Here is a 227,326-nt window from a genome sequence, read left to right as displayed (position 1 = left end):
TCGGCGGCCTGCGTGCTTCGACCACGCCTTCGGCCAACGCACGGCGTACCGCGGCGTATTCGGCCAGCTCCAGTGCATGGCTGGGCACGCACAGGATGGAACCGCTGGCGCCCGGGCGGTGACGTGCACGTCCAGCGCGTTGGCGCAGGCGGGCGACGCCCTTCGGGCTGCCCAGCTGCAGTACCTGCTCAACCTCTGGGAAGTCCACGCCGAGGTCGAGGCTGGAGGTGGCAACCACGCAGCGCAGCGTGCCCGCGCGCAGTCCGTCTTCCACCTGCTGGCGCAGCGCCGGATCCAGCGAGCCGTGGTGCAGCGCAAGCGTGCCCTGGTCTTCCGGCCAGACCGCGGCAAGCGCCTGATGCCATAGTTCTGCCTGCGCACGGGTGTTGGTGAACAGCAGGCTGCTGCGCGCCCGCATCAACGCATCCAGCACGCGCGGCAGCTGCGCCAGTCCCAGGTGCCCCGCCCAGGGGAAACGTTCGCCAGGGTCCGGCAGCAGGCTGCGCACGCTGATCGCGCGCGGGCGCACGCCCTGCACGATCGGCGCGTCGGGCTGTCCGGGCAGCAGCACGTCGCGCGCCTCATCCAGATTGCCCAGCGTGGCCGACAGCGCCCACAGCTGCACTGCAGGCGAGGCTTCGCGCAACACCGCCAGGTTCAACTGCAGCAGCACACCGCGCTTGTTGCCCAGCAGCTCATGCCATTCGTCCACCACCACGCAGCGCAGCTGGCGCATGCGCGGCAACGTATCCGCATAGCTCAGCAGCAGCGCCAGTGATTCCGGCGTGGTGACCAGTACGTCGATGCGGCCCTCGCGCGCCTGCCGTCGTTCGCGGTTGCTGGCGTCACCACTGCGCAGGCCGACACGCCATCCAAGCCCGAGCCCCTCGACCACGGCCTGCAGTGCGCGCGCGGTGTCGCTGGCCAATGCGCGCAAGGGCGTCACCCACAGCACCTGCAGCGGGCGTACCGCACTGGCGCGGCGGGGCGAAGGCGGAGGGTCGATCATGGCCTGCAGCAGCGGTCCCCCGAACATCGCCAGTGTCTTGCCGCTGCCCGTGGGGGTGTGCAGCAACCCGGATCCGCCGGCGAGATAGCGCCGCCACATCGCGCGCTGGAACGGTAACGAGCGCCAGCCTTTCGACGCGAACCAGTCTTCCAGCCGGCGTAGTGCCTGGCTGCGGTTCATCGCGCCAGCGCCTGCAGGGTAGCCAGCTGATCGGCCTCGCTGGCCGGCTTGTCGTGGCGCCAGCGCAGGATGCGTGGAAAGCGTACGGCGATACCGGACTTGTGCCGGCTGCTGCGGTTGACCGCCTCGAAGCCCAGTTCAAAGACATGTTCGGCGCGGACGCTGCGCACCGGGCCGAAGCGCTCGCGGGTGTTGGCGCGGATCCAGCGATCGAGCGCGAGGATTTCCTTGTCATCCAGGCCCGAATAGGCCTTGGCTACCGGTACCAGCGTGTCGCCGTCCCAGACGCCGAAGGTGTAGTCGGTATACAGCGTGCTGCGCCGCCCATGGCCGGCCTGCGCGTACAGGAGTACCGCATCGATGGTGAGCGGATCGACCTTCCATTTCCACCAGTCACCGCGGCGTCGCCCGGCCTGGTAGGGCGAGGCACGACGTTTCAGCATCAGCCCTTCCACGCCGCGGTCGCGTGCCATGTCACGCATCGCTGCCGCCTGCGGCCAGTCTTCGGCGGCAACGCCGGGTGAGAGCTGGATCCGTGCATCACCCAGGGCACCGACGATGTCGGCAAGCCGTGCACGCCGTTCCCGCAACGGCAGCTCACGCAGGTCCGCGCCATCGTGTTCCAGCAGGTCATAGGCGAGCACGCGCACCGGCGTGTTGCGCAGGGTGGCCGCACCGGGCTTGCGGCGCTGGATGCGGGTCTGGAGCGCGGTGAAGGCACGCGGCAGGTCCGTGGCTTCGTCCCAGGCCAGCAGCTCTCCGTCCAGCACGCAGCCATCGGGAAGCGCCATCGCCGCCTGTTCGATTTCGGGGAAGCGGCCATCCAGCCGCTCTTCGCCGCGCGACCACAATGCGACCTCGCCGCGCCGGCGCAGCAGCTGCAGGCGGATGCCATCCCACTTCCATTCCAGCAGCCACTCTTCGACAGGGCCGAGGCGTTCGGCAGGGTCGCCTTCAAGGGGGGAGGCGAGGAAGAACGGGTAGGGTTGCTGCCGGTCCAGTGGTAGTTCATCCGGCGACAGCAGCTGGCCCAGCAGTCCGGGCGAGGGCACCCACTCGCCCAGCATGCGCTGGGCGATGCGCGCGATGTCCAGGCCGGACCACTCCGCCAGTGCCTGCTGCACCAGCCGCTGCGAGACGCCAACGCGCAGGGCGCCGGTCAGCAGCTTGTTGAATACCAGGCGTTCGCTGCTGCACAGCTGCCGCCAGCCGGCGACGACCGCCGCGCGGCGCACTGCTTCGGGCTGGTTGGCCACCGCCAGCAGATGCTGTTCGATCCATTCGGCCAATGGGCGGTCGGGCGAAGGCTGCGGTGGATCATCCAGCAGCAGGGTCAGTGTCTCGGCGAGGTCACCGACCTGCGCATAGCTGTCTTCCACCAGCCATGGCGGCAAGCCGGATTCTTCAGCAATCCAGGCGCGCAGTTCGCCGCTGGCGGCGATCTTGCGGCGTGCGCCGCCCACCTTGCCACCGCTGAGCAGGTACAGCGCCCACGCCGCATCATGCGCGCCTGCCTGGCGGAAGTAATCGATCAGCGCTGCGCGCTTGTCCAGCGTGGCGGTGCTGCGATCCAGCCGCTGGTAGAGCGCCGCGAAGGCCTTCATTCCTCGCTCCCGAAATCGGTACGGAAGGCTTCAGCCGCTACGCCGCGCTCGCGCAGGAAGGGAATCAACGCATCGGTATTGCCATGGGTGGCGATCACCCGCTGCGCGCCGGTCTGTTCGATGGTCTGCAGCAGTGCGGGCCAATCGGCGTGATCGGAAATGACGAAACCGCGATCGACGTTGCGGCGCCGCCGGTTGCCGCGCAGCTGCATCCAACCGGATGCAAAGCCCAGCTGGTGGCGACCGAAGCGGCGCATCCACGGTGTGCCGGCGGCCGAGGGCGGGGCGAGGATCAACTGGCCGGCGGCATCCGGCTGGCGACCCTGCTCGGCCACCGCCAGCGTCTCCAGCATTGGTACGTTGGCCTGCCGGTACACCTCCACACCATTGGCGATGGCACCGTGCAGCCAGGCCGGGCGGTCCTCCAGCGGCAGCAGTTCGGCCAGCACCCGTTGCGCCTTGCCCAGTGCATAGCACAGCAGGATGGCAGCTTCGCCGCGCTGTTCGCATTCGCGGCGCCACGCCACGATCTCCGCAGCGACGGCGGGCGTGTCCGGCCATCGGTAGATCGGCAGGGCGAAGGTGGCCTCGGTGATGAAGGTATCGCAGGACACCACTTCGAATGGCGCACAGGTTGGGTCAGCTTGGCGCTTGTAGTCGCCGGACGCCACCCAGACCTGCCGCCCGTCGTCGATGCGCACCTGCGAAGACCCCAGCACATGGCCGGCGGGATGCAGCGACACCTGCACCTGGCCCAGGCGGAACGGTACGCCCTCGGCATGCGCCTGCACCGGCACATCGCCCAGGCGCCAGCGCAGGATCGGCAGGCTGCCGTCACTGCAGTGGTATTCACCCATGCCGGGGCGTGCGTGATCGCCGTGGCCATGGGTGATGACCGCGCGCGCTACCGGTCGCCAGGGATCGATGTGGAAATCACCGGCGGCGCAGTACAGCCCTTCCGGGCGCAGGACCACCAGATCGTCGTTGACTGCCATTCGGTCACTGTGGCCGGCCGCTCGTGCACAGGGTGAGAATCGGCCTGAACACGGGCTTGGCAGGCGATGCGGCACAATCGAACCGCACACCTCTTGCCGCCAGGACGGACCGGATGAGTGGACCCAGCTTCAGCAGCAGCGCGCCGTACGAAACCCACGTGGTGCTGAACCAGCCGCCGCCATTCGCGGGGCGCCAGTTGTGGACCGATGACGTGGCGCTGATGGAGGCGGTGCAGCGCGAAGGTGCTGGCAGCTTCGCGCCGCGGCTGGCGGTCTATGGCGGGCTGGCGGGTGACGAGCTGTACCGGCTCGGCTTCGATGCCAACCGCGATCGGCCGCGCCTGCGCACGCATGATGCGCAGGGCCATCGCATCGATACGGTGGAGTTCCATCCGGCCTATCACCAGTTGATGGGCACGGCGAAATCGCACGGCGTCGCCGGGTTGTCCTGGCACGAGCCGCAACCCGGCGCGCATGTCGCGCGTGCGGTGTTGAGCTACCTGCACCACCAGGCCGAGGCCGGCACCAGTTGCCCGTTGACGATGACCCATGCGGCAGTAGCGGTGCTGCACACGCAGCCACACCTGGCCGAGTGGGCACGCAAGGCCGCAGCACCGGTCTATGACCCGCGCGATGTGCCGGTGGCGGACAAGGCCGGCATCACGTTGGGCATGGGCATGACCGAAAAGCAGGGAGGCTCGGATGTGCGCGCCAACAGCACGCGCGCCGAACCGATCGATGGCGAGCGCTATCGCCTGGTCGGTCACAAGTGGTTCTTTTCCGCACCGATGTGCGATGGCTTCCTGGTACTGGCGCAGGCGCCGGGAGGACTGACCTGCCTGTTGATGCCGCGCCGGCTGGCCGACGGTGACCGCAACGCCTTCCGGTTGATGCGCTTGAAGGACAAGCTCGGCGATTGGGCCAATGCCTCCAGCGAAGTCGAGTTCTGCGGGGCGCAGGCGTGGCGCGTGGGTGAGGAAGGACGCGGCGTGGCCACCATCATCGGCATGGTGATGATGACCCGCCTGGACTGCATGCTGGGTGCGGCGGCGGAAATGCGCATGGCGCTTGCGCAGGCGCTGCATCACGCACGGCATCGCCGCACGTTCGGCAAGCTGCTGGTCGAGCATCCGTTGATGACCAATGTGCTGGCCGACCTGGCACTGGAGTCGGAAGCGGCCACGGTGCTGTCGATGCGCATCGCGCGTGCGGTGGACCGGGCCGGCGTGGATGCCAACGAAGCTGCATTGGCACGGGTGGGGACGGCGCTGGGCAAGTACTGGCTGTGCAAGCGCGCGCCGGCCTTCGTCAATGAAGCACAGGAATGCCTGGGCGGTGCGGGCTATGTGGAGGAATCGATGCTGCCACGGCTGTACCGGCAGGCACCGTTGAATTCGATCTGGGAAGGAAGCGGCAACATCCAGTGCCTGGACGTGCTGCGCGCGCTGGCGCGCGAACCGGAGACGCTGGCGGCGCTGCGCGCTGAGCTGGCGGCGGTGGCTGATCGTGATGCGCGCTACGCAGCGGCTTTGCAGCGTTGGGCAGCGGCGCCGCCACCGGATGAGTCGCAGGCGCGGCTGTTCTGCGAGCGCACTGCGCTGTTGTTGCAGGCCGCGCTGCTGTTGCGTGCGCGGAGTCCGATGGCAGAGGCGTTCGTGCGCAGCCGGCTGCAAGGGGAGCATGGGCTGGTGTTCGGGACCCTGCCGATGGGCGTGGATCTGTCGGCGATGCTGGTGCGCGCGATGCCGTAGGAGGCGGCCAACGGCGGAGCCCCTCGTGGTGGGCGGCGCGGCGTCTGCTTCGTGAGCGGGCCGCGCGGGTGGGTTGCGCAGGGGGCGCTGCAAGTACGTCCATGTAAGCTCGGTCGCCGCATCCATGCGGCTCACGCCCCTGCGCAACCCACCCGCGCGGCCTTGGACGGTTTCCGTGCCGTCCACCACGGAATCAACACAAAGAGCGGAGAGCGAAATGCAGAAAAGCCGCGGCAGTGCCGCGGCTTTTCCTGTAGCGCCGGGCTCATGCCCGGCTGCCGGTACGCCTTAGTGCTTGGCTTCTTCCTTGGCCGCGTTCGCCTTCGCGTCATTGGCGACGTCGCGGGCCTTGTCGGCCACCTTTTGCGCGGCGTTGGCGGTGGCGTCGCTGGCGTGAGCAGCGGCGTCGGTCGCGGCGACCTTGGCCTTGTCAGCGGCGTTGGCGGTGGCGTCTGCGGCCTTGTCCAGTGCCTGCTGGGTATCGGCGGCGGCCTGCTCGGAGGCTGCAGCGGTCTTGTCGGCGGCGTCGCGGGTGGCTTCCGCTGCCTTGTCGACGGCATCGCGGGCAGCCGCGCCGGCGCTGTCGGCAGCCTGCTGCGCGTCCTGCTTGGCCTGTTCGGCTTCCGGGCCCTTGCAGGCGGCCAGGGCCAGCAGCAGGGAGGCGGCCAGCAGCGTGGTGGTGATCGGGCGAATCTTCATGGCGGTCTCCAGTACTGCAATGGATGGGGACGCCAGCCTATTCATGCCGTTGTGAAGACGGGGTCGCGATGCCTGCGCTGTGCGGTGGCATCGGCGCAAAGAAAAAGCCGCTGGCGAACCAGCGGCTTTTCCAGAACAGCGTGAAGAAAGAAGTTATTACTTCTTGGCTTCTTCAGCAGCGTCCTTGGCCTTCTCGGCGGTGCCTTCGGCAGCCTTGGCAGCGTCGGCAGCAGCGCCGGCAGCAGCGTCGGTGGCAGCAGCAGCGGTGTTGGCAGCAGCGTCGGTCGCAGCGTCAGCAGCGGTGGCGGCGGTGTTGGCAGCCTGCTGGGCAGCGTCGGCGGTCTGGGCGCCGGCAGCAGCGGCCTGGTCGGCAGCAGCCTGGGCTTCGGTGGCGGCTTCGTTGGCCGAAGCAGCGGCGTCCTGGGCAGCTTCCTGCTTCGAGCAGGCGGCCAGGGCCAGAGCCAGGGACATCGCGACCAGCAGCTTGTTGATGCTCATTGTGTAAATCCTCGTCGTTAGAATTAGGCAACGCGCATGCTGCGCGCCGACAACATGATGACAAGCCAAGATTGGGTGTCAAGCGATCCCGCATTCATTTTTGCGAAATCATCGTTAAATCTTTTTAAATCAATTCGATGGCGATTGCCGTTGCTTCGCCGCCACCGATGCACAGGGTGGCAATGCCGCGCTTGCCACCGCGCGTGCGCAGCGCGTTGACCAGGGTCACCACCAGACGTGCACCGGAGGCACCGATGGGATGACCCAGCGCGCAGGCACCGCCATTCACGTTGAGCTTGTCGTGCGGGATGCCCAGCTCACGCATCGGCGCCATTGCCACCACGGCAAAGGCTTCGTTGATTTCGAACAGGTCGATCTGGTCCAGCGACCAGCCGGTCTTGGCCAGCAGCGCGTGGATCGCGCCGATCGGGGCGGTGGTGAACCACTCCGGTTCCTGCGAATGGGTGGCGTGGCCGACGATGCGGGCCAGCGGGGTGATGCCACGTGCGGCCGCGTCTTCCTCGGTCAGCAGGACTACCGCGGCGGCGCCGTCGGAGATGCTGGAGGAACTGGCGGCGGTGACGCTGCCGTCCTTCTTGAAGGCCGGGCGCAGGGTCGGGATCTTGGCAATGTCGGAGCGGCCGGGCTGCTCGTCGGTGGCGACCTCGACCTCGCCCTTGCGGGTGGCGACCTTCACCGCGACGATCTCGTCGGCGAACGCACCGTTGGCCTGTGCCGCCTGCGCGCGCTTGACCGATTCGATCGCGTAGGCGTCCTGCTCCTCGCGGCTGAACTGGTACTTGTCCACGGCGCATTCGGCGAATTCACCCATGGCCTTGCCGTCGTAGGCGTTGATCAGGCCGTCGTGGGCCATGTGGTCGATCGCCTGGAAGTTGCCGAAGCGGTTGCCCGTACGCGAGTTCGGCAGCAGGTGCGGGGCGTTGGACATCGATTCCATGCCACCGGCGACCACGATGCTGGCCGAACCGGCCTTGATCAGGTCATGGCCGAGCATGATGGTCTTCATGCCCGAGCCGCACACCTTGTTGAGGGTGGTGGCACCGGTCGACACCGGAATGCCGGCGGCGATCGCCGCCTGGCGGGCGGGCGCCTGGCCGAGGTTGGCCGGCAGCACGCAGCCCATGAGGACCTCGGAGACGTCGCTGGCCGGCACGCCCGACTGTTCCAGGGCGGCAGCGATGGCGGCCGCGCCGAGGGTGGGGGTCGGCACGCCGTTGAACTGGCCGAGGAAGGAGCCGATGGCGGTGCGCTTGGCGGCGGCGATGACGATGTTGGACATGGCAATCTCGTTGATGCGTAAGCAATGTTCGGAAAGGAGACCGAGGACGTTGGAAGCGCCCCGGTTTCCCGGCAGACTGCGTGGGGGTCGGCCCAAGTATAGAGGGTCGGGGAGGGCCGCCGCTGGGCGGCACCGCACGCCTGCCGGGATGTAGGCAGGCCAACGTTCATGGGAAGGAATCGATGGAACGCACGATGATGGTGAGGTCCGCGCTGGCAACGGCGCTGGCGATGGCAATGACGGCATGTGGCGGCGGCGGAGGCGGCGGCAATGTCCGCATCGATCCCCCTCCGACAACCCCGACACCCCCGACCACGCCCCCTCCGACGCCGCCGCCGCCGGCCAAGCCGCAGGAACCGGCCTTTGACGCGCACCTGTCAGTGACCAATGCGCGTGCCGCACAGGCCGCCGGCCTGACCGGGCAGGGCGTGCGCATCGGCATCGTCGATTCGGGCGTGCAGCGCAACGCCGCGGCGTTGAACGGGCGGGTGGTGGGCAACCTCAACTACATCGATCCGGCGCGCAACAACCTGCTGGTGGACGACGTGGTGGGCCACGGCACGGCGGTCGCCAGCCTGGCTGCCGGCGCGTCGGTGGGATCCTGGCCGGGCGGCATCGCCCCCGGTGCGCAGATCGTCTCGGCGCGGATCATCGCCGACAAGCCGCCCGTCGATGACGGCAGCGGCAAGGGCAATTCCTTCAGTGGCCCGCTGGGCGTGGCGCAGGTCCACCAGGACCTGATCAGCTACAACGTGAAGGTGATGAACAATTCGTGGGGCGGCCTGTACTGGACCGACCTGCCGACCACCGCGCAGGTGGCGGCCGAATATCGTCCGTTCGTCATCAACCATGGCGGCCTGGTGGTGTTCGCGGCCGGCAACGACGCGCGCACCGAACCGAGCAGCCTGGCCGCGCTGCCCAGCCAGCAGGGCGTTGCCGGCTCGTTGCCGGCGGCCGACCTGGAGCGCGGCTGGCTGGTGGCGACTGCGGTGGATCCCTATGCACCGGGCACGCTGGCCAGCTATGCCAATGCCTGCGGCCAGGCGGCGCGCTACTGCCTGGCGGCGCCGGGCAGCGCGGTCTATCCCGATGCCAACGGCAGCACCTACTACTGGAACTACGGGACGTCCTTCGCCGCCCCGTTGATCTCCGGCGCCGCTGCGCTGGTCTGGCAGCGCTACCCGTACTTCGACAACAACCTGGTGCGGCAGACCCTGCTGGGCACCGCCAAGGACATCGGCGCGCCCGGCGTGGATGCGGTGTTCGGCTACGGCCTGCTCGACATCTCGCGGGCGATCAAGGGCCCGGGCCGCTTCGACTGGGGCGATGTGGTGGCCAATGTCGATGCGCCATCGAGTGGTTCGCTGTGGAGCAACGACATCGTCGGCAGCGGTGGCCTGGTCAAGCAGGGCGGGGGCACCCTGGTGCTCGCGGGCAACAACAGCTACAGCGGCGCCACCCGCATCGAGCGCGGCATCCTGTCGCTGCAGAACGGCGGTGTCATCCGTTCCAACGTGACCATCCTCGGCCAGCCCGATCCGGATTCGACCGGCCTGCAGTTCAATGGTGGCACGCCGCGTGTGATCGGCAACGTGGTCAACGGCAGCAGCGTGTTCCTGACCACCGGCAACACCACCGGCACCATCGAGGGCAACTACACCCAGCAGGCCGGCGCACAGCTGATGATCGCGCTCGGGGCCAATGCGCTGCAGGTGACCGGCACCGCCTCGATCAATGGTGGCGTGCGCGTGCACGGCTTCGTCTCCGGCTATGTGCCGCAGAACGGCAGCCGCCAGGACCTGATCCACGCCGGCGGTGGCCTGAGCGGCACCTTCAGCAGCCCGGCCACCTCCAGCGGCCTGCAGGGCCTGTCGCTGCTGCAGAGCAGCTATGGCTATGACAGCAACAACGCGTGGTTGAACCTGACCCAGGTCAGCGTAACGGCAGCGGCGAGCGGGCTCACGGCCTCGGCGCAGTCCGCTGCGCAACGACTGGAAGGTGCGTTCAGCGCGCTCGATGGCAGTCCCGCCCTGCAGGGCTCGGCCTTCGGTACGGCGGCCGGTGCGCTGCAGTGGACCGGCGGTGGCAGCGAGGGCCTGGCAGCCAGCCTGCAGAGCCTGTCCGGGCAGGCGCATGCGCGGGCCGAGTCGGCCACCTTCGACAGCATCGACATGTCACGCCGTGCCATTGCCGAGCGTTTCGATCGCGTGCAGGCGGCGCCGCGCCTGCGCGGGGCCTGGCAGAGCGCGCTCGGTGAGGCCGGGCAGGGCAGTTTTGCAGGCAATGCCGCCGACAGCCGCGGTTGGATGGCCGGTCAGGACCTGCCGCTGGGCAGCAATGGGCTGATGGGCGTGGCCTTTGGCGAGACCCGCAGCAATGGTGGCAGCAGCTTCGGCGGTGATCGTGGACGTGATCGCCAGGCGCAGGCGCAGCTGTACGCCGGCTGGAACCTGGGCCGGGGCTATGCGCTGGCCCAGGTCGGCAGCGGCCAGTTCACCCGTGCGCTGGATCGGCAGTTGCTGCTGGGCGCCGGTGCCTACGGTGTTTCCGCACGTTACGGCGGACGCTTCAGCAGTGCCAGCGTCGAAGGCGGCTATCGTTTCGGCCGCGCGGGCGCGTCGTTGACACCGTACCTGGGCGCCAGCACCACGCGCGTGGATACCGATGCCTTCAACGAGCTGGGTGGTTTCGGTTTCGGCCTGCGTGGCGATGCCAACCGCGTACAGCGCAGCCAGATGCTGGCCGGTATCCGCGGCGAACGCGGTTGGGGGCGCTGGACCCTGCGTGGGCATGCCGAGTGGCAGCAGCGGCTCGATGGTGCCGATGCGGATTGGCAGGCCAGTTTCGTCGGTGTCGATGCCTGGGCGCCGCTGGCGGGCTGGAACGCGCCGCGCGGCAGTGCGCTGTTCGGCGTGGCGCTGGAGTCGTGGTGGGGCCGTAATGGCCGCCTGAGCCTGGGCTTCGACCAGCGCGTCGGTGGCGAGGGCGCGCGCCAGGCGGCGCTGCGCTACAGCACCGGGTTCTGAGGGGTTGGTCGCGCCGGGACGTCAGCCCCGGCGCGACATCGCAGGCTCAGCCGCCGCGCAGGTTGCCCAGGCGCGGGGTACTGCGGCCCAGCGGCATCTTCAGCTTGCCGATCGACAGGATGCGGCTTTCGGCGATGCGGTCGGCCGCACGCTGCGGCGCGATGTTCTCGCGCTGCGACAGTTCGAAGATGCGGGTGAGGTTGTGATAGATGCTGCGGATCAGGCGCATCGCGCGTTCGCGGTTGTAGCCATCGATCTCCAGCGACACGTTCATCACGCCACCGGCGTTGACCGCATAGTCCGGTGCATACAGGATGCCGCGCGCGTGCAGTTCATCGCCGATTTCCAGGCTCGACAGCTGGTTGTTGGCGGTACCGCAGATGATCTTCGCCTTGATCCGCGGCAGGGTGTCGGCGTTGATGGCGCCTTCCAGCGCGCACGGTGCGAACACGTCGGCGTTCACTTCGTGGATCTCGTCCGGCTTGACCGCTTCGGCGCCGAAATCGCTGACCGCGCGATCAACCAGCGCGCTGTCCAGGTCGGTGACATACAGCTTGGCACCGCGGTCGCGCAGCAGCTTCACCAGCTCCATGCCGATGTGGCCCAGGCCCTGCACCGCGATGCTGGTCTTGCCCACTTCCTCATGGCCGAACTTGAAGCGCATCGCTGCCATCAGCGCCTGCAGCGCACCGTAGGCGGTGAACGGGGCCGGATCGCCGGAGCCGCCATGGACCTGGTGCACGCCGGTCACGAACTGGCTCTCCAGGTAGATGTTCTCCATGTCGTTGACGTCGGTGCCGACGTCTTCGGCGGTGATGTAGCGGCCGCCCAGCGAGTCGACGTAACGGCCGAAGGCGCGGAACAGCACCTCGGTCTTGTCCACCTTCGGGTCGCCGATGATCACCGCCTTGCCGCCACCGACGTTGAGGCCGGCCAGCGCATTCTTGTAGGTCATCGTCCGGCTCAGCCGCAGCACGTCGGCCAGTGCCTCGTCGGTGCTGGCGTAGGGGCGCATGCGCACGCCGCCCAGGGCCGGGCCCAGGGTGGTGTTGTGGATGGCGATGATCGCCTTCAGGCCGGCGTCGTGGTTGTGGCAGAACACCACTTGTTCGTGGCCGGTGGTGGCGAGGGTTTCGAATAGCATGGCGTCTCCGATGGCGCGAACAGCGGCGAACTGCAGCGAACGGCCAGTGAACGGTAGGGTCCCAAAACAAAAAAAGCGACGTCGTCATGGCTGGGGGACGGGTCGCGCGGCGCCATTCTAGTCCATTCCCCCGGCCGGTGCCGTCGACGTTGGCGGCCGTCCGGTTAAAGAAGATGAAAGTGCGGCCGATGCTGCGACGACGGCGGGTGGCCGGATGGGCGTGAAGAGGCAGGGCGGTCAGTGACGGCAAGGGCATCACAACGACAGGACGGGCGGCGATGACAGCGGCCTGGTGGCGCTCGCTGCGCGGCTGGCTGACACGTTCGACCGGGACGGCACCGGCGCGGCTGGTTGCCGCGTCCCGCCAGGCGGTGGCCGCCGCAGCCGCAAGCCTGCAGGGCGAGGCGCTGCCCTCGGCGGAGATCGCCGCTCACCTGCAACGCGGGCTGCATGCGCTTGCCTTGTACCCACGGCTGGCCGGCGAGCCAACGCCGGTGCAGGACCCCGGCCTGGGCGAGGCGGTGGCACGCGCGCTGCAGGACCGCGACTGGGCGGCCAGGCAGCTGCCCCGCCGGCCGCAGCTGCTGCCGCAGCTGATCCAGACCGTCAACGACGATGCCGCCTCGGCCCGGGTGATGGCCGCGATCATCGGCCAGGACCCGGTGCTGACCGGCAACCTGCTGCGCATCGCCAACAGCCCGGCCTACAAGGTCCACGAGCGCCCGGTAGAGAGCCTGCAACGGGCGGTGACGCTGGTCGGCACCGAGGGCGTGCGCCAGATCATCAGTGCGGTACTGGTGCAGCCGGTGATGCAGGTGCAATGCGAGGTATTCCCGCAGTTCAGCGCGATCATCTGGGAGCACGCGCTGCTGGCATCGCGTGCAGCAGCCGACCACGCACGCACGGTCACCTTCGGCGATGCCTTCGCCGCGCAGTGGCTGGGCCTGGTGCAGGGGCTGGGTGCGGCACTGGTGATGCGTCAGCTGCTGCAGGAGGCGCAGGCCCGTGGCGAGGCCGTGGAGCCGGCCCTGGCCCTGCAGCTGCTGCAGCAGTGGTCGTTGCCGCTGGCGCAGCGGGTCGCCGCCGCATGGGAGTTGCCTGAGCCGGTTCACCAGGCATTGGCGGTGGATGCGGAAGGACCGTTGGCCGACAGCCTGCGCCTGGCCAGCGCGGCCGCAGCGGCCAGCCTGTTGTGCCGCCATGGGCATGCCAGCCAGAGCCGCATGCTGGCCCTGCTGGAGCAGCTGCCTTCGGCACCGCCGCATGCATTGCGCTGGATCTGGCGGCGCCTGCATGGGCGCAACGTGGAAACGCTGGATGAGGCCGGACAGGACGAGGCCAGTCCGGCGTCCTGAGCGCTACAGCTGCGATTCCACCGGCAGCCAGCTGATCACCCGCGCGGTCCAGCGCTTGCCCAGGCTCGCCCCGGGTTCGGCCTCCACCCAATGCGGTGGCGGCTGCCGCTGCAGCCAGCGCAGCCCATCATCGCGTCCCAGGGCCAGCCACCAGCTGTGATCCGGGCTGGCCAGGCGCAGGTACTCGTCGCGCAGCTGCGCGCCCAGCACCGGATCGTCGAACAGCACGCCCATCTCGGTGTTGAGGTAGGCCGAGCGCGGGTCGAGGTTGAACGAGCCGACGAAGCCGCGGCGATCATCGACCACGAACGCCTTGGTGTGCAGGCTGGCGCCACTGCTGCCGAACAGGCTGGTATCCAGCTGGCCGTGCGCCTTCAGTTCGTACAGCTGTACACCGGCCTTCAGCAGTGGAACGCGGTAACCCATGTAGCCGCCGTGCACTGCCGCCACGTCGTTGGCGGCCAGTGAGTTGGTCACCACCCCGACCTGCGCACCGCGCGCGGCCAGCGCCGACAGGCCTTCAACGCCTTCGCTGCCAGGGACGAAGTAGGGCGAGATCAGCAGTGCGCTGCGACGGGCGGTTGCCAGCTCGTCGCTGAGCGTGTTGACCAGCCAGTTGCGGCGATCATCGTCGCGGTGCTTCATCGGCGGATCGGAGGCGATGCGCACGTTCGCGCTCCAGTGCAGCGGCTCCGGGCTGGGGCGTTGCAGGCGGCGCGACTCTGCAACGCGCTGCAGGTAGGGCTGCGCCTTGGCATGCATCGCATCCAGGTCCGACTGCCGCACGAGTTGCCGCAGCTGTTCATCGCTGTACGAGGCCAGCGCGGAAATCGGGATCGCCGCGCTGCTGTTCCAGTAGTCGTCGAAGATCCGGTTGGCCTGCTGCACGGCGGGGCCGGCCACCACCAGGTCCAGGTCCTGGAAGTTCACATCGTCGCGCGCGCTGAAGTACTCCTCGCCGATGTTGCGGCCACCGACGATCGCGACGCGGCCATCGGCGATCCAGCTCTTGTTGTGCATGCGGTGGTTCACGCTGAAGGCGCGCTGCACCAGTTCCAGCGTGCGTGCGATGCCGCTGCGGTTGCGGAACGGGTTGTACAGGCGGATCTCGATGTTCGGGTGCGCATCGAGTGCCATCATCAACGCGTCCTTGTCCTTGGCGTTCATGTCGTCGAGCAGGATGCGCACGCGCACACCGCGCTCGGCGGCGTCATACAGCGCCTTGGCCATCAGGTGGCCGATCAGGTCGTCGTGCCAGATGTAGTACTGCAGGTCCAGGCTGCGGCCGGCGTGGGTGGTGATCAGCGCGCGCGCGGCGAACGCATCCATGCCATCGCTGAGGAACGCCACGCCCGACTGGCCGGGATGGGCCTCCTGCAATGGCACGATCTGCTGGTCGATACGGGTCTGCGCGGGTTGTAGTGGCAGCACCTGCGAGGGCGCGCCGTGCGCCTGCGGCGTGAGGTGGTCGGCCAGCAGCAGGCCGGACAGGACCAGCAGCAACAATGCGGCGATGACGATCGCAGCGACGCGCAGCAGGCGTCGCCACAAGGGTGTGGGCAGGCTCATGCCCCGATGGTAGAGCCACGCCATGCGTGGATGAAAGCCGGCAGAGCTATCGCCGTAGACGCACGCCATGCGTGGATGGGGTCGGAGCCCTTTCCCGCAGAAAGGGATCCGACCCCGAGGGATGAAGCGTCAGAACCGCTCGTCGCTGCCCAGATAGCGCCACTGCGCCGGCGGCAGCGGCCCCAGCGCCACGCGTCCGATGCGCAGGCGGCGCACGGCCGTGACCTGCAGGCCGGCGGCGGTGACCGCCACGCGCAGGCCCTTGGCAGTCAGCCCCTTGCCGGCGAAACGCAGGCGCTGCTCGCTCTGCCAGCTGACCTTGGCGCCGCCCGATTCCTGCTGCAGCCGCGCCATCAGCCAGGGGCCGCGCTCGGGACCGCCTTCGGCCACTTCGATCAGGTATTCCTGCTCGGTGCGGCCCAGGTTGCGCTGCAGGTGGGCCAGCGTGGCCGGATCCTGGCTGACCACCACCAGCCCGCTGTCGCTGGCCGGCAGCGAGGCGGCCAGCTGCAGGCCGTGGAAGTGACGCTGCAGCGGGCGGATGTCGCTGGCATCAAGTTCGCTGCGGCTGTCACTGCTGACCAGGGCACACAGGGTTTCGGCGGCGACACCGGCCGGCTTGTGCAGCAGCATGCTGACCCGCTCGGCCTTTTCATCGCTGGCCTGTTCGGCCACCACGATCACCGCGCTGTCATCGACCGGGCGCTGCGGCTGTTCCACCACTTCGCCGTTGACCGTGACCCAGCCGCCTTCGATGTAGCGCCGCGCTTCGCCGCGCGGGATGCCGAGCAGGGCGGACAGGCGTTTGTCGAGACGGATCGGTTCCATGGCAGGCAGGTCGGGCAGGGGGCGCGCAGTGTAGCTGCTGCGGCCGGTCAGCGCTGGCCGCGGTTGGCCAGCTCGGTCAGGTACAGGCGGGTATCGAACTCCAGCTGCAGGTAATCGGGTTCCATGTGTTGGCACAGCTGGTAGAAGGCCTTGTTGTGGTCGGCTTCCTTCAGGTGGGCGAGCTCATGCACCACGATCATGCGCAGGAACGCCGCTGGCGCCTGGCGGAACACAGTAGCGATGCGGATCTCGCGGCTGGCCTTCAGGCGGCCGCCGTGCACGCGGGAAATGGCGGTATGGGTGCCCAGCGCGTGCTTGATCACTTCCAGTGTGTTGTCGTAGCAGACCTTGTTGAGCGGCACCGACTTGCGCAGGTAACGGTCCTTCAGCTCCTGGGTGTAGTCGTACAGCTGGCGGTCGCTGCGCACCTCGTGCGGGTCCGGGTAGCGCTGTTGCAGCCAGGGGCCCAGCTTGCCCTGCGCCAGCAGTTCGCTGACCTGGGCGACCAGGGGTTCGGGATAGCCGGTGAGGTACTTCAGGACTGCCATGCAGGGGCGGCGGGGCGTCGGTAGAATGGGGACATCCAAGATTACACGCGGTACGCACCGACCATGGCAAAGCCCAACGCGCTGCAGGAACAATTGCTCAAGGCCGGCCTGGCCAAGAAGTCGCAGGCCAGCGCCGCCGCGAGCGCCCAGGCCAAGGCCCGCCAGGGCAAGGCCGAATCGACCTCGGCCGAGGTCCAGCGGGAGGCTGAACGTGCCCGCGCCGAGAAGGTCGAGCGCGACCGCGCACTGGCCGCCGAACGCAATGCCCAGGCCAGGCAGGCTGAACAGAAGGCCCAGGCCAGGCAGATCATCACGGCCCACGCCGTACCCCACAAAGGCGACGACGAGTACCGCTTCAGCGACGGCGCGGCGATCCGTACCCTGCTGATCGACCCCAAGCTGCGCAAGGCGCTGTCGGTGGGCGTGCTGGTCATCGTTGCCCATGGCGAGGGCTACGCCCTGCTGCCGCGTGCTGCCGCCGAGAAGGTGCGTGAGCGCGCGCCGGAGGCGATCATCGTCGATCACGGCCAGCCGGGCTCGACCGCCGAGATCTCCACCGGCAACGCCGAGGACGACGCCTATTACGCGCAGTTCCAGGTGCCGGACGACCTGGTCTGGTAAGCAAAAAGGGGACGGAGGGGATTAAGCCGTAATCGGCCTGATCGGACCCGTTCATTTTACTGCTCGGCCTGCTGAAGGCCCGCCGGGCATGGCTCGGCTCGCCACAGGTCTGTTCCTTTGTGCGTGGGTGTATCGTCCCCATATCAGGCGACACACCTGCGGAGGATGGCCATGGCCACCGGTTGGGCGGGAGACGGCGCGGTCCAGGACCAGATCGACGCCACCGTCGACGATGCGATCGCCCGCGCGCGGCGCCAACTGCGCGAGGGCCCGGGTCTGGAACACTGTGAGGAATGCGACGCGCCGATCCCGTTGGCGCGGCGCCAGGCCGTGCCTGGTGTTCGGCTGTGCGTGGCGTGCCAGCAGGCACATGATGATGAAGCGCAGGCGCATGCCGGTTACAACCGGCGCGGCAGCAAGGACAGCCAGTTGAGGTGAAGGTTGCTCGGCAGGGCTGCGCCCTGCACCCGCAGATGCTTCAAGCCAAGGCAACATCAACAGCAAAAGCAAAAGCTGGCATTCCGCGGGATGGCGGGGCGGTGTCGGAGCGCGGGGACGCCGTAAACCCGTCCATGGGGGCTTGGCCGCGGCATCCATGCCGCGGACACCCCGCACTCCGACACCGCCCCACCTTCGACGGGTTCACGCGGCTGTTGGAACGCGCGGCTGTTGGTAGGTGTCGACCTTGGTCGACACGATTTTGCTGCCAGATATCGAATGAATCATCCACGCATGGCGTGGCTCTACTGTGTCGACCAAGGTCGACACCCACCAGAGCGGAACGCCGTTCCGGCAGATCGCGGGAAACTGTCGAGGGCGGGGTGGGTCCGGTTGAGGGGGCGTGAGCCGCATGGATGCGGCGACCGAGCCTACATGGACGTATTTACGGCGCCCCCCTCAACCGGACCCACCCCGCCATCCCACGGAATGCCCGTTCTTGATGTTGAAGTTGACGTTGTTTCGGCAGGTGCAGGGCGCAGCCCTGCCGAAAACCACCCTCAGCCGTCGCCCTGGATGCCGCCGGGGGCCTGCGCCGGGTCGCGCCAGCGGCGCACCGTGCGCTGGAAGAACAGGTTGTTCGGCAGCTGCAGCACCGTGCCCTCGTGGCCGTCGCCGGTCTCCTGCAGCGTGGTGTAGATCAGGTTCACGTCGATCACCCGGCCCTTCAGGCCCGGCTTCTCGCCGTTCTCCAGCACCTCGATGTAGTCGTGCAGGCGGAACGGACGGGTGGTGAAAATCAGCAGCGTGCAGAAGATGTTGGACAGCACGCTCCAGGCGGCGAAGAAGGCCACCGCGCCCACGGCCGCGAAGCCGGTGAAGGCGGTCCACAGGACCGATGGCGATGCGCCGAGCAGGCTGAGGATGTACAGCAGGGCACTGAAATAGACCACGAAACTGGTGATCCGGCGCGCGCCCATCGCCATCTCCGGTGGCAGCGTGTAGTGCTCGGCGAAGCGGCGGATCAGGCGCCGTGCCAGCACCCGCAGCAGCCAGGCCGCCAGCAGGGTCAGCAGGATCTTCACGGCGATGCCCACGTCATTCAGCCAGGGGTGGGTCCAAGGCGGCAGGTGATCCTTCAGCGACAACATCATGGGGTGACTACGGAGGGGGAAACGGCCCCCGATGTTACCCGGCGTGTGATCCGGTTTCGACCGCCGGTACCCAGGCCAGGCAGACCAGCTCCTGGCGATGCTGCTGCAGGCAGGCGCGGCCGTTGTCGGGGTGCAGGTGCAGCGACAGGCCCAGCGCCTGCAGCACGACACAGGCGGCGATCACCAGCAGGGCGGCGCAGGATGGGCTGGACATGCAGGGACTCCTGGACGGCAATTTCGCGAAGGACCTTCCATGGATGCAGCAGCCATCAAAAAGGTTGCACGGCAGTGATCGTCGTCCGGCTCTAAACCTTTTCCCGGGCCGCCGCATCCAAGCGATATGCTCGACACCACCATGCCCGCGCCGCCTGCCGCCCACGACGCCGTCGATGAACCCGCCCTGGTGCGGGCGGCGGCCGCCGGCGATACCTCGGCCTATGAACTACTGTACCGGCGGCATGCGCCGCGCGTGTTCGCCGTGCTGTGGCGCCTGTGCGGAGGCCAGCAGGCGCGTGCCGAAGATGCCTTGCAGGAAGCCTTCCTGCAGGCGTGGAAGGCGCTGCCCGGGTTCCGTTTCGAGAGCAGCCTGTCGACCTGGCTGCATCGTCTGGGCGTCAACGCTGCGCTGATGGAACTGCGTGGGCGCGCCGCCGGGCAGGACCACGACAGTCTTGATGATGTGGACGGAGGACTGCAGGAGCTGGCGGTGCATGACAGTTGTGCTGGCACCGAACGCGACCTCGAACGGGCGCTGTCGACGCTGCCACCACGGGCGCGCGCGGTACTGGTGCTGCATGACATCGAAGGCTGGAAACACCACGAGATCGCCGAGCAGCTGCAGATGGCCGTCGGCAGTTCCAAGGCACAGTTGCATCGTGCGCGCGGCCTGTTGCGCGCACGGCTGGGAGACATGACATGAGTACACGCGAACACGATTCCGACCACGATCTGGCGGCCCGACTGCGCGCGCTGCCGCCCGAACGCAGCCTGCCCGCCGATGGCTGGGCGCGGTTGGCGGCGCAGCTGCCGCCGCGTGAACCACAGGCGGCGCCTGCGCCGGCCGACAACGTTGTGGCGATGCCTGCACGTTCGCGCCGGCGCTGGTGGTTGCCGGTGGGGGCCGCACTGGCCGCAAGCCTGGCGCTCTACGCGGTGGCGCCGTGGCGCCATGCGCAGCCGGACGCGCCGGTGCCCTCTGCCCTGCAGCTGCAGGCCGCGGCGATGACCGCGCAGTACCAGCAGGCAGTGGCCTCGTTGCCCGCAGGCCGGGCGCCGGAATGGCAGCCGGCGCTGCACGAACTCGATGAAAGCGCGGCACAGATCCAGGCCGCGCTGGCGCAGGATCCGCGTGCGCCGCATCTGCTTGGCCAGCTCAAGCGCACCTACGCGCTGCGGCTGGAATTGACCCGGCAGGCGGCTTATGCCGCCGAGTCCGGCCTGACGACCTGAGGAGACCCCTGATGACACGATTCCTGATGACCTGCTGCGCCGCGCTGTTGCTGCTGCCGGCGGTGGCCCTGGCTGACACCCAGATCGACGAGCGCCACAACCTGGCCGCCGGTGGCCGCATCGAACTGAGCAACGTGGCCGGCAAAGTGACCGTGCGTGGCTGGGACCGCAATGACGTGCAGCTCACCGGTACGCTCAGCGATGGCCTGCAGCTGCGCCAGGAGAAGAGTGCCAACCGCGTGCGCTGGGAGATCGAGTACCCGCGTCGCAACAACAACGGTGGCGCCACCCTGGTGCTGAACGTGCCGCGCTCGGTGGAACTGCTGCTGAGCACGGTCAGTGCCAGCCAGGACATCAGCGGCATCGATGTGCGCCGCCTGCAGGCCGACACGGTCAGCGGCAGCCTGAGCGCCTCCGGTCGCAGCGGCGACAGCAAGCTCAATACGGTCAGCGGCGGTGTCATCGCGCGCCTGCAGACGCCGAAGCTGGACGTGAACACGGTCAGTGGCCGCATCGAAGCTGGCGGCGGCGTGTCCGGTGACATCGGTGCACAGACGGTATCCGGCCGGGTCGAGGTCGATGCCGGGCGGGTGCAGCGGCTGGCGGTGGAAACCGTGTCGGGCAGCATCGACCTGTCGGCGGCCGGGCTGGCACCAGGTGGCCGTATCAATGTCGAATCGGTGAGTGCGTCGGTCAACCTGCGGTTGCCGCGCACGGTCTCGGCGCAGCTGTCGGTGAACAGCTTCAGCGGGTCGATCAACAGCGATGCCGGCCAGGTGGAGCGGCCGCGCTACGGCCCCGGCAGCCATCTCGATACACGGCTCGGCAATGGCGACGGTGACATCCGCATCCAGTCGCATTCGGGCAGTGTCCGGGTACGCCTGGATCGCTGAGCGCGATCCGGCAGGCCGCGGCGGCAGCGCCGCCGCGGTCGGAGCTGGGTCAGCTGGCTTTCTTCAGCGCCCAGGTAGTGCCGAGGACTTCGATCTTGCCACCGGCCTTGCGGAACGCTGCCAGGTCCGAAGCGATCGAATCGCTGCTGACCACGGTGCTGGCGGCCGCGCCCTTGCGTTCGCTGCGGATGCTGTTGCTGGCCTTCGCGGGGGTCTTTGCCTTGCGGGGCATGGTTGCTCCTGTCAGGTGGAAGGGGAGGAAAGCGCCCAGGCGTCGGCCTGGCGCAGGTAGTCCTGCCGCTCGCGGCGGCAGTCATCGCCGCCCATCGAAAACTGGCGGCAGATCGCCGGGCGCTGCGAATAGATCGTGCAGCGCAGGTGATAGGGATCGATCGCCGCGCACCAGCCTTCCTCGTTGCGCGCCATCACGGCACGGCCGTGGGTGTCGCGTGACAGGAACTGGCCGGGCACGTGGTCGCCGGGCTGCAGCAGCACGGGCAACCGGCAACAGACCGCGTCACAACGGCGGCAGTCGATGGGTGCAGGTGCTGTGTCAGGTTGTAAGGCCTCAGGGGCCTGGCGGGTGCCCAAAGCGGGTCTCGATGGCGGCTCAGGTGCTGCGCGGACCATGAACGAGCCAGGAAGGCATGGCCGCTAGGCCCGCTGGGCGGGCCAGGCTGCACCGTGGACACACACCGGCGTGGCCGGTGGAAGGTGCAGCAGGGTTCTAGCCGACCAAGAGTAACTTAGACCGCGTAACGTTTTGTTAATCCTGGCTGGCTGCCGCCAGCGCAAGGCCCTGGACCACCCCCAGCGAGGGCTCGCCGTGGACCACGCGGGCGCCCGGGAAGGCGGCCGCCACTGCCTGGCGCAGGTAGCCGGCGCGGGACATGCCACCGGTCAGGAACACCGCATCCGGGTCGCCGCCGATGTCACTGCGGACCTGGGCCAGCAGCTCCCGGATCTGCTCCAGGTAGCCATGGGCGGCGGCGGCCAGGCCGTCGGCGCTGCTGTCGGCATGCAGGTCGCGGGCGATGTAGTCCAGCGTGCTGCGGTGCTCGCTGGCAGCGCTGAGGGCGATCTTGGCGCGTTCGACATCGCGGTACAGGCGGGCGGTGTTGCCGGTGTCCTGCAGGGCCTGCAGGCGGTCGCCCCAGGGCGCGTCCACATGGTCGTACTTGTGCAGGCGGAAGTCGCGCTGGCGGGTCATGTCCTGCACCGTGGCGGCTTCCACGTAGTGGTGGGCGGGCACGCGGGTGATGCCGCGGCCGAACAGCGGCATGTAGCTGGACAGGCTCAGCGCCAGGTCGATATCGGTACCGCCGCGGGCGATACCCCAGGCGCGGTGGATGCGCGGAGCGTCGTTGCCGCCGACCTCGGCATGGGCGATGTCGGTGGTGCCGCCGCCGATATCGACGATCACCGCCTGGTGCCGCTCGCGGCTTTCGGCGTGGTAGTGCATGGCCGCCGCGGCCGGTTCCTCGAGGAAATCGATCTGGTCGAAGCCGGCCTGGGTGGCCGCTTCGCGCAGGATGTCCAGCGCCTGGTCGTTGCCGGCTGCGCCGATCGAACTGCGGAACTGCACCGGACGCCCGAGCAGGGCGGCGCGCAGCGGCTGGCCGAGCTGGGCGCTGGCGGTCAGGCGGATGTGTTCGAGGATGTGCGCGGCGATGCCGGTGATGGTCTGCTTCGCGCGCGGGTGCAGGTTGTAGCCGAGCATCGACTTCGGGCTCTGCACCAGGTTGCCTTCGTGTTCCTCGAAATAGGCTTCCAGCGCTTCGTCGCCGTAGACCGCGTTCTGCAGCAGGTCGTTGGCGCTGCGTTCCTTGCCGGCGCGGGCTTCCATCCATTCCCGGCGCAGCGCGCGCAGGGCTTCGCGGCGCAGCGCCTGCGGCGTGCGTTCCTGGCCGGCGGCACGCGCCGCGCGCGCGGCGCTGTCGATCATCTGCTGCAGCTGGTGTTCCTGGCCGTCGTCGAGCTGGAAGTCGTCCGGGTCGGGTACCACGCCGGGGAAATACACGCTGGTGCGGAACTGCTCGGCGTCGCCGAAGCGGATCGGCAGCAGTTTCCCCTCATGCACGATGGCGGCGGCGGAATTGCTGGTACCGAAGTCGATGCCGAGGCGCATGGGGAGTTCCGGGGGCGATCAGGGGCCGCGCACTCTGCTGCAGTTCGCCGCCGACTGCAAGTTCCTGCGGCCTCCCGATCCGGATCGGGGTTCTGGATCGGGTCATGCGGTCCGCCGGGTGCCGCCCGGAAAAGGGCAGGGGAGCCGGGCGGTTACAATGGCGGCTGTTGATTCACTTTGAGGTACTTGCTGATGTCTTCTGCCCCCGCCTGCCCGCAGTGCACCCTGGAAAACACCTATGCCGATGGCGCGCTGTGGATCTGCGCCGACTGCGGCTTCGAATGGACCGCCGAGGAGGGTGCCGGTTCGACCCTGGTCGTGCGTGACAGCAACGGCAACACCCTGCAGGCCGGTGACACCGTCACCGTGATCAAGGACCTGAAGGTGAAAGGTTCCTCGATCCCGCTCAAGCAGGGCACCGTGATCCGCAACATCCGCCTGGTCGAGGACGATGCCGAGCACATCGAAGGCAACTCGGACAAGATCAAGGGCCTGGTCCTGAAGACCTGCTTCCTCAAGAAGGCCTGAGCGGCTTTCAACGCCTGGCCTGCTGCTGTGCGCGCCAGCGGGCCAGGCTGTCCAGCTTGGCCTGGTAGCGCGCCTGCTGCGGGGCACCGCCCAGCTCCTGCGCGCGCAGCAGTTCACGATCGGCGCGCTTGAGCTGGCCGGCCAGAAAGTAGGCCCGCGCCAGCCCGAAGTGGAACTGGTGTGCGGTGTCGTACAGGCGCACGGCCTGCCGGTAATAGCGGATCGCCTGATCCAGTTGGCCGGCGCGTTCGGCCTCGGCGCCGAGCATGTACTGCGCGAACGGATCCTCGCGCTGCACTGACTGCAGCCGCTGCTCCAGCGCCTGCGCCTGCACGACCATGCCCAGCTTTCGGTACAACGCACTGGCGTTGGTCAGTGCAGCGTCCTGGCGGCCGTCCAGTCGCAGCGCCGTTTCCAGTGTCCGGCGCGCGGCGGCGGTATCGCCCGTACGGTTTTCCAGCACGCCCAGGTTGTTCCAGGTGGCGGCGAAGCTGTTGTCCTGTGCCAGCGCGGCATTGAAGAAGGTGCGTGCACCCACCAGATCGCCGCTGGCCATGCGTTCGGCGCCGCGGTTGTTGTAGAAGTGTGCCAATGCCCGTGCCTGGCTGATCGGCAGCGGCCCGCGGCGGTCGTACAGCACGTTGCGATCCAGATCGACGGTGGCGAAGCGGCCGGCGAAGCCGACCCCGGCATTGACGTGGCCGACGCTGTAGACCAGGCCCTGGGCCTGGTCCTGGTACCACGACACCACCTGGCCGACTTCCTGCACGCGTGCCTGGATGCCGGCTTCGCGTGCCAGCGCGACGAACATCAGGGTAAAGGCCAGGCAGTTGGCGCGCCGCTGCTGCCAGATCTCGCTGACGGTGAGGGTCGCATCGGCGTCGTACTGCAGGTCCAGGCCGTGGCGGTCGAAGATCATTTCCACCAGCGCCTGCAGGCGCTGCTCGCGCGAGTAACTGCGATTGATCACCTGCGTGCGCAGCATGTCGCGCATCGCCGGCGGAATTGCGAACACCTGCTGCGGCGTCGGAATCGTCGCCGCGGCGGTGCTGGCAACAACCGCGGGGGCTTCGGTCGCGGCAGGGTTGAGTGCGATCGCGGACGGTGCCGCCAATGCGGCCAGTGCGAGCAGAACGGATCGGGCGGCAGGACGGTACATGACGGCTCCCGGCAGCGGCGGGCGCTCCCGCCTGAGGCGAGTGTAGACCTGTGCGCGCACCGCTGCAGCGACCGCTGGTCGGTCCGCGGGTTCATCCACAACCGGTGTGGACCAGCGCTCGACAAAGCTGTGGACAACCGTGCTGCGGCCTAGTGCGAAGGGCCTTGTGAGGGCGTGGTGAAAAAAGTGACAGCTTGCCCGCCACCGGCGCAGGCGGGATGATCCGCGCATGGACTTTTCCCCGCTGACGCTCGCTCCAGTGCAGTGGCAGGCGCTGCAGGACAGCTATGCAACGCCGCCACGGGCCTACCACCACTTCGGCCACGTGCGCGCGGTGCTGCAGCACTGCCAGGAGGTTGCCGACGGCCCCGGCTGGCAGCAACCGGCCGAGGTCTACCTGGCCGTGCTCTACCACGATGCGATCTACGTGGCGGGGCGAAAGGACAACGAGGCGCGTTCGGCGCAGCTGGCCCTGCAGGCGATCGCGCAGGCGCCGGAACTCGCCGCCGTCGATGCCGCCCGGGTCGAGCAGCTGATCCTGCTGACCGCCCGCCATGGCGCGCTCGGCCCGGACGATGTCGATGCCGAGGCCGCGTTGTTCCTGGACTGCGACATGGCGATCCTGGCCGCGCCGGAACCGGTGTTCACTGCCTATGACCGTGGCGTGGCCGAGGAGTACAAGGGCGTGGTGCCGGGCTTCCTGTATCGCGCCGGCCGTCGCCGTTTCCTGCAGGGCCTGCTGCGCGCACCGCGCATCTTCCTCAGCGAATTCTTCCACCAGCGCCTCGACGCGGCCGCGCGCGACAACCTGCGCCGCCAGCTGGACCACTGAGCCAGCCCGGTACACTGGGGCCTGTTTCCACCGATCGCCGCTTCCAACCGTGTCCGTCCCTGATCCCGATCCCCGTCCGCTGCCGCCGGAAGAGCCCGGTCCCAACGAATGCTGCGGCAGCGGTTGCCCGCTGTGCGTGCTGGATCTGTATGCCGATGAGCTGCAGCGCTACCGCAAGGCGTTGGCCGAATGGCAGGCGCGGCACCCGGAGGCCTCCGCATGAGCCGCGCGCGTCCGGCGGCGCTGTTGGCGCTGGCAGCCCTGGTTCTGTTCCTGGCCACCGCGCTGTGGACGCAGTTCGCACGCACCGACCTGGACTGGGTGCGGGCCACGCTCAGCCTCTACCTGCATGGGCCGTGGGGGCTGGCGTTGCGCGCGGCCTACTGCCTGCTGGCATTGGCGATCGCCCTGCTCGGCATCGCCCTTTATCGCGGCAGCATCGGCCCACGGCGCAGCGCGGCAGCGCCGCTGCTGTTCACGGTCTCGGCGCTGGGCCTGGCCACGGTCGCCATCGGTGACAGTTGGCTGCCCGAAGCCACGCCGCTGCTGGCACCATTCATCCATGGGCTGGCGGCCAACACCGCGTTCCTGTGCGCCAGCGTCGGCATGCTGTTGCAGGCCTGGTACCTGCGCCGCGAACCGGGCTGGCAATCTGCCGCCGGCCTGCTCTGGGGCTGGGCCTGGCTGGCCTTCGTGCTGCTGTGGCTGCACGTGCTGTGGCGTGGCGGGCCGCCGCGCGGGCTGGGGCAGAAAGTGGTGATCGTGGCGATCGTGGGCTGGCTGCTGTATCTGGCGCTGGCGCTGTATCGGCGCAGTCGTCGCGCCGCAGCCTGCTGAAAGCCCAACAGCCTGCACCGGTACGTGCCGTGCACGTGGAGGCAGCGTATCGTGTGCGCATTCCATCGGGGCTGCGATATGAAGCGTGCAGGGCTGGTCAGGGTAATGGGTGTGGTGCTGGCGCTGGCCGCACTGCCGGCAACAGCGGCAGCGACCGTGCAGCAGTTCAGCCACGGGCGGTTCGAACAGATTCCGGTGCACATGCCATCGGGAACGCCGCAGCGGGTGGTGATCTGGTTCCATGAACCTTCCGCCGGTGGCGATACCAGCCGTCTGCCGATCGAGGCCCTGCGTGCCGATGGTGCGATGGTCGCAGCCGTGGACATCGCGCACCTGCGCGGGGTGCTCAAGCGTGAGGGCGACCCCACCTGTTCGTTCGGCTCCGGCGACGTCGAGAACTTCTCGCGCTGGCTGCAGGCCTCCCTGCATCTGCCCGGCTACCACCTGCCGCTGGTCGGCGGCGATGGTGAAGGTGCAGAAATGGCCTACTCACTGGCCGCGCAGGCCGACACCCAGGTGTTCGCCGGCCTGCTCACCACCGGCTTCTGCCCGGACCACAACCACGAGCGCATGGTCTGCGGCGATGGTGTGAAGCGCAACACGCTGCAACCCGCCGAACTGAACTTCCCATGGTTGAGTGCAGCGGGTGATCACGGTTGCAAGGTGGGTGAGGCCAGCGGGTTCGTGCAGCAGGTCGCGATGGCGCGCGAGTTCAAGCGCACCGCGCGTGGTGATGCCTCACCGGGCCTGGTGGCTGCCGCGCGGGTGATGGGTGCGCAGGCGGGCGTCAGCCTGGCACCGCCGCCGGCCGCGCTGAAGGGCCTGCCGGTGGTGGAAGTACCGGCGACCGGCAACGGCGACACGCTGGCCGTGTTCGTTTCCGGCGATGGTGGCTGGGCCGGCCTGGACAAGGACGTGGCATCGTCGCTCAACGAGCATGGCGTGGCCGTGGTCGGCATCGACTCGCTGCGCTACTTCTGGAGCGAGCGCACGCCGAAGGGCTTCGCTGCTGACCTGCAGAAGATCATCGACCACTACCGCCAGCAGTGGCACCGCGACAAGGTGATGCTGATCGGTTTCTCGCAGGGCGCCGACGTGCTGCCGGCGACCATCAACCAGCTCGATGCCGATACCCGTGCGGCGCTGGACCGTATCGTGCTGCTGTCGGTAGGCAAGAAGGCCGACTTCGAATTCCACGTCAGCAACTGGCTGGGCGGTGGCGGCGACGGCCTGCCGATCGCGCCGGAAGTGGCCAGACTCCCGACTGGCAAGACGCTGTGCGTGTACGGCCAGGACGACGATGACGCGCTGTGCCCCGGCCTGCCGGCCAACGACGGCGTGCAGAAGGTGAAGCTGCCTGGCGACCACCACTTCAATGGTGATTACGACCGCCTGGCCGAAGTGATCCTCAAGGGCGGGGCGTGAACCGGAGAGCGTGCGAACCAACGGTTCGCACCCACCAGAACGAGCCGCGGTAGCGTCGAGCCATGCCCGACGCTACCGCGGCCTCAGTTGCGCCGCGGGTCCAGCGAGATCAGGCGCGTGGCATCGAGCAGCGCCGCCGGCAGGTGCATGCCACCCGGCGCAGCGAGATAGCGTGGCCGCCACTGCGGGTCGAACTTCGACTTGAAGCGGCGCAGGCCACTGAACCCGTAGAAGCGTTCGCCGTGCCGCGCCAGCAGGCCGGCCAGGCGGTTCCAGCGGCCGGCCAGGCGATGCTGTGCCAGCCCGGACAGTGGTGCCATGCCCAGCGAGAAGCGTGCATAGCCCTGCGCGCGGCCCCACAGGAACAGCTCGATGAAGAGGAAGTCCATCGTGCCCTTTGGCGCCTCGTTGACGTGTCGCATCAGGTCCACCGACAGCTCGGCACCGGCCGGTGCCTGCCACAGGTTGGCGAACGCCACGATCTGGCCTTCGGCCTCGACCAGCGCCACCGGGAAGCGCACCAGGTAGTCCGGATCGTAGCTGCCCAGCGAGAAGCCCTTTTCGTCGCCGGCCTTGTCTTCCAGCCACGCGTTGGAGATCGCGTGCAGGCGTGGCAGCAGGCTGGGAATTTCTTCCACCTGTGCCACGCGGAACGACAGGCCGCTGCGCTTGCCGCGGTTCCAGGCCTGGCGCAGGTCGGCGCGTTCGCGGCCTTCCAGGCCGAAGTCGTGCAGCGGCACCATCGCTTCTTCGCCCAGCTTGACCAGCCCCAGGCCGAGGTCAAGATAGGTCTGCCAGTAGGTCTCGCCGACCTGGTAGAACACCGGGCGCAGGCCGAGCCGGTCGGCTTCCTCGCGGAAGCGCCAGATCAATGCGCGGGCGACGTCCGGCGGGCCGACCGGATCGCCCATCGCGATCAGCGAACCGCCGTAGCGCTGCATCATCACGAAGCCCTGCTTTGCATCATCGCGTAGCACCGCCTTGTCGGCGGTCAGCACCAGGCAGGCCTGGGTATCGGTGGCACCGGCCAGTACCGGCGCCAGCGATTGCAGCGTGGCTTCGTCGGCGGGTTGCAGCGGGCTGCGCGTGCTGTGCAGCAACCGCGCCAGGCCGAACATCACCAGCGCGATGGCCACCACCAGCAGTGCACGCAACGCGCGCGGTGCGTTGCCCGACACCGCGAACTGCCACCACAACTCGTTCTGGTATTCGACATGGCTGTAGGTGAAGAACAGCAGCCAGGTCACCGCCACCAGCACCAGGCCGAGGTTGCGCAGCCACGGCCACGACCAGGCTTCATCCAGCAGTGCGCCCTGGCGGTAGAACTCGCGGCGCGCGGCCCACAGCGCCATCGCCGCCAGCACTGCGGAAACTGCGATCAGCCATTGGCCGCCACGCAGCCACAGCGGCAGCGGGGTGATCACGCACACCGCCATCGCCAGCATCCACGCGGCGTGGCTGCGCCGGGCCAGGCCCTGGCCGATCAGCAGCAGCGCGACGCCACTGAGGCTGCCGATCAGGTGCGAGGTTTCCAGGATCGGCAGCGAGGCGTTCACCAGGTGACGGCGTGGCGTCGGCAGCGTGCCGTCGATGACCAGCGCCGCGCCGATGCTGAACACCGCCAGCGCGATGATCTGCGGCAGCCATGGGCGCAGCGCGTTCCAGCCGGCGCGGGTGGCGCCGGCGCTGGCCTGCAGCGGCTGCCGCAGGGCGGGCGCAAGGGCGAGCAGGGTGGCCAGCACCAGCGGCAGCACGTAGTAGGTAACGCGGTAGATCAGCGCCGCCGCCAGCACCGCCGCCGGTGCCACCTGTGGCAGCAGCTTCAGCAGGCTCCACTCGAACACGCCCAGGCCGGCCGGCACGGTCGAGACCAGGCCGGCCAGCACCGCCACCAGGTACAGGCCGACGAAGCCGGGCAGGCCGGTCGGCGTGGAGTCCGGCAGCAGCACGTAGAAGGCGGCACTGGCCAGCACCAGCTCGATCACGCTGAGCACGGTGACGCCGATCATGGTGCGGCGGTCGGGCAGCCACAACGCATGGCCGAACACGCTGAACTGCCGGCCATCGCGGCCGACCAGCAGCACGGTACCCAGATAGGCGAGCAGGGCGACGATGCCGACGATGCGCACGGCATCGGGATTCAATGGCAATGCCAACGCCGCCGCCGCCGGTTCCATGCACAACGCCACGCTGATCAGCAGCCACGCACCGAACACGAAGCCGAGCGTGCTCATCAGCACCACCTGGCCGATCTGCGCCAGGTCGAGGCCGGCGCTGCGATAGCCGCGCAGGCGCACTGCGCCACCGGTCAACGCGGCAAAGCCCACGGTCTGGCCCAGCGTGTGCGCGAGGAAGGCGGTGATGCCGATGCGCGCCGGATGCACGCGGATGCCGCTGCGGCGCAGGCCGATGGCATCGAAGCCGATCAGGCAGGCGTAGCTGGCCAGGCCGAGTGCCACGGTGAGCGCAATCTGGGCGCCGCTGAGATGGCGGAACGCCTGGCGGATGGCACGGTAGCCGTGCTCATCGAATTCACTGGCCAGGCCATGCAGGGCCAGCGAGAGGATCAGCAGGGGAACGACGATGGTGAGGACCCGCTTCCATGCCGGGGGGGAGGAAGCGGTGGCGGGGTCGGTGGCTGGGGTCATCGGCGCAAGGGTGCGTCAGGAGGGGCGAGGGCAGTGTCAACGCGGGGCGTGGCGCATCGTGCGCCTGTCGCGGTCATTTGACCAGCAGGTGTGTCGGAGCCCGGTAGTGATGTTGCGCGAAGGTTCCCCCTGCACCCACCGTTTACCGGTTTGGAGGACAATGCAGGCCTGATCACCCGCAGGAGCCACGCCCATGATGGAGCGTTACGACGTCGGACCGCGCATGTCCGAAATGACCGTGTACAACAAGGTCGCCTATCTCTCCGGCCAGATTCCGGAAGACACCAGCCAGGACATCACCGGGCAGACCCGGCAGGTGCTGGCCGAGATCGACAAGCTGCTGGCGCTGGTCGCCAGTGATCGCCAGCACGTGCTGCGCGCCGAAGTGTTCCTGGCCGACATCGCCGACTTCGACGGCATGAACAAGGCGTGGGACGAGTGGGTGGTAGAGGGTGCGACCCCGGCCCGCGCAACGTTCGAAGCCAAGCTGGCCCACGCCGAGTGGAAGGTCGAGATCGTGGTGACGGCCGCGGTGCCGTAATCATTGAACGGGGTCAGATCCCTTTCCCGTTGGAAAAGGGATCTGACCCCGGCTATGCCGGCACCATCTCGATGCAATCCACCGGGCACGGTGGAATGCACAGCTCGCAACCGGTGCACAGATCGGCAATGACCGTGTGCATGTACTTGGCGCCGCCGACGATGGCGTCCACCGGGCAGGCCTGGATGCACTTGGTGCAGCCGATGCAGTCGGCTTCCACGATCAGCGCCACCTGCGGCGCCTTGTGTTCGCCACGCGAACGATCAAACGGAACGGCGGGTACGCCCAGTACCTGCGCCAATGCGCGCGCGCCGGCATCGCCGCCCGGCGGGCAGCGGTCCACGCCCGCCTCGCCGCGCGCCATCGCCTGCGCGTACGGGCGGCAGCCGTCGTAGCCGCATTGCCCGCATTGGGTCTGCGGCAGCAGGCGGTCGAGGCGTTCGGTCAGGGGCGGGATCAGGCTCATGCGTGGCGAAGGCTGCGCGTTGGGATTACTTCAGGGGTTTGCCACGGAACCAGCGCTCGTGCGCCAGCGCCAGCATCGGCTTGTCTTCTGAACTGTCACCGTAGGCATGGATGCGCACGTAGCGCGACAGATCGAACTGGCGGCGGATGTGCTCGACCTTGCGCGGGCCGCAGTCGCCGCCGGCATAACGACCGGTCAGGCGGCCGTCCTGGCTTTCCAGCCGGTTGCAGATCAGCTGCAGGCCCAGCTGCTCGCACCACGGCCGCAGGTACAGGTCCAGCGAGCCGGACACGATCACCACGGTGTGCTGCTGTTCCTTGTGCCAGCGGATCTGTTCCAGCATCTCCGGGCGCACAACCTCGGGCAGGAACTCACGCGAGAAGCCGGCCGCCAGCGTGGCGATGTCATCGCTGTGGCGGTCGCTGAAGGTCAGGCGGGTGACGCGTGCACGGATGCGTTCGGCCGAGATCAGTTTCAGCTTGTACGCGGCCAGCCACGGGCCGACCTTCCACCACGCCTGCGCCAGCTGTTCGGCCGTGGCCACGCGGCGCAGGAAACGGCCATAGGTATCGCAGGTGGTCACGGTGTGGTCGAAGTCGAACAGCGCCAGTTCCATTCCGTTGCTTCCCATCGCGTTGCGTCCGGTGGCCGGTGCTGCCGGCGGGCGCGGCGATAACCGCGTCCGCTGCGGGCATCAGCGGACCGGCATGCCCGGCTGTGCGCCGCTGTCGGCGTCCAGCAGCGCCAGCGCGCCGCCGTCGAAACCGGCCGACAGGATCATGCCTTCGCTCAGGCCGAAGCGCATCTTGCGCGGGGCCAGGTTGGCGATGAACACCACGCTGCGGCCGACCAGGGCTTCCGGCTCGCCGTAGCTGCCACGGATGCCGGAGAAGATCTGGCGCTTGCCCAGTTCGCCGGCGTCCAGTTCGAAGCGCAGCAGCTTGTCCGAGCCTTCCACGAACTCGCACACCAGCACCTTGCCGATGCGCAGGTCGAGCTTGGCGAAATCGTCGATGCCGATGTAGGCCGGGGCGTCGGTGCTCTTGGCTTCTTCCTTGGCCGGTGCCGGTGCGGCCGGCTTGACCGCATCGGTCTTGGCGGCGGGGGCGGCAGCGGCGGCCGGCTGCAGGGTGTCCTTGGAGGCGTCGATCATGGCGTCAATCTTCTTCGGGTCGATACGGGTGAACAGCGGGGTGTAGTCAGTGATGCGGTGGCCCAGCAGCGGCTGCACCAGGTCGGTCCAGTCGTTTGCCGGCGCGGCCAGGAAGGCCTCGGCCTGCGCGGCGGTGGCCGGCAGCACCGGCTTCAGTGCGGTGACCAGCACGCGGAACAGGTTCAGGCCCTGGCTGCATACGGCCTGCAGCTGTGCGTCGGCACCTTCCTGCTTGGCGATGACCCACGGCTTGACGTCGTCGATGTAGCGGTTGGCTTCGTCAGCCAGGGTCATGGTCAGGCGGATCGCCGCGGCCGGGTCATTGCGCTCGTAGGCTTCACGGATCGGCGCCAGGCCATCGACGAAGCGCTGGTATTGCGCCGCATCGGGCAGCTGCGCGGCCAACAGGCCGTCGAAGCGCTTGCTGATGAAGCCGGCGCAGCGGCTGGCCAGGTTGACGAACTTGCCGACCAGATCGGCGTTGACGCGGGCGATGAAGTCACCCAGGTTCAGGTCGAGATCGTCGACGCCGCCGCCGGACTTGGCGGCGTAGTAATAGCGCAGCGCTTCCGGCTCCAGGCCGGCATCGAGGAAGGTACGGGCCATCACGAAGGTGCCACGCGACTTGCTCATCTTGGCGCCGTCCACGGTCAGGTAGCCGTTGACGTGCAGGCGGGTCGGCGCGCGGTGGCCGGTACCGTGCAGCACCGCCGGCCAGAACAGGCCGTGGAAGTTGACGATGTCCTTGCCGATGAAGTGGTGCAGCTCGGTGCTGGTGCCGGCACGCAGGTGCGCTTCGAAGTCCTCGCCGAGCTTGCCGCACAGGGTCTGGAAGCTGGACAGGTAGCCGATGGGCGCATCCAGCCAGACGTAGAAGTACTTGCCCGGCTGGCCGGGAATCTGGAAACCGAAGTACGGTGCATCGCGCGAGATGTCCCACGCGCGCAGGCCACCTTCGGCATTGAGCCACTCACCGAGCTTGGCCTTCACGCCCGGCAGGGCGACATCGCCGGCCAGCCATTCGCGCAGGAACGCATCGAAGTGGCCCACCTCGAAGAAGAAGTGCTCCGAATCGCGCATTTCCGGCGTGGCACCGGAGATGACCGAACGCGGCTCCTTCAGGTCGGTCGGCGCATAGGTGGCGCCGCAGACTTCGCAGTTGTCGCCGTACTGGTCGGGGCTGCCGCAGTTCGGGCAGATGCCCTTGACGTAGCGGTCGGGCAGGAACATGCCCTTGGCCGGGTCGTAGAACTGCGCCACCGAACGGCGGCTGATGTGGCCGGCCGCTTCCAGCTTCAGGTAGAACTGCTCGGTCAGCGCCTGGTTGGCCGCCGAGTTGGTCGAGTCGTAATGGTCGAAGGCCACGCCGAAGGCGGCGAAGTCACGTTCGTGGCTGGCCTGGATGTTGGCGATGAAGGTTTCCGGGGTGACCCCGGCCTTTTCCGCAGCCAGCATGATCGGCGTGCCGTGGGTGTCGTCGGCGCAGACGAACCAGGCCTTGCCGCCGCTCATTCGCCGCGCACGCACCCAGATGTCGGCCTGGATGTAGCCGACCAGGTGGCCCAGATGCAGCGGGCCGTTGGCGTAGGGCAGGGCGGTGGTGACGAGCGCGGTACGGGTCATGGTCGCGGGGTGAAGCCGAGGGGAACCGCAGAGTATCGCATGCCCGCAACGAGGTGACCCGGCCGGGGCCGGGTCACGGGGATGAAGCGGGAACGGGGGCGCTTATTCGCGCTGCCAGGTCTGCGCGCGGCAGATGAAGGCGATGCAGCCGGACACGTCCAGCTTGGTGCCACCCGGCTGCAGCTCCATCTTCGACTTGTAGGTCTTGCCGTTGGCCGGGTCGAGGATGGTGCCGCCGGACCACTTGTTGGCGCCGTCGGCCTTCAGGTTCCAGAGGATGGTCATGCCCTTCACCGGCTTGTTCTTGTTGGCGCCTTCACATCCATCGCAGACCGGGTTGGGGCCCTTGTCCGAGTGCAGGATGTCGACCACCTTGCCGGTCAGCGTGCCGTTGGCGGCCTCGGTGATCTCGACGATCGACTTCACCTTGCCGGTCTTGTCGTCGATGGTCTTCCAGCGGCCGGCGGCGCCGTCGGCGGCCTGGGCCGACAGGGCGGCCAGGCACAGCGGCAGTGCCAGCAGCAGGGTCTTGAAGGTGTTGCGCATGGTCCCCTCCCAGGGTTCATTCCGGCACGCTGCCGGCATGGGTCGACTGTATACCCATTCGGCGGGGTATGGGAAAGGGGGGCTTTGCAGGGCTGCGCCCTGCACCCGCGGTAGTGCCGGCCGCTGGCCGGCAACCTCAACAGCAACAGCCAGCATTCCGCGGTATGGCGGGGTGGGTCCGGTTGCGGGGGACGCCGTGAACCCGTCCCTGGGGGCTTGGCCGCGGCATCCATGCCGCGGACACCCCCGCAACCGGACCCACCCCGCCTTCGACAGGTTCCGTGTGCTGTGGGTAGGTGTCGACCTTGGTCGACACGGTAGATCCACGCCATGCGTGGATGGCGTTTCCGGTGACGGCGATGGGGTCAGATCCCTTTTCCGACGGAAAAGGGATCTGACCCCCGGGGGCGTCAACCGACTTCGTACAGCTCCAGCGGCAGGTCGTCGGGGTCGGCGAAGAAGGTGAAGCGGCGGCCGGTGTACTCGTCCACGCGGATCGGCTCGCACGCCACGCCATGCGCGGCCAGGCGCTGGATGAATGGCTCCAGCGCGGCCACGCGGAACGCGAGGTGGCGCAGGCCCTGGGCTTCCGGGCGGCTGGGCCGGGGCGGCGGGGAGGGGAAGGAGAACAGTTCCAGCTGCCCGCCGTCGGGCAGGGCCAGGTCCAGCTTCCAGGAATCGCGCGCGCTGCGGTGGTTCTCGGCCAGCACGCGCAGGCCGAGGATGCGCACGTAGAAGTCCTTCGAGCGTGCGTAGTCGCTGCAGATCAGTGCGGCGTGGTGGATGCCCAGCAGGGCGTCGGCATCGCGGGTCATTGCAGGGTGTCCAGCCAGCGCTGGGCGATCTTCAGCGCCAGCGGATAGGGTTCGGGGTCGTTGCGGTTGGTCAGCACGATCACGGTCAGGTGCTTCTCCGGGTGGCGCACGATCACGTTGCGGAAGCCGATGCTCTCGCCGCTGTGCCATTGCACCGGGCCATTCAGGCGCCAGCCGAAGCCGTAGTGCGGTACGTCCGGTTCGGGTGTTGCCGTGGCCGGGCTGAACATCGCGCGGCGCGAGGCCTTCGACAGCAGGCGGTCGTCGTACAGCACCGCATCCCAGCGGGCCAGGTCGTCCAGCGAGGAATAGATGCCGCCATCGCCGAGCACGGCACTGGTGGTGCTCTGGTCCGTGCGTTGCCAACGGCCATCGATCCAGCTGTAGCCATAGGCGCGTGCGGCGATGGTATCGACGCCGTCCTGGTGGGCCACGGTGTGCGCCATGCCCAGTGGGCGGAAGATGCGCTGCTGCAGGAAGGCTGCGAAATCCTGGCCGGAGGCACGTCCGACGATCAGTGCCAGCAGCGCATAGCCGCTGTTGCTGTAGTGGTACTGCGTGCCGGGCGCGAAGTTCAGCCGGTCCTGGTGCGACAGCAGGGTCAGTACATCGGCGTCGTGCACCTGGCGGCTGTCGGCCGGGTCCATCAGGTCTTCGTAGTCGAGCAGGCCACCGGTGTGCGAGAGCAGCTGGCGGATGGTGATGGCGGCGGCAGCCGGTGGCAGTTCGGGCAGCCATTGCCGGGCAGGTTGATCCAGCCCGAGCCGGCCATCTTCCACCAGCAGCAGTACCGCCGCAGCGGTGAACTGCTTGCTGACCGAGGCCAGCCGGAAGTTGCTGGCCGCGGTGACCGCGGTGCCGTCCTCGACCACCGCCAGGCCATAGCCGCGGCGGAATACCGGCTTTCCGTCATGCAGCACCAGTACGGCGGCGCCGGGCACCTGGCCGTCGTAGGCCTGCATCAGGCCGTCGATGCCCGCATCCGGTGGGGTCGGCACCGGAGCGGCGGAGGTGCCCAGCGGCAGCAGGCCCAGCACGACGGCGAACAGGGCGACGGCAGGACGCATGGCGGCTCCGGAAGGGTCAGGGTGACGGGGCGGGCGTGGCGCTGGCGGGCTGAACCATCCAGCGCTCCATCTTGCGGTCCAGCACATCCAGCGGCATCGAGCCGTCCTTCAGCAGTTCGGCATGGAAGCGGCGCAGGTCGAAGGCGGCGCCCTGGCGTGCCTTGGCCTTGTCGCGCAGGGCAACAATGGTGGTCAGGCCAGCCACGTTGGACAGCGCCTGGCCGGGCTGGGCCATGATCCGCTCGACTTCGGCGTTGGCATCGTCGCTGCTCATGTCCACGGTCTTCTGCAGGTAGGTGACGGCCTGCTGCTTGCTCCAGCCCTGTGCGTTCACGCCGGTATCGGCCACCACGCGGGCGGCGCGCAGCAGGCGCGAGTACAGGTAGCCGATGCGGTCGTAGGGATCGGTGTAGATGCCCAGGTCTTCGCCCAGCGTTTCGGCGTACAGGCCCCAGCCTTCGACGAAGGCAAGATCGCCACCGAGGCGGCGGAAGCGCGGCAGCTTGGCCAGCTCCTGCTGCAGGCCCAGCTGCACGTGGTGGCCTGGGATCGCTTCATGCAGGTACTGCACCGGCACGTTCCAGCGCTTGCGGCTGGGCAGGTCGCGGGTGTTCACGTACAGCACCGCGGATTGCCCGGGCAGTGCCGGCTGGTAGGCCGCGGCAGCGGCGGTCAGTGCGCGCTCCGGTTCCACCGCGCGTACGTCCAGCGGCGCCTTCGGCATCGTATCCAGCACCTGCGGCAGGCGTGCGTTGACCTGCTGCTGCACCTGGCGGTAGCGGTTGATCAGCGCGTTGGCATCGCCGTACTGGAACTGGCGGTCGTTGCGCATGCTGCGCAGCAGCTTGGTGGGGGTACCGCGCAGCTTGGCATCCTTCATCACCGTGGCGATCTGGGCCTGCAGTTCCTGCACGCGTTGTTCGCCCAGCGCGTGCAGCTGCGCGGCGGTCTGGTCGCTGGCGGTGGTCTGCACGATCAGGTTGGCGTACCAGGCCTGGCCATCGGGCAGTGCGCCCAGGCCGCTGCTGGCGCGGGTGGCGGGCAGGTATTCGGTGGCGATGAAGCCGCGCAGGGCGCGGTAGGCCGGCATGATGCGCAGTTCGATCATGCGCTTGTACTCGGCGCTGATGCGCGCCTTGTCCTCAGCCGGGATGGTGTTCGGCATGGTGCGGATCGGCGACCAGAAGATGCTTTCCTCGGCGGTCGGCTTGATCACTGCATCCAGCTGCGGCAGCACTTTTTCCATCAGGTCGCGCGGCTGTACCACGCCGGCCTTCATGCCCTGGCGCATGTTGTCGATGGCCTGGTCGAACAGCTCGGGAATGCCCAGCGAACGGCGCGACCAGGTGTCGTAGTCCTGCACGGTGTTGAACGGCTGCGCGCCGGCGCCGGCACCGAGGATCGCCATGATGCTGCCGATGTTGTAGTACTGGCTGATCGGCATCATCCAGCTCGGGTAGCGCTCGGCGGCCAGCGAGGCGCGTGCGTCGCGCACGAAGATCTCGTAGCTGAGCAGGTCCTGGCCCTGCAGACCGTCACTGCCGAGCTTCTCGACCTTGCCCAGCCATTGCGTGGTGAAGTCGTGCGACTGCTGGCGCCAGGCGGCGGAGAGGATGTTGGGCAGCTGGTCGTTGTAGCGGGGTTCGCCCTGGAAGGTGGCCTGCAGCGGGTTCAACCGCATCGAGGCATCCCAGTATTCGTCGTACAGGCGTTCCAGCTGTACCTGCTTGGGTACGGCACGGGCCGGTGCGACCGGGCGCGGCGCGGCGCGGCGTGCCGAGCTGCCACGCGCCGGCGCGGTGGCGCGGGCGGGCTTGGCCTTGGGCTTGGCAGCCTGGCGGGTCTGCGCGGCGGCAGGGCGGCTGGCCTTCTTCTTCGCTGCTTCGGCCGACGGCACGGCACTGAACAGGAACAACGCGGCGATGGCGGCGGCCAGGGCGCGGGTGGGATGCGGCATCAGGAGCTTCCGTGGAACACAGACCGTGGAGCTTGCACGATCCGGCCGCGTACGGCCAGCGTGAAGGCGCAGTCAGCTTGCCGCCGCTGGGGCTTCAGTCAGCCGCCGCAGCAGCGCGCAACGCAGCGGCCCTGTCTGCGCCCAGATAGCGGGTGATCGCGCGCCGCATCAGGTACAGCAGCGGAATCAAGGCAATCGCAAAGCCCATCTTGTAGATGTAGTTGACGCTGCTGACGGCCAGGAACAGCGAGGTCGGCCAGTGCTGCGGGCCGAGCACGAAGGCGATCCAGATCACCACGAAGCTGTCCACCACCTGCGAGATCGCGGTGGACCCGGTCGCACGCAACCACACGTGGCGCTCGCCGGTGGCCTGGCGGATGCGATGGAATACCGCCACGTCGATCAACTGGCCGAGCAGGAAGGCCACCAGTGAACCGGCGATGGTCCACATGCCCTGGCCGAACACCGCTGCGAATGCGGCCTGGTAGTCCGGCACGCCGTGGCCGTCCATCGAGGTGACCCACCAGCTGGCCGGCGCCAGCGATATCGCCGCGAAGGCGAACAGGAAGCCATAGGCGATCAGCACCACGGCCAGCCACGAGATGAAGCGCACGCCGCGCTTGCCGAAAAACTCGTTGATGGTGTCGGTCATGATGAACACCACCGGCCACAGCAGGGTGCCGGCGGTGAAGCTGAGCGAGCCGGTCTGGCCGAACAGGTTCCAGTTCAACGGATCGATGCCCAGGGTGTCTTCCAGCGCGAAGATCTTCACCCCGATCAGTTCGGCCAGCACCGCGTTGCCGCAGAAGAACGCGGCCAACACGATGAACAGCAGGACCGCGCGGTCCTGCAGCGGGCGCTCGATCGGCGCCGCGGTCATTCGCTGCGATCGCCGGCGCGCGTGAACGGAACGCTGGACGGCGCGACGGCGCCGCCGGAAATGATGAAGCTCATGGCCTGGTCGACGGTCCAGTCGGTCGGGGTCAGCAGCTCCACCGGCACGATTTCCAGGTAACCCGAAGTCGGGTTCGGCGTGGTTGGCACGTACACCGCGGCCAGTTCACGGTCGGTGCCGTGTTCCTTGATCACGCGGGTGACCAGCCCGACCGACTTCATGTCGCGGTGCGGGAAGTCGATCAGCACCACGCGCTGGGTGCTGCCCGGTTCGGTCTGCAACATGTCCAGCAGTTTCTTGGCGCTGTCATAGATGATGCTGGCCAGCGGAATGCGCTTGATGACCGCGCCCACCCAGCGCAGCAGGCGCTGGCCCAGCACGCGGCGGCTGGCCACGCCCACCGCCAGGATCACCAGCAGGGTGGCCAGCAGGGCGATGGTGTCCTGGATCCACTCGGCACGGACCCAGCCGAGGTAATGCGGGAAGCTTGTCGCGATCTGCTCGGAAAGCGGCACCACCAACGGGCTGGAGATGCCCGACAGCAGCACGAACACGAACTTGACCACGACCCAGGTCAGCCAGATCGGCAGCAGGGTGAGCAGGCCGGTCAGGAACAGGCGCTGCAGGGAGGGGCGGGGGACCAGGGCGGGGGCTTCGAGCGACATGTGCGCATTGTAGCGGTCACGGCCGGTCGATTACGCTGGGGAATCGACTGCGGCAACGGCACATGGAAGGGAAGCTGTGTTGAAGATTCTGCGCGGACTGGGTTGGACCCTGGCAGGCCTGCTGGTGCTGGCCATCGTGGTGTGGTGCGCCTCGCGCATGTGGCCGGTGCCGGAATCGCGGCTGCAGGCCCAGCAGCGCTTGCAGGCCCGCCTGCCCGTCCACGGCCACAACGGCTTCGCGCTGCTGTGGACGCTCGCGTTCGATGATCTCGACACAGGCCAGCGCGAACAGGCGTTGGCCGCGGATGTGCAGCGTTGGGAGGCGGATCCGCGCGGCAATGGCGGCGCCGGACCGCAGCTGGCGGAGGGCCATGACGAGCTGCGATCACGACCGGCGGCCAGCTGTGGACCGACCGCCAGCGACTGCCTGGGCCAGGTGCGCGCCGACCCGCAGCGCTTCATGGATGCCCACGCTGGCCACCAGCAGCTGCATGTGCGCCTGGACCAGCTGGCCGATGCGGACCACTTCGCATCGCCGTTCCAGCCCAAGGGCGAGGGCATCCTGGTGCCGCTGCCGACCTATGGCCTGATGATCGATGCCACCAGCGCGCGCGCGCTGGCCTATGTGCAGGGCGATATCGATGGCGCGCTGCGTGGCAGTTGCCGTGGGCTGCAACTGGGCCGCCGGCTGGTGACGGGCGGCAGCTACCTGGTGGAGAGCATCATCGGTACCAGCCTGGTGCAGGCCAATGCCCAGCTGCTGGCCGACATGCTGGTCGAGCTGCCGGCCGACCATCCGCTGCCAGCGGAATGCGAGCAGGCGATGCAGCCGATGCTGGCCGCCGAACAGAGCCTGTGCCGTGCGATGCAGGGTGAGTACGCGATGAGCCGGGCCGCGATCGAAACCTCGGCGCAGGAATTCGGCGGGGTGCTGGTACTCGATCGCAGCAGCACCCTGGCGCGTGCGGCGGGCAATCTGGGCTGGGCCTGCGGCGCGGCGGCGATGGCCGCGCTGGAAGCGGATCGCCCGCTGCCGGTTCCGGCACCGCCGCAGCATGACTTCGGCTGCCTATCGAACATCATGGGCTGCGTGCTGACCGATATCGCCCGCCCGGTCTATCCCGCCTATTCGTCACGGACCCAGGATGCCGCCGCGATGGTGCGGCTGATCGGCGCGCAGCGCTGGCTGCGGCAGCAGGCGGAGGACCCGGTGGATGCGCTGCAGCGCCTGCCCGCCCAGTTCCGCTCGCCGGTGCGGGCACCGCAGCTGTCGGCCGATGGCCGCCGTCTGCAGGTGCCGCGGCGTTCACCGTCGCGCAGCAGCGACGAGAGCCCATGGCTGTCGGTGCCGCTGGTGATGGAGGGCGCCCCGGCCGCCGCTGCGCGCGACTGAGTAGCCTCTCAGTTGCTGCCCGCCAGCGGATCGAATGCCCAGCCATCACCGACGGTCTGCAGCGTCCAGCGGCGGCTGCTGCGCAGGGGCTCCCAGCGCACGCTGTCCTTGTCGTCCTCGATGCTGCCCTCGCTCCGCTTTACCTTGCGGGTGGAGAAATTCACGCTCACTGATTCGGTCTGCCCGGAATTGCGCATCACCGAATTCTGGTCGTAGCCGATCAGCACAAAGGCATCGTCCTGCCAGCGGAAGGTGAAGGCGGTCGTTCCCATTGACCAGCTTCCCGCGCTGGCGAATGAAAACAGCGCGACCTTCAGGGTGCCGCGCTGGATGCTGACGTTGCCGTCTTCGAGCGGATCGCTCATCACCGGATTGTCCGGGCGCGGTATCAGCTGGTGGTCCTGCACCGCCAGCACATAGCCGGATGGGCGCGACCACGCCACGGCGAGAATGCGCGGGTTGCTGTCGTACGGCGAGGGGCCGAAGCCATCGTGCTCGATGACGTTGCGTGGCTCCTGCTGGCGCAGCACCAGCACCAGGTCCGCGCGGCCATCCTGGTCGAGATCGCCTTCGATACTCGATTCAAGTGTCCAGCCCTGGGGTACGAAACCGGCGGCAGTGGCCGCCTGGGCCGGCAGCGTCGGATACCGCACCGGCGGCAGGTCCAAGGCGTGGGCGGCGAAGGGCAGGGTGGTCAGCAGTGTGGCGAGAGCATACGGGCGCATCGGAGCCTCCATGGCAGGGAGGCAGAGGATAGCGCCCGCGTACTGGATCAGCGTGCGTGCGGCTTCAACCGCAGGTAGACCTGCTTGCGTACCTGGGCGACCACCTCGCCGCTTTCGTCGACGACATCGTTGCTGAACCAGCGCAGCACCTTCTCACCGCCGGCCGCTTCGGCACGCAGTTCAGCCAGCAATGCATCGTCGATGCGGAAAGAGGTGCGCACCGTGCCCCGGCCAGGCTTGAGGAAATCGATCGCACCGGCCCGGTCCCACACATAGTAGTCACGGCCCAGGATGTGCAGCAGGCCAAGCATCCAGAACGGATCGGTCATCGCGAACAGGCTGCCGCCGAAATGCGTGCCCACGTAATTGCGGTTCCAGGGCCGCATCCGCAGCGCCACGTCGATCTGCCGGTAATCGGGCGTGATCCGGGTGACGTGGATGCCGGTGAACAGGAACGGCGGCCAGAGGTTGATGCCGAAGCGGAACAGGCGGGCGTTCATGCGGGTCCGGGGCGCGAGGCGAGGCGCCCAGTCTAACCATTCGCATGCGTATGTTGCACCCCGGGGTCACGTCCCGCCGTCGATCATGTACCCGTCGCGGCCGTTGGCCTTGGCCTGGTACAGGGCGGTGTCGGCGCCCTCCACGAAATGGTGCGGTTGCAGGTCACCGTCGGGCACGCGGGTGAATACACCGATGGTGAGCGTGACGCCGTCATCGCTGCCATCGCCCGGCGCCGGCAGTGCACGCACGCAGACAATCAGGTCCTCGATCACGCGGCGCGCGCCCTCGGCCGGCGTATCCGGCAGCACCAGTGCGAATTCGTCGCCACCGTAGCGCGCCGCCATGTCGCGCGGGCGACGGGCATGCGCGCCGATCAGGCGGGCGACATCACGCAGCACGCGGTCACCGACCTGGTGGCCATGGCGGTCGTTGTGGCGCTTGAAATGGTCGACGTCGATCAACGCCAGGCTCAATGGCTTGCCACTGCGCCGCGCGGCATCGCATTCCTGCTGCAGTGACTGCTCGAAGCGCAGGCGGTTGCCCAGGCCGGTGAGGGCATCGCGGTTGGCCAGGCGGTGCCAGGCCGAGATCCGCCACACCGCCCAGACCAGCAGTGCCAGCACCACGCCCAGCATCGCGCTGGCCGGTGCCCACCACAGGTCTCCCGTGCGCAGCAGCAGCCAGCTCAGCAGCGGTGGCATCGGCAATGAACACAGCGCGGCCAGCCAGGGCAGGCGCAGGCCGAGCAGGATCACGCACAGCGCCACCAGCACGCCGCTGATGGCGTGCTGCCACGCGTGCGGCAGCACATCGATCTGCTTGTGCTGCAGCAGCATCGAGGTGATGTTGGCCTGGTATTCGCTGCCGCTCATCCAGAATTCGCGGGTGGTCGGGGTCAGCAGGCGGGGGGCGATGCCGCTCGCCGTCATGCCGACCACGATGCGGCGGCCATGCAGCATCGCCATGTCCACGTGGCCATCGAGCACGTCCGCATAGGACACCTGCGGCAACCGCTCGGGCGGGCCGGCGTAGCGCACGCGTACGTAATCGTCGCGACGCCACTGATAGGGCGAGCCCAGCGCCGGGTCGGGGTCGGGCAGGCCGCGTACCGCACCCGCAGGCAGGTCGGCCAGTGCCAGGCCCAGTGCCGGCCAATGTGGTTGGCCGATGCCGGCGTGCAGATAGACGCCGCGGGCGACGCCGTCGCCATCCACCTCGACATCGGTGTGGCCGATCGCGGCGGCACTGGCGGCGATCTGCGGGATCGGCAGCATTTCCTCGGCCATGCGGTCGCCGGCCGCCGGTGCCGCCAGCACCGGCAGCACCACCCGGCCATTGCGTCGGATCGCCGCCGCCAGCTCGTCATCCTGGCGGCTGTCGCGACGGTCGGGTTCGGACAGCATCAGGTCCAGCGCAACGCGTTCGGCGCCGGCATCGGTCAGGCGGTCCAGCAGGCGGGCGTGCACCGAGCGCGGCCAGGGCCACTGGCCGATACGCTGCAGGCTGCCTTCGTCGATGGCCACGATCAGCACGCTGGGGTCGGGGCGGTAGTCCCAGTTGCCGACCAGCGCGTCATAGGCCGCCTCGTCCTGCCGCCACAGCCATTGGCCCTGGCTGGCCACGACGGTCAGCACGCCGGCAAGCAGGGCCAGCAGGATCCGCTTCGACCATGGCAGCGGCGAACGCCTCACAACAACAGCCAGAGCAGCAGCGCACCGCCACCGGCGCCGTAGCACAGGCGGCATGGCAGCGGGATCTGTTGGGCCGGGGAGAACTCGCCGGCGTGGCCGTCATCGTCGACGTACTGCACGCGTACGTGCAGGGTGCCGCTCCACGGGCGCTTGAAGCTCACCTGCGGCTGGGCCACGGTCTCGTCGACCAACGGGGCCTTGAAGTCGCCGCGGCGATCCACCTGCACCCGGTAGCGCTGGCCTTCGCTGCCAGCCTGCCAGCGCAGGGTGAGCTCGCCATGCGCGGCCTCGGGCGGCTGCAGCGCCGGGTCCACCGGTTCATTGCTCAGCTGCAGCGGCAGCGCCTGGCCGTAGCGGCCCTGGCGGCCTTCGGCATCGCGCGAGGCCACGCGCCAGTAGTACTGGCCGGGCGGCAGCGGTTGCGCCAGGCGCAGGTCGGTCGCATGGGTGGCCTGCTCCTGCAATGGCTGCTGGAAGCCGGGTTCAGCGGCGATCTGCAGCATGCTGCTGCGCGCACCGGGGGCCTGGCTCCAGCGGAACCGCGGGCGGTCGCTGCTGATCGTCTGCCCATGCAGCGGCGATACGGTCAGCGGCGGCGGTGGCTGGTCGCTGAGTTCGAAATCGGCGCTCTCATCCAGGCCTTCGACGCCCTGTGCGTCGACCGCGCGCAACAGGATGCGCAGCTGGCCGGGCGGCAGGTCGCCGATCGCCAGCCGGGTGTCGGCGGTGGTGGCGGCGAACAGCAGGATCTCCGGCGTTGCCGCCTGCACCACTTCCACCCGGTAGTGATCGGCGCCAGCGACCGGTTCCCAAGCAAGCAGGGTCGGCAGCGGCGCCAGGCGCAGCGCGTCATTGCGCAGCGCCGGCGCCGGCAGCAGGGCCGAGACCGCGGCGGGAGCCGCATCGGCGCTGCTGCTGCGGGTGGCCTGGCCCGGCCGGACCAGGCGCTGGCCATGGGGGTTGCCGACCTGCACCTTGCCCTGCAGGACCTCGGTGGCGCCGACGTGCCCGGTATCCCCGGCGCTGACCCGGAACACCGTGCCGCGCACGCTGCTGGTCGCGGTGGGCGCATCGATGATGTAACGCGAGGCCGGACCGCGCGCTGGCGTTACCCGGTTGCTGGCACGCCCCTGCTGCAGGCGCAGGCGGGTGTCGACCATGCCGGTGTGGCCGTAGCGGCTCAGCTGGTCCAGGCGCAGGCGCGAGTATTCGCGCAGCTGCAGGCGCGAGGCATCGGCGAATTCCAGAGTGATGCTGGAATCGCCTTCGGTTTCCACGGTGTCACCGATATGCAGCTGCTCGCCGGCCTGGATGGCACGGGTCGCGGTGCCATCGGCACCGGACAGCTCGACCTTGCCGCGCACGGACAGCACCCGGGCCGGCGCCGGTTCGGTGCGCAGCCAGCTGATCGGGAAGCGCAGCAGCTGGCCCGGCGGCAACTGGTAGGGGTTGTCGATGCGGTTGTGCTGCTGCAGCTGCTGCCAGCGTACCGAGGGTTTCAGGTACAGCCCACCCAGGTCCCACAGGGTGTCGCCGGGCCGGACCCGGTAGTTCCAGTCCTGGGCGCCGGCGATGGCAGGCAGCAGGAAGAGGGCGCAGAGCAGGGCGCCCGTTAAACGCATGGCGAACGACAGAGAGCGGACGACGGTCACAGTTTGCAATCCCGGCAATGCGGGGGTGCAGCTGCAAGACCCCATGGCCCCGACCTCATCCCCCCGAACGGATCGCGGCGACCGCAAGGCCGCCAGCGCGCGCATTATTGCCCGCGTTCAGTGCAGGGATTCTGAACGGAGCGGGCTCCCGTTCAGAACAGCAGCGACGCCATCCTGCGGCGGTACTGGCCCACCAGGTCCTCGTCGGAGATCACATTGAAGGCGTCGATCAGGGCTTTGCGTGGCAGGCCTTCCTCGAATCCACGGTCGATCCGCAGCATTTCCAGGAACTGCGCCAGTGCGGCCTCGTCATGGCCGCCGAGCAGCAGCTGCACGCCGCGCAGGTGGCGGGCCTTGAGATCCTTGCCATCGGCGGCGATGCGGGCTTCCAGCACCTCGGCCGCCGGGGCATCCTTCAGCGCGGCGGCGAAGGCCAGGCGGGCGCGGGCGCGCACGGCGCGGTCGTCGGTTGCCAGATTGGCCGGCAGGCCGTCGATCAGGGTGCCGGCCTCGTCCACGCCGCCGATCTGCAGCAGGGCCAGGGCCAGGTCGAGTTTCAGCTCATCCTTGTCCGGCTCGGCGGCGATCTGCGCGCGCAGTACGTCGACCTGCGCCTGCGGGTCCAGCGGGGCGTCATCTTCGGGGGCCGCATCGCCGACATCGGCCGGCACGATGCCGTGCTGGGCCAGGAACTCACGCAGCTGGCCTTCCGGAATGGCACCGGGGAAGCCATCCACCAGCTGGCCGCCCTTGACCAGGAACACGGTCGGCACCGAGCGGATCTGGAAGGCCGCAGCGATCTGCTGTTCCTTGTCGACATCGACCTTGGCCAGCTCGAAGGCACCGTTGTACTCGGCAGCCAGCTTTTCCAGCATCGGGCCCAGGGTCTTGCACGGCCCGCACCAGGTGGCCCAGAAGTCGACCAGCACCGGCGTCTGCAGCGACTTCTGCAGGACTTCGGCCTCGAAGGTCGCAGTGGTGGCGTCGAATACGTAGGTCGTCTCGGTCATGGGGGAGGCATCGCTTGGCATCTGGAGACCGATTCTATGGTGACGATCGATGTCGGTCTCAACCCTGCCATCACGGAGTACGCCCTCGAGGTGGTGTTGGCGGGCCCGCAGGCCCGCCGTGACACCCTCATGAGCGCGGCATGCAGTACAGCTCGTGGATCACCCACCTGCCCGCGCTGACCGGCTTGCTGGTCGAGGTGCGCCGGTGGTACTCGGCCTCGGCCGCCTGCAGGCCGCCGGCGCTGACGCTGCCCATCAGGATGCTGCTGTTCTGGCCGGCGCTGGGCGGGCCGACCCTGGCGAAGCAGCTGAACTCGGCTGCCTGGGCAGCACTGGCCAGGCCCAGGCTGAGCGCGGCGGCGAGGATGCGTCGGATCATGGGGGAATTCCCTGCATGGCAGAACTGCCACTCCGCGAGCATCGTTGGAGGAGGCGCGCGCGGATATCGAAATGATCTGAAATGCGCGGCGCTTGGCGCATCGCGTCGCTGCCGCGACAATGCGGTGATCCATTCCTTTCCGGGTGATTGCGCGCAATGTCCGTGGTCCGGCTTGATCGTTGGTTGGGGCTGCTTGCGGCCGTCGTATTCGTCCTGGCTGTGGCCGGCTTCGGTGCCGGCCTGGAGGGTTATGCGCAGGCCCGCCACCCGGTGGCGTTGCTGGGCGCGCGCGGTGTGCCGCATGCGCTGCCCTTCAATCTGCTGGGTTTCGTGCTGCCCGGCGTGCTAGCCGTGGTGGTGGCTGAGCGCTTGCGCCGCGGCCTGCCCACGACCGCCGGCTGGGCGCCGCGGGTCGGCAGCCAGATGCTGCTGCTGGCCGGTCTGGCCTTTGCCGCGATGGGGCTGCTGCCACTGGACGTGGATGACCTGCACGGGCCCGCCAGCCAGCTGCATGCGAGCGCCTGGATGATCTGGGTGCTGGGTTTCGTCGCCGGCACCGTGCTGCTGGGCGTGTCCCATCTGCGCCAGGCGCATGGCCGGGCCTTGGGCACAGTGGCCCTGGGCTGCGGCGTGCTGGCCGCGCTGGCGGCGTTTGCCCTGCAGGGCACGCTGCCGGCGCCGATGGCACAACGGCTCGCCTTCGCCTGCTGGCTGGTCTGGCTGGCGGCGGCCCTGCCGCTGTCGCGACCGCGCTGAGACGCCTGCCCGAGCGCCGCGGCGCCGGCGTCCGGCAGGCAGGATTGGAGCCATTTGCCGCACTGCGGTACGCTGTACCGCTTTGCCGCCGCATCCGCGTGTTCCATGACCAGCGCTGAAACCAACGCCTACGACCCGCAGCAGGTTGAATCCGCCGCCCAGCAGTACTGGGACGCCACCCGTGCCTTCGAGGTCGACGAGACTTCGGACAAGCCGAAGTACTACTGCCTGTCGATGCTTCCGTACCCGTCCGGTGCGCTGCACATGGGCCACGTGCGCAATTACACGATCGGCGACGTGATCAGCCGCTACAAGCGCATGACCGGCCACAACGTGCTGCAGCCGATGGGCTGGGACGCGTTCGGCCTGCCGGCGGAAAACGCTGCGATCAAGAACAAGACCGCGCCGGCGGCGTGGACCTACAAGAACATCGACCACATGCGCAGCCAGCTGAAGTCGCTGGGCTACGCGATCGACTGGTCGCGCGAGTTCGCCACCTGCCGCCCGGACTATTACGTCCACGAGCAGCGCATGTTCACCCGCCTGATGCGCAAGGGCCTGGCCTATCGCCGCAACGCGGTGGTGAACTGGGACCCGGTCGACCAGACCGTGCTGGCCAACGAGCAGGTCATCGACGGCCGCGGCTGGCGCTCCGGTGCGCTGGTGGAGAAGCGCGAGATCCCGCAGTGGTTCCTGCGCATCACCGACTACGCCCAGGAACTGCTGGACGGCCTGGATGAGCTGGAGGGCTGGCCGGAATCGGTCAAGACCATGCAGCGCAACTGGATCGGCCGTTCCGAAGGCCTGGAGATCCAGTTCGACGTGCGCGATGTCGATGGCAGCGCGCTGGACCCGCTGCGCGTGTTCACCACCCGCCCGGACACGGTGATGGGCGTGACCTTCGTGTCGATCGCCGCCGAGCATCCGCTGGCGCTGCATGCGGCGAAGAACAACCCGGAGCTGGCGGCGATGCTGGCCGACCTGAGGCAGGGCGGCGTGTCCGAGGCTGAACTGGAAACCCAGGAAAAGCGCGGCATGGACACCGGCCTGCGCGCGCTGCACCCGGTCACCGGCGAGCCGGTGCCGGTGTGGGTCGCCAACTTCGTGCTGATGGGCTACGGCACCGGCGCGGTGATGGCCGTTCCGGGCCATGACCAGCGCGACAATGAAGTGGCCAACAAGTACGGCCTGCCGATCAAGCAGGTCATCGCCCTGAAGGATGCGCGCACCGAAGAGGAGCGCAGCTGGGACGGCAGCCGCTGGCAGGACTGGTACAGCGACAAGAGCCGTGCCTTCGAGCTGGTGAATTCGGCCGAGTTCGACGGGCTGGATTTCCAGGGCGCTTTCGAAGCCCTGGCCGAACGTTTCGAGCGCAAGGCCCAGGGCCAGCGCCGCGTCAACTACCGCCTTCGCGACTGGGGTGTGAGCCGCCAGCGCTACTGGGGCTGCCCGATTCCGGTGATCTACTGCGCCAAGTGCGGCGCGGTGCCGGTGCCGGAAGAACAGCTGCCGGTGGTGCTGCCGGAAGACGTGGCCTTCGCCGGTACCGGCTCGCCGATCAAGACCGACCCGGAATGGCGCAAGACCACCTGCCCGGACTGCGGCGGCGCGGCCGAGCGCGAGACCGACACCTTCGACACCTTCATGGAGTCGAGCTGGTACTACGCCCGCTACACCTCGCCGGGTGCCCGTGATGCGGTCGACAAGCGCGGCAACTACTGGCTGCCGGTCGACCAGTACATCGGTGGCATCGAGCACGCGATCCTGCACCTGATGTATTTCCGCTTCTACCACAAGCTGCTGCGCGACGCGCGGATGGTGGACAGCAACGAGCCGGCGCGCAACCTGCTGTGCCAGGGCATGGTGATCGCCGAAACCTATTACCGCCCGAACCCGGACGGCTCGAAGGACTGGATCAACCCGGCCGACGTGGAAGTGCAGCGCGACGAGCGCGGCCGCATCACCGGCGCCACCCTGATCGCCGACGGCCAGCCGGTGGTGGTCGGTGGCACCGAGAAGATGTCCAAGTCGAAGAACAACGGCGTGGACCCGCAGGCGATGGTCGGCAAGTACGGCGCCGACACCGTGCGCCTGTTCTCGATGTTCGCCGCGCCGCCGGAACAGTCGCTGGAATGGAACGAAGCCGGCGTGGACGGCATGGCCCGCTTCCTGCGCCGCCTGTGGGCCCAGGTGCAGAAGCACGCCGCCGACGGTGCCGCCCCGGCACTGGATGCCGCGGTGCTGGATGCCAACCAGAAGGCGCTGCGCCGCAAGACCCACGAAACCATCGGCAAGGTCGGTGACGACTATGGCCGCCGCCACAGCTTCAACACCGCGATCGCCGCGGTGATGGAGCTGATGAACGCGCTGGCCAAGTTCGAGGACGGCAGCGAGCAGGGCCGCGCGGTGCGCCAGGAAGCGCTGCAGGCCATCGTGCTGCTGCTCAACCCGATCACCCCGCATGCCAGCCACGCCCTGTGGCAGGTACTGGGCCATGGCGAGACGCTGCTGGAAGACCAGCCGTTCCCGCAGGCCGACAGCAGCGCGCTGGTGCGCGATGCGCTGACCCTGGCGGTACAGGTCAACGGCAAGCTGCGTGGCACTATCGAGGTGGCGGCCGATGCCGCGCGCGAGCAGGTCGAGGCGCTGGCCCTGGCCGAGCCCAACGCGGCCAAGTTCATGGAAGGCCTGACGGTGCGCAAGATCATCATCGTCCCCGGCAAGATCGTGAACATCGTCGCTGCCTGATGTCCCCGCACCGGTCACCCGCGCGGTGGCCGGTGCCTTTCCAGAAGCAGGGCCGGGTGCCTGATGGCCCTGCATTCACGCGGCTTCGGGCACGCTGTGTGTTGCCGTGATCGCCCGGCTCCGCCAGACTGTCTCCATGACCCGAATCCTGCTTGCCCTCGTTCTTGTCCTCGGCCTCGCCGGCTGCGGTTTCCATCTGCGCAACAAGCTGATGCTGCCGACCGACACCGCCCCGGTGAAGGTGGTCTCCACCGCTCCGTACAGTGAACTGGTCAAGCTGCTCAACCGCAGCCTGCTGGCCTCCGGTGCCAAGCTGGCCGATGAGGACAGCAAGGAACCCAGCGCCCAGCTGCAGGTGCTGTCCGAGCGCTGGGGTGACCTGCCGATCGCCATCGACTCGCAGGGCCGTGCACAGGAATACAGCCTGCGCTACGCCGTGATCTTCATCTTCCGCCGCGAGGATGGCAGCGAACTGGTGCCGCAGCAGGTGATCGAACTGTCGCGCGACTATGTGTCGCCGCCGACCGACGCCACCGGTACCACCACCGAACGCGAAATCCTGGCCACGGAGCTGCGCCGGGAAATGTCCGCCTCGATCATCCGCCGTATCGACAGCGTGGTCCGTGCTGAGATCGAGAAGGGTGGCAGCCTGTCCGCGCCGAAGGCCAAGCCGATCGAGGGTGCGGTGCCGGCCGCGCCGGCCGCTGCCGTCAAGCACTGAGCGGCAGCGACGATGGAACTGCGTCCGGAGCAGCTGGCCAGCCAGGGCGCTGATACCCCGTTGGCGCCGGTTTACCTGATCGCAGGCCCGGAAACGCTGCGCGTGCTGGAGGCGGCAGATGCCATCCGCGCGCGCGCGCGCGCCGCGGGCATCGGCGAACGCGAGGTGTTCGACGCCGACGGGCGAGATTTCGACTGGAACCAGCTCGACGCCAGCTTCAATGCGCCCAGCCTGTTCAGCGCCCGCCGCCTGGTCGAGGTGCGCCTGCCCAGCGGCAAGCCCGGCAAGGACGGCGCCGAGGTGATCAGCCAGTTCTGCGCCAATCCGGCGCCGGACGTGGTGCTGATGATCACCGCCAATGAATGGAGCAAGGCCCATCAGGGCAAGTGGGCCGAGGCGGTCAGCCGCATCGGCGTGCTGTCGGTGGCCTGGGCGATCAAGCCGCACGAACTGCCGGACTGGATCGAGCGCCGCCTGCGCGGCAAGGGCCTGCGTGCCGACCCGGCCGCCGTGCAGCGCCTGGCCGAGCGGGTGGAGGGCAACCTGCTGGCCGCCGCCCAGGAAATCGACAAGCTGGCGCTGTTGGCCGATGGCCAGCCGCTGGATGTGGAGCGGATGGAATCGCTGGTGGCTGATGCTGCCCGCTACGACGTGTTCCGGCTGGTGGAGGCGACGTTCTCCGGCCAGCCGCCAGCCGTGCTGCGCATGCTGGCTGGCCTGCGCGGTGAAGGCGAGGCAGTGGCCGCACTGATGCCGATCGTGATCCGTGAACTGCTGGCCGGTGCCGGCCTGGCCCGGGTGCAGGCCCGTGGCGGCAACCTGGCCGCCGAAATGAAATCGCGTGGTATCTGGGAATCGCGGCAGGCGCCCTACAAGCGCGCGCTGCAGCGGCACCCGGAAGGCAAGCGCTGGGAACGCTTCGTGGCCGAAGCCGGTCTGGTCGACCGCATCGCCAAGGGGCGGGCCGACGGCGATGCCTGGCTGGCGCTGGAGCGCCTGCTGGTGGCCGTGGCCGAACCGCGTGCCGTGCGCCTGCTGGCGCGGGCCTGAGCGATGAGCCTGCGGATCTATTACGGGGGCACCTTCGATCCGGTGCACCTGGGGCACCTGGCAATCGCGCGGGCCGCCCGGGACGAACTGCAGGTGGCCGTGCGCATGTTGCCGGCAGGCGATCCGCCGCACCGTGCGGTGCCCGGCGCCACCGCCGAGCAGCGCTGCACCATGTTGTCGCTGGCCATCGGCGACGAGCCGGGCCTGCTGCTGGACCGCCGTGAACTGGACCGTGCCACGCGCTATCCCGGTCGTCCGTCCTACACCGTCGATACCCTGCGCGAGCTGCGTGGCGAGCTGGGCCCGAGCCGGCCGCTGGCCTGGCTGGTGGGCGCCGACAGCCTGCTGGGCCTGTCCGGCTGGCACGAATGGGAGGCCCTGTTCGGGCTGGCCCACTTCGTGGTGGCCGAACGGCCGGGCAGTCCGCTGCAGGCGTCGATCGACGGCGAACTGGGGCGTGCCCTGCAGGGGCGCTGGGCCGACAATGAGCAGGCCCTGTTCGCCAGCCCAGCCGGGCGCATCCTGCGCCTGCACCACCCGCTGCGCGAGGAGTCGGCCAGCGCCGTGCGCTCGCAGATCGCCGCCGGTGGCCCCTGGCGCGCCCTGCTGCCGCCGGCCGTCGCGGACTACGTCGCTGCACACGGGCTGTACCGCCCGGCCACAGCGTGAATGGCGCGGCCGCGCCATCCCCGTATAATCGCCTCCACGTTTATCGAGTCGATCCACTTTGAGCAACCAGACCCAGCCCCAGACCATCAAGGTCGATCTGCCCAGCCCGCCGCCGTCCGTGCCGGAACTGCTGGCCAGCGTCCGCCAAGCCACCGAAGACCTGAAGGCCAAGGACCTGGTCGAGATCGACGTGCGCGGCCGGTCCAGCGTTGCCGACTACATGATCGTCGTTTCGGGCACCTCGACCCGCCACGTCAAGTCGATCGCCGATGAAGTCGTGCGCTTCGCCAAGAACATCGACGTGATGCCGCTGGGTGTTGAAGGCGAGCGCGAAGCCGAGTGGGTGCTGGTCGACCTGGGCGACGTGATCGTTCACGTGATGCTGCCGCGCGTGCGTGAGTTCTACGCCCTCGAGCGCCTGTGGACCGTTGGCGACCAGCCGCCGTCCAGCGACGACGAAGTGGCCTGAGCCGCACGTTGATGCATCCCTTCGACGGCGCCGATGGCGCCGTCGACGTTTTGGAGGACCGTGTAGATGAAAGCCCGCCTGATCGCCACCGGTGAACGCGCACCCAGCTGGGTCGCGCAGGGCTTCGCCGAGTACCAGAAGCGGCTGTCGCACTGGCTGCCGTTCGAGCTGGTGGAAATCGAGCCCGGCCTGCGCGGCAAGGGGCGTGATCCGCGCCGCGCCACTGAAGATGAAGGCAGGCGGGTCATCTCTGCGCTGCCGAAGAACGCCTATGTGGTGGCACTGGATGTGCCGGGGCGGCAGCTGAGTTCCGAACAGCTGGCACAGCGGCTGGAGCATTGGCGCGGGCAGGGCCGCGACCTGGCGTTCCTGATTGGTGGCCCGGAAGGGCATTCGCCGGAGGTGTCCGCGCTGGCCGATGAGAAGTGGTCGATCGGACCTCTGACGCTGCCGCACATGCTGGTGCGCCTGGTGGTGGCCGAGCAGTTGTATCGGGCCGCCGCAATGATTGCCAATCACCCCTACCATCGCGCGTGAAGAGTGGTTATACTAGTCGTCTGCCCGAATAGCTCAGCCGGTTAGAGCACTTGACTGTTAATCAGGGGGTCGTTGGTTCGAGTCCAACTTCGGGCGCCACCTTGAAAAACCTGCATCGCGAGATGCAGGTTTTTTTTTGCCGTGTTGTAGCATCGCGCTGCGTCAGTCGAGCATGGCTCGACTCTACAATGCAGCGTCATCGACTACGGATGTTGATTGTGCGCGCACGCCTGCTCATGGGTTCCCTGCTGCTTGCGATGGTGCCGTTCGCCACAACGAAGGCCGCGCCTTCCACCTGGCATCCACCACAGGGCACTACCGAGCTTCCATTGTGGCCGCAGGGCACGGTGAGCGCGCCGCCGAAGTTGAAGGGGCCCGAGCAGGTCAGCGAAGTGACCTCCGAAGCCAGTGGCGAACACTGGATGATGCTGCAGAACGTCGCTGTGCCGACCCTCACCGTGTTTCCGCCGAAGGGGCCGGCCACCGGCACCGCGGTGATGGTGGTGCCTGGCGGAGGCTACCGGGTGCTGGCGATGGACCTGGAAGGCAGCGAGATCTGCGACTGGCTGGTCGCACAGGGCATCACCTGTGCATTGCTGAAGTACCGGGTGCCAGCCTCAGGCCCGAACTGGGACCCCGAGTGCAACTGCCGCGACATTCCAAAGGTGCCGATGGCCCTGCAGGATGCACAGCGTGCAATGGGCCTGCTGCGCGCACAGGCCGGGCGCTGGTCAATCAATCCGAAGCGGATCGGGGTGATCGGCTTTTCCGCCGGTGGTCACGTGGTGGCGGGACTGAGCACGCACGCGCTGCGCAGCTACGCGCCGGTCGATGCGGCGGATGAGCAGCCGAGCCGCCCCGATTTCGCGATGGTGATGTATTCCGGGCACCTGTGGGCGGGGCACGGAAAGGGATTGTCGCTGGTCAGGGACATCACCGTGGATGACAAGGTACCGCCGACGTTCATCGCGCAGGCCACCGACGATCGCACCGACGACGTGCGCGAATCACTGGCCTATTACCGTGCCCTGGTCGACGCGGGCGTGCCGGTGGAAATGCATCTGTTCGCACGCGGCGGCCACGCGTTCGGGCTGCGCCTGAAGGATGCACCGGTCGCGGCGTGGCCGCGGCTGGCCGAGCGCTGGATGCAGGATATCGGCATGTTGCCCAGGTCCTTGTAGAGCCGAACGTAGGCCCCGCGCTACAGTTTCAGGTCACCCTTGCAGAACGCCACCAGCGTGGCGATCGCCACCGCCAGGATCGCGCCGAACAGGACCCACTCCCAGCGCGTGAACACCTGCTCGCCGCGCTGGCGCCGGGTCAATGCGAACAACACCACGCCGGGCACGTACAGCAGTACCGACAGCAGCAGGTTGTCCAGGCCGCCGGCATACACCAGCCACAGCGCATAGGCGCTGGCCAGCAGTGCGACCACGAAATCGCGCCAGCGCACGCCTGGTTCCCCGGCATAGGCCTGCCCACGCCAGGCCAGTTGCACGCCGAACGCGGTGGACAGGAAGTAGGGCACCAGGCTCATCGACGCGGCCAGCAACACCAACCCGGTGTAGCTGCCCGAATTGACCAGCACCAGCAGCAGGAACAGCTGGATCAGGCCGTTGCTCAGCCAGAGCGCATTGGCCGGCACGCCGCGCGCATTCTCGCGGCCGAGGAAGGCCGGCATGGTGCCGTCGCCGGCCGCGGCGTACAGCACTTCGGCGCACAGCAGCACCCACGCCAGCAGTGCACCGAGTACTGAAATGATCGAACCGATGATGATCACCGTTGCGCCCCATTCGCCGACGATGGCGCGCAGCACATAGGCCATCGACGGATTGGGCAGCCCGGCCAGTTCTGCCTGCGACAGCACGCCCATCGACAGCAGGCTGACCAGTACCAGCAGCAGCCAGACCCCCAGGAAACCGATTACCGTGGCACGGCCGACGTCGGCACGTCGCGCGGCACGCCGCGAATAGATGCTGGCGCCTTCGATGCCGATGAACACCCACACGGTCACCAGCATCATGCCGCGCAGCTGCTGGCCGAGGTCGCCGAGTGCGGGCCTGCCGAGGAAATCGGCACGGAACACGTCCATGCGGAACGCGCCTGCCGCCAGGATCAGGAACAGCGCGATCGGCAGCAGCTTGGCCACGGTCACCAGGCCGTTGACGATGGCGGCCGTGCGCAGGCCGCGCAGCACCAGCAGGTGCACGGTCCACAGCAGCAGTGATGAAGCGGCCACGGCGGCGGGTGTATTGCCTTCACCGAAGACCGGTATGAAGTGGCCGAGGCCACTGAAGATCAGCACGAAGAAGCTGGCGTTGCCGAGCACCGACGCCACCCAGTAGCCCCACGCCGCAGAGAAGCCGATGTAGTTGCCGAAGCCCTCGCGCGCATAGGCGTAGATGCCGGTATCCAGGTCGGGGCGACGATTGGCCAGGGCCTGGAACACGAAGGCCAGCATCAGCATGCCGGCGCCACTGACCGCCCAGCCGATCAAGGCGGCGGCCGGGCCGGCGCTGCGCGCGACGTTCTGCGGCAGTGAAAAGATGCCGGCGCCGACCATCGAGCCGACTACCAGTGCAGTCAACGCGGGCAGGCCGAGACGTTGGTTGGAAGCGGGCATGGATGGAACTCTGGTCAGGGACTGCATCATCGCCGTTGCCGCGTGTGCGCAAAAGCAAAGGCCCGGGGGTGAACCCGGGCCTTTGCAGGTGACGCGCCGCGATGGATCAGCGGAAGGTGTACTTGGCGCCCACGGTGAAGTAACGGCCCAGCGCACCGGAGAAGTGCATCGGGTTGTAGTTCACCGCACCGTAGGTGGTCGGGTCGAGCGGTGCGATGCGGTCGAACACGTTGGCCACCGAGGCATTGAGCTCGAAGGAATCAGTGATGTTCCAGCGGCCGGACAGATCGAAGGTGGTGAACGAAGAGATCTTCGTCACCGGCGTGCCATCCTCGTAGGACGCCTGGTAGTCGCCGCCGCGCTTGTCGGTGTTGTCCATCTTGCTGATGTAGTTGGCAACACCGCTGACGCTCCACGCACCCTGCTTCCAGGTGGTGCCGAAGTTGATCTTGTCCTTCGGCGTACCGATGCAGTTGGTCACGTCGCAGTTGCCGTGCGTGCCGGCATAGTCGACGGTCTCACCGTCCTCGGTGCGCTCGAACTTCAGGATGTGGCTCCACTGCAGGTCCAGCTCCAGCTGGCCCGGGCCGATATCGAAGGTCTGGCGGATATCGGTATCGATACCGCGGACCCGCGACGAGCTGGCATTCACGTAGCCGGTGTTGACGGCCAGGATGCTGCCGGAATTGGGCACGCCACCGATGTTGTTGGAGTCACGCAGCACGTTGCCGGCGAGGATGGCGGCCGCAGTGTTGCCCTGCACGATCTCGTTGGTGCGCTTGATCTGCCAGGCATCGACGGTCATCGAGGTGGTCGAGGTCGGCTGCAGCACCAGGCCCACCGAGTAACTCTTGGACTCCTCCGGCTTCAGGTCCTTGTTCGGGCGGGTGATGATCGCAATCGAGCGCGGCGTGCACTCGTCTGCATCGATGGCACAGCGCACCGGATCGCGGGCATTGGAGAAGGCGGCCAGGCCACCGTCACCGTTCTCGGCCGGGTTCGGCGCGCGGAAGCCTTCGGCGTAGCTGGCGCGCAGGGCGATCCAGTCGGCCGGGGTCCACTTCACGCCCAGCTTCGGTGTGGCCTTGCCTTCACCACTTTCGTACTTGTCGTAACGCACCGCGCCGGAGAGTTCCAGCTGTTCCAGCACCGGCGCGGACAACTCGACGTAGCCGGCGTACACGTTCTGGGTGCCGTCGTAGGCCGAGTAGCCCAGGCCGATGATGTCACCCTGGTCGGTGTAGGTCTGCGGGGTCAGGCTGTTGCTGGTCTTGCGCCACTCGGTACCGATGGCCAGGCCCAGCGGGCCACCCTTGAGGTCGGCCAGGCTGCGTGACACGGTGAAGTCGAACATGTCCAGGCTGGACTTGGCACGCGCGCTGATGGTTGGCGAGATGTAGTCGTACAGTGCCTGCGAGTTCAGGTTGGCGTTGTCGCCGATGCGCCATGTACCGCCGGCGCAGTTCGGATTGCCCAGCGCGCACAGCACGGAGCTGTAACGCAGGAAGCCGGTGCGCTTGTTGACCAGGTCGGTGCCCGAATGCAGGTAGGCGGTGTCGTAGCTCCAGTCGCCCCAGTTGCCCTTGACGCCGACCAGGAAGCGGTTGAACTCATTGGTGTTGTCGGTCACGCGCGGGCCGACGTCCCACGCGCTGTAGCGCAGGCGCGCCGCATACGGCAGCGGGTTGTCCGGATGCCCGGCATAGAGCATCGTCGCGCCGTCACCGCTGCTGGCGTTCTTCGGGCCGCCGGGGAAGCCCCAGCCACCGGACACGCCGGAAGGGGTATTACTGAAGATGGTTTCCTTCTTCGAGTAGCCGATCTCGGTGTAGATCTCGCCGCCTTCGCCGAAGGCGAACGTGGCGCGGCCGAACACGTTGATGTACTTCTCTTCCGGGGTCAGGTCGCGATACTGCTGCGCTGGATCCCACAGGCAGCCCTGGGCCGCCGAAGAGGCTTCGGTCTGGCCCGGAATGGTGCTCAGGTTGGCGCAGCCCGGCAGGGCGACCAGGTGCGGCGACGGCGCATCATTGTTGAACACCGAGCCGTTCGGGCCGACGCCGCCGTTGGTACGGCCGCTGAGGTAGGCGCCGCCGAGGAACTGCGCATCGGTGGCGTCATAGCCCCACGGGCGCGTATCGCCGGTACCGATCCACTTGCGGTTCTTGCGGTCGCTGATCTTGATCGCGTCGGACTTGCCGACATCCAGGCTGAAGAATGCGTTCCAGCCATCCTTGGACAGGTCGCCGGTACCGGCGGTCAGGGTGGCCTTCTTGGTATCGCCGTCGCTGTCACCGGACAAGCCGTAGGACGCGCGCAGGATCGCACCCTCGAAGTCGCTACGCAGGATGATGTTGACCACGCCGGCGATGGCGTCGGAGCCGTAGATCGCCGAGGCGCCGTCCTTCAGCACTTCCACGCGTTCGACGGCATCGAGCGGAATGGTGCTGAGGTCGGTGAACACCTTCTGGCCGTCGTCGGCCAGGCCGTAGGTCGCCATGCGTCGGCCATTCAACAGCACCAGCGTCGAGCCGGCGCCGAGGCCGCGCAGCGAGATGCCGGCGCCGCCACCGGCGAAGCCATTGCCGAAGGTCTTGGGAATGGAGCCCGCGCCATCGGCGGTGATGGTCTGCAGGTACTCGGCCAGCGTGGTCTTGCCGCTGCGGTCGATCTCCTGGCGGCTCACCACCTGCACCGGCGACGGCGTCTCGGTGTTGGTGCGGGGAATGTTGGAGCCGGTGACCGTGATGCGGTCGAGGTTGGTGGCTTTTTCCTGCGCGAAGGCGGAGGAGGAAGCGACGGCGCCGGCCAGCAGCAGGGCGCCGCCGGTGAGGATGTGGGTGATTGACGATGCCAGGGTGGTGCGGCGGCGGCTGGCGGGCCGTTGGATCGGGTGTTTCACAGCTTCTCTCCTAACTGGAAAACCGTAGCGTTGAGGGCTGTCGCCGGATTGATACCGGGACGCGCCAATCTAGGTTTCCAACAGGTGACGAAGTCGTGAATTTTTGCTTAATCGGTAACGCTTGGTCCCCGTCTGTCCGCATTCCCCACGGCTGCGGCAGGGGCCGGCCCGGCGCGAGGCCGGGCCGGTGGGGTCGCTCAGTCCGGCAGCGAGAACTGCACCGGCACCATGCCGATGGCCGGAACCGCCACGCCGTCACGCTGGGCAGGCTCGAAGCGCCAGTGCTTGAGCACCTGCTGGCGGGCGGCCTGGTCCAGGTTGCGCGAGCCGCTGCTGCGCTCGACGCTGACGGCCACGGGCTGACCCTGGATGTCCACTTCCACCCGCAACAGCACCGTGCCCTGTTCGTGATTGCGCAGGGACTGGATCGGGTAGCTCGGCGGCGGGGCGCTGCGGTACTGCAGCTGGGCGCCGGCCAATGGGGTGGAGGTGTCGATGCTGGGCGCCAGCTGCGGCGGGGCCGGTTCGGCGGCCGGCAACGCGATGCCCTGCGTCTCTTCCACGGTCGCGGTGGGGGCGGGCAGTGGCGGTACCACCGGCTGCGTCCGCGGTTTAGGCACCACCTGGACGATCTCTTTCGGCGGGACCGGAACCGGCGGTGTCGGCGGCGGCGGGATCTTCTCGATCAGCCGGATCGGGGTCTTGTCACGCGGGGCCTGCACGGCCTGGTAGGTCGCAGGGATGAGCAACAACAGGAAGGCCAGCAGATGCAGGGCGATCGCCGCACTCCAGGCGGCTACGCGGGCGGGGTCGAAGTGCGGGGATGCAACGGGATACGTACGAACCATGATCCACCTCCATGCCAGTGACGAAGTCCTCAACGCACCAGGGCCCGTGGCGGGGTTGCCGCACGCGGCTGGCAGTCCATCAGTAGCGCGGCATGGCGGCCACTGCCTAGAGGCAGGGGCATGATCGTTGGGCTGGCCTTCAGCCAGCGCCGGCACCGCGCATGAAAAAGGCGGGCCCCCTGCGGGACCCGCCTGTGCCGGCCGTGGTGGACGCGATCAGCGGCCCAGTTCGAACACCACGTCCAGGTTGACCGAGACGGTCGATTCACCCGGTGCGACCGGGGTGGCCTTGTCCATCGCCGCACCGGCGGCCATGGTGCGCATCATCGGCATCGGGCGGAAACCGCCGTTGCTGTTCTCGGAAATGCTGACGATGCGGCGCACCTGCAGGCCCAGCGACTTGGCATAGGTCTGGGCACGGGCCTGGGCCTTCTTCAGGGCAGCCAGGCGGGCTTCGTCATAGACCGGTTCCGGCTGGTCGATCTCGAAGCTGGGGCCGTTGATCTGGTTGGCGCCCTGCGCGGCCAGCGCATCGAGTACCTTGCCGAGCTTGGCGATGTCGCGGACCTTCAGGCTGACCGTGTTGCTGGCCTGGTAGCCGGTGATCTTCGGTGCCTCATTGTCGGCATAGCGGTACTGCGGGTTGAGGCTGACGCCGCTGGTCTGCACATCGCGCTCGGCGATGCCGGCGGCCTTGATCGCGGCCAGCACCTTGTCCATCTGCTGGGCGTTCTGGCGCATGGCGCTGTTGCCGTCGGCGGCCTGGGTGACCACGCCGGCCGACAGGGTGGCGACGTCCGGCACGCGGGTCGCCTCGGCGTTGGCCGAAATGTTCAGCAGGGTGCCTTCGGCCGCGGCGGCGATCGACGGCGACGACGGAGCGGCATGGGCGGTCATCGAGGTTCCAAGGGCAAGGGACAGGGCAAGCAGCAGCGGGGTGGCGGTCAGGCGCATGGGATCTCCTTGTTGTGGCAGTGAGGGTGGTGTCGTAGCGATGAACGCGCTGTGAGCCTGTTCGGGGTTGTACGCGTTCCGTAACGGGTTGCCGACGATTCAGGTGGCGGCCTCAGGTTATGCTGTGCCGATGCTCTATCTTGCTTCCCGCTCCCCCCGACGCAACCAGCTGCTGGCCCGACTCGGACGCCCCTTCCAGGCCCTTGACCTGGAGGTCGTCGAGCAGCGCGCGGCGACTGAAAGTGCCGAGCAGTACGTGTGCCGGGTCGCCGCCGACAAGGCGCGCGCCGGCCTGGCCCAGGTGCTGGCCGACGACCCGCAGGCACGCGTGCTCGGGTCGGACACCGAGGTGGTGCTGGAGGGCGAGGTCTTCGGCAAGCCGGCCGATGCCGCCGACGCGCGGGCGATGCTGGCGCGACTGGCCGGGCGCACCCACCAGGTGATGACCGCGGTGGTGGTGGTCGATGCCACCGGCCTGGACAGCGAGCTGGTCATATCCGAGGTGACCTTCGCCCCGATCGACGCCACCGACATCGCTGCCTATGTCGCCACCGGCGAGCCGCTGGACAAGGCCGGTGCCTACGCCATCCAGGGCGGGGCCGAACGCTGGATCGAACACCTTTCCGGCAGCTACTCCGGCGTCATGGGGTTGCCGCTGCTGCACACCGATCGTCTGCTGGCGCGCTGCGGCGTGCCGGCCCCCACTGCCGATGCCGCCAGGGAGGCTGCCGATGTCTGAGGAAATCCTGGTCAATGTGACCCCGCGCGAGACCCGGGTTGCGGTGATCGAAAATGGCATGCTGCAGGAACTGCACATCGAGCGCGGTTGGCGCCGTGGCGTGGTCGGCAACATCTACAAGGGCAAGGTACAGCGGGTCATGCCCGGCATGCAGGCCGCCTTCGTCGAAGTCGGCCTGGAGCGCGCCGCATTCCTGCACGCCAACGACGTGGTGCGCCCGGCACCGGTGGCCAGCGCCGACACCGAGAACACCACCCTGCCGCCGCCGGCCAGCGTGCCGATCGTCGAGCTGCTGCGTGACGGCCAGGACATCGTGGTGCAGGTGGTGAAGGACCCGATCGGCACCAAGGGCGCACGCCTGACCACGCAGATCAGCATTCCCTCGCGCTACATGGTGCTGCTGCCGCAGTCGAAGGTGGTGGGCGTGTCGGCGCGCATCGAGGACGAAACCGAGCGCGCCCGCCTGAAGGCGCTGGTGACTGAACTGTCGGCGCAGCATGGTGGCTACGGTTACATCGTGCGCACCAACGCCGAAGGCCAGCCGGCCGAGGCCATCGCCGAGGACATCGCCTACCTGTCGCGCGTATGGAACGTGGTCGAACGCCGCGGCCGCGAAGCGCCGTCGTGCAGCATCATCTATGAAGACCTGAGCCTGCCGCTGCGGTCGGTGCGCGACCTGATCCGCAAGGACGTGGACAAGGTGAAGGTGGACTCGAAGGAGACCTTCGGCCAGCTGCAGGCCTTCGTCGCCAAGTACATGCCGGTGCTGGCCGAGAAGCTGGAGCTGTATTCCGGTGACCGCCCGATCTTCGACATGTTCGGCGTGGAGGACGAGATCGGCCGCGCGCTGGACAAGCAGGTGCCGCTGAAATCCGGTGGCTACCTGGTGATCGACCAGACCGAGGCGATGACCACCATCGACGTCAACACCGGTTCGTTCCTCGGCCAGCGCAACCTGGAAGAAACGGTGTTCCGCACCAACCTGGAAGCGGCGCAGGCGGTGGCGCGGCAGCTGCGGCTGCGCAATCTGGGCGGCATCATCATCATCGACTTCATCGACATGGATGATGCGGAGCATCGCCGCCAGGTGCTGCGCACGCTGGAAAAGGCGCTGGCCCGCGACCATGCCAAGACCACGGTCTATGATTTCTCGCCGCTGGGCCTGGTGGAGATGACCCGCAAGCGCACGGTGGAAAGCCTGGAACGCCAGCTGTCGGAGACCTGCCCGCAGTGCAGCGGCCGCGGCAGCATCAAGACCACCGAGACGGTGACCTACGAGATCTTCCGCGAGATCACCCGTGCCGTGCGTCAGTTCGATGCTGCGCGCCTGCTGGTGATCGCATCGACCAAGGTGGTCGCGCGCATCACCGATGAGGAATCCTCGGCGGTGGCCGAGCTGGAAGAGTTCCTCGGCAAGAGCATCCGCTTCCAGGCGGACGAGCAGTACCTGCAGGAGCAATTCGATGTCGTTCTGCTCTGATCCTCGCCGGCTGCAGGCCGGCGGTGGCCGATGAGCGCGCCGCCGCGCCTGCGACTGCGAAGGATCCGCCGTCATTTCATTGCCGCCTGTGCGGTGGGCCTGGTCGGGCTTGCACTGCTGGTGGGCACGCTCAGCCAGCTGCTGCCGCTGGCCGAGCGACATCCCGACAGGATTGCCGCCTGGCTGAGTGAGCGTGCCGGCCAACCGGTGCGTTTCGACCAGCTGCAGACAGCCTGGACCCGTCGTGGCCCGCTGCTGCAGCTGAAGGGCCTGCGCATCGGCACCGGGCAGGGTCTGGCGATCGGCGAGGCCGAGGTGCTGGTATCGATGTACAGCGGGCTGCTGCCCGGGCGCTCGCTGACCGAGCTGCGCCTGCGTGGCCTGGCGCTGGACCTGCAGCAGGGCGAGGACGGACGCTGGACGGTGCGGGGGCTGCCGCAGTCCGACAACGGCGGTGATCCGCTGGATGCATTGCGCCGGCTGGGCGAGCTGCAGGTGATCGGGGGCCACCTGGGCGTGCACGCGCCAGCGCTGGGCATCGACACCACGCTGCCGCGCATCGACCTGCGCATGCGGGTCAATGGCGATCGCCTGCGCGTGGGTGTACGCGCCTGGGCGCAGGCCGAAGCGCTGCCGCTGACCGCGGTACTGGACGTGGACCGCATGCGCGGCAACGGCCAGGCCTGGCTGGGTGCCGACCCGGTCGATTTCCATGCCTGGTCGCCCTTGCTGGCGGCCGGCGGTGTGCGCCTGCGCGAGGGCAAGGGCGAGCTCAACCTGTGGCTGACCCTGCGTGATTTCGCGCCGGTGGCGTTGACCACCGATTCGGACCTGCGGGACGTGCGTATCGACGGCGCCCCGATGCCCGGCGTGGCGGCACCCCAGCTGCAGCTGCAACGGTTGCAGGCCCGCCTGCGCTGGCAGCGCCAGGCCGATGGCTGGGCGCTGCTGGTGCCGCGCCTGCAACTGAAGACCGAAGACGGCGAACAGCAGCTCGATGGCCTGCAGCTCCAGGTCGGCCAGCAGCTGCGGGTGAACGCCGGTGCGGTGCAGGCCGGAACCGCGCTGCGCGGACTGGCCCTGAGCAGTCTCCTTGAGCCGGGGCTGCGGCACTGGCTGTTCCTGTCCAAGCCACAGTTGGACATTCGCGAGCTGCAGCTGGCAGGCAAACGCGATGGCCCGTTGTGGGCACAGGGCGAGCTGCAGTCGCTGGGCTTTGCCAGCGTCGGCGATTCCCCGGGCCTGCGCGGCCTGGGCGGGCGTTTCGAAGGCGATGCCGATGGCTTCAACCTGCAGCTGCTGCCGCAACGCCAGCTGCAGTTCGATTGGCCGACCGGCTTCGGCGTGCGCCATGACCTGCACCTGGCCGGACAGATCGTGGGCTGGCGCGACGAGGGTGGCGGTTGGCGGATCGGAACGCCGGCCATGCGCGTGGAAGGCACCGACTACGCGGCCGACGTGCGTGGCGGGGTCTGGTTCCAGGGCGATGGCACGCGGCCGTGGCTGCAGCTGGCCGCGAAGCTGGACGACGTGCCGATGACGGCGGCCAAGCGCTTCTGGATCCACTCCAAGATGAGCAAGGGCGCCACCGACTGGCTGGACATGGCGCTGGCCGGCGGCCAGGTACGCGGCGGCGTCGGCCTGGTCACCGGTGACCTGGACGACTGGCCGTTCGACAACAACGATGGCCGCTTCGAGGCGACCGGCCACATCACCAATGGCGACATCCGGTTCCAGCACGACTGGCCGCTGATGAGCCAGGTCGATGCCGATATCGCCTTCATCGGCCCTGGCTTCGACATGCGTGGACGGGGCGACCTGGCGGGCGTGGCGGTGCAGAAGTTCGAAGCCGGCATTCCGGACTTCGGCCACCAGCCGCTGTACGTGCGCGCCGATGCGCCGAGCGAGGCCGGCAAGCTGCTGGCGATGCTGCGCCAGAGCCCGTTGCACAAGGACTACGGCGACACCCTGGACAACCTGGTCGCCAGCGGTCCGGCGCATGTGACCTTCGACCTGCTGCAGCCGCTGCACCTGGATGAAGGCGAGGGCCACCTGCAGGGCACGGTCGACCTGGCCGGCGTGAAGCTGGTCGACAAGCGCTTCCAGCTGACCTTCGACAACATGCATGGGCAGGCGCGCTACAGCAACGGCGGCTTCGGCGCCGAGGACCTGGCGGTGCGCCACCTCGGCCAGGACGGCCGCCTGAGCCTGCGTGCCGGCGGCTACGTGCACGACAGCACGCGGGCCTTCGAGTCGCAGCTGACGGCCCATCTTGATGCCGGCGTACTGATCGACCGTGCACCGGAAATGGCCTGGCTCAAGCCTTACATCTCCGGCAATTCGGCGTGGACCATCGCGGTCAACCTGCCCAAGGTGGCCCCCGGCGCGCCGGCGCCGCCGAGCGAGCTGCGATTGAGTTCGGACCTGGTCGGCACCCGGCTGGACCTGCCGGCGCCGCTGGACAAGCCGGCCTCCGAGCCGCTGGCGACCACGGTGGCCGCGCAGCTGCCGATGGGGGCCGGCCGCATCGATGTGGCCTTCGGCCAGCGCCTGGCCCTGGCCGCACGCAGCCACAACAACCAGACCGGTGTGCAGGTCACCCTGGGCAGCGATCATGTCGACCGTGAGCCGCCACCGAACGGACTGTCGGTCAATGGCCGCAGCCCGACCCTGGATGCGCTGGAGTGGATCAGCCTGGCGCGCGGCGGCGGTGACGACGATGCCATGCCGCTGCGTGCGGTGGATGTGCAGGTCGGCCAGCTGAAGCTGATCGGCGGGGTGTTCGAGCAGACCCGGCTGCAGCTGCATCCGGGCCCGCAGGCACTGGATGTGCGCCTGGACGGCCCGTCGCTGGCCGGGCGCCTGACCGTCCCCAATGCCGAGGGTGGCACGATCAGTGGCCAGCTTGACCGCGTGCACTGGCAGTCACTGCCGGCGGCACCGGGTGCGCCGGCCGCACCGGCGCGGGTGCAGGCCGGTGCCAATGACATGGATCCGGCCAAGCTGCCGCCGTTCGCGCTGGACATTGCCGACCTGAAGTTCGGCAAGGTGGTGCTGGGCCAGGCGGTACTGCGCACGCGACCGCTGGCCAATGGCCTGAACGTGGACGAGCTGCGTTTCCGTGCGCCGGACCAGGAGATCGACATCAGCGGCCGCTGGCTGGGCCGTACCGGTGGTGCCCGTACCGAGCTGACCGCGCAGGTGCGCAGCGAAGACCTGGGCGGGTTGATGCAGAACCTCGATTACGGTGGCCAGCTGCGTGGCGGTTCCGGCCAGGCGCAGCTGCAGGCCTCGTGGAGCGGTGGTCCGTCGGACTTCCAGCTGGGCAACCTGCAGGGCAGCCTCGACCTGCACGCGCGCAATGGCCAGCTGCTGGAGCTGGATCCGGGCGCCGGCCGCGTGCTGGGCCTGCTCAGCGTCGCGCAGCTGCCGCGGCGGCTGATGTTCGACTTCCGCGACTTCTTCTCCAAGGGCTTCGCGTTCAACCAGATCGACGGCAGCATGCAGTTCGGCCAGGGCATGGCGCGCACCGACAAGGTGCTGATCGAAGGCCCCGCGGCCAACATCACCATCCGTGGCCAGGCCGACCTGCGCAACCAGCAGTTCGACCAGACCATCGACGTCAACCCGCGCGCGGGCAACCTGCTGACCGTGGTCGGTGCGGTGGCCGGTGGCCCGGTGGGCGCCGCGCTGGGTGCGGCCACCAATGCGGTATTGTCCAAGCCGCTGGGCGAGATCGGCGCCCGTACCTACAAGGTGACCGGTCCATGGAAGGAGCCGAAGGTGGAAGTGATCGAGCGCAGCCGCGACAAGACCCCATCACCGCCCGTGCCGGCACCTGCACCGGCCATTCCGCCGACCGTCACCGACCTGCCGCGCTCGCGCTGAGCGCGTTTCCCTGTTAACGGGGCTTGCCTGAGCGCCCCCGCACCCCCAGATCGAGACCATGACTGATATCGCCCTGACGCTTGCCCAAGATCGCCTGCTGCGCCCCGGCGGCCTGGATACCGCTGGCCTGGAGCGCACCTTCGGCCAGCTGCTCGGCCCCGGTGTCGACTTCGGCGACCTTTATTTCCAGCACGCCCGCCGCGAGAGCTGGAGCGTGGAAGACGGCATCGTCAAGGACGGCGCCCATTCCATCGAGCAAGGCGTGGGCGTGCGGGCGATCTCCGGCGAGAAGACCGGCTTCGCCTACTCCGATGACATCCATGCCGACGCGCTGCTGGCGGCGGCGCAGTCGGCGCGCGCGATCTCGCGCGAGGGCGGCGCCCAGTCCGGGCGATCGCTGCTGCGCGGCAATGCGCGCGCGCTGTACCCGGCGCTGGACCCGATCGACGGCATCGGCAACGAGGCCAAGGTCGAGGTGCTCAAGCGCCTGGATGGCTACCTGCGTGCCGCCGATCCCCGCGTGAAGCAGGTGATGGTCAGCCTGTCCGGCGGCGTCGACACGGTGTTGATCGCCCGCAGCGACGGCGTGCTGGTGGCCGACGTGCGCCCGTTGGTGCGCCTGAACGTGCAGGTGATCGTCGAGCACAACGGCCGTCGCGAGTCCGGCTATGCCGGTGGCGGTGGCCGCTATGGCTACGAAGACCTGTTTGCCAGCGGCCGCCCCGAAGCGCTCGCCCAGGAAGCGCTGCGCCAAGCGCTGGTGAACCTGGAAGCGGTGCCGGCGCCGGCCGGCATGATGCCGGTGGTGCTTGGTCCGGGCTGGCCCGGCGTGCTGCTGCATGAAGCGGTCGGCCATGGCCTGGAAGGCGACTTCAACCGCAAGGGCACCAGCGTCTACGCGGGCCGCATCGGCGAGCGCGTTGCCGCCCCGGGCGTGACCATCGTCGATGACGGCACGCTGGACGGACGCCGTGGTTCGTTGAACATCGACGACGAAGGCCACCCGAGCCAGTGCACCACGCTGATCGAGGACGGCATCCTGGTCGGCTACATGCAGGACAGCCTCAATGCGCGGCTGATGGGCATGGCGCCGACCGGCAACGGGCGCCGCGAATCCTTCGCGCACCTGACCATGCCGCGCATGACCAATACCTACATGCGCGCCGGCCAGCATGACCCGCAGGAGATGATCCGCTCGGTGAAGAAGGGCCTGTACGCAGTCAACTTCGGTGGTGGCCAGGTCGACATCACCAGCGGCAAGTACGTGTTCTCGGCCACCGAGGCCTACCTGATCGAGGATGGCCGCATCACCACGCCGGTGAAGGGCGCGACGCTGATCGGCAACGGCCCGGAAACCATGCAGAAGGTGCGCATGGTCGGCAACGACCTGGCCCTGGACGAGGGCGTGGGCATCTGCGGCAAGGACGGGCAGAGTGTGCCCGTGGGTGTCGGCCAGCCCTCGCTGTTGATCGAGGGCATCACCGTCGGCGGTACCCAAGCCTGAGCATGGCGATGGCCGCGGCCACCGCCCTGGCCGGCGCGGACTCAGTCCTCGTCGGCCTCGTCGACCGGATCGCCGGCGTGTTCGTCGCCCGCCGTCTTCAGGCCCAGCGCCGCCGGCAGCATCAGCGTACGCAGCACCTGGAAGATCTCGCGGTAGGCGCGCGGCGGCTTGTTCTTCGCCTTCTCGGTCTGCGCGTTGCGCAGCAGGGTGCGCAGCTGCTGGCGGTCGGCCTGCGGGTAGTCGTCGAGCAGGGCGGCCAGCGCCTTGTCACCCTCGGCCAGCAGGCGGTCGCGCCAGTCTTCCACGCGGTGCATCATCGCCACTTCGCGGCGGCCGGTTTCGCTGTTGGCGTCCAGCGCATCGCGGATCGCGTCCAGCGTGGCGTCTTCCTCGCGGCGCATGTGCTTGGCCAGGAACGCCAGCTGGCGCTTGTGGGCGATATGGGCGGTGATGCGCTTGCACTCGGCGATGTGCGGCAGCAGGTCTTCCGGAATCGGCAGGCGCGCCAGCTGGGCCGGGGTCAGCGACACCAGCTTCTCGCCCAGGGCCAGCACGTCGAGTGCGTCGCGCCGGTTCTGGCTGCGGCTCTTGTCGTGGAATTCACCGGTTTCTTCGTCGCGTCCGCGCATCGTCCCTACCTGATCTCAAAAAAAGTCGCCCGGCGTGATGCCGGGCCCAACCCGTACAGGATAAAGCATTGAACGTGATCGCCCCTGAAGTGGCCGTCGGCGACGACAGCCCGGCCCGGCTGGAACGGCTGGCCGACCTCTCCCAGCAGCTGCTCGACCGCGCCCGCGCGCTGGGCGCCAGCCAGGCCGAGGTCAGCTGCAGCGAGGACCGCGGCCTGGAGGTCAATGTCCGCCTCGGCGAGGTCGAGACCGTGCAGTCCACGCGTGACCGCGGCATCGCCGTGACCGTCTATTTCGGCCAGCGCAAGGGCAGTGCCAGCACCGGTGACCTGAACGAGGCGAGCCTGACCGCTACGGTCGAGCAGGCCTGCGCGATTGCCCGGCATACCGAGGATGACCCGGCTGCCGGCCTGGCCGAGGCCGCACTGATGGCCACCGACTTCCCGGAGCTGGACGGTTGGCACCCGTGGGCGCTGCAGGCCGATGAGGCAGTGGACCTGGCCCTGGCGTGCGAGGTCGCCGGCCGCGAGGCCGATGCGCAGATCCGCAATTCCGATGGCGCTTCGGTGTCGAGCATGCAGAGCCTGTCGGTGTACGCCAATTCGCACGGCTTCTTCGGCCGTGAGCGCGGCACCCACCATTCGGTCGGCTGCGCGCTGATCGCCGGGCAGGGCGATGGCATGCAGCGCGATGGCTGGTACACCAGCGCGCTGGCCCGGGAGGACCTGGAAGACGTGGGCCTGGTCGGCCGTCGCGCCGCCGAGCGCACCGTGGCCCGCCTGCAGCCGCGTTCGCTGGCCACCGGCAGCATGCCGGTGCTGTTCGCCCCGGAAGTGGCACGCAGCCTGGTCGGCCACCTGCTGTCGGCGGTGTCCGGCGGCGCCTTGTACCGCCAGGCCAGCTTCCTGCTGGACAGCGTCGGCCAGCGCCTGTTCCCGGAATGGATGCAGATCGACGAACTGCCGCACCTGCGTCGCGGCCTGCGCTCGGCCGCGTTCGACGGCGATGGCGTGGCCACCCGTGCTTCGGCGCTGGTCCGTGACGGCGTGCTGCAGCGCTACGTGCTGGGCAGCTATTCGGCGCGCAAGCTGGGCCTGCAGACCACCGCCAATGCCGGCGGCGTGCACAACCTGCAGCTGGCGGCCAATGCCGGCCCGCTGGAGGAGATCGCCCGGCAGATGGGCGATGGCCTGCTGGTGACCGAGCTGATGGGGCAGGGCGTGAACGGGGTGACCGGCGATTACTCGCGGGGCGCGGGCGGCTTCCGTGTCGAGAACGGCGAGATCCTGTACCCGGTGGATGGCATCACCATCGCCGGCAACCTGCGCGAGATGTTCAGCAGCATCGAGGCGGTCGGCAGCGACGTCGACCCGCGCTCGCACATCCGGACCGGTTCGATCCTGCTGGGGCGGATGACCATCGCCGGTAATGATTGATGGCATTGATGGCGTAAGCTATGCGCGCCTGACGCAACCAGCTTGGTGCTGGTGGGTCAAGACCACCCAATGAAAAGGAGTTTTGTCGTGAGTGAATTCGATAACGTCCCGCCGCCGCCGGCCACCACCGAGGCTCCGGCCGACCAGCGCACCATGGCGCTGGCTGCGCACCTGCTGGGCATCTTCACCTGGTTCATCGGTCCGCTGATCATCTGGCTGATCAACAAGGATGACGCCAGCAAGGCTTTCGTGACCGACCAGGCCAAGGAAGCGCTGAACTTCCAGATCACCATCACCATCGCGATGCTGATCTGCATCGTGCTGACCATCGTGATCATCGGCGGCATCCTGGCCCCGATCGTCGGCATCCTGAACCTGGTGTTCTGCATCATTGCCGCAGTCAAGGCCAACAACGGCGAAGCCTACCGCTACCCGTTCGCGCTGCGCCTGGTCAAGTAAGACCGGCCACATGCGGATACGAAAACGCCCGGCAGTGCCGGGCGTTTTTGTTGGATGGCAGGGCCGGGCCCTGTCCGGCGGGTGGATTCAATGATCGCGTTCCACCGCCAGCGTCGCCAGTGCGCGCAGCGCATCGGCCTCTTCGCCATAGCCGGCCAACGTGGCCTGCATGCGTGCCGCCAGTTCGCGCAGCTGCGCCTTCGCACCGTCCATGCCGAGCAGCGCGGGGAAGGTGCTCTTGTCCTGCGCCTGGTCCTTGCCGGCGGTCTTGCCCAGCTGTTCGGAACTGGCTTCGACATCGAGGATGTCGTCGCGCACCTGGAAGGCCAGGCCGAGCGCGTCGGCGAAGCCGTCCAGCTGGGCCAGCTGCGGTTCGTGGGCCTGGCCACACAGCGCCCCCATGCGCACCGCTGCACGGATCAGCGCGCCGGTCTTCAGTGCATGCATGCGGGTCAGTGCCGCCAGGGTCTGCTGCTGGCCGGTGGCATCGATGTCCAGCGCCTGGCCGCCACACATGCCGGAGGCACCGGACGCGTGGGCCAGGGTCTGCAGGCAGGCTACGCGCAGCGTGGCCGGCAGCGGCGCATCGGCCAGCAGGCCGAAGGCACGGGTCTGCAGGGCGTCGCCGGCCAGGATCGCGGTGGCTTCGTCGAAGGCGATGTGGGTGGTCGGCTTGCCGCGTCGGAGGGCGTCATCGTCCATCGCCGGCAGGTCGTCATGCACCAGCGAATAGGCGTGGATGAGCTCGACAGCCATCGCCGCCGCATCCAGGTTTTCAGGCAGTGCGCCGAACAGGTGGCCACTGGCGTACACCAGCAGCGGGCGCATGCGCTTGCCGCCACCCAGCACGGAATAGCGCATGGCCTGGTGCAGGCCCTGCGGGGCTTCGGCAGGCGAGGGCAGGGCAGCGTCGAGCTGGCTTTCGATACGGTCGCGCCAGCGCGCGAACAGAACCTCAGCCGTCATGGCTGGGCGGATCGAAAGGCTCGGCCGTTTCCGGCTGGGCCGGATCGCTGAGCAGGCGGACACGCAGTTCTGCCTGCTCCAGCGCCTGCTGGCACTGGCGGTACAGACCGACGCCACGTTCGTAAGCACTGAGCGACGCTTCCAGGCTCAGCTCGCCGGTTTCCATCTGCTCCACCAGCTGCTCCAGCGATTCGAGCGACTGCTCGAACTGGGCGACCGGGGAGGCGTTTTCGGGGGACTTCTTGGCCATGCGGCAAGTGTGGACGGGCTGCGCGCGGGGGTCAATTCACCAGCCGCCCGGACGCCACTGCAGCTGCGCGTCGTGGGCCTGCAACCAGGCCTGCAGGGGAGCTGCGATGACCACGTCGGCGGCGGCGAGCAGCTGTGGTCCATCGAAGACCAGCGGTAGCTGGGCGCGTCGCCAGGGCGCGAGGTGTTCGCGTTGCAGGCAGTCCTTCAGCGCATGCGAATGCTGGCGACCGGGCAGCAGGATGCGTTCGCCGCCCACACGCGCACGCACCTGGAGCGGGCGTTCGAAGGCCACGGCGCCCTGCAGGCGCAGCTGACCGCCATCGGGCAGCGCCAATGGCGCGCGTCCATCCCATCCGGCCTGCCAATCATGGGGAAGCGCCGGCAGCTGCGCGGGCAGGAGATAGGCATGATCGCGCCATTGCTGGATCGCATGATCGTGCCAGCGTACCCGCGCCTGGCGATCGTTGCCGGCCGGCAGCAGCTCGTCCAGTGCCTGCTGCAGCACGGTGGCCGGCAGTGGCGCGGCCCCATGGCCGATCACCCAGGCACGGAGCACGCGCGCCGCGCGGCCCGGTGACACCTGGCGCAGCAGCTGCAGCGACAGCACGCGCGGTGCCACCTCCAGGTGCGCGATCAGCTCGGCGTCTTCCTCGTCCAGCAGCTCGCGGGTCTGCCGGCAATGCAGGGCGCTGCCCGCCAGTGCCGCGGCGGCATGCGGCCAGCGCTGGCGCAGCAACGGCAGCACCTGCAGACGCAGGAAGTTGCGATCGGCGTGATCGTCGGCGTTGCTGGGGTCTTCGATCCAGCGCAGCGCGTGCTGGCGTGCGTAGTCGAGCAGTGCACTGCGTGGCACCGCCAGCAGCGGCCGCCATAGAGGCTGTTCGCCAAGGCAGCTGTGCGCGGACATCGCGGCAAGGCCATCGACGCCGGATCCGCGCAGGACCCGCAGCAGGAAGGTCTCGGCCTGGTCGTCCAGGTGCTGCGCCAGCGCCAGCGTTTCGCCGTCGCGCAGTTCGGCGGCGAACGCGGCGCGTCGCGCCTGCCGTGCCGCACCTTCAAGGCCAAGGCCCGCGCTGTTGTCGACCTGCACGCGATGCACGGCCAGTTCGATGCCCCGTGCTGCGCATTGCTGCTGGCAATGCAGCACCCAGCCGTCCGCATCGGGTTGCAGGCCATGGTGTATATGCACCGCACGCAACGCAGTGCCGGAAGCCTGGGCGCAGCGCCACAGCCAGTGCAGCAGCACGGTCGAGTCGACACCGCCGCTGTAGCCCACCAGCAGCGGCGCATCCAGCGGAACGAGGGCAGGGAAGGCAGTCACGGGGCAAGTATAGGGTTGCTCGGCAGGGCTGCGCCCTGCACCTGCTACGATCCAGAGCAACAGCAACAGCAACAGCAGAAGCTGGTTTCCTGAGGGTTGGCGGGGTGGGTCCGGTTGCGGGAGACGCCGTAAACCCGTCCATGGGGGCTTGGCCGCGGCATCCATGCCGCGGACACTCCCGCAACCGGACCCACCCCGCCTTCGACAGATATTCGCGATCTGTCGGAAATGCTCTTGGGGTCAGATCCGTTTTCCGCAGGAAAACGGATCTGACCCCGGATTCAATTCGATATCTGACAGATTTCATCCACGCATGGCGTGGATGATCCAACCGTCACCGGAAATCTGTCGGGGGTGGGGCGGTGTGGGTGGGCAGGACCGTTGGCGCCATGGATGGCGTCATCGAGCCCCCATGGACGGGTTTACGGCGTGTCCTGCCCACCCACACCGCCCCGCCCAACCAACGGAAATCCAGAGCCGCTTTGGCTGTTGCTGTTGCTCTGGCTTGTAGCAGGTGCAGGGCGCAGCCCTGCCGAAAAACCTACTTCACCCGACGGCCCGAGCGGTCGATCCGGAACCGCTCTCCGCCTTCCATCGGCGTGTGGCCATCGGCATCCGGCGTGCCGCGCCGGCAGCCGTTGCAGACCTCGGCCACGCCATCCTGGAACGGCCAGCCGAAATCGAAGGTGCCGGGCACCACCTGGCGGAACTTCAGGTCGAAGTAGCCGACGCGGTGGCCGACGCGGGCGCGCAGCAGGCCTTCCTGCGGCGTTTCCGGGCCGTTGTCCCAGGTCAGCACCGGCAGGCTGCGGCCCTTGCGGTCGACGTAGTGGAAGCCCTGGTCGGCATACACCACGGCCAGGCCGTGGTCGTCGTAGTTCAGGTCCTTCAGCGTGTCGGCGCTGATCTTCGGCCGGTGATCGACCACCTCGCAGTTGGGCAGCGGCCACAACCCGTGTTCGTCGGTCAGCAGCTTGCAGGCCGGTGCCTGCGCCAGCGCGCTGGAACTGGCCAGCGCGCCGAGCAGGGCCAGCGACCGTGCGAAACGGCCGCGGGCGGGGGCAGGGTGGGCCTGCTGCACGATCACTTGGCCTCGGCCTTGCGTTCGAAGGCCGTCGGTGCCGGCAGCTGCACCGGCACGCCCTTGTCATCGCAGGTGCCGGCCTGGCACAGGCGCTCGCGCAGCGCCGGGGTGGCCTGCACGATCATGTGGTAGATCGCGTTCTGTTCCAGCGTGCCGCGGATCGCCTTGCTGCCCGGGCCGCGCGCCCAGATGCCGACGTCTTCACCGCCGTGCGATTCGGCCTTCATCGGCACCAGCGCTTCCTGCATGTAGTCCGGATGCTCGGTGTCGACCTCGCGCAGGTTCGGGCGGCCGTTGGCAGGCTCGAAGCTGCTCGGGTTGTGCGGGTAGCGCTTGGCGCCGGCCGGTTGCTGGTTGCTGGCGCCGGTATGTCCCGGGCCATTGGCGTAGGTCAGGGTGGTGTACGGCTGGCCGCTGCCGTCCAGCGCGTAGTCCAGCTTGCCGGCGCCGTCTTCGCCACCCTTGTCCTTCACCTTGCCCAGGATCGGGTTGCCGCGTGCCGGGTAGCCGACGAAGTTCAGCGTGTGCGAGTGGTCGGCGGTGACGATGATCAGGGTGTCGTCGGCCGAGGTCAGCTCGTTGGCCACGCGCACCGCGTCGGACAGCGCCACGGTCTCGGTCAGGGCACGGTAGGCGTTGCCGCTGTGGTTGGCGTGGTCGATGCGCGCGCCTTCGATCATCAGCACGTAGCCTTCCTGGTGCTTGGCCAGATTCTTGATCGCTGCGGCCGTCAGTTCGGCCAGGCTCGGCTCACCGCCCGGATCCTGCGGGCGCTCGTACTCGTAGCGCATGTGGTCCGGTTCGAACAGGCCAAGGATGGCCGGCGCGTTGGCGGCGGCGGCCAGCTGCTTGCTGTTCCACACGTAGGCACCCTGCGGGTGCGCCTGCTGCCATTCCTGCACCAGGCTGCGGCCATCCAGGCGCTGGCCGACCTTGTCGTCGTATTCCGGATCGCGCTCTTCCACGGTGGTGAATTCACCGCGACCGCCGCCGAGGGCGACCAGCGGGCCGCGCCCGTAGCGCGAGGTCGACAGCAGCTGCTGGGCGATGTCCTTGCAGCCTGCAGCCTTGGCCGCTTCAGTCAGGTCGGTATCGTTTTCCCAGTTGCGTTCGGGCGAGTGCGCATAGGTGGCGGCCGGGGTGGCATGGGTCAGGCGCGCGGTGGACACCACGCCGGTGGCCAGGCCGGCGCTGTCGGCCAGCTGCAGCCAGGTCAGCAGGCCCTTGGACAGGCTGTCGGCGCAGTCGGTGCGGCTGCCGGCGCTGACGCCGATCGCGCCCATGTGGGTCTTCACGCCGGTGGTGATGGCGGTCATGGTGCCGGCCGAATCCGGGGTCTGCGAATCGGTGTTGTAGGTCTTGCTGAACGCCGTGGCCGGGAAGCGCTCCCAGGACAGCAGGTTCTCCTCGCCCGAGCCACCCTTCTGCTGGCCTTCGTAGATGCGCGAGGCCGCCACGGTGGTCAGGCTCATGCCGTCGCCGAGGAACAGGATGACGTTCTTGGCCTTGCCGGACATCGCACCGTTGGCGGCGGCCTGGGCGGCGCCGCTGCGGTACCACCACTGCGGGGTCTCGCCGGCCGGATGGGCGACGGGATCGACGGCGACCTTCAGGCCGGCCGGGGCGGACGCGGGGGCGGTGCTGGCGCAGGCGCCCAGCAGCAGGGTGGTGGCGCAGGCGGCCAACAGGGAGACGGAACGGCGCATGGACGCTGGGATCTCACAAACTGTAACGGGACGTTCATTATGCCCGCCCCTGCAAGGCACGCCGATGACACACTGATTTGCCGGCCGGGCGGTCGTTCTGCGGGCCGCCTTGGGCTATCGTGCCAGCATCCCTTCCTTCCCCTCTGGATTGCCTATGAAGCTGGTCTCTGCCTGGCTGCGGATTCCATTCTGGCAGCGCGTGGTCGGCGGCTTCGTGCTCGGCGCGCTGGCCGGCTGGGCGCTTGGCCCGGCCGCGGAAACGTGGTTCGGCCCGCTCGGTGAACTGTACGTCACCCTGATCAAGATGATTGCGGTGCCGCTGGTGTTCTTCGCGGTCATCAACGCGATCTCGTCGCTGCACGGACAGAAGTCGGTCGCTGCGCTCAGTGGCCGCACCTTCCTGTGGTTCGTGATCACCGCTGCGTTGGCGGTGTGCGTGGGCCTGGGCGTGGGCACCGTGCTGCAGCCCGGCGCCGGTGGCCTGCAGCTGTCGATGGCCAGCAACTACGTGCCGCGTGAAGTGCCCAGCGTGGTGCAGGTGCTGCTGGACGTGGTGCCGGCCAATGTCTTCTATGCGCTGTCCGGCATCGGCACCAAGGTCAATGCGGCCGGTGAAACCGTGCTGGCTGCCGGTCGCGGCTCGATCCTGCCGGTGATCTTCTTCGCCGGCCTGGTGGGCTTTGCCATCGTCAAGCTGGGCGAGAAGGTGACCGAGGCGCGCAAGCTGGTCGGCCAGATGAGCGACATCATGATCCAGGTGACCCGCTTCGTGCTGGAAGTCACCCCGATCGGTACCTTCGGCCTGATCGCCGGCCTGGTCGGCAGCTACGGGTTCGAGAAGCTGCTGCCGCTGGGGCATTTCGTGCTGGCGCTGTACGTGGCCTGCGCCCTGCACATCGTGGTGGTCTACAGCGCACTGCTGCTGGCGCACGGACTGAACCCGCTGAAGTTCTTCCGTGGCGCGGCGCCGGGCATGCAGGTCGCCTTCGTCAGCTCGTCCAGCTTCGCCGCGATGCCGGTGGCGCTGCGTTCGATCACCCACAACCTGGGCGTGAACAAGGACTACGGTTCGTTCGCGGTGCCGCTGGGCGCCAGCATCAAGATGGACGGCTGCGGTGCGATCTATCCGGCGCTGTGCGCAGTGTTCATCGCGCAGTACAGCGGTGTGCCGCTGACCCCGGAGCAGTACGTGGTGGTGCTGATCGCGTCGGTGCTGGGCAGCTTCGGTACGGCCGGCGTGCCGGGTACCGCGGTGATCATGGCCACGGTGGTGCTGAGCGCAGCCAACCTGCCGCTGGAGACCATCGGCTACCTGTATGCCATCGACCGCATCCTGGACATGATGCGCACGATGACCAATGTGACCGGCCAGATGCTGGTGCCGGTGATCGTGGCCAAGGAAACCGGGCTGCTCGACCAGGCGGTGTATGACAACCCGTCCAGCAATGTGGGTGTGGACGATCCTGACCCGACACCGCCACGCGGCTGAGGTTGCGTGGAGACGAAAGGCCCGCCCTGACCGGCGGGCCTTTTGTTTGGGAGATGGCCGACGCGGTACCGGCCGAGGCGGGCACCTGGTGGATCCACGCCATGCGTGGATGGCGGCAGTGCCGACCAACGGTCGGCACCCACCAGAGGTCAGTAGATCCACGCCATGCGTGGATGGCACCCACCGGGGCCGACCGGCGCCCATCCGTCATTGTGGGCCCAACAAAAAAGCCGCTGCAAGGCAGCGGCTTTTCTCGTGTCAGGCGGCGCGGTAGCGCCAACCGCTCAGATCAGAGATCGACCCGGCGGGCCTGCATGAACTTGTTGCCCCAGTAGCCGCTGAGCAGGGTGTCCACGCGGACGTCCTTGCCTGAGCTCGGTGCGTGCAGGAAGCGGCCGTCGCCGACATAGATGCCGACGTGGTCAACACGGCCCTTGCGGCCGAAGAACACCAGGTCACCGGCAGCCAGCGCGGTGCGGTCGTTGATCAGTTCGGCGTTGTCATCGTGGGCCATCTCGCGCGAGACGCGCGGCAGCTCGATACCCAGGGCCGAACGGAACACATAGCCGACCAGGCCGCTGCAGTCGAAACCGCTGTCCGGGTTGCTGCCACCCCAACGGTACGGGGTGCCCAGCAGGGTCATCGCGCGGCGCAGCAGCGACTGCACCTTGCCGTTGTCGGCGGCGGTACCGACAACGCTGCCATTGGCGGCGCTGCTGGTGTCGTAGTTGGCGAGCAGGCGGCTGAGATCACCGGCCACCACGGCCGAGCGGTCCATCAGCGGAATGGTGTCGTTGGCGGCCAGGTGCGGCAGCAGGGCGGCCAGCGTGGCACTGGCGGCGGCATCGACGCGGCTGCGCTGCGGAGCGGCAGCCTCGGCCTTGGCGGCCGGTCGGGCGGTGCTCTCGGCCACCGGGGCCGGGGTCACATCGGAACGGTTCGGAGCAGTCTGCGACCAGGCCGGAAGGCTGGTCAGACACAGTGCCAGGCCAAGCAACAGCGGGCGGGCACTACGTGAAGATACGGAAGTCTGGCCTTCGCTTTTCAGGTCGTCAGTCGTCACGCGTCGGTCACAGGAAAAAAACGATGGGGCATCATGCCCTGTAAAAGCGGCAATAAGTTAAAAATTCCGTTAGTAAACCGTTAGTTTCAGGGTGATGTGCGTCACAGTTTTGAACATATCGCCTGTTCATTTTAGCGAAGGACACGTTTCGCGCCGGTGTAGTGGTCCTTCCAGTAGGGGCCGCTGAGCGAGTCCAGGCGCACGGTGCCGCCGGTGCTCGGCGCATGCACGAAACGCCCTTCACCTACATAGATGCCGACATGGGTGACGCTGCCGCGGCTGCCGAAGAACACCAGGTCGCCGGTGGCCAGGCGCTGCGGGTCGATCTTCGGGCCCTGTACCGCCGCCAGGTCGCGCGAGGTGCGCGGCAGCCGCAGGTCCAGCATCTCGCGATAGACATAGGCGACCAGGCCGCTGCAGTCGAAGCCCGAATCCGGGGTGTTGCCGCCGTAGCGGTAGGGCGTGCCGACCAGGCTGATGGCGCGCATCAGCACCGAGTTGGCAGCCTCGGGGTTGTCCGGCACGGTCTTTGGCCAGTTCGCCGTGGGCGGGGGCGGCGCCGGGCGGGTGGCCTTGCCACCGCCACAGGCGGTCATCAACAGGGGCAGGGCCAGCAGCAGGGCCGGGGCGAGGAACCGGCGCAGGCCGGACGAAACTGGCGTGATGTGCATGATCTCCGGATAATGCGCCACCTTGGATTGGCCGTCATGATGGCGGCGTCCCCGTCGGGCGACAACCCGCCCCAACCCGCCTGCCTCCGGCAGATCCAGACAGAGTTGCGCATGAAGATCGAAAAAGACCGCGTTGTCCGCTTCCACTACACCGTTTCCGAAGTCGGCCAGGAGCCGATCGAATCGTCCAAGGACCGCGGCGAGCCGCTGGCGATCCTGATCGGTCACGGCAACATCATCCCGGGCCTGGAAAACGCCATGATGGACAAGGAAGCCGGCGCGACCTTCAACGTCGACGTCAAGGCGGCCGATGCCTACGGCGAGCGTCGTGAAGGCCTGTCCCAGCGCGTGCCGAAGAAGCACTTCGGCAACACCAAGCTGGCTCCGGGCCAGCAGGTCGTGCTGCAGACCAACTTCGGCCCGCGTGCGGTGACCGTGCAGAAGGTCGGCATGAGCGTCGTCGACGTTGACCTGAACCATCCGATGGCCGGCAAGGACCTGCACTTCGACGTCGAAATCGTCGACGTGCGCGAAGCCGGCAAGGAAGAGCTGGACCACGGCCACGTCCACGGTGACGGCGGCCACCAGCACTGATCGCAGTGCGATCGTGATGGCAGCAACGGCCCGCTTCGGCGGGCCGTTGCGTATGTGGAACACGGCGCGGCCATCCATGGTGCACGGGCCGGCGGCATAATGGCGGACCTGTCCGACGGACCCCCCGTGAACGCCGCTTTTCCTTCCCTGCAGCCGGTGGCTTCCGGCGAACGCATCGCCGTGCTGGACGTGCTGCGCGGTGCCGCGTTGCTGGGCATCCTGCTGATGAACATCGAGGCCTTCAGTGGCCCGCTGGATCTGGCCTTCACCGGCATCGACGTGCACTGGCGGGGCATCGACTACTGGGCCGACGCCTTCGTCTACGTGTTCGTGCAGGGGAAGTTCTTCACCCTGTTCTCGCTGCTGTTCGGCGCCGGCTTTGCGGTGATGGCGCAACGCGCCGAGGTGGCCGGGCGCGACTTCACCCCGTTCTACCTGCGCCGCAGCGCCGGCCTGCTGCTGATCGGCCTGTGCCATGCACTGCTGGTCTGGTCCGGTGACATCCTGGTGATGTATGCACTGATCTCGCTGCCGCTGCTGGCCTGCCGCGAGGCGCCGCGCAGCTGGCTGCCGTGGATGGGCGTGATCGTCTACCTCGGCGGTGTAGCGATGATGCTGCTGGTGGGCGCGATGGTGTCGATGGCTTCGGCCGAAGAGGTGCGGGGCATGCTTGCCGAGGCGCAGCAGAGCATCGACCTGCAGCGGCAGGTGTACGGGCAGGGCAGCTGGGCGCAGGCCACCGTGCAGCGCCTGAGCGAGTTCGGCACCTCGATGGGCGCGCTGCTGATCACCGGCCCGGAAGTGCTGGGCATGTTCCTGATCGGTAGCTGGTTCGCCAGGAGTGGTGCGCTGGCGACGCCGGAGCGCTTCCCGCGGCTGTACGCGTCGCTGCGCTGGATCGCACTGCCGCTGGGCCTGCTGGTCACGCTGCTGGGGGTCGCCTGGAAACCCTACCTGGCCCCCGGCGCGTACAACCTGCCAGTGACGGCGGCGATGGCCCTGGTCACGGTTGGCGGGCTGCCGATGTGCCTGGGCTACCTGGCGTGGATCGTGCACTGGCGCACGCGGCTGGCGTGGCTGGCGCCGGTGGGGCGCATGGCGTTGACCCACTATCTTGGCCAGTCGCTGCTGTGTACCTGGACCTTCTACCACTATGGGCTGGGCAGGTTCGAGATGATGCCGCGCAGCGTGCAGCTGCTGTTCGCGCTGCTGCTGTTTGCCGCCCAGGTGGTGATTTCGCACCTGTGGCTGCGTCATTTCCGCTTCGGCCCGATCGAGTGGGTATGGCGTGCGATGACCTATCGGCAATGGCCACCGATGCGGCGTGGGGCCGCGCAGGGCTGATCGATGCAGGGCGCACACGAGGACGTGATCGTGGTCGGCGCCGGTGCCATTGGACTGGCCGCCGCGCTCGCGCTGCGTGCGCAGGGGCGGCAGGTGCGGGTGATCGACCGTGGGCGCGTCGGCGGTGCGACGTCGCATGGCAACTGCGGCACCGTCACGCCCAGCCATGCGCCACCGCTGGCGGCCCCCGGCGTGCCGTTGCGTGCGCTGCGCTGGATGCTCGATCCGCGTGCGCCGTTGTACGTGCGTACGCGGCTGGATCCGACGCTGTGGCGTTGGTTGCTGCAGTTCGGGGCGCGCTGCAATGCGCGCGACTGGCTGCACTCCACACGGGCACGCGGCGCGTTGTTGAATGATTCACGGCTGCGCCTGGCCCATTGGGTGCAGACGCATGCGCTGGACTGCGAATTCGCTGCGCGCGGGCTGGACTATGTGTTCGGTGACGCCCGCAACTTCGACCATCATGCGGCCGAGTGCGAGGCGCTGAACGCGCAGGGCATTGTCACGGCCTGCATCGATGGCGGCGACTATGCGCGCGACAATCCCGCGTTCCATGATCGCCTCGCCGGTGCGATCCACTTTCCTGGCGATGCGCAGCTGCGTCCGGACCGCTACACCGCTGAGCTGGCGCGCGTGCTGCGCGCGCAGGGCGTAGTGATCGACGAACAGGTGGACGTGCAGGGATTCAGTGACGATGCGCAGGGCGTACGCGTGCAGGCCGGCCAGCAGACCGTGCGGGCGCGTGAGCTGGTGCTGGCCACCGGCCCGTGGTCGCGCGACTGGGCACGGCAGCTGGACCTGCGCGTGCCGATCCAGCCCGGCAAGGGCTATTCGCTGACCTGGTCACGACCGGAGCAGGTGCCGCAGCGTCCGGTCGTGCTGAAGGATCATTCCGTGTTCGTGATTGCCTGGCGCGACGCGCTGCGCCTGGGCGGCACCATGGAGTTCGCCGGCGCCGACCCGCAGCTGCGCACGCGTCGCCTGCAGGCCCTGCAGCAGGCCGCCGACCACTACCTGCGCGCGCCGCGCGGTGCGCAGCTGCAGGAGCAGTGGTGCGGGTGGCGCCCCATGAGCGTGGACGACGTGCCGCTGATCGGCCGCGCGCCCGCGCATCCTCACGTCTGGCTTGCAGCGGGGCATGGCATGCTCGGCATCAGCATGAGCGCCGGCACCGGCCAGCTGATCGCCGATCTCGTCTGCGGCCGCACGCCAGCGATCGATCCTGCCCCTTACCGACCCGAGCGATTCCGATGAGCACTGCATCCTATGATTACGACCTGATCGTCCTTGGTGGCGGCTCCGCCGGCCTGGCCGGTGCGATCCGCGCCGCGCAGCACGGCAAGCGCGTGGCAATGCTGGAACCCGGTGAGCTGGGCGGGACCTGCGTCAATGTTGGCTGCGTGCCGAAGAAGGCGATGTGGCTGGCGGCTGACCTGCATGAGCGCATCGGCCTGGCCAGCGCGATGGGGTTCGATGTTCAAGCGCGCCCGGCGCTGTCGTGGAAGGAACTGGTGATCCATCGCCAGGCCTACATCAGCAACATCCATACCAGCTACCACAAGCGCCTGGACGAAACCGGCGTGGTGCGCATTCCGGCACGTGGTCATCTGCTTGATGCGCATACCGTGGCCTGCAGCGATGGCGTGCGCTACAGCGCCGAGCACATCCTGATCGCCACCGGCGCGCATCCGCTGCGCCCCGACATTCCCGGTGCCGAACTTGGCCTGGTCTCCGATGATTTCTTCGACCTGCGTGCAGCGCCGGCCGAGGTGGCGATCATCGGCGGTGGCTACATCGCGGTGGAACTGGCTGGCCTGCTGCAGGCACTCGGCAGCCGCGTGAGCCTGCTGGTGCGCGGCAAGCGGCTGCTGGAGCGCTTCGACTACGAGCTGACCGACCAGTTGGCCGAGAACCTGAAGCAGCAGGGCGTGCGCATCTATTTCGACTACCGCCTGCGCGAGCTGCAGCGCGATGGCGAACGCGTGCGCGCGTTCGGCAACGACGGCCCGCTCGACAACGTGTTCGATGCCGTGTTCTTCGCGACCGGCCGCCGCGGCAACAGTCGTGACCTTGGCCTGGAAGCGCTCGGCATCGGCATCGGCGAACACCAGCAGGTGCAGGTGGACGAATGGCAGACCACAAGCGTGCCGAGCGTGCATGCGGTGGGTGACATCGCCGGCAAGGTCGGATTGACGCCGGTGGCTGTAGCCGCATCGCGGCGGCTGATGGATCGGCTGTTCGGGGGGCGCCCGCAGTCGAAGATGGATTACGGGAATGTGGCCAGCGTGGTGTTCTCGCATCCGCCGCTCGGCGCGGTGGGCATGAGCGAAGAGGAAGCGCGCGCGCGTTTCGAGCAGGTGAGCGTGTACCACAGCCGCTTCCGTCCGATGCTGCAGGCGCTGGCCAACGGCACCCAGCGCAGCCTGTTCAAGATGGTCTGCGCCGGCCCGGACGAACGGGTAGTGGGCATCCACCTGCTGGGTGAAGCGGCCGACGAGATCCTGCAGGGCTTCGCGGTGGCGGTGAAGATGGGCGCGACCAAGGCCCAGTTCGACGACACCGTGGCGATCCACCCGACCTCGGCCGAGGAAGTGGTGCTGATGCGCTGACCTGCGGTTGTAGAGTCGAGCCATGCTCGACTGCCGTGCGAAAGCAGTCGAGCATGGCTCGACTCTACAGAAGGCGGCATTCGGGCACGCTCAGCGCTACCGGGGCGGGCACCGGACGCCCCCATGCGACAATGGCCGCCCCCACGCTTTTCCCAGCCGCTCCACGCGGCCCGCCGTCGTCCTGATGTCCAACACCGCTTCCCGTATCGCTACCGCCTCCCCTCGCATCGCGCTGGGGGGTATCGGCCTGGCCGCGATCGGCGCCATCGCTGCTTCCGGCAAGGCGATCATCGTCAAGCTCGGGCTGCGCCATGGCGTGGATGCCACCACGCTGCTCGCGCTACGCATGCTGATGGCGCTGCCCCTGTTCGCGTTGATGGCCGTGTGGGCCGCGCGCCGGGCCGAGCCGCTGTCCTGGGCTGACCGTACCCGCGTGCTGTGGCTGGGCTTCACCGGCTACTACCTGTCCAGCCTGCTCGACTTCCAGGGGCTGCAGTACATCAGCGTGACCCTGGAACGGCTGATCCTGTACTTGAACCCGACCCTGGTGCTGCTGATCAACGTGCTGCTGGCGCGCCAGCGACCGGGCCGCTGGCAGATCGGCGCGCTGGTGCTGAGCTACCTGGGCGTGCTGCTGGCCTTCGGCCATGACCTGCAGCGCGAGGGTGGGCAGATCATCGTCGGCAGCCTGCTGGTGCTGGGCAGCGCGCTCAGCTATGCGCTGTACCTGTTCGGCAGTGGGCAGGTGGTCGCGCGCATCGGGGCGGTGCGGCTGACCGCCTATGCCAGCTGCGTGGCCAGCGTGCTGGTGCTGCTGCATTTCGCGGTGACCCATCCGCTGCCACTGCTGTGGCAGGCACCGGCACCGGTGCAGTGGCTGTCGCTGGTCAATGCCACCGTGTGCACGGTGCTGCCGGTGCTGGCGATCATGCTGGCGGTGCAGCGCGTGGGTTCGTCGCTGGCCGCGCAGGTCGGTATGCTGGGCCCTGTTTCCACGATCGTGATGAGCCTATGGCTGCTCGACGAACCGATGGGGCCGGCGCAGATCGCCGGCACCGTGCTGGTGCTGATCGGCGTTCTGCTGGTGACCCGCCTGCGGCGCTGACGCCGGAGCAGGCGCGTGCGCGCATCCTGGCGGTGATCCGCGCGATCCCGGCGGGGCAGGTGATGGGCTACGGCCAGGTGGCGATGCGTGCAGGCCTGCCCGGGCGTGCACGCCTGACCGCGCGCATCCTTGGCCAGAACGACGACCCGGACCTGCCCTGGCACCGCGTGCTGCGCTCGGATGGGCGCATTGCCATGGAAGAAGGGTCGGCCGGCTGGCGCGAGCAGTCACAGCGGTTGCGCGCCGAGGGCGTGGTGGTGGAGAACGGCCGGGTGCGGATGCCGGCGACCGATCCGGCGGCGGCGCTGGACGCGGCCGTGTGGGGCCCGGGCTGAGCATCGCTGGCGACTGAACAGGCCGGACCTGCGGGTCGCCAACAAGACACGATGCTGCGGCTATGATGGAGGCCGTTCCATGCCGGTGCTCCCATGTTCCCGCGACTGCCAACCGTCACCAAGGCCCTGCTGATCGCCAACGCGATCCTGTTCCTGCTGCAGCAGCCGTTCCTGCTCGGCATGCAGACCTTCGAGCCCTTCATGCTGCAACCGTTGCAGCAGGGCTTCGACGCATTCTCGCCGGGCGGCAACTTCCAGCCCTGGCAGCTGCTGACCTACGGCTTCCTGCATGGCAGCTTCGGCCATCTGTTCTTCAACATGCTGGCGGTCTTCATGTTTGGCGCGCCGCTGGAGCAGACCTGGGGCGAGAAGCGCTTCCTGCTGTACTACCTGGTGTGCGTGGCCGGTGCCGGTGTCTGCCAGCTGCTGGTGGGGACGCTGCTGGAAAACCCGGCCACGGTGCTGGGCGCTTCCGGCGGCGTGTTCGGCCTGCTGCTGGCCTACGGCATGCTGTTCCCCAACCAGCGGGTGATGCTGCTGTTCCCGCCGATCCCGATGAAGGCACGGACCTTTGTGATCCTGTTCGGCGTGGGTGAGCTGGTGCTGGGCATGACCGGCTGGCAGCCGGGCGTGGCCCACTTCGCGCACCTGGGCGGCATGCTGTTCGGCTGGTTGCTGATCCGCTACTGGCGGGGGCAGTCGCCGTTCAACAAGCGCCGCCCGCCCGGCCCACCGAAGCGCCCGAACCATCTGCGCAGCGTCAAATGATCCGAAGGATCATTTGACGCGGTAGGTGCCAACCTTGGTTGGCGTTCGCTCTGCCGCTCTGTGCCAACCAAGGTTGGCACCTACCCATCCTGCAACACCACCTGCGCGGCATTGTGCCCCGGTGCGCCGGTGACGCCGCCGCCCGGATGGGTGCCCGAACCGCACAGGTACAGCCCGGGCAGGGCGCCGCGATAGCCGGCCTGGCCGACCATCGGCCGCGCCGAGAACAACTGGTTGGCACTCAGTGCGCCGTGGAAGATGTCGCCGCCGACCAGGCCGAAGGTGCGTTCCAGATCCAGCGGCGACAGCACCTGCCGACCGAGCACGCTGGCGGTGAAGCCGGGCGCATGCCGTTCGACGGTGGCGATCATCAGGTCGGCCACGGTCTCCCGGTGATCATCCCAATGGCGGCCTTCAGGCAACACCGGCGCCACGTGTTGGCAGAACAGGCTGGCCACATGCTGCCCGGGCGGCGCCAGCGAATCGTCCAGCGTGCTGGGGATCAGCATCTCCACGATCGGTTCGCGCGACCAGCCGTCGCGGCGCGCGTCCAGCCAGGCGCGGTCCATGTAGTCCAGGCTGGGTGCCATGATGATGCCGGCGCTGAGGTGATCGCCGGGGCCGGGCAGGGCGCTGAAATCCGGCAGCCGCGACAGCGCCACGTTCATCCGGAACGTGCCCGAACCGCAGCGCCAGTTCGCCATGCGTTCGCGCGTTGCGTTGGGTACCTGTGCCGGTTCCAGCAATTGTTCGTACAGCAGCTTCGGATTGACGTTGGCGACCACCGCGCGTGCGCGCAGGATCTCGCCGTTGGCCAGTTCCACACCCACCGCGCGGCCCTGTTCAATCCGCACGCGCTGCACCCCGGCCTCCACGCGCAGTTCCGCACCGGCCTCGCGTGCCGAGGCCGCAATCGCCTGGCTGATTGCGCCCATGCCGCCGATCGCGTGGCCCCATGCACCTTTCACGCCATTGCACTGGCCGAATACGTGGTGCAGCAGTACGTAGGCACTGCCCGGTGTATACGGGCTTGCGTAGTTGCCGACGATGCCATCGAAGCCGAACAGCGCCTTGATCGGCTCGTTCTCGAACCAGCGGTCCAGGTACTCGGCGGCCGACAGCGTGAACAGGTCCAGCAGTTCTTGCCGAAGCGAGGCATCCAGCGTCGCCAGTTCACGACCGAGACGGCCCATCTGCCACAGCGCAGGCAGCGCGCGCCAACCACCGGCAACGCCGACATCCGGTGGCGCGCGCAGAGCCCACGCGCGCAGCACGTCGGCGAAGATCTCCAGGCGCGCTTCGTATTCGGGTAGCCGCTGCGCATCCCGCTCGGAGAACTTCGCGACCTCGGCCTGGGTGCGGCCCGGGGCCGACAGCAGGTAACGACCATCCTCCAGCGGCAGGAAGTTGTTGGCCGGACGATTGACGATGCGCAGCCCATGCGCATGCAGCTGCAGGTCGTCGATCACCTTTGGCTGCAGCAATGACACCGTGTACGACGCCACCGAGTTGCGGAAGCCGGGATGGAACTCCTCGGTGACTGCGGCACCGCCGAGAACGCCACGACGTTCCAGCACCAGCACCTTCTTTCCAGCGCGCGCCAGATAGGCCGCGCAGACCAGGCCGTTGTGGCCACCACCAACGACGATCGCATCCCAGGTCATCAGCACCTCGCAAAAAGGGGACGGAGGGGATTAAGTCGCAATCTGCATCTGCGCACAGGGATGGGGAGAAACGACTTAATCCCCTCCGTCCCCTTTTTTGATTGCCGCTTCGATGGTGGCGATGTCGATCTTCTTCATCGGCATCATCGCGTTGAAGGCGCGCTTGGCCAATGCCTTGTCCTTGCTGGTCACCGCTTCGATCAGCATGCGTGGGCTGATCTGCCAGGAGATGCCCCAGCGATCCTTGCACCAGCCGCATTGGCTCTCCTGGCCACCGTTGCCGACGATCGCATTCCACAGGCGGTCGGTTTCGGCCTGGTCCTCGGTCTGGATCTGGAAGGAGAACGCTTCGCTGTGCTTGAACGCGGTGCCGCCGTTGAGGCCGACGCAGGGAATGCCGCAGACCGTGAACTCGACTGTCAGCACGTTGCCTTCCCTGCCGTCCGGAAAGTCACCGGGGGCGTGATGCACGGCGGTCACCGCACTGTCGGGCAGGATGCTGGCGTAGAAGGTGGCGGCCTCGAGCGCGCCGTTGTCGTACCAGACACAGATCGTGTTCTTGTGTGCCATGTCGGGGCTCCGCGATGGACGAAGGCGCAGCGATAGCATGCGCGGTGTTAACCCGGGATCGTGCTGCACCCGCAAAAAAAGGGCGCCCGAAGGCGCCCTCTGTATTACGGGTACGGCGGTTGGCTCAGCGCCAGACCTTGATCTGGTCGGCTTCGCTGCGCTGCATCGGCTGGCCGGCCTTGCAGCTGAAGGTGGCACCGAAGGCCGGCAGATTGGCCAGCGTGCCATTGCTGCGCCACAGGCCCGGCGCGCGGATGTCGGCGGTCAGGCGGCGCACCGCTTCGTTCGGCGACAGCTGCTGTGCCCACAGGGTCGACCAGGCGCGGAAGAAGCCCTGCTGCTGCGCCTGCTTGGCCTTCGGCTCCTGCGCGGTATAGGCCGCCCAGGCCAGCTCCAGGCCGGCGATGTCGGCCAGGTTCTCTTCCTGGGTGAGCGTGCCGTTGACCTTGGCACCCTTCACGCCCGGGAAGTCGTAGGCGCTGTACTGCGCGGCCACGCGGTTGCCGAGCAGGGTCCAGGCGGTCTTGTCGGCCGGGGTCCACCAGCTGCGCAGTTCGCCCTTGGCGTCGACCAGCGCGCCCTTGGCGTCGATCGCACGGGTCAGCTCATGGCCGACCAGACCACCGAAGCTGCCGAACTTGTCGGCGGCGTCGGCCTTGGCGTTGAACACCGGGCCCTGCAGGATCGCGGCGGTGACGATCAGGCGGTTCTGTGCCAGGTCGTAGGCCAGCGACGGCTGCTGCGGCAGCACATCCCAACGGCGGTCGGCGTTGCCCTTGCCGATGCGCTTCATTTCCTCGCGGTGGCGCCAGGTCGAAGCGATCAGCATGTTGCCGCCGAACGAGCCGCGGCCCATCGGCTGCACGCTGTAGTCGAGGTCGCGCAGCGGGGTGCCGATCTCGATCTTCAGCGCGGCCAGCTTGGCCTGCGCTTCGGTCTTGGCTTCGGCGCTCATCCAGCTGTTGTTCTTGACCGCCTCGATCTGCACTTCGCGCAGCTTGTCGACGATCCACGCCGCCTGGCGACGGTCTTCGGCCGACAGGTAACGGGCCGCATACTCGCGGCCGACCATCGGGCCGGCGGCCACGTTGATCGCGTCCAGCACGTCTTCCCAGCGCTGCGGCGGCAGGGTTTCGCCACGCAGCACGCCGCCACGGAACTCAAACTCTGCGTCGCGGTAGGCCTTGGACAGGTACGGCGCCATCGAGTCGCCCACGCGCCAGCGCAGGTAGGCCTTCCACTGGTCCGGCTTGAGCTTGGTGACCATGCCATCGAGCTGCTTGAACAGGCCCGGGTCGGCCAGCGAGACCAGGTCGTCGTCCACGCCCTGTGCCTTCAGGAACGCGTCCAGCTGCAGGTTGCGGTAACGGCTGTTGAGCTCCTTGGTGGAGATCGGCGCGTAGTTGTTGAACGGGTTGTTGATGCCGGCCAGCGACTGCGCATTGCGCGCCAGCTCGGTCTCCAGCGCGATGACCGACTGCGATTCTGCATCCAGCTTGGCCGCCGGGGTGCCGGTCAGCGCCAGGATCTGCTTGACGTAGTTGCGGTAGCGGCCCATCAGCGCCACGGTGTCGGCGTCGGTGCGGGTATAGAACGCCGGATCCGGCAGGCCCATGCCGCCCTGCATGAAGTAACCGATGTGGCGGTCCAGTGCCTTCAGGTCGACGTCCGGGCCGAAGTTGAAGGCGACCGGGATGCCGATCTGGTGCAGCGCGGCGATCGAGGCCGGCACATCCTTGGCCTTCTTGATGGCGTTGATGCGGGTCAGCAGCGGCGCGATCGGGTTGGAACCGTCCGCTTCCACGGCGGCTTCGTCCAGGCCGCTGGCCCAGAAGTCGCCCAGCAGCTTCTGCACGTTGCCCTGCGGCGACTTCATTGCGGCGTCGAGCAGTTCACGCTGCTGCTGGCGGCTGCGGTCGACCAGCTGGCCGAGCGCGGTGGTGGCACCGGTCTGCGGCACCGGGTTGGCCTTCAGCCAGCCTGCATTGGTGGCGTCGTAGAAGTCGCTGCACTGGGCGCTGACGGCCGGGGCGCGCGCGGCCTTCTTCTTGGCGGCGGCGAACGCATCGTGGGTCGGGACCAGGGTCGCCAGGCTGATGCCCAGGGCGATGGCAAGCGGACGGAAATTGGGCATGTGGAACGAATCCGTGATGGATTGAGGGCGCGCGCACTATAGCAAGCCGGGCATGGGCGCGGCATGCACGCATCACGCTGCTTTCGCCGACCAAGGTCGGCCGCTACCGGGGAGTGCCGAGATCAGTAGATCCACGCCATGCGTGGATGAAAAACACCCCGGAAAAACAAAGGCCCGGGAATTCCCGGGCCTTTGCAGGTCTGCCGCAGCGTCAGCCGTGGCTTACCAGATCACCACCTGCTGCTCGCCGGTGCGGGCCATCGGCGAACCGGCCTTGCACTGGAACGCGGCAGCGAAGGTCGGCAGGTTCGACGGCGCACCCATGGCGCGGAACTGCGCCGGGGCGTGCGGGTCGGTGGCCAGGCGGACCTTGGCGTTTTCCGGGGTGTACTTGGTGCGCCACACGGTGGCCCAGTTGAAGAAGAAGCGCTGGTCGCGGGTGAAGCCGTCGACCTTCGCATCTTCCTTGCCGGCGGTGGCCTTCTGCAGGGCGTCGTAGGCGGTGGCCAGGCCGCCCAGGTCGGCGATGTTCTCGCCCAGGGTCAGGTGGCCGTTCACTGCCTGGCCGTCGACCTTGTACTGGTCGAACTGCTTGACCAGCTTGCCGGTGAGGCCTTCGAAGTTCTTCTTGTCGGCTGGGGTCCACCAGTCTTCCATGTTGCCGGTCGGCCCGAAGCGTGCGCCCTGGTCGTCGTAACCGTGGGTCATTTCATGGCCGATCACCGCACCGATGCCGCCGTAGTTCAGCGCGTCGTCGGCCTTCGGGTCGAAGAACGGCGGCTGCAGGATGGCGGCCGGGAACACGATCTCGTTCTGCAGCGGGTTGTAGTAGGCGTTGACGGTCTGCGGGGTCATGCCCCACTCGGTCTTGTCCACCGGCTTGCCGATCTTGGACAGGTTGAACTTGTAGTTGAACTCGTTGGCCGCGCGCACGTTGCCCAGGAAGCTGTCGCGCTGGGTCTGCAGGCCCGCCCAGTCACGCCACTTGTCCGGGTAACCGATCTTCGGGGTGAAGGTTTCCCACTTGGCGATGGCCTTGGCCTTGGTTTCTTCGCTCATCCAGCTCAGGCCCTGGATGCGGTCCTTCAGCGAGGCGGCGAGGTTCTTCACCAGTTCTTCCATCTTCGCCTTGGCTTCCGGCGAGAAGGCAACCTTCACGTACAGCTGGCCGAAGGCTTCACCGGCATCATTCTCGATGGTGCCCAGCACGCGCTTCCAGCGCGGCTTCTGTTCCTTCTGGCCGTTGAGGGTCTTGCCGTAGAACTCGTAGTTCTCCTGCACGAAGGCATCGGCCAGGTACGGCGAGGCGCTGTCCACGGTGTGGAAGCGCAGGTAGGCGCGCCACACCGACGGATCGGTGTCGGCCAGCGACTTGCTCACTTCCTCATGGAAGGCCGGCATGGCCAGCGAGAACTTCTCCGGCGCGGCCACGCCCTGCGACTTGAAGAACTCGGTCCAGCTGAAGTTCGGGGTCAGCTTGTCGGCGTCGGCCAGGGTGACCGGGTTGTAGTACAGCTCGACGTTGCGCGACAGCTCCACGCGCGACTTGGAGGCCTTGGCCAGGCGGGTTTCGAACTTGACCACGTCCTCGGCCTGCTTGGCCGCATCGGCCGCGGCCACGCCGGACAGCTCCAGCACCTTGGCGACGTGCGCCTGGTAGGCCTTCAGCTTGTCGGCGTTCTTGGCATCGGTGTAGTAGGTGGTATCCGGCAGGCCCAGGCCGCCCTGGCTGGCATAGGCCATGTTCATGGCGGAGTTCTTGAAGTCCGCTTCGGCGCCGAAGCCGAACAGGATGTTGTCACCCTTGGCGGCGCTGGTGCGCAGGTAGTTGGCGATGGCCGCCTTGTCCTGCAGGCCGTCGATCGCAGCCAGGTCGGCCTTCAGCGGCTCGATGCCCTGGGCATTGATCTTTGCCTCGTCCATGCCGGTGGCCCACAGGTCACCGACGATCTTCTCGATGTGGTTCGGATTCTTGACCTGCGCGACCTGTTCGGCCAGCTGGTGCTGCACGGCCACCGAGCGCTCGTCGAGGATGGTGAACGCGCCCCAGCTGGTGCGGTCGCCCGGGATTTCGTTGGCGGCCAGCCACTTGCTGTTGACGTAGTCGCCGAAGGCGGTGCAGGCGTCCTTGGTGGTGTCCAGGTCGCTCGGCTGGAAGGCGTTGTAGGCCGGCAGCTTGCTGTCGTCCAAGGTGTAGTTGGTGGCTTCGGCGGTGGCCGGGGCGGAGGCGGCGGCGTCCTTGGCCGGGGTTTCAGTCTTGCCGCAGCCAACCAGCGCGGCCGAAACGGCCAGGGTCAGCAGCACGATCTTGGGAGTACGGGTCACTTGAATGGCCTCCAGGCCGAGTGAGTCAGGGAGTGGCCGCAGGTGCGACCGTGGGCCGAACGATACGCCGCCGGCCAGACCTGCAAGGGTGTCGAAGGTCATGCCCCTGCGCAAGGGGCGCACAGACGCCAGAAGGGCGGCGCAGAAGGGCACCCCAGGCTCCGCCGAAGCGCCGAACGAAGGCCGGCCCTCTCCAGTTGCATTGGGTGAATTGATTATGAATCCGTGTTCGCAGTTGCCGAGGATGCAGGCGCTGGATGGCTGCCGGGACAGGACGTGTCCGGAACCCTGTCCAGGGCGTGCGATGGTTGCCGCGGGTTCTGGTGGTGTCGACTCAAGGTGCTGATTGGAAAGGATTATTGGAGAAATCCTCGGGCCAGCTCACGCCCTCATGCTCTATTCCACGGTGTGTCATATGAAATTGAACTTTTGCTGAATGTTGCCGTTTCGTGTCGATCTGTGTATGAATTCCGTTATCGGCACGTGAACAGTTGCTGACTACTTTTCCTCTGTCTTGCCGATGCAGAGCTTTTTATGCCTTCACTTTCAGAGAGAGAGACATGGAGAAGACTCGCCCACTACCCCGTAATCCGTTGAGTCTCGCGCTCACCTCGGCCATCCTGCTTGCCGTCGCCCTGCCTGCCTTCGCGCAGGAGGGAGAGGCTGCCAAGGAGACTGCCGAGAGCGCGAAGAAGGCTTCCAATGAAGCCGCGGCCACCCAGCTGGACCGCATCACGGTAACGGGCTCGCACATCTACCGCGCCGGCTATGACACCCTGGAACCGGCCGCCGTGGTGTCCCGCCAGGACATCGAGGCGTACGGGCACACCAACCTGATCGATGCGCTGACCAAGATTCCCGGTGTTTCTGCCGGCGTCTCCTCGCGCGGTGATCAGGCCGGCTTCGGCGCAGGCGTGAACTTCGCCAGCCGCTTCGGTCTCGGCAGCAACCGCCTGCTGACCCTGGTCAACGGTCGCCGCTTCGTGACCTCCGCACCGCCAACCGTGTTCGGTGCGGGCGGTGGCTCGGGCATCCAGGTCGACATGAACTCGATCCCGACCGTGATGGTCGAGCGTGTGGAAAGTCTGAGCATCGGTGGCGCCCCCACGTATGGTTCCGACGCCATCTCCGGCGTGAACAACATCATCCTGCGTGACAAGTTTGAAGGCGCTGAAGTTGAGATCGGCTTTGGCAGGACCACCAAGAACGACAATGACCGTTACTCGTGGTCCGCCATTTTCGGCAGCGGTTTCGCCGATGGTCGTGGCCACTTCACCATCGCTGCCGAACTGGACAACAGCGAAGGCGTGAACGCGCTCCAGCGCGACTTCTACCGCAACGGCTACAGCCTGCAGACCAATCCGACGGCAGCGAACGTGGCGCGCTTCCAACCATGGCGTACCCCGGGCAATGACGGCCGCATCGATCCCAGCATCCCGTTCAATACCGGGCCGGCTGACGGCATCGCCGACCAGGTCTGGATCCGCAACCGGCGCATCTCCAGCATGACCTTCGGTGGCTTGATCATGCCATCGGACATCCAGGTGCGGCGCAGCTACCAGCGTAATGCCACGGGTGAGTTGAACGGCTTCGGCCCGAACAACAAGCTCTGGCACTTCAACAACAAGGGCGACCTGGTTGCCTTCGATCCGGGCATCTCCTATCCCAGCGGCAATGCGTCCGGTGGCGATGGCCTCAACCTCAATGAGACCGTCCCGCTGATCGCTGACCTCGAACGCCGTACGGTCTATTCGACCGGCAGCTTCGACTTCAACGACAACGTGCGTGGCTTCTTCGAACTGTCGCACTACAGCGCCACCGCGCGCGAGACGTTGGACCAGAACGTCTACAACGCCGCCGGCTTTGGTGCCGCAAACCCCGATGGCAGTGGTGACCAGAGCGGCGCGATGCTGTTCAGCGCGAACAATCCGTTCCTCAGTGCCGAGTCGCGCCGCATCCTGGCTGAGAACGGCATCACCTCGTTCCGCCTGTCGCGCTCCTCGCGCGACCTGAGCATGAACAACGCCAGCACCGATACGCGCCTGAGCCGCATCGTGCTCGGCCTGGACGGCTTCTTCGATATCGGCGAGCGCCGCTTCAACTGGGAAACCAGCGTGACCCACGGTCGAGGCGACTTCGACTACAAGGGAACCGGCCTGATCCAGCAGAACTTCATCAATGCGCTCAACGTGAAGCGCGATGCCAGCGGCAACATCGTCTGTGATGCATCCGCCCCGGGCACCACTGCCGATCCGAACTGCCGCCCGCTGAACCTGTTCGGCGAGAACCAGGCATCGCCTGAAGCACTGGCCTATGTGTCGACGCCGACCCTGGCCAAGGCACGGACGCGCCAGACTGTGTTCAACGCGTCGGTGACCGGTGGCCTGTTCGACCTGCCGGGCGGCGAGTTCTCCTTCGCCGCAGGCGTGGAGCATCGTCGCGAAGAAGGTTCATTTACTCCGAGCGAGTACCAGCGGCTGGGGCAGGGGCGTTCGGTGCCGATCCAGGGCGCCAAGGGCGACTATCACACCAATGAAATCTTCGCCGAGTTCCTTGCACCGCTGTTCAATCCCGACTGGGATCTGCCGGGCCTGCACCGCCTGGACGTGACCCTGAAGGGCCGCCGTGTGGTCAACTCGGTGGCCGGTGGCTTCAATGCGTACACCTATGGCATCCAGTACGAGCCGTTCGCGGGAATCCAGCTGCGCGGCAGCAAGACCCAGTCGCTGCGTGCACCTTCGATTGCCGAGCTCTACACCTCGCTGCAGCCTGCGTACTACAACATCCCGGAAGTGTGCTCGGTGTCGGCCATCAACGGCGGCACCAATCCCGCGATTCGCCGCCGCAACTGCGAAGCCTTCTTCCAGGCCTACCCGGGTGCGGACCCGGCAACGTTCCAGGCGTCGCCGACCAACACCCTCGGCTCGGTCAACGGCTATACCGGCCTGAAGAACGAGAAGGCAAAGTCCTGGACAGCGGGCATCGTGTTCGCACCGGACTGGGCGAAGGGCCTGCGGGTCGCGGCCGACTGGTATGACATCAAGATCACCGATGTGATCACCAGCCTCAGCCCGACCGACATCATCACCGGCTGCTTCGACAACCCGGACTTCAATGCCTCCGACGTGCCCAACGCCAACCGCTTCTGCAGCCTGGTGACGCGTAATCCGCTGAGTGGTGCGGCCACCGATATCCGTACCGAGTACGGCAATGGCCCGGTGCTGATGTTCCGCGGCTGGACGGCCGAAGTGGACTACAACTGGGACATGGGCCGATTCGGCCAGGTGGCACTGGGCTTCTACGGCTACATGCCGAAGAACCGTGGCCAGGCCGCCAACGCGGATGTGCCGTTCGTGGAGCGCGTGGGTACGTTCGACGAGCCCAAGCGCCAGTTCCGCTGGACGGCGCAGCATGCCATCGGCAAGTGGAGCTATGGCGTGACGTCCAACTACACCAGCGGCTCGCAGTTCAGCCTGACTGCAACCCCGGAAAGCCGGCAGTACTTCAAGCGTGACAGCTGGACGACCTGGGATGCCAATGTCAGCTACCGCCTGACCGACAACGCACGCGTGAACCTGTCGGTGCTGAACCTGTCCGACGACATCGGTCCGTTCCCGTACGTGCTGGACGCGCTGGGCCGTCGCTACATGGCCAGCCTGCGCTACAGCTTCCGCTGAGCGGAAGGGCCGGAAATCGGCAGGCCCTGGTGTACCAGGGCCTGTTCTTCCGAACGGTCATGCTGGACACGAAAAAGCCCCGCCATGGCGGGGCTTTTCCGTTGCTACGGTTGCTGGATTACTTCACGCCGAACGCGTACTTGGCCTGCACGTAGATCGCGCGCCCGTAGGCGTTGTACAGGTAGTTGTTGTACGGCTGGCCGCTGGTGCCGGCGTAGCTGTAGCGCTGGTTGTCCGGCATCTTGTTGAACACGTTGTTGACCATCAGCGACAGGGTCAGGTTCTCCATCGCGCGGTAGTTCACGCTCAGGTTGTAGGTGGTGTAGGAGCCCCACTTGCCAGCCTTGTAGCCGGAGCTGTGGACGTAGTCATAACCATTGCCCACGTAAGCCATGTAGTTCGGCGTCTTGCCGATGTAGTTGGCGTACAGGGTGGTGGTCCAGTTGTCCTTGGCCCAGCCGATCGAGCCGTCCGCGCGCACCTTGGCGTACGAGTCGTACACCCACATCGCGTATGGGTCGTGCAGCAGGTCCAGGTACTCGTCACCCGGCTGCGGCTGCAGCTTGCGCTTGAGCATGTCGGTGTAGTTGGCCGAGAACTGCAGCGAGCCGAAGCGACCGATGTCCTGCACGTACTTGAAGCTGGCGGTCAGCGCTTCCAGGTTCTGGCGGGCGACGTTCATCTTCGGCGTGTAGATCTCATCGAGCACGCCCGATGCATCACGGGTGATCCAGTCACTGACGTTCTGGCAGCTGGCCGAGGTGTTGTTGGACTGGCCGTTGCGGCAGTAGTACTCGGCCAGCAGCAGCTGGTCGGAGCTGAGCGTGTCGACCTCGTTCTTGATCTTCCAGTTGTAGTAGTCGACCGACAGCGACAGGTTGTTGATCGGTGCCCAGACCACGCCTGCGTTCCAGACATCGGCGGTGATCGGCTCCAGGTCCGGGTTGCCCGAGCGGGTGCCGAACACCGAGACGCTGTCGTACGGGCAGCCGGTGGTGTTGGCCGGGTCGTAGCCCAGCTGGCCGCAGCGGTAGTAGTCGGTGGAGCCGTTGGCGTAGTAACCACTGCGACCCTGGAAGGCATCGGAGAGGGTCGGTGCGCGGAAGGCGGTGCCGTACTTGCCGCGGAACAACAGGCTTTCGATCGGACGGAACTCGATGCCGACGCTGTAGGTGGCCTTGTCGACGGTGTTGCTGCCGATCTTGAAGGCGTCATAGCGGCCGGAACCGGTGACGGTCAGCGTTTCCAGCAGCGGCATGCGCAGTTCGGTGGTCACCGCGTAGTTGCTGCGATGGCCGGCACCGGACACGGCGGTGGTGCCCCACACGCTGCCGTCCATCAGGCCCGGGTCGGGCGTGTAATCCCAGCCTTCGCTGCCACCTTCGACAACCACGGCGAAGCCGGCATCGCCACCGGGCAGCTTGAACAGCGAGCCATTGGTGACCTGGGCACGGGCCAGGTTCTGCCAGGTGCGGCTTTCGCTGTAGCTGTAGCCGGTGAAGCTCTGGAAGTCGCCGGCGGGCAGCGGCGCATAGAACGCTTCCCAGTTCGGGCTGTAGATGTCATAGCCGGTGCTGGTGGTGCCCAGTACCGGGCCCAGCACGCGCTGCTCGAAGTAATCGTTGATCGGGTCGTTCCAGCGCACGAAATTGCGCTCGGTCAGCTTGTACTCGCCACGGGTGAAGCTGAGGCTGTAGTCCCAGTTGCCTGCGGTCCCGCGGCCGCCGAGGGTGACCTGGTAGGCCTTGTTGCGGTCGGTGTTCATGATGTCGCGGTAACCACCGCCACCGATGTCCTCTGGCGCGAACACGCGCTGCAGGTTCATGTACTGGCCGCTGGCCTGGTCATAGAAGCGGCCCCACCCCGAGGAGGTGCCCCACCAGGTGTAGCCGGAACCGGTTGCGTACTTGACCTCTTCCAGGCTGTACAGCGCATCGCCGAACAGCTGGAAATTGTCGTTCACGTCGAAGGTGGCCGAGCTGTAGATCTGCCCGCTTTCCTTGCCGTTCTTGATGGTCTTGTAACCGGTGCCGTAGACCGAGCCGCAGGCCTGGCCGGTCGGCCGGGTGCCGAGCACGGTGGTGCCGTCGAACTGGCCCGCCACGTTGGCGCACAGGTTCGGGTCCATCATCGCGTAGCGGTTGTTGGCGGCCGGCAGCAGAACCAGGAAATCATTGGAGACGTACTGCGGGCTGTAGCCGTCGGGGTTGTTGACCTTGGTCAGGTCACGCTGGTAACCCCAGATCGGGCTGGTCTTTTCATACTGCACGTTGACCAGTGCATGGAAGCGGTCGTCCTTCGAATTGAAGCCGCGTGCACCGCTGAGGCGGAAACTGTTGCCGCCGCCTTCGCTGTAGGCGCCACCACGCACATTGAGCACGCCGCCATCCATGCGCTCCTTGAGGATGATGTTGACCACGCCGGCGATCGCGTCCGAACCGTACAGCGAGGACTGGCCGCCCGGCAGGATCTCGATGCGCTCGACGATGTCGATCGGGATGCCGCTGATGTTGTTGAAGGTATCGCCGCCGTTGTACAGCGCCGGATACGAGAGCATCGGGCGGCCGTTGATCAGGTACTTGGTGTAGCCCGGGCTGAGGCCGAACATGCCGGCCGCTTCGGCGCCCTGGGTGAAGGATGCGGAGGTCTGGCCGCCCTGCAGGCCGCCGGTGGACAGCGAGGACTGCTGCAGGACATCGGCGACGCTGGTGAAACCGCGGGTCTGGATATCCTCGGCGGTGACGGTCAGGACCGGCGTGTGGTTCTCGATCTCGGTCTGCGGAATCAGCGATCCGGTGACGGTCACACGGTCAAGCTGGGTCGGCGCATTGCCGTCCTGGGCCAGGGCGGTACCAGAGGCCAGGAGGGTGCCGAGCAGGGCGAGGGTCAGAGGGTGGCGCGACAGCGTGGAACGTTGGCGAGACATGGTGGATCCCCGTAGTGAGCAATGTCTTGGCGGCGCACTCCCTGCGCATTAATGATTCGTTCAGTGTGATTCCATTCAGGTCGACCGTAACACGTCGTTAACGTTGCCAACACGGGCCTGTCACATCCACGTGCGTCCGTAGAGCGGAAAAAAGCTTCTGAATCAATGGGTAAGGTGATTTGTTTTGGCATGTTTCAAAAGATGGCGACGTGCAAGGGAGCATGTCGACGTTGCGAATGTCCCTTCAGAATCAATGCGTTGTGATCCACCGGCGTTCCCTTGAACGCAGATGTTTGTGCGGTGTCGATCACGCTTTTTGCTGCAGGCCGGTCGAGGCGTTCAGCGCTCCAAAAAAAAAGGCCCCGCCGAAGCGGGGCCTGGTCCAGACACGGAGTCCGGAATACGACGGGGATTAGAAGTCGTACTTGACCTGGGCCGAGATCTGACGGCCGTAGACGCTGTAGAAGCCGTCGTTGAACGGGGTCGATTCGTTGCCCGGGTAGTTGTAGCGCTGGCCTTCCGGCAGCTTGTTGAACACGTTGTTGACCATCAGCGACAGGGTCAGATCGTCCTGCGCCTGGTAGTTCAGGCTCATGTTGTACGTGGTGTACGAGCCCCACTTGCCGGCCTTGGCGCCGGAGGAGTGGACATAGTCATAGCTGCGGCCGGTGTAGGCCAGGTAGTTCGGGGTGCTGCCGACGTAGTTGGCGTACACGGTGGTGGTGAACTTGGAGATGGCCCAGCCCACCGACACGTCGCCACGGACCTTGGCGAAGTTGTCGTAGTACCACATGTTGTACGGATCGCTCAGCAGGTCCAGCTTCTGCGCACCCGGCAGGGCCACCACTTCACGCTTCAGCATGTTGGTGTAGTTGCCGGAGAACATCAGCGAACCGAAGCGGCCCAGATCCTGCTGGTACTTGGCACCGACGGTCACCGCTTCCAGGTTCTGGCTGGCCACGTTGAGCTTCGGGGTGTACACGCGGGTCAGGTTGCCACCGGCGTCGCGGGTCACCCAGTCGGTCACGTTCTGGCAGCTGGCCGAGGTGTTGTTCGGCAGGCCGTTGTGGCACTGGTACTCGGCCAGCAGCAGCTGGTCGGTGCTCAGCGTCTTGACCTCGTTCTTGATCTTCCAGTTGTAGTAGTCGACCGACAGCGAGAAGTTGCTCACCGGGGCCCACACCACGCCTGCGCTCCACACGTCGGCGGTGATCGGCTTCAGGTCCGGGTTGCCGGACTTTTCGCTGTACACCGAGGTGGTCTTGTAGAACGAGCAGGCTTCGTCACGCAGGGCGTAACCCATCTGGCTGCAGCGGTAGTAATCGTTCTGGCCGGAGGCGAACGAGCCGCTCATGCCCTGGAAGGCATCGGACAGGGTCGGCGCGCGGAACGCGGTGCCGTACTTGCCGCGCAGCAGCAGGCTTTCAACCGGGCGGTATTCCAGGCCGATGCTGTAGGTGGCCTTGTCGACGGTCTTGTCGGCGATCTTGAAGGCGTCATAGCGGCCCGAGGCGCTGATGGTCAGCGACTCGAACACCGGCATGCGCAGTTCGCTGGTCACCGCGTAGTTGCTGCGGTGGCCGGCACCGGCCACGGCGCTGGCGCCCCAGGCGTTGCCATCGATGAAGGCCTGGTCGGGCGAGTAGTCCCAACCTTCGCTGCCGCCTTCCAGCACGACGGCCAGGCCGGCGTCGCCGCCCGGCAGGGAGAACAGCGAACCGTTGGTCACCTGCACGCGACCCAGGTTCTGCCAGGTCTTGCTGCGGTGGGTGCCATAGCCGGTGAAACTGGCGAACTGGTCCGGGGTGATCGGCGAATAGAACGCGGCGTAGTTCGGGTTGTAGATGCCGAAACCATCGGCGGTGGTGCCCAGGCGCGGGCCCAGCACGGTGTCGCCGAAGAAGCCTTCGATCTTGTCCTTCCAGCGCGCGAAGCGGTTCTGGTCCAGGCGGTATTCGCCGCGGGTGAAGCTGGCGCTGTAGTCCCAGTCGCCGACCATGCCCTTGCCGCCCAGGGTGACCTGGTAGGAACGGCTCTCATCGGAGTTCAGGATGTTGTTGTAGTGGCCCGGGCCGATTTCTTCCGGTGCGAACGCGCGCTGCAGGTTCACGACCTTGCCCAGGCCCTGGTCGTAGAAGCCGCCCATCACCGACTTGGTGCCCCACCACAGGGCGCTGGAGCCAGAGGTGAACTCGGTCTTTTCCTTGCTGTACAGCACGTCGGCGAACAGCTGGAAATTGTCGTTCACGTCGAAGGTCATCGACGAGTAGAACTGGCCGCTGTTCTTGCCGTTCTTCAGGGTCTTGTAGCCGGCGCTGTACACCGAGCCGCACGATTCGCCCGATGCACGCTTGCCGACGGTGGTGGTGCCGTCGTACAGGCCTGCCACGTTGGCGCAGCGGGTCGGGTCCATCATGTACAGCTTGTTGTCGGCGTTGCCGATGACGGCAAAGTCGTTCGACGGCAGCTGCGCGGTGTAACCGACCGGGTTGTTCTGCTTGGTGATGTCACGCTGGTAGCCCCAGATCGGGCTGCCGTTTTCGATCTGCACGTTGACCAGCGCGTGGAAGCGGTCGTCGAACGCGTTGAAGCCCTTGGCGGCGCTGAAGCGGATGTTGCTGCCACCACCTTCGGTGTAGGTGCCGCCACGGATCGACATCGTGCCGCCGTCCATGCGTTCCTTCAGGATGATGTTGACCACGCCGGCGATCGCGTCCGAACCGTACAGCGACGACTGGCCGCCCGGCAGGACTTCGATGCGCTCGACGATGTCGATCGGGATGCCGCTGATGTTGTTGAACGACTCGCTGCCGTTGTACAGCGCCGGATACGAGAGCATCGGGCGGCCGTTGATCAGGTACTTGGTGTAGCCCGGGTTCAGGCCGAACATGCCGGCGGCTTCGGCGCCCTGGGTGAACGCACCCGAGGTCTGGCCACCCTGCAGGCCGCCGGTGGTCAGCGACGACTGCTGCAGCACTTCAGCAACGCTGCTGAAGCCGCGGGTCTGGATGTCTTCGGCGGTGATGGACATCACCGGGGTCTGGGTTTCAACCTGGGTCTGCGGGATCAGCGAACCGGTGACGGTGATCTTGTCCAGGTTGGTCGCCTTGTCCTGAGCCATTGCCGGGGCGGCGGCCATCAGAGCGGAAATCAGGGCGAGGGTGAGCGTGTTGCGACGTGCGGTATTGCTGACGTGTTTCATGTAGTTCCATTGGAGAGCAAAAACAAAAACGGCACTGCGCATGCGCCATCGCGCGGGCCGGAACAACCGGCTCCACAGCTCAAAACAGTGCTTATCGAACGTAACATGAACTTAACAATCTGTGCACGAATCTGTCGCAATCCTGAATTTCAGTCAGGTTACGTCCAGCTTGTATGATGTCGGGTTATCCCCCTGACCCCGCCGGTGCTCGTTGTGAACAGTTCTCCCCGCCGTCCCCATGTCAGCCAGGTCCAGAAGGGACTTACGCCGCATGCCCGCATCCGCAACGTGATCGCGGTCGGTTCGGGCAAGGGCGGCGTCGGCAAGTCCACCACCTCGGTGAACCTGGCCGTGGCGCTGCAGCAGCTTGGCGCGCGCGTGGGCGTGCTCGACGCCGACATCTATGGCCCCAGCGTGCCGGCCATGCTGGGCCTGTCCGGCCGCCCGGAAAGCCCGGACAACAAGAGCATCGAGCCGCTGCGTGCGTTCGGCGTGGAGACCATGTCGATCGGCTACCTGATCGAAGAGGACACGCCGATGATCTGGCGTGGCCCGATGGCCACCTCGGCGATGACGCAGCTGTTCAACGATACCCTGTGGGACGACCTGGATTTCCTGCTGATCGACCTGCCGCCGGGCACCGGTGACATCCAGCTGACCCTGACCCAGAAGATTCCGCTGGCCGGTGCAGTGATCGTCACCACGCCGCAGGACATCGCCACGCTGGATGCGAAGAAGGCGTTGAAGATGTTCGAGAAGGTCGAGGTGCCGGTGCTGGGCATCGTGGAGAACATGGCGGTGCACACCTGCAGCAGCTGCGGGCACATCGAGCACCTGTTCGGCGAGGGCGGTGGCGAGCGCATGGCCGCGCAGTACGGCGTGCCGCTGCTGGGTTCGCTGCCGCTGCAGATCGGCATCCGTGAACAGGGCGATGCAGGCACCCCGATCACCGTCGCCCAGCCGGATTCGGCGCCGGCCCAGGCCTACCGCCATGCCGCACAGCGCCTGATCGAGGAAGTCGGCAAGCGCCCACGGGCCTCGATCCCGATCCTGTCGTCGCTGCTGTAAGTGCGGGTGCAGGGGCCGCCGGCGCAGGCCGGGCCCCTGCTAGAATCCTCGCGCCCCCTCGTACCCCCAGGACAAAGCATGAGCATCAAGAGTGACCGTTGGATCCGCCGCATGTCCGAGCAGCACGGCATGATCGAGCCGTTCGAGGCCGGGCAGGTGAAGCAGGCCAACGGCCAGCGCATCGTCAGCTATGGCACGTCCAGCTATGGCTACGACGTGCGCTGCTCGCGCGAGTTCAAGGTGTTCACCAACATCAACTCGACGATTGTCGACCCCAAGCATTTCGACTCGGGCAGCTTCGTCGACATCACCGCCGACGAGTGCATCATCCCGCCGAACAGCTTCGCGCTGGCGCGTACCGTCGAGTACTTCCGCATTCCGCGCGATACGCTGGTGGTGTGCCTGGGCAAGAGCACCTACGCGCGCTGCGGCATCATCGTCAACGTGACGCCGCTGGAGCCGGAATGGGAAGGCCACGTCACCCTGGAATTCAGCAACACCACGCCGCTGCCGGCGCGCATCTATGCCAACGAAGGCGTGGCGCAGATGCTGTTCTTCCAGGCGGCCGCCGATGACGTCTGCGAGACGTCGTACCGCGATCGCGGCGGCAAGTACCAGGGCCAGACCGGCGTGACCCTGCCGCGGACCTGAGTTGTTCTGGAGCCGAGCAAGGCTCGGCTCTGCATGGGCGAAGGCGGCGCTTGCGCCGCCTTTGCTTATTTGCCGCGACCGAACAGCATCGCGATGCCGACACCCACCAGGGCCACCGGCCACCAGGTCAGCAGCAGCTTGGACAGGTTCAGGTGCGTCCAGCCGAGATTGCTGGCGAGCATGAACAGGCCGATCAGGATCAGCAGGACGGCGGCAACGAGGTTGAATCGCATCGGGTCGGCGAAGGCTCAGGACTGGGCCGGATATCCTAGCCGTTCCTTCCAGTAGGCGACATGCTGGTCCAGCGCCGCCGGCTCGTAACGGTGCGCCGGGCCGCTGCCCCAGACCGGGCCCGGCCAGGCCGGATCACCGTCATGGCGGCCGATCACATGGAAGTGCAGCTGGCGCACGATGTTGCCCAGCGCCCCGATGTTGATCTTTTCCACCCCGTCGGAGCCCTTCAGGGCCTTGCAGGCGCGGTTGAGCTCGGTGCGCAGCTTGTCCTGCTGCTCGCCGTCCAGCTCGATCCACTCGGTCACCCCGGCCAGGCGCGGTACCAGTACCAGCCAGGGGAATCGTTCGTCGTTCATCAGCCGCACTTGCGACAACGGTCCTTCCGCCACCAGCACGCTATCGGTGGCCAGGCGTGAATCGAGTTCGAATTCGCTCATCCAAGATGCTCCGAGAAGAAGTCCAGGGTGCGTTGCAGCGCCAGGGCGGCGCTGTCTGGATCATACGCATGTCCGACCTCCCGGTTGAAGGCGTGATCGGCCGGATAGACATAGGTGGCCATCTGCGGCAGCTTCTCACGGTGGGCCTGGACCGCTTCCGGCGGGATGCTGCGGTCCTGGGCACCGAAGTGGAAGATCACCGGGGCCTTGGGCGTTTCGTCGAGGAACTGCACGTTGCGCGCACCGTAGTAGCTGACCGACGGCAGCCCCAGGCGCACTGCGGACAGCATCGCCACCGTGCCACCCCAGCAGTAGCCGACGGTGCCGACCTTGCCCTGCGGTGCCAGCCGGGTTGCCGCGGCCCGCACCACCTCCAGCGCCCGTTCCATGCCCAGCGCGCCAACCCGTTCCAGGCCCTGTTTCACGCCTTCGGCGTCGTAGGGCAACGCGTCCGGATCGGCGTCGGGGCCGTCGAGCAGGTCGAAGAACGAGGGCGCCAGCACCGCATAGCCTTCAGCCGCGAAGCGCTCGGCCACGCTGCGGATGTGCGGATTGGCGCCGAAAATTTCCTGCACCACCACCAGGCCGCCGCGCGCGGTGCCTTCCGGCAGGGCCTGCCAGGCCCGTACCGGGCCGTGATGCGTATCCAGGGTGATCCACTCGGCCATCGTCATCTTCCTCGTTGCTGGGAACAGAGCTGCATTGTCGGTGCTGCGCCGGTTAGCGCGGCGTCAGCGGCTGTGCCGGATCGGGCGGCTGCGGGCGTGCGGCAGTGCGTTCCCAAGGCGGTGCAGAGGGCTGTTTCTGCATTGACCGGTGCACACCCGCAGCCTAAGCTTTCAGCCACGATGACATACAAGCCTCCGGCGCGAGCCGGGGGCTTTTTTGTTGTCCGCGTGTTGCCGATCGCAACACGCAACCGGTGGCTGTGACGGGCCAGCCACGATGACCCACTGCAGGCAGCCCCGAGCCTGATCACCCCGAACCCCAGCCGCCGCAAGGCGGCTTTTTCATTTCCAGGAGATTCAACACCATGTCCATCAATCAAGCCATTTCCGCCCAGGACTCCGCGCTGTACGTGAAGGCCGGCACCGCCCCGACCGCGCCGAACAATCCGGCCGGCTATACCGAAATCGACGGCCTGACTGCCTTCCCGTTCGGCCGCGGCCAGGCCAACACCCTCGATGCCACCAACCTGCGTTCGAAGCAGATGGAGAACATCGCGGGCCTGTCCGGCGGCCAGGCCGTGCAGGTGTCCGGCCACCGCTGGCCGGTCGGCAGCTCGGCAGGCCAGGAGATCCTGCGCGACGCCGATCCGGATGCCGACCTGCATTTCCTGATGGTGCTGCCCACCGGCGATGCGGCCACCTTCGTCGCCAAGGTCGCCGCCTTCAACGTGGCCCCGGGTACCAACCAGGTGCTGACCTTCACTGCGGACCTGCTGCCGCGTGAGTTCGCGCTGGTCACCGTGGCCGCTGGCGGCACCCCGTGATGCTGTTGGGCAAGCAGCAGATCCTGGACGCACAGGATCGCCGGCACGAGGACGTCGCCGTACCCGAATGGGGCGGCAACGTGCGCGTGGCGATGATGTCGGCCCGCGACCGTGATCGCTGGGAGCAGGAGACCTATGGCGGCGACACGCCCAAGGTGGATGACTTCCGTGCGCGATTCGTCGGCCTGTGCCTGGTCGATGAAATGGGCGAGCGCCTGTTCTCCGACCATGAGGTGGCCCAGCTGGGCACCAAATCGGCCGCGGCGCTGGATCGCGTGTTCCGTGTCGCACAGACGCTCAATGCGCTCGGCGATGCGGCCGTGGGAGAGCTGGAAAAAAACTGATCCGCCGGCCTGAGCGCCGGCTTCAGTTCCGGATCGCGTGGAGGCTGGGCCTCCCGCATCCGGACCACCTGCTGGCGGGAGTGACTTCCCGCCAGCTCTCGGAGATGTACGCGTTCGCACGCCTGGAGCCGTTGGACCAGCCCCTGCAGGGGATGCTCGCCCAGCTGACCAGCGTGCTGGCGCAGGTGCACGGCAATACGACCACTGCCGAAGACTTCCTGCTGGTGCGTCCCCGCACTTCGCCCGAGAAGGCGGCAAAGGAGCGCTCGCAGCAGCTGCTTGAACTGTTCGGCAGCGCATCGCGACGCAACGCTGCGGCGTGATTCCGGGCGGGGCAGGGCAGTGCTTCTCCGATGTGTGGCATGCAATCGAACCTGGGGCCCTGCGGGGCCCCTCATCATTCTTGGAGGAACGCGTATGGCGTCCACTAACCAGAATCTAGACGTAGTACTGCGGGTCAATACGACGGGCTTCCGTACCGCAATGGCGGAGGCCAGTCGCCTGGCGACGCAGAATCTCAAGACACTGCGCGCGGAGGCCGAGCGGACGGCCGCCGCGCTGGCGCGCGTGCATGCGGCACCGGAGGGCGCAACGGGCAAGGCCGGGACAAAGGCAAAGGCCAACGTCGGCGGCGATGTGCTCGGCAGCGGCTTGAAGGAGCTGGGCAGCGGCCTGCTGACGGCCGCCGGTGGCCCATGGGGCATCGCCATCGCGTCGGTGCAGAAGCTGGGCGAAGCGTACGTGGACATGGTCAAGGCGTCCGAACGTGCGCGCGCCGAGTACAAGGAGCAGATGCAGTCGCTGCAGCAGATGTCGTTCTCGATGGACCAGGCCGGCCTCGGCATGGGGGCGGGCACGCTGCCCCTGGAGCAGGCGGTCGCCACGCTGCATGAGCAGGCCAAGGCGCTGCGCGAGCTGGAGGCGCGCGAGAAGGCGTTGCAGGGCTCGGTCGTCCATTGGGAAGGTCGAGTGAGTAATGGCCAGCGATCGGGACGCGAAGGTGCGGGCCTGAGTGCGGCCTCGGATTACGCTGAGCTGGAGAAGGCCAGGGCGAACCTGGAAGCGTTCCAGGCGGAGGTCGCGCCGGTCCAGGAGAAGTTCCGGGGCCTGAAAGAAACGATCCGGGGCTCCCTTGACGAGAAGTTGTTCAATGCGATTGCCACGGCCATCCAGAACGTGGACAACCAGACGCTTGACCAGCTCATCGCGTCTCTGGGTGCGACGGAATGGAACGCATTGAAGGCAACCGATGCCTTCAACGGCATGCTGGGCGCCATGCGCGGAGAAGCGTGGCGGGACGAAGTCGAGTGGATCCGGCTGACCCGTGGCGAATATGCCGCCTGGATGGCCGAACGCGGCGCGGAGATCAACGCCAGAGGTGGCCCGGACAAGATGGACCCGGCCCAGCGTGCCGAGTTCAACAGGGACGCCGCGCGCAAGAAGGCCGACATCGAACGCAAGGCCCAGTTCCGCGAACAGCAGCAGGCCGCCCAGCAGTCGGTCAGGGGCCTGAACGAGCAGGCTGATGCGTACGCCGGGCTGATGGATCGCATCGAGAAGCAGATCGCCCAGGACCGGGTGCGCCAGAAGCTGAAGGAGGGGATGACAGAGGCGGAAAAGCTGCAGGTCACCCTCCTTGACGAGATGGAGCATGCCGAGAAGAAGCTCGGCGAGCAGAAACAACTGCGGGTGAAGGCCTCGCTGGACGCCGCGGTGGCCCTGGCCAAGGAGGCGGCGGCCGCTGAAGCGTCGAAGAAAGCCCAGCAGGACCTGTTCAAGCTGCAGCGGGAGCTCCAGCAGGCGGCGCAGGCACAGCAGCGCGGACACGACCAGGAGCTGTTCGCCATCGGCCATGGCGCAGCGAGCGTGGATCGCATGCAGCGCCGTTCCGCACTGGATGAGGACCGGGACAATCGAAAGCGTGCGCTGGACGACGAGTCACGTGGTGAAGACGGCAAGGTCATCGAGTCGGAGCGCTACAGGGCCCAGCTGGCCGAGCTCGATGCATTCCATGAACAGTCACTGCAACGCGAGGCCGAGTTCCAGGAAAACAAGAAGGCATACCAGTCCGATTGGAAGAACGGCGCGATGCGGGCGTTCGAGGACTATGCCGATGCCGCAGCCAATGCCGCCGAGTTGAGCCACGGCGTCTTCAGCAATGCACTGGGCGGGTTGGAAGACAGTCTGGTCAAGTTTGCCCAGACCGGAAAGCTGTCCTTCTCCGACCTCGCCGACTCGATCATCGCCGATCTGGCGCGCGTGGCAGCCAAACAGATGGTCAGTGGGCTGATCAGTTCGATCGGGCAGATGTTCGGGCCGAAGATCACCGGCTTTTCCATCGGCGGCTACACCGGCCCGGGGGGCAAGTACGAGCCGGCCGGCATCGTCCACAAAGGCGAGGGCGTGCTCAGCCAGGAAGACATGGCCGCGCTCGGCGGCCCATCGGCATTCTTTGCCCTGCGCGCTTCGCTGCGAACCGGCAATGGCCTGTCCGGTGGTGACAGCGGGGGCTATGTGCAGGTGCCGATCGCCCACGCCGGCGAGGGTGGGATGAATGTGGAAATCAACAACTACGGCGAAAGCCGGGTCAATACCCGGGAAGAGCGGCAGCGCATGCCCGATGGCAGCGAAGTGCGGCGACTGGTGATCGACATCGTGGGCGACAGCCTCAACGGTGGTGAGCTGGGCGCCATTGGACGGGCCCGATACGGATGGACGGAGGCAGTGGGATGAGCAGTTGGCCAGAGTATGCAGAAATCCGCTTTGCGGATTACGGCGAGGAGATCGTTGCCTCGGAAGAGCGGACCGAGATGGAGCGCGGCCCCAGCAAGATGCGCGCGCTCAACAGCCGGGTGATGAAGAACGTATACGCCTCGGTGCAGTTCCGCACCGCGGCTGACGCCGAGGCATTCGAAGAGTGGTACCTGCACGATGTCGGTCGCGTCGGCTGGTTCACGATGGAGCACCCGCGGACCGGGCAGCCGATCAGTGCCCGCTTCCCGCAGGGCATCGGCCGCCTGGTGCCACTGAACACCCGGTTCCGTTTCTCCAAGCGTGATCTTGTACTGGAGTACATGCGATGAGTTCGTTCCATGAGCGCCGCCAGCGCCTGGCCGACACCCAGGGACCGCTGATGCTGCTGGAAGTGTCGGCACCGTCGATGCCGGAGGTGCTGCGGATCGTCAACGACAACGTCAACTGGACCAGCAACGGCAGGGAGTTCATTGCCGCACCGTTCGGCTTCCAGCTTCCCGACGATGTCAGTGGACAGGCACCGCGCGCGCAGCTGGTGATCGACAACATCGGCCGCGCACTCACCGAGGACCTGGAAGGGCTGGCCCCCGGAGAGATGGTGACCGCACGGTTGATGCTGACCGATCGCGCCGATCCGGATGCCATCGAGGCCGAGTACGACCTGCCGATGACCCAGGTGTCGGTCAACACGCGCACGGTCAGTGCCCAGTGTGGTGTCGACTTCCTGATGCGCCAGCAGGCCGTGCTGCTGCATGCCAATCCATTCACGTTGCCGGGAATCTTCTGATGCGCCTGGTCGACGTCGAGCGATGGGTGGGCATCCCCTATGACGAAGCGGCGTACGACTGCGCCGACCTGGTGATGCAGGTGCAGCGGGCGCTGTTCGCCCGTGAAGTGGCACCAGGCCGTGCTCGACGCCATCGCGCTGGCCGGCTTCGGCCAGGTGACCTGGGCCAAGGGCCGGCTGGGCGTGGCCTGGGCGGCCGACGAGCAACCCCTTTCCGGCGTGGTCAACATGGCCACGATCAAGAAGGGCCAGTTCCAGGTTGACTACACCCTGGCCAACGCTGCCGACGGCATCGAGTACAGCTACCTGGACCGCCGAACCTGGAAGGCGGCGACGCTGCGCGTGCCGGCACCGGGCGTGGAGGTGATGCTCAATCCGGCCAAGATCACCGGTGAGGGCGTCAGTTCCGAAGCCCATGCCGCGATGCTGGCGCGTTGGCATCTGGCGCAGAGCGTCTATCAGTACAAGTCGATCAGCTACAGCACCGACATCGAGCACCTGGCCTACTCGCGGTTGTCGGTGCTGGCGTTGCAGCACGACCTGACCCAGTGGGGCTTCGGTGGCCGCCTGATCGGTGCCGCGGTCGACGCTGCAGGCGTTGCCACGCTGCAACTGGACGAGACGGTCCCGGCACCCTCGCTGGGCAGTGCGTTCATCGGCCTGCGCATTCCGGGCGAGCGTGTCTACCGCGTACTGCGCGTGGTTCCGGGCACGGAGCCGAGTGACAGGCTGGTGCTGGCCGATCCGTGGCCGGCAGATGCACCGCTGCCGGGCCACGACGACGGCAATCCTGCACACGACACGATCTGGATCTACGACTTCAAGCAGACGCCGGGTACCCGCGTGCGGGTGACCGGCATACGCCCGGAGGGCGACCTGAAGGGCGCTGCCGTGGAGGTGGTGCAGGAGGGGCCCGAGTTCTGGCACTACGTGCGGACCGGCCAATATGTGCCGCCGTCGAATGAATCCTCGCTGCAGACCCGGCCGGTGGCCAGCAATCTGAAGGTGGTCGAGCGCCAGGTCAGCCGCGGTGGCAGCATGCACACCGAACTGCAGGCCAGCTTCGATATCAGTGGCCCGGCCGGCGAAACGCGGGTCCTGTCCGATCCAGACGGCAATGCTGCGCTGGAGGAAGTGGCACGCACCAGCACGCGGTCGGCGAGCTGGGCGATTCCCGGAGCGGGCACCTATCCGGTGGTCGTTCGTCCATACAGCCCCGATGGCCGTGCCGGCGTTGCCGTGTCTACCCAGTACACCACGCTGGGCGCTGATGCGCCGCCGGTGCTGGTCGATCTGTTCGACATCGAAGAGCTCAGCGGTGGCGTGCGCCGCTATGTGTGGGGCTTCTCCAGCGACACCGTGCAGTCGGCTGATTTCGCTGGCGTGGAGATCCGCTATACCGCCGGCAGCATCGACAATCCGCTGTGGGAGCACATGACCCCGCTGGGCGATGCCGGTGGCTTCTTCACCTCCGCAATCGAAGCCGTACTGCCAGCGGCGGGCAGCTGGACGTTTGCCTGCCGCAGTCGCAACACCGCTGGCGTGCTGTCCGTCGGTGCCCGCTACCTGCGGCGCTCGCTGGGGCGCAATACCGGGCAGGCGCTGGAGGGAATCGGCGGTGTGTTTGAATCGGTCAAGCAGGACCTGGGCAAGGAAATCAACGCCCGCATCGACAGCGACCTGGCCGCCGCCACCCGTGCCGCCGAGGCGCTGCGTAGCGAATCGCTGCGCCTGCAGGATCAGATCACCGCCAGCGCCCAACGGCTTGCCGGCCAGGCCGAACGGCTGGACCAGCAGGCGCAGGCGCTCAAGGCCAACACCGATGGCCTGGCACGCGAAGTGCTGGATCGTGCCGCCGGCGACCTGAATACCCGCACCGAGCTGACTACAGCGGTGACCCGCGAAACCAGCGAACGCCGGTCGGATGTGGAGAACCTCACCCGCATGGTAAGCCAGCTGTCGGCGGGCAGTGGCGTGCAGTTCGACAGCAAGCGCATCTGGTACTTCGACAGCAGCGTCGAAGGGTGGGGGGCAAACGGTGGCAGTCCAACGCTGGTGGAGGGCTGGCTGCGCCCGGCCAACCATGCCAGCGATGCCTTCGTGACGAGCCCGCGCGGCCAGGATGTCCAAGGCGCGGCGCATCGCTTCGTCAAGCTGCGCATCCGCAAGGTGGGCAGTCCTGCCTGGGACGGGCGCCTGCTGTGGAACGGTCCCGGCCAGTCGTGGGACAACGCACGCATGGTGCAGTTCGCGGAGCCAAGCTATGACAGCAACGGCATCGCGACGCTGGATGTGGACAACATTCCGTGGAACGGGACCGTCGTCGACCAGATCCGCCTGGACCTGTCCAAGGCGCAGACCGACGCCCACTACTTCCTGCTGGACTGGGTGGCGATCGGTCGCCCGACGCCGGGTGCGTCGGTGGCCATGCTGCAGGACGAAGCCACTGCACGCGTCGCGGCAGACAGCAGCGAAGCGGGCCGGCGCGAATCGCTGGCCGTGCAGATGCGGGGCAGCTACGAGGGCGGTGACCTGGCGGGGGTCAGCCAGGGCCTGATTGCGGCGGAGAAGACCGCACGGTTGAGTGGTGACCAGGTCAACGCGCAGTCGATCCAGGCACTCCAGGCACGCATGCCGGCAGGCACCGGCGCGCTGGCCACCAGTGCCAGTGTCAGCAGCCTGCAGCAGGCGATGGTGACCGCTGACACGGCACTGGGGCGGCGCGTGGACAGCCTCGATGCCACGATGGGGGACAAGATCGGATCCAGCGCCTTCAATGCGTTGAAGACCGAAGTCGGGCAGCTCGATGGCAGGGTTACCAGCAGCAGCCAGGATCTGGTGCAACTGAAGAGTCGCATGGAAGCGGTGATGGGCGCGGGCAGCAACCTCGCGCTCAATGGCGACTTCAACCTGGGCGCTGGCACCGGCTGGACGTTCTTCAACACCACCGCAGCATCGGTGGTGCGCGAGGGGCGCGGCAACAGCCTGTGCTGGAAGGCGGAGCCCTACGCAGCGGGAAGCAATACGGTGGTCAGCGCCGCAGTCAATGAGGGGCGCGTCATCACCCTGACCGCCGGCCGTCGCTATCGCGTGTCGTGCTGGACGCGGACCAGCGAGGACTTCGACGGCACCGCCGACAACACCAAGCTGCGCGTCGCCGACCACAACGGCAACCTGATGGGCGGCGCAACGCAGTCGTTCCCGAAATCGGCCGACTGGGTCAAGACCGAGACCTTTGTGACGTTGCCGCCCACGGGAACGGTGCAGGGCATCAAGGTCACGATCAATCGCAATGGCACGGCCGGCACGTTGTGGCTGGACGATCTGTGGGTGGAGGATGTAACCGATGTCGACGCGAACGCTGCGGCGGTCAGCGGCCTGTCGACCAAGGTGGAACAGATCGATGGCAAGCTGGCCAGTGCCGCTGAGAACGTCACGCGGCTGGCCTCGGGCATTGGCAACATGGTGGCTTACAACATCATCGCCAACGCACATATCGCTTCCTCGCCTACAGGTGGCCCCCGCGCATCGGGTGTATACCGCGCCAATGGCAGTATCGTGCCGGGCATGGGCGCCAACCGGGGGCTACGGGTCGGCATCATCAATGCGGACAACAGCATCACCGATACGGCGGTGTTCGATACCCATGGCAACCTGCAGAGCGAGTCGGCCCGTTTCAACACCTGGTACGACCAGACGCTGAAGGACAACCAGTACTTCATTGCCTACACATCCGACGCAGTCGGGGCGATCAGCAGCGCCAGCAACGCTGACACCGGCGGCCTGCGCACCCGCCTGTTGGATGCGGGCCTGTCACAGGAGAACCTGGCGGCCCTGTCGGGGTCGCGGATGCTGGTGATGATCGGGCGGCGCAGGAGCGGGGCCGGCGGTGGCAGGCAGATCCTGTCGCCCTTGCCGGAGACCGGCCGTACCGGCATGTGGGTGGAAATGACCGTCACCGTGCTGAATGGCGTGCCGACCGGAACGCAGGATTCGTCGATGCTCGATCGCGCGGCGCGGAGCAATGCGGAAGCATTGACCGGGCTGCGCACCGACGTCAGCAAGCTCGGTACCGACCTGGTGTCCGCCGCCGACAGCCTGACCAGCCTGGCCGCGCGTGTGGAGACCTCGGTGACCAGCAGCGACAACGTGCTGCGCAACAGCTCCTTCGCTGGCAGTGCCGCCTGGTGGACGTTGACCCGCACCGTGTCGGCCAACACCGTGGAGTGGGTGAAGGCATCGGGCCAGAGTGGTGACGCACTGTTGATGACGCATGGTCCCCAGGCCGGGCAGAACCCCTTCATCACGGCCAATGATGCGCGGTGGTTGCCGGTGGTTGCCGGCAGGTCGCGGCGGTACCGCCTGGTGATGATCGCCCGCGCCTTCGACAATGCGACGGCCACCCTGGTCTGCCGGCTGCGCGTGCGGACCAGCGGAGGGGGCGAAAGCCATGCCGACGTGACGCTGAACCTGTCCGATGCAGCCTGGAAAACCTACACGGCCGAATGGTCTGCCGCGCAGGATCGCAACGAGATCATGCCGCAGGTGCATCTGACCAACGCGGGCGGCAAGGTGCTGTTCGACCGGGTCGAGCTCTACGACATCACCGATGCGCAGGACATCGCCGGCAACGCGACGGCCATCGCCAACCTGCGCAGCGACGTGGTGCAGCTTGGCGATCGTGTCACCAGTAGTGCGTCCAATGTGGTCAAGCTGCAGTCGGACGTGCAATCGGTCCTCAATGGCAGCGACAGCCTGTTCCCGCTGGGTGGGTTCGAAACGTTCCAGGACGGCCAGCTGCTGGGCAGTGCGGCGGGCACGATCTACACCGCCCGCGCCGATGCTCGCCGGACCGGTGAGCGTGGTCTGGATGTGAACGTTGCGGCCAACACCAGCCCCAACACCAATGCGGACATGTACTTCGGCCAGTGGACCCCCATCACCGGCAATCGCCGCATCTACGTGGAGTACTACGCACGCCTGCATCCAGACAGCATCCAGCCGACCAGTGGCTCGATCCGGGTGGGCTGGCAGACCACGAACGAAGCCAACGCGGAGAATTCGTGGCCCTTGCAGGCTTACGCACTGGCCTCCCTGCGCAAGGACGGCTGGACCAAGGTCAGCGGCTACATGAATACCGCCGCGTCTGCGGCGAAGTGGCGGATGCTGGTCAGCATCCCGGGAGGAAGCGGTGCGCGCGAAGTGGGCGTGCGCGTGCAGGTGGACGACATCCGCATGATCGATGTCACCGACGCCTACGCCGCGCAGCAGAGCGCCGCTGCAACGGCCACTGCAGTGACCGCGCTGACCACCAAGGTTGATCAGCAGGGGACGAAGGTCGATGCGCAGGCTCAGCAGATCACCGACCTGTCCAGTGGGCTGAAGGGCGTACTCAACACCGGCAGCGGCCTGCTGCCCAATCCCGACTTCGCCGAAGGGCTGGGTGGCTGGACGGCATCGGCGGCCGCCAATGGCGCGGTGTGGAGCACGGTCAACGGTGATGGACGCCCAGGTGTGCTGCTCAACCGCTACACGAACGTGAATCCGACCCTGCAGGCCAATGGTGGCAAATGGGTGCCGATCAACGGCGCGCGCCGCCTGCGGGTGATCGTCCGCGCCTGCGGTGCCGGCGGTGCCAACAATCTGCTGGTGCGGATCTATCGCAAGAATGCGGCCGGCCAGCAGTCCTACCAGGATCTGCGTGCGGTGTTCGCAGTAGAGGCGTTCGAGACCCGGTCGTTCGACTTCGATGCCTTCAACAGCGGCATCGATGCCTGGCGTTTGAACATCTATGCTCACCCCGACAACGGCCAGGTACGGGTGGACAGCGTCCAGGTCTATGACATCACCGACCAGGTGGCCAACGATGCCAATGCCTCGGCCATCAGTGGGCTGAGCACCTCGGTAGGCCAGCAGGGCAGCAAGCTGGACACCACGGCGCGTGACCTGACCCAGCTCAAGACCCAGGTGGGCGACGTCTCGGCCAGCGGCTTCTCGCAGCTGAAGAGCCAGGTGAGCCAGCAGGGTACGCAGCTGACCGCACTGTCCGGGCGGGTCGACGGCGTGCAGGCCTCACTGGGCGGCAAGGCGGACGCTGCCGTGGTGACCAGCATGCAGGCGCAGGTCAAGAACCTCGGCGCAGGCGGCAACCTGCTGATGAACACCACATTCCCCTTCTGGCAGCGCTCGGGGTGGGGGTGGGGAAGCAACCCGAACGCCCGCTGGTCCGAGCTGGGCAACCCCACCGGCAATGACAGCTGGCATCCGAAGGGGATATTCGGACTGGGCGCGGTGACACCCGGCGTCGTCGCGGCAGGCGAAATGGCGTGGTGGGGAACCGAGTACGACATCGCCATCGAGGGCGGCAAGACCTATTGCGCGTCCGCCTGGATCAACACTCATCGCGTGGAAGCCAAGCTGGAGATGACGTTCTTCGATGCGGCCGGCAACCATCTGGGGCTGGTGCACAGCCCTGGCGTGAGGAGCGATACCGGAACGCCGATCACGCTCGACCGCTTGACGCGGACGTTCCTGATCACCAAAGCGCCCGCCACAGCGTCCTTCGCTCGCTTCCGCGTGATCGTGATCGGTACCGGTGGAGACACGCCGTACTTCTGGATGTTCCGCCCAATGCTGAGCCAGGTGGATGCGTCGGCCACCGTCCCCCCCACCTGGTCGGCCGGAGGCACCGAGTCTTCCGCGCAATGGTCGGTGAACGTTCGTGCCGACGGCCGGGTAGGCGGCGTGCAGCTGGCGTCCAGTGGCCAGGTCTCGCGTTTCGATGTGGTGGCGGATGCGTTCAGTGTCAGTGCGCCCGGTGGCGGGCGCCGCACCGAGTACAGCGATGGCAACTGGCGGGTCTATGACGAAGCCGGACGCCTGCGTGTGCGCATGGGCGTGTGGTGAACCGCGCGCCTGCCCGTCGCGGTGAGTGCCTTGCATGAAAACCGTTCGGGCCGCCGGTGGATGCGGCCCATTTTTTTTGGAGATCCAACATGAAGTTCAACGCACGTCTCGTCCTGCTGACCCGCGCTGTGGAGCAGTCGGGGGTGGTCAATCTGCATTTCCGGCCGGAGGGCGACAACCTTCTTCCGCAGATGGTGATCCCGGTATCGCCGCTGGATGCGTACGCCTTGAAGTTTGGCGCGCTGTACCGGTTCGAGGCGATCGAGGTGGAAGAAGCGCTGCCCATTGAATCAGCCGCTGGCTGAGACCGGGCGGTCGCGGTGGTGCTGGACGTGACCGGGTACTGACCCTTCACGGGCCAGGGTCCGCCGGCGGGAGCAGCGATTCAGGGCCCCGCCCCGAACCCCGGTATACTGGCGCCCTTTCAGGCCCCGGCCCCCAGGACCCCCTGCCATGCCGGCAGGGGCCCAGGCCCCCAGAGTCCCGCGATTCCATGTCCCAGCTGAACCCCAAAGTCGGCTTCGTCAGCCTTGGCTGCCCGAAGGCCCTCGTCGATTCCGAGCGCATCCTCACCCAGCTCCGCTCGGAGGGATACGACATCGTCCCGTCCTACGATTCGGCCGACGTGGTGGTGGTCAACACCTGTGGCTTCATCGATTCGGCGGTGACCGAGTCGCTGGATGCCATTGGCGAGGCGATGAACCAGAACGGCAAGGTCATCGTCACCGGCTGCCTGGGCAAGCGCCCGGAGCAGATCCGCGAGGCGTACCCCAACGTGCTGGCGGTGTCCGGCCCGCAGGACTACCAGAGCGTGATGGAAGCGGTGCACGAAGCGCTGCCGCCCAAGCACGATCCGTTCGTGGACCTGGTACCCGACTACGGCATCAAGCTGACCCCACGGCACTACGCTTACCTGAAGATTTCCGAAGGCTGCAACCACAAGTGCAGCTTCTGCATCATTCCGTCGATGCGCGGGAAGCTCGTCTCGCGCCCGGTCGACGAGGTGCTGCGTGAAGCCGAGCGCCTGGTGCGTGGTGGCGTGCGTGAACTGCTGGTGGTGTCGCAGGACACCTCGGCCTACGGCGTGGACGTGAAGTACGCCGAGAAGATGTGGCGCGACAAGGCCTACCAGACCCGCCTGAAGGCGCTGTGCGAAGGCCTGTCCGAGCTGGATGCGTGGGTGCGCATGCACTACGTCTACCCGTATCCGCACGTGGACGAGGTGGTGCCGCTGATGGCGGAGAACCGGATCCTGCCGTACCTGGACATCCCGTTCCAGCACGCGAGCCCGCGCATCCTGCGCTTGATGAAGCGCCCCGGCGCGGTCGAGAAGACCCTGGAACGCGTGCAGAACTGGCGCCGCATTGCGCCGGACATCACCGTGCGTTCGACCTTCATCGTCGGCTTCCCGGGCGAGACCGAGTCCGAGTTCGAAGAACTGCTGTCGTTCCTCGACGAAGCGCAGCTGGACCGCGTGGGCGCATTCGCCTATTCGCCGGTTGAGGGGGCGACCGCCAACGATCTGCCCGATGCTGTGCCGGAGGAAGTGAAGCAGGAGCGTCTGGCCCGCTTCATGGAGAAGCAGGCACAGATCTCCGCCGCGCGCCTGGAGGCCAAGATCGGCACCGTGCAGCAGTGCCTGGTCGACGCCATCGAAGGCGACATCGCCGTGGCCCGCTCCAAGGCCGATGCCCCGGAGATCGACGGCCTGGTGCACATCCAGAATGCGGACCAGGTTCCGCTGCGCGTGGGCGAATTCGTCGACGTGGAGATCACCGAGAGCGACGAGCACGACCTGTACGGTGACGCGCTGCCCGCCGCTACCCGCCCGGCATTCGACCTCAAGATGCTGTGACCGCAGCGACGGCCGCCGCCGGTGACGGCAGCGGCGTCCGCCGCTTCGTACCGCCGCCACGTGCGGCGGTCGATCCGCAGGTGTTCGGGCACCCGCTGTTTGCCGGGCTGCAGGACGTCCGTGATCTTCTGGTTGGCCCCCACTGGCCGTCCATCGCGGCACTTGACGCACGCCTGTCCCTGCCGGGTTGGCAGCTGGTGGAACAGGATGCCGCGCTGCTGGCCGACGGCCTGCATTACGAGGCGCGCATCGCGCAGGGGCGCATCGCCACCCGTGCCGACAACTGGCATGACCTGTTCAATGCACTGGTGTGGGCCTCCCATCCGCAGCTGAAGCGTGCACTGAACGCGCAGCAATGCCGGCATATCGAGGCCATGCCACCCGGCCAGCGCAACCGCGCGCAGGCCGCCTTGACCCAGTTCGACGAAACCGGCGTGATCGTGCGTGTGCGCGATGACACATTGCTGCGTGCGTGGGATGGGCATGACTGGCCTGCGTTGTTCGAGCCAACGCGCTGGCAGGGGGGTGACATCGCCATTGCCGCGGTATTCGGGCATGCGCTGATGGAACAGGCGTTGCTGCCAGGGCGATTGCTGGTGGGCAAGTGCGTGGTGGTGCAGGGTGATGCCGATGCTGCCTGCATTGACGCGGTGACCGAGGCCATTGCCGAGGGCAGGGCGGTGACCGATCCGCTGCAGCTGCGGCCCCTGCCATTGGCCGGGATTCCCGGCTGGCACGACGTGCAGGATTCCGCCTTCTATCGCAATGCCGACTACTTCCGCCCGCTGCGTGCAGAACGCGCGTACCCGCCGCCGTTGCCGCCGCTGCCGTTGTAGAGCCGAGCCCATGCTCGGCTGCGTTTGCCCATCAGCCGAGCATGGGCGCGGCTCTACATGTACAGCGAGTTCGAGCATGACTCGACGCTACACAGGCGCGTACTCCACCCCGATCACCGCAAAGGTGAACTGCCCGCCGGGCAGCTCCACCGAGAACTCGTCGTCCAGCCGCTTTTTCAGCAGTGCACGCGCCAGGGGGGAATCGATGCTGATCCAGCCCAGGCCGGCATCGGTCTCATCCGGCCCGACAATGCGGTAGCGGCTGGTGTCGCCGCTGTCCACGTTCTCCAGCTCCACCCATGCGCCGAAGAACACCGCCTGCGGATCGGTCGGCGTGGTATCGACCACGCGCAGCGATTCCAGCCGCTTGGTCAGGTAGCGCACGCGGCGATCGATCTCGCCCAGCTGCTTCTTGCGATAGGTGTACTCGGCGTTCTCGGAGCGGTCGCCTTCCGCGGCAGCGGCGGCCAGCGCCTTCACCACCTCCGGGCGGCGCACACGCCACAGCTCATCCAGTTCGGCCTTCAGTCGGGCATGCCCAGAGGCGGTGATCAGGGCCGTGCTTTTTTCTGCGGGGGGACGCCAACGCGACATGCAATACGACTTCTTTTCGAGGGGAAGCGATGGGTGAGTGGGGTCGAATCCCTTTCCAGCGGAAAGGGATCCGACCCCAGCAGGGGCAGCTAGCGCTTGCCGCCGAAGATGCCACCGAGGATGCCGCGCACGATCTGGTTGCCCAGCTTGGTGCCGACGGTGCGCGTGGTCTGCTTGGCCATGGTTTCGATCATGCCCTGGCGGCGCTTGGTGCCGAAAATCGCGTCCTTGATCGCCTGGCCGAAACCACCTTCCTGTGCTTCGTCCTGCTCGCGGCTGCGCGCGGCCGGCGCCTGCGCCTGTTCGACGGTCTTCTGTGCGCGCTGGGCCAGCAGCTCGGCGGCCGATTCGCGGTTGATCGCGGTGTCGTAGCGGCTGCCGACCGGGCTGCCGGCACGCACCTGGGCGCGCTCGGCGTCGGTGATCGGCCCCATCCGGCAGCGCGGCGGCGCGATCATCGTCTGCTGTACCGGCATCGGTACGCCCTTGTCCTGCAGCGTGGAGACCAGGGCCTCGCCCGTGCCGAGCTGGCTCAGTACCTTGGCCACGTCCAGCTTTGGGTTCGGCACGAACGTCTCGGCCGCGGTCTTCACCGCCTTCTGGTCGCGCGGGGTGAACGCACGCAGCGCATGCTGCACGCGGTTGCCGAGCTGGCCGAGGATGTTGCCCGGCACGTCGTCGGGGAACTGCGAGCAGAAATACACGCCCACGCCCTTGGAACGGATCAGGCGCACCACCTGCTCGATGCGCTGCACCAGCGATGGCGGTGCATCGTCGAACAGCAGGTGCGCCTCGTCGAAGATGAAGACCAGCTTCGGCTTGTCCAGGTCGCCCACTTCCGGCAGCTGCTCGAACAGCTCCGACAGCAGCCACAGCAGGAAGGTGGAGTACAGCTTGGGCTTGAGCACCAGCTGGTCGGCGGCGAGGATGCCGATCATGCCGCGGCCGTCGTGGTTGACCCGCATGATGTCGGCCAGTTCCAGCGCCGGTTCGCCGAAGAAGTTCTCGCCACCGTCCTGCGCCAGGCGCAGCACCGAGCGCTGGATCGCGGCGATCGACTGCGCGCTGACCAGGCCGTACTCGGTGGAGATGTCCTTGCGCTCCTCGGCGACGAGGCCGAGCAGGGCGCGCAGGTCGTCCATGTCCAGCAGCAGCAGGCCGCGGTCGTCGGCCAGCTTGAACACGATGTCGAGCACCCCGGCCTGGGTGTCGTTCAATTCGAGGATGCGCGACAGCAGGGTCGGGCCCATTTCGCTGACGGTGGTGCGCACCGGGTGGCCCAGCTTGCCGTACAGGTCCCAGAAGAGGGTGGGGCTGGCGGCGGGCGCATAGTCGGCCACGCCGATCTCGGCGGCGCGCTGGAGCAGGTTCTCGGCGCCGCTGCCGGGCACGGCCAGGCCGGAGACATCGCCCTTCACATCGGCCAGGAACACCGGCACGCCCAGTCGCGAGAAGCCCTCGGCCAGCGTCATCAGGGTCACGGTCTTGCCGGTACCGGTGGCGCCGGCCACCAGGCCGTGGCGGTTGCCAAGTTTCGGCAGCAGGGTGACGGCAATATCGTCGGTAATGCCTTTGCCGAGCAGAATCGGATCCATGGTCCAGCCCTTGTGATGAATAGCCCAATGTTAACCGCCGGCAGTGACGGTCCGAAGGTCGGCTTGCCCGGACCTTGGCGGCGCCGCTACTCTGCCTGCCTGTTTCGCACACAGTGCCATCAATGCCCGTTCCTGTCCTGATTTCCCGTGGTTGGCCGCTGCTGGCCCTGGCCGGCCTGGTTTCCCTGGCGCCCGACGCCCATGCACAGCGGGTTTCGGCCCGGGACAAGGTGAAGGTGGATGCGCTGCAGCAGCGCATGACCGCCGCCGAAAAGCGCTACAGCGACGCTCTGCTGCTGGTCGCCAATGCGGATCCCAAGGGCAGCAACGAGGCCGATGCCGCGCTGGAGGACATGGAAGATGTCCTCAACGACTGCGTGAAGCAGAAGGGTTGCCAGATGGGCACCCTGCTGGCCAGCTACAAGCGCCTGCTCAAGCATGACGCCGATGCGGCCGCCAGCGATGACGTGGCCGACGAGGGCGGTGATCGCCTGGAAGCCGACCCCGACCACATCGGCCCGCTGACCGCGGACGTGCCCGAGGCCGCGCGCGCTGCCGCGCTGCTGAACGACAAGCGGCACGCCTTCGACAGCATGGTCGAGTACAACCCGGCAGTGCAGGCCGGCATCCGTCGCTGGCTGACCGACATGCGCCCGGCGCTGCTGACCAGCTACGAGAATTACCAGAACCTGCGCGCGGTGATGTGGCCGGAGTGGGAGAAGCGTGGCCTGCCCGAGGCACTGCTGTTCGGCATCATGGCCAAGGAATCCAACGGTCGCGTACATGCCTCCTCGCGTGCCGGTGCCGCCGGCCTGATGCAGTTCATGCCGGCCACCGGCCGCCGCTTCGGCCTCGGCCCGGACGGCACCGGCTTCGATACCCGTTTCGACGCGCGCAGCGCGGCCGAGGCCAGCGCCAGCTACCTCAACGAGCGCCTGCGGGAACTGAACAACAACGTGGAAATGTCGGTGGCCGCCTACAACGGTGGCGAAGGCCGTGCCGCACGCGTGTTCAAGCAGAGCGCCGGCCAGAGCTTCTGGACCGACAGCGTCTACAACCAGTTCCCGGGCGAGACCAAGGACTATGTGCCGATGGTGATCGCCGCGGCCTGGATCTTCCTGCACCCGCAGCAGTACGGCGTGGAGTTCCCGAAGATCAGCGCCCAGCCGGCCACGCTGCGCCTGGCCAAGTCCACCACCATCTACGAACTGACCATCTGCCTGGGCAGCCACGGTACGCGCGATGGCTACATGCGTGCGCTGCGCAACCTCAACCCGCGCTATGAAGCCGATGGCTGGATTCCGGCCGGCACGCTGATCAACGCCACCACCCGCATCGCCGGGCTGTACCAGCGCAACTGCGTCAGTGGCCCGCGTGCCGACCTGGCCCGCACCCTGATCACCGCCGATCTGAACGCAGCGATCAAGCGCCCAACCGCGGCCAGCTACACCGGCAGCGTGGCGGTGGGCGGTGTGGTACCGGTGGCCGACGCGGCTGCATCCACCAGCGTGCCGACCACGCCGGTGGCGGCGGTGGCGACGCCCCGCCCGACGCCGGCCGCGCGTCCGAAGCCGGTGCGCAGCCACAAGGTGGGCAAGGGCGAGACCCTGAGCGCCATCGCGGCGAAGTTCCAGTGCGACGTGCCGACCCTGGCCCGTGCCAATGGCCTGAAGGGCCCTGCCTACAGCCTGCGCCACGGCCAGACGCTGAAGCTGCAGGGCTGCGACAAGTAATCCCCCCGACCCCTGGAACCCGCATGGACCTCGAAGCCACCCGCAACCTGTTCGCCAACCTCCGCGAAAACACCGACTGGGACATCAACGGCCCGTTGCTGTGGGGGTACTTCTTCGTCCACTCCAGCGCCGAGCCGCTGCAGGCACTGGCGGACCACCTGCAGGCGCAGGGCTATGCCTTCGTGGAACTGTTCGAGCAGGAGCCGGAAGAGGGCGACGCGCCGTTCCACGTGCTGCACGTGGAGCGCGTGGAGATCCACGACGAAGCCTCGCTGGACCGCCGCAACCAGGAATTCGCGGCGCTGGCCGCGGAGAAGGGCGTGGAAGACTACGACGGCATGGACGTCGGCCCCGCCCCGGCCCTGCAGTAACGCCAAAAAGGGGACGGAGGGGATTAAGTCGTTTATGCATAAACGACTTAATCCCCTCCGTCCCCTTTTGGTCAGCGCAGTTTCGCCAGGGCCTGGCCCAGCTGCACCGGGCTTTCGGCGCCCAGTTGCGGGGCGAACTCGGCCACGCCGGGCGGCAGCAGCACGATCACGGTCGAGCCGTAGTTGAAGCGTGCCATTTCGGCGAAACGCTCCAGCTTGATGCCCTGGCCGCGGTAGTCCTTGCGGGTGATGCGATCACCGTAGGCCGGGATCTCCTCGCCGCTCCACACGGTTTCCACGCCGGAAACCAGCAGCGCACCGACCATCACACTGACCATCGGGCCGAAGCTGGTGTCGAAGTGGCAGACCAGGCGCTCGTTGCGCGCGAACAGGCGCGGTACGCCGTTGACGGCGGCCGGGCCGACGCTGAACAGGCGCCCCGGCACGTGTACCGTCTCGCGCAGGGTGCCGGTCCACGGCATGTGCACGCGGTGGTAATCGCGCGGGGACAGATACACGGTGGCGTACAGGCCATCGTTGTACGGCTTGGCATCCTCGTCACTGCCCAGCAGCTCGGCGGCGGTGAACGACTGGCCCTTGGCCTGGAAAATGCGGCCGGCCTCGATCCTGCCGAGCTGGCTGATGCGGCCGTCGGCGGGCATCACCAGGCTGCGCGGATCGGCATCGGCCACGCGCGCGCCCGGCTTCAGTGCACGGGTGAAGAACTGGTTGAAGGTCGCGTAGCTGCGCGGGTCCGGGTTGGCCGCTTCGTCCAGGTTGACGTTGAACTTGCGGGTGACCGTGTCGATCAGCCAGCGCGACACGCGCGGATCGTCCGAGTACGCCAGCGAACGCGCCATCGAGGACAGCAGGCGGTGGGGCAGGGCGTACGTCAGGGCGGTGGTGAGGCTCATGGGGCAGTTTTCTCGGTCAGCTTCTGCAGGTCGCGGGCAATCGCCGGCGCATTGAACGGGGGGCGCACCAGGCCGGCAAGACGGCCCTGCGGGTCGAGCACGGCCAGGCTGGCCGAATGCTCGACGGTGTAGTCCTCGGGGTTCTCGTCGAAATGCTTGCCCGGCACTTTCTGGAACACGAAGCCCAGCGAGGTGGCGAAGCGCTCCAGCGAGGGGATATCGGCGGTGGCGGCCAGGGTGTCCTTGTGGAAGCCGTGCACGTACTCGCCTAGGCGGGTGGCGCTGTCGCGGTCCGGGTCGACCGAGATGAACAGCACGCGCGGGCGCAGGCCATCGGGCAGAGCCTCCCACTGGTTCTGCGCGCCGGCCAGCTCGGCCAGCGTGGTCGGGCAGACGTCGGGGCAGAAGGTGAAGCCCAGGAACACCAGGGTCCAGTGGCCCTTCAGTTCGCCCGGGATCAGGCGGGTGCCATCGGACTGGGCCAGGTTGAAGTCGGGCAGTTCACGCGGTTGCGGGTACAGCGTGATCGCTTCGGTGGCCGGGGCGTTGGCCGGCGGCTTCGGCGCGAACACCTGCTGGGCGGCCAGCAGGCCGAGCCCCGCCGCCAGGGCGATCAGCAGGATGATGCCGGCGTTGCGATTGAACATGGGGGCTCCCGCGCGAAATGGGCTCCATCATACCGGCTGCGGCCCGATCGTTTCCGCCGCAACGGATGCCGCCGCGGGCGCCAGCCCCTATAATCGGGGGCCACTTTGCCCGCAGTACCGCCATGACCGCTGAAACGGCCGCCGAACTCCACACGATCATCGATCTGATCCGCTACGGCACCAGCCGTTTCAACGAAGCCGGGCTGACCTTCGGGCACAGCTACGACAACGCGCTGGACGAGGCCACCCAGCTGGTGCTGCACAGCCTGCACCTGCCGCACGACCTCGGCCCGGCCTACGGCCAGGCGCGCCTGCTGCAGGCCGAGAAGCTGCGCGTGCTGGAGCTGTTCCAGCGCCGCATCGACGAACGCATCCCGGCCGCCTACCTGACCGGTGAAGCCTGGTTTGCCGGCCTGAGCTTCAAGAGCGACAAGCGCGCCTTGGTGCCGCGCTCGCCGATCGCCGAACTGATCGAGTGCGGCTTCGAGCCCTGGCTGGCCGGCCGCGACGTGTACCGTGCGCTGGACCTGTGCACCGGTTCGGGCTGCATCGCCATCGCCATGGGGCACTACTACCCGAACTGGCAGGTGGACGGCGTCGACCTGAGCGACGACGCGCTGTCGCTGGCTGAAGAAAACCGGGAGCGGCTGCAGGCGTACAACGTCAACCTGATCAAGTCGGACCTGTTCAACGGCCTGTCCGGCCGCCACTACGACCTGATCGTCACCAATCCGCCGTACGTCACCAACGACGAGACCGATGCGCTGCCGAAGGAATACTCCTACGAGCCGGAAATGGGCCTGCGTGCCGGCGACGACGGCCTGGACCTGGTGCTGAAGATCCTGCGTGACGCGCCGCTGCACCTGAGCGAAGACGGCCTGCTGATCTGTGAAGTGGGCGAGTCCGAACAGCATCTGATCAAGCTGCTGCCGGAAGTCGATTTCGCCTGGATCGAGTTCAAGGTCGGCCAGATGGGCATCTTCGCGGTCGAATGCCGCGAGCTGATCGCCCACAGCGCCCGCATCACCGAACTGGCGGCGCAGCGCCCGTGAGCTCCAATTCGTTCGGCAAGCTGTTCACCGTCACCACGTTCGGCGAGTCGCACGGGCCGGCCATCGGCTGCGTGATCGATGGCTGCCCGCCGGGGCTGGCGCTGGACGCGGCCGAATTCGCCCACGACCTGCAGCGCCGCGCCACCGGCAAGAGCCGGCACACCTCGGCGCGGCGCGAGGCCGATGAGGTCGAGATCCTGTCCGGCGTGTATGAGGGCCTGACCACCGGCACCCCGATCGCGCTGCTGATCCGCAACACCGACCAGCGCAGCAAGGATTACGCCAACATCGGCCAGCAGTTCCGCCCGGGCCACGCCGATTACAGTTACTGGCACAAGTACGGCATCCGCGACCCGCGCGGTGGCGGCCGTTCCTCGGCACGCGAGACCACCATGCGCGTGGCCGCCGGCGTGGTCGCCAAGAAGTGGCTGGCCGAGCGCTTCGGCGTCACCGTGCGTGGCTACCTGTCGCAGCTGGGCGACATCACCCCGGCCGGTTTCGACTGGTCGGCGGTGGAAGACAACCCGTTCTTCTGGCCGCACGCCGCACAGGTGCCCGAGCTGGAGGCGTACATGGATGCGCTGCGCAAGTCCGGTGATTCGGTCGGTGCGCGCGTGGACGTGGTCGCCGACAACGTGCCGCCGGGCTGGGGCGAGCCGATCTACGGCAAGCTTGATGGCGAACTCGCTGCCGCGCTGATGAGCATCAACGCGGTGAAGGGCGTGGAAATCGGCGACGGTTTCGCCAGCGCCGCACAGAAGGGCACCGAACACCGCGACCTGCTGACCCCGCAGGGCTTCGCCAGCAACCATGCCGGCGGCATCCTCGGTGGCATTTCCACCGGCCAGCCGGTGGTCGCCTCGATCGCCCTGAAGCCGACCTCCAGCCTGCGCCTGCCGGGCCCGTCGCTGGATACCGCCGGCAACGTGGTCGAGGTGGTCACCACCGGTCGTCACGACCCCTGCGTCGGCATCCGTGCCACCCCGATCGCCGAGGCGATGGTGGCGATGGTGCTGATGGACCAGGCGCTGCGCCACCGCGCGCAGTGCGGCGATGTCGGCACGATCACCCCGCGCATTCCCGGGCAGATCGATGGCTGACACGCGGCCGACCGTGTGGGTGAGCCAGCCGCTGATCGACGCGGCCATCGCGCCGCTGCGCGATCGCGTGCAGCTGCGCAGCACCGACACGGTCACCGCCTGGTCGCCGGACCAGATAGCCGAACAGCTGGCCAGCGCCGATGGCGCGATCATCACCCTCAACGAGCGCATCGGTGCGGCCCAGGTGTCCGGCGCCGCGCAGCTGCAGGTGATCGCCAATGTCGGGGTGGGCTACAACAACCTGGACGTCGACGCGCTCAGCGCGGCCGGCATCCTCGCCAGCAATACCCCGGACGTCCTCACTGAAACCACCGCCGATCTCGGTTTCGCCCTGTTGATGGCGACCGCGCGCCGCATCACTGAATCCGAGCGCTGGCTGCGCGAAGGCCAGTGGCAGCAGTGGTCGTTCCAGACCATGCTCGGTGCCGACATCCACGGCAGCACGCTGGGCATCCTCGGCATGGGCCGCATCGGCCAGGGTATCGCCCGCCGCGGCGCGCACGGTTTCGGCATGAAGGTGCTGTACCACAACCGATCGCAGCTGCCGGCCGCGACCGAGGCGGAAGTGGGCGCCACCTATGTGGACCTGGATACGCTGCTCGCGCAGTCCGACCACCTGCTGCTGGTGCTGCCGTATACCCCGGCCTCGCACCATCTGATCGATGCCGCCGCGCTGGCGAAGATGAAGCCGTCGGCGACGCTGGTGAACATCGCCCGCGGCGGCCTGGTCGATGAGATCGCGCTGGCCGATGCGCTGGCCAACGGTCGCCTTGCAGCAGCGGGCCTGGATGTGTACGAAGGCGAGCCAAAAGTACGCCCCGAACTGCTGGCGCTGCGCAACGTGGTGCTCACTCCGCACATCGGCAGTGCCTCGCTGGCTACGCGCACGGCGATGGTACAGCTGGCCGTCGATAATCTGGTCGCCGGGCTCGGCCTGGACGGCGGCCCGTCGCGCATGCCGAGCGCGATCAACGCTGACGCGGCGATGGCCGCGCGCGTGACTCTGGGCAAAAAAACCGGGAAACGATAGGGAACCTCCGCGCGCCCCGCTTGAGGAGGTTCCCCGAACCCAGCTGTCGTGCGTGATTTTTCCCCATCCCCGTTTTCGTGAGAGTTTCCCCCATGAGCAATGCACAGCGCAGTTTCCACGTCGCCGTCGTTGGTGCCACCGGCGCCGTCGGCGAGACCATGTTGTCGATCCTGGCCGAGCGTGACTTCCCGGTCGGCACCCTGAGCGTCCTCGCCTCCGAGCGTTCGGCCGGCGGCGAGATCGAGTTCAACGGCCAGAAGGTCACGGTCCAGGACCTGGCCACCTTCGATCCGACCGGCGTCGAGATCGCGCTGTTCTCGGCCGGCGGCAGCGTGTCCAAGGAATACGCGCCGAAGTTCGCCGCCGCTGGTGCGGTGGTGATCGACAACTCCTCGGCCTTCCGTTACGACGATGACGTGCCGCTGGTGGTGTCCGAGGTCAACCCGGAACAGGTCGCCAACCGTCCGCGCGGCATCATCGCCAACCCCAACTGCTCGACCATGCAGATGCTGGTGGCGCTGGCGCCGCTGCACCGCAAGTACGGCATCGAGCGCATCAACGTCTCCACCTACCAGTCGGTGTCCGGCGGTGGTCGTTCGGCCACCGAGGAGCTGGGCAAGCAGACCGGCCAGCTGCTGAGCTTCCAGGAGATCGATCCGCAGCGCTTCCCGGTGCAGATCGCCTTCAACCTGATCCCGCACATCGACGACTTCCAGGACAACGGCTTCACCAAGGAAGAGATGAAGCTGATCTGGGAAACCCGCAAGATCCTCGGCGACGACAGCATCCTGGTGAACCCGACTGCGGTGCGCGTGCCGGTGTTCTACGGCCACTCCGAATCAGTGGCGATCGAGACCCGTGACAAGGTCACCGTGGCCGAAGCACGCGCGCTGCTGGAGCAGTCGCCGGGCATCGAAGTGGTCGACCGCCACGAGGCCGGTGGTTACCCGACCCCGGTCACCCACGCCTCGGGCACCGACGCGGTGTATGTCGGCCGCATCCGTGAGGACCTGTCGCACCCGCGCGGCCTGAACCTGTGGATCGTGTCGGACAATGTGCGCAAGGGTGCTGCCCTGAATGCCGTGCAGCTGGCCGAGCTGGTCGCCGCCGAGCAGCGCTGATCACTGCGGTTGCCTCACCGGTCGTGCCGGCCGCTGGCCGGCATTGCCGTGATCCATGCGCCGGAGTGCATGCTGGCCAGCGGCCGGCACTCCCTCAAGGGTCTTTCCGGTGGGTGCGGACCCCGGTCCGCACGCTTTATAGTGTCGCCCATGAATAAACGGGCCAGGGGCGCAAAGCGCCCGCTCCTCTATCTTTCCACCGCGCTGCTGGCCCTGGCCAGTAGTTCGGCGCTTGCCCTGGGTCTGGGCGACATCCGTGTCCTGTCCAAGCCGGGCCAGCCCCTGTTGGCCGAAATCCCGGTGGTCTCCGCCGATCCGTCCGAGCTGGAGAACCTGCGTGTCGCGTTGGCCTCACCGGTCACCTTCGAGCGCGTCGGCCTGCAGCGGCCGACCGGGCTGGTCGGCGAACTGCAGTTCGAACTGACCCGCAATGCGCAGGGCAGGGCGGTGGTGCGGGTAACCTCGCAGACGCCGGTCGAGACCCCGTCGCTCAGCTTCCTGATCGAGGCCGACTGGGGCCAGGGCCGCCTGGTGCGCGAGTACTCGGCGCTGGTCGATGCACCGTCCAGCGCAGTGGCCGTGGCCGAGCCGGAAATCGTTGCACCCGCAGGCACGCTCTCCAACACCATCGCCCGTGAGGCCGCCCCGGCGCCCGCCGCTGCGGAGAGCGCGAGCGCGCCTGCACCGTCCACCGCCGCCACGCCGGCACCCGCACCGGCTCGCCCGCGTGCAGTGGCCGCACCCGCTGCCGCGCCGGCAGCCGATGGCAGCGTCACCGTCCAGCGTGGGCAGACCCTGTCGCAGATCGCCAGCGCGGTGGCCCGCGGCAACCAGGTCAGCCGCGACCGCGCAATGATTGCGCTGCTGCGCGCCAACCCGGAGGCCTTCATCCGCGGCAACGTCAACCTGCTCAAGCAGGGCGCCGTGCTGCGCATGCCCGGCAGCGATGCACTGGCGGCGGTCGATGCCGCCGAGGCCGCAGCGCTGGTGCGTGAGCATGCCGCACAGTGGCGGCAGGCACGCACCGTGCCGCAACCGGCGGGTACCGTGGCCCCGGTCGCCACGGCGGCAACCACGAACGCTTCTTCCCCGGCTGCGGCCAATGGGGCACGACTTGAAATCGCTCCGGCGCTGGCCTCCGACGCCGCGCACGCGGGCACAACCACCGGCACTGGAGCCGGCAGCGAGGGTGACATGCTGGGCAACGAACAACTGCGCCAGGCACGCGAGGACATCGCGACCCGCGATGCCGAGATCGGCGAGCTGAAGCAGCGCGTGGCCGACCTGGAAAAACTCAAGGAACAGCAGCAGTCGCTGATCGCGATGAAGGACAACGACCTGGCCGCCGCGCAGCAGCGCCTGGCGCAGGCACCGGATGCCCGCGATGCGGCCACGCCGTGGTACTGGCTGGGTCTGCCGGTGATGTTGCTGGCGGCCGGCGCGGCCTGGCTGCTGCGTCGTCGCAAGCCGTCGCCACTGCCGCCGCTGCGCGAGGAAGGCGATGCCGCAGGCCTGGCCGCTGCGGTACCGGCGGGCGCGGCGCTGGATACGCTGGCCGAGCAGTCTTCGTGGTCGACGGCGGTGTCCGACAGTGGCCGCCAGGAGCCGGCGATGCCGGCCTGGGCGAGCGAAACCGAGGTGCAGGATGACGTGGCTGCCGGACCGGTCGCCGACGTCGCCGCCCAGGCTGACTGGCAGGCGCAGACGCTGCGCGATGACGAAGTGGTGCAGCTGCCCGAGGCCGTGACCGACCTGCCGCGCTGGGACGAGCCAGTGACTACGCAGGACACCCCTGTGCCGGAAGCTGTGCAGGATGAGCCGGTCGCGCAGGCAGTCCCTGACGAGATCGCAGTGCCGGACTACGCGCTGCACGCCGAACAGCAGCCGCAGTTCCGCGGCGTGTTCGACCTGCCGGCCGATCACCATGACAGCGGGGATTCAAACGCGGTGCCGCACGACGCGCTGGCCGAGGCCGCGCATGAAGAAGGCACCGCGGCACCGGCCAGCGATGCCGGCTGGGCGCCGCGCGCCGGGCAGGAGCGCCTGGAGCTGGCCATCGCCTACCTCGATCTGGGCGATGCCCAGACCGCCCGTACCTTGCTGCAGGAAGTGGCCGAGGGCGGCGACCTGCATTGCCAGGCCCAGGCTCGCGAACTGCTGGCCCGCCTGCCGTGACCGAACCCGCCGACAAGGACCGTGCCATGAGCCGCGAGCGCCGCATCGACTACGTTGAATTCGCCTCCAGTGACCCGGCCGCCAGCCGCGCCTTCTTCGAAAAGGTGTTCGGCTGGTCGTTCGTCGACTATGGCAGCGACTACACCGCCTTCGACGATGGCCGCCTGCAGGGCGGCTTCTTCCGCGGCCAGCCGCAACGGGCCAGCGACAGCGGTGCGCCGCTGCTGGTCCTGTATGCCGACCAGCTGGCGCCGATCGAAGCGGCGGTGCGCAACGCTGGCGGTGAGGTCGTGCGGCCGGTGTTCTCTTTCCCTGGCGGCAGCCGCTTCCAGTTCGTCGAGCCCGGTGGCAACGAACTGGCAGTCTGGTCCGAACGCGATCCGGCCTGAGCGCCGCCCCACCCGCAACATCGAGGTAGCACATGCGTTACGCGCTTGGCGTCGAATACGACGGCAGCGATTTCAGGGGCTGGCAGAACCTGGGCGAGGGCGGCCCCAGCGTGCAGGCCAGCCTTGAGCAGGCCCTGTCGTCGGTGGCCGATGCGCCGCTGCAGGTGGTCTGTGCCGGTCGCACCGATGCCGGTGTGCATGGCCAATGCCAGGTCGTCCACTTCGATACCGACGTGGTGCGCGATCCGCGCGCCTGGATGCTGGGCACCACCACCCGCCTGCCGCGCTCGATCGCGGTGCGCTGGTGCGTGCCGGTGGCCGATGATTTCCACGCCCGCTTCTCGGCGCGTGCGCGCCGCTACCGCTACCGCCTGCTCAACCGCGAAGTGCGGCCGGCGCTGCAGCGGCAGACCCTCAGCTGGGAGCGCCGGGCGCTGGACGAGACCCTGATGCATGCCGCCGGCCAGGCCCTGCTCGGCGAGAACGACTTCAGTGCGTTCCGCTCGGTGCAGTGCCAGGCGCTGCATGCACGGCGTGAACTGCAGTCACTGCAGGTCAGCCGCCAGGGCGAGGTGATCGAGGTCGCCGTGCAGGGCAATGCATTCCTTCATCACATGGTCCGCAATATCGTCGGATCGCTGATCCTGGTGGGCAGCGGCGAAAAACCGGTGGAATGGATCGCCGAACTGCTGGCCGGGCGCGATCGCACCGTAGCCGGTCCCACCGCACCGCCGCAGGGCCTGGTGTTCCTTGGGCCCCTGTACCCCGACAACTGGCATCTGCCCGCCGAGGTCACGCTATGAGCCGCTCCTACTACCGCACGCGCATCAAGTTCTGTGGCATGACCCGGGCCGGCGACGTCCGCCTGGCCGGTGAACTGGGTGTGGACGCGGTGGGTTTCATCTTCGCCCGTGAAAGCAGCCGCCGGGTCGCCCCGGCCGAGGCACGCGCGATGCGCCAGGCGATCGCGCCGATGGTCGACGTGGTGGCGCTGTTCCGCAACAACAGCAAGGAAGAGGTGCGCGAGGTGCTGCGCACGGTACGACCGACCCTGCTGCAGTTCCATGGCGAGGAAGACGAGAGCTTCTGCCGCAGCTTCAACATGCCGTACCTGAAGGCGATCGCCATGGGCGGGCGTGAAGAGATCAACGCCCGCACCCTGCAGCTGCGCTATCCCAGCGCCGCCGGCTTCCTGTTCGACAGTCATGCGCCGGGCGGCGGTGGCGGCACCGGCGTGGCCTTCGACTGGGGCCGGATCCCGACCGGCCTGCATCGCCCGTTCCTGCTGGCCGGTGGCCTGAACCCGGAAAACGTCTACGACGCGGTGCTGGCCACCCTGCCGTGGGGCGTGGATGTCTCCAGCGGCATCGAACTGGAGCCGGGCATCAAGGACGGCTACAAGATGCGCACCTTCGTCGAGGAAGTGCGCCGCGCCGATTGCACGGTTCTCGAGTGATTCGCGTCACTATTTACCCTGATCAGCGCCCCGATTTGAGCCTGCACGCATTCTTCACATAGGATGGTCCCAAGCGCGCCTGCCATGAGGGCTGGCGCGGGGATCGACGGGACGCGCTCGGCGCGCCCCGAACGGGCGGCCGCCGCCCATAGCCCAGGAAGGCAAGCGATGCAGGAGTTTCTCACCGTCGTACTCGGTTACCCGACGCTGCCGTACAGCATTCTGCTGTTGGTGTCGGTGATGTATTGGGCGGTTGCGGCGTTCGGCCTGGTCGATGACGGTTTTGGCGATCTCGGCGCCGATGGCGCGCTCGAGACGGGGACCGACCTCAGTGGCCTGTCGGCCATGCTGGCGCGCTGGGGCCTGGGCGGCGTCCCGATCATGGTGGTGGTCACCCTGCTGGGCCTGTTCGGCTGGCTCATCACCTATTTCATCCATCTGTTCGTACTGCTGCCGCTGCCGGACCTGCTGCGCTGGGGCCTGGGTACGCTCGTGGCGGTGCTGGCACCGCTGCCTGCGGTACCGGTCGTCGCGCTGATCCTGCGCCCGGTCCGGCGCTTCCTGCTGCGTCTGCGTCCGGTGCCGCAGGCATCGCTGCTGGGCCGGATCGGCGTGGTCGCATCGCCGAAGGTGGACGCACGCAGCGGTCATGCCACTGTCGATGATGGCGGCGCCGGGCTGGTGCTGCAGATCCGCAGCGACATCGAACTGCAGCGTGGCGAGCGCATCGTGCTGGTCGAGCACATGGCCGAACAACACTTTTACCGGGTGGTCCGCGCCGATGCGATCGCCCTCGATTTCCAGGACAACCTGCTTCCGGGCAACAAGGAGAATCATCAATGACGTTGGCATCCCTCTTACCGATCCTGGCCGTCGCCGGCGGCCTGCTCGTCCTGCTGCTGGGCGTGGCCGGGCTGTTCAAGGCCTTCTATCGCAAGGTCGACCAGGGCGTGGCCCTGATCGTCAACGACATGAGCTCCACGCCCAAGGTGCACTTCACCGGTGCGCTGATCATCCCGGTGCTGTACCGCGCCGAGCTGATGCGGATCAGCCTGATCACCCTGCAGATCGACCGCCGCGGCAAGGAAGGCCTGATCTGCCGCGACAACATGCGTGCCGACATCGCCGTGGCCTTCTACCTGCGGGTGAACGAGACCCAGGCCGATGTGCTGCGCGTGGCCAAGGCCATCGGTGCCGACCGTGCGTCGGACAAGCATGCCGTCGATGAGCTGTTCAACGCCAAGTTCTCCGAAGCGCTGAAGACGGTCGGCAAGAAGTTCGACTTCACCGAACTGTTCGAGAAGCGCCAGGAGTTCCGCGACGAGATCATCGCGGTGATCGGCAACGACCTCAACGGCTATGTGCTGGAAGACGTGGCGATCGATTACCTGGAGCAGACCCCGAAGTCGCTGCTGGACCAGTTCAACATCCTCGACGCGCAGGGCATCCGCAAGATCACCGAGCTGACCGCCGCGCAGAACGTGGTGACCAACGAGCTGGAGCAGAACGAGAAGCTCGCCATCACCAAGAAGAACGTGGAAGCGCGTGAAGCGCTGCTGGCGCTGGAACGCCAGCAGGCCGAAGCCGAAGCACGCCAGAAGCGCGAGATCGAGACCATCCGCGCGCGCGAGGAGGCCGAGACCGCCAAGGTGCAGGAAGAGCAGCGCCAGCTGTCCGAGAATGCCCGCATCGAAGCACAGCAGCTGATCGAGATCCGCGACCAGAACCGTCTGCGCGAAGTGGAAGTGGCCGAGCAGAACCGCCAGCGTGCCGTGGCCATCGAGGCCGAGCGCGTGGAGCGTGCACGCCAGCTGGAGCAGGTCACCACCGACCGCGAAGTGCAGTTGCAGGGCGTGGAGCGCGACAAGGTGGTCGAGCAGGGCAAGATGGACGTGGCCAACATTACCCGCGAACGCATCTCCATCGACAAGACCGTGGCGCAGGAAGAAGAGCGCATCAAGGAAGTGCGTGAGGTCTCCGAGGCCGACCGCCAGAAGCAGGTGCTGATCCTGGAAGCCGAAGCCAAGGCGCAGGAATCGCTGGTGCGCGAAGTGAAGGAAGCGCAGGCGCGCGAAACCGCCTCCAAGCATCGTGCGGTGGAACTGACCACGCTGGCCCAGGCCGAGCACGAAGCAGCCGGCAAACAGGCCGAAGCCAAGCGCCTGCTGGCCGACGCGCTGCGCGCCGAACAGGCCGCTCCTGGCCTGGCCGAAGCGCAGGTGCGTGAAGCTTCGGCACTGGCCATCGAGAAGGTCGGCATCGCCGAGGCCCGCGTGATCGAAGCCAAGGCCGAAGCCAGCCTGAAGCAGGGCAGCAACGAAGCCCGCGTGCTGGCCGAGACCCTGCAGGCGCAGGCGCAGGGTGAGGAGAAGATGGGCCTGGCCCGTGCCACCGCCACCGAATCGCTGGGCAACGCCGAAGCCGGCGTGGTGCAGAAGAAGCTGCTGGCCGAGGCCGAGGGCCTGGTGCGCAAGTTCGAAGCCATCGCCTCGCTGAGCGACCAGGCGCGTGGCCACGAAGAGTTCCGCATGATGCTGGACAACAGCCTGAAGCAGGCGCTGGCCTCGATCGAAGCCGGCAAGGAAGTCTCGCGCGAGAACGCCAATGTCATCGCCAGCGCGCTGCGCAACGCCGACATCGACCTGGTCGGTGGCGACGGCGGCATGTTCGAGAACCTGGTCAAGGCGGTGTCGCTGGGCAAGTCGATCGAAGGCTTCGCCGGCAAGAGCCCGATCGTGCAGGAGCTGATGCAGCGCTACCTGGGCGTGGCCGTGGCCGAACCGGCACCGCGCCAGATCGCCGAGGATGCCGAAGCGGTGCCGACCGTGTCGGCCACCGTGGTCGACAGCGCCCGTTGATGCATCGGGCGATGGCTGCTGCGGCCATCGCCCGCCCGCGCCGGCCGCAACCGCGGCCGTCCGCCCGTGAGCCGGAAGCCTGCTGATGTCTGATACCCATCCGTCCGCCGAATCCACTGCACCGGAGGCCGGCGGCACCACCGTCGACCAGGCCGTTGCCCAGGGCGGCGCCTACGAAGTCCTGCGCCGCCGCCTGGCCGAGCAGGGCCAGCGCCTGCAGGGCCTGGCCGAGACGCTCAACCGCCAGCGCCTGGCCGAGTTCGGCGACAGCCGCCTGGAGGTGGTCGGGCGCTTCCGCATCCGCAGCGAGAACAACTGCGTCGGCCGTGACATCGTGCAGGTCGGCCCGGACCGCCTGCTGTTCGGCTACAACGTGTTCATCGGGCTGAAGACCCAGACCCGCATCGAGGACGTGTTCGGCCTGTACCGGCTGGTGCAGGGCAGCGACGGCTACGACGTGGCCGCGCTGGAGCTGAAGGGCAGCTTCCTCGACCAGCCCGGCTTCGTGCACGACTTCAATGAGCTGTACGCGTACTACAAGCACGCACGCCTGCTGCAGCTGATCGTGGTGGGCGACAAGCTGCTGGCCTCGTTCCAGATCGGCGAGCGCAGCAGCGACGTGCGCGTGTTCCGCTGGGCGCTGTCGCGCGATGGCGAACTGACCTATCTGGATGCGCGCGGCGAGCGCGATATCGCACTGCCGCCGCCGTTCGACTTCGAATGGACCAGGGCGACCCGCGACCTGGCAGTCAATGGACGCCATTCGCACCTGAACATCCTCGACACCCTGTTCGTGGAGACCACCGGCGGCGACCTCACCATCAAGGTCGAGAACAATACCGAGACCGGGCAGGGCATCTACAGCGAACCGGTGGAGGACAGCACGCAGTCGCTGGACGACGCCCAGTTCGAATTCGCCCGGGTCGGCTCGCTGGTGCTGCTGAAGGTGCTGCCGTACCGCGAGACGGAGTGGCGCGGCCTGATCTACAACACGCTGACCGGCGGCATCGTGCGCAACGATGCGATCGTGCAGGCCTGCGTGCAGCTGCCCGAAGACCACGGCGTGATCTTCCCGGGTGGGTATTACCTGCAGGGCGGCGAGCACAAGGCATTCGACGCCTCGATGGCCGGCATGCAGTTCAAGCGCAGCATCCGTTCGCCGAACGGCGAGGACGTGCTGTACATCTTCTACGAGCGCGAAGGCGGACGCTCGGCGCTGTTCGTCTACAACACCATCCAGCGCGTGCTGCAGAACCCGGTGTTCGGCCATGGCTACGCCTTGATGCAGGACGGGCGCATGGTGCTGTTCCATGCCGAAGGCAGCGAACCGACCCGCATCCATCCGATGCAGGTCTGGCAGACCCCGTTCAGCAGTGACGAGTTTGCAGCCAGCCGACCGCCCGGCAACACCTTCATGGGCCGCATCGGCAACGCCGAGCTGGTGCGCGGCATTTCCAACCTGTTCAACCTGGCGCGCGAGATCGAAGGCCAGGACGTGTCGGTGCAGCGCTACCAGCGCCTGGTGGCCGACACCCGGCGCCTGTTCGATGCCCACCACTGGCTGGGCGACGCGGCCTGCGATGGCGCCGAGGCGCTGCTGCGGCAGATCAGCGCCACCGGCGAATCGGTGCTGGACGAATACGAGAAGGTGCAGTCGATCCGCCAGCAGTCGGCGCAGGCGATGGTCGAGGCCGAGGCCGCGCACAAGGCGCTGCTGGGGCGGCTGCAGCCGCAGAACTGGAACGAGGTGCAGGCCTTCGTCGAGGCGCTCAATGCGATCACCGCATTGCGTGGACGGCTGCTGACCATCCGTGAGCTGCGCTACATCGACACCGCGCGCATCGAAGTGATGGCGGCCGAGCTGGTAGAAGCGCAGGACCGCGTCGGCGCCGCCACTGGCGAGTTCCTTGCGGACGAAGCCGCGCTGGCGCCGCTGACCTCGCGCCTGCAGGCGCTGGATGAAGCAGCCCAGCAGGCACAGAGTGCCCGCCAGCTGGACGAGCAGCTGGAGGGGCTGCGTGGCATGGCAGCCGACCTGGACATGTTGTCCGAGCTGATGGCCGGCCTGAAGGTGGACGATGCCACCGCCCGCACCCGCGTGGTCGAGTCGATCTCGGTGCTGTACGGCCGCCTCAACCAGGCCCGTGCGCGTGCTGATCAGCGTCGCCGGTCGCTGGGTTCGGCCGAGGCCGTGGCGCAGTTCGCCGCGCAGTTCGCGCTGTTCTCGCAGTCGATCACCAGCGCGCTGGCGCTGGCCACCGATCCGGAACGCGCCGACGAGCAGCTGTCGCGCCTGCTGGTGCAGCTGGAGGAGCTGGAGAGCCAGTTCGGCGAACACGAGCAGTTCCTTGGCGACATCCTGAGCAAGCGCGAAGAGCTGGTGGAAGCCTTCGAAACGCACAAGCAGGCACTGCTGGATGATCGCCAGCGCAAGGCACGTTCGGTGCTGGATGCGGCCAACCGCATCCTCGATGGCCTCGCCAAGCGCACCGAGCGCTTCGCCACCGCCGATGAGCTCAATGCGTTCTTTGCCGGCGATCCGCTGATCCTCAAGCTGCGTGAGCTGGCCGAACGCCTGCGCGCGCTGCATGACAACGTCAAGGCCGACGACATCGAGGCGCGCCTGAAGGGCGTGCGTGACCAGGCGGTACGCCAGCTGCGCGACCGCAGTGATCTGTACGAAGCGGGCGGCAACGTGGTGCGGCTGGGGCCGCGCCATCGCTTCAGCGTCAACACCCAGGCGCTGGACCTGACCCTGCTGCCGCGTGGTGACACGCTGGCGATCCATCTGACCGGCACCGACTTCCTGGAGACCCTGCACGATCCGGAGCTGGATGCGCTGAAGCCGTTCTGGCCGGTCACCCTGGACTCGGAATCACCTGCGTTGTATCGCGGTGAGTATCTGGCCGGCAGCCTGCTGATGGCCGCGCAGGAGGGGAGCGACGGCCTTGACCTGGCCACGCTGCAGCACGACGTCGCCACGCCCGAAGCACTGGACCAGCGCGTGCGTGCGTTCGCCGCACCGCGCTACCGCGAAGGCTACGAGCGCGGCATCCATGACCATGATGCCGCGCTGATCCTGCGTGCATTGCTGCCCTTGCAGCAGGCGGCCGGCAGCCTGCGCCATGCACCGCGGGTGCGTGCGCTGGCACTGCTGTTCTGGGCCGCCGAGCAGCGGCGCGAAGCGGTGGCGCAATGGCCGGGCCGGCAGATGGGTGCCGAAGCGCTGGCACGCCTGCTGGGGTCCGACGAAGGGCGACTGGCGTTGCGTGCGGAAATGGCCGAGGCACTGCTGGCGTATGCGCAATCCCACGCGTTGCCGTTCGATGCCGATGCCGCAGAGGCCGCGGCCGCCTATCTGGGCGAAGAGCTGGCGACCGGCGAGCCGGTGTTCAGCAGCAGTCGCCATGCGCTAGCGCTGCTGGATGCGCTGGCGCAGCAGCTGGAACAGGCCGGGCAGCGCGAGGCGGTCGAACGCGCCCTGCAGCGCAGCCAGGATCCGCTGGCCACGCGCTGGGCGCTGGCCGGGCAGTGGCTGCGGGCGCTGGCGCGGATGCCGGCGCATGCCCTGCATGCCGGCTACGTCGACGAGGCTGCGGCACTGCTGCTGGTGCAGCGCCAGCTGCGTACCCGTGCCAGCGACGCCGCGTTGCAGGCGGAGGTCAATGGCCTGCTGGGTGAACACGCACGCATCAGCAACGGCACGCTGGTGGTATCGCTGGATGATTTCCTGGAGCGCCTGACGCAGCACCTGCGTCATTTCGTGCCGGCGTTCCACGCCTACCAGGCGCTGCGCCAGGGCATCATCGGGCGCGAGCGCGAGACCCTGCGGCTTTCCGAGTTCAAGGCACGGCCGCTGTCCTCGTTCGTGCGCAACAAGCTGATCAACGATGTCTACCTGGGCGTGATCGGTGACAACCTGGCCAAGCAGATGGGCACGGTCGGCGAGAACAAGCGCAGCGACCTGATGGGCCTGCTGATGATGATTTCGCCGCCGGGCTACGGCAAGACCACGCTGATGGAATACGTGGCGCACCGCCTGGGCCTGGTCTTCATGAAGATCAACGGCCCGGCGCTGGGTCACGAGGTGCGCTCGCTGGACCCGGCCCAGGCGCCGGACGCGACCTCGCGGCAGGAGCTGGAGAAGCTCAACCTCGCGCTGGAAATGGGCAACAACACCATGCTGTATGTGGACGACATCCAGCACACCCATCCCGAGTTCCTGCAGAAGTTCATCTCGCTGTGCGATGGCACCCGCCGTATCGAGGGCGTGTGGCGCGGCCGCACCCGCACCTACGACATGCGCGGCAAGAAGTTCTGCGTGGTGATGGCTGGCAACCCGTACACCGAGTCCGGCGAGGTGTTCAAGATTCCCGACATGCTGGCCAACCGTGCCGACATCTACAACCTCGGTGATGTGCTCGGTGGCATGGAGGCGGCCTTTACCCTCAGCTACATCGAGAACAGCCTGACCTCCAACCCGGTGCTGGCGCCGCTGGCCACGCGCGACATGGCTGACCTGTACGTACTGGTCGACCGTGCGATGGGCAAGGAGGTCTCGACCAACGGCCTCAGCCACGCCTACAGCAGCGCGGAGATCAACGAGATCACCGCCACCCTGCAGCGCATGCTGCGCGTGCGCGACGTGGTCTACCGGGTCAACCAGCAGTACATCGCCAGTGCCGCACAGGACGATCGCTACCGTACCGAGCCGCCGTTCCGGCTGCAGGGCAGCTACCGCAACATGAACAAGCTGGCCGAGAAAATCTCGCCGGTGATGAACGAGGACGAGCTGCAGCAGCTGATCTCCGACCACTACCTGGGCGAGGCACAGCTGCTGACCACTGGTGCCGAAGAAAACCTGTTGAAGCTGGCCGAGCTGCGCGGCGTGCTGGACGACACGCAGGCGCAGCGCTGGACGCAGATCAAGCGCGATTTCCTGCGCAACAAGGCCATGGGTGCTGACGACAGCGATGTCGGCGGGCGCGTGGTCGCGCAGCTGGCCGACATCGCCACCGCCCTGCAGCTGCCACCGCCGGCGCCGGAAGCAATTGCCGTTGCCGACCCGGCACCGTGGTCGGCATTGCTGGAGGCCCTGCATCGCCTTTCTGAGACACGTCCCGCCGCCGCAGCGCCGGAGCCGGTCGTGGCGGCCCCCAGTGTGCCGGCCACGGTCCTGGCCGACGACCTGCAGGCGGGCCTGGCGCCATTGGTGGAATTGTTGGCGGCATCGCAGGCGCAGCAGGCACAGGTGTCGCAGACCCTGGCCGCGTTCGCCGGCTGGGCGCGGCAGCAGGTCGAGCGTGGCGTGCCGAACAGTGCGGTGGCGCAGCGAGCGCGTGTGCGCCGTGCCACGACGCCGGAGGAGCGCGCGCTGGATGAAGCCCTGATGCGCCACTTCTATGGCGAGTCGTTGCCGCCGGACGACAGCGAGGAGATTCCGGCAACGACACCGAAGCCGCCGCCGCTGCCGTGACCACGCAGGCGCCACTGCCGCCACCGAGCTTGCCGGACACGGCCGATGTCGCCGTGCTGGCCAACTATGGTGCGCCGTTGCTGCAGGCACTGGCGCGGCGCGAAACACCGTTGCCGCCGGGTGCGGGCGACGGCCTGGTGGCCGCACTGGCACGCATCGCGCTGGCCCTGCAGGCCGCCAACCCGGCGCAGATCCGGCAGCAGGAGGGCTGGTGGGGCCGCCTGCTGGGGCGCGATGTCGATCGCGAGGCGGAGGGACGTGCGCTGCAGTCGCAGCTGGGCGTGCTGGCCCTGCAGGCGCGCGAGCAGGCCCAGCACCTGCAGCAGCACCTGCAGCGGCGGGCCAGGGCCATCATCGAGCATTCAGAGGCAGCCACGGCACTGGACGCCTGGGTCGAGCTGGCTGCGGCGCGGCTGGCGTCGCTGGATATCGCCGGCCAGGCCGCGCTGTCGCAACGGCTCGATCATCTGCGCCGGCTGGCCATGCTGCGCCGTCTCGAGGCCGGCCAGTGGCAGCTGCTGCAGGACCAGGACAACGTGCTGCTGCAACGCTTCGCGCGCATCCATGACGTCCTGCTGCCGGCCTGGCGGCAGGCCGCCGTGGCGGGCCAGGCCGCGGCCGGCGCCACACTGGCGGCGAAGGCCGCCACGCTGCACGCACAGATCGATGACGAGGTCGCGGCGGCTCAGGCTAGACTGCCTTGAGCCGGCCGCCGCTGCCGCTTACCCAACTGCAAGGAGACTGCCCGATGACCCAGGACAGCCAGACCCCCGGTGCCCTCGTGCCCGGCACGACCACCGCCACTCCGCTCGATGACGGCGCATTGCAGGCGCTCGGCCTGGTCCGCGAGGATCTGCCGCGCATCGCCGAGATCCGTCTGGAGCTGGATGACCTGCGCCCGGGCAACCTGCAGGTGTTCGGTCGCGAAGCGGCCACGCGCACCGCAGCGTTCTCCAGCCAGTTGCTCGACCAGGTGCGCAATCGTGACCTGGATGCCAGTGGCGAGAAACTGGGCGAAGTGGTGCGCATCGCGCGCAGCCTGAAGCTGGACGGCTTCGCCCAGCGGTCGAAGGTGCCGGTGATCGGTGGCCTGATCGACCGCCTGCGCGTATCCAAGGGTGAGCTGGTGCAGAAGTTCAGCGACACCAACGCGCAGATCGAGCAGCTGCTGGGCGATGTCGGTGTGCAGCAGGCGTTGATGGGCAAGCGCGTGGGCGAGTTCGACCGCATGCATGACATCGTCCGCGAAGAACGCCATGCGCTGGGCCTGTATGCTGCCGCCGGCAAGCAGCGCCTGGCCGAACTGCAGGCCGAGCAGCAGGCCGGGCAGGGCAGCGAGGATCCGCAGCAGCGCATCCGCCAGGGCGAAGTCGACAACGCGATCCGCCTGATCGAAAAGCGCGTGTCCGACCTGCAGCTGATGCAGCATGCGGCCGATCAGTCGCTGCCGATGATCCGCCTGATCCAGGCCAATGCGCTGCAGCTGATCGAGAAGTTCAACACGGTGCGCGAGATCACCATCCCGTCGTGGAAGCGCCAGTTCGCGATCCAGCTTTCGCTGGGTGAGCAGAAGGCCGCGGTCGAGCTGTCCACCGCCATCGACGATGCCACCAACGAGCTGATGCGCCGCAATGCCGATCTGCTGCGTCAGGCCTCGGTGGATACCGCGCGCAGCAACCAGCGCGGCGTGATCGACGTGGCCACGCTGCGCCACGTGCACGACCAGTTGATCGCCACGGTAGAGGAAGTGCGCAGCATCCATCGCGAAGGCATGCAGCAGCGGCAGCAGGCCGAAGTCGAGCTGTCGCGCCTGCGCGAAGACCTGCAGCAGCGCCTGGCCACACCGACCGCCAGCTGAAAAAAGGGGACGGAGGGAATTAAGTCGTTTGTGCCACTTGCGACTTAATCCCCTCCGTCCCCTTTTTGTTGTCAACGGAGTTGCTGGCCCAGCCAGTCGGCCAGCGCATCCACGCGCGCATCGGCCGGTCCGTCCGGTCGCGCCAGCACCCAGAAACCACCGGTGGCGGCAAACCCCCACGGCGCGACCAGTCGCCCGGCGGCCAGGTCCTCGGCCACCAGCGGCTCGGGTGCGATCGCCGGGCCCAGCCCGGCCACTGCTGCCTCCAGCAGGTAGTACAGATGCTCGAAGGCCGTGCCCAACTGCAGCTTCGAGGTGTCCAGAGCGTGTGCCTGCGCCCACGCCGGCCACGCCTGCGGCCGTGAACTGGTGTGCAGCAGCGTCTCCTGCAGCAGCGCCGAGGGCGGTACATGCCGCAGGCGCTGCGCGGCCGGATGCGAGGGGGCCACCACCACGCCGACCCGTTCCGGCGCCAGCTCACGCACCTGCCAGCCCCGGGGCCACGGCCCCTGCGCCAGCAGCAGCACCGCATCCAGTGCGGCCTGCGCCTCGGTGAAGCTGCCATCCAGCGCCGACCACTGCAGGCGTACGCCGGGCAGGGCGGCCTGCAGTGCGGGCAGGCGCGGGATCATCCAGCGCGCCAGCACGCTGCCGCTGCAACCCAGCACCAGCGCCGGAGCCGCCGCCGGCCGCCGCAGTTCGCGCACGCAGTCTTCGATGCCGCCGAAGGCCTCGCTGCACGCGGCCTGCAGGCGCGTGCCCGCAGCGGTCAGGCGCAGGCCGCGACCGGCCCGCTGGAACAGCGCCAGGCCGAGGTGGTCTTCCAGCAGCTTCAGCTGCCGGCTGACCGCACCGTGGGTGACGTGCAGGTCCTGCGCGGCGCGGCCAACCCCGCCCAGGCGGGCGGTGGCCTCGAACGCGCGCAGCGCATTGAGGGGTGGCAGCAGGGAACGGCTCATGTGAGATTTCCTGACAATATGCGCCAGATAATATCCATTTTCCGGTCACGACCCGTGCGCTAGAGTATCCACCTGTCTCGAACCAGCGGTCGCTTCCATGTCTGCCTCCCCCATTGCCGACTACCACGCCTTCCCGGATGCCCAGGGCCATTTCGGCCGCTACGGCGGCAGCTTCGTTGCCGAAACCCTGGTCGGCCCGCTGCAGGAACTGGCCCAGGCCTATGACCAGGCCCGCCAGGACCCGGCATTCCAGGCCGCCTACGATCGCGACCTGGCCCATTACGTCGGCCGGCCGAGCCCGATCTACCACGCCCAGCGCCTGAGCGACCATGTCGGCGGTGCGCAGATCCTGCTCAAGCGCGAAGACCTGAACCACACCGGCGCGCACAAGATCAACAACACCATCGGCCAGGCGCTGCTGGCGGCGCGGATGGGCAAGAAGCGCATCATCGCTGAGACCGGTGCCGGCCAGCACGGCGTGGCCAGCGCCACCGTTGCCGCGCGGCTGGGCCTGGAATGCGTGGTGTACATGGGCGCCACCGACATCGAGCGGCAGAAGATCAACGTCTACCGCATGAAGCTGCTCGGCGCGACGGTGGTGCCGGTCACCTCCGGCTCGGCCACCCTGAAGGACGCGCTCAACGAAGCGATGCGCGACTGGGTGACCAATGTGCAGGACACCTTCTACATCATCGGTACGGTCGCCGGCCCGGATCCCTATCCGCGCATGGTGCGCGACTTCAACGCCATCGTCGGCCGCGAAGCACGCGAGCAGATGCTGGCCGAGTACGGCCGCCTGCCCGATGCGATCACCGCCTGCGTCGGTGGCGGCAGCAATGCCATCGGCCTGTTCCATGCCTTCCTCAACGATCGCCAGGTCGAGATCGTCGGCGCCGAAGCCGCAGGTGATGGCATCAGCACCGGCCGCCACGCCGCGTCGATCGCCGCCGGTCGTCCCGGCGTGCTGCATGGCAACCGCACCTATGTGCTGTGCGACGACGACGGCCAGATCATCGAGACCCATTCGGTGTCGGCCGGCCTGGACTATCCGGGCGTCGGCCCCGAGCACGCATTCCTGGCCGACACCGGCCGTGCACGCTACCTCGGCATCACCGATGAAGAAGCGCTGCAGGCCTTCCACCTGCTGGCGCACACCGAGGGCATCCTGCCGGCGCTGGAGTCCAGCCATGCGCTGGCACAGGCGATCAAGCTGGCGCGTGAGCGTCCGCGTGACCAGATCGTGCTGTGCAATCTGTCCGGCCGTGGCGACAAGGACGTGCATACCATCGCCGCGCGCGAAGGGCTGGTGCTGTGAGCGCGCTGCTGCGCAACAGTGGCGTGCTGCTGCTGGCGCTGGGGTTGGCCGCATGCCAGCCGCCGGAGCCGCCGGTGCTGGCACCGGCCGCCAAGGGCACCACGCAGCCGGCACAGCAGCCGGCCGCCAACGATGACCTCGACCCGATGGCGCGTGCGCCGATTGTCGATCCGCCGTCCATGGAAGATACGGACAGCGATGGCGCGCCTGCAGTGGTCTCGGTGGCGCTGGACCATGCCGGCGAGGTGCTGATCGGCCAGCATATGACCGATCTGAAGGCACTCGGGCCGTGGACCGCGCAAGGGGCGGTCGAAGCCATCGGCGGCAGTTGCGAGTACTACGACGGCAAGGGGCTGCCGCCCGGCGTGTCGATGATGACCGATGAAGATCGCGTCGTCCGTTTCGATCTCGGCCTGGATCCGGAGAGCGGGGCGCCGACCCAGCAGCCCGGTCCGTTCGGCCTGCGTGTCGGCATGACCCGCGCCCAGGCCATGGCCCAGTTCCCGAAGCCGCCGGTATCCAGCCCGCATGCCTACGACGGTGACCAGGGCGAGTACCTCACCTGGCAGGACCCGGGTTCGGACCTGGGTATCCGCGTGGAACTGTTTGAAGGGAGGGTCACCCAGATGTACTGGGGAACCAGCGATGCGATTGAACTGATTGAAGGATGTGCCTGAAATGTCCGTATCCCGACTCGATGCCTGTTTCCAGCGTCTGCGCGAGCAGCAGCGCAAGGCGCTGATCCCCTTCGTCACGGCCGGTGATCCCTCGCTGGAAGCCACCGTGCCGGTCATGCACGCACTGGTCGATGCCGGCGCCGACGTGATCGAACTGGGCGTGCCGTTCTCCGACCCGATGGCCGATGGCCCGACCATCCAGCGCAGCTCCGAGCGCGCGCTGGCGCGCGGTGCTGGCAGCCGCTACGTGCTGCAGGCCGTGGCGCAGTTCCGCGAGCGCGATGCGCAGACCCCGGTGGTGCTGATGGGCTACCTGAACCCGGTGGAGATCCACGGTTACGCGGCCTTCGCCAAGGCCGCCGTGGACGCCGGCGTGGATGGCGTGCTGCTGGTCGACCTGCCGCCGGAAGAAGCGGGCGAGGCGCTGCAGGCGTTCGACGCAGCCGGCCTGGCGCTGGTCCTGCTGGCGTCGCCGACCACCAGCGAGGTGCGCGCCGACAAGCTGCTGGCGTTGGCCCGTGGCTATCTCTACTACGTCAGCTTTGCCGGTGTCACCGGTGCGTCCGAGCGCCTTGACAGCGATGCCGCCAGTGCCCGCCTGCAGGCGTTGCGCGCGCGTGCGTCGGTGCCGGTGGTGGCGGGCTTCGGCATCAAGGATGCCGACAGTGCCGCGGCCATGGCCCGCCAGGCCGATGGCGTGGTGGTGGGCAGCGCGCTGGTGGCGGCGCTGGCCGAAGCGGGCTCGGCGGAAGAGGCCGCGCAGCGCGCCCGGGCCTTCCTCGCCCCACTGCGGCAGGCGCTGGACGCGTAACGGTGGTGCCGGCCACTGGCCGGCATCCTCCGTACCCGCCTGCGCGCAGGGGCTGCCGGCCAGCGGCCGGCACTACCCATCGGTCCAAACACAAGGGTCGCCGGCCAGCGGCCGGCACTACCCCACACCTAAACGTACGTCCCAGCATGGTTTTTTCCGGCGGCCCCGTGGCTGGCAAGGGGGTGCACGGGCGGGGAAAGCGGAGCTAGACTGTCCGCCTTTGCGGCCCCTGGGCCGCCCTGAACGGAAGTGTCCTCCCGCATGAGTTGGCTCAGCAAGTTGATGCCGTCCGGCATCCGCACCGACAATACCCCCAGCAAGAAGCGCAGTGTCCCCGAGGGCCTGTGGGAAAAGTGCAGCAACTGCGGCAGCGCGTTGTACCGTCCGGAACTGGAAGAGAACCTGGAAGTCTGCCCGAAGTGCGGCCATCACATGGCGATCCGTGCGCGTGCGCGCCTGGCTGCCCTGTTCGATGCCGACAGCACCACCGAGATCGGTGCGCGCCTGGGCCCGACCGACCTGCTCAAGTTCAAGGACCAGAAGAAGTACAGCGAGCGCATCAAGATCGCGCAGAAGAATACCGGCGAGTACGACGCGCTGATCGCCATGCGCGGCCTGCTCAAGGGCCGTGCGCTGGTGGCCTCGTCGTTCGACTTCGCCTTCATGGGCGGCTCGATGGGCTCGGTGGTCGGCGAGCGTTTCGCACTGGCCGCGGAAACCGCGGTCGAGATCGGTGCGCCCTACGTGTGCTTCTCGCAGAGCGGTGGCGCGCGCATGCAGGAAGGCCTGTTCTCGCTGATGCAGATGGCCAAGACCTCGGCTGCGCTGGGCAAGCTGCGTGAAGCCGGCCTGCCGTACATCTCGGTGCTGACCCATCCGACCACCGGCGGCGTGTCGGCCTCGTTCGCGATGCTGGGCGACATCAACATCGCCGAGCCGCAGGCGCTGATCGGCTTCGCCGGCCCGCGCGTGATCGAGCAGACCGTGCGCGAAAAGCTGCCGGAAGGCTTCCAGCGCTCGGAGTTCCTGCTGGAGCACGGTGCCATCGACCAGATCTGCGACCGCCGCGAAATGCGCGACCGCCTGTCCGATCTGCTGGCAATGCTGGGCCGTCAGCCGGCGCCGGAGGTGGCTTGATGGGAGGCCGCAAGTACTTCGGTACTGATGGCATCCGTGGGCGGGTCGGCCAGGGCGTGATCTCGGCCGACTTCGTGCTGCGCCTGGGCAACGCCCTGGGCCGTGTCCTGGTCGCGCAGCGCGGCCAGGACGGGCGCCGGCCGATCGTGGTGATCGGCAAGGACACCCGCATTTCCGGCTACATGTTCGAAGCGGCACTGGAAGCCGGCCTGGTCGCCGCCGGCGCCGACGTACAGCTGCTGGGGCCGATGCCGACCCCGGCGGTGGCGTTCCTGACCCGCACGCTGGGCGTGGATGCCGGCATCGTCATCAGCGCCTCGCACAACCCGCACTACGACAACGGCATCAAGTTCTTTTCCGCCCAGGGCGAGAAGCTCGACGATGCCACCGAGCTGGCCCTGGAAGCGGCGCTGGACGTTCCGTTCACCACCGCCGAATCGGAAAAGCTGGGCAAGGCGTCGCGTGCGCGCGAGGCGGTCGGCCGCTACATCGAGTTCTGCAAGGCCAGCGTGCCGCGCGCGTTCGACCTGCGTGGCGTACGCCTGGTGCTGGATTGCGCGCACGGCGCCACCTACCAGATCGCACCGTTGCTGTTCCGCGAACTGGGCGCCGAGGTGATCGGCATTGGTGCCGAGCCCAACGGCGTCAACATCAACGCCGGCGTGGGTTCCACCCATATCGACAACCTGGCGGCCAAGGTCCGCGAAACCCGCGCCGATCTCGGCATCGCCTTCGATGGCGATGGTGACCGCGTGCTGATGGCCGACGACCAGGGCAATCCGGTCGACGGCGATGACCTGCTGTACATCCTGGCACGCGCCTGGAAGGCCGAAGGCCGCCTGCGCGGCCCGGTGGTCGGCACGCTGATGAGCAACTACGGTGTGGAGAAGGCATTCGCCGACCTGCAGATTCCGTTCGTGCGCAGCAATGTCGGCGATCGCTACGTGCACCAGGCGCTGATGGAAGGCGGCGGCGTGCTCGGCGGCGAAGCGTCCGGCCACCTGCTGTGCCTGGACCGGGCCACCACCGGTGACGGCATCGTCAGCGCGCTGCAGGTACTGGTGGCGCTGCGCAACAGCGGGCAGACCCTGCGTCAGGCGCTGAAGGGGCTGGTGCGGGTGCCGCAGAAGACGGTCAACGTGCGGCTGGGCAATGTCTCGGCCAAGGCCACGGTGCAGGCCGACAGCGTGCAGGCCGCGCTGGCCGTCGCGCAGCAATCGGTGGCCGGCCGTGGTCGTGCATTCCTGCGCCCGTCCGGTACCGAGCCGGTGGTGCGGGTCACGGTCGAGGCCGATGATGCAACGCTGATGCAGGACACGCTCGACCGCCTGTCCGCCGCGGTGCGCGACGCCGCCGCCTGAGGCTGGCGACGGTACAACCTGGCACCCCGACATGGCCGCTTCTGCGGCCATGTCGCTTTCCAGCACCACTGACTGAACCGATTGCGACCCGTGATCACGTTCAGCTGCGGCTGTGCGCTTTGTGACGCGCTTTGAACGATGCGCGGCGTATCCCCGGCATCAGGATCCCTGCATCGACGCACGCGATGCGCCGGCGGGGACCCGGTCGGAGCGGACCACGCTCCATCCTACTTCCTTCGTTGCAAGGACCATGACCATGAACACCTTACTGCGCTACAGCCGCCGCCTGCTGGCAGGTGCGCTGCTGGTGCTGCCGTTGCTGGGCGGTGTCTCCATTGCCAGTGCCGAGCGCCGGCCCGAAGGGGAGCCGCACATGTCCGCGCCACGCGAAGAGCCCCTGCGGGCGCCGTGGGGATATCCGCGGATGGAGCGCCCGCGCGAACTGGGTAATGCGCGCCCGGCATTCCGTGAAGACTACCGGCACAATTTCCGTGCCGACCATGCCTTCCGCATCGGCCCGTACCATCCGCCGGTCGGCTACGCCTACCAGCGTTGGCATTACGGTCAGATCCTGCCGCGCCCCTACTGGGTCGGAGACTACATCCTCAACGACTTCTGGCTGTTCGGCCTGGACATGCCGCCGATGGGCTACGAATGGGTTCGCTACGGTCCCGATGCGCTGCTGATCAACACGGGCAACGGCGAGATCGTGCAGGTCGTCTACGGACGATTCTTCTGACTGAACGAACCTGCCTGCGTCACGGCGCAGGCAGGTGCAGTAGTTCGTTCACGGGTGTGTCGGTGGCGCTTGGGTCGGCATTGCCCGCTGCCACTTCCAGGTGTCACGACACATGTCGGCCAGCGTGTGACGGGCCTTCCAGCCCAGCTCGCGCAGCGCCAGCGAGGCGTCGGCGAAACTGACCGCGATGTCGCCATTGCGTCGCGGGACGATGCGGAACGGAATCCGGATCCCGGTGACCTGCTCGAAGGCCTGGATCAGTTCCAGCACGCTGTGGCCCTGGCCGGTGCCGAGGTTGAGCGTGATGCTGCGCCGCTGGTCGCGCAGGAACTGCAGGGCCAGCACGTGGGCGTTGGCCACATCCTGCACATGGATGTAGTCGCGTACGCCGGTGCCGTCATGGGTCGGATAGTCATCACCGAAGACCTGGACTTCCGGCAGCAGGCCAGCAGCGACCTGCGCGATGTAGGGCATCAGGTTGCTCGGCGTGCCGTGCGGCAGCTCACCGATCAATGCCGTGTCATGTGCGCCGACCGGATTGAAGTAGCGCAGCGTCGCCACGTGCAGGTCCTGGCCCGTCGCGACCAGGTCCGCGAGCAGTTGCTCCACCACCAGCTTGGTACGGCCGTAGGGCGTCATTGCACAGGTTGAAGCGGACTCGGCCACCGGGCAGTGCTCCTGGTTGCCGTACACGGTGGCGGAGGAGCTGAAGACCAGCAGCGTCACCCCCGCATCCTGCATCGCACCGAGCAGGGCGATCGTGCCGCTGATGTTGCTGTCGAAGTACCGCAGGGGCACCTTCTGCGATTCGCCCACGGATTTGAGCGCCGCGAAGTGCAGCACGGCATCGATCGCATGCTGCTGCATCAGGGCGGCCATGCGCAGTCGATCACGGATGTCAGCCTGCACGAACACCGGTGCCGTGCCGGTGATCCGTCCGATACGCTCGACGACGCTGGCGTCGCTGTTGCACAGCGAGTCCACGATGACGACGTCGTGTCCCTGCTGCAGCAGCTCGACGCATGCATGCGAGCCGATATAGCCAGCGCCGCCGGTCACCAGTACGTTCATTGCCTTCACTGTTCCTTCGAATCCATTCAAGAATCGGGTGCTGCCGATCACAGGGATGGGCGCCTCTGCGCCGTTTAAGGGCCCGGCACCATCTTCTTCTGCCGGGCCTTGAAGCCGTTGAAGATCGGCGCGATCAGCGGGTTGTAGCTCCAGGCGATGCGTTTGCGCAGCCAGCTGGCCGGGCGGTTGCGGATCGCGAAACGGTAGATGCGCTCAGGATCTCCACCCACCACGTTGCGGCCGAACGGATGGGTGGTATGCAGGTAGCGGAAGCCCTGTTCGCGCGCCACTTCGATGTAGTCATCGTCGAAGTCGCCGTAGGGCCAGCACAGGGTGTCGGAGACTTCGCCGAGCTTTTCCAGCAGCGTCTGCCTGGCCATCGCCAGGTCACCGCTGATGCCTTCGCGGCGCTGTGCACGATCCAGGTCGTCACGCTTCAGCCAGCGGGTGTGGCTGTGGGTGTGGCAGTGGACCTCGAACGTGCCCGCTTCGATCGCCGCGCGCGCTTCGCTCCAGCGCATCATCACTTCGTCGCTTCGGCCCTGCTTGTAGATCAGGTCTTCGCAGGCACGGTGCTCCGGCGTAACCGGCAGCTCGGCGCCTTCGATGCCGGCGTGCGGGCGCACCGGGCCTTCGTGCATCCAGCCGGTGACCACGAACACCACCGCATGCATGCCGTACTTCTGCAGGATCGGGTGGGCGTAGACCCAGTTGTCCAGGTAGCCATCATCGAAGGTGATCACGATCGACTTGCGCGGTACCGGCTTGCCGGCAAGGAAGTCGGCGTACTGATCCAGCGTCAGCGATGTCCAGCCGGTACGTGCCAGCCAGGCGATCTGGCTCTCGAAGTTCTCCGGGGATACGGTGATCATGCCCGGCGAGTTGCTGACATGGTGGTGCATCAGCACCGGTACGGTTCTGGCATTAGCCATGACCCAGCTCCTTCAACCATTGGAGGTAATAATTTTCGGTGGCCTCGCCATGGCCGGCCGCGCTGAACCGCGCAGTGCTGCGGATCCAGTCCCAACCGGCACGGCCCATCTGCCGCCGACGTTCCGGATCGTCCACCAGCAGGCGCAATGCGCCGGTGAGGGCGGCGTCATCGCCCAGCCGGGTGAGGATGGCATTGCTACCTTCCACCAGCATTTCAGGCACGCCGCCGACGCGGTGCGAGACGATCGGCAGCGCTGCCTGCGCGGCTTCGAGGAACACCGTGCCCGAAGCCTCCTTGTGTGTGGCCAGGGCGAAGACGTCGAAACCGGCCATCAGCCGGTGGGCGTCGCTGCGGAAGCCGAGCAGATGCACCTGCTGCTCCAGGCCGAGTTCGCTGCGCAGGGCCTGCAGGCGGCCCATCACCGGCTCGCCGTCGCCTATCACGCACAGGTGAAGATCAGGGTTGGCCCTGCACAAGGGTGCAATGGCATGCAGCAGTTCGGCATGGCCCTTGGCTTCGCGCAGCACGGCCACGCAGCCGACCACGATGTCGCGCTCGGCGAAACCGAGTTCGGCACGCACCTGTGCACGGGTGTCCTGCAGTCTTGTCCAGGGATCGCTCTGCTCGGCGCCGTCCCAGCGTGGCGGCGTCGCCATCGGCGGCACGATGCCGATACGCTCTGCGGCGATGCCACGGTCGACCAGCAGCCGCTTGACGAAGTCGCTGACGGTGATGATCCGGTGCGGCAGGCCGGTATAGGTCAGCAGTGAGTTGACCGGGCTCATCAGGTGGCGCGAGCGCACCACCAGCGGTGTGCCGCCGAGGCGTGCACCGGCCGCGGCGATCAGCGCATCACGGCGGCTGGTGGTGTTGACCACGTCATAGCGCTCGCGGCGCACCAGTCGCGAGACCGACCAGATGCCGCGCAGCAGGCGCGGCAGGCCGCCCATGCGCAGGGTGTGCACGGTGAAGCCATCATCGCGTGCAAGCTGGGCCAGTCGCGCCTCGGGCTGGCACAGCAGCGCCACCTCGTGGCCACGCGCGCGCATCACCTGCATGTGGCGGAAGATGTAGATCTCCTGCCCGCCCATTCCCTTGGCGGCTTCGGTGTGCAGGATGCGCAGCGGACGGTTCATGCGGGATCGATCCTTGAGGGTCAGCGGTTGCGGAAGCGGGTCAGCGCTTCCCATGCAGTGCGTACGGCGGCTGCGTCCGGCGCCTGCTGCGGCAGCGGGCGGTAGTGCAGGTCCAGGGCGGTGGCGTTGCCGAATTTGTCGAACACGTAGATGGCGTCGCCATGGCGTATCGCACGCTGCGACCAGCTTTCGACCACCAGGGCGCGCTGGCCCTGCGGCTCGGCCAGCAGGTCCTGGCCGGTGCTGTAGTCGCCCAGCGCGTTCTCGCAGCCCAGTGCGTGGCGCATCAGTGTCGGCACCCAGTCTTCGTGCGAGCTGGTGCGTGCGTCGTGGCCAGCGGCCTTGCCCGGCCAATGCAGCACGAACGGGACCTGCAGCTGGTAGTCGGAGAAGTTGCCGTTGTGGCCCCAGTAATTCAGCTTCAGGTCGTTGAACTCTTCGGCATGGTCACCGGTGACCAGCACGATGGTGTCCTCGGCCAGGCCCTGTGCACGGAGGTCGTCGAGCAGCGTCCCGATCAGGCTGTCGGCATAGTGCACGGCGGTGCGGTAGCGGTTGAGTTCCGGCGTCGGATCATGCTCCGGGCCGAACTTGAGGAAGTCGATGTCCGCGGCCATTGGCGTCGCCACCGGCGGGTAGCCGTCGGGCATGTGGTAGGGCGCATGGGTGGAGTCGAGGAACACGAAGCCGAACCACGGGCGCTGCGCGGCCTGGCTGGCGCGGATGTCCTGCTGCAGTGCACTGATGATGGCGCGGTCGCGGCCGTCGGACTTCAGCGCCGACGGCCCCTGGTGCAGCTGGTCGCGCACATCGGCGAACACGGTGCGGTCGAATTCCGGGCTGTACATCGGCGCGCTGCCGTACAGGTGCAGGTCGTAGCCCTGCTGGCCCAGCACCTGGAACAGCTGCGAGCCACGCTGCTCGTCAAGCATGCTTGGCCAATAGCCGCCGGGCAGGCCGTAGAGCAGCCCGAACAGGCCGTAGCGGGTGGCATTGCCGGTGCTGAAATGGTGGTCGAACACGCGCGCATCCTGCGCCAGCGCCGACGCGTTGGGCATAAGCTGCGGTGTCAGCACATCGTGGCGCAGCGACTCCAGTACCACCATCAGTACATTGGGGCGATGTGGGCTCTGGCAGCGCAGCGGATGCAGCGGGTACAGCAGCTGCGCATGGCGCGGGTCGGGCAGGCCGGCATGCTGCTGGCTGACCACGCCCAGGCGCCGCATGAAGCTCTTGGCCGTGATCGGCTGTGCCCACGGCAGGTAGTTCCACTGCGCGATCACATCGCGGTCGCCGCGGGCGTCGTAGTAGGCCGTGGCGACCTGGCCGCCGCCCATCAGCAGCGCGACCAGCGCCCAGGCCTGCAGCACCCGTCGACGGCGCGGCGCGGCCGGCAGCAGTTTCCAGCACGCCCAGGCCAGCAGGCCCTCGGCGGTGAACACTGCGGCAACCAGCAGGCCGACCTGCAGCCAGGTCTTCCAGGACAGGGCAACCTGGTCCTGCAGGGCGCCGCCGAACACCATGTTCACGACCATGGCATTGAGGTGGAAGCGGTACAGGGTGAAGACCTTGGCGTCGACCAGCAGCAGGCACAGCCACAGGCCCTGCAGCACGACCGCGCTGATGCTCAGCGTACGCGCACTGCGCGGCCACAGGCCCAGCAGCAATGGCAGCAGGCCGGCCAGCGCACCGAATGCGAGCAGGTGGCCGGGCAGGGCGACCACCAGATAGACCAGGCCGGCGCCGCCGCCCGGATTGTCACGCAGCGGTACATTGCCCAGCGCGATCGCCGCGGCCAGTACCGCATTGCCGGCGATGAACAGCGACCACCAGGCCAGCCGGCGCCAGCGCCGGGCGGAACCTTCAATGGCGGGGGCGGCAGGGGCAGCTGCGGGCATGGCGGGGCAGGTTCAGGGGGTGCGGGAGAGGGGCGGGGCCAACGTGACGGAAGCGTTACTCCGCGCGCGGGTCGCGCATTGTATCGGTTTGTTTCCTTGTATCGAGTGGCGTCCCCCGGGCGATCTGTCACAATGTTCAGGCGGGCCATGAATGCGTTGGCCCCCTCAGACCCAACGACAAGCCAGGAACCGCTGTGAGCCAGATCCCCACCCTCGATATCACCCGTTTCGACAGCGACCGCGAGGCCTTCGTGGCCGAGCTGGGCGCGGCCTACCGCCAATGGGGATTCGCGGGCATCCGCAACCACGGCATCCCGCAGGCCGACATCGACGCGGCCTACGATGCCTTCAAGGCCTTCTTCGCCCTGCCGGAAGAGGTCAAGCGCAAGTACCACGTGGCCGGCAGCGGCGGCGCCCGCGGCTATACCCCGTTCGGCGTGGAGACCGCCAAGGGCTCCAAGCATTTCGACCTGAAGGAGTTCTGGCACATCGGTCGTGAAATCGCCGACGATTCCAAGTACCGGGACGTGATGGCGCCGAACCTGTGGCCGACCGAGGTCGAAGGTTTCCGTGAGCGCGGTTACGGCCTGTATCAGGCGCTGGACAACCTGGGGTCGCGCGTACTGTCCGCGCTGGCCCTGCACATCGGCCTGCCGGAGGACTTCTTCGCCGACAAGACCAACTTCGGCAACTCGATCCTGCGCCCGATCCACTACCCGCCGATCACCACCGACGACATTCCGAACGTGCGTGCCGGTGCCCACGGCGACATCAACTTCATCACCCTGCTGGTCGGCGCCAGTGCCGCGGGCCTGGAAGTGCAGTCGCACGAGGGCGAATGGGTGCCGTTCACCTCGGACGCGGACACCATCGTGGTCAACATCGGCGACATGCTGCAGCGCCTGACCAACCACGTGTATCCGTCGACCATCCACCGCGTGGTCAACCCCCCGGGTGACCTGGCGCGCCAGCCGCGCTACTCGGTGCCGTTCTTCCTGCACCCGAACCCGGACTTCCTGATCGACGTGCTGCCCTCGTGCATCACCGCGGAGAACCCGAGCCGGTACCCGGAGGCGATCACCGCCCACGGCTTCCTCGAGGAACGCCTGCGCGAGATCAAGCTGAAGTAATAAGAAGTGAAGGCCGCCGAAAGGCGGCCTTTTCCTTTGCAGGGCTGCGCCCTGCACCCGCAGAGGCCGAAGCCAAAGCCAAAGCCAAAGCGGCTCTGGGGTGTCCCGTAGGGAGGCGGGGAGGTGTCGGATGGCGGGGACGCCGTGAACCCGTCCCTGGGGGCTTGGCCGCGGCATCCATGCCGCGGACACCCCGCCATCCGACACCTCCCCGCCTTCGACAGTTTCCCGGTGGCGGGGGGTAAATCGGGATTTCCGGTAGGTGTCGACCTTGGTCGACACGGTAGATCCACCCCATGCGTGTGGGGTAGGGGTCAGATCCCTTTTCCGCAGGAAAAGGGATCTGACCCCGGCAGCTACCCGCAATGCCGCTTTTGCTTTTGATTTTCTTTTTTTTTCCGTGGCGGGCGGAACCGCCGGAATGTGTCAGAGGCCGGGCGGGTGGGAATGGCGGGGTGTCTGATCAGTCCGCGGCATGGATGCCGCGGCCAAGCCCCCAGGGGTGAGGGCGCTTTGCTTGCGAAGCACTGCTTCGCAAGCGTCCGAACGCACAGCCGCCAGCGGCTGGGCCGGCCTGGGGGTTTACGGCGTCCCCCGCCATCGCCACCCACCCGGCCAGTCCCCCAAATCCGACCGGGCTCTCTGCGACCAACCACCCCCGCCCCGCCACGAGGGGCTGCGCCGTTGGCTGAAAATCCATGTAACCGCTTACACGGAAACGGATTTTTGCCGTAGCGGGTATCATGACCGGCTGACTTCACACAGGAGCCACCCGCTCATGCGCCGCAAGATCGTCGCCGGAAACTGGAAGCTGCATGGCAGCCGTCAATTCGCCAATGAACTGCTGGGGCAGGTGGCCGCCGGGCTGCCGCTGGAGGGGGTGGACGTGGTGATCCTGCCGCCGCTGCCGTACCTGGGCGAGCTGGTCGAGGACTTCGGCGAGACCGGCCTGGCCTTCGGCGCGCAGGACGTGAGCAGCAACGAGAAGGGCGCCTATACCGGCGAGGTCTGCGCGGCCATGCTGGTCGAGGTCGGGGCCCGCTATGGCCTGGTCGGCCACTCCGAGCGCCGCCAGTACCACCATGAAAGCAGCGAGCTGGTCGCGCGCAAGTTCGCCGCCGCCCAGCATGCCGGCCTGGTGCCGGTGCTGTGCGTGGGCGAGACCCTGGAGCAGCGCGAGGCCGGGCAGACCGAAACGGTCATCGCCAGCCAGCTGGCGCCGGTGCTGGAGCTGGTCGGCGCGGCCGGTTTCGCCAAGGCCGTGGTTGCCTACGAGCCGGTCTGGGCCATCGGCACCGGCCGGACCGCCAGCAAGGAGCAGGCGCAGCAGGTGCACGCGTTCATCCGTGGCGAAGTCGCGCGTATCGATGCTAGAATCGCTGATTCACTGCCCATTGTTTACGGCGGTAGCGTGAAGCCCGACAATGCCGGGGAACTGTTCGCGCAGCCGGATGTCGATGGTGGGCTGGTCGGCGGCGCCTCCCTGGTGGCCGCGGACTTCCTGGCCATCGCACGGGCGGCGGCCGCGAACTAATCCTAGAAGTATTGTCCGAGGGCGGTTTCCAATGCTGATGTTGATCCTCAATGTCGTCTACGTGCTGGTCGCTGTGGCCATGATCGCGCTGATTCTGATGCAGCGTGGCTCGGGTGCGGCGGCGGGTTCGGGCTTTGGCGCCGGTGCCTCGGGTACGGTGTTCGGTGCGCGCGGCGCCTCGAACTTCCTGTCCAAGTCGACCAAGTGGCTGGCTGTCGTGTTCTTTGGCATCAGCCTCTTCATGGCCTGGTATGCCGGTCACGGCACCCGCCCGGCGGCCGACCAGGATCTGGGTCTGATGTCCGCCCCGGCGGCGACCGCTCCGGCGGCTCCGGCGGGCGAACTGCCGGCCGTTCCGAAGGCCGATGCGGTCCCGGCCGCCCCGGTTCCGGCCGCGAATGTGCCGGCTAAGGCGGAATCTTCGGTTTCTGGTGAAGAAAAGCCTTCGGAAGGCTCCCAGAAAGACTGAAGCCGGTTACAATACGCGGCGCATCGGGAACATAGTCTGATGTGATCGTTTGCCCAGGTGGCGGAATTGGTAGACGCACTACCTTGAGGTGGTAGCGACGCAAGTCGTAGGGGTTCGAGTCCCCTCTTGGGCACCATTTGTAAGTAAAGCGGGTTCGTCTGGCGCGCAAGGCGCCAGGCAGATTCCCGTCCACTCCCCCATGCCAAAGCGCCTGCAGGCGCAGCGGCAGAGGCAAGAGAGAATCGCTGTGCTGGCCGAATATTTGCCGTCTCTGCTGTTTCTGATCGTTGCCACCGGTATCGGCATTACGCTGATGCTGGTTGGTCGATTCCTCGGTCCCCGCCGCCCCGATCTGGAAAAGCTGTCGCCGTACGAGTGCGGCTTCGAGGCCTTCGAAGACGCGCGCATGAAGTTCGACGTGCGCTACTACCTGATCGCGATCCAGTTCATCGTCTTCGACCTGGAAATCATCTTCATCGTGCCGTGGACCCAGGTCTTCATGGAACTGGGCGCCCGTTCGCTCATCACCATGGGCCTGTTCGTCGGCATGCTGTTCCTCGGTTTCATTTACGTCTGGAAGAAGGGAGCGCTGGAATGGGAGTGATTCAGACTCTCGATGGCCTCATGAACAACCCGTCGCCGGAAGGCCGGGTTGATGACATCCTGCGGCCGGAAGGCGACAACCCGCTGCTGGAAAAGGGCTTCGTCACCACCAGCGTCGACGCACTGCTGAACTGGGCGCGCACCGGCTCGATGTGGCCGATGACCTTCGGCCTGGCCTGCTGCGCGGTCGAGATGATGCACGCCGGCGCCGCGCGCCTGGACCTTGACCGCTACGGCGTGGTGTTCCGCCCGTCGCCGCGTCAGTCCGACGTGATGATCGTGGCCGGTACCCTGGTCAACAAGATGGCCCCGGCGCTGCGCAAGGTCTACGACCAGATGCCGGACCCGAAGTGGGTCATCTCGATGGGTAGCTGCGCCAACGGCGGTGGCTATTACCACTACTCCTATTCTGTCGTGCGCGGCTGTGATCGCGTGGTGCCGGTGGACGTCTACGTCCCGGGCTGCCCGCCGACCGCCGAGGCGCTGGTGTACGGGATCCTGCAGCTGCAGAAGAAGATCTGGCGTACACAGACCATCGCCCGCTGACCCCTTCACCTGACAAGAGCGCGCCAAGCCCCCATGGCAGAGCAAGCATCCTTCATCGACCGACTCTCCGCACGTTTCGCAGGTGCGAAGGTCATCGTGGTCGAACCCCGCGGCGAAGTGACGCTGGAAGTGCCTGCCGCCGAGTGGCACGCCACCGCCCTGGCGCTGCGTGACGAGTTTGGTTTCGAGCAGGCCGTGGATCTCTGCGGCGTCGACTACCTCGGTTATGGCTCCGACGAATGGGACACCGCCGACGTGTCCTCGCAGGGCTTCAGCCGTGGCGTCGAAGGCAAGGCCCAGGGCCGTTTCGCGTGGGGCGAGTTCCCCACCGAGGAAAACGGTGCCGACGGTGCCCGCCCGCAGCACATGCCGACCCAGCGTTTCGCCGTGGTCGCCCAGCTGCGTTCGTACCAGCACAACCTGATGATGCACCTGCGCTGCTTCGCCCCTGACGAAGCACTGCCGGTGGTGTCCTCGCTGACCGGCATCTGGCCGGGCCTGAACTGGTTCGAGCGCGAAGCGTTCGACCTGTACGGCGTGATCTTCGAAGGCCACCCGGACCTGCGCCGGATCCTGACCGACTACGGTTTCGTCGGCCATCCGTTCCGCAAGGACTTCCCGCTGATCGGCAATGTCGAAGTCCGCTACGACGAAGAAAAGAAGCGCGTGATCTACGAACCGGTCACCTCGGTGGAGCCGCGCGTCGGCGTGCCGCGCGTGATCCGCGACGACGCCCGTCTGCAGACCGCAGAAGGTGAGCGCGCGCAGGAGGCAGTGAAGTGAGCCACGTACACCAGGCCGGCGAAGCATTCGCCAGCAACGCCGCCGAAAGCCGGCAGGAAATCCGCAACTACACCATGAACTTCGGCCCGCAGCATCCGGCCGCTCACGGTGTGCTGCGCCTGATCCTGGAAATGGACGGCGAGACCATCATGCGCGCCGACCCGCACGTGGGTCTGCTGCACCGTGGTACCGAGAAGCTGGCCGAGTCCAAGCCGTTCAACCAGTCGATCGGCTACATGGATCGCCTGGACTACGTGTCGATGATGTGCAACGAGCACGCCTACGTGCGCGCGATCGAGACCCTGATGGGCATCGAGGCGCCGGAGCGTGCGCAGTACATCCGCACCATGTACGACGAAATCACCCGCATCCTCAACCACCTGATGTGGCTGGGTTCCAACGCGCTCGACCTGGGTGCGATGGCGGTGATGCTGTACGCCTTCCGCGAGCGCGAAGAGCTGATGGACTGCTACGAAGCGGTCTCCGGCGCGCGCATGCACGCGGCGTACTACCGTCCGGGCGGTGTCTACCGCGACCTGCCGGACCACATGCCGAAGTACAAGGAATCGCGCTGGCACAAGGGCAAGGCGCTGAAGCAGCTCAATGCTTCGCGCGAAGGCTCGCTGCTGGACTTCCTGGAGAACTTCACCGTCGAGTTCCCCAAGCGCATCGACGAATACGAAACCCTGCTGACCGACAACCGTATCTGGAAGCAGCGTACCGTCGGCATCGGCGTGGTCACTCCGGAACTGGCCCACCAGTGGGGCATGACCGGCGTGATGCTGCGCGGCTCGGGCATCGCCTGGGACCTGCGCAAGAAGCGTCCGTACGCCAAGTACGATGCCGTCGATTTCGACATCCCGCTGGGCAAGGAAGGCGACTGCTACGACCGCTACCTGGTCCGCGTTGCCGAAATGCGCGAGTCCAACCGCATCATCAAGCAGTGCGTGGCGTGGCTGAAGGCCAACCCCGGCCCGGTCATGGTCAAGAACTTCAAGGTCGCTCCGCCCAAGCGCGAGGACATGAAGGACGACATGGAAGCGCTGATCCACCACTTCAAGCTGTTCAGCGAAGGCTATTGCGTGCCGGCCGGCGAAACCTACGCGGCAGTGGAAGCGCCCAAGGGCGAGTTCGGCTGCTACCTGGTCTCCGATGGCGCCAACAAGCCCTTCCGCGTGCACCTGCGCGCACCGGGCTTCGCCCACCTGTCCTCGATCGATTCGATCGTGCGCGGCCACATGCTGGCCGACGTGGTGGCGATGATCGGTACCTACGACCTGGTGTTCGGCGAGGTTGACCGGTAATGCCGTCCGCCACGCCAACGCCCGCTGCAGGCAGCCGGCGCAAGCCGGCGCCGCAGTTTCTGGAATTTCACGTTATGCATTTCGCTGAGGTCGGCCGATGAAGGCGACAGGTAATTTCGAGGCGGCGCGCGACGTCGACCCGATGGTGGTGCTGAGCGACAAGACCCGCGCTCACATCGATCACTGGCTGTCCAAGTTCCCGCCGGACCGCAAGCGCTCTGCCGTGCTGCAGGGCCTGCATGCGGCCCAGGAGCAGAACGAGGGTTGGCTGACCGACGAGCTGATCGCCGGCGTGGCCAAGTACCTTGATCTGCCGCCGGTGTGGGCCTACGAGGTCGCCAGCTTCTACTCGATGTTCGAGACCGAGAAGGTGGGCCGCAACAACGTGGCCATCTGCACCAACATCAGCTGCTGGCTCAATGGCGCCGAGGACATCGTCCGCCATTGCGAGAAGAAGCTGGGCATCAAGCACGGTGAATCGACCCCGGACGGTCGCGTCTACCTCAAGCGCGAGGAAGAGTGCCTGGCCGGCTGCGGTGGCGCGCCGATGATGGTCATCAACGGTCACTACCATGAGCGTCTGACCCTGGAAAAGGTCGACGAGCTGCTGGACGGGCTGGAGTAAGGGCATGGCACATCACCACGAATCCAAGGGTCCGGTCGGCCCCGCGCCGCTGCCGCACCAGGTGGTCTACACCACCTTGCATTACGACACCCCGTGGTCGTACGAAAGCTACCTGAAGACCGGTGGCTACGCCGCCCTGCGCAAGATCCTCGAAGAGAAGATCCCGCCGGAGCAGGTCATCGAGATGGTCAAGGCCTCGGGCCTGCGCGGCCGCGGTGGCGCGGGCTTCCCGACCGGCCTGAAGTGGTCCTTCATGCCCAAGGGCAACATGCAGAAGTACATCCTCTGCAACTCGGACGAATCCGAGCCGGGCACCTGCAAGGACCGCGACATCCTGCGCTACAACCCGCATTCGGTGGTGGAAGGCATGGCGATCGCCTGCTACGCCACCGGTTCGACAGTGGGTTACAACTACCTGCGCGGTGAGTTCCATCACGAGCCGTTCGAGCACTTCGAGCAGGCCCTGGCCGACGCCTATGCAAATGGCTGGCTGGGCAAGAACGTGATGGGCTCGGGCGTGGACATCGACATCTACGGTGCGCTGGGCGCCGGCGCGTACATCTGCGGCGAAGAAACCGCCCTGATGGAATCGCTGGAAGGCAAGAAGGGCCAGCCGCGCTACAAGCCGCCGTTCCCGGCCAACTTCGGCCTGTACGGCAAGCCGTCGACGATCAACAACACCGAAACCTACGGTTCGGTGCCGGCGATCATCCGCAACGGTCCGGAGTGGTTCAAGGGCCTGAGCCTGACCGCCAACGGCGGTCCGAAGTGCTTCTCGGTGTCCGGCTGCGTGCAGAACGGCGGCAACTTCGAAGTGCCGCTCGGCACCAAATTCCACGACCTGCTGGAAATGGCCGGTGGCCTGCGTCCGGGCCGCACGCTGAAGGGCGCGATCCCGGGCGGCGTGTCGATGCCAGTGCTGACCGCGGCCGAGCTGAAGGACCTGCCGATGGACTACGACACCATCCGTGCGCTGGGCTCCGGCCTGGGTTCGGGTGCGATCGTGGTGCTCGACGACAGCGTCTGCTGCGTCAAGTTCGCCTGCCGCATCAGCCAGTTCTTCCACAAGGAATCGTGCGGCCAGTGCACCCCGTGCCGTGAAGGCACCGGCTGGATGCACCGCGTGCTGGAGCGCATCGTCGCCGGCAAGGCCACGATGGAAGACCTGCACCAGCTGAAGGCGGTGGCCGGCCAGATCGAAGGCCACACCATCTGTGCGTTCGGTGAAGCGGCTGCATGGCCCATCCAGGGCTTCCTGCGCCAGTTCTGGGACGAATTCGAGTACTACATCGTCAACGGTCATTCGATGGTTGACGGCAAGAAGGTGGAGGCAGCCGCCGCATGAGCGCGCAACCCGTAAACCCGAACGTGCCACCGGACCACGTGACCATCGAGATCGATGGCAAGTCGCTGGTCGTGCCCAAGGGTTCGATGATCATCCAGGCGGCCGACAAGGCCGGCATTTCGATTCCGCGCTTCTGCTACCACGAGAAGCTGCCGATCGCCGCCAACTGCCGCATGTGCCTGGTGGACGTGGAAAAGTCGCCGAAGCCGGCGCCGGCCTGCGCCACCCCGGTGATGGATGGCATGAAGGTCGCCACCCGCAGCGAGAAGGCACTGAAGTTCCAGCGCTCGGTGATGGAGTTCCTGCTCATCAACCACCCGCTGGACTGCCCGATCTGCGATCAGGGCGGCGAGTGCGAGCTGCAGGACGTGTCGCTGGGCTATGGCCGTTCGGTCAGCCGCTTCAACGAGCGCAAGCGCGTGGTGCCGGACGAGGATATGGGCCCTCTGGTCGCCACCGAGATGACCCGTTGCATCCAGTGCACCCGCTGCGTCCGCTTCACCGCCGACGTTGCCGGTACCTATGAACTGGGTGGCATGTACCGTGGTGAGAACCTGCAGATCGGTACCTTCGACGGCAAGCCGCTGACCACCGAGCTGTCCGGCAACGTCGTCGACGTCTGCCCGGTCGGCGCGCTGACCAACAAGGTGTTCCAGTTCCGCGCCCGCCCGTGGGAACTGACCGCGCGCGAATCGCTGGGTTACCACGACGCGATGGGTTCGAACCTGTTCCTGCACGTGCGTCGCGGCGAAGTGCTGCGCACCGTGCCGCGCGACAACGAAGCCGTGAACGAGTGCTGGCTGTCCGACCGTGACCGCTACTCGCACCAGGGCCTGTACAGCGAAGACCGTGCGGTCAAGCCGCTGCGCAAGGTCAATGGCGAGTGGAAGGAAGTGAGCTGGGCCGAAGGCCTGGCCGCGGCCGCCGAGATCCTCAAGGCCAACCAGGGCGACAACCTGGGCGTGCTGGTGCACCCGTCGACCTCGAACGAGGAAGGCGCGCTGCTGGCCCGCCTGGCCAAGGGCCTGGGCTCGAGCAACATCGACCACCGCATCAACAACCGCGATTTCTCCGACGCTGCAACCGCCGAAGTGTTCGGCCTGCCGCTGGCTGAGATCGAAGGCGCTGACCGCATCGTCGTTCTGGGCAGCAACATCCGCCACGAACTGCCGCTGCTGCACGCCCGCCTGCGCAAGGCGCAGACCACCAACGGCGCGAAGATCCACGTCGTCAACCCGGTGGACTTCGACTTCGCCTTCAGCATCGCCGGCAAGCAGATCGTCGCGCCGTCGAAGTTCGTCGACGCGCTGGCCAACGCCGAGCTGCGTTCGGCGGTGCAGGGCGGCAACAACACCGTGCTGATCGTCGGTGGCATTGCCGAAAACCACCCGCAGGCTGCCGCGATCCGCGCTGCCGCGCGTGACTTCGCTGCCGCCACCGGTGCCAAGCTGTGCCGCATCCCGCAGGGCGCCAACGCCGTTGGCCTGACCCGCGCCGGCGTGCTGCCGGCCGGCAAGGACGTCGCCGCGATGCTGGCGCAGCCGCGCCAGGCCTACGTGGTGTACGGCCTGGAGCCGGGCCTGGACTTCGCCGACGCTCCCGCCGCGCGCAAGGCGCTGGCCGGTGCCCAGGTGGTGGCCTTCAGCCAGTTCGCCTGTGCTTCGACCCGCGACGTCGCCGACGTGATCCTGCCGATCGGCGCGCTGCCGGAAATCGACGCCACCCTGACCAACCTCGATGGTCGCGAGCAGTCGGCCCGCGCCGGCGGCAAGCTGCCGGGCGAGGCCCGTGAAGGCTGGCGCGTGCTGCGCGCCCTGGGCGGCGACCTGGCTGTGGCCGGTTTCGACTTCACCGACCTGGCCGGCCTGCGCGCCAGCCTGGCCCCGGTGTCGGTCACCGTTGCCGCCTCGGCACAGCCGGCGGTTGCCGGCGAAGGCCTGGAAGTGGCTTCGACCGCCGCGATCTACCGCACCGATGCGGTGGTCCGTCGCGCCCCGGCGTTGCAGTCGCATCCGCTCAACAACGCCCCGCGCATCGTGCTGAACGCTGAAGATGCCGCTCGCCTGCAGCTGCAGGAAGGGCAGATGGCCAAGGTCGGCACCGATGCCGGCAAGGCCACCCTGCCGGTGGTGGTCGACGCCCGCGTCGCTGCGGGTTCGGTCTGGATTGAATCGGGCCACGGCGCGACCGCGCCGCTGGGTGCCGCTCGCGTAACGGTGGTGGCTGCATGAACGAATTGCTGTTGAACGCGGTCGACCCGCTGCACCAGTGGCTGCTTGGCCTCGGTGACATCGGCGCGCTGATCTGGATCATCCTGAAGATCCTGGTGATCACCGTGCCGGTGATCATCTCGGTGGCCTTCTACGTGGTCTGGGAACGCAAGCTGATCGGCTGGATGCACGTCCGCCACGGCCCGATGTACGTGGGCATGGGCATCTTCCAGGCCTTCGCCGACGTCTTCAAGCTGCTGTTCAAGGAAGTGGTCCAGCCAAGCAGCGCCAACAAGGCGATCTACCTGCTGGCCCCGCTGATCACGCTGGCCCCGGCCTTTGCGGCCTGGTCGGTGGTGCCCTTCGATTCGCAGATCGTGCTGTCCAATGCCAACGCCGGCCTGCTGTACCTGCTGGCGATGACCTCGCTGGGCATCTACGGCATCATCCTGGCCGGTTGGGCGTCCAACTCGAAGTATGCGTTCCTGGGTGCGATGCGCGCCTCGGCGCAGATGATCAGCTACGAAATCGCCATGGGCTTCGCCCTGGTCGGCGTGATGATCGCGTCGGGCAGCTTGAACCTGAGCAACATCGTGATGGCGCAGGCCGGCAGCTCCGGCTTCTTCGACTGGTTCCTGCTGCCGCTGTTCCCGCTGTTCGTCATCTACTGGGTGTCGGGCGTGGCTGAAACCAACCGCGCGCCGTTCGACGTCGTGGAAGGCGAATCGGAAATCGTCGCCGGCCACATGGTCGAATACTCCGGCGGTGCATTCGCCCTGTTCTTCCTGGCCGAATACGCGAACATGATCCTGATCAGCTTCCTGATCTCGATCTTCTTCCTCGGCGGCTGGCTGAGCCCGGTGCAGGGCTGGGTCAACTTCGGCGACGTCTCGCCGCTGGTCGACTGGATCTGGAAGGGGGGGGCGCCGTGGCTGTTCGTCAAGGTGTTCTTCTTCGCCAGTGCCTACATCTGGTTCCGTGCCAGCTTCCCGCGCTTCCGCTATGACCAGATCATGCGCCTGGGCTGGAAGGTCTTCATTCCGCTGGCCATTCTGTGGATCGCGGTTACCGCCGTCATGGTGTTCTTCGGCGTGATTCAAAAGGGCGTCTAAAGTGATGAACAGGATTACCCATTACTTCAAGAGCCTGCTGCTGCTCGAACTGCTGGCCGGTCTCTGGCTGACGCTGAAGTACAGCTTCAAGCCGAAGTACACGATGATGTACCCGATGGAGAAGTTCCCGCAGTCGCCGCGCTTCCGTGGCCTGCACGCTCTGCGCCGTTATCCCAACGGTGAAGAGCGCTGCATCGCCTGCAAGCTGTGCGAAGCGGTGTGCCCGGCGCTGGCCATCACCATCGACTCGGCCAAGCGCGAAGACGGCACCCGCCGTACCACGCGCTACGACATCGACCTGTTCAAGTGCATCTTCTGTGGCTTCTGCGAAGAAAGCTGCCCGGTGGACTCGATCGTCGAAACCCACATCCTCGAGTACCACTTCGAGAATCGTGGCGAAAACATCGTTACCAAGCCGCAGCTGCTGGCCCTGGGCGACCGTCTCGAAAACGAGATCGCCGAGCGTCGCGCCGCCGATGCCGCTTACCGCTGAGGTCGAGAGATGGATTGGGTAAATATCGCTTTCTGGGTGTTCGCCATCGCGGCAACGGTTTCGGCCGGTGCGGTGATCAGCGTGCGCAACCCGGTTCACGCCGTGCTCTGCCTGGTGCTGACCTTCTTCTCCATCGCCTGCGTGTGGCTGCTGGTGGGCGCCGAGTTCCTCGGCGTGGCGCTGGTGCTGGTCTACGTCGGCGCAGTGATGGTGCTGTTCCTGTTCGTGGTGATGATGCTGGACATCGACCCCACCAAGCTGCGTGAGGGCTGGGTGCGCTACCTGCCGGTCGGCCTCATCGTCGCGGTGGCGATGCTGGCGCAGATGCTGATCCTGATCGGCGTCAAGGCCCGCTCGGTCACGCCGTTCCCGGCCGACAACGCTGCAGCGGTCGCCGCCGACAGCTCCAACGTCACCTGGCTGGCGCGCACGCTGTTCACCGAGTACCTGCTGCCGTTCGAGTTCGCCGCCGTCATCCTGACCGTGGCCGTGGTTGCCGCGGTGATGCTGACCCTGCGCCGCCGTACCGGCGTGAAGAGCCAGAACCCGGGTGAGCAGACCATGGTCAAGGCCGGCCAGCGCCTGCGCATGGTGAAGATGGGCGCCGAAGCACCGGTCGTGCACAGCAACAGCAAGCCGGCCGCCGGCGAGGAGACCCAGCCGTGATTACCCTTGGCCACATGCTTGCGCTCGGCGCGGTGCTGTTCGCCATCAGCCTGGCCGGCATCTTCCTCAACCGGAAGAACGTCATCGTCCTGCTGATGTCGATCGAACTGATGCTGCTGTCGGTGAACATCAATTTCGTCGGCTTCTCGCGTCAGCTGGGCGATCCGTCCGGCCAGCTGTTCGTGTTCTTCATCCTGACCGTCGCCGCCGCGGAAGCCGCCATCGGCCTGGCGATCCTGGTGACCCTGTTCCGTACCCGCCGCACGATCAATGTCGGCGAAGTCGATTCGTTGAAGGGCTGATCCACAGATGGAAATCACTCTCTCCAAGAGTCTGTTGATCGCAGTGGTGCTTGCACCGCTGTTCGGCAGCATCATCGCCGGCCTGTTCGGTCGCCAGGTCAAGCGCTTCGGCGCGCAGACCATCACCATCCTCGGCGTCGCGGTTGCCTGTGGCCTGTCGATGTACACGCTCTACCAGCTGCTGTGGGGCGGGGCGCAGCCGTTCAACCAGAACATCTACACGTTCTTCGAAGTCGGCCAGTACTCGGCCCACGTCGGTTTCATGGTCGACAAGCTGACCGCGATGATGATGGTGGTGGTGACCTTCGTGTCGCTGCTGGTCCACATCTACACGATCGGCTACATGCAGGACGATCCGGGCTACCAGCGGTTCTTCAGCTACATCTCGCTGTTCACCTTCTCGATGCTCACCCTGGTGATGAGCAACAACTTCCTGCAGCTGTTCTTCGGCTGGGAAGCGGTGGGCCTGGTGTCGTACCTGCTGATCGGGTTCTGGTTCAAGCGCCCGACCGCGATCTTCGCCAACATGAAGGCGTTCCTGGTCAACCGCGTCGGTGACTTCGGCTTCCTGCTGGGCATCGCCGGCGTGCTGTGGGTGTTCGGCACCCTGGACTACTCGCAGGTGTTCTCGCAGGCCGGCATGCTGGCTGACCCGCGCGCCCAGCTGCAGATCTGGGACGGCACGATCCTGGGCATGCAGCTGCTGAACGAGCCGGTGATCTGGTCGATCGCCACCGTCATGTGCATCTGCCTGTTCATCGGTGCCATGGGCAAGTCGGCCCAGGTCCCGCTGCACGTGTGGCTGCCGGATTCGATGGAAGGCCCGACCCCGATCTCGGCACTGATCCACGCCGCGACGATGGTGACCGCCGGTATCTTCATGGTCACCCGCATGTCGCCGCTGTTCGAGCTGTCGCAGACCGCGCTGAACTTCGTGCTGTTCATCGGTGCCACCACCGCGTTCTTCACCGGCCTGATCGGCATCGTGCAGAACGACATCAAGCGCGTGGTCGCGTACTCGACCCTGTCGCAGCTGGGCTATATGACCGTCGCCCTGGGCGTGTCGGCCTATTCGGCCGCCGTGTTCCACCTGATGACGCATGCGTTCTTCAAGGCCCTGCTGTTCCTGGGCGCCGGCTCGGTCATCATCGCGATGCACCACGAGCAGGACATGCGCAAGATGGGCGGCCTGCGCAAGTACATGCCGATCACCTTCATCACCATGTGGATCGGTACCCTGGCGCTGGTCGGTACGCCGTTCTTCTCCGGCTTCTACTCGAAGGACACCATCATCGAGGCCGCCGAGCTGCACGCGCACCTGTCCAACAACTGGGTGGCCACCTATGGCTACTGGGCGGTGCTGGGTGGCGTGATCGTCACCAGCTTCTACAGCTTCCGCCTGCTGTTCCTGACCTTCCACGGCAAGGAGCGTTTCCGCGACGCGCATCATGACGATCATGGTCACGGCCATGACGATCACCACGCCGCCGACGCCCACCACGGCGATGCGCATCACGACGACCACGGCCATGGCCACGGTCCGCACGAGCCGCACGAAACCCCGTGGGTGGTGACCCTGCCGCTGATCCTGCTGGCCATCCCGTCGATCGCCATCGGTTTCTTCAGCATCGGTCCGATGCTGTACGGCACCGACTGGGCCGGCAACCATGCGCACGATGCCATCAAGGGCCAGGCGCATACGTTCTTCACCGGCGTGGTCGACTTCTACGATCCGGCCAAGAACACCATCGGTTTCCTGGGTGAAGAGTTCCACGGCCCGGTCGCCTTCGCGCTGCACGGCATGATGGCTCCGGCGTTCATGCTGACCGTTGCGGGCTTCCTGCTGGCCGCGCTGTTCTACCTGTGGAAGCCGGACCTGTCGGGCAAGGCTCGCAAGACCTTCGCTCCGCTGGTGTCGGTGCTGGAAAACAAGTACGGCTTCGACAAGCTGTGGATCGATGGCTTTGCCGGTGGCAGCGTCAAGCTGGGCAAGGTCTCGCGCTGGATCGACAGCAACATCGTCGACGGCGTGGTCAATCTCTCGGCACGTGTTGTGGACGTCGCAGCCGGCGTGCTGCGTCGTACCCAATCCGGTTTCCTCTATCACTACGCCTTCGCGATGATCATCGGCCTGATTGCCCTGCTGGGCGTGCTGATGCATTACCTGCGTTGATGACCTGTACGGAATAAGAAGACGTGTCGAACTGGCCTCTACTCAGTGTCCTCATCTGGCTGCCGATCCTCGGTGGCGCCCTGATCCTTGCGATCCGTGATGCGCAGACCGCCCGCTGGGCGTCGCTGGGCGTAGCGGTGCTGACGTTCGTGGCGAGCCTCTCGCTGCTGAGCGGCTACAACGCGGGCATCGACGGTCTGCAGTTCGTCGAGACCCATGCCTGGATCCCGGCGTACAAGATCGGCTACAACCTGGGCGTGGACGGCATTGCCGTGGCGCTGATCCTGCTGACCACCCTGGTCAGCGTGCTTGCCCTGATCGGCGCCTGGAGCGCCATCGACAAGCGCGTGAACCAGTACGTGGCGGCCTTCCTGATCCTGGAAGGCGTCACGGTCGGTATCTTCTCGGCCACGGACGCGATGCTGTTCTACGTGTTCTTCGAGGCGATGCTGATCCCGATGTTCCTGATCATCGGTGTCTGGGGTGGCCCGCGCCGCATCTACGCCGCGCTGAAGTTCTTCCTGTACACCTTCCTCGGCTCGGTGCTGATGCTGGTGGCGCTGATCTACCTGTACCTGAAGGGCGGCAGCTTCCAGCTGGCCGACCTGTACGCGCTGCCGCTGTCGGCCAAGGAACAGACCTGGATCTTCTTCGCCTTCCTGATCGCCTTCGCGGTCAAGGTGCCGATGTTCCCGGTCCACACCTGGCTGCCGGATGCCCACGTGGAAGCACCGACCGCCGGTTCGGTGATCCTGGCCGCCATCGCCCTGAAGATCGGTGGCTACGGCTTCCTGCGCTTCAACCTGCCGATCGTCCCGGACGCATCGCAGGAATGGGCCTGGCTGGTGATCGCGCTGTCGCTGATCGCGGTGATCTACGTCGGCCTGGTCGCCCTGGTTCAGGACGACATGAAGAAGCTGATCGCCTATTCGTCGATCGCGCACATGGGCTTCGTCACCCTGGGCACCTTCATCGCCCTGTGGCTGGTGCGTGAAGCCGGTAACGCCGATGCCGCCCGCCTGGGCCTGCAGGGCGCCATGGTGCAGATGATCTCGCACGGCTTCGTGTCCGGCGCGATGTTCTCCTGCGTCGGCGTGCTGTACGACCGCATGCACAGCCGCCGCATCGCCGATTACGGCGGCGTGGTCAACGTGATGCCGTGGTTTGCCACCTTCGCCATGCTGTTCTTCATGGCCAACGCGGGCCTGCCGGGTACCAGCGGTTTCGTTGGCGAGTTCATGGTCATCCTGTCGGCCTTCCAGCGTAATCCGTGGATCGCACTGGGCGCGGCCACCACCCTGATCATCGGCGCCGCCTACACCCTGTGGCTGTACAAGCGCATCTTCTTCGGTGAAGTGGCCAACAGCCATGTTGCCGAACTGAAGGACATCAACGGCCGCGAATGGCTGGTGCTGGGCGTGTTCGCCATTGGCGTGCTGGCGCTGGGCATCTATCCCAAGCCGCTGACCGACCTGATGGAGCCCTCGATCGCGAAGCTGGCGATGCAGATCGCATCCAGCAAGCTGCTGTAATTCCAGGATTTGATGATGACCACCTCGCCGCTGCTGCCATTGACCGCCGCTGACCTGCCACCGCTCGCTCCCGAGCTGGTGCTGATCGGCAGCGCCTTCGCCCTGATGATCCTCGACCTGTTCGTCAGCAACCGGAACAAGATCGTCACCCACCTGTTCTCGCTCGCTGCGCTGGCCGTGGTGCTGTTCATGCTGGCCACCGGCGTGGGCGGGCAGGGGGAGGTCTTCCATGGCATGTTCGTGCGCGATACCGCCGCGGACGTGATGAAGACCGGGATTGTGCTGCTCAGCGGCCTGACCCTGATCTACGGCTGGCGCTACCTGCGTGACCGCAACCTGTTCCAGGGCGAGATCCCGGTGCTGATCCTGTTCGGCACCGCCGGCATGATGATCCTGGTCTCGGCCGGCAGCCTGCTGATGGTCTACCTGGGCCTGGAACTGCTGGCGCTGTGCTCCTACGCTCTGGTCGCCAGCAACCGCGAAAACGGCCTGGCCTCGGAAGCGGCGATGAAGTACATCGTGCTGGGTTCGCTGGCGTCCGGCCTGCTGCTGTACGGCATGTCGCTGATCTACGGCGCCACCGGCAGCCTGCACCTGGACGTCATCCGCGAGGCCATCCCGCACTCCGAAGAGCGCGTGCTGCTGATCACCGGTGCGGTGTTCATGATTGCCGGCGTCGCCTTCAAGCTGGGTGCCGCGCCGTTCCACATGTGGCTGCCGGACGTGTACCAGGGTGCCCCGGCACCGATCGCACTGTTCATCAGCTCGGCGCCGAAGCTGGCCGCCTTTGGCATGGCGTACCGCCTGCTGGAAATGGGCGTGGGCCCGCTGTCGACCGAACTGCAGCTGCTGATCGCCGGCCTGGCCGCGGTCTCGCTGGTCATCGGCAACCTGATGGCCATCGCGCAGAGCAACCTCAAGCGCATGCTGGCGTTCTCCACCGTCTCGCACATCGGCTTCCTGCTGATGGGCATCGCAGGTGGCGGTTCGCAGGGCTATGCCGCCGCACTGTTCTACGCACTGGCCTACGCCATCATGTCGACCGCCGCCTTCGGTGCGATCATCGCGCTGTCGCGTGCCGGCTTCGAAGCCGAGAACATCGAAGACTTCAAGGGCCTGAATGCCCGCAACCCGTGGATGGCCGGCCTGGTGCTGTGCATCATGGCGTCGCTGGCCGGCATCCCGCCGTTCCTGGGCTTCTGGACCAAGCTGGCGGTGCTGGGCGCGGCCGTCAACGGCGGCCTGCTGTGGCTGGCCATCCTCGGCGTGCTGTGCGCCGTGGTCGGCTGCTTCTACTACCTGCGTGTCATCAAGGTCATGTACTTCGATGAGCCGGTGGGCGAGGCCATGCCGCGCAGCAACGACCGCGTGCTGGGCGTGGTGCTGGGCGTGAACGCGCTGGCACTGCTGGCCCTGGGCCTGGCCTGGAACCCGATCATGGTCTGGTGCCAGCAGGCATTTGCGCATCTTGCATAAAAGTTGACACAAAGCTGCGCGATTCGTGTAATATGCGCAGCCTGAGTTGTCACTGCAGCGGTTCAGCCAGAACATCGTTGCGGTAGCCCTCCTCGAAAGAGCAGGGCAGCAGTTCAAACACTTCCGGTGCGGGGTGGAGCAGTCTGGCAGCTCGTCGGGCTCATAACCCGAAGGTCGCAGGTTCAAATCCTGCCCCCGCTACCAACTTCATATCGGCGCCAACCGGTTTGATGAATGAGGGAAGGCTTGCATGTTTTGAAGCATTCGCTCATAATTCCGCTTCTGATGCGGGGTGGAGCAGTCTGGCAGCTCGTCGGGCTCATAACCCGAAGGTCGCAGGTTCAAATCCTGCCCCCGCTACCAAGTAAAGAAATCGCCTTCGAAGTTCTGCTTCGAAGGCGTTTTTCTTTGGGGTCTGCGTCGTTTCTGCGTGATTGGGGTCAGGTCCCTTTTCCCGTGGAAAAGGGACCTGACCCCGGGTCCGCACCTTGCACCAGCGCGGTGCAGTCGCTATCATCAGCGGCCTAGCAGTACCCCTGAAGGCGGCCTCCCAGCGGGAGTCCGGACCCGGAAGGAGGGCCGCAACCGGCAGGCAATGCAGGTTGCAACCGGAATCCAGTCACCGGAGTCTTTCCGGAAAAGGGGCCCAACGGGCCCTTTGTCGTTTCCGGGGCGTCATGTTTCCACGCCGGCCAAGGCCGGCACCCAACCATAGAGATCAAGGCAGGCTGTGAGCGACAAGGCAACCGACATCGCGAATCTGCTCGCCCCGACCGTTGTGTCGCTGGGCCTGGAGCTGCTGGGCGTTGAGTATCTGCCGGCCCCCGGCGGTGCGACCCTGCGCCTTTACATCGACGTGCCGCTGGCTGAACAGCCCGAGCGCATCATCAATGTCGACGACTGCGAGCGCGTCAGCCGCGAAGTGTCGGCGCAGATGGACGTCGAAGACCCGATCAGCGGCAACTACACGCTGGAAGTGTCTTCGCCGGGCGTCGACCGTCCGCTGTTCAACCTGGAGCAGTTCGGCCGTCACCTCGGCGAAATGGCCAAGGTCACGCTGAAGCTGCCGCAGGACAACCGTCGTCGCCTGCAGGGCCGCATCGAAGCGATCGACGAGGCCGCGGACACCATCACCTTCATCGTCGACAAGGCCGAAGTGGTCGTGTCGGCCGACAACATCGACAAGGCACGGATCATGCCCGACTGGGTGGCGCTGGGGCTGGCCCCGAGCAAGCCGACCGGTCCGGCACCGAAGCGTCCGAAGCCGAACAAGAATTCTTCTTCCAACGAGCCGGCGGCAAAGAAGCCGCGCGCGGAGTGAGCCAATGAGCAAGGAACTGTTGCTGGTAGTCGACGCAGTCGCCAACGAGAAGGGCGTGCCGCGTGAAGTGATCTTCGATGCCATCGAGGCCGCCCTGGCCTCGGCAGCGAAGAAGCGCTATCCCGACGAGGAAGTGCTGACCCGCGTGGTCATCGACCACAAGGACGGCAGCTACGAAACCTTCCGCCGCTGGGAAGTGGTGGCCGATGACGTGGTCATGGAATCGCCGGACCGTCAGATCCGCCTGATGGACGCCGTCGATGAAGCCGAAGGCGTGGACGTCGGCGACTACATCGAAGAGCAGATCGAGAACCCGGACTTCGGCCGCATTGCTGCCCAGGCCGCCAAGCAGGTCATCGTCCAGCGCGTGCGCGAAGCCGAGCGCCAGCAGGTCGTGGATGCGTGGAAGGATCGCGTGGGTGAGCTGATCACCGGCGTGGTCAAGCGCGCCGAGCGCGGCAACATCTATGTCGACCTCGGTGGCAACGCCGAAGGCTTCATCCCGAAGGACAAGGGCATTCCGCGCGACGTGCTGCGCGCCGGTGACCGTGTGCGCGGCTACCTGGCCGAAGTGCGCTCGGAGCCGCGTGGCCCGCAGCTGTTCATCAGCCGCGCCGCCCCGGAATTCATGATCGAGCTGTTCAAGCTGGAAGTGCCGGAAGTCGGCCAGGGCCTGGTGGAAATCAAGGCCTGCGCCCGCGATCCGGGCGACCGCGCCAAGATCGCCGTGCTGGCCCACGACCAGCGCACCGATCCGATCGGTGCCTGCATCGGCATGCGCGGTTCGCGCGTGCAGGCCGTGTCCAACGAGCTCAATGGCGAGCGCGTGGACATCGTGCTGTGGAACGACAACCCGGCCAACTTCGTCATCAACGCGATGGCGCCGGCCGAAGTGCAGTCGATCATCGTCGATGAAGACAAGCATTCGATGGACCTGGCTGTTGCTGAAGACCGCCTGGCCCAGGCGATCGGCAAGGGCGGCCAGAACGTGCGTCTGGCCAGCCGCCTGACCGGCTGGCAGCTCAACGTGATGACCCAGGACCAGGTCACCGCCAAGTCGGAAGCCGAGCAGGCTTCGGCCCGCCAGCTGTTCATGGACAAGCTGGAAGTGGACGAGGAAATCGCCGGCATCCTGGTCAGCGAAGGCTTCGGCACCGTCGAGGAAATCGCCTATGTCCCGGTCGGCGAACTGCTGGCCGTGGAAGGTTTCGACGAGGACATCGTCGAAGAGCTGCGCGCCCGTGCCCGCGATGCGCTGCTCAATGAGGCCCTGGCAGTCGAGGAAGGCCTTGAAGACGGCCAGCCGGCGCAGGACCTGCTGTCCCTGAAGGGCATGGACGAAGCCACCGCATATGCGCTGGCCGGCCACGGCGTGCGTACCAGCGAGGACCTGTCCGACCTGGCCGCCGACGAGGTCATGGACTTCGGCATCGAAGGACTGGATCAGGCGCGCGCCGCTGCGCTGATCCTGGCCGCCCGTGCCGAGGAGATCGCCCGACTGGAACGCGGCGAATGAGCCGGCAATGAACAGGGCCCTGAGCCGCTCAGGGCGTAGAATCCGCGCCACCTCCAGATGCGGGGGGGCGCCCACAAGATCATAGGATCCGAATGTCGCAGCAAACCACCATCCGCAAGCTTGCCGAACTGGTCAACACGCCGGTCGAAAAACTGCTGGAACAGCTGGCCGGTGCCGGCATGAAGTTCAGCGGTCCCGACCAGGTCGTGACCAGCTCCGAGAAGGTAAAGCTCCTGGGCTTCCTTCGTCGTTCGCATGGCAAGCCCGAGCAGGCCCCGGAAGAGACCGATCAGTCTGCAAAGAAGATCACGCTCAACCGCCGGAAGCAGCAGGAAGTGACGGTCAATTCCGGTCGCAGCAAGACGACCGTGAATGTCGAGGTGCGCCAGAAGCGCACCTACGTCAAGGATGGTGCTCGCGCCATGACCCCGGACGAAGAGCGCGCCGACATCCTGCGCAAGCTGGAAGAGTCGCGTGCCCGCAACCTTGCCGAACAGCAGGCCCTGGCCGAGAAGGATCGTCTGCGCGACGAGGCCATCGTCCGCGCCCGTGAGGAGGAGGTTGCCGCCAAGGAGCGTGCCGAAGCCGAGAAGAAGGCGGCCGAGGAAGCTGCGGCTGCCGCCAAGGCGGCCGAGGCGCTGGCTGCCAGCAAGCCCAAGCGTGCTCCGATCGACGAAACCGCGCCGCGTCCGCCGCGCGCCCCGGCCGCAGCCCCGGCTGCACCGCGTGGTGCTCCGCCGCCGCCGCGCAGCGACGACCGCAACAACCGCAGCGCGCCGCGCAACGAGCGTGGCCCGGGCGATCGCTTCGCCGGCCAGATGCACCTGTCGGCTGCCGACCGTGCGCGTCGTGGCAACAGCAACAACAGCAATTCCCGTGGACGTCCGGGTGGTCGCAACCAGTCCGGTGGCCGTCGCGACATGTCGCGTGGTGGCAACAATGCCGGTCCGCACGCCTTCGAGCGTCCGACCGCACCGGTGGTGCGTGAAGTGGCGATCGGCGACACGATCACCGTGGCCGACCTGGCGCAGAAGCTCGCGCTGAAGGGCGGCGAGGTGGTCAAGGCGCTGTTCAAGATGGGCGTGATGGCCACCATCACCCAGTCCATCGACCATGACACCGCCGCGCTGGTGACCGAAGAACTCGGCCACAAGGCGATCCGTGCCAACGACAACGACGCCGAAGACGCACTGCTGGCCTCGACCGGTGAAAACCAGGGCGAAGCCACCCAGCGTCCGCCGGTGGTCACCATCATGGGTCACGTCGACCACGGCAAGACCTCGCTGCTGGATTACATCCGCCGTACCAAGGTCGCCACCGGCGAAGCTGGCGGCATCACCCAGCACATCGGCGCTTACCACGTCGATACGCCGAAGGGCGTGATCAGCTTCCTGGATACCCCGGGCCATGCTGCCTTCACCTCGATGCGTGCGCGCGGTGCCAAGCTGACCGATATCGTGGTGCTGGTCGTGGCCGCCGATGACGGTGTCATGCCGCAGACCAAGGAAGCGATCCAACACGCCCGTTCGGCGGGTGTGCCGCTGATCGTGGCGATCAACAAGATCGACAAGTCCGATGCCGATCCGATGCGGGTCAAGAACGAACTGCTGTCCGAGCAGGTCGTGGCCGAAGACTTCGGTGGTGACACCCAGATGGTGGAGATCTCGGCCAAGACCGGCCTGGGCATCGACGACCTGCTGGACGCCATCTCGATCCAGGCCGAACTGCTGGAACTGAAGGCCGTCGACGAAGGCCGCGCCTCGGGCGTGGTGATCGAATCGTCGCTGGACAAGGGCCGCGGCCCGGTCGCGACCGTGCTGGTGCAGCAGGGCCGCCTGAAGAAGGGCGACTACCTGGTGTGTGGCATCCAGTACGGCCGCGTGCGTGCGCTGTTCGACGAGACCGGCAAGCAGCCGGAGTTCGCTGGCCCGTCCATCCCGGTGCAGGTCCTGGGCCTGTCCGGCGTGCCGGAAGCCGGTGACGACTTCGTGGTGGTCGAGGACGAGCGCCTGGCCAAGGACGTTGCCCAGCAGCGTGAGACCAAGCGCCGTGAGTCGCGCCTGGTCGCCACCGCGGGCAGCCGCATGGAAGACATCATGGCGACCCTGGGCAAGGGCGAGGGCCAGCAGGTCCTCAACCTGGTCATCAAGGCCGACGTGCAGGGCTCGGTGCAGGCGCTGAGCCAGGCACTGGTCGCGCTGTCCAACGAAGATATCCGCATCAACGTGATCCACTCCGGCGTGGGCGGCATCACCGAGTCGGACGCCAACTCGGCGGCCGCTTCGAAGGCCACCGTCATCGGCTTCAACGTGCGTGCGGACGCTTCGGCCCGTCGCATCATCGAATCCAACGGCGTGGACCTGCGTTACTTCTCGATCATCTATGACGTGATCGACCAGGTGAAGCAGGTGGCCTCCGGTCTGTTGGGCGTGGAGATCCGCGAAGAGATCATCGGTATCGCCGAGGTCCGCGACGTCTTCCGCAGCTCCAAGCTGGGCGCCGTCGCCGGCTCGATGGTCATCGAGGGCGTGGTCAAGCGCAACAAGCCGATCCGCGTGCTGCGCGACAGCGTGGTGATCTTCGAGGGCGAGCTGGAATCGCTGCGTCGCTTCAAGGAGAACGTCGAGGAAGTCCGCAACGGTACCGAATGCGGTATCGCGGTGAAGGCCTACAACGACGTCAAGCCGGGTGACCAGATCGAGTGCTTCGAGCGTATCGAAGTGCCGCGCACCCTGTAATGCTGCGTGGCGGCCCGACCAACGGTCGGGCCCTACCGGCATGCAAAGCCCGACCCACGGTCGGGTACCATGTAGATGTAGCGCCCGACCGTTGGTCGGGCGACAACTGAACCAAGAGCTCCTCGTGCCCAAGACTTTCCATCGAACCGACCGTGTCTCCGCCCAGCTGCGCCGTGAACTCGGCACCCTGGTGCACAACGCCGTGCGCGAGCACGGGTTGCCCTCGGTGAGCGTGTCCGACGTGGAAATTACCCGCGACATGGCCCACGCCAAGGTGTTCGTCACCGCGCTGATGCCGGAACGTTCGGCTGAAGCCGTGGCCGGCCTGAAGGAGCTGGGCTACCGCCTGCGCATGGACCTGGCCCGTGCGATGAAGCTGCGCCACGTGCCGGAGCTGCACTTCCACTACGACGACTCGGTCGACCGTGGTGAGCACATCGACAACATCCTGCGCGACCTGCCCGATACGCTGGCCGCCGAGAAGCGTCGCGAGAGCGACGAAGAATAAGGTAGCGCCGGGCCCATGCCCGGCGTCTTTCCATTCCGGCAACGCGAAGCCCCTGCGGGCCGCGCTGCGGCAGCCGAGCATGGCCCGGCTCTACACACTCCTGTCATGACCCGAATTCAGTTCCGCCGCCTGGATGGCATCCTGCTGCTCGACAAGTCGACCGGCATGAGCTCCAACGCTGCCCTGCAGGTGGCGCGCCGCCTGTTCCGCGCCGAGAAGGGGGGCCATACCGGCAGCCTCGACCCGCTGGCCACCGGCCTGCTGCCGCTGTGTTTCGGTGAGGCCACCAAGATCGCCGGCCTGCTGCTGGGTTCGGCCAAGGCCTACGACGCCGAGATCGTGCTCGGCCAGACCACCGATACCGACGATGCCGAAGGCCAGGTGCTGCTGCAGCGCCCGGTGCCGGCGATCAGTGCCGAGGCCCTGCAGGCTGCGCTGGCGCCGTTGACCGGCAACATCCGCCAGCGTGCCCCGATCTATTCGGCACTGAAGCAGGGTGGGGAACCGCTGTATGTGAAGGCCCGCCGCGGTGACGTCATCGAAGCGCCTGAGCGCGAGGTGCAGGTGCACGCCATCGAGGTGCTGGAGCAGCAGCCGGAACGGCTGCGGCTGCGCGTGACCTGTGGTTCCGGCACCTATATCCGCAGCCTGGCCCGCGACCTCGGCGAAAGCCTGGGTTGTGGTGCCCACATCAGCGCGCTGCGCCGGCTCTGGGTCGAGCCGTTCCGCGAGCCTGCCATGGTCACGCTGGACCAGCTGAGGGCGATGGTCGAGGCCGGTGACGAGGCCGGTATGGACGCGTTGCTGCTGCCGCTGGCGGCCGGTCTGGCTGAATACCCGAGGGTCGACCTGGGCGCCGACCAGGCCCATCGGTTCTGCGTCGGTCAGCGCCAGCGCGACCTGTCCTGGCCGCGGGGCCTGGTGGCCGTGTTCGGTCCGGACGACGCTGTCCAGGGCCTCGGCCAGGTCGACGACAGCGGCCTGCTGGCCCCGCAGCGCCGTTTCAACCTCTGACCGGGGCCTGCCGGTTCAGCCCCGGTCCTTGTCCCGGAAGCCCCCGACCGTTACAATTTCGCGGCCGTTTTCCGGCAACCTGCCTCGCGCAGGTTTCATCCTCGTAGTCCACGGCGAGCCTGGCGGTGCGCGAAGCGCGTTCCTGCCGGCCACGCATCACAGAGAAAAAAGAAATGTCGATCGACACCCAGAAGGTCATTGAAGACAACAAGCGCAGCTCGGCTGACACCGGCTCCCCGGAAGTCCAGGTTGCACTGCTGACCGCCCGCATCGAACTGCTGACCGGCCACTTCAAGACCCACAAGAAGGACCACCACAGCCGCCGCGGCCTGCTGCAGATGGTCAACCGCCGTCGCAGCCTGCTCGACTACCTGAAGAAGAAGGACGTCGAGCGTTACAAGGCCCTGATCGAGAAGCTTGGCCTGCGTCGCTAAGCAACGAATCCCCCGCGGCGCAGCGATGCGCCGCGGTTTTGTTTTGTAGCACCGCAATCCCCGATTCAGGCCGGAACGATCCGGCCACCCGCTGGCGGCATGGGTCGCCGACGGTCCAAATTCGCAGACAGCATCCCCAAGGACACCCTCCGTGGCAAAAATCACCAAAACCTTCCAGTACGGCAAGCACACCGTCACGCTTGAGACCGGCGAAGTCGCCCGCCAGGCCAGCGGCGCCGTCATCGTCAAGATGGACGACACCGTACTGCTGGTCACCGCCGTCGCCGCCAAGAGCGCGCGCGAAGGCCAGGACTTCTTCCCGCTGACCGTCGATTATCAGGAAAAGTTCTACGCCGGCGGCCGTATCCCGGGTGGTTTCTTCAAGCGCGAAGGCCGTGCGACCGAGAAGGAAACCCTGATCTCGCGTCTGATCGACCGTCCGATCCGCCCGCTGTTCCCGGAAGACTACAAGAACGAAGTGCAGATCATCGCCACGGTGATGTCGCTGAACCCGGACGTGGACGGTGACATCCCGGCCCTGATCGGTGCTTCGGCTGCCCTGGCCCTGGCTGGCACCCCGTTCATGGGTCCGATCGGCGCGGCCAAGGTCGGTTACAAGAACGGCGAGTACATCCTGAACCCGACCGTCAGCGAACTGGCTGACTCGCAGCTGGAGCTGGTCGTCGCCGGTACCTCCAACGCCGTGCTGATGGTTGAATCCGAAGCCGCGCTGCTGTCCGAAGAAGTGATGCTGGGCGCCGTGACCTTCGGTCACCGCGAAATGCAGAAGGTCATCAACGCGATCAACGAGCTGACCGTCGAAGCCGGCACCAAGCCGTCGACCTGGGAAGCCCCGGCCAAGAACGACGCGCTGATCTCTGCCCTGAAGGAAGCCATCGGCCCGCGCCTGGGCGAAGCCTTCCAGGTGCGTGACAAGCTGCAGCGCCGCGATGCCATCTCGGCGATCAAGAAGGACGTGGTTGAAACCCTGGCTGGCCGCGTGGCCGCTGAAGGCTGGAACCCGGCCGAGCTGTCGAAGGAATTCGGCGAGCTGGAATACCGCACCATGCGTGACTCCGTGCTGGACACCAAGGTCCGTATCGACGGCCGTGCGCTGGACACTGTCCGCCCGATCGCCGTGAAGACCGGCGTGCTGCCGCGTACCCACGGTTCCTCGCTGTTCACCCGTGGCGAAACCCAGGCCATCGTGACCATCACCCTGGGCACCGCCCGTGATGGCCAGGTCATCGATGCCGTTGCCGGTGAGTACAAGGAAAACTTCCTGTTCCACTACAACTTCCCTCCGTTCTCGGTGGGTGAGTGCGGCCGCATGATGGGCCCGAAGCGCCGCGAAATCGGCCACGGCCGCCTGGCCAAGCGCGGCGTGCTGGCTGTCATGCCGTCGCTGGAATCCTTCCCGTACACCATTCGCGTCGTCTCGGAAATCACCGAGTCGAACGGTTCCTCGTCGATGGCCTCGGTCTGCGGCTCGTCGCTGGCCCTGATGGACGCCGGCGTGCCGGTGAAGGCGCCGGTGGCCGGTATCGCCATGGGCCTGGTCAAGGAAGGCGAGCGCTTCGTCGTCCTGTCCGACATCCTGGGTGACGAAGATCACCTGGGCGACATGGACTTCAAGGTGGCCGGTACCGCTGAGGGCATTTCCGCCCTGCAGATGGACATCAAGATCGAAGGCATCACCGAAGAGATCATGAAGCAGGCTCTGCAGCAGGCCAAGGCTGGCCGTCTGCACATCCTGGGCGAGATGGCCCACGGCCTGACCGCTCCGCGTGAAGAGCTGTCGGACTACGCGCCGCGCCTGCTGACCATCAAGATCCACCCGGACAAGATCCGCGAAGTGATCGGCAAGGGTGGCTCGACCATCCAGGCCATCACCAAGGAAACCGGCACCCAGATCGACATCCAGGACGACGGCACCATCGTCATCGCGTCGGTCAATGCCATCGCTGCCCAGGCCGCCAAGGCCCGCATCGAGCAGATCACCTCGGACGTCGAGCCGGGCCGCATCTACGAAGGCAAGGTCGCCAAGATCATGGACTTCGGTGCGTTCGTCACGATCCTGCCGGGCAAGGACGGTCTGGTCCACGTGTCGCAGATCTCCAGCGATCGCGTCGAGAAGGTCGGCGACGTGCTGAAGGAAGGCGATGTGGTCAAGGTCAAGGTGCTGGAAGTCGACAAGCAGGGCCGTATCCGCCTGTCGATGAAGGCCGTGGAAGAAGGCGACGCCGTCAGCGCCGAGTAATCGGTACTGCTGATTGTGCGGTGGGTGAGGACCGTTGGTCCTCACGCTTTCGCAAATGAGAAAGCGGGCTTCGGCCCGCTTTTTCTTTGCCTCGATGTCATGAAGAGCCGTTCATCCGGGTCGCTGCATGTCCTGCCGCAGTGCGTGAGCGCCGCCACGTGGCCATCGTTCTGTCACGGTTGCGCGGATCGCACCTGTCCACTGGACGACATGCCACGACAACCGTCCCACAGCCCCATCCGTTTGCTAACGTGGCTGCGCCTTCGAACCGGGAGATCCCATGTTCCGCCAGACCGTGGCCGTCCTTGCCGTGCTGATTGCCGGTGCCTTGCCCATCGCTGCGCACGCCGCTCCGGCGCAGCCGCCGATCTTCGGTGCCTACTACCCCGGCAGCTCGGCCGAGCGCTATCCGGTGTCGAGCATTCCCGCCGAGCGCCTCACCCATCTGTTCTATGCGTTCTCCACCATCGAGGACGGCCGCTGCACCATCGGCGCTGAAGCACAAAAGAATCTCGCTGCACTGGCTGAGCTGAAAAAGGCCCACCCGCACCTGCGCACGCTGATCTCGATCGGTGGCTGGGGCGCGGGCGGTTTCTCCGATGCAGCGCTGACCGAGGCCAGCCGCAAGCGCCTCGTCGACTCATGCATGGCGCTGTTCTTCGAGCGTCATGCCGGCAGCTTCGACGGCGTGGACATCGACTGGGAATTTCCGGTCAGTGGCGGACCGAAGGAGCTGGCACATCGCCCGCAGGATCGCGCCAATCTGACCAAGCTCGCGCAGGGCTTCCGACAGGCACTCGATGCGCGCGGTCGCAAGGTGGGGCAGCCAATGCTGCTGACTGCCGCACTGGCCGCCGGTCGCCTGCAGACCGATGGCCCCTACGATCCAGCCGCAAGCTATGACCTGCCGGCGCTGGCCAGGGTGTTCGATTTCATCAACCTGATGAGCTACGACATGGGCACCGGCTTCTCGGCGGTATCGACGTTCAATGCGCCCCTGCATGAAGTGCCAGCCGATCCGCTGGCGCCGGAACTGCGGCGCTGGAACAACGTCGCCGGCGCGGTGCAGTACTACCGCGAGCACGGTGTGCCGGCCGACAAGCTGGTGCTGGGTGTGCCGTTCTACGGGCGCGGCTTCAAGGTCACCGGCGATGCGCCGGATGGCCTGTACCAGCCCTACAGCGCACCGGCCGACGCCGGCGACTGGCGGGTGATCAAGGCACGCTATCTCGACCAGCCGGGCTGGACGAAGCACTGGCAGCCGCAAGCGCAGAGCCCGTGGCTGTACAACGCCGGGCAGAAGATCTTCATCAGCTATGAAGACCCGCGCTCGATCGGCCTGCGTGCGCAGTTCGCCCGCGAGCAGGGCCTGGCCGGGGTGTTCATGTGGGAGCTGACCGGCGACGACGAGCAGGCCAGCCTGCTCAACGCCATGCTGGGCCCCTGGCAGAAGGCGCGCATCGGCGATTGAGCTGTATCAGGCGATGTCCGGCGCAACGACGCAACGCCATCGGCCGAACGCCGCACAGCATGTCCATGCCCGCAGCGTTACGCTGCGGGCATGATCCATCTCGAACGCTTGGACCACCTGGTCCTCACCGTCGCCGACATCGACCGCAGCTGTGATTTCTACCAGCGCGTGCTCGGCATGCAGGTCGTGCGCTTCGGCGCCGGTCGTACCGCGCTGCAGTTCGGCCAGCAGAAGATCAACCTGCATCCGGCCAGCGCCCCGCTGCAACCGCATGCGCTGCGGCCCATGCCGGGCAGCGCCGATCTGTGCCTGGTCACGCGCACGGCGACGACCACTGTGCTGGCCCACCTGCAGGCGCAGTCCGTTGCAGTTGAGGAGGGGCCGGTCGCACGTACTGGCGCGCTGGGGCCGATCGAATCGGTGTACTTCCGCGACCCGGATGGCAACCTGATCGAAGTGAGTCGTTACCCGGGCGAAGAACACCCGCAGCGGTAGCGCCGGGCGATGCCCGGCGAAGACTCAGTTGGCCCAGACACTGTTGGGGTCGCCGCTGCGGGCGCGGCGCTGGCTGGCGACGGCCAGGCGGGCGAAGCCGAAGGCCATGGCCAGCGCGATGGCATCGACCCAGAACAGCGGCCACTGGCCACGCGCGGCGGCGCGCCACAGCCAGTCACCATTGAGTGCACCGTGCAGGACCGGCACCAGTGCAGTGCTGATTGCTGCGGCCCACAGCAGCTCGCGCGCGGCCTGCGCGGGTCGGCGCAGTGCAGCCCACAGCGCACAGGCTGCCCAGCTGCCGAAGCAGGCCCAGCGGATGCCGTGGTCGACCGCCGACGGTGCCAGCCGCTCCAGCACCAGTGCGGTGACGAACGCGACCGAGATCGCCACGCACAGGCCGATGCACACGCCGACCGTGGCCCGCGCCATGTTCACCCCGGCACGCGGCTGTTGCGGCTGGCGACGCTTGCGCCGCGACTCGATCCACAACAGGTTGCCGGAGTAGAACAGGAACGCACCGCCGAGGCCGAGCAGGAAGTACAGCCAGACCACCACGCCGTTGCCGAACTCGCCGAAGTGCAGGGCATAGGCGGCGCTGAGCGTGGCGTGGTTGGCATCGCGCTGGCCCGGCAGCTGGGAGGCCAGAACGTTGCCGGTGGCCACGTCCAGGGCCACCGAACCGAGCGGCCCGAGTGTGCCGGTGGATTCACCAGTGATCTCGATCGTGGCGTTGGCATCGCCGGCGTTGGCCAGCTTCAGGTAGGCCGGTTCGAAGTTGGCCACGCCCTGTGCGCGGGCCACGTCAAGCGCGCGCGCATGCAGCAGGCGCAGGCTGCCCGGCGGTGCCGGGATGCCGCTGGCGTCGCGCACCGGCGCGGTGTCCATTGCGGTCGGTACCGCCTGCAGGGCCTTGCCGTCGTAGATCAGCGGGTTGAGCAGGGCCATCTGCACGAACACCAGGCAGAGCAGGGCGCCAGTGACCGCGAACATGAGATGGAAGGGCAGGCTGAGCACGCCGATCACGTTGTGCGCGTCCTGCCATAGTTGCTTCAGGTTGCGGCCCGGGCGCAGCGCGAACAGGTCGCCGAACAGCTTCGGCAGGTGGATCACCAGGCCGCTCAGCAGCGCCATGCCATACAGCAGGCTGACGATGCCCATCACGTAGATACCGGCCACCGGCAGTCCGAGGCTGTAATGCAGTTCGTTGACCAGTTCGGCCAGCCCGGTCTGTGGCGGCGTCGGGCTGCCGGCGATCTGACCCGGCCAGGCATAGCGCCAGCTGCCGTCATCGGCCTGCCAGTAGGCCAGTGGTTGTGGATGCTCGGCGCCGGGGAAAGTCATGCCGACGTGGCGGCGGGCTTCCGGGTGTGTCGCCAGCACGTCTTCCAGCAGGTACTGCGCGTCGTCCAGGCCCGCCGGCAACGCGGTGGCTGCACCGGGCGTCTGCCACAGCGGCAGGTCGTGGTGGAACAGGGTCAGCGCACCCGCGTAGAAAGCCACGAACAGGCCGAAGCCGGCAACCAGGCCGACCCAGGTGTGCAGGGTGGTGAACGTACGCAGGGTCTGCGAGCTGAACTTCATGGGGTGGGTCTCATTGCACCGCGCCGGTCAGGCGCAGCAGCGTCAGCACGGCAAAGCCGGCCGCAGCGCTGCCGGCCAGAGTCACCCAGGCGCGCAGCGCGCTGCGGAAGCTGAACGCCCACAGGGCAGCCAGCATCCACAGCGGGATGAACGTGATCAGGCTGGGCACCAGCGCGTTCTGCCAGGGGCCTGGCGGCAGCCAGGTCACCAGCCCGGTCACGGCAGCGGCCAGGAAGAAGCCGGCCACGATGCCGGCGAAGGCGCGCGGCCACATCAGGGCGACTCCGTGCCCGGGCGATGCCAGGCGGCCAGGGCTGGCAGCAGCATCGCGGCCAGCATCCAGGTGCACAGCATCGCCACCAGGCCAGCAGCAAAGCCCAGTTCGGCCATCCACAGCCACAACGCGGCAGCGGCGGCGACCAGGCCGATCTGGCGGCCGAGGCGGCCGGCGCGGCGCAGGCGCGGCCAGCGGCAGTGCGGCGAGGCGGCATAGAACGCCAGCACCGAGAACATCGCCGCCAGCATGCCCAGGCTGCAGAAGCCCAGCGTGGAAAGGCCGACGGTGATCATTGCGGGCGGCCGCCTTGGCAGCGGGCCGGCGAACGCGGGACACGGGCGGGGCCGGCGGGAGCCGGTCGGAGCGGGTGGCGCATCACGAGGTCCTGGGGGAAGCGGGCAGGCTGGCACGGGGCGGGCTGCGCGGACATGGTAATCATTGCGTTTTCACGCCGCCAGCGCTGGCCATTCAGCGGACCGTACGGTAGCCCTTGGGCTTTCCGGTGCGCTGGTTTAAGATCGTCGCAGAACCCTGACTGGAACAAGGTGGCCCGCGCCCAGCGCCGGCCGAGCGTGCGACATGAGCACTACCACCGCCCACTGTTGACCTGCCCCCGAAGGCCCTGTGTTCCAGGCGCCCTCGCGGCGCTTTTTTATTGCCCGGGCAATGGCCCGGGAACGCTTTCCAGCCCGCCCCGCGGGCCCCGCACGAAGCCAATGCGATGATCAACATTACCCTTCCCGACGGCAGCCGCCGCGAGTTCGAAAATCCCGTCAGCGTCATGGACGTCGCCCAGTCGATCGGTGCCGGCCTGGCCAAGGCCACCATCGCCGGTTCGGTCGATGGCGTGCTGGTCGATGCCAGTGACGTCATCGACCACGATGCCAGCCTGCGCATCATCACCGCCAAGGACGAGGAGGGCGTGGAGATCATCCGCCACTCCTGCGCCCACCTGGTTGGCCACGCCGTCAAGCAGCTGTACCCGGACGTGAAGATGGTGATCGGCCCGGTGATCGCCGAGGGCTTCTACTACGACATCTACTCCGAGCGCCCGTTCACCCCGGACGACATGGCCGCGATCGAGAAGCGCATGGGTGAGCTGATCGCCCAGGACTACGACGTCATCAAGAAGGTGACGCCGCGCGCCGAAGTGATCGAGATCTTCAAGGCCCGTGGCGAGGACTACAAGCTGCGCCTGATCGAGGATATGTCCGACGACATCCAGGCGATGGGCATGTACTACCACCAGGAATACGTGGACATGTGCCGCGGCCCGCACGTGCCGAACACGCGCTTCCTGAAGGCCTTCAAGCTGACCCGCATCTCCGGCGCCTACTGGCGCGGCGACGCGCAGAACGAGCAGCTGCAGCGCATCTATGGCACCGCCTGGGCCGACAAGAAGCAACTCGAGGCGTACATCAAGCGCATCGAGGAAGCCGAGATGCGCGACCACCGCCGCATCGGCAAGCAGCAGGACCTGTTCCACCTGCAGGAAGAGGCCCCGGGCCTGGTGTTCTGGCACCCGAAGGGCTGGGCGCTGTGGCAGGTGGTCGAGCAGTACATGCGCAAGGTCTACCGCAGCAGCGGCTATGGCGAAGTGCGTTGCCCGCAGATCCTGGACGTGAGCCTGTGGAAGAAGTCCGGCCACTGGGACAACTACCAGGACAACATGTTCTTCACCGAGTCGGAGAAGCGTACCTACGCGGTCAAGCCGATGAACTGCCCGGGCCATGTGCAGGTGTTCAACCAGGGCCTGCACAGCTATCGCGACCTGCCGATCCGCTACGGTGAGTTCGGTTCCTGCCACCGCAACGAGCCGTCCGGCGCGCTGCACGGCATCCTGCGCGTGCGTGGTTTCACCCAGGACGACGGCCATGTGTTCTGCACCGAGAGCCAGATCGAGTCGGAAGTGACCGCGTTCCACCAGCAGGCGCTGGCGGTCTACCAGCACTTCGGCTTCGATGAGATCCAGATCAAGATCGCGCTGCGCCCGGAATCGCGTCTGGGCGACGACGCCACCTGGGACAAGGCCGAGGGCGCGCTGCGCTCGGCGCTGTCCAGCTGTGGCGTGGAATGGCAGGAGCTGCCGGGCGAGGGCGCCTTCTATGGCCCGAAGATCGAGTACCACCTGAAGGACGCCATCGGCCGCACCTGGCAGCTGGGCACCATGCAGGTCGACTTCATGATGCCGGGCCGCTTGGGTGCCGAGTACGTGGACGAAAACAGCCAGAAGAAGCACCCGGTCATGCTGCACCGGGCCATCGTCGGCTCGATGGAGCGCTTCCTGGGCATCCTGATCGAGCACCACGCCGGCCAGTTCCCGGCCTGGCTGGCGCCGACCCAGGTGGTGGTGGCCAACATCACCGACGCTCAGGCTGAATACGTCTCGGGCGTGACCAAAACCCTTGCGGAGCAAGGCTTCCGCGTCAGCTCGGATTTGCGTAACGAGAAGATCGGCTATAAAATCCGCGAGCATACGTTGCAGCGCGTGCCGTACCTGCTGGTCATTGGTGACCGCGAGAAGGAAAACGGCGCTGTAGCGGTGCGTACGCGTTCTGGCGAAGACCTGGGCAGCATGAGCCTGCAGGCCTTCATCGAGCGGCTCCACGCCGAGGGCGCGTAAGCAAAGGTCCGGTCCGGGGGCACAGGCACCCGGACCGGTTCGATACCCTTGGGAGAACGTAATATCAGCACCCCTGACAACAAACAGAACCGCAAGAATCAGGAAATCCGTGTGCCGCGCGTCCGCGTGATCGGCAGTGACGGAGAAATGATCGGCGTGTTGTCGCGCGACGAAGCGCTGTCCATGGCCGAAGATGAAGGCCTGGACCTGGTCGAAATCCAGCCGCAGGCCGATCCGCCGGTCTGCAAGATCATGGACTTCGGCAAGTTCAAGTTCGAAGCGCAGAAGAAGGCCAGCGAGGCCAAGAAGAAGACCAAGCAGGTCGAGATCAAGGAAGTGAAGTTCCGTCCGGTCACGGACGAGGGCGACTACCAGATCAAGCTGCGCAAGATGCGCGGGTTCCTTGAAGATGGTGACAAGATCAAGGTCAACATCCGTTTCCGTGGCCGTGAAATGAGCCACCAGGAACTGGGTCGCGAAATGGCCAACCGGATCGAGACCGATCTGGGTGAGGACATCGTCATTGAATCCCGTCCGCGCCTGGAAGGGCGTCAGATGGTCATGATGATCGCGCCGAAGAAGAAGACCTGAGGCCTGACGGGCCGCCTTCCGGGGCGCCTGGCTGAATGGTTCAGGGTAAAGGGACGCCATGGGCGTCCCTTTGCTTTTGCAGGAAGCCGGTGAATTGCCGGCGAAAGGGTTGCAGGGGCTGGTGGCAGGGCGGTTTTGCCTGTATCATGCCCGGCTCGACCCACCCAGGACGGGTCGTACGCCGATCATGGCAGGACGGAAAGAGCGGCCCAGGCCGCCGCCAGATCAGTCAGAAACCAGGGTCATATCCCATCAAGGACATTGCAATGCCCAAGATCAAGACCAACCGGGCAGCGGCCAAGCGTTTCCGCAAGACCGCCTCGGGCAAGTACAAGTGCGGCCACGCCAACCGTAGCCACATCCTCACGAAGAAAGCGACCAAGCGTAAGCGTAATCTGCGTCAGACGGGCCATGTCCGTGCAGAAGACGCCGGCCGTCTGGACCGCATGCTCCCTTACCTCTGAGGAACTGAAAAATGGCACGAGTTAAGCGTGGCGTACAGGCGCGTCGCCGCCACAAGAAGATTCTGGATCTCGCCAAGGGCTATTACAACGCCCGTCGCAAGGTCTTCCGCGTCGCCAAGCAGGCGGTCATCAAGGCACAGCAGTACGCCTACATCGGCCGTAAGCAGAAGAAGCGCAACTTCCGTTCGCTGTGGATCACCCGTATCAATGCGGCTGCCCGCATCAACGGCCTGAGCTACAGCCGCTTCATGAACGGTCTGCTGAAGGCCGGCATCACCCTGGATCGCAAGGTCCTGGCTGACATCGCCGTGCACGACGCAGCTGGTTTTGCTGCGCTGGCCGAAAAGGCCAAGGGCGCGCTGGCGGCATAAGTCCTTCCCGATGCCGTAACCGTTCACTCGGAACGGTGTCAGGTCAAGGCAATGCATGGGGAAGGGCGCAAGTCCTTCCCCATTCTTTTTTGGGTCCCGGCGAGGCCACAGCGGCAGCGCGGGGACGGCGGTGGCGACAGGGGTCGGCCCTTCGCGCATCGCGATGGCAGATCGACTGGAGTTCCGGCCCCCCCATGAGCGACATCCAATCCCTCACCACCCAGGCGCTGGCCGATGTGGCCGCCGCCCAGAGCCCCGACGTGCTGGAACAGCTGCGCGTGGCCCTGCTTGGCAAGAGTGGCAGCATCACCTCGCAGCTCAAGCAGCTCGGCGCCCTGCCGGCCGACGAGCGCAAGGCCGCCGGTGAAGCGATCAACCAGGCCCGCGACGCGCTGACCCGCGCGCTGGGCGAGCGCAAGGCGCTGCTGGAAGACGCGGCACTGGATGCGCGCCTGGCCGCCGAAACCATCGACATCACCCTGCCGGGCCGCAACGGCGACCGTGCCGGCCTGCATCCGATCACCCGCACCCTGGAGCGCATCACCGGCATCTTCGGCCGGCTGGGCTACGAGCTCTCTGAAGGGCCGGAGATCGAGGACGACTGGCACAACTTCGAGGCGCTGAACTTCCCGCCGCACCACCCGGCGCGCGCCATGCACGACACCTTCTACTTCGGCGACGGCCGCCTGCTGCGCACGCACACCTCGGGCGTGCAGGTGCGCTACATGGGCGACCACGCGCCGCCGCTGCGCATGATCGCCGCCGGCAAGGTGTACCGCAGCGACAGCGACCAGACCCATTCGCCGATGTTCCACCAGGTGGAAGGCCTGCTGGTGGACGAGCATTCGACCTTCGCCGACCTGAAGGGCACGCTGGCCGAGTTCGTGCGTGCGTTCTTCGAGCGCGACTTCGAGATGCGCTTCCGCCCCAGCTACTTCCCGTTCGTTGAACCGGGCGCGGAAGTGGACATCGCCTGGCAGCAGCCCGATGGCAGCACCCGCTGGCTGGAAGTGCTCGGCTGCGGCATGGTCCATCCGAACGTGCTGCGCAACGTCGGCATCGATCCGGAGCGCTACACCGGCTTCGCCTTCGGCATGGGCGTGGAGCGCTTCGCGATGCTGCGCTACGGCGTCAACGATCTGCGCGCGTTCTTCGAGAACGACGTGCGGTTCCTGAAACAGTTCGCGTAAGCCGCAACCGTGTAGGGCCGAGCCATGCTCGGCTGCTTTTCTGGATGGACGCCTCCCTGCGCATGCGCTGGGCGACCACAAAAACCGCAACGGGAGGCACGCCTCCCACCAGGGTGACACCATGAAATTCTCCGAAAACTGGCTGCGCAGCCATGTCCCGACCGGCGCCTCGCGCGATGAACTGAGCGCGGTGCTGACCGCCATTGGCCTGGAAGTGGAAGAAGTGACCGCGCTGGGCGAGGGCCTCGAGCACGTGGTCGTGGCACGCATCGTCGAAGCTGTACGCCATCCGGAAGCCGACCGCCTGCAGGTGTGCAGGGTCGATGCCGGGCAGGGGGAGCTGCTGCAGATCGTCTGCGGTGCGCCGAATGCGCGCCCGGGCCTGGTCGCGCCGCTGGCAATGGTCGGTGCGCAGATCGGCGAACTGAAGATCAAGCCGGCCAAGCTGCGCGGCGTCGAGTCCAACGGCATGCTGTGCTCGGCCAAGGAGCTGGGCCTGGACAACGATGCCTCCGGCCTGCTGGAACTGCCCGATGACGCCCCGGTCGGCCAGGCCCTGGTCGACTACCTGGGCCTGCCGGACGCCAGCATCGAGATCAAGCTGACCCCGAACCGCGCCGACTGCTTCAGCCTGCGCGGCATCGCCTACGACGTCGCCGCCGCCACCCGCAGCGAAGTGCTGGCGTTCGCCGCCGACGCCATTCCGGCGGCCGGCAGCCGTGAGCTGAGCATCCAGCTCGACGCCGGCGCCGAAGCGCCGCGTTACCTGGGCCGTGTCATCGAAGGCGTCAACGCCGCTGCCAAGACCCCGTTGTGGATGGCCGAACGCCTGCGCCGCAGCGGCGTGCGCCCGGTCTCGCTGCTGGTCGACATCACCCAGTATGTGATGTTGGAACTGGGCCAGCCGATGCACGCCTACGACCTCGGCACCCTGCAGGGCAGCATCGCCGTGCGCCGTTCGCGCGCTGGCGAGAGCCTGAAGCTGCTGGACGGCCGCGATGCCGCGCTGGACGACAGCTTCCTGGTGGTCACCGACGCCGATCGTGCGGTCGGCCTGGCCGGCCTGATGGGCGGTTTCGACACCCGTGTCACCGACGCCACCACTGCAGTGTTCCTGGAAGCTGCGCACTTCGCGCCGGCCGCGATCATGGGCCGTGGCCGCAAGCTGGGCCTGCACACCGATGCCGGCCACCGCTTCGAGCGCGGCGTTGATCCGGCGCTGCCGCGTACCGCGATCGAGTACGCCACCCGCCTGGTGCTGGACCTGGCTGGGGGTACCCCGGCGCCGGTCACCGAGGCCGTGCGTGAAGCCGATCTGCCGCAGCCGGCAACCATCGTGCTGCGCCGCGCCCGCATCACCCGCGTGCTCGGCATCACCATCGACGATGCGGAAGTCGAGCGCATCCTGCGCGCGCTGGGCATGGACGTGGTCGCCACCACCGATGGCTGGCAGGTGGCCGCGCCGAGCCGCCGCTTCGACATCGCCATCGAAGAAGACCTGATCGAGGAGCTGGCCCGCATCCACGGTTACGAGCAGATCCCGACCACGCTGCCGGGCGGTGCCTCGCGCGTGGCGATGCCGAGCGAGACCCAGCTGGACGCGCTGAGCGTGCGCCGCCAGCTGATCGCCCGTGACCAGCAGGAAACCGTCAATTTCGCCTTCGTCGACGATGCGCTGCTGACCCAGTGGCAGCTGCGCGACGGCCTGGTGCCGCTGGCCAACCCGCTGTCGGCCGAACTGGCGGTGATGCGCCCGTCGCTGCTGCCGGGCCTGGTCGCCACGTTGGGCCGCAACGCTGCCCGCCAGCTCGGCCGCGTGCGCCTGTTCGAGCTGGGCCGCGTGTTCGCCCAGCAGGCCGGAGACGGCCAACCGGCGCCGCTGGAGACCCCGCGCGTGGCCGCTGCGGTCTGTGGTGACGCGCAGGCGGTGCAGTGGGGCCTGCCGACCCGCAAGGTCGATTTCCATGACCTGAAGGGCGACCTGGAATCGCTGGCGGCCGCCAGTGGCGCGCAGCTGGAGTTCCGCCCGTCGGCGCGCGCCTACGGCCACCCGGCGCGTTCGGCCGAGGTGTTCCGCGATGGCGTGTCGATCGGCTGGATCGGCCAGATCCACCCGCGCCTGGCCAAGGCGATGGAGATCGAAGCGGACGTCTATGCCTTCGAGCTGGACCTGGAGCCGCTGACCGCCCGCCGCCTGCCGCGTGCCGGCGAACTGTCGCGCTTCCCGGCGGTGCGCCGCGACCTGGCGTTCCTGGTGCCTGAACAGGTGGCCTGGGCCGATCTGGCGGCCACCGTACGCCAGGCCGCCGGGCCGCTGCTGCGCGACCTGAACCTGTTCGACCGCTATGTCGGCCAGGGCGTCGAGCCGGGATTCAAGAGTCTCGCTATGGGCTTGATTTTGCAGGACAAGTCGCGCACTCTGACGGACCGCGACGTGGATGCGGTGGTGGCCGAGGCGGTCACTGCCATCGAGCGTGAACACCACGCCCGGATCCGCGGCTGAGCGGGCAGCACTCGGGGGTAGCAGGCAATGGCATTGACCAAGGCGGAGATGGCGGAAAAGCTGTTCGACGAAGTCGGTCTGAACAAGCGGGAAGCCAAGGAATTCGTCGACGCGTTTTTCGATGTGCTGCGTGAAGCATTGGAACAGGGACGTCAGGTGAAGCTGTCGGGCTTCGGTAATTTCGATCTGCGGCGCAAGAACCAGCGCCCGGGTCGCAACCCCAAGACCGGCGAGGAAATTCCGATTTCCGCCCGTACGGTGGTCACCTTCCGTCCGGGCCAGAAGCTCAAGGAGAGGGTGGAAGCTTATGCTGGATCCGGGCAGTAACCGCGAACTACCGCCGATCCCGGCCAAGCGCTACTTCACCATCGGTGAGGTCAGCGAGCTGTGCGACGTCAAGCCGCACGTGCTGCGCTACTGGGAAACCGAGTTTCCCAGCCTTGAGCCGGCCAAGCGCCGAGGCAACCGCCGCTACTACCAGCGCCACGACGTGCTGATGGTGCGGCAGATCCGCAGCCTGCTGTACGAACAGGGCTACACCATCGGTGGTGCACGCCTGCGTCTGGACGGTCCCGATGCCCGCGAGGAATCGGCACTGAGCAACCAGATCATCAAGCAGGTGCGCATGGAGCTGGAAGAAGTGCTGCAGTTGCTGCGCCGCTGATCCCATTTCCATCGTAATCCGCTATACTTCACGGCCCGCCGCACTGGCGGGCACATCGCAGCATCAGTCGGGGCGTAGCGCAGCCTGGTAGCGCATCTGCCTGGGGGGCAGAGGGTCGTCGGTTCGAATCCGGCCGTCCCGACCACTGTGATGAATCAAGAAGCCTGCGCAGCGATGCGTGGGCTTTTTTGTGCGTGCGGTGTATGCTGCGCGCCACTCGTACTACCGCGGCTGCTGAACCCGGTACTTACGAGAACACATCATGGAATCTGCAAGAAACCGTGCCTGGCGTCGCAGCCAGGCCCGCAACCGCGGTGGCGACCGCGCCACGACCGCCTACAGCTACAAGCCCGAAAAGAACTGGAAGCTGCTGTATACGCGCGATGCCAAGCTCGCGCGTGCACGCCAGCTAGGCTTCACCTATCCGGTGCTCAGCGCCCGCCAACTGCAGGAACAGGAATGATCAACCTGCTGTTCGTCTGCAGCCGCAACCAGCTGCGCAGCCCGACCGCCGAAGCCATGTGGCGACGGCGGCCCGGCTTCGCCGCGCTGTCGGCCGGCACCAGCCCGCATGCGCGACGCCCCATCGGCCCGGCGGACATCCGCTGGGCCGATGTCATCTTCGTGATGGAGGCCAAGCACCAGCATCGCCTGCAGGCCGCGTACGCGCGCCTGCTGGAACACAAGCGCCTGCATTGCCTGGACATCCCCGACGACTATCGCTGCATGGATCCGCTGTTGATGGACCTGCTGGACGCCAAGGTAACTACGTATCTGGATCAGCTGCCGGCAAAGCGGTAGATCAGCTCCGGATCGCCTTCGTCCAGGCCATGCACGATGCCGCTGTCGATGAAGCCCGAGGCGGCGAGCAGGCGTTGCATACCGGCATTGGAGGCATTGGTCGAAGTGAACAGCTTGCCCTGGCCCTGCAGCGCGATGGCATGGCGCAGCAGGGCGGCGCCGACGCCCTGGCTGCGATGTTCGCGCGCCACCATCAGCATCTCGACGAAGGCTTCGCCGAAGAAGTGACGATGGATGACCAGGTAACCGGCCAGCTGGCCGGCGCGTTCTGCCACGTGCATGCCACCGCTGGCCTGCCAGTCGCTGATCTGCCGTGCGCGTTGCGGATCACGGGCCGCAGCGCTGTCGAGTGCGATCAACGCGGGAACATCGGCGAGCATTGCCTTGCGGATGTGCAGCATTGTCGCGGAGGGATCGGGCGGCACCATCGAAGGCTCCTGGGGTGGGTGCGCCCAGTCTATCGATCACCTCGGCCGTGCCTGCCGATCCGCCGCAGCCAGCGTGTGGACGGCAGTCAATACACACGGAACTCTGCACGGCAGCCATCGCTGACCCACACGCCGCGTCGGTCCCAGCCCCAGTTGCGGTCCTCGATGCAGGGGGTCACCGATTTCTGCTTGACCAGGCGCACCTCGCGACGCACGCGGATGCGGCATTCCTTGTCCTTCTGCTCGTAGGACTCGCAGACCAGGCGCTCGCCGTCGTCGTCGCGGTCACCATCCCGGCCGCGCCCCGGCCAGCGGCCGCGTCCATGTTCGTCGGCCACGAACTCGGCGCGACAGCCGTCGGTGACCCAGAGCATGCGGCGGCTCTGGCCCCAGTTCCTGTCCTCGACGCAGCGGGTGACCGACAGCTGCCTGGCCAGGCGCATGCGGCCTTCGATCGGGCACTGCTGGGTCTTGTTGAACTGCGACTCGCAGCGCAGCGGCGGAATGTGATCGCTGTCGTAATCCTGGGCGGCCACCGTGGTGGCGGCCAGCAGCAGGGCCAGGGAAGAGGCGGCGATCGGCAGCAGCAGGCGATGGGTCATGGAGAGCCTCGGCAGGGGAACGGGCCGCAAGAATGGACCAGCCCGAGGCTGTCGGAACGGATCGTTCCGGCGCTGGCTCAGTGGGGATTTAGTAGTGCGCACGGGCCCATGCAGGGCCTTACATCCCTTATCATCGCTGCACATCCGATCGCATCGGCTTACACCTTCTTACATGTCTCCCACGCTTGCCGGCACCGCCTGTGGTTGCCGTCACTGGCGTGCAGCCGGCTTGTGGAGGAGGATGCGCGGACCACGACGACCACAGGGGGTTGCGTTGATCAGCAGTACCGTCATTCATCGCTCGGCTGGCGCAGAGGCCGGGCAGGTGCGTGTCCTGGACACCACGTTCAAGGGCAAGCATGTGTTCATTGCGTGGGGCCTGCGCGGGCCGGAACTGACCCGCAGCGCAGACCCCGCCGCCACCGTGGCTGCGCGCAAGGCGCTGCATGCCGTGGCCGGCCACAGCGAGGGGCCGCGCAGCCCGGAAGTGTTCATCGCCAACCAGTCGGCGGTGGCGATCACCGTCTATCGGCTGCTGACCGAAGCGCGTTCGGGCGATGCCATCTTCTTCCTGTGTGATTCACAGGCGGTGGTCGATTGGCTGATCACCGCACTGGAAGTGCAGGGCGAGGGCTGACCGCGCGCAGGGTCAGGCCAGCGCTGCGTCCACCGCCGCAAGCGCGTGCAGGGTGGTGGTGTCGAACAGCGGCACCGCACTGTCTTCGGGGCGCACCAGCAGCATGATCTCGGTACAACCGAGGATGATGGCCTCGGCACCGCGCGCGACCAGGCGCGCGATCACGCCTGCATAGACCTGCCGCGAGTGTTCACTGACCACGCCGGCGATCAGCTCCTGGTAGATGATGTCGTGCACGCTACGGCGATCATCGGCCTCCGGAACCAGTACCTGCAGCCCGAAACGCTCCTGCAGCCGGTCGCGGTAGAACGCCTGCTCCATGGTGAAGGCAGTGCCGAGCAGCCCCACCTTGCGGATGCCAGCCTGGAGGATCGCAGCGGCGGTCGGGTCGGCGATATGCAGCAGAGGCAACGGGCACTCGGCTTCGATCCGGCCGGCCAGCGTGTGCATGGTGTTGGTGCAGATCACCAGCAGCTCAGCGCCACCGGCCTGCAGGCGTCGTGCGGCGTCGGCCATATGGTCGCCCAGCGCATCCCAGTCGCCGTCATGCTGCAACTGCTTGATCGGGGCGAAGTTCACCGACCACAGCAGGAGCTGTGCCGAGTGCGCGCCACCGAGGCGCTGCCGCACCGCCTCGTTGATGAGCCGGTAGTACTGCGCCGAGCTTTCCCAGCTCATGCCGCCGATCAGGCCGAGGGTCTTCATGCACTGCTCCATGCCAGAGGGGGCCATTGCAGCACAGATGGCCATGGCAATGCCGTGCACGGGCGCCGGCATCTGTAACCGTTGCATCCACCGCACGCTGTATGTGCCGCATCCTGCATGGGTGCCCTATGCTGGTGCCGTCTTCTGAAGTGGAAACCGGCATGGCCCTGCATACCTGGTGGTGGTTCCTGGCCACGGTCTTCGTGCTGTGCGGGACGCCCGGGCCGAACATGCTGCATATCCTTGGCCGCAGCGTCGGGCTGGGGTTTCGTGGCAGCGTGCCGGCGATGGCCGGCTGCCTGCTGGCGATGCTGCTGGTGCTGGCCGCATCCGCTGCGGGCCTGAGCGCATTGCTGCATTCTTCGCCGATGCTGTTCGAGGTGCTGCGCTATCTCGGCGTGGCCTACCTGGCCTGGCTGGGCATCAAGGCGTGGCGTGACAGCACCCGGCCGGCACCGCCGGTGACCAACGATGCAGAGGTCGTGCTGGCGCCGGTGCACGGCGCGGGGAAGGTGTTCCGCGGCGGCCTGTGGGTTGGCCTGAGCAATCCCAAGTTGTTGTTGTTCGCGGCAGCGTTCCTGCCGCAGTTCGTCGACCCGTCGCGCAGCCAGGCCGTGCAGTACAGCGTGCTGGTAGCGACCTTCGCGACCTGCGAACTGTTCTGGTACGTGATGTATGCCGCCGGTGGCCATGGCCTGCGCCGTTGGTTGGCCAAACCCTTCGCACGGCGCTGGTTCGAGCGGCTGGTGGGGAGCGTGTTCCTGGCCTTCGCAGTGGCCCTGCTGCGCTTCCGGCCGCGCTGATTCACGCCGCGCACGCGGCCTGTTCACGACTGCCGCATCGGCGGCGGCCTAGCCTGATCACACCGTTTGCATTCCCTGCGGGGAAAGGACTGACATGATCAAGTGGGCCATCATCTTTGCCATCATCGGCATCATCGCGGGCGTGCTGGGCTTCGGCGGCATTGCCGGTGCCGCCGTGGGCATAGCCAAGTTCCTGTTCTGGGCCGGCATCATCATCGCCGTGGTGCTGTTCCTGATCGGCATGAGCGTGGCCAAGAAGGTCAGCTAGCGCCTGTCGCGCAGCAGCGGGTTCAGTGCGCGCTGCTGCGCGAGAACAGGTTGATCACCAGTACGCCGGCACAGATCAGGCCGATGCCGATCAGCGCCGGTGCGTCCAGGCGCTGCTTGAACACCACCAGGCCGATCAGCGAGATCAGCACGATGCCGACGCCGGACCAGATGGCATAGGCAATGCCGGTCGGTATCGATTTCATGGTCACCGACAGCAGGTAGAAGCACAGTCCGTAGCCGACCAGCGCGCCCAGCGTCGGTGCCAGTCGGCTCATGCCGTCGGACGCCTTCAGCAGTGATGTGGCGATCACTTCCAGCACGATCGCGGCGGCGAGATAGACGTAGGGATTCATCGCAGGCTCCGGCTCACAGCGGGTCGCACAGTTTCAGGGCCTGCTCGGCCATGGCCAGTGCATTGAGGCGTTCTTCTTCATCCAGCGGACGACCGTAGGCGGTGGCCCAGTAGCCGTCGGCCACGCAGCGCGCCGCATACAGGCGCGGGTCGGAGGCTTCATCAGGGAATTCAGCCAGCATGCGTCGCAGCCATGCGCCCCACTGGGCAAGCAGGGCGGGTTCGAGCATGTTGCCCAGGGTCAGGCCGATGTCGTTGTCCCGCTCCTGCTGCAGCAGGTGATCGAAGTTGGCTCGTACGTAGGCGCGGCTGAAGCAGCCATGGCGGGGGCTGCCTTCCATCAGGCCGCGCACCTGCGCTTCGAAGTCGGCGATGAGTGTGGCGATGGCTTCATCGACCAGCACCTGCTTGCTGCTGAAATGGTGGAACAACGCGCCTTTGCTGACCCCGGCCGCGCGCGCGACATCCTGTACGGTCAGTGCCGCCAGTCCATGCTGGCCGATCACTGTGATGGTGGCCTGCAGCAATGACTGGCGCACGCTGTCGGGCGCCTTGCGGCGCGAACGGGAAGGGGATGCGGACATGGGCGGGAAGAAACCGACTGGACGGTACGATTGTAGCGCAGGCCTGCCACCGCGCCGTGGCTGCCGACCCGGGCCGGCAGCGTGGATTCAACCGTCGACGCGTGCGAAGCGGGGCTGTGGGCCGTGCTCGCCGGGCACCTGTTCGATGAACATCGGGTAGGGGCGCACCCACAGGCCGCCTTCGCCATACAGGGCGCGGTACAGCACCAGCGGTTCCAGTGTCTCGCTGCTGCGGACGATGTCGATTACTTCGTACTCGCCGCCCTTGAAGTGGCGATACCGGCCACGGGCGAGGTCGGGCAGGGGACTCAATTCAGCCATGACGGAGCGTGCTCACTTGCGCGCCGGGCTGGCCGGCGTGGCGCAGTACGCGTCGATGGCCTCGGCGGTGTTGGCCAGGCCCTGTGCCTGTGCCAGCTCCCAGGGACGCTCGCAGCGCTGGCTGTGCTCGCACCACTGGTAGCCGGCTGAACCGATGCAGCCATGCGCATCGCGATCACCACCCACCACGGGCGTGGCCGTCGACGTCGCGTTGGCATCGGCACGCGCGGTCGCCGCCTTGTCCGGGCTGGCACAGGCGGACAGCACCAGCAGGGCGGGAATCAGAAATAGCGCTTTCATCGGGCGGGCTCCGTGCCTAAAGCGACAGTTTGTGTCGCAAATACCCTAGCGGCAAGCGCTCAGTGCACGGCGGCGCGGACCAGCTCTTCGATCAGGATCAGATAGCTGGCCACGAAATAGAACTTCAGCAACGTCCAGCGCTGCTGTGAGAAGAAGGTGCGCATGTGGAAGGGGCCCCTGTTGATGACGATAGTGTGAAGTCAGGCTGACTCCGTGACAAGGATCACGAAATGAACGGGCTAAACGGGCTCAGGGATGTGACGAGGGTGGGGTTCTGACGCACTGGCGCGGGTTTTTCGTACTTATCTGATGGGACCACCCTGATGGGCTGGCTAGGGTGACGTCATCAGCAGAAGGGCAAGCGCCCTGCGCCTTTTCCCACAAGGAGCCTCCCATGGTCATTACCGTCAAGTGCAGTGCCGCGCAGTGGTCCCTGTTGGACCCCGCTGCGGGCCTGGCCGAAGCATTCAACACCGGCGCCGCAGCGTTCGACGCCGCGGTTGGCCGGGCCAGCGCCCACCATCGCCGGACCGGCCAGCGCAGCACGGTGCGCGTGGAGGCGCTGGGCAGCAGCGTGGATGCCGTGCACTTCGAGGCGTTGGCGATTGCCTCCGGGCCGGCTATCGGGCTGAATCCTGCGCCGGTGGCGTAACGCCAGATGATCCCTCGCGCACTGCCTGGCTTACGAAATGGCTCAGCCACGATGGATTGACCGTCTTGGCATAGACATGACCGATCTGCGCCGGCAGGGCGCGATCCTGCAATACGCGCAAGGGTTGTTGGGCCAGGACGAGGATGAGCAGATCCCTGCGCAGGCAGCAGATGCGGCGTAGCAGTGGCATGCCGTCGACCTGGCCCACAGTCGGCATGCAGGGATCGATGATCAGTGCCTTGCATCGCGGGCTGGCGATCTGGGTCAGGACCTCTGCGGGCGAGCGTGCTTCGCCGAGGGCTTTACCGCCCAGGTAGGGGAGGGCGCTGTGTATCAGTTCGCGTCGGACCCAGGGATTTGCATCGGCGATGACGAGGGTGGGGGCCGGGGCTGACCGGCTTTCGCAGGCGCCGCTGCCTGAATGGAGTGGCGAAGCGTCAACAGCTTGAAGTGTGTGCATGCAGGCTACGGATTGTCGGGGCCACAGCCTTTGGGCAGGAGGTCGTAATAGGGGATGGCAGTCCAGCAGCGCCATTCATGGCTGCCCGAGTCCCTGATCAGCACCAGGTTGTTTCGCCATGTCCCCACGTTGTAGCCAGTGTCGAATCGCAGCAGGCAATCGATCTCGAGGCCGCCATCCGCACGAATACGTGTTGCGATGGTTTCACAGCGCTCACTGCTCTCCGGTAGTCCCAGCTTGCGGTTGTCTGAGCCATAGAGATCACCCCGTTCGGCCAGCCACGCCTCTACTCCCGCCTTCCCGCCGGCCAGTTCGGCCAGGGCCGCCGCCAGCTTGGATCGGGTAGAGAACTTCTTGTATTGCGGGACTGCGATCAGCGAGAGAATCATGATGATGGCCAGGACCACCATGAGTTCGATCAGAGAGAATCCGCGCTGGTGGTGTGCGTGATTCGATCCGCAGCCAGCCTTTGATATTTTCTTTTTCATCGGTTCCTGCATCAGGAAATCAACGTTGAATCGTGGATGGCGCACGCAATGGAAAGGCGCATGCGACTGTGGGCAGGTTGAGCAGCCCGCGCAGTGGCATGCGCCCGTGATCAGGCCTGGCAGCCCTGGGGAAGCAGGCTCTGGTCCGAGATGTCGCTCCTGCAGAGCCAGACGCCCTCCGAGTCGCGATCCAAGGTCAGGTTGCCACTGCCGATTGCAGCGTCGTTCTTGAGCTCGCAGTTGATGCTCGTAGCTCCGTTGGTGACATCGGTCGTTACCGCAATCGCATCGCAGCGGGAACTGGTCTCGGGCAGGCCAATCGATGCAGGCGTTGTGATATCGCTGCCCTCAGCCAATAGGGATTCGACGCCAACTTTCCCGCCGGCGACCTCCGCGAGCGCGCCAGCCAGCTTTGCCTTGGCCGAGAACCGCTGATACTGCGGCAGGGCAATCATCGCGAGAATCCCGATGATCGCCACCACCACCATGAGCTCAACAAGGGAAAAACCCTTCTGCCGGGATGGGCCTGTGCCTGCGCGGGGTGTCGGGCCGGGTACGGTATTCATGATAATCCTCTGTGACATGGCGGTTTCCTGGGTTCGGCCACGAAGCGATCATTCGCGGCGCAGCCATAGAAAATCACGTGTGCAGCAGTGGGTATATTCAAGAACTGGTAAAGTCGAACCTGTTGAGTAACTGCACGATTGTTTTGCAATTAATCAGAAAGTACGCCGTAGCTCCGTGGGGCACGGCGTCGGCACTGCATGCACATCGGCCGTGCTTGCAGTGCATCTCCATTCGCCCGCAGGGGTTCGCCGCCATCGCACGCTGCCCTCCTGGTGTAGATCACAGGTCAGTACTGCGCGGCCGGTATCGGGCAGCGATGCACGCAGGCGCGCGCAGTGTGCGGCGCTGGCAGGCAGGCCGAGGTGCGGGTCGGTCACGGTGAGATCACCTTCGGCGTAGCTGTTTTCCACGGCGGCGATGGCGCCGCCCAGCACGTTGGCCGCATCGCGAAGCCGGGTTCGGCTGGCATCGTCATCCAGGCGGGGCGCACACAGCAGTAGTGCGTAGATGGCTGTCAGTCCGGCGACGATGCTGACCAAAGTCCATCGTCGGTAGTGCCGCGGGTGATGTGTCGGCTGGGTGGTTGATCGAGGGCGCATGGACGGCAGCTCCTGCGGTTGAGAAGGGCGCGCGGCGCAACTGCAGGCCGGGGCCGCTCTCCCCAGAGCAGCCCCGGCATTCCGATCCCCTGTCTATCGTTGCCTCGCGTTACAGCGCCAGCGAACTTTCCACGTCCAGTACGATGCGCCGGGCGAGGGCAAGATTGGCCTTCTGCCGGTCCAGTACCACATAGAAGAACAGGCCCTTCTTGGCCGACACCGGGCGCAGCACGTGGTACGCCCGACCCAGAGTGATCAGCACGTCTTCGATGTTGTCGTTGAGGTTCAGCGCTTCGGCCGTCTTCATCTTGGCGCGCAGCACCTCGGTGTTTCCGGCTGCCGCCAGTTCCATGTCCACGCCCGAGCCGGCGTCACCCAGCAGCATGCCGCTTTCGAAGTCGACCAGGGCGACGGCTTGCGCGCCGTTGATCTGCATGAGCGTGTCCAGGCATTTGTTGATGGCGATATTCATTTCAGTGGTCCGTTGCGGGTGTGAGGGGGTGAAGAGGCGTCTGAGTACTGAGAGGGGCATGTATCAGGTCGGGGTGTTGGCCAATGCGCGCACGCACTGCTTGGCATGCCACAGCACGTTGCCGATGACGCAGCTGTGGTCGCACGCCGTCATCAGCAGGCGCGGTTGCTTCCCTGGAATGGCGAGCATCAGTACCTTGCCGTTGGCGGCATCGAGGATGAGTGTGTCGAGTTCGCCGAAGTGCAGTTCGCGACCCAGCGCACTGGCCAGGCCGAGCATCGAGCTGGTCATCGCGGCCAGGCGATCGGCGACATGACTCTTCGGGCCGGCCTGGGCCAGTGCGAAACCATCAGTGCTGGCAACGACGAGCGCCTGGATACCGGTGACATCGTGTACCAGCGCGTCGAGTGCCGATGTGCGGTCGATGTCATTCATGGGCGGCCGCCATGGCGCTGCATTCGATCTGGCTCATCAGCAGGTCCATCGCAATGATGGCCTGTGCCATGTCGCGTGGGTCCAGCGGCAATGCCGGCAGGTGTGGCGCATGGTCCTGCAACCAGTCCTGCCAGTGCGGCTGTACCGGATCATCGGTGCTGCCGCATCGGGTGAAGCCGATGACCACGGGCAGGCCCGGTGCGCTGTCGGCGATGGCTCTCAGATGCCGCCCGGCCAGCGTGGCGCCCACGCTGGCGCTGCCATCGATCAGGACGATGGCACCTTCTGCACCGGCCAGCAGGATCGGCCAGATGTAGGAGAAGCGTTCCTGCCCCGGCGATCCGTACAGGCGCAGGCGGTCGCCGCCTGGCAGGTCGATGTCGCCATAGTCCATCGCCACGGTGGTGTATTGCTTGCCCACGGTAGGGTCGGTATTGCGGGCTTCCGTCACCACGGCCGTGCCCCGGGTCAGGGTCTGCACGAGGGTGGACTTGCCCGCGCCGAGTGGGCCCATCACTACGATCTTGTGCTCACGCACGGTCATGCACTCCAGCGGATGCGAAGTTGTCGCCACAGATTGACGAGGCCGTCGGCGGGCGAGGAGCGCACGGGTGCGTCCTCGCCCACAACGGGAAAGGCATAGGCGGTGAGGAACGCTGCGTTGAAGAACGACTGCACGATTTGGCGTGGCAGATCGAGGATGTCGCAGCATGCCCGCACGGACGCGCCCTGCTTGATCAGCAGCGCGCACAGTCGGAAGTGGTCGGGACGATGGGCGAGGATGCGGAAGTCTGGCCAACGCCGGAGGCGCAACTTCGTGCCGTCCTGCAGGGGCGGGATCGGCACGCCGCGGCCGTCCGTGACCAGGGCAACGTTCCATAGCGTCAAGCGCAGCGGAACATTGCTGCACACCGTTGCACGCTGCACGAAGACCTCCTGTGTCACCGGTACCAGGCTCAGCCGAGGGTCTGCGTCGCCCAGTAGTCTCTGCAGCAGTGTCAGCGTGATCGGCGCGGGTGCGGTGGTCATCATCCGGTCGTTCCTGGCGTCCAGCCAGCACACGGTGGCCCCGTCATGAATGATCGCGGCATGGGCCGAACGCCGTGGCAGCGCGCCATCGCTTGCCAGGTGCAGGCGCAACTGCTGTACGAACGGCAATGCGGCAGTTGGCAATGCGGCCGGCGCCAGGGGCTCTGCTTCAAAGGGCTCTTGCAGATCCTCAAACGGTTGACGACGGAAACGGACCATGGGATGTCCAGGGCAGCGAGTGATCGGAGGTGACTTTGTAAGCGGTCCTCCTAGCTTTCTGGAATGAAACTATTGGGAAAGCTGCAGTGCCATTCGTGTTTTTGATGCTCTCTGCAACAAATGGAATTGGCCGGATGTTTATGCTTCGATGAAATCAATTGCAGCGAGCGATTATTAAGTTGACGTAACCTGGAATGATTACTAGCGTCTCCACTGCGCACTGCGGCGTGACTATTGACGGGTAATCAGCATGCTCACTCGAATTGCCATCGCGGATGATCATCCACTGGTCCTGCTTGGCACGCGCATCGTGATCGAGGCCGGTGGGCACCATCGCGTGGTGGCGGAGGCGCGATGTGCAGAAAGCCTGCTGGCCATCCTGGCCGAAGAGCCGGTGGATCTGGTGGTGACTGATTTTTCGATGCCGGATGTCGGCCGCTCGGACGGCCAGGCGATGCTGCAGGCGTTGAGTCGCAATTACCCCAAGGTGCCGGTGATCCTGGTCACGATGGTCACCAATGCCACCACCTTGAACATGGCCATGCGTACCGGTGTGCGCGGACTGGTGTGGAAGTGCAGTTGCGTGGATGGCACCCGCAAGGCGGTCGATACCGTGTTGAGCGGGGGGATCTACCTGGACCCCCAGTTGGCGCACTGCCTGCAGGAGGGTGGGCGCGAGCGATCGCTTTCGGTGTTGTCGCCCAAGGAGCTGGAAGTTCTGCGGCTGTATGTGTCGGGGCCTTCGATCACAGAGATCGCCGGGCAGCTGCGGCGCACCGTCAGTACCATCAGCCGGCAACGCATTTCGGCGATGAGGAAACTGGGCATCAGCAATGATGCCGAGCTGTTCGCCTATGCGTTCGAGGAACGCCTGGGCAATGCCGGTGGCATGGCCAGTGGGGCAGCAAACGGGAGCCCATGAGCTCACAGCGGTCCAGTCAGGTCCGGTTGCGTTGTTTGAATGGGGAAAAACTGCCGTTGCGCCCCCCTCTGTGCGGCGGGCCGTGAATCCCGGATGCTTGCGCCATCGTATTCATCTGGAGATCTCGATGGGCAAGGCACTCACCTGGCGCACCCTGGCCTGCACCCTGTTGCCGATGCTGGCGGCTGCCGGTGGCGCCCAGGCGCAGAGCTATGGCTACGGCTATGACGACGACCGCTATGGCGGCCGCGATGGCAGTGGCATCGTGCGCTGCGAGTCGTTCAAGAACCGCAGCAATGAGTGCCGCCTGGACGGCCGCGCGCGGTTGATCCGCCAGCTGTCCGGTTCGCCCTGTGTGGAAGGCGAAACCTGGGGCCAGTCGCGCAATGGCGTCTGGGTCACACAGGGGTGCCGTGCCGAATTCGTGGGTGAGTACCGCCGCGGTGGCGGCTGGGGCGGCAATGGCGGTGGCTGGGGTAATGGCAATGGGTGGGGCGGCGGCGATGTCGTCACCTGCCACTCCAATGGTCATCGCCAGGAGTACTGCGATGCCCGCATCCGCCGGGGTGTACGCCTGATCCGCCAGGACTCGCGCAGCGCCTGTATCGAAGGCCAGAGCTGGGGCTGGGATCGCCGTGGCATCTGGGTCAGCGATGGCTGCCGGGCGCAGTTCCAGGTGAACTGAGCATTCCGCGCTCTGTCCCGTGAAAATCAGAATAATCTGATACAGCTCACATTTTGAACGCCGTATTGTCTGCGATCAGGGCACGTTGCGTGCCCTGAATCCCAGCGATGCCGTGTGCCGTAGCCGGCATGGGCATCGCGCCGCCATCGATACGCTGCCTCAAGGAGTGAGCTGCATGTTGATCCGCCTGCAATGCGAACAGCGCCAGTGGCGCGTGCTGCATCCGGACCGGCCGGAGCCGATCGAGTTCCGCGATGGCGCCCGTGCCTATGACTTCGCCGAGACCCTGGCCCGCCTGCACTTTGTCGACACCGGTCAGCGTGCGGCCGTGCGCGTGGAAGCCAGCGGCGCATTCGTCGAAGCGGTCAGTTACGGCTGAAGGCGGGTGCCTGCCGAGGCAGGCCTGCGGAGTTCCGCCATCCACGCATGGCGTGGATCTACGCGTTTCGAGCCTGAAGGGTGCGGACTCTGTCCGCGCCCATTGCGCCCTGTGTGAATCTACCGGGTGGCGATCGGCCTCAGCCTGCCGCGCTGAGCGGCGGGATACCTGCGGCCAGCTGCGGCCAGCGCTTGAGCACAGCAGCGCGGATGCCGGCCGCGTCGATGCCGGCTTCGGCCAGCAGGTCCTCGCGGCTGGCGTGGTGCTGATAGCTGTCGGGCAGGCCCAGGTGCAGGATCGGACGCAGCACGCCTTCGGCATTGAGCAGTTCACCGACGCCGGAACCGGCGCCACCGGCCACCACGTTGTCTTCGATCGTGACCAAGCCCTCGTGCTGGGCGGCCATGGCCAGCACCAGCTCGCGATCCAGTGGCTTGATGAAGCGCATGTTGACCACGCTCAGGCCCAGTTCGCGGCCGACCTGCTCAGCGGCGGCCACGGTGCTGCCGAAGGCGAGCAGGGCGATGCGGCTGCCCTGCAGGCGCAGCTCGCCCTTTCCGATCGGCAGGGTCGACAGGTCGGTACCGGCCGCAACGCCGGTGCCGGTGCCACGCGGGTAGCGTACGGCGGCCGGGCCCGGGTGCTGCAGGCCGGTGCTGAGCATCTGCCGGCACTCGGCTTCATTGGACGGTGCCATCACCACCAGGTTCGGCACGCAGCGCAGGAAGCTCAGGTCGAGGTTGCCGGCGTGGGTTGCGCCGTCCGGGCCGACCACGCCGGCGCGATCGATCGCAAACAGCACGTCCAGGTCCTGGATCGCCACGTCGTGCACCAGCTGGTCGTACGCGCGCTGCAGGAAGGTGGAATAGATCGCCACCACCGGCTTGCCACCCTGGGTGGCCATGCCGGCGGCGAGGGTGACCGCGTGCTGCTCGGCGATCGCCACGTCGAAGTAGCGCTGCGGGTATTCCTTGCTGAAGCGCACCAGGCCTGAGCCTTCGCGCATTGCCGGGGTGATGCCGTACAGGCGCGGCTCGGCGGCGGCGGCATCACACAGCCAGTCGCTGAATACATCGGTATAGGTCGGCTTCTTGGCCCCGGCTTTGGCCACCAGGCCCTTGTCCGGATCGAACGGGCCCACGGCGTGGTAACCGATCTGGTCGCCTTCGGCCGGCTCGTAGCCCTTGCCCTTGGTGGTCATCACATGCAGCAGCTTCGGGCCCTTGGAGGCGCGCAGCGTCTTCAGCGTGGACAGCAGGGCAGGCATGTCGTGGCCGTCGATCGGGCCGGTGTAGTGGAAGCCCATTTCCTCGAACATCGTGGAGGGCACGAACATGCCCTTCCAGTGTTCTTCCCAGCGCTTCACGAAGCGCGCCGGGTTGTTCTTCTTGTCACCGAGGATCTTCTTGCCGCCTTCGCGCAGTGCGTTGAGCGTGCGGCTGCCGGTGGCGCGTCCCAGCATCTTGGTCAGGCCGCCCACGGCCTCGGAGATCGACATGTTGTTGTCGTTGAGGATCACCAGCAGGTTCGGTTCCGGCTCCATGCCGCCGGCATGCATCAGCGCTTCGAACGCCATGCCGGCGGTCATCGCGCCGTCGCCGATCACCGCCACGACCTTGCGGTCGTCGCCTTCGGACTGGCGGGCGATGGCCATGCCGAGTGCGGCCGAGATCGAGGTCGAGGAGTGGCCGACGCCGAAGGTGTCGTACTCACTTTCCTCGCGCTTCGGGAACGGCGCGACGCCGTCCTTCTGCTTGACGGTGTGGATCTCGTCGCGGCGGCCGGTGAGGATCTTGTGCGGGTAGGTCTGATGGCCGACGTCCCAGACCAGCTGGTCGTGCGGCGTCTGGTACAGGTAGTGAAGGGCCACGGTGAGCTCGATCACGCCCAGGCCGGCGGCGAAGTGGCCGCCGCTCTTGCCCACCGATTCGATGAGGTAGGCGCGCAGTTCGTCAGCAACCGCCCTCAATTCGGATTCGTCGAACGTGCGCAGGTCATCCGGCGTCTGGATGCGCGCGAGGCGGGGATAGCGGGCAGAGTCGATCATCATGTTCGCACTTTTTCTGAACGCCCATTTTCGCCCTCAAACGGGGGTGGGGCAAGCAAACGCCGCCGCCCGTGACAGGACGGTGAGGGTTGCATTTTCGGGCGTTCAGGTGCTCAGTTTCGACCGCTTGGGCAATTGCGCCTTCAGGAAGGCCATCTGGTCGGCCAGGATGTTGCGGTTGGACAGGATCAGGTGCTCGATCCAGCTGGGCCGGTAGGGCACCGCCAGCAGGGGCATGCCGGCCTGCTGCGGGGTACGGTCGCTCTTGCGCGAATTGCAGTGGAAGCAGGCGGTGACCACGTTTTCCCAGCAGTCCAGGCCGCCCTTGGACAGCGGCATGACGTGGTCGCGGGTGAGCGTGGGGCGGCTGAACTGCTGGCCGCAGTACATGCACAGATGGGCGTCGCGGGCGAACAGGGCCTGGTTGGTCAGGTTCGGCGTCGGGTCGATTGCGCGCGAGCGAGCGTGGCCGCGGGCGGCGATGATCGGGTGCAGGTCCATGCCGCTCTGCAGTCCGCTGAAGCGGTTGGTGCCGCCATGGATGTGCAGGCAGGGGTCGCCGAGCGTCCAGGCCACCGCTTCGCGTGCGTAGAGGCACGCCGCATCCTGCCAGGTGATCCAGTCCAGTACGCGTCCGTGGGCATCAAGCGAGAGCAGCCGGACCGAACCGGGGCGATGCAGCGTCGTGGCGTTGGGCGATGCTTCGGCGCCCGGAGCAGAAAACGGAGCTCCGGCTTCGATCAGACCCAAGCGTGTAGTGTCTGTCTCCATCGGGAGAACAGCTTATACCTGAATGTTGACGATTTGTGTATCGCCTGTCGGCGATACGCAAATCGCAACGATTCAGGTCCGCGCATTCGGCATCCCAGCCCGCCGTCGACGGGTTGGGATGCCCACGCATCCCTCCTAGCCCCCGCGCCGTTGGCGCGCCCCCCTTAACAAAGGGGGGCTCTTCTCCAGAGAGATCCCGGTGGTTTCCATCCACGCGTGGCGTGGATCTGCCGTGTCGACCAAGGTCGACACCTGCCATCAGCCGAGTGAACCTGTCAGAGGCCCGGGCGGTGGGGTGGCAGGACCGTTGGCGCCATGGATGGCGCCATCGAGCCCCCATGGGTGAGGGCGCTTTGCTTGCGAAGCACTGCTTCGCAAGCGCCCGAACGCACAGTCGCCAGCGGCTGGGCCGGACCGCGGAGCGGGGTTTACGGCGTGTCCTGCCAGCCCACGCCGCCCAGCCATTCATCGGGATGCAGCTGTTGCTGTTGCGGTTGCCGGCCAGCGGCCGGCACTACCGCGGGTGCCGGGCGCAGCCCGGCTCAGGCGCCGAAGCGCTCGTCGTCCATGGCCATCAGCGGGGCGGCGCCGGCCTGGATCGCGGCGGCGTGGCTGAGTGTGCGAGGCAGCACGCGGGCGAAGTAGAAGCGAGCGGTTTCGCGCTTGCCCTGGGCGAAGGCGGCGCCGTGCGCGCTGGCGTCGGCGGCGGCGACGCTGCGGGCCCACCAGTAGGCCAGTACCACGTAACCCGAATAGAACAGGTAGTCGTAGCTGGCCGCACCCAGTTCGTCGGGGTTGGCGGCCGCGCGCTGCAGCACGTCCAGGGTCAGCTTGCCCCATTCGGCGGCCTTGGCGCGCAGCGGGCCGATGAACTCGGCCAGCGCTTCGTTGCCCTCGTGTTCCTTGGCGAAGGCTTCGATCTCGGCCAGCATCAGCTTCAGGCCGGCGCCCTGGCTGGACGCGGTCTTGCGGCCGATCAGGTCCAGCGCCTGGATGCCGGTGGTGCCTTCATACAGCGTGGTGATGCGTGCATCGCGGGCCAGCTGCTCCATGCCGTGTTCGCGGATGTAGCCGTGGCCACCGAAGCACTGCAGGGCGTTGTAGGTGTTCTCGATGCCCCATTCGGTCTGGCAGGCCTTGGAGATCGGGGTCAGGAAGCTCACCAGGGTGTCGGCGCGCTCGCGCTCGGCGGCATCCTCGGCGTGGTGGGCGACGTCGATCAGGGTGGCGGCGTGCAGCGCCAGCAGGCGGCTGCCTTCGACCAGCGACTTCACCGTCAGCAGCATGCGCCGCACATCCGGGTGGACCAGGATCGGGTCGGCCGGCTTGTCCGGGAACTTGGCGCCGCTCAGGGCGCGCGACTGCAGGCGCTCACGGCTGTACTTCAATGCGTTCTGGTAGGCGCGCTCGGACAGGCCGATGCCCTGCAGGCCGACGCCCAGGCGCGCGGTGTTCATCATGGTGAACATCGCCTGCAGGCCCTTGTGCGGCTGGCCGACGAGGTAGCCCTGCGCACCATCGAAGTTCATCACGCAGGTGACCGACCCCTTGATGCCCATCTTGTGCTCGATCGAGCCACAGCGCAGTGCGTTGCGCTCACCGACGTTGCCCTCGCGGTCGACCTTGAACTTCGGGGTGACGAACAGCGAGATGCCCTTGGCGCCCGGAGGGGCGTCGGGCAGCTTGGCCAGCACCAGGTGCACGATGTTGCCGGTCAGGTCATGCTCGCCGGCAGTGATGAAGATCTTGGTGCCGGTGATCGAATAGCTGCCATCGGCGTTCGGCTCGGCCTTGGTCTTGAGCAGGCCCAGGTCGGTGCCGCAGTGCGGTTCGGTCAGGCACATGGTGCCGGTCCAGCGGCCTTCGATCAGCGGCTTGAGGAAGGCCTCGTGCTGCCAGGCCTCGCCGTGCTGCTTCAGCGCTTCGATGGCGCCATGCGAGAGCAGCGGGAAGTTGCCCCACGCCAGGTTGGCGGCGTTGATCATTTCGTTGAGCGGCACGCCCAGGGTGTGCGGCAGGCCCTGGCCGCCCAGCTCCGGCGAGGCGGTCAGGCCGGTCCAGCCGCCATCGACGAACTGGTCGTAGGCCTGCTTGAAGCCGGGCGGGGTGGTCACTTCACCGGTGGCCTGGTCGAGCACGCAGCCGATCTCGTCGCCGACGCTGTTGAGCGGGGCCAGCACGGTGGCGCTGAAGCGGCCGGCTTCTTCCAGCACGGCATCGACCACGTCGGCGGTGGCGTCGGTGAAGCCCAGGCGGGCGAACAGGGGTTCGACCTTGAGCACGTCGTGCAGGGCGAAACGGAGGTCGGAAAGCGGGGCGGTGTAGCTGCTCATCGGTACGTCTCGATTTGATCAGGGCAGGGGGAGAGCGGCGCCGGGCGCCGCGACGAAAGGCGGGTTCAGCGCAGCACGCCGGGCAGGCCGGGGGCCTGGTTGAGGGTGCTGCGGCTGCTGATGTCGAAGCTGCGCTGCTTCTTTTCCTGCGGTGTGGCCGCCACCGTTCCCTTCAGGCCATAGGCCAGGGTGCGGTTGCTGGCCAGCGCGTCGGCCACCACCAGGCGCGCGGCCGAGCTGGGCACGAGTTCGACATTGATGACGTCGGCGGAGGTGCCGCCGATGGAGATGCCGGGCTTGACCTGCAGGGTGCCAGCGTCGTTGTCGCCGACGGTCAGCGCCAGCGCGACGTCATCGAAGGTCATCGGCATCGAGCTGAAGTTCTGCAGGCGCAGGGCCACGGTCCAGTTGCCGTCGGCACGCACGGTCAGCTGCTGCAGGCTGGCTGCCGGTTCCGAAACACGCTTGACGATGCCGTTGTTGCAGGCAACAAGGGCGAGGGTGCACAGGACGATCAAGGCGGTACGGAAACGGTGGAGCATGGGCGCAAGTCCTCTGGAGGGGGTGCGTTGGGGTAAGCATACTACGGCGTATGGTTTTGTGGATCGCCTGTGGCGACCCGTCGCAGAGGGTAGCGCGTGAAGATGGCGGCCGGGCGTGCGCAACGCTGGATCGGGCGCGCGGAATGCGCCCGATGCGGGGCGGTTCAGTCGGCGGGCGTATCGCGCAACGGTGCCATCAGCCGCAGCGGGCCGAGGTCGTAGCCCATGGCCTCGGCCTTGGCTTTCAACTGTTCGAACCGGGCGCGATCCATTTCCGGCAGCCGCGAGAGGATCCACAGGTACTTGCGGTCCGGTTCACCAACCAGCGCCCACTGATAGTCCGGGTCCAGCGCCAGCACCCAGTAGTCGGCCCAGACCAGGGGGACCCAGCTCAGCCAGTCGGGCACGAAGCGCACCTGCAGTTGGCCGGGGTGTCCGGCCACCAGGCGTGCCACGCCTTCGGCGACCACGCGTTCGCCCTCGCCATTGCGGCAGGCATTGGTGACGCTGATGCGGCCGTCGCGGCGCAGCCCGTAGTTGGCAGTGATCTCGCCCACGCACTGCTTCTGGAACGACACCGGCAGGTGCGCGATTTCGTGCCATTGGCCTGCGTAGCGGTCGATGTCCAGCGTTTCGACCGCGCGCACCGGTTCGGCGGCGATCACCGGGAAGGCGGCCAGCAGCAGGCAGGCGAGCAGGGCGGGGCGCAGAGGCATCGGCAGGCTCCAGGCAGGAGTCTGGAGCGTAGGTGCCGCCGCGCATGCCGGTGTAAATGTTTCGTCAACCGGGCGGCGGTGGCCGCCGCTTGCGCGAAGCGCGAACAAAAAAAGACCTGCATTTCTGCAGGTCTCTGAAGATGGTGGCCGAAGACGGAATCGAACCGCCGACACGGGGATTTTCAATCCCCTGCTCTACCAACTGAGCTACTCGGCCAAATTGTGTGGCGACCGCGGTGAATGCGGTTTCCGGAAAAAAAAGACCCGCATTTCTGCAGGCCTTCGAAAGTGGTGGCCGAAGACGGAATCGAACCGCCGACACGGGGATTTTCAATCCCCTGCTCTACCAACTGAGCTACTCGGCCACATGTTTCGTTGCAGCGAGGTCGCTGCCAAGGACGCGTATATTACGGAGGTCGGCTGCCTTCGGCAAGCGTTTTGCCAAGATTTCTTCACATTGCCGTCTGCGCGCTCGCAAGTGCTTGATCCTCCGTCGTGGGCGGGGCGTGACCAGTCGATCATCGTCTGCGGTGGAAATCAGCAGGTCGCCGCGATCGCCAAAGCTGCAAGGGCAAGGGCTGCGCTGGACCCGCGCCGGTCCGGGCAATGGAACGCTGTTTTCGTGGCCGCCATCGGGGATGGCTGCGGCGTAGTGTCGGCAGTCCTTTCCCGACGCTGGCAACAGCAGAGACCCGACCATGTCCGATTCCTCTACCACCTCCCGCATCGTGCTGGCGTCGCGTCCGCAGGGGGCGCCGAGTGCGGCCAACTTCCGCCTGGAAAAGGTTGCGTTGCCGGCATTGGCGGATGGCGAAGTGCTGCTGCGCAACCGCTACCTGTCGTTGGACCCGTACATGCGTGGACGCATGGACGAGGGCCCGTCGTACGCTGCCCCGGTGGCGGTGGGCGCGGTGATGGAAGGGCAGACCGTGGCCGAGGTGCTGCAATCCAAGGCCGAGGGCGTAACCGCAGGTGAGCTGGTGCTGGCGCCGGGTGGCTGGCAGACCCACGCGGTGCTGCCGGCCAGAGCGCTGGGGCGTCGTCTGGATCCGGCCGGACTGCCGCTGAGTACGGCGCTGGGTGTGTATGGCATGCCGGGTTTCACCGCCTATTCCAGCCTGCATGAAATCGCACGCCTGAAGCCGGGCGAGACGCTGGTGGTGGCTGCCGCGACCGGGCCGGTGGGCGCGACCGTGGCGCAGCTGGCCAAGCTGCAGGGCGCGCGCGTGGTCGCCATCGCCGGTGGCGAGACCAAGCGCGCCTATCTGCAGACGCTGGGCGTGGACGTGGCGCTGGACCATCGCGCGGCTGATTTTGCCGCCCAGCTGCGCGCGGCGGTGCCCACGGGTATCGACGTGTATTTCGAGAACGTGGGCGGGCACGTGCTGGATGCAGTGCTGCCGCTGCTCAACGACTTCGCCCGCATTCCGGTGTGCGGCACCATCGCCACCTACAACGAGCGGGGCGTCGAGCAGCCCGGCCCGGACCGCTTACCCGCACTGTTCAGCCAGATCCTGCGCCAGCGCCTGACCGTGCGTGGTTTCATCGTGCACGACTTCAACCACCTGTGGCCGGACTTCGAACGCGAGATGCCGCAGTGGCTGCGCGAAGGCCGCATCCAGTACCGCGAGGATGTGGTGGAAGGGCTGGAGAAGGCGCCGGAGGCGTTCTTCGGGCTGCTGAAGGGGCACAACTTCGGCAAGCTGGTGGTGAAGCTGGATTGAGGGCCTGGCGGTGTGCCGACCAAGGTCGGCACCTACTGGAAGCTGGGCGTGCCGACCAAGGTCGGTACCTACGTCAGGCAGTCGAGGCCTTTTCCCGGCGCAGCAGTTCGCGCTTGCGTGCCACGCCCCAGGCGTAACCGGACAGGTCGCCATCGCGGCGCACCACCCGGTGGCAGGGCACCGCCACGGCAAGCGAATTGCTTGCACAGGCGCGTGCCACCGCGCGGCTTGATCGCGGCGCGCCGATACGTGCGGCGATATCGGCATACGAGGCGGTCTGGCCGCGCGGGATCTGCTGCAGCGCCTGCCATACCCGTTGCTGGAAGGCGGTGCCTCGGATATCCAGCGGCAGGCTGGCGCCTCGCGAGGGATCCTCGACCAGGCCCACCACCTGTGCCACCAGTTGTTCATAACCCTGGTCGGCGCCGACCAGTTCGGCCTGGCGGAAGCGCTGCTGCAGCGACTGCAACAGCGTCTCCGGATCATCACCGAGCAGGATCGCAACCACACCGGTACCGCTGCTGGCCACCAGCACGCTGCCCAGTGAACTTTCGGCGATGGCGAAGTGGATGACTTCGCCGCGGCCACCTGCGCGCCATTGCTTGGGCGTCATACCCAGCAACTTCGGTGCGTTCTCGTAGAAGCGCCCGCTGGAACCGAAGCCGGCGTCGTGGAAGGCATCGGTGATGCGTTCCTGCTGCTGAAGCCCGGTGCGCAGGCGGTCGGCGCGCAGCGCAGCGGCGTACTGCTTGGGGGTCAGCCCGGTCGCCTGCTTGAACAGGCGATGCAGGCGCGTCGGGCTGCAGCCGGCGATGTCGGCCAGCTCCTGCAGCGAGGGTTCGTCGAGGCTGGCCTGAAGGTGGCGGCAGACGCGTTCGACGCGGGCATCGAGGGCGGTGGTGGCGGTACTGTCCATGGCCGGATTCTGGCACGTGCCGGTGCTGCGGAAACTCCGTTTCCTGCACCCATCTGTGAGGCCCGGAAACGGAGTGTTGGCGGGCCGAAGGCGCGGCATCGTGGCAGCGACTTCACAACCGATACCGCCACCATGCGCCTGAACAACAAGATCGCTCTCATCACCGGCGCCAGCGCTGGCATTGGCCGCGCCAGCGCGCTGCGCTTCGCTGCCGAAGGCGCAAAGCTGGTGCTCAACGCGCGGCGGCTGGAGCCGCTGCAGGCGCTGGCCGAGCAGATCCGCGCCGCCGGTGGCGAGGTGGTGGTGCATGCCGCCGACGTGGCCGCCCCGGGCACGGCGCAGGCGCTGGTCGATCTGGCCCAGCAGTCCTTCGGTGGCCTGGACATCGCGCTCAACAACGCCGGCCTGCTCGGCCCCGGTGTACCGGCAGCGGAGTTCCCGGTGGATGCCTGGCGCGAGGTGATGGCCACCAATCTGGATGCCGCCTTCCATGCCGCACGCGCGCAGTTGCCGGCATTGCTGGCACGCGGCGGTGGCTCGCTGGTGTTCGTCGGCACCTTCGTCGGCCATACCGTGGGATTCCCGGGTATGGCGGCCTATGCGTCGAGCAAGGCCGGGCTGATCGGCCTGAGCCAGGTGATCGCTGCCGAGTACGGGGCGCGCGGCGTGCGCAGCAACGTGCTGCTGCCCGGGGGCACCGATACCGAAATGGGCCGGCAGGCTGCACCGTCCGGCGATGCCCGCGACTTCGTGCGCTCGCTGCACGCACTCAAGCGCATGGCCGAGCCGGAGGAGATCGCCAACGCGGCGTTGTTCCTGGCCAGCGATGAGAGCAGTTTCGTTACCGGCAGCGCGATGCGCGTGGAGGGAGGGGTGTCGATCACCCGTACCTGAGCGCGGTCACGTGCGTGGCGCGTAGCGGATGCCGCTGCTGGCCATGAAGCCTTTCGGGTCGAACCGGGCCCAGGCCTCGCCCCAGCCGAAGCGGGCGTGGCCGCCGGCCAGTTTGCGCCCGAGTGCCGTAGCCAAGGTGCGGCGCATGAAAGCGACTTCGGCATCGATTGCTGCCTGGGTCGGCCAGCCGTCTTCCAGTGTTGCACCGGGCAGATCGACGCTCATCGTCACCATGTCGAGCCGTTGCCCGTGGAAGCACAGGCTGATGCCAGCGGGCGCACCGCCCAGGCTGAGCCGGTGCAGGCTGAGCCAGTGGTAGCCGGTGCCGACATCGCGCTCGCCATGCATCAGCGTGGCGAAGGCGATGCGCGCCTCGTCCTGCGAGAGGGTGGGGCAGATCAGTGCCGGCAGGTTGCCAAGCTGGATGCTGCCGTCGGTCGGATTGAAGTTCATCGGCACGAATGATGCGACGCGCTTGGACGTTGAGGGCATGGCGTACCGATATGCGGTTTGCATCGGATTCTGGATGTACCTCATCGATGGCTGCAAGCCGCTGGCTGCACACCGTGTTCGCGCCGGACTGACCTGCGGCTTACCCGTTGCGTTCTAGCGTGGCGTCAGCGTCGGACTCCACCGGCGAAGGAGTATTCGATGAGTGAGCGAGACAACGACCAGGGTGATCCGAAGCAGGGGGTGCAGGAAAGCCGCCAGGACAGGAAGCAGGACGACGTGGCCAGGCAGCGGCCAGGTCAGCGCGATCAACAGGTGCGTGATGCGCACTCACGGAGCCCACGGCGCAAGGACGGCGGTGAGGAGCCGGCCTGAGGCGGAACCCGGAAAAGAAAAAACCCGCAGATCGCGGAGATCTACGGGTTCTTCTGAATAGTGGTGGAGCCAAGGAGGATCGAACTCCTGACCTCGTCATTGCGAACGACGCGCTCTCCCAGCTGAGCTATGGCCCCACGGCAGGGCTTCAGTTTAGCCAAGCAGCTGCTCCTTGCCAAGCCGATCCAGGATTTCGTGCCGGAAGACGTGGCGCGTTAGTGCACAACTGTGCCGAAACCGCCTGTTTCACCGGGCGTGAGCGCCGCGCAACGAAATCGTAACAATTTGGGGGATAATGGCGGCTTGCGCAGTATTCCTCCTATTTGCCGCCCGGCTCGCGCAGGCCGCACGGACGCCTCCTCAGAGCATTCCATGCCCTCCCATTCCGATTCCCGCCGCCTGTCGGGTATGTCGTCTTCCTTCGTTTCCTTCCGCCGCCACCCGCTGGCCCTGGCCTGTGCTGGCCTGGCCCTGGTCGGCAGCTTCGGCGCCGCCGCGCAGGACAGCGCGCCGACCCCGACCGGGCTGGACACCATCACCGTGACCGCCGAGCACCGCGAGCAGAACCTGCAGGAAGTGCCGGTCTCGGTCGGCGTGGTGCAGGGCGAGCGCATGCGCGACTTCACCGCCGGCGGCGACGACACCCTGCTGGCGCTGTCCGGCCGCGTGCCGAGCCTGTATGCGGAAACCACCACCGGCCGCATCTTCCCGCGCTTCTACATCCGCGGCCTGGGCAACATCGACTTCTACCTCGGTGCCTCGCAGCCGGTGTCGATCATCCAGGACGACGTGGTGCTGGAACACGTGGTGCTGAAGTCCAACCCGGTCTATGACGTGGACCAGGTGGAAGTGCTGCGCGGCCCGCAGGGCTCGCTGTTCGGCCGCAACACCACCGCCGGCATCATCAAGTTCGACACCCTGAAGCCGACCCAGGACTACACCGGCCGCGTCAGCGCCAGCTACGCGACCTACAACAGCGTGTCGATCGACGGCGGCTTCGGTGGCCCGATCAACGACATCGCCTCGTTCCGCGTGTCGGCCCTGTACCAGCACCGCGACGACTATGTCGACAACACCTACAAGGGCCCGAGTGCCGACGGCACGGTCAGCCCGAAGAAGAACGCCATGGGCGGCTTCGATGACCGCAACGTGCGCGCGCAGCTGCTGCTGACCCCGAGCGACCAGTTCTCGATCCTTGCCTCGGCCCATGCCCGTGACTACGAAGGCACCTCGACCCTGTTCCTGCGCGGTGCGCTGACCAAGGGCTCGAACAAGACCGACGTGCCGCGCGACAAGGTCGCCTACGACGAAGCCGACAACAACCCGCAGGCCTACAAGACCTACGGCGGTTCGGTGAAGGCGCGTTACGACTTCGGTGCGATCGACTTCACCTCGATCACCGCCTACGAAACCACCTCCGGCTACAGCCGTGGCGACACCGACGGCGGCGCCGCGGTGAACTTCCCAGTGAACGGCGTGCCGAATGGCTACGGCCAGTCGATGGGCCGCATCCGTGATCTGGACCAGTGGACCCAGGAATTCCGCCTGGCCAGCCATGACGACAGCGCGCTGCAGTGGCAGGCCGGTGCGTTCTACTTCAACGGCAGCGACACCACCGACTTCTACCAGCGCGCATGGTTCCTGCAGGGCGCGGCCCGCAACCCGAACAACTGGGTGCGCCTGCGCAACAAGAACACCTCGTGGGCCGGTTTCGGCCAGCTGAGCTACGCCTTCACCGACAAGTTCACCGTCACTGCCGGCCTGCGCCAGACCAAGGACGAGAAGCACACCCGCCTGCTGAAGACGGCTGACACTGCCGCTGGCGTGGTCACCTACAAGGGCCGCACCGACGTCAAGATGTCCGACACCACCCCGAGCTGGGATCTGAGCGCGATGTATCAGATCACGCCGGACGTGAGCGTCTACGCCAAGGTCGCCCGCGGCTTCCGCGGCCCGACCATCCAGGGCCGTTCGGCCGTGTTCAATGCCGACTTCACCACCGCCGATTCCGAGACGATCCTGTCCTGGGAAGCGGGCGTGAAGAGCAGCCTGTGGGACAACCGCCTGCGCCTGAACGCCACCGCGTTCACCTACACCGTCAATGACATCCAGCTCAACGGCAACGATTCGGACGGCAACGGCGTGCTGTTCAACGCTGACAAGGCCAAGGCCTACGGTTTCGAAGCGGACATGGAACTGCGCCCGATCCCGAACCTGACCCTGAGCGCCGGCCTGAGCCTGCTGCACAGCGAGATCAAGGACAAGCGCGTCTACGCGCAGGTCTGCGGCCTCAACGGCCAGGTGGTGTGCACCGTGAATGACCCGACCATCAAGGTCGGTGCCAACACCTTCGCGCAGATCGACGGCAACCCGCTGCCGAACGCGCCGAAGTACAACGTCAACCTCGCAGCACGCTACGACTTCCCGGTCAGCGACGCCGGCACCATGTTCGTCTCCACCGACTGGAACAAGCAGGGCTACACCAGCTTCGTTCTGTACGACAGCAAGGAGTTCAACTCCAAGGGTGACTTCGAGGGCGGCCTGAAGATCGGCTACTCGGGCAACTACGGTGCCTACGAAGTGGCGCTGTTCGCGCGCAACATCACCAACGAGAAGAACCTCAAGGGTGTGATCGAGAACTACATGGCCGCGGTCTACAACGAGCCGCGCACCGTGGGTGTCTCGCTGAACATGAACTGGTAATGCGCTGTCGCGGTGGCGGGTCGTCCCGCCATCGCGCTGCTGGAATGCAAAGGGCGGCCCGGATTACCGGGCCGCCCTTTTCGTTGCTTCAGACCGCGGTGAGGTCGCTGTCCTGGCTGCGCTGGCCGAAGGTCAGGGCCCAGGTCGCGCTGTCCACCTGCTGGCGGTCCTGTTCCTGCTGCTTGCGTGCGCGACTGGCACCGAACCAGCGACCCTCGCCGTTGATCAGCGGCGCCATGCGCACCACGTCCACGTACTCCGGATCGATCTCGCTGGCACGCTGCAGCCAGGTCAGGGCGAGGAATGCATTGGCCGGCACGCCGTTGCCGACGTGGTAGATGTCGGCCAGGTAGCCGGCGGCCCACAGCTTGTCGTCGTCGTCGCCGCGCCACCACAGTGGAATCAGTGCGCGTTCGACCGCTTCGCGCTTGTGCGCATCGTTCTGGCCATCCAGTGCCAGGCAGGCCAGGTTGCGGCAGGTCGGACCCCATACGCGCTCACCGGCCTCGGCTTCAGCCAGGCAGCGCAGGTACAGCTCGCGCGCACGTGCTTCATTCTCTGCGCCGCCCGCAGCGACCAGGCGTACGCCGAGATTGTAGGTGGCGATCAGGTCGCCGCCTTCCACCGCACGCTCCTGCCAGTACGCGGCCTTCCCTGCATCAACGAACTGCGGTTGGTCACGGCCGCCGAGGCGGCCCTTGTACAGGTCGCACAATGCAGACATTGCACCTGCATCGCCCGCTTCAGCCATGCGCTGCAGCAGCGACAGGCCGGCAGCCTGCGAGACATCACAGAACAGGTTGGCCGCGAACGTGACTGCCGACGTGTTCTCCTGTGGTGCCAGTTTCAATGCGCGCTGCAGCAGGGGCGCAGCGCGTACCGGATCGGCGTTCTGGCCAAGCAGCCCATGCTCGATGGCCGTCGCGGCCCAGAGCAGGCCGATCGCTGAATCACCTTCGCGCGCGGCGTAGTCCACCACCTGGGCGAACAGCGCTTCGGCACCATCGACGCGGGCAAACCAGGTGCAGGCCTCGAGATTGCTGAGGCCTTCGTGCAGGACCATGTCGCGGTCCAGTGCCCAGGCCTGCTGCAGGTCCTCGAACACCGCCAGCATGTGCTGCGCATCCCACTGCACATCGTCTTCGACCTCTTCGATGCGGCCGAGCCGATAGCGCAGTCCAGCACGCTGGGTCAGCACCTCCGCGCGCAGGTTGCGGTCCAGGTGCCAGTCGAGAATCTGTGCGTATGCGCGCTCGTGCGCGGCTACGGTTTCGCTGTCATCGCGCTGTGGCGACTCGGCCAGCCAGTCCTGTGCCTTGCGCCAGCGCAGCGCATTGCTCTGCGCCAGATCGAGGCCGCGGCACCAGCTGCCTTCGATGAAGTCTTCCATCGCCTCGTGGCTGCCGCCCCAGCGCGGGTACAGGAAGTACAGGGTGTCTTCCAGCGTGCTCAGGTCGTCGGGGCGCTGTTCCAGCACCAGGCGCATCCAGTACGCCAGCGGCGCATCGAAGTCGTCCTGGCTGCGGCCGCGCAGCAGCGGCGGCAGGCTGTCGGGCAGTTCCTGCAGCGGTGTTCCGAAGCGCGACAGAAGCTGCAGTGCCTGCGGCCACGCCTGCGGATAGTGTTCAGCCAATGCGGCCTCGTCGGACTGCGCTGGCTGCCCGGCCTGCAGCGCGCGCAACCAGTTCGGCTCGCGCAGGTAGCTGGTGATGCGCTTGATGCCATCCAGCGCCAGTGCCGGCCGCGACGACAGCGGGATCGCCTGCAGGTAGGCGTACACGGCGTGGTCGCTGGCCAGCTGCGCGGCCAGCCATTGGCTGTCCTCCACCAGCGCGGCCACGTCGGCGCTGCGCAGTTCGCTGGCAGCGTCCTGCCAGCACGCACCCAGGCGCAGCCAGGCGTAGTAGCTGCGTGGTGCGGCGGCGACCCAGCGCTGTGCCTGCTGCAGGCGCTCATCCAGGGTCAGGGCCTTGTCCTGCACGTTGCGCAGGCGCCAGCGGATGCCGGGCAGCGCCCGCGCCCCGTCCAGCCACGCTTGTTCGTGGGGCGCCAGCAGTGCATCCAGCGCTGCATGGTCGTGTTCCTGCAGCGCGGTGCGCGCCTGCGTGCGCCAGGCCAGGTCTTCGACGGAGAGACCGTCCTTCGCAATTCCATTTGTCATCTGAAGCCATCCAACAGTTGCGGGGCCGCTATTGGACAGGCCCGCGCCCGTGTCGGCAAGCGTGGCAGATGCTCATTCCGACGCCGCGGCGGCCGAGGCAATGCCCCGGCGCCCGGTGATATCAGGCCGCGGGCAGCAGAGCCTGCAACCGAGATTCCAGCTCCTGCTGGCGCCAGCCGGCCAGTGCGGCCGGCCACTGGCGGCGTTCCAGATAACTTTCCAGATGCTTGCGCGAGGCCAGCACGCCATCCGGCAGGCCCAGTTCGCGGCTGCGCTCGGCGACGGCGTCCTGCAGCTTCTTCAGTGCCTTCTTGTTGCTGTCGTTGGCCGGCAGCGCCAGCGGTGCCTCGGCCTCATCGGCCAGCGGCGTATCCAGCGCCTGCCACACAGCGCCCGCGAGCTTTCGCGGAGCCTTCGGGAACTGTTCGAACAGCTTGCCCAGTGCGGCGGCATCGGCCGGTGGCGTGCGTGCCAGCGTGGCGGCCAGTTCGTTGTCCAGGATCCAGCTGCGCGGGCGGTCGCTGCTGCGCGCCTGCACATCGCGCCAACGCAGCAGGCGCAGCAGGCGGTGCTGTGCGGCGGCATCGAGGAACTGCGCCGAGCGCATCGCCAGGTGCGGCCAACGGTCTTCGTCGTTGGCGACGCTGGCCAGCAGGCGCTCGCCGTCGTCGTGCAGCCACTGCTGGCGGCCCAACGCCTGCAGCCTGGCATCGATGGCGTCGTGCAGCGCGAACAGGTGCTCGACGTCGTCGGCGGCGTACTGCAGCTGCGACTCCGAGAGTGGACGGCGCATCCAGTCCGAGCGGGTTTCGCCCTTGGCCAGTGCCACGCCGGTGATTTCCGCAACCAGCTTCTGGTAGCCCATGCCGCCACCGATGCCGGCCAGCGAGGCGCCGATCTGGGTGTCGAACAGCGGTCGCGGCAACACGCCGCAGGCCCACTTGAAGGCGACCAGGTCTTCGCTGGCGCTGT

The 227,326-nt window shown here is 67.0% G+C and carries 206 protein-coding genes and 8 tRNA genes (2 of these 214 only partly in view); 123 read left to right on the top strand and 91 right to left on the bottom strand.

All coding sequences use genetic code 11. The annotated features are described in order from the left end of the window. The 3 genes in view from DFO63_RS06160 to DFO63_RS06150 are tightly spaced (each overlapping or abutting the next) and all read right to left on the bottom strand, a layout consistent with a single transcriptional unit that may run on beyond the window. On the bottom strand, positions 1-1,189 hold the 5' end (the start) of the coding sequence (locus tag DFO63_RS06160; RefSeq protein ID WP_119006606.1) for a ligase-associated DNA damage response DEXH box helicase. It extends 1,271 nt beyond the left edge of the window; the window shows 1,189 of its 2,460 coding nt (coding positions 1-1,189); its start codon is at positions 1,187-1,189; the stop codon falls past the left edge of the window. Further along, on the bottom strand, positions 1,186-2,793 hold the full coding sequence (locus tag DFO63_RS06155; protein WP_119006605.1) for an ATP-dependent DNA ligase: 1,608 nt from the start codon (positions 2,791-2,793) through the stop codon (positions 1,186-1,188). Before DFO63_RS06155 ends, DFO63_RS06160 begins: the two co-directional genes overlap by 4 nt. After that, positions 2,790-3,788: a ligase-associated DNA damage response exonuclease gene (locus DFO63_RS06150; protein ID WP_049447093.1), complete on the bottom strand. Its 999-nt coding sequence runs from the start codon at positions 3,786-3,788 to the stop codon at positions 2,790-2,792. Before DFO63_RS06150 ends, DFO63_RS06155 begins: the two co-directional genes overlap by 4 nt. Positions 3,789-3,901: 113 nt before the next feature. Between DFO63_RS06150 and DFO63_RS06145 the strand changes: the two genes are divergently transcribed. Next, positions 3,902-5,539, top strand: coding sequence for an acyl-CoA dehydrogenase family protein (locus DFO63_RS06145; RefSeq protein WP_101765902.1), 1,638 nt, complete (start codon positions 3,902-3,904; stop codon positions 5,537-5,539). A gap of 288 nt (positions 5,540-5,827) precedes the next feature. On the opposite strand, the gene DFO63_RS06140 is transcribed toward DFO63_RS06145, so the two are convergent. From DFO63_RS06140 to DFO63_RS06130, 3 genes are all read right to left on the bottom strand, one after another. Further along, on the bottom strand, positions 5,828-6,238 hold the full coding sequence (locus DFO63_RS06140; protein WP_049447096.1) for a hypothetical protein: 411 nt from the start codon (positions 6,236-6,238) through the stop codon (positions 5,828-5,830). Between the two features lie 156 nt (positions 6,239-6,394). Further along, positions 6,395-6,736 (bottom strand): hypothetical protein, encoded by a 342-nt coding sequence (locus DFO63_RS06135; protein ID WP_014038070.1) that lies wholly within the window; start codon positions 6,734-6,736, stop codon positions 6,395-6,397. 124 nt (positions 6,737-6,860) lie between these two features. Beyond that, entirely contained in the window at positions 6,861-8,036 is a 1,176-nt protein-coding gene (locus DFO63_RS06130; protein WP_049447097.1) for a thiolase family protein, read from the bottom strand. A 182-nt stretch (positions 8,037-8,218) separates the two neighbouring features. Between DFO63_RS06130 and DFO63_RS06125 the strand changes: the two genes are divergently transcribed. Beyond that, positions 8,219-11,062 carry a S8 family serine peptidase gene (locus tag DFO63_RS06125; RefSeq protein WP_119006604.1) on the top strand — a complete coding sequence of 948 codons (2,844 nt, stop codon included), beginning with the start codon at positions 8,219-8,221 and terminating at the stop codon, positions 11,060-11,062. A 46-nt stretch (positions 11,063-11,108) separates the two neighbouring features. Here the strand turns inward: DFO63_RS06125 and DFO63_RS06120 are convergent, their stop codons facing one another. Continuing rightward, positions 11,109-12,206 carry a Glu/Leu/Phe/Val dehydrogenase dimerization domain-containing protein gene (locus DFO63_RS06120; RefSeq protein ID WP_008264553.1) on the bottom strand — a complete coding sequence of 366 codons (1,098 nt, stop codon included), beginning with the start codon at positions 12,204-12,206 and terminating at the stop codon, positions 11,109-11,111. A 278-nt stretch (positions 12,207-12,484) separates the two neighbouring features. On the opposite strand from DFO63_RS06120, the gene DFO63_RS06115 reads away from it, so the two are divergent. Further along, on the top strand, positions 12,485-13,561 hold the full coding sequence (locus DFO63_RS06115; protein ID WP_075676981.1) for an HDOD domain-containing protein: 1,077 nt from the start codon (positions 12,485-12,487) through the stop codon (positions 13,559-13,561). Positions 13,562-13,564: 3 nt separating this feature from the next. Here the strand turns inward: DFO63_RS06115 and DFO63_RS06110 are convergent, their stop codons facing one another. The 3 genes from DFO63_RS06110 to DFO63_RS06100 form a co-directional block, all read right to left on the bottom strand. Continuing rightward, complete coding sequence (locus DFO63_RS06110) at positions 13,565-15,154, bottom strand: phospholipase D family protein (protein ID WP_119006603.1); 1,590 nt, start codon at positions 15,152-15,154, stop codon at positions 13,565-13,567. Positions 15,155-15,259: 105 nt separating this feature from the next. Next, positions 15,260-15,958, bottom strand: coding sequence for an RNA pseudouridine synthase (locus tag DFO63_RS06105; RefSeq protein WP_119006602.1), 699 nt, complete (start codon positions 15,956-15,958; stop codon positions 15,260-15,262). Positions 15,959-16,005: 47 nt separating this feature from the next. Beyond that, entirely contained in the window at positions 16,006-16,506 is a 501-nt protein-coding gene (locus DFO63_RS06100) for a M48 family metallopeptidase (RefSeq protein ID WP_043035443.1), read from the bottom strand. A gap of 63 nt (positions 16,507-16,569) precedes the next feature. Between DFO63_RS06100 and DFO63_RS06095 the strand changes: the two genes are divergently transcribed. Next, positions 16,570-17,127, top strand: coding sequence for a DUF2058 domain-containing protein (locus DFO63_RS06095; RefSeq protein WP_119006601.1), 558 nt, complete (start codon positions 16,570-16,572; stop codon positions 17,125-17,127). A 171-nt stretch (positions 17,128-17,298) separates the two neighbouring features. Beyond that, complete coding sequence (locus DFO63_RS06090; protein WP_032129365.1) at positions 17,299-17,565, top strand: DksA/TraR family C4-type zinc finger protein; 267 nt, start codon at positions 17,299-17,301, stop codon at positions 17,563-17,565. Between the two features lie 560 nt (positions 17,566-18,125). Here DFO63_RS06090 and DFO63_RS06085 read toward each other — a convergent pair. Both DFO63_RS06085 and DFO63_RS06080 read right to left on the bottom strand, forming a co-directional pair. Continuing rightward, a complete protein-coding gene (locus tag DFO63_RS06085; RefSeq protein WP_014038061.1) occupies positions 18,126-18,719 on the bottom strand; it encodes a mechanosensitive ion channel family protein in 594 nt (197 codons plus the stop codon). Positions 18,720-18,753: 34 nt separating this feature from the next. Continuing rightward, positions 18,754-18,933, bottom strand: a complete 180-nt coding sequence (locus DFO63_RS06080; RefSeq protein WP_049447107.1) for a hypothetical protein — start codon at positions 18,931-18,933, stop codon at positions 18,754-18,756. 126 nt (positions 18,934-19,059) lie between these two features. Between DFO63_RS06080 and DFO63_RS06075 the strand changes: the two genes are divergently transcribed. From DFO63_RS06075 to DFO63_RS06065, 3 genes are read left to right on the top strand one after another with little or no spacing between them, the layout of a single operon-like run. After that, positions 19,060-19,638: a sigma-70 family RNA polymerase sigma factor gene (locus tag DFO63_RS06075; RefSeq protein WP_049447108.1), complete on the top strand. Its 579-nt coding sequence runs from the start codon at positions 19,060-19,062 to the stop codon at positions 19,636-19,638. Continuing rightward, positions 19,635-20,168 (top strand): hypothetical protein, encoded by a 534-nt coding sequence (locus DFO63_RS06070; RefSeq protein WP_049447110.1) that lies wholly within the window; start codon positions 19,635-19,637, stop codon positions 20,166-20,168. Before DFO63_RS06075 ends, DFO63_RS06070 begins: the two co-directional genes overlap by 4 nt. A gap of 11 nt (positions 20,169-20,179) precedes the next feature. Then, the gene (locus DFO63_RS06065) at positions 20,180-21,061 is read left to right on the top strand and encodes a DUF4097 family beta strand repeat-containing protein (protein WP_119006600.1); all 882 of its coding nucleotides are present in this window, start codon (positions 20,180-20,182) and stop codon (positions 21,059-21,061) included. A gap of 49 nt (positions 21,062-21,110) precedes the next feature. Here DFO63_RS06065 and DFO63_RS06060 read toward each other — a convergent pair whose 3' ends face one another. The 3 genes from DFO63_RS06060 to DFO63_RS06050 all read right to left on the bottom strand — a co-directional run bounded on the left by DFO63_RS06060 (position 21,111) and on the right by DFO63_RS06050 (position 23,189). After that, positions 21,111-21,293, bottom strand: a complete 183-nt coding sequence (locus DFO63_RS06060) for a hypothetical protein (RefSeq protein ID WP_005410566.1) — start codon at positions 21,291-21,293, stop codon at positions 21,111-21,113. 11 nt (positions 21,294-21,304) lie between these two features. Beyond that, complete coding sequence (locus tag DFO63_RS06055) at positions 21,305-21,598, bottom strand: YkgJ family cysteine cluster protein (RefSeq protein WP_053462562.1); 294 nt, start codon at positions 21,596-21,598, stop codon at positions 21,305-21,307. Between the two features lie 229 nt (positions 21,599-21,827). After that, complete coding sequence (locus DFO63_RS06050) at positions 21,828-23,189, bottom strand: Hsp70 family protein (protein WP_119006599.1); 1,362 nt, start codon at positions 23,187-23,189, stop codon at positions 21,828-21,830. 192 nt (positions 23,190-23,381) lie between these two features. On the opposite strand from DFO63_RS06050, the gene DFO63_RS06045 reads away from it, so the two are divergent. Next, positions 23,382-23,717 carry a zinc ribbon domain-containing protein YjdM gene (locus DFO63_RS06045; RefSeq protein ID WP_014038055.1) on the top strand — a complete coding sequence of 112 codons (336 nt, stop codon included), beginning with the start codon at positions 23,382-23,384 and terminating at the stop codon, positions 23,715-23,717. A gap of 7 nt (positions 23,718-23,724) precedes the next feature. Here DFO63_RS06045 and DFO63_RS06040 read toward each other — a convergent pair whose 3' ends face one another. Beyond that, positions 23,725-24,876, bottom strand: a complete 1,152-nt coding sequence (locus tag DFO63_RS06040; protein WP_119006598.1) for a tetratricopeptide repeat protein — start codon at positions 24,874-24,876, stop codon at positions 23,725-23,727. A gap of 229 nt (positions 24,877-25,105) precedes the next feature. Between DFO63_RS06040 and DFO63_RS06035 the strand changes: the two genes are divergently transcribed. The 4 genes from DFO63_RS06035 to DFO63_RS06020 all read left to right on the top strand — a co-directional run bounded on the left by DFO63_RS06035 (position 25,106) and on the right by DFO63_RS06020 (position 27,970). Continuing rightward, positions 25,106-25,708 carry a hypothetical protein gene (locus DFO63_RS06035; protein ID WP_119006597.1) on the top strand — a complete coding sequence of 201 codons (603 nt, stop codon included), beginning with the start codon at positions 25,106-25,108 and terminating at the stop codon, positions 25,706-25,708. 49 nt (positions 25,709-25,757) lie between these two features. Continuing rightward, a complete protein-coding gene (locus DFO63_RS06030; protein WP_032958663.1) occupies positions 25,758-25,931 on the top strand; it encodes an oxidoreductase-like domain-containing protein in 174 nt (57 codons plus the stop codon). Further along, positions 25,928-26,545, top strand: coding sequence for a DUF998 domain-containing protein (locus DFO63_RS06025; RefSeq protein WP_119006596.1), 618 nt, complete (start codon positions 25,928-25,930; stop codon positions 26,543-26,545). Before DFO63_RS06030 ends, DFO63_RS06025 begins: the two co-directional genes overlap by 4 nt. 78 nt (positions 26,546-26,623) lie before the next feature. Beyond that, positions 26,624-27,970 (top strand): AcvB/VirJ family lysyl-phosphatidylglycerol hydrolase, encoded by a 1,347-nt coding sequence (locus DFO63_RS06020; protein WP_310648410.1) that lies wholly within the window; start codon positions 26,624-26,626, stop codon positions 27,968-27,970. 83 nt (positions 27,971-28,053) lie between these two features. Here DFO63_RS06020 and mprF read toward each other — a convergent pair whose 3' ends face one another. Next, positions 28,054-30,618, bottom strand: coding sequence for a bifunctional lysylphosphatidylglycerol flippase/synthetase MprF (gene mprF, locus DFO63_RS06015; protein ID WP_101765894.1), 2,565 nt, complete (start codon positions 30,616-30,618; stop codon positions 28,054-28,056). Between the two features lie 193 nt (positions 30,619-30,811). Here mprF and DFO63_RS06010 point away from each other — a divergent pair, with 193 nt between their 5' ends. Further along, the gene (locus DFO63_RS06010; RefSeq protein WP_005418155.1) at positions 30,812-31,159 is read left to right on the top strand and encodes a RidA family protein; all 348 of its coding nucleotides are present in this window, start codon (positions 30,812-30,814) and stop codon (positions 31,157-31,159) included. A gap of 52 nt (positions 31,160-31,211) precedes the next feature. Here the strand turns inward: DFO63_RS06010 and rnfB are convergent, their stop codons facing one another. From rnfB to DFO63_RS05960, 9 genes are all read right to left on the bottom strand, one after another. After that, positions 31,212-31,625, bottom strand: a complete 414-nt coding sequence (rnfB, locus tag DFO63_RS06005) for an Rnf electron transport complex subunit RnfB (protein WP_119006595.1) — start codon at positions 31,623-31,625, stop codon at positions 31,212-31,214. Between the two features lie 25 nt (positions 31,626-31,650). Then, positions 31,651-32,241 (bottom strand): HAD family hydrolase, encoded by a 591-nt coding sequence (locus DFO63_RS06000; RefSeq protein ID WP_049447126.1) that lies wholly within the window; start codon positions 32,239-32,241, stop codon positions 31,651-31,653. Positions 32,242-32,319: 78 nt separating this feature from the next. Then, positions 32,320-34,401, bottom strand: coding sequence for a methionine--tRNA ligase (metG, locus tag DFO63_RS05995; RefSeq protein ID WP_101765892.1), 2,082 nt, complete (start codon positions 34,399-34,401; stop codon positions 32,320-32,322). A 102-nt stretch (positions 34,402-34,503) separates the two neighbouring features. Beyond that, complete coding sequence (locus DFO63_RS05990) at positions 34,504-34,947, bottom strand: DUF2147 domain-containing protein (RefSeq protein WP_014038046.1); 444 nt, start codon at positions 34,945-34,947, stop codon at positions 34,504-34,506. 410 nt (positions 34,948-35,357) lie between these two features. Then, positions 35,358-35,762: a VOC family protein gene (locus tag DFO63_RS05980; RefSeq protein ID WP_049447129.1), complete on the bottom strand. Its 405-nt coding sequence runs from the start codon at positions 35,760-35,762 to the stop codon at positions 35,358-35,360. Continuing rightward, a complete protein-coding gene (locus DFO63_RS05975; RefSeq protein ID WP_119006594.1) occupies positions 35,759-36,829 on the bottom strand; it encodes a serine hydrolase domain-containing protein in 1,071 nt (356 codons plus the stop codon). The genes DFO63_RS05980 and DFO63_RS05975 overlap by 4 nt, the downstream gene beginning before the upstream one ends. Before the next feature lie 16 nt (positions 36,830-36,845). Then, the gene (locus DFO63_RS05970; protein WP_119006593.1) at positions 36,846-38,786 is read right to left on the bottom strand and encodes a DUF885 family protein; all 1,941 of its coding nucleotides are present in this window, start codon (positions 38,784-38,786) and stop codon (positions 36,846-36,848) included. Positions 38,787-38,880: 94 nt separating this feature from the next. Further along, positions 38,881-39,666 (bottom strand): queuosine precursor transporter, encoded by a 786-nt coding sequence (locus DFO63_RS05965; RefSeq protein ID WP_014038042.1) that lies wholly within the window; start codon positions 39,664-39,666, stop codon positions 38,881-38,883. Next, positions 39,663-40,346, bottom strand: coding sequence for a DUF502 domain-containing protein (locus tag DFO63_RS05960; RefSeq protein ID WP_014038041.1), 684 nt, complete (start codon positions 40,344-40,346; stop codon positions 39,663-39,665). The genes DFO63_RS05965 and DFO63_RS05960 overlap by 4 nt, the downstream gene beginning before the upstream one ends. 76 nt (positions 40,347-40,422) lie before the next feature. On the opposite strand from DFO63_RS05960, the gene DFO63_RS05955 reads away from it, so the two are divergent. Further along, the gene (locus DFO63_RS05955) at positions 40,423-41,739 is read left to right on the top strand and encodes a hypothetical protein (protein WP_119006592.1); all 1,317 of its coding nucleotides are present in this window, start codon (positions 40,423-40,425) and stop codon (positions 41,737-41,739) included. 8 nt (positions 41,740-41,747) lie between these two features. On the opposite strand, the gene DFO63_RS05950 is transcribed toward DFO63_RS05955, so the two are convergent. The 6 genes from DFO63_RS05950 to DFO63_RS05925 all read right to left on the bottom strand — a co-directional run bounded on the left by DFO63_RS05950 (position 41,748) and on the right by DFO63_RS05925 (position 47,697). Beyond that, positions 41,748-42,464: a hypothetical protein gene (locus DFO63_RS05950; RefSeq protein WP_119006591.1), complete on the bottom strand. Its 717-nt coding sequence runs from the start codon at positions 42,462-42,464 to the stop codon at positions 41,748-41,750. A gap of 47 nt (positions 42,465-42,511) precedes the next feature. Further along, a complete protein-coding gene (locus tag DFO63_RS05945; protein ID WP_049447139.1) occupies positions 42,512-42,964 on the bottom strand; it encodes a DUF4442 domain-containing protein in 453 nt (150 codons plus the stop codon). A 66-nt stretch (positions 42,965-43,030) separates the two neighbouring features. Then, complete coding sequence (locus DFO63_RS05940) at positions 43,031-44,656, bottom strand: CHASE2 domain-containing protein (RefSeq protein ID WP_119006590.1); 1,626 nt, start codon at positions 44,654-44,656, stop codon at positions 43,031-43,033. Next, on the bottom strand, positions 44,653-46,353 hold the full coding sequence (locus DFO63_RS05935) for a FecR domain-containing protein (RefSeq protein WP_119006589.1): 1,701 nt from the start codon (positions 46,351-46,353) through the stop codon (positions 44,653-44,655). Before DFO63_RS05935 ends, DFO63_RS05940 begins: the two co-directional genes overlap by 4 nt. A 107-nt stretch (positions 46,354-46,460) precedes the next feature. Then, positions 46,461-47,318, bottom strand: coding sequence for a thioredoxin (gene trxA / locus DFO63_RS05930; RefSeq protein ID WP_014038035.1), 858 nt, complete (start codon positions 47,316-47,318; stop codon positions 46,461-46,463). Between the two features lie 127 nt (positions 47,319-47,445). Beyond that, entirely contained in the window at positions 47,446-47,697 is a 252-nt protein-coding gene (locus DFO63_RS05925; RefSeq protein ID WP_049447147.1) for a hypothetical protein, read from the bottom strand. A 156-nt stretch (positions 47,698-47,853) separates the two neighbouring features. Here DFO63_RS05925 and DFO63_RS05920 point away from each other — a divergent pair, with 156 nt between their 5' ends. From DFO63_RS05920 to DFO63_RS05880, 9 genes are all read left to right on the top strand, one after another. After that, positions 47,854-48,453 carry a DUF998 domain-containing protein gene (locus DFO63_RS05920; protein WP_119006588.1) on the top strand — a complete coding sequence of 200 codons (600 nt, stop codon included), beginning with the start codon at positions 47,854-47,856 and terminating at the stop codon, positions 48,451-48,453. Between the two features lie 105 nt (positions 48,454-48,558). Then, positions 48,559-51,201, top strand: a complete 2,643-nt coding sequence (gene leuS, locus DFO63_RS05915) for a leucine--tRNA ligase (protein ID WP_119006991.1) — start codon at positions 48,559-48,561, stop codon at positions 51,199-51,201. A 136-nt stretch (positions 51,202-51,337) separates the two neighbouring features. Continuing rightward, positions 51,338-51,922, top strand: a complete 585-nt coding sequence (gene lptE / locus DFO63_RS05910) for an LPS assembly lipoprotein LptE (protein ID WP_014038032.1) — start codon at positions 51,338-51,340, stop codon at positions 51,920-51,922. A gap of 12 nt (positions 51,923-51,934) precedes the next feature. Then, entirely contained in the window at positions 51,935-52,972 is a 1,038-nt protein-coding gene (gene holA, locus DFO63_RS05905; RefSeq protein WP_049447154.1) for a DNA polymerase III subunit delta, read from the top strand. A gap of 3 nt (positions 52,973-52,975) precedes the next feature. Further along, the gene (nadD, locus tag DFO63_RS05900; protein ID WP_014647945.1) at positions 52,976-53,641 is read left to right on the top strand and encodes a nicotinate-nucleotide adenylyltransferase; all 666 of its coding nucleotides are present in this window, start codon (positions 52,976-52,978) and stop codon (positions 53,639-53,641) included. A 58-nt stretch (positions 53,642-53,699) separates the two neighbouring features. Next, positions 53,700-54,110 carry a ribosome silencing factor gene (gene rsfS, locus DFO63_RS05895; RefSeq protein WP_005418109.1) on the top strand — a complete coding sequence of 137 codons (411 nt, stop codon included), beginning with the start codon at positions 53,700-53,702 and terminating at the stop codon, positions 54,108-54,110. 66 nt (positions 54,111-54,176) lie between these two features. Continuing rightward, positions 54,177-54,647: a 23S rRNA (pseudouridine(1915)-N(3))-methyltransferase RlmH gene (gene rlmH / locus DFO63_RS05890; protein ID WP_014038029.1), complete on the top strand. Its 471-nt coding sequence runs from the start codon at positions 54,177-54,179 to the stop codon at positions 54,645-54,647. A gap of 22 nt (positions 54,648-54,669) precedes the next feature. Then, positions 54,670-54,746 (top strand) — tRNA-Asn (locus DFO63_RS05885). Positions 54,747-54,856: 110 nt separating this feature from the next. Then, entirely contained in the window at positions 54,857-55,828 is a 972-nt protein-coding gene (locus tag DFO63_RS05880; protein ID WP_182474390.1) for an alpha/beta hydrolase, read from the top strand. Positions 55,829-55,848: 20 nt separating this feature from the next. Here DFO63_RS05880 and arcD read toward each other — a convergent pair whose 3' ends face one another. From arcD to DFO63_RS05860, 4 genes are all read right to left on the bottom strand, one after another. Continuing rightward, positions 55,849-57,270, bottom strand: coding sequence for an arginine-ornithine antiporter (gene arcD, locus DFO63_RS05875; RefSeq protein WP_119006586.1), 1,422 nt, complete (start codon positions 57,268-57,270; stop codon positions 55,849-55,851). A gap of 106 nt (positions 57,271-57,376) precedes the next feature. Further along, complete coding sequence (locus tag DFO63_RS05870; RefSeq protein ID WP_119006585.1) at positions 57,377-60,172, bottom strand: TonB-dependent receptor; 2,796 nt, start codon at positions 60,170-60,172, stop codon at positions 57,377-57,379. Between the two features lie 197 nt (positions 60,173-60,369). Next, positions 60,370-61,020: an energy transducer TonB gene (locus DFO63_RS05865; protein ID WP_119006584.1), complete on the bottom strand. Its 651-nt coding sequence runs from the start codon at positions 61,018-61,020 to the stop codon at positions 60,370-60,372. A gap of 216 nt (positions 61,021-61,236) precedes the next feature. Further along, positions 61,237-61,974 (bottom strand): SIMPL domain-containing protein, encoded by a 738-nt coding sequence (locus DFO63_RS05860; RefSeq protein ID WP_101765886.1) that lies wholly within the window; start codon positions 61,972-61,974, stop codon positions 61,237-61,239. 130 nt (positions 61,975-62,104) lie between these two features. On the opposite strand from DFO63_RS05860, the gene DFO63_RS05855 reads away from it, so the two are divergent. From DFO63_RS05855 to tldD, 4 genes are read left to right on the top strand one after another with little or no spacing between them, the layout of a single operon-like run. Continuing rightward, positions 62,105-62,713: a Maf family nucleotide pyrophosphatase gene (locus tag DFO63_RS05855; RefSeq protein WP_101765885.1), complete on the top strand. Its 609-nt coding sequence runs from the start codon at positions 62,105-62,107 to the stop codon at positions 62,711-62,713. After that, positions 62,706-64,193 carry a ribonuclease G gene (rng, locus tag DFO63_RS05850; protein WP_005418079.1) on the top strand — a complete coding sequence of 496 codons (1,488 nt, stop codon included), beginning with the start codon at positions 62,706-62,708 and terminating at the stop codon, positions 64,191-64,193. The genes DFO63_RS05855 and rng overlap by 8 nt, the downstream gene beginning before the upstream one ends. A gap of 30 nt (positions 64,194-64,223) precedes the next feature. Beyond that, positions 64,224-68,081: a YhdP family protein gene (locus DFO63_RS05845; RefSeq protein ID WP_119006583.1), complete on the top strand. Its 3,858-nt coding sequence runs from the start codon at positions 64,224-64,226 to the stop codon at positions 68,079-68,081. Positions 68,082-68,139: 58 nt separating this feature from the next. Next, positions 68,140-69,585 carry a metalloprotease TldD gene (gene tldD / locus DFO63_RS05840; protein ID WP_049447167.1) on the top strand — a complete coding sequence of 482 codons (1,446 nt, stop codon included), beginning with the start codon at positions 68,140-68,142 and terminating at the stop codon, positions 69,583-69,585. A gap of 41 nt (positions 69,586-69,626) precedes the next feature. On the opposite strand, the gene yjgA is transcribed toward tldD, so the two are convergent. Continuing rightward, positions 69,627-70,214 (bottom strand): ribosome biogenesis factor YjgA, encoded by a 588-nt coding sequence (yjgA, locus tag DFO63_RS05835; RefSeq protein WP_014038020.1) that lies wholly within the window; start codon positions 70,212-70,214, stop codon positions 69,627-69,629. A 68-nt stretch (positions 70,215-70,282) separates the two neighbouring features. On the opposite strand from yjgA, the gene pmbA reads away from it, so the two are divergent. Beyond that, positions 70,283-71,650 carry a metalloprotease PmbA gene (gene pmbA, locus DFO63_RS05830; protein ID WP_049447169.1) on the top strand — a complete coding sequence of 456 codons (1,368 nt, stop codon included), beginning with the start codon at positions 70,283-70,285 and terminating at the stop codon, positions 71,648-71,650. A gap of 87 nt (positions 71,651-71,737) precedes the next feature. After that, entirely contained in the window at positions 71,738-72,109 is a 372-nt protein-coding gene (locus tag DFO63_RS05825; RefSeq protein ID WP_014038018.1) for a DUF4870 domain-containing protein, read from the top strand. A gap of 87 nt (positions 72,110-72,196) precedes the next feature. Here DFO63_RS05825 and DFO63_RS05820 read toward each other — a convergent pair whose 3' ends face one another. The 5 genes from DFO63_RS05820 to DFO63_RS05800 all read right to left on the bottom strand — a co-directional run bounded on the left by DFO63_RS05820 (position 72,197) and on the right by DFO63_RS05800 (position 77,438). Continuing rightward, entirely contained in the window at positions 72,197-73,075 is an 879-nt protein-coding gene (locus tag DFO63_RS05820) for a farnesyl diphosphate synthase (protein WP_049447171.1), read from the bottom strand. Next, a complete protein-coding gene (locus DFO63_RS05815; RefSeq protein WP_006381978.1) occupies positions 73,065-73,325 on the bottom strand; it encodes an exodeoxyribonuclease VII small subunit in 261 nt (86 codons plus the stop codon). The genes DFO63_RS05820 and DFO63_RS05815 overlap by 11 nt, the downstream gene beginning before the upstream one ends. A 36-nt stretch (positions 73,326-73,361) precedes the next feature. Continuing rightward, positions 73,362-74,648: a tRNA lysidine(34) synthetase TilS gene (gene tilS / locus DFO63_RS05810; RefSeq protein ID WP_119006582.1), complete on the bottom strand. Its 1,287-nt coding sequence runs from the start codon at positions 74,646-74,648 to the stop codon at positions 73,362-73,364. A 541-nt stretch (positions 74,649-75,189) separates the two neighbouring features. Next, complete coding sequence (locus tag DFO63_RS05805) at positions 75,190-75,735, bottom strand: WG repeat-containing protein (protein ID WP_119006581.1); 546 nt, start codon at positions 75,733-75,735, stop codon at positions 75,190-75,192. Further along, positions 75,732-77,438, bottom strand: a complete 1,707-nt coding sequence (locus DFO63_RS05800; RefSeq protein ID WP_014038013.1) for an alkaline phosphatase — start codon at positions 77,436-77,438, stop codon at positions 75,732-75,734. Before DFO63_RS05800 ends, DFO63_RS05805 begins: the two co-directional genes overlap by 4 nt. 154 nt (positions 77,439-77,592) lie before the next feature. On the opposite strand from DFO63_RS05800, the gene DFO63_RS05795 reads away from it, so the two are divergent. Further along, complete coding sequence (locus DFO63_RS05795; RefSeq protein WP_046988032.1) at positions 77,593-78,927, top strand: dicarboxylate/amino acid:cation symporter; 1,335 nt, start codon at positions 77,593-77,595, stop codon at positions 78,925-78,927. 289 nt (positions 78,928-79,216) lie between these two features. On the opposite strand, the gene DFO63_RS05790 is transcribed toward DFO63_RS05795, so the two are convergent. After that, positions 79,217-79,924 (bottom strand): C40 family peptidase, encoded by a 708-nt coding sequence (locus tag DFO63_RS05790; RefSeq protein ID WP_223224737.1) that lies wholly within the window; start codon positions 79,922-79,924, stop codon positions 79,217-79,219. A 197-nt stretch (positions 79,925-80,121) separates the two neighbouring features. After that, positions 80,122-80,661: a C40 family peptidase gene (locus DFO63_RS05785; RefSeq protein ID WP_049445709.1), complete on the bottom strand. Its 540-nt coding sequence runs from the start codon at positions 80,659-80,661 to the stop codon at positions 80,122-80,124. Between the two features lie 111 nt (positions 80,662-80,772). Between DFO63_RS05785 and DFO63_RS05780 the strand changes: the two genes are divergently transcribed. The 7 genes from DFO63_RS05780 to DFO63_RS05750 all read left to right on the top strand — a co-directional run bounded on the left by DFO63_RS05780 (position 80,773) and on the right by DFO63_RS05750 (position 87,416). After that, positions 80,773-81,255 carry a peptidylprolyl isomerase gene (locus DFO63_RS05780; protein WP_014647924.1) on the top strand — a complete coding sequence of 161 codons (483 nt, stop codon included), beginning with the start codon at positions 80,773-80,775 and terminating at the stop codon, positions 81,253-81,255. Positions 81,256-81,354: 99 nt separating this feature from the next. Continuing rightward, positions 81,355-82,599, top strand: coding sequence for a DUF418 domain-containing protein (locus DFO63_RS05775; RefSeq protein ID WP_119006580.1), 1,245 nt, complete (start codon positions 81,355-81,357; stop codon positions 82,597-82,599). 3 nt (positions 82,600-82,602) lie between these two features. Next, positions 82,603-83,853, top strand: coding sequence for an FAD-dependent oxidoreductase (locus tag DFO63_RS05770; protein WP_049445618.1), 1,251 nt, complete (start codon positions 82,603-82,605; stop codon positions 83,851-83,853). Next, positions 83,850-85,208 (top strand): glutathione-disulfide reductase, encoded by a 1,359-nt coding sequence (gene gorA, locus DFO63_RS05765; protein WP_119006579.1) that lies wholly within the window; start codon positions 83,850-83,852, stop codon positions 85,206-85,208. The genes DFO63_RS05770 and gorA overlap by 4 nt, the downstream gene beginning before the upstream one ends. A gap of 184 nt (positions 85,209-85,392) precedes the next feature. Continuing rightward, positions 85,393-86,313 carry a DMT family transporter gene (locus DFO63_RS05760; RefSeq protein ID WP_049445615.1) on the top strand — a complete coding sequence of 307 codons (921 nt, stop codon included), beginning with the start codon at positions 85,393-85,395 and terminating at the stop codon, positions 86,311-86,313. Next, positions 86,310-86,648: an MGMT family protein gene (locus DFO63_RS05755; protein WP_224329410.1), complete on the top strand. Its 339-nt coding sequence runs from the start codon at positions 86,310-86,312 to the stop codon at positions 86,646-86,648. Before DFO63_RS05760 ends, DFO63_RS05755 begins: the two co-directional genes overlap by 4 nt. Before the next feature lie 93 nt (positions 86,649-86,741). Further along, the gene (locus tag DFO63_RS05750) at positions 86,742-87,416 is read left to right on the top strand and encodes a rhomboid family intramembrane serine protease (protein ID WP_032128229.1); all 675 of its coding nucleotides are present in this window, start codon (positions 86,742-86,744) and stop codon (positions 87,414-87,416) included. A gap of 80 nt (positions 87,417-87,496) precedes the next feature. Here the strand turns inward: DFO63_RS05750 and DFO63_RS05745 are convergent, their stop codons facing one another. From DFO63_RS05745 to DFO63_RS05730, 4 genes are all read right to left on the bottom strand, one after another. Beyond that, positions 87,497-89,080: an NAD(P)/FAD-dependent oxidoreductase gene (locus DFO63_RS05745; protein ID WP_119006990.1), complete on the bottom strand. Its 1,584-nt coding sequence runs from the start codon at positions 89,078-89,080 to the stop codon at positions 87,497-87,499. 75 nt (positions 89,081-89,155) lie between these two features. Continuing rightward, entirely contained in the window at positions 89,156-89,650 is a 495-nt protein-coding gene (locus tag DFO63_RS05740) for a VOC family protein (RefSeq protein ID WP_119006578.1), read from the bottom strand. A 124-nt stretch (positions 89,651-89,774) separates the two neighbouring features. Next, positions 89,775-91,784 carry a M13 family metallopeptidase gene (locus DFO63_RS05735; RefSeq protein WP_119006577.1) on the bottom strand — a complete coding sequence of 670 codons (2,010 nt, stop codon included), beginning with the start codon at positions 91,782-91,784 and terminating at the stop codon, positions 89,775-89,777. Positions 91,785-92,006: 222 nt separating this feature from the next. After that, positions 92,007-94,109 (bottom strand): M13-type metalloendopeptidase, encoded by a 2,103-nt coding sequence (locus tag DFO63_RS05730; RefSeq protein WP_049445607.1) that lies wholly within the window; start codon positions 94,107-94,109, stop codon positions 92,007-92,009. Between the two features lie 560 nt (positions 94,110-94,669). Between DFO63_RS05730 and DFO63_RS05725 the strand changes: the two genes are divergently transcribed. After that, on the top strand, positions 94,670-97,786 hold the full coding sequence (locus DFO63_RS05725; RefSeq protein WP_049445606.1) for a TonB-dependent receptor: 3,117 nt from the start codon (positions 94,670-94,672) through the stop codon (positions 97,784-97,786). A 118-nt stretch (positions 97,787-97,904) separates the two neighbouring features. On the opposite strand, the gene DFO63_RS05720 is transcribed toward DFO63_RS05725, so the two are convergent. Together DFO63_RS05720 and DFO63_RS05715 are read right to left on the bottom strand one after the other, a co-directional pair. Then, positions 97,905-100,712: a TonB-dependent receptor gene (locus DFO63_RS05720; protein WP_049445604.1), complete on the bottom strand. Its 2,808-nt coding sequence runs from the start codon at positions 100,710-100,712 to the stop codon at positions 97,905-97,907. A gap of 412 nt (positions 100,713-101,124) precedes the next feature. Then, complete coding sequence (locus tag DFO63_RS05715; RefSeq protein ID WP_119006576.1) at positions 101,125-103,914, bottom strand: TonB-dependent receptor; 2,790 nt, start codon at positions 103,912-103,914, stop codon at positions 101,125-101,127. A gap of 213 nt (positions 103,915-104,127) precedes the next feature. Here DFO63_RS05715 and apbC point away from each other — a divergent pair, with 213 nt between their 5' ends. Both apbC and dcd read left to right on the top strand, forming a co-directional pair. Then, complete coding sequence (gene apbC, locus DFO63_RS05710; RefSeq protein WP_049445600.1) at positions 104,128-104,982, top strand: iron-sulfur cluster carrier protein ApbC; 855 nt, start codon at positions 104,128-104,130, stop codon at positions 104,980-104,982. Positions 104,983-105,060: 78 nt separating this feature from the next. Next, positions 105,061-105,633 (top strand): dCTP deaminase, encoded by a 573-nt coding sequence (gene dcd, locus DFO63_RS05705; protein WP_014037995.1) that lies wholly within the window; start codon positions 105,061-105,063, stop codon positions 105,631-105,633. 65 nt (positions 105,634-105,698) lie between these two features. Here dcd and DFO63_RS22100 read toward each other — a convergent pair whose 3' ends face one another. From DFO63_RS22100 to DFO63_RS05695, 3 genes are read right to left on the bottom strand one after another with little or no spacing between them, the layout of a single operon-like run. Further along, a complete protein-coding gene (locus DFO63_RS22100) occupies positions 105,699-105,866 on the bottom strand; it encodes a DUF5668 domain-containing protein (protein ID WP_005418011.1) in 168 nt (55 codons plus the stop codon). Positions 105,867-105,881: 15 nt separating this feature from the next. Next, positions 105,882-106,304 carry an HIT family protein gene (locus DFO63_RS05700; protein WP_014037994.1) on the bottom strand — a complete coding sequence of 141 codons (423 nt, stop codon included), beginning with the start codon at positions 106,302-106,304 and terminating at the stop codon, positions 105,882-105,884. Continuing rightward, positions 106,301-106,972, bottom strand: a complete 672-nt coding sequence (locus DFO63_RS05695; protein WP_049445708.1) for a dienelactone hydrolase family protein — start codon at positions 106,970-106,972, stop codon at positions 106,301-106,303. Before DFO63_RS05695 ends, DFO63_RS05700 begins: the two co-directional genes overlap by 4 nt. 365 nt (positions 106,973-107,337) lie before the next feature. Here DFO63_RS05695 and DFO63_RS05690 point away from each other — a divergent pair, with 365 nt between their 5' ends. The 10 genes from DFO63_RS05690 (at position 107,338) to DFO63_RS05640 (ending at position 121,278) form a co-directional block, all read left to right on the top strand. Beyond that, entirely contained in the window at positions 107,338-107,796 is a 459-nt protein-coding gene (locus DFO63_RS05690; RefSeq protein ID WP_014037992.1) for a hypothetical protein, read from the top strand. Then, positions 107,796-108,140, top strand: a complete 345-nt coding sequence (locus DFO63_RS05685; protein WP_014037991.1) for a hypothetical protein — start codon at positions 107,796-107,798, stop codon at positions 108,138-108,140. Before DFO63_RS05690 ends, DFO63_RS05685 begins: the two co-directional genes overlap by 1 nt. Before the next feature lie 80 nt (positions 108,141-108,220). Continuing rightward, positions 108,221-108,463, top strand: coding sequence for a hypothetical protein (locus tag DFO63_RS05680; protein WP_233490795.1), 243 nt, complete (start codon positions 108,221-108,223; stop codon positions 108,461-108,463). A 34-nt stretch (positions 108,464-108,497) separates the two neighbouring features. Next, positions 108,498-110,873, top strand: a complete 2,376-nt coding sequence (locus DFO63_RS05675) for a phage tail tape measure protein (RefSeq protein WP_233490794.1) — start codon at positions 108,498-108,500, stop codon at positions 110,871-110,873. Further along, the gene (locus tag DFO63_RS05670; RefSeq protein WP_014037988.1) at positions 110,870-111,223 is read left to right on the top strand and encodes a hypothetical protein; all 354 of its coding nucleotides are present in this window, start codon (positions 110,870-110,872) and stop codon (positions 111,221-111,223) included. The genes DFO63_RS05675 and DFO63_RS05670 overlap by 4 nt, the downstream gene beginning before the upstream one ends. Then, positions 111,220-111,681, top strand: a complete 462-nt coding sequence (locus DFO63_RS05665; protein ID WP_014037987.1) for a DUF1833 family protein — start codon at positions 111,220-111,222, stop codon at positions 111,679-111,681. Before DFO63_RS05670 ends, DFO63_RS05665 begins: the two co-directional genes overlap by 4 nt. Before the next feature lie 102 nt (positions 111,682-111,783). Continuing rightward, positions 111,784-118,587, top strand: coding sequence for a phage tail protein (locus tag DFO63_RS05655; protein WP_119006575.1), 6,804 nt, complete (start codon positions 111,784-111,786; stop codon positions 118,585-118,587). A gap of 89 nt (positions 118,588-118,676) precedes the next feature. Next, a complete protein-coding gene (locus DFO63_RS05650) occupies positions 118,677-118,892 on the top strand; it encodes a hypothetical protein (RefSeq protein WP_049445590.1) in 216 nt (71 codons plus the stop codon). A 188-nt stretch (positions 118,893-119,080) separates the two neighbouring features. Next, complete coding sequence (rimO, locus tag DFO63_RS05645; protein ID WP_049445588.1) at positions 119,081-120,442, top strand: 30S ribosomal protein S12 methylthiotransferase RimO; 1,362 nt, start codon at positions 119,081-119,083, stop codon at positions 120,440-120,442. Beyond that, a complete protein-coding gene (locus DFO63_RS05640) occupies positions 120,439-121,278 on the top strand; it encodes a DUF3025 domain-containing protein (RefSeq protein ID WP_119006574.1) in 840 nt (279 codons plus the stop codon). Before rimO ends, DFO63_RS05640 begins: the two co-directional genes overlap by 4 nt. Positions 121,279-121,365: 87 nt before the next feature. Here DFO63_RS05640 and greB read toward each other — a convergent pair whose 3' ends face one another. Both greB and DFO63_RS05630 read right to left on the bottom strand, forming a co-directional pair. Further along, a complete protein-coding gene (gene greB, locus DFO63_RS05635; RefSeq protein ID WP_014037981.1) occupies positions 121,366-121,872 on the bottom strand; it encodes a transcription elongation factor GreB in 507 nt (168 codons plus the stop codon). An 89-nt stretch (positions 121,873-121,961) separates the two neighbouring features. Then, the gene (locus DFO63_RS05630; RefSeq protein WP_014037980.1) at positions 121,962-123,467 is read right to left on the bottom strand and encodes a helicase HerA-like domain-containing protein; all 1,506 of its coding nucleotides are present in this window, start codon (positions 123,465-123,467) and stop codon (positions 121,962-121,964) included. 122 nt (positions 123,468-123,589) lie between these two features. Between DFO63_RS05630 and DFO63_RS05625 the strand changes: the two genes are divergently transcribed. Together DFO63_RS05625 and DFO63_RS05620 are read left to right on the top strand one after the other, a co-directional pair. Further along, positions 123,590-125,200 carry a transglycosylase SLT domain-containing protein gene (locus DFO63_RS05625; protein ID WP_119006573.1) on the top strand — a complete coding sequence of 537 codons (1,611 nt, stop codon included), beginning with the start codon at positions 123,590-123,592 and terminating at the stop codon, positions 125,198-125,200. A 23-nt stretch (positions 125,201-125,223) separates the two neighbouring features. Continuing rightward, entirely contained in the window at positions 125,224-125,571 is a 348-nt protein-coding gene (locus DFO63_RS05620) for a ribonuclease E inhibitor RraB (protein WP_014037978.1), read from the top strand. A 71-nt stretch (positions 125,572-125,642) separates the two neighbouring features. On the opposite strand, the gene asd is transcribed toward DFO63_RS05620, so the two are convergent. Both asd and DFO63_RS05610 read right to left on the bottom strand, forming a co-directional pair. Then, on the bottom strand, positions 125,643-126,485 hold the full coding sequence (gene asd / locus DFO63_RS05615; protein WP_049445583.1) for an archaetidylserine decarboxylase: 843 nt from the start codon (positions 126,483-126,485) through the stop codon (positions 125,643-125,645). Next, the gene (locus DFO63_RS05610) at positions 126,482-127,132 is read right to left on the bottom strand and encodes an SCO family protein (RefSeq protein ID WP_005417991.1); all 651 of its coding nucleotides are present in this window, start codon (positions 127,130-127,132) and stop codon (positions 126,482-126,484) included. The genes asd and DFO63_RS05610 overlap by 4 nt, the downstream gene beginning before the upstream one ends. Positions 127,133-127,254: 122 nt before the next feature. On the opposite strand from DFO63_RS05610, the gene prmB reads away from it, so the two are divergent. The 13 genes from prmB (at position 127,255) to DFO63_RS05545 (ending at position 145,647) form a co-directional block, all read left to right on the top strand. Next, the gene (prmB, locus tag DFO63_RS05605; RefSeq protein ID WP_014037975.1) at positions 127,255-128,184 is read left to right on the top strand and encodes a 50S ribosomal protein L3 N(5)-glutamine methyltransferase; all 930 of its coding nucleotides are present in this window, start codon (positions 127,255-127,257) and stop codon (positions 128,182-128,184) included. Further along, a complete protein-coding gene (gene aroC, locus DFO63_RS05600; RefSeq protein ID WP_005410486.1) occupies positions 128,181-129,284 on the top strand; it encodes a chorismate synthase in 1,104 nt (367 codons plus the stop codon). The genes prmB and aroC overlap by 4 nt, the downstream gene beginning before the upstream one ends. Further along, entirely contained in the window at positions 129,277-130,314 is a 1,038-nt protein-coding gene (locus DFO63_RS05595; RefSeq protein WP_119006572.1) for a D-glycerate dehydrogenase, read from the top strand. The genes aroC and DFO63_RS05595 overlap by 8 nt, the downstream gene beginning before the upstream one ends. Positions 130,315-130,406: 92 nt before the next feature. Beyond that, positions 130,407-131,435 (top strand): aspartate-semialdehyde dehydrogenase, encoded by a 1,029-nt coding sequence (locus DFO63_RS05590; RefSeq protein WP_049445577.1) that lies wholly within the window; start codon positions 130,407-130,409, stop codon positions 131,433-131,435. Between the two features lie 150 nt (positions 131,436-131,585). Continuing rightward, the gene (locus DFO63_RS05585; protein WP_119006571.1) at positions 131,586-133,610 is read left to right on the top strand and encodes a FimV/HubP family polar landmark protein; all 2,025 of its coding nucleotides are present in this window, start codon (positions 131,586-131,588) and stop codon (positions 133,608-133,610) included. Between the two features lie 26 nt (positions 133,611-133,636). Beyond that, positions 133,637-133,999, top strand: a complete 363-nt coding sequence (locus DFO63_RS05580; RefSeq protein WP_075677367.1) for a VOC family protein — start codon at positions 133,637-133,639, stop codon at positions 133,997-133,999. Positions 134,000-134,031: 32 nt separating this feature from the next. Next, positions 134,032-134,802, top strand: coding sequence for a tRNA pseudouridine(38-40) synthase TruA (gene truA / locus DFO63_RS05575; protein WP_014037970.1), 771 nt, complete (start codon positions 134,032-134,034; stop codon positions 134,800-134,802). Then, positions 134,799-135,455 (top strand): phosphoribosylanthranilate isomerase, encoded by a 657-nt coding sequence (locus DFO63_RS05570; RefSeq protein ID WP_014037969.1) that lies wholly within the window; start codon positions 134,799-134,801, stop codon positions 135,453-135,455. The genes truA and DFO63_RS05570 overlap by 4 nt, the downstream gene beginning before the upstream one ends. A gap of 84 nt (positions 135,456-135,539) precedes the next feature. Further along, the gene (locus tag DFO63_RS05565; protein ID WP_259337405.1) at positions 135,540-136,298 is read left to right on the top strand and encodes a hypothetical protein; all 759 of its coding nucleotides are present in this window, start codon (positions 135,540-135,542) and stop codon (positions 136,296-136,298) included. Further along, a complete protein-coding gene (locus DFO63_RS05560; protein WP_075677095.1) occupies positions 136,295-138,313 on the top strand; it encodes a hypothetical protein in 2,019 nt (672 codons plus the stop codon). The genes DFO63_RS05565 and DFO63_RS05560 overlap by 4 nt, the downstream gene beginning before the upstream one ends. Positions 138,314-138,398: 85 nt before the next feature. Next, positions 138,399-143,789, top strand: a complete 5,391-nt coding sequence (locus tag DFO63_RS05555; protein ID WP_119006569.1) for a DNA repair ATPase — start codon at positions 138,399-138,401, stop codon at positions 143,787-143,789. Then, on the top strand, positions 143,786-144,493 hold the full coding sequence (locus DFO63_RS05550; RefSeq protein ID WP_119006568.1) for a hypothetical protein: 708 nt from the start codon (positions 143,786-143,788) through the stop codon (positions 144,491-144,493). The genes DFO63_RS05555 and DFO63_RS05550 overlap by 4 nt, the downstream gene beginning before the upstream one ends. 44 nt (positions 144,494-144,537) lie before the next feature. Then, positions 144,538-145,647, top strand: a complete 1,110-nt coding sequence (locus DFO63_RS05545; protein ID WP_049445566.1) for a toxic anion resistance protein — start codon at positions 144,538-144,540, stop codon at positions 145,645-145,647. 71 nt (positions 145,648-145,718) lie between these two features. On the opposite strand, the gene DFO63_RS05540 is transcribed toward DFO63_RS05545, so the two are convergent. Beyond that, complete coding sequence (locus DFO63_RS05540) at positions 145,719-146,606, bottom strand: LysR family transcriptional regulator (protein WP_119006567.1); 888 nt, start codon at positions 146,604-146,606, stop codon at positions 145,719-145,721. A 97-nt stretch (positions 146,607-146,703) separates the two neighbouring features. On the opposite strand from DFO63_RS05540, the gene trpB reads away from it, so the two are divergent. The 6 genes from trpB (at position 146,704) to DFO63_RS05510 (ending at position 152,646) form a co-directional block, all read left to right on the top strand. After that, complete coding sequence (gene trpB, locus DFO63_RS05535; protein WP_014647880.1) at positions 146,704-147,921, top strand: tryptophan synthase subunit beta; 1,218 nt, start codon at positions 146,704-146,706, stop codon at positions 147,919-147,921. Then, positions 147,918-148,598 (top strand): hypothetical protein, encoded by a 681-nt coding sequence (locus tag DFO63_RS05530; RefSeq protein WP_049445560.1) that lies wholly within the window; start codon positions 147,918-147,920, stop codon positions 148,596-148,598. The genes trpB and DFO63_RS05530 overlap by 4 nt, the downstream gene beginning before the upstream one ends. A 1-nt stretch (position 148,599) precedes the next feature. Beyond that, positions 148,600-149,409, top strand: a complete 810-nt coding sequence (gene trpA / locus DFO63_RS05525) for a tryptophan synthase subunit alpha (protein ID WP_049445559.1) — start codon at positions 148,600-148,602, stop codon at positions 149,407-149,409. A gap of 261 nt (positions 149,410-149,670) precedes the next feature. Then, positions 149,671-150,546: an acetyl-CoA carboxylase, carboxyltransferase subunit beta gene (accD, locus tag DFO63_RS05520; protein ID WP_005410473.1), complete on the top strand. Its 876-nt coding sequence runs from the start codon at positions 149,671-149,673 to the stop codon at positions 150,544-150,546. Beyond that, positions 150,546-151,907 (top strand): phosphoglucosamine mutase, encoded by a 1,362-nt coding sequence (gene glmM / locus DFO63_RS05515; protein ID WP_049445557.1) that lies wholly within the window; start codon positions 150,546-150,548, stop codon positions 151,905-151,907. The genes accD and glmM overlap by 1 nt, the downstream gene beginning before the upstream one ends. 256 nt (positions 151,908-152,163) lie before the next feature. Further along, complete coding sequence (locus DFO63_RS05510; RefSeq protein WP_049445704.1) at positions 152,164-152,646, top strand: RcnB family protein; 483 nt, start codon at positions 152,164-152,166, stop codon at positions 152,644-152,646. Positions 152,647-152,694: 48 nt separating this feature from the next. Here DFO63_RS05510 and galE read toward each other — a convergent pair whose 3' ends face one another. The 4 genes from galE to DFO63_RS05490 all read right to left on the bottom strand — a co-directional run bounded on the left by galE (position 152,695) and on the right by DFO63_RS05490 (position 157,685). Further along, positions 152,695-153,717 (bottom strand): UDP-glucose 4-epimerase GalE, encoded by a 1,023-nt coding sequence (gene galE, locus DFO63_RS05505; protein ID WP_119006566.1) that lies wholly within the window; start codon positions 153,715-153,717, stop codon positions 152,695-152,697. 74 nt (positions 153,718-153,791) lie between these two features. Beyond that, a complete protein-coding gene (locus tag DFO63_RS05500) occupies positions 153,792-154,649 on the bottom strand; it encodes a polysaccharide deacetylase family protein (protein ID WP_014037956.1) in 858 nt (285 codons plus the stop codon). Further along, positions 154,642-155,787, bottom strand: a complete 1,146-nt coding sequence (locus tag DFO63_RS05495; protein WP_049445551.1) for a glycosyltransferase family 4 protein — start codon at positions 155,785-155,787, stop codon at positions 154,642-154,644. Before DFO63_RS05495 ends, DFO63_RS05500 begins: the two co-directional genes overlap by 8 nt. Positions 155,788-155,807: 20 nt before the next feature. Next, positions 155,808-157,685, bottom strand: coding sequence for a sulfatase-like hydrolase/transferase (locus DFO63_RS05490; protein WP_080347523.1), 1,878 nt, complete (start codon positions 157,683-157,685; stop codon positions 155,808-155,810). A gap of 194 nt (positions 157,686-157,879) precedes the next feature. Between DFO63_RS05490 and DFO63_RS05485 the strand changes: the two genes are divergently transcribed. The 29 genes from DFO63_RS05485 to DFO63_RS05345 all read left to right on the top strand — a co-directional run bounded on the left by DFO63_RS05485 (position 157,880) and on the right by DFO63_RS05345 (position 187,745). Then, the gene (locus DFO63_RS05485; RefSeq protein WP_014037953.1) at positions 157,880-158,815 is read left to right on the top strand and encodes a 2-oxoglutarate and iron-dependent oxygenase domain-containing protein; all 936 of its coding nucleotides are present in this window, start codon (positions 157,880-157,882) and stop codon (positions 158,813-158,815) included. Positions 158,816-159,593: 778 nt separating this feature from the next. Then, complete coding sequence (gene tpiA / locus DFO63_RS05480) at positions 159,594-160,349, top strand: triose-phosphate isomerase (RefSeq protein WP_014037952.1); 756 nt, start codon at positions 159,594-159,596, stop codon at positions 160,347-160,349. Between the two features lie 31 nt (positions 160,350-160,380). Continuing rightward, complete coding sequence (secG, locus tag DFO63_RS05475) at positions 160,381-160,818, top strand: preprotein translocase subunit SecG (protein WP_014037951.1); 438 nt, start codon at positions 160,381-160,383, stop codon at positions 160,816-160,818. A gap of 51 nt (positions 160,819-160,869) precedes the next feature. Next, a tRNA-Leu gene (locus DFO63_RS05470) sits at positions 160,870-160,954 on the top strand. A gap of 111 nt (positions 160,955-161,065) precedes the next feature. Then, complete coding sequence (locus DFO63_RS05465; protein ID WP_008265012.1) at positions 161,066-161,422, top strand: NADH-quinone oxidoreductase subunit A; 357 nt, start codon at positions 161,066-161,068, stop codon at positions 161,420-161,422. Beyond that, positions 161,413-161,967, top strand: coding sequence for an NADH-quinone oxidoreductase subunit B (locus DFO63_RS05460; protein WP_005417936.1), 555 nt, complete (start codon positions 161,413-161,415; stop codon positions 161,965-161,967). Before DFO63_RS05465 ends, DFO63_RS05460 begins: the two co-directional genes overlap by 10 nt. A 33-nt stretch (positions 161,968-162,000) precedes the next feature. Continuing rightward, entirely contained in the window at positions 162,001-162,750 is a 750-nt protein-coding gene (locus DFO63_RS05455) for an NADH-quinone oxidoreductase subunit C (RefSeq protein WP_005410462.1), read from the top strand. Beyond that, positions 162,747-164,054, top strand: a complete 1,308-nt coding sequence (locus tag DFO63_RS05450) for an NADH-quinone oxidoreductase subunit D (protein WP_006458796.1) — start codon at positions 162,747-162,749, stop codon at positions 164,052-164,054. The genes DFO63_RS05455 and DFO63_RS05450 overlap by 4 nt, the downstream gene beginning before the upstream one ends. A 97-nt stretch (positions 164,055-164,151) precedes the next feature. Further along, the gene (gene nuoE / locus DFO63_RS05445) at positions 164,152-164,679 is read left to right on the top strand and encodes an NADH-quinone oxidoreductase subunit NuoE (RefSeq protein ID WP_006381132.1); all 528 of its coding nucleotides are present in this window, start codon (positions 164,152-164,154) and stop codon (positions 164,677-164,679) included. A gap of 4 nt (positions 164,680-164,683) precedes the next feature. Next, entirely contained in the window at positions 164,684-166,024 is a 1,341-nt protein-coding gene (gene nuoF, locus DFO63_RS05440) for an NADH-quinone oxidoreductase subunit NuoF (RefSeq protein ID WP_005410459.1), read from the top strand. Then, positions 166,021-168,255, top strand: a complete 2,235-nt coding sequence (gene nuoG, locus DFO63_RS05435; RefSeq protein ID WP_101765855.1) for an NADH-quinone oxidoreductase subunit NuoG — start codon at positions 166,021-166,023, stop codon at positions 168,253-168,255. The genes nuoF and nuoG overlap by 4 nt, the downstream gene beginning before the upstream one ends. Beyond that, the gene (gene nuoH / locus DFO63_RS05430; RefSeq protein ID WP_006458641.1) at positions 168,252-169,346 is read left to right on the top strand and encodes an NADH-quinone oxidoreductase subunit NuoH; all 1,095 of its coding nucleotides are present in this window, start codon (positions 168,252-168,254) and stop codon (positions 169,344-169,346) included. The genes nuoG and nuoH overlap by 4 nt, the downstream gene beginning before the upstream one ends. Positions 169,347-169,350: 4 nt before the next feature. Beyond that, the gene (gene nuoI / locus DFO63_RS05425; protein ID WP_005410456.1) at positions 169,351-169,839 is read left to right on the top strand and encodes an NADH-quinone oxidoreductase subunit NuoI; all 489 of its coding nucleotides are present in this window, start codon (positions 169,351-169,353) and stop codon (positions 169,837-169,839) included. Positions 169,840-169,848: 9 nt separating this feature from the next. Further along, complete coding sequence (locus tag DFO63_RS05420) at positions 169,849-170,505, top strand: NADH-quinone oxidoreductase subunit J (protein ID WP_075677133.1); 657 nt, start codon at positions 169,849-169,851, stop codon at positions 170,503-170,505. Further along, positions 170,502-170,807, top strand: coding sequence for an NADH-quinone oxidoreductase subunit NuoK (nuoK, locus tag DFO63_RS05415; RefSeq protein WP_005410454.1), 306 nt, complete (start codon positions 170,502-170,504; stop codon positions 170,805-170,807). Before DFO63_RS05420 ends, nuoK begins: the two co-directional genes overlap by 4 nt. A gap of 7 nt (positions 170,808-170,814) precedes the next feature. Beyond that, a complete protein-coding gene (gene nuoL / locus DFO63_RS05410) occupies positions 170,815-172,980 on the top strand; it encodes an NADH-quinone oxidoreductase subunit L (protein WP_119006565.1) in 2,166 nt (721 codons plus the stop codon). Positions 172,981-173,003: 23 nt separating this feature from the next. Beyond that, on the top strand, positions 173,004-174,512 hold the full coding sequence (locus tag DFO63_RS05405; protein WP_008268294.1) for an NADH-quinone oxidoreductase subunit M: 1,509 nt from the start codon (positions 173,004-173,006) through the stop codon (positions 174,510-174,512). A 15-nt stretch (positions 174,513-174,527) separates the two neighbouring features. Further along, positions 174,528-175,988 (top strand): NADH-quinone oxidoreductase subunit NuoN, encoded by a 1,461-nt coding sequence (nuoN, locus tag DFO63_RS05400; RefSeq protein ID WP_119006564.1) that lies wholly within the window; start codon positions 174,528-174,530, stop codon positions 175,986-175,988. A 127-nt stretch (positions 175,989-176,115) separates the two neighbouring features. Beyond that, positions 176,116-176,192 (top strand) — tRNA-Met (locus DFO63_RS05395). Positions 176,193-176,274: 82 nt separating this feature from the next. Then, positions 176,275-176,351, top strand: a tRNA-Met gene (locus DFO63_RS05390). Positions 176,352-176,718: 367 nt separating this feature from the next. Beyond that, a complete protein-coding gene (gene rimP, locus DFO63_RS05385; protein WP_049401227.1) occupies positions 176,719-177,309 on the top strand; it encodes a ribosome maturation factor RimP in 591 nt (196 codons plus the stop codon). 4 nt (positions 177,310-177,313) lie between these two features. Further along, the gene (gene nusA / locus DFO63_RS05380; protein ID WP_005410449.1) at positions 177,314-178,825 is read left to right on the top strand and encodes a transcription termination factor NusA; all 1,512 of its coding nucleotides are present in this window, start codon (positions 177,314-177,316) and stop codon (positions 178,823-178,825) included. Positions 178,826-178,917: 92 nt separating this feature from the next. After that, positions 178,918-181,563, top strand: a complete 2,646-nt coding sequence (gene infB, locus DFO63_RS05375) for a translation initiation factor IF-2 (protein WP_075677143.1) — start codon at positions 178,918-178,920, stop codon at positions 181,561-181,563. Between the two features lie 124 nt (positions 181,564-181,687). Further along, positions 181,688-182,071, top strand: a complete 384-nt coding sequence (gene rbfA, locus DFO63_RS05370; protein WP_005410447.1) for a 30S ribosome-binding factor RbfA — start codon at positions 181,688-181,690, stop codon at positions 182,069-182,071. 105 nt (positions 182,072-182,176) lie between these two features. Then, positions 182,177-183,085 carry a tRNA pseudouridine(55) synthase TruB gene (gene truB, locus DFO63_RS05365; protein WP_119006563.1) on the top strand — a complete coding sequence of 303 codons (909 nt, stop codon included), beginning with the start codon at positions 182,177-182,179 and terminating at the stop codon, positions 183,083-183,085. A 173-nt stretch (positions 183,086-183,258) separates the two neighbouring features. After that, a complete protein-coding gene (gene rpsO, locus DFO63_RS05360; protein WP_005410445.1) occupies positions 183,259-183,519 on the top strand; it encodes a 30S ribosomal protein S15 in 261 nt (86 codons plus the stop codon). Positions 183,520-183,670: 151 nt separating this feature from the next. Then, positions 183,671-185,779, top strand: a complete 2,109-nt coding sequence (pnp, locus tag DFO63_RS05355) for a polyribonucleotide nucleotidyltransferase (RefSeq protein ID WP_014037942.1) — start codon at positions 183,671-183,673, stop codon at positions 185,777-185,779. Positions 185,780-186,059: 280 nt separating this feature from the next. Beyond that, on the top strand, positions 186,060-187,250 hold the full coding sequence (locus DFO63_RS05350) for a glycoside hydrolase family 18 protein (protein ID WP_119006562.1): 1,191 nt from the start codon (positions 186,060-186,062) through the stop codon (positions 187,248-187,250). A gap of 90 nt (positions 187,251-187,340) precedes the next feature. Beyond that, complete coding sequence (locus tag DFO63_RS05345; protein ID WP_101765851.1) at positions 187,341-187,745, top strand: VOC family protein; 405 nt, start codon at positions 187,341-187,343, stop codon at positions 187,743-187,745. Between the two features lie 24 nt (positions 187,746-187,769). Here the strand turns inward: DFO63_RS05345 and DFO63_RS05340 are convergent, their stop codons facing one another. Genes DFO63_RS05340 through DFO63_RS05330 form a run of 3 tightly spaced genes read right to left on the bottom strand, consistent with a single transcriptional unit; the run spans position 187,770 to position 189,899 of the window. Then, positions 187,770-189,329: a PepSY-associated TM helix domain-containing protein gene (locus DFO63_RS05340; RefSeq protein ID WP_101765850.1), complete on the bottom strand. Its 1,560-nt coding sequence runs from the start codon at positions 189,327-189,329 to the stop codon at positions 187,770-187,772. Positions 189,330-189,339: 10 nt separating this feature from the next. Continuing rightward, complete coding sequence (locus DFO63_RS05335; protein WP_075677153.1) at positions 189,340-189,603, bottom strand: hypothetical protein; 264 nt, start codon at positions 189,601-189,603, stop codon at positions 189,340-189,342. Beyond that, complete coding sequence (locus tag DFO63_RS05330; RefSeq protein WP_014037937.1) at positions 189,603-189,899, bottom strand: hypothetical protein; 297 nt, start codon at positions 189,897-189,899, stop codon at positions 189,603-189,605. Before DFO63_RS05330 ends, DFO63_RS05335 begins: the two co-directional genes overlap by 1 nt. Positions 189,900-190,327: 428 nt before the next feature. On the opposite strand from DFO63_RS05330, the gene thrS reads away from it, so the two are divergent. The 11 genes from thrS (at position 190,328) to DFO63_RS05275 (ending at position 198,813) form a co-directional block, all read left to right on the top strand. Continuing rightward, on the top strand, positions 190,328-192,229 hold the full coding sequence (thrS, locus tag DFO63_RS05325) for a threonine--tRNA ligase (protein WP_119006561.1): 1,902 nt from the start codon (positions 190,328-190,330) through the stop codon (positions 192,227-192,229). Positions 192,230-192,292: 63 nt separating this feature from the next. Further along, complete coding sequence (gene infC / locus DFO63_RS05320) at positions 192,293-192,820, top strand: translation initiation factor IF-3 (protein WP_074725076.1); 528 nt, start codon at positions 192,293-192,295, stop codon at positions 192,818-192,820. Positions 192,821-193,086: 266 nt separating this feature from the next. Then, a complete protein-coding gene (gene rpmI / locus DFO63_RS05315; protein ID WP_005410436.1) occupies positions 193,087-193,284 on the top strand; it encodes a 50S ribosomal protein L35 in 198 nt (65 codons plus the stop codon). Positions 193,285-193,295: 11 nt separating this feature from the next. Continuing rightward, complete coding sequence (rplT, locus tag DFO63_RS05310) at positions 193,296-193,655, top strand: 50S ribosomal protein L20 (RefSeq protein WP_005410435.1); 360 nt, start codon at positions 193,296-193,298, stop codon at positions 193,653-193,655. A gap of 194 nt (positions 193,656-193,849) precedes the next feature. Beyond that, complete coding sequence (locus DFO63_RS05305) at positions 193,850-194,845, top strand: phenylalanine--tRNA ligase subunit alpha (RefSeq protein WP_014037935.1); 996 nt, start codon at positions 193,850-193,852, stop codon at positions 194,843-194,845. Between the two features lie 121 nt (positions 194,846-194,966). After that, positions 194,967-197,348 carry a phenylalanine--tRNA ligase subunit beta gene (gene pheT, locus DFO63_RS05300; protein WP_101765849.1) on the top strand — a complete coding sequence of 794 codons (2,382 nt, stop codon included), beginning with the start codon at positions 194,967-194,969 and terminating at the stop codon, positions 197,346-197,348. 27 nt (positions 197,349-197,375) lie between these two features. Further along, positions 197,376-197,675, top strand: coding sequence for an integration host factor subunit alpha (locus DFO63_RS05295; protein WP_005410432.1), 300 nt, complete (start codon positions 197,376-197,378; stop codon positions 197,673-197,675). Continuing rightward, entirely contained in the window at positions 197,656-198,012 is a 357-nt protein-coding gene (locus DFO63_RS05290) for a MerR family transcriptional regulator (RefSeq protein WP_005410431.1), read from the top strand. The genes DFO63_RS05295 and DFO63_RS05290 overlap by 20 nt, the downstream gene beginning before the upstream one ends. A gap of 68 nt (positions 198,013-198,080) precedes the next feature. Next, positions 198,081-198,157, top strand: a tRNA-Pro gene (locus DFO63_RS05285). 117 nt (positions 198,158-198,274) lie between these two features. Continuing rightward, positions 198,275-198,475: a hypothetical protein gene (locus DFO63_RS05280; RefSeq protein ID WP_014037933.1), complete on the top strand. Its 201-nt coding sequence runs from the start codon at positions 198,275-198,277 to the stop codon at positions 198,473-198,475. Next, entirely contained in the window at positions 198,472-198,813 is a 342-nt protein-coding gene (locus DFO63_RS05275; protein WP_049442387.1) for a phosphotyrosine protein phosphatase, read from the top strand. The genes DFO63_RS05280 and DFO63_RS05275 overlap by 4 nt, the downstream gene beginning before the upstream one ends. On the opposite strand, the gene DFO63_RS05270 is transcribed toward DFO63_RS05275, so the two are convergent. Both DFO63_RS05270 and DFO63_RS05265 read right to left on the bottom strand, forming a co-directional pair. Further along, positions 198,792-199,241, bottom strand: a complete 450-nt coding sequence (locus tag DFO63_RS05270; RefSeq protein WP_182474389.1) for a GNAT family N-acetyltransferase — start codon at positions 199,239-199,241, stop codon at positions 198,792-198,794. The two genes, DFO63_RS05275 and DFO63_RS05270, sit on opposite strands and share 22 nt — an antisense overlap. Before the next feature lie 86 nt (positions 199,242-199,327). Beyond that, positions 199,328-199,843 (bottom strand): DUF3011 domain-containing protein, encoded by a 516-nt coding sequence (locus DFO63_RS05265; RefSeq protein ID WP_087923176.1) that lies wholly within the window; start codon positions 199,841-199,843, stop codon positions 199,328-199,330. 274 nt (positions 199,844-200,117) lie between these two features. On the opposite strand from DFO63_RS05265, the gene DFO63_RS05260 reads away from it, so the two are divergent. Beyond that, positions 200,118-200,480, top strand: coding sequence for a hypothetical protein (locus tag DFO63_RS05260; protein WP_170871775.1), 363 nt, complete (start codon positions 200,118-200,120; stop codon positions 200,478-200,480). Positions 200,481-200,492: 12 nt separating this feature from the next. On the opposite strand, the gene DFO63_RS05255 is transcribed toward DFO63_RS05260, so the two are convergent. Further along, positions 200,493-201,185, bottom strand: a complete 693-nt coding sequence (locus DFO63_RS05255) for an aspartate/glutamate racemase family protein (protein WP_119006560.1) — start codon at positions 201,183-201,185, stop codon at positions 200,493-200,495. Positions 201,186-201,346: 161 nt separating this feature from the next. Between DFO63_RS05255 and DFO63_RS05250 the strand changes: the two genes are divergently transcribed. Beyond that, positions 201,347-201,988 (top strand): LysE family translocator, encoded by a 642-nt coding sequence (locus DFO63_RS05250; RefSeq protein ID WP_119006989.1) that lies wholly within the window; start codon positions 201,347-201,349, stop codon positions 201,986-201,988. 94 nt (positions 201,989-202,082) lie between these two features. Next, entirely contained in the window at positions 202,083-202,256 is a 174-nt protein-coding gene (locus tag DFO63_RS05245; RefSeq protein ID WP_005417836.1) for a DUF1328 domain-containing protein, read from the top strand. A gap of 22 nt (positions 202,257-202,278) precedes the next feature. Here DFO63_RS05245 and DFO63_RS05240 read toward each other — a convergent pair whose 3' ends face one another. The 4 genes from DFO63_RS05240 to DFO63_RS05225 form a co-directional block, all read right to left on the bottom strand. Continuing rightward, positions 202,279-202,611, bottom strand: a complete 333-nt coding sequence (locus DFO63_RS05240; protein ID WP_088026627.1) for an SMR family transporter — start codon at positions 202,609-202,611, stop codon at positions 202,279-202,281. Between the two features lie 13 nt (positions 202,612-202,624). Further along, positions 202,625-203,194, bottom strand: coding sequence for a TetR/AcrR family transcriptional regulator (locus tag DFO63_RS05235; protein ID WP_119006559.1), 570 nt, complete (start codon positions 203,192-203,194; stop codon positions 202,625-202,627). 87 nt (positions 203,195-203,281) lie between these two features. Continuing rightward, a complete protein-coding gene (locus DFO63_RS05230) occupies positions 203,282-203,515 on the bottom strand; it encodes a DUF1653 domain-containing protein (RefSeq protein ID WP_101765845.1) in 234 nt (77 codons plus the stop codon). A gap of 12 nt (positions 203,516-203,527) precedes the next feature. Further along, positions 203,528-203,815: a hypothetical protein gene (locus tag DFO63_RS05225; RefSeq protein WP_101765844.1), complete on the bottom strand. Its 288-nt coding sequence runs from the start codon at positions 203,813-203,815 to the stop codon at positions 203,528-203,530. Between the two features lie 394 nt (positions 203,816-204,209). On the opposite strand from DFO63_RS05225, the gene DFO63_RS05220 reads away from it, so the two are divergent. Next, positions 204,210-204,467, top strand: coding sequence for a hypothetical protein (locus DFO63_RS05220; RefSeq protein WP_101765843.1), 258 nt, complete (start codon positions 204,210-204,212; stop codon positions 204,465-204,467). A gap of 465 nt (positions 204,468-204,932) precedes the next feature. On the opposite strand, the gene DFO63_RS05210 is transcribed toward DFO63_RS05220, so the two are convergent. The 7 genes from DFO63_RS05210 to DFO63_RS05180 form a co-directional block, all read right to left on the bottom strand. Beyond that, entirely contained in the window at positions 204,933-205,427 is a 495-nt protein-coding gene (locus DFO63_RS05210) for a pilin (protein WP_119006557.1), read from the bottom strand. Positions 205,428-205,525: 98 nt separating this feature from the next. Then, positions 205,526-205,981 (bottom strand): pilin, encoded by a 456-nt coding sequence (locus DFO63_RS05205; protein WP_101766430.1) that lies wholly within the window; start codon positions 205,979-205,981, stop codon positions 205,526-205,528. A 153-nt stretch (positions 205,982-206,134) separates the two neighbouring features. Continuing rightward, positions 206,135-206,521, bottom strand: a complete 387-nt coding sequence (locus tag DFO63_RS05200; protein WP_233490793.1) for a pilin — start codon at positions 206,519-206,521, stop codon at positions 206,135-206,137. 169 nt (positions 206,522-206,690) lie between these two features. Continuing rightward, a complete protein-coding gene (locus tag DFO63_RS05195; RefSeq protein WP_197588418.1) occupies positions 206,691-207,017 on the bottom strand; it encodes a hypothetical protein in 327 nt (108 codons plus the stop codon). A gap of 99 nt (positions 207,018-207,116) precedes the next feature. Further along, entirely contained in the window at positions 207,117-207,488 is a 372-nt protein-coding gene (locus DFO63_RS05190) for a roadblock/LC7 domain-containing protein (protein WP_014037913.1), read from the bottom strand. After that, entirely contained in the window at positions 207,481-208,032 is a 552-nt protein-coding gene (locus tag DFO63_RS05185) for an ADP-ribosylation factor-like protein (RefSeq protein ID WP_119006555.1), read from the bottom strand. The genes DFO63_RS05190 and DFO63_RS05185 overlap by 8 nt, the downstream gene beginning before the upstream one ends. After that, positions 208,029-208,736: a hypothetical protein gene (locus DFO63_RS05180; protein ID WP_101765837.1), complete on the bottom strand. Its 708-nt coding sequence runs from the start codon at positions 208,734-208,736 to the stop codon at positions 208,029-208,031. Before DFO63_RS05180 ends, DFO63_RS05185 begins: the two co-directional genes overlap by 4 nt. Before the next feature lie 250 nt (positions 208,737-208,986). Here DFO63_RS05180 and DFO63_RS05175 point away from each other — a divergent pair, with 250 nt between their 5' ends. The 3 genes from DFO63_RS05175 to DFO63_RS05165 all read left to right on the top strand — a co-directional run bounded on the left by DFO63_RS05175 (position 208,987) and on the right by DFO63_RS05165 (position 210,722). Then, entirely contained in the window at positions 208,987-209,658 is a 672-nt protein-coding gene (locus DFO63_RS05175; protein ID WP_101765836.1) for a response regulator transcription factor, read from the top strand. Between the two features lie 127 nt (positions 209,659-209,785). Then, positions 209,786-210,343: a DUF3011 domain-containing protein gene (locus DFO63_RS05170; RefSeq protein WP_119006554.1), complete on the top strand. Its 558-nt coding sequence runs from the start codon at positions 209,786-209,788 to the stop codon at positions 210,341-210,343. A gap of 175 nt (positions 210,344-210,518) precedes the next feature. Further along, positions 210,519-210,722, top strand: a complete 204-nt coding sequence (locus DFO63_RS05165; protein WP_005417823.1) for a hypothetical protein — start codon at positions 210,519-210,521, stop codon at positions 210,720-210,722. A 139-nt stretch (positions 210,723-210,861) separates the two neighbouring features. Here DFO63_RS05165 and dxs read toward each other — a convergent pair whose 3' ends face one another. The 7 genes from dxs to DFO63_RS05130 all read right to left on the bottom strand — a co-directional run bounded on the left by dxs (position 210,862) and on the right by DFO63_RS05130 (position 217,496). Further along, the gene (gene dxs / locus DFO63_RS05160) at positions 210,862-212,769 is read right to left on the bottom strand and encodes a 1-deoxy-D-xylulose-5-phosphate synthase (protein ID WP_101766429.1); all 1,908 of its coding nucleotides are present in this window, start codon (positions 212,767-212,769) and stop codon (positions 210,862-210,864) included. A 105-nt stretch (positions 212,770-212,874) separates the two neighbouring features. Continuing rightward, positions 212,875-213,540 carry an HNH endonuclease gene (locus DFO63_RS05155; protein ID WP_032956174.1) on the bottom strand — a complete coding sequence of 222 codons (666 nt, stop codon included), beginning with the start codon at positions 213,538-213,540 and terminating at the stop codon, positions 212,875-212,877. Between the two features lie 542 nt (positions 213,541-214,082). Further along, complete coding sequence (locus tag DFO63_RS05150; protein ID WP_099551910.1) at positions 214,083-215,873, bottom strand: acyl-CoA dehydrogenase C-terminal domain-containing protein; 1,791 nt, start codon at positions 215,871-215,873, stop codon at positions 214,083-214,085. A gap of 65 nt (positions 215,874-215,938) precedes the next feature. Then, positions 215,939-216,415 (bottom strand): LEA type 2 family protein, encoded by a 477-nt coding sequence (locus DFO63_RS05145; RefSeq protein WP_119006553.1) that lies wholly within the window; start codon positions 216,413-216,415, stop codon positions 215,939-215,941. 164 nt (positions 216,416-216,579) lie between these two features. Next, the gene (locus DFO63_RS05140; protein ID WP_101765834.1) at positions 216,580-217,131 is read right to left on the bottom strand and encodes a lipocalin family protein; all 552 of its coding nucleotides are present in this window, start codon (positions 217,129-217,131) and stop codon (positions 216,580-216,582) included. Positions 217,132-217,272: 141 nt separating this feature from the next. Continuing rightward, positions 217,273-217,348, bottom strand: a tRNA-Phe gene (locus DFO63_RS05135). A gap of 72 nt (positions 217,349-217,420) precedes the next feature. Beyond that, positions 217,421-217,496 (bottom strand) — tRNA-Phe (locus DFO63_RS05130). Positions 217,497-217,829: 333 nt separating this feature from the next. Here DFO63_RS05130 and DFO63_RS05125 point away from each other — a divergent pair. Further along, positions 217,830-218,855: an NADP-dependent oxidoreductase gene (locus DFO63_RS05125; protein WP_119006552.1), complete on the top strand. Its 1,026-nt coding sequence runs from the start codon at positions 217,830-217,832 to the stop codon at positions 218,853-218,855. Between the two features lie 73 nt (positions 218,856-218,928). Here DFO63_RS05125 and DFO63_RS05120 read toward each other — a convergent pair whose 3' ends face one another. Further along, positions 218,929-219,771, bottom strand: coding sequence for a methylated-DNA--[protein]-cysteine S-methyltransferase (locus DFO63_RS05120; RefSeq protein ID WP_119006551.1), 843 nt, complete (start codon positions 219,769-219,771; stop codon positions 218,929-218,931). A gap of 132 nt (positions 219,772-219,903) precedes the next feature. Between DFO63_RS05120 and DFO63_RS05115 the strand changes: the two genes are divergently transcribed. After that, complete coding sequence (locus tag DFO63_RS05115) at positions 219,904-220,665, top strand: SDR family oxidoreductase (RefSeq protein ID WP_119006550.1); 762 nt, start codon at positions 219,904-219,906, stop codon at positions 220,663-220,665. Between the two features lie 6 nt (positions 220,666-220,671). Here DFO63_RS05115 and DFO63_RS05110 read toward each other — a convergent pair whose 3' ends face one another. After that, a complete protein-coding gene (locus DFO63_RS05110; RefSeq protein WP_119006988.1) occupies positions 220,672-221,157 on the bottom strand; it encodes a hypothetical protein in 486 nt (161 codons plus the stop codon). 159 nt (positions 221,158-221,316) lie between these two features. On the opposite strand from DFO63_RS05110, the gene DFO63_RS22095 reads away from it, so the two are divergent. Then, positions 221,317-221,490, top strand: coding sequence for a hypothetical protein (locus DFO63_RS22095; protein ID WP_014037899.1), 174 nt, complete (start codon positions 221,317-221,319; stop codon positions 221,488-221,490). A gap of 61 nt (positions 221,491-221,551) precedes the next feature. On the opposite strand, the gene DFO63_RS05105 is transcribed toward DFO63_RS22095, so the two are convergent. Beyond that, positions 221,552-221,627: transfer RNA gene (locus DFO63_RS05105), tRNA-Ala, on the bottom strand. A gap of 235 nt (positions 221,628-221,862) precedes the next feature. On the opposite strand from DFO63_RS05105, the gene DFO63_RS05100 reads away from it, so the two are divergent. After that, positions 221,863-224,193, top strand: coding sequence for a TonB-dependent receptor (locus DFO63_RS05100; protein WP_119006549.1), 2,331 nt, complete (start codon positions 221,863-221,865; stop codon positions 224,191-224,193). Between the two features lie 88 nt (positions 224,194-224,281). On the opposite strand, the gene DFO63_RS05095 is transcribed toward DFO63_RS05100, so the two are convergent. Together DFO63_RS05095 and rnd are read right to left on the bottom strand one after the other, a co-directional pair. After that, on the bottom strand, positions 224,282-226,354 hold the full coding sequence (locus tag DFO63_RS05095; RefSeq protein WP_119006548.1) for a DUF4034 domain-containing protein: 2,073 nt from the start codon (positions 226,352-226,354) through the stop codon (positions 224,282-224,284). Between the two features lie 121 nt (positions 226,355-226,475). Further along, positions 226,476-227,326: the 3' portion of a ribonuclease D gene (gene rnd / locus DFO63_RS05090; RefSeq protein ID WP_119006547.1), read on the bottom strand. The gene runs 229 nt beyond the window's last position; the window shows 851 of its 1,080 coding nt (coding positions 230-1,080); its start codon lies beyond the right edge, outside the window; it ends in the stop codon at positions 226,476-226,478.

The sequence above is a fragment of the Stenotrophomonas sp. AG209 genome (assembly GCF_003550055.1).
Taxonomy (GTDB): Bacteria; Pseudomonadota; Gammaproteobacteria; order Xanthomonadales; family Xanthomonadaceae; genus Stenotrophomonas.
Note: the sequence above shows the minus strand (reverse complement) of the source record. Positions and strands in the feature narration are given on the sequence as shown.

Excerpts from the sequence above, each read along its gene's own strand:
- DFO63_RS06150 (WP_049447093.1), bottom strand. The coding sequence starts at position 3,788 with ATGGCAGTCAACGACGATCTGGTGGTCCTGCGCCCGGAAGGGCTGTAC.
- DFO63_RS06125 (WP_119006604.1), top strand. The coding sequence starts at position 8,219 with ATGGAACGCACGATGATGGTGAGGTCCGCGCTGGCAACGGCGCTGGCG.
- DFO63_RS05490 (WP_080347523.1), bottom strand. The coding sequence starts at position 157,685 with ATGCCCGCAGCTGCCCCTGCCGCCCCCGCCATTGAAGGTTCCGCCCGG.
- DFO63_RS22095 (WP_014037899.1), top strand. The coding sequence starts at position 221,317 with ATGAGTGAGCGAGACAACGACCAGGGTGATCCGAAGCAGGGGGTGCAG.
- DFO63_RS05775 (WP_119006580.1), top strand. The coding sequence starts at position 81,355 with ATGGCGGACCTGTCCGACGGACCCCCCGTGAACGCCGCTTTTCCTTCC.
- nuoL (WP_119006565.1), top strand. The coding sequence starts at position 170,815 with ATGGAAATCACTCTCTCCAAGAGTCTGTTGATCGCAGTGGTGCTTGCA.
- rpsO (WP_005410445.1), top strand. The coding sequence starts at position 183,259 with ATGTCGATCGACACCCAGAAGGTCATTGAAGACAACAAGCGCAGCTCG.
- rnfB (WP_119006595.1), bottom strand. The coding sequence starts at position 31,625 with ATGAGCCTGATCCCGCCCCTGACCGAACGCCTCGACCGCCTGCTGCCG.
- DFO63_RS06045 (WP_014038055.1), top strand. The coding sequence starts at position 23,382 with ATGTCTTCTGCCCCCGCCTGCCCGCAGTGCACCCTGGAAAACACCTAT.
- DFO63_RS05740 (WP_119006578.1), bottom strand. The coding sequence starts at position 89,650 with ATGGCACACAAGAACACGATCTGTGTCTGGTACGACAACGGCGCGCTC.
- DFO63_RS05250 (WP_119006989.1), top strand. The coding sequence starts at position 201,347 with ATGGCCCTGCATACCTGGTGGTGGTTCCTGGCCACGGTCTTCGTGCTG.
- nuoI (WP_005410456.1), top strand. The coding sequence starts at position 169,351 with ATGAACAGGATTACCCATTACTTCAAGAGCCTGCTGCTGCTCGAACTG.
- DFO63_RS05225 (WP_101765844.1), bottom strand. The coding sequence starts at position 203,815 with ATGAAAGCGCTATTTCTGATTCCCGCCCTGCTGGTGCTGTCCGCCTGT.
- DFO63_RS05305 (WP_014037935.1), top strand. The coding sequence starts at position 193,850 with ATGAGCGACATCCAATCCCTCACCACCCAGGCGCTGGCCGATGTGGCC.
- DFO63_RS05595 (WP_119006572.1), top strand. The coding sequence starts at position 129,277 with ATGGCTGACACGCGGCCGACCGTGTGGGTGAGCCAGCCGCTGATCGAC.
- DFO63_RS05990 (WP_014038046.1), bottom strand. The coding sequence starts at position 34,947 with ATGCGCAACACCTTCAAGACCCTGCTGCTGGCACTGCCGCTGTGCCTG.
- DFO63_RS06060 (WP_005410566.1), bottom strand. The coding sequence starts at position 21,293 with ATGCCCCGCAAGGCAAAGACCCCCGCGAAGGCCAGCAACAGCATCCGC.
- DFO63_RS05630 (WP_014037980.1), bottom strand. The coding sequence starts at position 123,467 with ATGGATCCGATTCTGCTCGGCAAAGGCATTACCGACGATATTGCCGTC.
- DFO63_RS06065 (WP_119006600.1), top strand. The coding sequence starts at position 20,180 with ATGACACGATTCCTGATGACCTGCTGCGCCGCGCTGTTGCTGCTGCCG.
- DFO63_RS06075 (WP_049447108.1), top strand. The coding sequence starts at position 19,060 with ATGCTCGACACCACCATGCCCGCGCCGCCTGCCGCCCACGACGCCGTC.
- glmM (WP_049445557.1), top strand. The coding sequence starts at position 150,546 with ATGGGAGGCCGCAAGTACTTCGGTACTGATGGCATCCGTGGGCGGGTC.
- DFO63_RS05865 (WP_119006584.1), bottom strand. The coding sequence starts at position 61,020 with ATGGTTCGTACGTATCCCGTTGCATCCCCGCACTTCGACCCCGCCCGC.
- DFO63_RS05460 (WP_005417936.1), top strand. The coding sequence starts at position 161,413 with ATGGGAGTGATTCAGACTCTCGATGGCCTCATGAACAACCCGTCGCCG.
- DFO63_RS05690 (WP_014037992.1), top strand. The coding sequence starts at position 107,338 with ATGTCCATCAATCAAGCCATTTCCGCCCAGGACTCCGCGCTGTACGTG.
- DFO63_RS05275 (WP_049442387.1), top strand. The coding sequence starts at position 198,472 with ATGATCAACCTGCTGTTCGTCTGCAGCCGCAACCAGCTGCGCAGCCCG.
- DFO63_RS22100 (WP_005418011.1), bottom strand. The coding sequence starts at position 105,866 with ATGCGATTCAACCTCGTTGCCGCCGTCCTGCTGATCCTGATCGGCCTG.
- DFO63_RS05980 (WP_049447129.1), bottom strand. The coding sequence starts at position 35,762 with ATGACCCGCGATGCCGACGCCCTGCTGGGCATCCACCACGCCGCACTG.
- DFO63_RS05140 (WP_101765834.1), bottom strand. The coding sequence starts at position 217,131 with ATGCCTCTGCGCCCCGCCCTGCTCGCCTGCCTGCTGCTGGCCGCCTTC.
- DFO63_RS05845 (WP_119006583.1), top strand. The coding sequence starts at position 64,224 with ATGAGCGCGCCGCCGCGCCTGCGACTGCGAAGGATCCGCCGTCATTTC.
- nuoE (WP_006381132.1), top strand. The coding sequence starts at position 164,152 with ATGAAGGCGACAGGTAATTTCGAGGCGGCGCGCGACGTCGACCCGATG.
- mprF (WP_101765894.1), bottom strand. The coding sequence starts at position 30,618 with ATGACCCCAGCCACCGACCCCGCCACCGCTTCCTCCCCCCCGGCATGG.
- pheT (WP_101765849.1), top strand. The coding sequence starts at position 194,967 with ATGAAATTCTCCGAAAACTGGCTGCGCAGCCATGTCCCGACCGGCGCC.
- DFO63_RS06095 (WP_119006601.1), top strand. The coding sequence starts at position 16,570 with ATGGCAAAGCCCAACGCGCTGCAGGAACAATTGCTCAAGGCCGGCCTG.
- accD (WP_005410473.1), top strand. The coding sequence starts at position 149,671 with ATGAGTTGGCTCAGCAAGTTGATGCCGTCCGGCATCCGCACCGACAAT.
- DFO63_RS06105 (WP_119006602.1), bottom strand. The coding sequence starts at position 15,958 with ATGGAACCGATCCGTCTCGACAAACGCCTGTCCGCCCTGCTCGGCATC.
- DFO63_RS05220 (WP_101765843.1), top strand. The coding sequence starts at position 204,210 with ATGGTCATTACCGTCAAGTGCAGTGCCGCGCAGTGGTCCCTGTTGGAC.
- DFO63_RS05545 (WP_049445566.1), top strand. The coding sequence starts at position 144,538 with ATGACCCAGGACAGCCAGACCCCCGGTGCCCTCGTGCCCGGCACGACC.
- DFO63_RS05540 (WP_119006567.1), bottom strand. The coding sequence starts at position 146,606 with ATGAGCCGTTCCCTGCTGCCACCCCTCAATGCGCTGCGCGCGTTCGAG.
- arcD (WP_119006586.1), bottom strand. The coding sequence starts at position 57,270 with ATGCCCGCTTCCAACCAACGTCTCGGCCTGCCCGCGTTGACTGCACTG.
- DFO63_RS05095 (WP_119006548.1), bottom strand. The coding sequence starts at position 226,354 with ATGACAAATGGAATTGCGAAGGACGGTCTCTCCGTCGAAGACCTGGCC.
- DFO63_RS06110 (WP_119006603.1), bottom strand. The coding sequence starts at position 15,154 with ATGGCGTGGCTCTACCATCGGGGCATGAGCCTGCCCACACCCTTGTGG.
- DFO63_RS05230 (WP_101765845.1), bottom strand. The coding sequence starts at position 203,515 with ATGGCTGAATTGAGTCCCCTGCCCGACCTCGCCCGTGGCCGGTATCGC.
- DFO63_RS05295 (WP_005410432.1), top strand. The coding sequence starts at position 197,376 with ATGGCATTGACCAAGGCGGAGATGGCGGAAAAGCTGTTCGACGAAGTC.
- rlmH (WP_014038029.1), top strand. The coding sequence starts at position 54,177 with ATGAAAGCCCGCCTGATCGCCACCGGTGAACGCGCACCCAGCTGGGTC.
- DFO63_RS05110 (WP_119006988.1), bottom strand. The coding sequence starts at position 221,157 with ATGCCCTCAACGTCCAAGCGCGTCGCATCATTCGTGCCGATGAACTTC.
- DFO63_RS05495 (WP_049445551.1), bottom strand. The coding sequence starts at position 155,787 with ATGAACCGTCCGCTGCGCATCCTGCACACCGAAGCCGCCAAGGGAATG.
- DFO63_RS06000 (WP_049447126.1), bottom strand. The coding sequence starts at position 32,241 with ATGGAACTGGCGCTGTTCGACTTCGACCACACCGTGACCACCTGCGAT.
- DFO63_RS05820 (WP_049447171.1), bottom strand. The coding sequence starts at position 73,075 with ATGACGGCTGAGGTTCTGTTCGCGCGCTGGCGCGACCGTATCGAAAGC.
- DFO63_RS06090 (WP_032129365.1), top strand. The coding sequence starts at position 17,299 with ATGGCCACCGGTTGGGCGGGAGACGGCGCGGTCCAGGACCAGATCGAC.
- DFO63_RS05270 (WP_182474389.1), bottom strand. The coding sequence starts at position 199,241 with ATGGTGCCGCCCGATCCCTCCGCGACAATGCTGCACATCCGCAAGGCA.
- yjgA (WP_014038020.1), bottom strand. The coding sequence starts at position 70,214 with ATGCGCGGACGCGACGAAGAAACCGGTGAATTCCACGACAAGAGCCGC.
- DFO63_RS05650 (WP_049445590.1), top strand. The coding sequence starts at position 118,677 with ATGAAGTTCAACGCACGTCTCGTCCTGCTGACCCGCGCTGTGGAGCAG.
- DFO63_RS05420 (WP_075677133.1), top strand. The coding sequence starts at position 169,849 with ATGGATTGGGTAAATATCGCTTTCTGGGTGTTCGCCATCGCGGCAACG.
- DFO63_RS05665 (WP_014037987.1), top strand. The coding sequence starts at position 111,220 with ATGAGTTCGTTCCATGAGCGCCGCCAGCGCCTGGCCGACACCCAGGGA.
- DFO63_RS05265 (WP_087923176.1), bottom strand. The coding sequence starts at position 199,843 with ATGACCCATCGCCTGCTGCTGCCGATCGCCGCCTCTTCCCTGGCCCTG.
- DFO63_RS05735 (WP_119006577.1), bottom strand. The coding sequence starts at position 91,784 with ATGCCCAATTTCCGTCCGCTTGCCATCGCCCTGGGCATCAGCCTGGCG.
- prmB (WP_014037975.1), top strand. The coding sequence starts at position 127,255 with ATGACCGCTGAAACGGCCGCCGAACTCCACACGATCATCGATCTGATC.
- DFO63_RS05560 (WP_075677095.1), top strand. The coding sequence starts at position 136,295 with ATGACGTTGGCATCCCTCTTACCGATCCTGGCCGTCGCCGGCGGCCTG.
- DFO63_RS05625 (WP_119006573.1), top strand. The coding sequence starts at position 123,590 with ATGCCCGTTCCTGTCCTGATTTCCCGTGGTTGGCCGCTGCTGGCCCTG.
- thrS (WP_119006561.1), top strand. The coding sequence starts at position 190,328 with ATGATCAACATTACCCTTCCCGACGGCAGCCGCCGCGAGTTCGAAAAT.
- lptE (WP_014038032.1), top strand. The coding sequence starts at position 51,338 with ATGACCCGAATCCTGCTTGCCCTCGTTCTTGTCCTCGGCCTCGCCGGC.
- rng (WP_005418079.1), top strand. The coding sequence starts at position 62,706 with ATGTCTGAGGAAATCCTGGTCAATGTGACCCCGCGCGAGACCCGGGTT.
- DFO63_RS06140 (WP_049447096.1), bottom strand. The coding sequence starts at position 6,238 with ATGAAGATTCGCCCGATCACCACCACGCTGCTGGCCGCCTCCCTGCTG.
- DFO63_RS06085 (WP_014038061.1), bottom strand. The coding sequence starts at position 18,719 with ATGATGTTGTCGCTGAAGGATCACCTGCCGCCTTGGACCCACCCCTGG.
- DFO63_RS05455 (WP_005410462.1), top strand. The coding sequence starts at position 162,001 with ATGGCAGAGCAAGCATCCTTCATCGACCGACTCTCCGCACGTTTCGCA.
- DFO63_RS05255 (WP_119006560.1), bottom strand. The coding sequence starts at position 201,185 with ATGAAGACCCTCGGCCTGATCGGCGGCATGAGCTGGGAAAGCTCGGCG.
- rimO (WP_049445588.1), top strand. The coding sequence starts at position 119,081 with ATGTCCCAGCTGAACCCCAAAGTCGGCTTCGTCAGCCTTGGCTGCCCG.
- nuoF (WP_005410459.1), top strand. The coding sequence starts at position 164,684 with ATGGCACATCACCACGAATCCAAGGGTCCGGTCGGCCCCGCGCCGCTG.
- DFO63_RS05795 (WP_046988032.1), top strand. The coding sequence starts at position 77,593 with ATGAAGCTGGTCTCTGCCTGGCTGCGGATTCCATTCTGGCAGCGCGTG.
- DFO63_RS05510 (WP_049445704.1), top strand. The coding sequence starts at position 152,164 with ATGAACACCTTACTGCGCTACAGCCGCCGCCTGCTGGCAGGTGCGCTG.
- DFO63_RS05165 (WP_005417823.1), top strand. The coding sequence starts at position 210,519 with ATGTTGATCCGCCTGCAATGCGAACAGCGCCAGTGGCGCGTGCTGCAT.
- DFO63_RS05695 (WP_049445708.1), bottom strand. The coding sequence starts at position 106,972 with ATGGCCGAGTGGATCACCCTGGATACGCATCACGGCCCGGTACGGGCC.
- DFO63_RS05800 (WP_014038013.1), bottom strand. The coding sequence starts at position 77,438 with ATGCGCCGTTCCGTCTCCCTGTTGGCCGCCTGCGCCACCACCCTGCTG.
- DFO63_RS06025 (WP_119006596.1), top strand. The coding sequence starts at position 25,928 with ATGAGCCGCGCGCGTCCGGCGGCGCTGTTGGCGCTGGCAGCCCTGGTT.
- DFO63_RS05565 (WP_259337405.1), top strand. The coding sequence starts at position 135,540 with ATGAGGGCTGGCGCGGGGATCGACGGGACGCGCTCGGCGCGCCCCGAA.
- DFO63_RS05175 (WP_101765836.1), top strand. The coding sequence starts at position 208,987 with ATGCTCACTCGAATTGCCATCGCGGATGATCATCCACTGGTCCTGCTT.
- nuoG (WP_101765855.1), top strand. The coding sequence starts at position 166,021 with ATGAGCGCGCAACCCGTAAACCCGAACGTGCCACCGGACCACGTGACC.
- DFO63_RS06010 (WP_005418155.1), top strand. The coding sequence starts at position 30,812 with ATGATGGAGCGTTACGACGTCGGACCGCGCATGTCCGAAATGACCGTG.
- leuS (WP_119006991.1), top strand. The coding sequence starts at position 48,559 with ATGACCAGCGCTGAAACCAACGCCTACGACCCGCAGCAGGTTGAATCC.
- DFO63_RS06040 (WP_119006598.1), bottom strand. The coding sequence starts at position 24,876 with ATGTACCGTCCTGCCGCCCGATCCGTTCTGCTCGCACTGGCCGCATTG.
- DFO63_RS05780 (WP_014647924.1), top strand. The coding sequence starts at position 80,773 with ATGAAGATCGAAAAAGACCGCGTTGTCCGCTTCCACTACACCGTTTCC.
- DFO63_RS06050 (WP_119006599.1), bottom strand. The coding sequence starts at position 23,189 with ATGCGCCTCGGCATCGACTTCGGTACCAGCAATTCCGCCGCCGCCATC.
- DFO63_RS06070 (WP_049447110.1), top strand. The coding sequence starts at position 19,635 with ATGAGTACACGCGAACACGATTCCGACCACGATCTGGCGGCCCGACTG.
- trpA (WP_049445559.1), top strand. The coding sequence starts at position 148,600 with ATGTCCGTATCCCGACTCGATGCCTGTTTCCAGCGTCTGCGCGAGCAG.
- DFO63_RS05150 (WP_099551910.1), bottom strand. The coding sequence starts at position 215,873 with ATGAGCAGCTACACCGCCCCGCTTTCCGACCTCCGTTTCGCCCTGCAC.
- DFO63_RS05685 (WP_014037991.1), top strand. The coding sequence starts at position 107,796 with ATGCTGTTGGGCAAGCAGCAGATCCTGGACGCACAGGATCGCCGGCAC.
- nuoN (WP_119006564.1), top strand. The coding sequence starts at position 174,528 with ATGACCACCTCGCCGCTGCTGCCATTGACCGCCGCTGACCTGCCACCG.
- DFO63_RS06130 (WP_049447097.1), bottom strand. The coding sequence starts at position 8,036 with ATGTCCAACATCGTCATCGCCGCCGCCAAGCGCACCGCCATCGGCTCC.
- trpB (WP_014647880.1), top strand. The coding sequence starts at position 146,704 with ATGTCTGCCTCCCCCATTGCCGACTACCACGCCTTCCCGGATGCCCAG.
- DFO63_RS06020 (WP_310648410.1), top strand. The coding sequence starts at position 26,624 with ATGAAGCGTGCAGGGCTGGTCAGGGTAATGGGTGTGGTGCTGGCGCTG.
- DFO63_RS05860 (WP_101765886.1), bottom strand. The coding sequence starts at position 61,974 with ATGCGCCTGACCGCCACCCCGCTGCTGCTTGCCCTGTCCCTTGCCCTT.
- rpmI (WP_005410436.1), top strand. The coding sequence starts at position 193,087 with ATGCCCAAGATCAAGACCAACCGGGCAGCGGCCAAGCGTTTCCGCAAG.
- DFO63_RS05125 (WP_119006552.1), top strand. The coding sequence starts at position 217,830 with ATGTCCGATTCCTCTACCACCTCCCGCATCGTGCTGGCGTCGCGTCCG.
- DFO63_RS05945 (WP_049447139.1), bottom strand. The coding sequence starts at position 42,964 with ATGAACGCCCGCCTGTTCCGCTTCGGCATCAACCTCTGGCCGCCGTTC.
- DFO63_RS05670 (WP_014037988.1), top strand. The coding sequence starts at position 110,870 with ATGAGCAGTTGGCCAGAGTATGCAGAAATCCGCTTTGCGGATTACGGC.
- nuoH (WP_006458641.1), top strand. The coding sequence starts at position 168,252 with ATGAACGAATTGCTGTTGAACGCGGTCGACCCGCTGCACCAGTGGCTG.
- DFO63_RS05210 (WP_119006557.1), bottom strand. The coding sequence starts at position 205,427 with ATGCAGGAACCGATGAAAAAGAAAATATCAAAGGCTGGCTGCGGATCG.
- DFO63_RS05585 (WP_119006571.1), top strand. The coding sequence starts at position 131,586 with ATGAATAAACGGGCCAGGGGCGCAAAGCGCCCGCTCCTCTATCTTTCC.
- DFO63_RS05245 (WP_005417836.1), top strand. The coding sequence starts at position 202,083 with ATGATCAAGTGGGCCATCATCTTTGCCATCATCGGCATCATCGCGGGC.
- DFO63_RS05580 (WP_075677367.1), top strand. The coding sequence starts at position 133,637 with ATGAGCCGCGAGCGCCGCATCGACTACGTTGAATTCGCCTCCAGTGAC.
- galE (WP_119006566.1), bottom strand. The coding sequence starts at position 153,717 with ATGAACGTACTGGTGACCGGCGGCGCTGGCTATATCGGCTCGCATGCA.
- DFO63_RS05715 (WP_119006576.1), bottom strand. The coding sequence starts at position 103,914 with ATGAAACACGTCAGCAATACCGCACGTCGCAACACGCTCACCCTCGCC.
- DFO63_RS05235 (WP_119006559.1), bottom strand. The coding sequence starts at position 203,194 with ATGTCCGCATCCCCTTCCCGTTCGCGCCGCAAGGCGCCCGACAGCGTG.
- DFO63_RS05170 (WP_119006554.1), top strand. The coding sequence starts at position 209,786 with ATGGGCAAGGCACTCACCTGGCGCACCCTGGCCTGCACCCTGTTGCCG.
- DFO63_RS05815 (WP_006381978.1), bottom strand. The coding sequence starts at position 73,325 with ATGGCCAAGAAGTCCCCCGAAAACGCCTCCCCGGTCGCCCAGTTCGAG.
- dxs (WP_101766429.1), bottom strand. The coding sequence starts at position 212,769 with ATGATCGACTCTGCCCGCTATCCCCGCCTCGCGCGCATCCAGACGCCG.
- DFO63_RS05925 (WP_049447147.1), bottom strand. The coding sequence starts at position 47,697 with ATGATCCGACGCATCCTCGCCGCCGCGCTCAGCCTGGGCCTGGCCAGT.
- nusA (WP_005410449.1), top strand. The coding sequence starts at position 177,314 with ATGAGCAAGGAACTGTTGCTGGTAGTCGACGCAGTCGCCAACGAGAAG.
- tldD (WP_049447167.1), top strand. The coding sequence starts at position 68,140 with ATGACTGATATCGCCCTGACGCTTGCCCAAGATCGCCTGCTGCGCCCC.
- truA (WP_014037970.1), top strand. The coding sequence starts at position 134,032 with ATGCGTTACGCGCTTGGCGTCGAATACGACGGCAGCGATTTCAGGGGC.
- DFO63_RS05855 (WP_101765885.1), top strand. The coding sequence starts at position 62,105 with ATGCTCTATCTTGCTTCCCGCTCCCCCCGACGCAACCAGCTGCTGGCC.
- DFO63_RS05620 (WP_014037978.1), top strand. The coding sequence starts at position 125,224 with ATGGACCTCGAAGCCACCCGCAACCTGTTCGCCAACCTCCGCGAAAAC.
- DFO63_RS05115 (WP_119006550.1), top strand. The coding sequence starts at position 219,904 with ATGCGCCTGAACAACAAGATCGCTCTCATCACCGGCGCCAGCGCTGGC.
- DFO63_RS05330 (WP_014037937.1), bottom strand. The coding sequence starts at position 189,899 with ATGATCACCGTCGGCCTTTCCACGCTGGGCTTCTGCAGCCTGGGCATG.
- DFO63_RS05725 (WP_049445606.1), top strand. The coding sequence starts at position 94,670 with ATGGAGAAGACTCGCCCACTACCCCGTAATCCGTTGAGTCTCGCGCTC.
- DFO63_RS06155 (WP_119006605.1), bottom strand. The coding sequence starts at position 2,793 with ATGAAGGCCTTCGCGGCGCTCTACCAGCGGCTGGATCGCAGCACCGCC.
- truB (WP_119006563.1), top strand. The coding sequence starts at position 182,177 with ATGACCCGAATTCAGTTCCGCCGCCTGGATGGCATCCTGCTGCTCGAC.
- DFO63_RS05760 (WP_049445615.1), top strand. The coding sequence starts at position 85,393 with ATGTCCAACACCGCTTCCCGTATCGCTACCGCCTCCCCTCGCATCGCG.
- nadD (WP_014647945.1), top strand. The coding sequence starts at position 52,976 with ATGAGCCTGCGGATCTATTACGGGGGCACCTTCGATCCGGTGCACCTG.
- secG (WP_014037951.1), top strand. The coding sequence starts at position 160,381 with ATGCTGATGTTGATCCTCAATGTCGTCTACGTGCTGGTCGCTGTGGCC.
- dcd (WP_014037995.1), top strand. The coding sequence starts at position 105,061 with ATGAGCATCAAGAGTGACCGTTGGATCCGCCGCATGTCCGAGCAGCAC.
- metG (WP_101765892.1), bottom strand. The coding sequence starts at position 34,401 with ATGACCCGTACCGCGCTCGTCACCACCGCCCTGCCCTACGCCAACGGC.
- DFO63_RS05590 (WP_049445577.1), top strand. The coding sequence starts at position 130,407 with ATGAGCAATGCACAGCGCAGTTTCCACGTCGCCGTCGTTGGTGCCACC.
- rplT (WP_005410435.1), top strand. The coding sequence starts at position 193,296 with ATGGCACGAGTTAAGCGTGGCGTACAGGCGCGTCGCCGCCACAAGAAG.
- DFO63_RS05280 (WP_014037933.1), top strand. The coding sequence starts at position 198,275 with ATGGAATCTGCAAGAAACCGTGCCTGGCGTCGCAGCCAGGCCCGCAAC.
- DFO63_RS06135 (WP_014038070.1), bottom strand. The coding sequence starts at position 6,736 with ATGAGCATCAACAAGCTGCTGGTCGCGATGTCCCTGGCTCTGGCCCTG.
- DFO63_RS05290 (WP_005410431.1), top strand. The coding sequence starts at position 197,656 with ATGCTGGATCCGGGCAGTAACCGCGAACTACCGCCGATCCCGGCCAAG.
- DFO63_RS05770 (WP_049445618.1), top strand. The coding sequence starts at position 82,603 with ATGCAGGGCGCACACGAGGACGTGATCGTGGTCGGCGCCGGTGCCATT.
- DFO63_RS05185 (WP_119006555.1), bottom strand. The coding sequence starts at position 208,032 with ATGACCGTGCGTGAGCACAAGATCGTAGTGATGGGCCCACTCGGCGCG.
- DFO63_RS05195 (WP_197588418.1), bottom strand. The coding sequence starts at position 207,017 with ATGCAGATCAACGGCGCGCAAGCCGTCGCCCTGGTCGACTTCGAAAGC.
- DFO63_RS05350 (WP_119006562.1), top strand. The coding sequence starts at position 186,060 with ATGTTCCGCCAGACCGTGGCCGTCCTTGCCGTGCTGATTGCCGGTGCC.
- DFO63_RS05120 (WP_119006551.1), bottom strand. The coding sequence starts at position 219,771 with ATGGACAGTACCGCCACCACCGCCCTCGATGCCCGCGTCGAACGCGTC.
- DFO63_RS06145 (WP_101765902.1), top strand. The coding sequence starts at position 3,902 with ATGAGTGGACCCAGCTTCAGCAGCAGCGCGCCGTACGAAACCCACGTG.
- DFO63_RS05965 (WP_014038042.1), bottom strand. The coding sequence starts at position 39,666 with ATGACCGCGGCGCCGATCGAGCGCCCGCTGCAGGACCGCGCGGTCCTG.
- gorA (WP_119006579.1), top strand. The coding sequence starts at position 83,850 with ATGAGCACTGCATCCTATGATTACGACCTGATCGTCCTTGGTGGCGGC.
- DFO63_RS06115 (WP_075676981.1), top strand. The coding sequence starts at position 12,485 with ATGACAGCGGCCTGGTGGCGCTCGCTGCGCGGCTGGCTGACACGTTCG.
- DFO63_RS05700 (WP_014037994.1), bottom strand. The coding sequence starts at position 106,304 with ATGAGCGAATTCGAACTCGATTCACGCCTGGCCACCGATAGCGTGCTG.
- DFO63_RS05970 (WP_119006593.1), bottom strand. The coding sequence starts at position 38,786 with ATGCCGCATCCCACCCGCGCCCTGGCCGCCGCCATCGCCGCGTTGTTC.
- DFO63_RS05785 (WP_049445709.1), bottom strand. The coding sequence starts at position 80,661 with ATGCACATCACGCCAGTTTCGTCCGGCCTGCGCCGGTTCCTCGCCCCG.
- DFO63_RS05100 (WP_119006549.1), top strand. The coding sequence starts at position 221,863 with ATGCCCTCCCATTCCGATTCCCGCCGCCTGTCGGGTATGTCGTCTTCC.
- greB (WP_014037981.1), bottom strand. The coding sequence starts at position 121,872 with ATGTCGCGTTGGCGTCCCCCCGCAGAAAAAAGCACGGCCCTGATCACC.
- DFO63_RS05240 (WP_088026627.1), bottom strand. The coding sequence starts at position 202,611 with ATGAATCCCTACGTCTATCTCGCCGCCGCGATCGTGCTGGAAGTGATC.
- DFO63_RS05155 (WP_032956174.1), bottom strand. The coding sequence starts at position 213,540 with ATGGAGACAGACACTACACGCTTGGGTCTGATCGAAGCCGGAGCTCCG.
- DFO63_RS05205 (WP_101766430.1), bottom strand. The coding sequence starts at position 205,981 with ATGAATACCGTACCCGGCCCGACACCCCGCGCAGGCACAGGCCCATCC.
- DFO63_RS05960 (WP_014038041.1), bottom strand. The coding sequence starts at position 40,346 with ATGTCGCTCGAAGCCCCCGCCCTGGTCCCCCGCCCCTCCCTGCAGCGC.
- DFO63_RS06100 (WP_043035443.1), bottom strand. The coding sequence starts at position 16,506 with ATGGCAGTCCTGAAGTACCTCACCGGCTATCCCGAACCCCTGGTCGCC.
- DFO63_RS05500 (WP_014037956.1), bottom strand. The coding sequence starts at position 154,649 with ATGGCTAATGCCAGAACCGTACCGGTGCTGATGCACCACCATGTCAGC.
- DFO63_RS05570 (WP_014037969.1), top strand. The coding sequence starts at position 134,799 with ATGAGCCGCTCCTACTACCGCACGCGCATCAAGTTCTGTGGCATGACC.
- holA (WP_049447154.1), top strand. The coding sequence starts at position 51,935 with ATGGAACTGCGTCCGGAGCAGCTGGCCAGCCAGGGCGCTGATACCCCG.
- asd (WP_049445583.1), bottom strand. The coding sequence starts at position 126,485 with ATGAGCCTCACCACCGCCCTGACGTACGCCCTGCCCCACCGCCTGCTG.
- trxA (WP_014038035.1), bottom strand. The coding sequence starts at position 47,318 with ATGACCGAGACGACCTACGTATTCGACGCCACCACTGCGACCTTCGAG.
- infB (WP_075677143.1), top strand. The coding sequence starts at position 178,918 with ATGTCGCAGCAAACCACCATCCGCAAGCTTGCCGAACTGGTCAACACG.
- DFO63_RS05180 (WP_101765837.1), bottom strand. The coding sequence starts at position 208,736 with ATGGTCCGTTTCCGTCGTCAACCGTTTGAGGATCTGCAAGAGCCCTTT.
- tpiA (WP_014037952.1), top strand. The coding sequence starts at position 159,594 with ATGCGCCGCAAGATCGTCGCCGGAAACTGGAAGCTGCATGGCAGCCGT.
- DFO63_RS05335 (WP_075677153.1), bottom strand. The coding sequence starts at position 189,603 with ATGTGGCCGCGCGCCTTCGCCGGCATCGTGGCCGGCTTCTTCCTGGCC.
- DFO63_RS05610 (WP_005417991.1), bottom strand. The coding sequence starts at position 127,132 with ATGTTCAATCGCAACGCCGGCATCATCCTGCTGATCGCCCTGGCGGCG.
- DFO63_RS05750 (WP_032128229.1), top strand. The coding sequence starts at position 86,742 with ATGTTCCCGCGACTGCCAACCGTCACCAAGGCCCTGCTGATCGCCAAC.
- DFO63_RS05745 (WP_119006990.1), bottom strand. The coding sequence starts at position 89,080 with ATGACCTGGGATGCGATCGTCGTTGGTGGTGGCCACAACGGCCTGGTC.
- DFO63_RS05880 (WP_182474390.1), top strand. The coding sequence starts at position 54,857 with ATGTTGATTGTGCGCGCACGCCTGCTCATGGGTTCCCTGCTGCTTGCG.
- DFO63_RS05340 (WP_101765850.1), bottom strand. The coding sequence starts at position 189,329 with ATGAAGTTCAGCTCGCAGACCCTGCGTACGTTCACCACCCTGCACACC.
- DFO63_RS05975 (WP_119006594.1), bottom strand. The coding sequence starts at position 36,829 with ATGCGTCCTGCCGTCGCCCTGTTCGCCGTCGTGCTGGGCCTGCTGCCG.
- DFO63_RS05555 (WP_119006569.1), top strand. The coding sequence starts at position 138,399 with ATGTCTGATACCCATCCGTCCGCCGAATCCACTGCACCGGAGGCCGGC.
- DFO63_RS06080 (WP_049447107.1), bottom strand. The coding sequence starts at position 18,933 with ATGTCCAGCCCATCCTGCGCCGCCCTGCTGGTGATCGCCGCCTGTGTC.
- DFO63_RS06120 (WP_008264553.1), bottom strand. The coding sequence starts at position 12,206 with ATGCTATTCGAAACCCTCGCCACCACCGGCCACGAACAAGTGGTGTTC.
- DFO63_RS05935 (WP_119006589.1), bottom strand. The coding sequence starts at position 46,353 with ATGGGGTCTTGCAGCTGCACCCCCGCATTGCCGGGATTGCAAACTGTG.
- DFO63_RS05145 (WP_119006553.1), bottom strand. The coding sequence starts at position 216,415 with ATGCTCCACCGTTTCCGTACCGCCTTGATCGTCCTGTGCACCCTCGCC.
- DFO63_RS05190 (WP_014037913.1), bottom strand. The coding sequence starts at position 207,488 with ATGAATGACATCGACCGCACATCGGCACTCGACGCGCTGGTACACGAT.
- DFO63_RS05950 (WP_119006591.1), bottom strand. The coding sequence starts at position 42,464 with ATGCGCCCGTATGCTCTCGCCACACTGCTGACCACCCTGCCCTTCGCC.
- DFO63_RS06035 (WP_119006597.1), top strand. The coding sequence starts at position 25,106 with ATGGACTTTTCCCCGCTGACGCTCGCTCCAGTGCAGTGGCAGGCGCTG.
- DFO63_RS05720 (WP_049445604.1), bottom strand. The coding sequence starts at position 100,712 with ATGTCTCGCCAACGTTCCACGCTGTCGCGCCACCCTCTGACCCTCGCC.
- DFO63_RS05345 (WP_101765851.1), top strand. The coding sequence starts at position 187,341 with ATGATCCATCTCGAACGCTTGGACCACCTGGTCCTCACCGTCGCCGAC.
- DFO63_RS05920 (WP_119006588.1), top strand. The coding sequence starts at position 47,854 with ATGTCCGTGGTCCGGCTTGATCGTTGGTTGGGGCTGCTTGCGGCCGTC.